Source organism: Marinobacter sp. (assembly GCF_039977835.1).
In the GTDB taxonomy this organism is placed as follows: Bacteria; Pseudomonadota; Gammaproteobacteria; order Pseudomonadales; family Oleiphilaceae; genus Marinobacter.
The window spans coordinates 115,344-346,029 of the sequence record NZ_JBDWCL010000004.1 but is presented as its reverse complement, the minus strand read 5'-3'; the positions used below and the strand labels follow the sequence as shown (position 1 = coordinate 346,029).

209 protein-coding genes, 1 tRNA gene and 1 pseudogene (2 of these 211 only partly in view) are annotated in these 230,686 nt (G+C 56.8%); 70 read left to right on the top strand and 141 right to left on the bottom strand.

Annotated elements, in window-relative coordinates; all coding sequences use genetic code 11:
- From ABJM11_RS02040 to ABJM11_RS02000, 9 genes are all read left to right on the top strand, one after another.
- On the top strand, positions 1-646 hold the 3' portion of the coding sequence (locus tag ABJM11_RS02040) for an ABC transporter ATP-binding protein (RefSeq protein ID WP_348296955.1). 200 nt of this gene lie to the left of the window's left edge; only the last 646 of its 846 coding nucleotides appear in the window; the start codon falls outside the window, past its left edge; the stop codon is at positions 644-646.
- Entirely contained in the window at positions 636-1,250 is a 615-nt protein-coding gene (locus ABJM11_RS02035) for a chromate transporter (protein ID WP_007153631.1), read from the top strand. Before ABJM11_RS02040 ends, ABJM11_RS02035 begins: the two co-directional genes overlap by 11 nt.
- Positions 1,247-1,777 (top strand): chromate transporter, encoded by a 531-nt coding sequence (locus ABJM11_RS02030; RefSeq protein ID WP_348296954.1) that lies wholly within the window; start codon positions 1,247-1,249, stop codon positions 1,775-1,777. Before ABJM11_RS02035 ends, ABJM11_RS02030 begins: the two co-directional genes overlap by 4 nt.
- 151 nt (positions 1,778-1,928) lie before the next feature.
- Positions 1,929-3,119 carry a cupin domain-containing protein gene (locus ABJM11_RS02025; protein ID WP_007153633.1) on the top strand — a complete coding sequence of 397 codons (1,191 nt, stop codon included), beginning with the start codon at positions 1,929-1,931 and terminating at the stop codon, positions 3,117-3,119.
- A 74-nt stretch (positions 3,120-3,193) separates the two neighbouring features.
- Complete coding sequence (locus ABJM11_RS02020) at positions 3,194-4,705, top strand: ethanolamine ammonia-lyase reactivating factor EutA (RefSeq protein ID WP_348296953.1); 1,512 nt, start codon at positions 3,194-3,196, stop codon at positions 4,703-4,705.
- 1 nt (position 4,706) lies between these two features.
- Positions 4,707-5,978 (top strand): MFS transporter, encoded by a 1,272-nt coding sequence (locus tag ABJM11_RS02015; RefSeq protein ID WP_348296952.1) that lies wholly within the window; start codon positions 4,707-4,709, stop codon positions 5,976-5,978.
- 221 nt (positions 5,979-6,199) lie between these two features.
- Entirely contained in the window at positions 6,200-6,487 is a 288-nt protein-coding gene (locus ABJM11_RS02010) for a hypothetical protein (protein ID WP_348296979.1), read from the top strand.
- 309 nt (positions 6,488-6,796) lie between these two features.
- Positions 6,797-7,933 carry a cupin domain-containing protein gene (locus ABJM11_RS02005; protein ID WP_348296951.1) on the top strand — a complete coding sequence of 379 codons (1,137 nt, stop codon included), beginning with the start codon at positions 6,797-6,799 and terminating at the stop codon, positions 7,931-7,933.
- Between the two features lie 34 nt (positions 7,934-7,967).
- A complete protein-coding gene (locus tag ABJM11_RS02000) occupies positions 7,968-9,467 on the top strand; it encodes an ethanolamine ammonia-lyase reactivating factor EutA (RefSeq protein WP_348296950.1) in 1,500 nt (499 codons plus the stop codon).
- On the opposite strand, the gene ABJM11_RS01995 is transcribed toward ABJM11_RS02000, so the two are convergent.
- From ABJM11_RS01995 to ABJM11_RS01940, 12 genes are all read right to left on the bottom strand, one after another.
- Positions 9,412-10,614: an alpha-hydroxy acid oxidase gene (locus ABJM11_RS01995; RefSeq protein WP_348296949.1), complete on the bottom strand. Its 1,203-nt coding sequence runs from the start codon at positions 10,612-10,614 to the stop codon at positions 9,412-9,414. The genes ABJM11_RS02000 and ABJM11_RS01995 overlap by 56 nt on opposite strands.
- Positions 10,615-10,650: 36 nt before the next feature.
- The gene (locus ABJM11_RS01990) at positions 10,651-11,190 is read right to left on the bottom strand and encodes a cupin domain-containing protein (RefSeq protein WP_007153642.1); all 540 of its coding nucleotides are present in this window, start codon (positions 11,188-11,190) and stop codon (positions 10,651-10,653) included.
- A gap of 25 nt (positions 11,191-11,215) precedes the next feature.
- The gene (locus tag ABJM11_RS01985; protein WP_007153643.1) at positions 11,216-12,247 is read right to left on the bottom strand and encodes a tripartite tricarboxylate transporter substrate binding protein; all 1,032 of its coding nucleotides are present in this window, start codon (positions 12,245-12,247) and stop codon (positions 11,216-11,218) included.
- Positions 12,248-12,308: 61 nt separating this feature from the next.
- The gene (locus tag ABJM11_RS01980; protein ID WP_348296948.1) at positions 12,309-13,367 is read right to left on the bottom strand and encodes a TauD/TfdA family dioxygenase; all 1,059 of its coding nucleotides are present in this window, start codon (positions 13,365-13,367) and stop codon (positions 12,309-12,311) included.
- A gap of 29 nt (positions 13,368-13,396) precedes the next feature.
- Positions 13,397-14,611 carry a cupin gene (locus ABJM11_RS01975; RefSeq protein ID WP_348296947.1) on the bottom strand — a complete coding sequence of 405 codons (1,215 nt, stop codon included), beginning with the start codon at positions 14,609-14,611 and terminating at the stop codon, positions 13,397-13,399.
- Positions 14,612-14,699: 88 nt separating this feature from the next.
- Positions 14,700-15,740, bottom strand: coding sequence for a tripartite tricarboxylate transporter substrate-binding protein (locus ABJM11_RS01970; RefSeq protein WP_348296946.1), 1,041 nt, complete (start codon positions 15,738-15,740; stop codon positions 14,700-14,702).
- A gap of 140 nt (positions 15,741-15,880) precedes the next feature.
- Entirely contained in the window at positions 15,881-16,387 is a 507-nt protein-coding gene (locus ABJM11_RS01965; protein WP_348296945.1) for a tripartite tricarboxylate transporter TctB family protein, read from the bottom strand.
- Entirely contained in the window at positions 16,384-17,901 is a 1,518-nt protein-coding gene (locus ABJM11_RS01960) for a tripartite tricarboxylate transporter permease (RefSeq protein ID WP_007153648.1), read from the bottom strand. The genes ABJM11_RS01965 and ABJM11_RS01960 overlap by 4 nt, the downstream gene beginning before the upstream one ends.
- Before the next feature lie 96 nt (positions 17,902-17,997).
- Entirely contained in the window at positions 17,998-18,540 is a 543-nt protein-coding gene (locus tag ABJM11_RS01955) for a cupin domain-containing protein (protein ID WP_348296944.1), read from the bottom strand.
- Between the two features lie 203 nt (positions 18,541-18,743).
- Positions 18,744-19,790: a Bug family tripartite tricarboxylate transporter substrate binding protein gene (locus ABJM11_RS01950; protein ID WP_407069945.1), complete on the bottom strand. Its 1,047-nt coding sequence runs from the start codon at positions 19,788-19,790 to the stop codon at positions 18,744-18,746.
- Between the two features lie 373 nt (positions 19,791-20,163).
- A complete protein-coding gene (locus tag ABJM11_RS01945; protein WP_348294655.1) occupies positions 20,164-21,207 on the bottom strand; it encodes a tripartite tricarboxylate transporter substrate-binding protein in 1,044 nt (347 codons plus the stop codon).
- A 444-nt stretch (positions 21,208-21,651) separates the two neighbouring features.
- On the bottom strand, positions 21,652-22,767 hold the full coding sequence (locus ABJM11_RS01940) for an ethanolamine ammonia lyase-activating protein (RefSeq protein ID WP_348294654.1): 1,116 nt from the start codon (positions 22,765-22,767) through the stop codon (positions 21,652-21,654).
- Between the two features lie 354 nt (positions 22,768-23,121).
- On the opposite strand from ABJM11_RS01940, the gene ABJM11_RS01935 reads away from it, so the two are divergent.
- On the top strand, positions 23,122-24,738 hold the full coding sequence (locus ABJM11_RS01935) for an ethanolamine ammonia-lyase reactivating factor EutA (RefSeq protein ID WP_348294652.1): 1,617 nt from the start codon (positions 23,122-23,124) through the stop codon (positions 24,736-24,738).
- Positions 24,739-24,806: 68 nt separating this feature from the next.
- Here the strand turns inward: ABJM11_RS01935 and ABJM11_RS01930 are convergent, their stop codons facing one another.
- From ABJM11_RS01930 to ABJM11_RS01810, 25 genes are all read right to left on the bottom strand, one after another.
- Positions 24,807-25,277 carry a tripartite tricarboxylate transporter TctB family protein gene (locus ABJM11_RS01930; protein ID WP_007155375.1) on the bottom strand — a complete coding sequence of 157 codons (471 nt, stop codon included), beginning with the start codon at positions 25,275-25,277 and terminating at the stop codon, positions 24,807-24,809.
- Positions 25,274-26,773, bottom strand: a complete 1,500-nt coding sequence (locus ABJM11_RS01925; RefSeq protein ID WP_348294650.1) for a tripartite tricarboxylate transporter permease — start codon at positions 26,771-26,773, stop codon at positions 25,274-25,276. Before ABJM11_RS01925 ends, ABJM11_RS01930 begins: the two co-directional genes overlap by 4 nt.
- Positions 26,774-26,788: 15 nt before the next feature.
- The gene (locus ABJM11_RS01920) at positions 26,789-27,754 is read right to left on the bottom strand and encodes a tripartite tricarboxylate transporter substrate binding protein (protein ID WP_348294649.1); all 966 of its coding nucleotides are present in this window, start codon (positions 27,752-27,754) and stop codon (positions 26,789-26,791) included.
- A 42-nt stretch (positions 27,755-27,796) separates the two neighbouring features.
- Positions 27,797-28,153 carry a RidA family protein gene (locus ABJM11_RS01915; RefSeq protein ID WP_007155378.1) on the bottom strand — a complete coding sequence of 119 codons (357 nt, stop codon included), beginning with the start codon at positions 28,151-28,153 and terminating at the stop codon, positions 27,797-27,799.
- A 45-nt stretch (positions 28,154-28,198) separates the two neighbouring features.
- Entirely contained in the window at positions 28,199-29,191 is a 993-nt protein-coding gene (locus tag ABJM11_RS01910) for a 4,5-dihydroxyphthalate decarboxylase (protein WP_040474785.1), read from the bottom strand.
- 163 nt (positions 29,192-29,354) lie between these two features.
- Complete coding sequence (locus ABJM11_RS01905; protein WP_348294646.1) at positions 29,355-30,275, bottom strand: DMT family transporter; 921 nt, start codon at positions 30,273-30,275, stop codon at positions 29,355-29,357.
- 48 nt (positions 30,276-30,323) lie between these two features.
- A complete protein-coding gene (locus tag ABJM11_RS01900) occupies positions 30,324-31,343 on the bottom strand; it encodes an EamA family transporter (RefSeq protein WP_348294645.1) in 1,020 nt (339 codons plus the stop codon).
- Between the two features lie 116 nt (positions 31,344-31,459).
- On the bottom strand, positions 31,460-32,953 hold the full coding sequence (locus ABJM11_RS01895; protein WP_348294644.1) for an aldehyde dehydrogenase family protein: 1,494 nt from the start codon (positions 32,951-32,953) through the stop codon (positions 31,460-31,462).
- 15 nt (positions 32,954-32,968) lie between these two features.
- Entirely contained in the window at positions 32,969-34,741 is a 1,773-nt protein-coding gene (locus ABJM11_RS01890; RefSeq protein ID WP_348294643.1) for a thiamine pyrophosphate-dependent enzyme, read from the bottom strand.
- 34 nt (positions 34,742-34,775) lie between these two features.
- Positions 34,776-35,252 (bottom strand): tripartite tricarboxylate transporter TctB family protein, encoded by a 477-nt coding sequence (locus ABJM11_RS01885; RefSeq protein ID WP_348294642.1) that lies wholly within the window; start codon positions 35,250-35,252, stop codon positions 34,776-34,778.
- A complete protein-coding gene (locus tag ABJM11_RS01880; protein WP_348294641.1) occupies positions 35,239-36,741 on the bottom strand; it encodes a tripartite tricarboxylate transporter permease in 1,503 nt (500 codons plus the stop codon). The genes ABJM11_RS01885 and ABJM11_RS01880 overlap by 14 nt, the downstream gene beginning before the upstream one ends.
- Before the next feature lie 27 nt (positions 36,742-36,768).
- Positions 36,769-37,056, bottom strand: coding sequence for a hypothetical protein (locus ABJM11_RS01875; protein ID WP_348294640.1), 288 nt, complete (start codon positions 37,054-37,056; stop codon positions 36,769-36,771).
- Positions 37,053-37,397 carry a tripartite tricarboxylate transporter substrate-binding protein gene (locus tag ABJM11_RS01870; RefSeq protein ID WP_348294639.1) on the bottom strand — a complete coding sequence of 115 codons (345 nt, stop codon included), beginning with the start codon at positions 37,395-37,397 and terminating at the stop codon, positions 37,053-37,055. Before ABJM11_RS01870 ends, ABJM11_RS01875 begins: the two co-directional genes overlap by 4 nt.
- Positions 37,398-37,469: 72 nt before the next feature.
- The gene (locus ABJM11_RS01865; protein ID WP_348294637.1) at positions 37,470-38,063 is read right to left on the bottom strand and encodes a cupin domain-containing protein; all 594 of its coding nucleotides are present in this window, start codon (positions 38,061-38,063) and stop codon (positions 37,470-37,472) included.
- 31 nt (positions 38,064-38,094) lie between these two features.
- Positions 38,095-38,634: a cupin domain-containing protein gene (locus ABJM11_RS01860; protein ID WP_348294636.1), complete on the bottom strand. Its 540-nt coding sequence runs from the start codon at positions 38,632-38,634 to the stop codon at positions 38,095-38,097.
- An 80-nt stretch (positions 38,635-38,714) separates the two neighbouring features.
- Positions 38,715-40,742 (bottom strand): tripartite tricarboxylate transporter permease, encoded by a 2,028-nt coding sequence (locus tag ABJM11_RS01855; protein WP_348294634.1) that lies wholly within the window; start codon positions 40,740-40,742, stop codon positions 38,715-38,717.
- Positions 40,743-40,909: 167 nt separating this feature from the next.
- Complete coding sequence (locus ABJM11_RS01850; protein WP_348294633.1) at positions 40,910-42,223, bottom strand: hypothetical protein; 1,314 nt, start codon at positions 42,221-42,223, stop codon at positions 40,910-40,912.
- 369 nt (positions 42,224-42,592) lie between these two features.
- Positions 42,593-43,183, bottom strand: a complete 591-nt coding sequence (locus tag ABJM11_RS01845) for a cupin (protein ID WP_007153206.1) — start codon at positions 43,181-43,183, stop codon at positions 42,593-42,595.
- A 36-nt stretch (positions 43,184-43,219) separates the two neighbouring features.
- Positions 43,220-43,672 (bottom strand): cupin domain-containing protein, encoded by a 453-nt coding sequence (locus tag ABJM11_RS01840; protein ID WP_007153207.1) that lies wholly within the window; start codon positions 43,670-43,672, stop codon positions 43,220-43,222.
- Between the two features lie 539 nt (positions 43,673-44,211).
- Positions 44,212-45,066, bottom strand: coding sequence for an alpha/beta hydrolase (locus ABJM11_RS01835; protein WP_348294632.1), 855 nt, complete (start codon positions 45,064-45,066; stop codon positions 44,212-44,214).
- Positions 45,067-45,075: 9 nt separating this feature from the next.
- Positions 45,076-45,903, bottom strand: a complete 828-nt coding sequence (locus ABJM11_RS01830) for a 3-methyl-2-oxobutanoate hydroxymethyltransferase (protein WP_348294631.1) — start codon at positions 45,901-45,903, stop codon at positions 45,076-45,078.
- Positions 45,904-45,934: 31 nt separating this feature from the next.
- Entirely contained in the window at positions 45,935-46,957 is a 1,023-nt protein-coding gene (locus ABJM11_RS01825) for an amidohydrolase family protein (RefSeq protein ID WP_348294630.1), read from the bottom strand.
- Positions 46,958-46,991: 34 nt separating this feature from the next.
- On the bottom strand, positions 46,992-47,678 hold the full coding sequence (locus tag ABJM11_RS01820; RefSeq protein WP_007153211.1) for a 4-carboxy-4-hydroxy-2-oxoadipate aldolase/oxaloacetate decarboxylase: 687 nt from the start codon (positions 47,676-47,678) through the stop codon (positions 46,992-46,994).
- Between the two features lie 35 nt (positions 47,679-47,713).
- Positions 47,714-48,751 carry a GTP-binding protein gene (locus ABJM11_RS01815; RefSeq protein WP_348294628.1) on the bottom strand — a complete coding sequence of 346 codons (1,038 nt, stop codon included), beginning with the start codon at positions 48,749-48,751 and terminating at the stop codon, positions 47,714-47,716.
- A 14-nt stretch (positions 48,752-48,765) separates the two neighbouring features.
- Positions 48,766-49,875: a zinc-binding dehydrogenase gene (locus ABJM11_RS01810; RefSeq protein WP_348294627.1), complete on the bottom strand. Its 1,110-nt coding sequence runs from the start codon at positions 49,873-49,875 to the stop codon at positions 48,766-48,768.
- A gap of 131 nt (positions 49,876-50,006) precedes the next feature.
- Here ABJM11_RS01810 and ABJM11_RS01805 point away from each other — a divergent pair, with 131 nt between their 5' ends.
- Both ABJM11_RS01805 and ABJM11_RS01800 read left to right on the top strand, forming a co-directional pair.
- Positions 50,007-50,306 carry a hypothetical protein gene (locus tag ABJM11_RS01805; RefSeq protein WP_348294626.1) on the top strand — a complete coding sequence of 100 codons (300 nt, stop codon included), beginning with the start codon at positions 50,007-50,009 and terminating at the stop codon, positions 50,304-50,306.
- 120 nt (positions 50,307-50,426) lie between these two features.
- Entirely contained in the window at positions 50,427-51,377 is a 951-nt protein-coding gene (locus ABJM11_RS01800) for an ABC transporter substrate-binding protein (protein WP_348294625.1), read from the top strand.
- Here the strand turns inward: ABJM11_RS01800 and pcaQ are convergent.
- Genes pcaQ through ABJM11_RS01785 form a run of 3 tightly spaced genes read right to left on the bottom strand, consistent with a single transcriptional unit; the run spans position 51,374 to position 54,209 of the window.
- Positions 51,374-52,306, bottom strand: coding sequence for a pca operon transcription factor PcaQ (gene pcaQ, locus ABJM11_RS01795; RefSeq protein ID WP_348294623.1), 933 nt, complete (start codon positions 52,304-52,306; stop codon positions 51,374-51,376). The two genes, ABJM11_RS01800 and pcaQ, sit on opposite strands and share 4 nt — an antisense overlap.
- 18 nt (positions 52,307-52,324) lie before the next feature.
- On the bottom strand, positions 52,325-53,545 hold the full coding sequence (locus tag ABJM11_RS01790) for an MFS transporter (protein ID WP_348294622.1): 1,221 nt from the start codon (positions 53,543-53,545) through the stop codon (positions 52,325-52,327).
- Positions 53,546-53,570: 25 nt separating this feature from the next.
- Positions 53,571-54,209, bottom strand: coding sequence for a cysteine hydrolase (locus ABJM11_RS01785; protein ID WP_348294620.1), 639 nt, complete (start codon positions 54,207-54,209; stop codon positions 53,571-53,573).
- A 345-nt stretch (positions 54,210-54,554) separates the two neighbouring features.
- On the opposite strand from ABJM11_RS01785, the gene ABJM11_RS01780 reads away from it, so the two are divergent.
- Both ABJM11_RS01780 and ABJM11_RS01775 read left to right on the top strand, forming a co-directional pair.
- Positions 54,555-55,574: a tripartite tricarboxylate transporter substrate-binding protein gene (locus tag ABJM11_RS01780; protein ID WP_348294618.1), complete on the top strand. Its 1,020-nt coding sequence runs from the start codon at positions 54,555-54,557 to the stop codon at positions 55,572-55,574.
- 65 nt (positions 55,575-55,639) lie between these two features.
- Positions 55,640-56,512: a TauD/TfdA family dioxygenase gene (locus ABJM11_RS01775; protein WP_348294617.1), complete on the top strand. Its 873-nt coding sequence runs from the start codon at positions 55,640-55,642 to the stop codon at positions 56,510-56,512.
- An 81-nt stretch (positions 56,513-56,593) separates the two neighbouring features.
- Here ABJM11_RS01775 and ppk1 read toward each other — a convergent pair whose 3' ends face one another.
- Together ppk1 and ABJM11_RS01765 are read right to left on the bottom strand one after the other, a co-directional pair.
- Positions 56,594-58,711, bottom strand: coding sequence for a polyphosphate kinase 1 (ppk1, locus tag ABJM11_RS01770; protein ID WP_348294615.1), 2,118 nt, complete (start codon positions 58,709-58,711; stop codon positions 56,594-56,596).
- Between the two features lie 110 nt (positions 58,712-58,821).
- Positions 58,822-59,388, bottom strand: a complete 567-nt coding sequence (locus tag ABJM11_RS01765; RefSeq protein ID WP_348294614.1) for a hypothetical protein — start codon at positions 59,386-59,388, stop codon at positions 58,822-58,824.
- Positions 59,389-59,420: 32 nt separating this feature from the next.
- Between ABJM11_RS01765 and ABJM11_RS01760 the strand changes: the two genes are divergently transcribed.
- The gene (locus ABJM11_RS01760; RefSeq protein ID WP_348294663.1) at positions 59,421-59,612 is read left to right on the top strand and encodes a DUF1524 domain-containing protein; all 192 of its coding nucleotides are present in this window, start codon (positions 59,421-59,423) and stop codon (positions 59,610-59,612) included.
- The gene (locus ABJM11_RS01755) at positions 59,609-60,124 is read left to right on the top strand and encodes a hypothetical protein (protein ID WP_348294662.1); all 516 of its coding nucleotides are present in this window, start codon (positions 59,609-59,611) and stop codon (positions 60,122-60,124) included. Before ABJM11_RS01760 ends, ABJM11_RS01755 begins: the two co-directional genes overlap by 4 nt.
- 270 nt (positions 60,125-60,394) lie before the next feature.
- Here the strand turns inward: ABJM11_RS01755 and ABJM11_RS01750 are convergent, their stop codons facing one another.
- The 23 genes from ABJM11_RS01750 to ABJM11_RS01640 all read right to left on the bottom strand — a co-directional run bounded on the left by ABJM11_RS01750 (position 60,395) and on the right by ABJM11_RS01640 (position 88,447).
- Positions 60,395-62,005 carry a Tn7-like element transposition protein TnsE gene (locus tag ABJM11_RS01750; RefSeq protein ID WP_348294613.1) on the bottom strand — a complete coding sequence of 537 codons (1,611 nt, stop codon included), beginning with the start codon at positions 62,003-62,005 and terminating at the stop codon, positions 60,395-60,397.
- A complete protein-coding gene (locus ABJM11_RS01745; RefSeq protein WP_348294611.1) occupies positions 61,959-63,497 on the bottom strand; it encodes a TnsD family Tn7-like transposition protein in 1,539 nt (512 codons plus the stop codon). Before ABJM11_RS01745 ends, ABJM11_RS01750 begins: the two co-directional genes overlap by 47 nt.
- A 12-nt stretch (positions 63,498-63,509) precedes the next feature.
- Positions 63,510-65,117, bottom strand: coding sequence for an AAA family ATPase (locus ABJM11_RS01740; protein WP_348294610.1), 1,608 nt, complete (start codon positions 65,115-65,117; stop codon positions 63,510-63,512).
- Between the two features lie 44 nt (positions 65,118-65,161).
- Positions 65,162-67,234, bottom strand: a complete 2,073-nt coding sequence (locus ABJM11_RS01735; RefSeq protein ID WP_348294609.1) for a transposase family protein — start codon at positions 67,232-67,234, stop codon at positions 65,162-65,164.
- Positions 67,218-68,039: a TnsA endonuclease N-terminal domain-containing protein gene (locus tag ABJM11_RS01730; RefSeq protein ID WP_348294607.1), complete on the bottom strand. Its 822-nt coding sequence runs from the start codon at positions 68,037-68,039 to the stop codon at positions 67,218-67,220. The genes ABJM11_RS01735 and ABJM11_RS01730 overlap by 17 nt, the downstream gene beginning before the upstream one ends.
- A gap of 142 nt (positions 68,040-68,181) precedes the next feature.
- Complete coding sequence (gene glmS / locus ABJM11_RS01725) at positions 68,182-70,014, bottom strand: glutamine--fructose-6-phosphate transaminase (isomerizing) (protein ID WP_348294605.1); 1,833 nt, start codon at positions 70,012-70,014, stop codon at positions 68,182-68,184.
- Positions 70,015-70,064: 50 nt separating this feature from the next.
- Entirely contained in the window at positions 70,065-71,432 is a 1,368-nt protein-coding gene (gene glmU, locus ABJM11_RS01720) for a bifunctional UDP-N-acetylglucosamine diphosphorylase/glucosamine-1-phosphate N-acetyltransferase GlmU (RefSeq protein ID WP_348294603.1), read from the bottom strand.
- A 166-nt stretch (positions 71,433-71,598) separates the two neighbouring features.
- Entirely contained in the window at positions 71,599-72,021 is a 423-nt protein-coding gene (locus ABJM11_RS01715) for a F0F1 ATP synthase subunit epsilon (RefSeq protein ID WP_137436477.1), read from the bottom strand.
- Positions 72,022-72,057: 36 nt separating this feature from the next.
- Positions 72,058-73,455 (bottom strand): F0F1 ATP synthase subunit beta, encoded by a 1,398-nt coding sequence (atpD, locus tag ABJM11_RS01710; RefSeq protein WP_348294601.1) that lies wholly within the window; start codon positions 73,453-73,455, stop codon positions 72,058-72,060.
- Between the two features lie 53 nt (positions 73,456-73,508).
- Positions 73,509-74,369 (bottom strand): F0F1 ATP synthase subunit gamma, encoded by an 861-nt coding sequence (gene atpG / locus ABJM11_RS01705; protein ID WP_348294599.1) that lies wholly within the window; start codon positions 74,367-74,369, stop codon positions 73,509-73,511.
- 66 nt (positions 74,370-74,435) lie between these two features.
- The gene (atpA, locus tag ABJM11_RS01700) at positions 74,436-75,980 is read right to left on the bottom strand and encodes a F0F1 ATP synthase subunit alpha (protein ID WP_348294598.1); all 1,545 of its coding nucleotides are present in this window, start codon (positions 75,978-75,980) and stop codon (positions 74,436-74,438) included.
- A gap of 28 nt (positions 75,981-76,008) precedes the next feature.
- A complete protein-coding gene (locus ABJM11_RS01695) occupies positions 76,009-76,545 on the bottom strand; it encodes a F0F1 ATP synthase subunit delta (protein WP_348294597.1) in 537 nt (178 codons plus the stop codon).
- Between the two features lie 12 nt (positions 76,546-76,557).
- Positions 76,558-77,028 (bottom strand): F0F1 ATP synthase subunit B, encoded by a 471-nt coding sequence (locus tag ABJM11_RS01690; RefSeq protein ID WP_150991184.1) that lies wholly within the window; start codon positions 77,026-77,028, stop codon positions 76,558-76,560.
- 97 nt (positions 77,029-77,125) lie between these two features.
- Positions 77,126-77,353 carry a F0F1 ATP synthase subunit C gene (atpE, locus tag ABJM11_RS01685; protein WP_027830230.1) on the bottom strand — a complete coding sequence of 76 codons (228 nt, stop codon included), beginning with the start codon at positions 77,351-77,353 and terminating at the stop codon, positions 77,126-77,128.
- A 48-nt stretch (positions 77,354-77,401) separates the two neighbouring features.
- Positions 77,402-78,256: a F0F1 ATP synthase subunit A gene (gene atpB, locus ABJM11_RS01680; RefSeq protein WP_348294595.1), complete on the bottom strand. Its 855-nt coding sequence runs from the start codon at positions 78,254-78,256 to the stop codon at positions 77,402-77,404.
- A gap of 15 nt (positions 78,257-78,271) precedes the next feature.
- Positions 78,272-78,688, bottom strand: a complete 417-nt coding sequence (locus ABJM11_RS01675) for an ATP synthase subunit I (protein WP_348294594.1) — start codon at positions 78,686-78,688, stop codon at positions 78,272-78,274.
- 237 nt (positions 78,689-78,925) lie between these two features.
- Positions 78,926-79,798 carry a ParB/RepB/Spo0J family partition protein gene (locus tag ABJM11_RS01670; RefSeq protein WP_348294592.1) on the bottom strand — a complete coding sequence of 291 codons (873 nt, stop codon included), beginning with the start codon at positions 79,796-79,798 and terminating at the stop codon, positions 78,926-78,928.
- 51 nt (positions 79,799-79,849) lie between these two features.
- A complete protein-coding gene (locus tag ABJM11_RS01665) occupies positions 79,850-80,644 on the bottom strand; it encodes a ParA family protein (RefSeq protein ID WP_150991192.1) in 795 nt (264 codons plus the stop codon).
- A 2-nt stretch (positions 80,645-80,646) separates the two neighbouring features.
- A complete protein-coding gene (gene rsmG, locus ABJM11_RS01660) occupies positions 80,647-81,309 on the bottom strand; it encodes a 16S rRNA (guanine(527)-N(7))-methyltransferase RsmG (RefSeq protein WP_348294591.1) in 663 nt (220 codons plus the stop codon).
- An 8-nt stretch (positions 81,310-81,317) separates the two neighbouring features.
- Complete coding sequence (gene mnmG, locus ABJM11_RS01655; RefSeq protein ID WP_348294589.1) at positions 81,318-83,204, bottom strand: tRNA uridine-5-carboxymethylaminomethyl(34) synthesis enzyme MnmG; 1,887 nt, start codon at positions 83,202-83,204, stop codon at positions 81,318-81,320.
- A gap of 412 nt (positions 83,205-83,616) precedes the next feature.
- A complete protein-coding gene (locus ABJM11_RS01650; RefSeq protein ID WP_348294587.1) occupies positions 83,617-86,766 on the bottom strand; it encodes an efflux RND transporter permease subunit in 3,150 nt (1,049 codons plus the stop codon).
- 3 nt (positions 86,767-86,769) lie between these two features.
- Positions 86,770-87,864, bottom strand: a complete 1,095-nt coding sequence (locus ABJM11_RS01645; RefSeq protein WP_348294585.1) for an efflux RND transporter periplasmic adaptor subunit — start codon at positions 87,862-87,864, stop codon at positions 86,770-86,772.
- Positions 87,865-87,886: 22 nt separating this feature from the next.
- Positions 87,887-88,447 carry a DUF3833 domain-containing protein gene (locus ABJM11_RS01640; protein ID WP_348294659.1) on the bottom strand — a complete coding sequence of 187 codons (561 nt, stop codon included), beginning with the start codon at positions 88,445-88,447 and terminating at the stop codon, positions 87,887-87,889.
- A gap of 243 nt (positions 88,448-88,690) precedes the next feature.
- On the opposite strand from ABJM11_RS01640, the gene ABJM11_RS01635 reads away from it, so the two are divergent.
- A complete protein-coding gene (locus tag ABJM11_RS01635; protein WP_348294584.1) occupies positions 88,691-90,511 on the top strand; it encodes an acyl-CoA dehydrogenase C-terminal domain-containing protein in 1,821 nt (606 codons plus the stop codon).
- 172 nt (positions 90,512-90,683) lie between these two features.
- A complete protein-coding gene (gene thpD, locus ABJM11_RS01630) occupies positions 90,684-91,619 on the top strand; it encodes an ectoine hydroxylase (RefSeq protein WP_348294583.1) in 936 nt (311 codons plus the stop codon).
- Between the two features lie 54 nt (positions 91,620-91,673).
- Here thpD and ABJM11_RS01625 read toward each other — a convergent pair whose 3' ends face one another.
- The 8 genes from ABJM11_RS01625 to rpmH all read right to left on the bottom strand — a co-directional run bounded on the left by ABJM11_RS01625 (position 91,674) and on the right by rpmH (position 99,878).
- Complete coding sequence (locus tag ABJM11_RS01625; protein WP_348294581.1) at positions 91,674-92,384, bottom strand: ABC transporter substrate-binding protein; 711 nt, start codon at positions 92,382-92,384, stop codon at positions 91,674-91,676.
- 172 nt (positions 92,385-92,556) lie between these two features.
- Positions 92,557-94,917 (bottom strand): EAL domain-containing protein, encoded by a 2,361-nt coding sequence (locus ABJM11_RS01620; protein WP_348294580.1) that lies wholly within the window; start codon positions 94,915-94,917, stop codon positions 92,557-92,559.
- Positions 94,918-94,941: 24 nt separating this feature from the next.
- Positions 94,942-95,787, bottom strand: coding sequence for a tetratricopeptide repeat protein (locus tag ABJM11_RS01615; RefSeq protein ID WP_348294578.1), 846 nt, complete (start codon positions 95,785-95,787; stop codon positions 94,942-94,944).
- Positions 95,788-95,865: 78 nt separating this feature from the next.
- On the bottom strand, positions 95,866-97,236 hold the full coding sequence (mnmE, locus tag ABJM11_RS01610; RefSeq protein WP_348294577.1) for a tRNA uridine-5-carboxymethylaminomethyl(34) synthesis GTPase MnmE: 1,371 nt from the start codon (positions 97,234-97,236) through the stop codon (positions 95,866-95,868).
- Between the two features lie 74 nt (positions 97,237-97,310).
- Positions 97,311-99,023: a membrane protein insertase YidC gene (yidC, locus tag ABJM11_RS01605; protein ID WP_348294575.1), complete on the bottom strand. Its 1,713-nt coding sequence runs from the start codon at positions 99,021-99,023 to the stop codon at positions 97,311-97,313.
- 4 nt (positions 99,024-99,027) lie between these two features.
- A complete protein-coding gene (gene yidD, locus ABJM11_RS01600; protein ID WP_348294573.1) occupies positions 99,028-99,321 on the bottom strand; it encodes a membrane protein insertion efficiency factor YidD in 294 nt (97 codons plus the stop codon).
- Positions 99,321-99,728, bottom strand: a complete 408-nt coding sequence (gene rnpA / locus ABJM11_RS01595) for a ribonuclease P protein component (protein WP_348294571.1) — start codon at positions 99,726-99,728, stop codon at positions 99,321-99,323. The genes yidD and rnpA overlap by 1 nt, the downstream gene beginning before the upstream one ends.
- A gap of 15 nt (positions 99,729-99,743) precedes the next feature.
- Positions 99,744-99,878, bottom strand: coding sequence for a 50S ribosomal protein L34 (gene rpmH / locus ABJM11_RS01590; RefSeq protein ID WP_008172542.1), 135 nt, complete (start codon positions 99,876-99,878; stop codon positions 99,744-99,746).
- A gap of 642 nt (positions 99,879-100,520) precedes the next feature.
- Here rpmH and dnaA point away from each other — a divergent pair.
- The 5 genes from dnaA to gyrB all read left to right on the top strand — a co-directional run bounded on the left by dnaA (position 100,521) and on the right by gyrB (position 108,157).
- The gene (gene dnaA / locus ABJM11_RS01585; protein ID WP_348294570.1) at positions 100,521-101,969 is read left to right on the top strand and encodes a chromosomal replication initiator protein DnaA; all 1,449 of its coding nucleotides are present in this window, start codon (positions 100,521-100,523) and stop codon (positions 101,967-101,969) included.
- Between the two features lie 57 nt (positions 101,970-102,026).
- A complete protein-coding gene (gene dnaN / locus ABJM11_RS01580) occupies positions 102,027-103,130 on the top strand; it encodes a DNA polymerase III subunit beta (RefSeq protein ID WP_348294568.1) in 1,104 nt (367 codons plus the stop codon).
- Positions 103,131-103,162: 32 nt separating this feature from the next.
- Positions 103,163-104,434: an AarF/ABC1/UbiB kinase family protein gene (locus tag ABJM11_RS01575; protein WP_348294567.1), complete on the top strand. Its 1,272-nt coding sequence runs from the start codon at positions 103,163-103,165 to the stop codon at positions 104,432-104,434.
- A gap of 98 nt (positions 104,435-104,532) precedes the next feature.
- The gene (recF, locus tag ABJM11_RS01570; RefSeq protein WP_348294565.1) at positions 104,533-105,657 is read left to right on the top strand and encodes a DNA replication/repair protein RecF; all 1,125 of its coding nucleotides are present in this window, start codon (positions 104,533-104,535) and stop codon (positions 105,655-105,657) included.
- Positions 105,658-105,742: 85 nt separating this feature from the next.
- Positions 105,743-108,157, top strand: coding sequence for a DNA topoisomerase (ATP-hydrolyzing) subunit B (gene gyrB, locus ABJM11_RS01565; RefSeq protein WP_348294563.1), 2,415 nt, complete (start codon positions 105,743-105,745; stop codon positions 108,155-108,157).
- Positions 108,158-108,271: 114 nt separating this feature from the next.
- On the opposite strand, the gene ABJM11_RS01560 is transcribed toward gyrB, so the two are convergent.
- Positions 108,272-109,039 (bottom strand): VC0807 family protein, encoded by a 768-nt coding sequence (locus tag ABJM11_RS01560; protein ID WP_348294561.1) that lies wholly within the window; start codon positions 109,037-109,039, stop codon positions 108,272-108,274.
- 156 nt (positions 109,040-109,195) lie between these two features.
- The gene (locus ABJM11_RS01555; RefSeq protein WP_348294559.1) at positions 109,196-110,908 is read right to left on the bottom strand and encodes a carbohydrate-binding module family 20 domain-containing protein; all 1,713 of its coding nucleotides are present in this window, start codon (positions 110,906-110,908) and stop codon (positions 109,196-109,198) included.
- A gap of 263 nt (positions 110,909-111,171) precedes the next feature.
- Between ABJM11_RS01555 and ABJM11_RS01550 the strand changes: the two genes are divergently transcribed.
- Positions 111,172-111,912, top strand: a complete 741-nt coding sequence (locus ABJM11_RS01550) for a ParA family protein (RefSeq protein WP_348294557.1) — start codon at positions 111,172-111,174, stop codon at positions 111,910-111,912.
- Here ABJM11_RS01550 and gabT read toward each other — a convergent pair.
- Both gabT and ABJM11_RS01540 read right to left on the bottom strand, forming a co-directional pair.
- The gene (gene gabT, locus ABJM11_RS01545; protein ID WP_348294555.1) at positions 111,909-113,183 is read right to left on the bottom strand and encodes a 4-aminobutyrate--2-oxoglutarate transaminase; all 1,275 of its coding nucleotides are present in this window, start codon (positions 113,181-113,183) and stop codon (positions 111,909-111,911) included. The two genes, ABJM11_RS01550 and gabT, sit on opposite strands and share 4 nt — an antisense overlap.
- An 81-nt stretch (positions 113,184-113,264) precedes the next feature.
- Entirely contained in the window at positions 113,265-115,004 is a 1,740-nt protein-coding gene (locus ABJM11_RS01540) for an ABC transporter transmembrane domain-containing protein (RefSeq protein WP_407069947.1), read from the bottom strand.
- Between the two features lie 157 nt (positions 115,005-115,161).
- Here ABJM11_RS01540 and ABJM11_RS01535 point away from each other — a divergent pair, with 157 nt between their 5' ends.
- The 4 genes from ABJM11_RS01535 to ABJM11_RS01520 all read left to right on the top strand — a co-directional run bounded on the left by ABJM11_RS01535 (position 115,162) and on the right by ABJM11_RS01520 (position 118,666).
- Positions 115,162-116,970 (top strand): ABC transporter ATP-binding protein/permease, encoded by a 1,809-nt coding sequence (locus tag ABJM11_RS01535; RefSeq protein ID WP_348294553.1) that lies wholly within the window; start codon positions 115,162-115,164, stop codon positions 116,968-116,970.
- 117 nt (positions 116,971-117,087) lie between these two features.
- Positions 117,088-117,528: a DUF4864 domain-containing protein gene (locus tag ABJM11_RS01530; RefSeq protein ID WP_348294551.1), complete on the top strand. Its 441-nt coding sequence runs from the start codon at positions 117,088-117,090 to the stop codon at positions 117,526-117,528.
- A gap of 246 nt (positions 117,529-117,774) precedes the next feature.
- Positions 117,775-118,152, top strand: a complete 378-nt coding sequence (locus ABJM11_RS01525) for a hypothetical protein (protein ID WP_348294549.1) — start codon at positions 117,775-117,777, stop codon at positions 118,150-118,152.
- Positions 118,145-118,666: an FAD-linked oxidase C-terminal domain-containing protein gene (locus ABJM11_RS01520; protein WP_348294548.1), complete on the top strand. Its 522-nt coding sequence runs from the start codon at positions 118,145-118,147 to the stop codon at positions 118,664-118,666. The genes ABJM11_RS01525 and ABJM11_RS01520 overlap by 8 nt, the downstream gene beginning before the upstream one ends.
- Positions 118,667-119,153: 487 nt before the next feature.
- Here ABJM11_RS01520 and ABJM11_RS01515 read toward each other — a convergent pair whose 3' ends face one another.
- From ABJM11_RS01515 to def, 8 genes are all read right to left on the bottom strand, one after another.
- Positions 119,154-120,224, bottom strand: coding sequence for a Fic family protein (locus ABJM11_RS01515; RefSeq protein ID WP_348294546.1), 1,071 nt, complete (start codon positions 120,222-120,224; stop codon positions 119,154-119,156).
- Between the two features lie 309 nt (positions 120,225-120,533).
- Positions 120,534-120,610, bottom strand: a tRNA-Pro gene (locus ABJM11_RS01510).
- 141 nt (positions 120,611-120,751) lie between these two features.
- Positions 120,752-122,833, bottom strand: a complete 2,082-nt coding sequence (gene glyS / locus ABJM11_RS01505; protein ID WP_348294545.1) for a glycine--tRNA ligase subunit beta — start codon at positions 122,831-122,833, stop codon at positions 120,752-120,754.
- Between the two features lie 2 nt (positions 122,834-122,835).
- The gene (gene glyQ, locus ABJM11_RS01500) at positions 122,836-123,855 is read right to left on the bottom strand and encodes a glycine--tRNA ligase subunit alpha (protein ID WP_407069944.1); all 1,020 of its coding nucleotides are present in this window, start codon (positions 123,853-123,855) and stop codon (positions 122,836-122,838) included.
- A gap of 126 nt (positions 123,856-123,981) precedes the next feature.
- A complete protein-coding gene (gene trkA / locus ABJM11_RS01495) occupies positions 123,982-125,385 on the bottom strand; it encodes a Trk system potassium transporter TrkA (protein WP_348294543.1) in 1,404 nt (467 codons plus the stop codon).
- Entirely contained in the window at positions 125,382-126,683 is a 1,302-nt protein-coding gene (gene rsmB / locus ABJM11_RS01490) for a 16S rRNA (cytosine(967)-C(5))-methyltransferase RsmB (RefSeq protein ID WP_348294542.1), read from the bottom strand. The genes trkA and rsmB overlap by 4 nt, the downstream gene beginning before the upstream one ends.
- Positions 126,684-127,619: a methionyl-tRNA formyltransferase gene (gene fmt, locus ABJM11_RS01485; protein ID WP_348294540.1), complete on the bottom strand. Its 936-nt coding sequence runs from the start codon at positions 127,617-127,619 to the stop codon at positions 126,684-126,686. It lies immediately after the preceding gene.
- Between the two features lie 78 nt (positions 127,620-127,697).
- Positions 127,698-128,201 (bottom strand): peptide deformylase, encoded by a 504-nt coding sequence (gene def, locus ABJM11_RS01480; protein ID WP_348294538.1) that lies wholly within the window; start codon positions 128,199-128,201, stop codon positions 127,698-127,700.
- A gap of 374 nt (positions 128,202-128,575) precedes the next feature.
- Between def and ABJM11_RS01475 the strand changes: the two genes are divergently transcribed.
- The 8 genes from ABJM11_RS01475 (at position 128,576) to ABJM11_RS01440 (ending at position 135,390) form a co-directional block, all read left to right on the top strand.
- Entirely contained in the window at positions 128,576-129,592 is a 1,017-nt protein-coding gene (locus tag ABJM11_RS01475; protein ID WP_348294537.1) for a LysM peptidoglycan-binding domain-containing protein, read from the top strand.
- A gap of 142 nt (positions 129,593-129,734) precedes the next feature.
- Positions 129,735-130,895, top strand: coding sequence for a DNA-processing protein DprA (gene dprA / locus ABJM11_RS01470; RefSeq protein ID WP_348294536.1), 1,161 nt, complete (start codon positions 129,735-129,737; stop codon positions 130,893-130,895).
- Between the two features lie 26 nt (positions 130,896-130,921).
- Positions 130,922-131,497 (top strand): L-threonylcarbamoyladenylate synthase, encoded by a 576-nt coding sequence (locus ABJM11_RS01465; protein WP_348294535.1) that lies wholly within the window; start codon positions 130,922-130,924, stop codon positions 131,495-131,497.
- An 8-nt stretch (positions 131,498-131,505) separates the two neighbouring features.
- Positions 131,506-132,435 carry an oxygen-dependent coproporphyrinogen oxidase gene (hemF, locus tag ABJM11_RS01460; RefSeq protein ID WP_348294534.1) on the top strand — a complete coding sequence of 310 codons (930 nt, stop codon included), beginning with the start codon at positions 131,506-131,508 and terminating at the stop codon, positions 132,433-132,435.
- Positions 132,425-133,252: a shikimate dehydrogenase gene (aroE, locus tag ABJM11_RS01455; protein ID WP_348294533.1), complete on the top strand. Its 828-nt coding sequence runs from the start codon at positions 132,425-132,427 to the stop codon at positions 133,250-133,252. Before hemF ends, aroE begins: the two co-directional genes overlap by 11 nt.
- A 73-nt stretch (positions 133,253-133,325) precedes the next feature.
- A complete protein-coding gene (locus ABJM11_RS01450) occupies positions 133,326-134,099 on the top strand; it encodes a MotA/TolQ/ExbB proton channel family protein (protein ID WP_348294531.1) in 774 nt (257 codons plus the stop codon).
- Positions 134,100-134,120: 21 nt separating this feature from the next.
- Positions 134,121-134,936 carry a flagellar motor protein MotB gene (locus ABJM11_RS01445; RefSeq protein WP_407069943.1) on the top strand — a complete coding sequence of 272 codons (816 nt, stop codon included), beginning with the start codon at positions 134,121-134,123 and terminating at the stop codon, positions 134,934-134,936.
- 136 nt (positions 134,937-135,072) lie between these two features.
- A complete protein-coding gene (locus ABJM11_RS01440; protein WP_348294527.1) occupies positions 135,073-135,390 on the top strand; it encodes a PA4642 family protein in 318 nt (105 codons plus the stop codon).
- A 28-nt stretch (positions 135,391-135,418) separates the two neighbouring features.
- Here the strand turns inward: ABJM11_RS01440 and ABJM11_RS01435 are convergent, their stop codons facing one another.
- The 3 genes from ABJM11_RS01435 to ABJM11_RS01425 all read right to left on the bottom strand — a co-directional run bounded on the left by ABJM11_RS01435 (position 135,419) and on the right by ABJM11_RS01425 (position 138,225).
- Positions 135,419-135,874: an Hsp20/alpha crystallin family protein gene (locus ABJM11_RS01435; RefSeq protein WP_348294526.1), complete on the bottom strand. Its 456-nt coding sequence runs from the start codon at positions 135,872-135,874 to the stop codon at positions 135,419-135,421.
- A gap of 131 nt (positions 135,875-136,005) precedes the next feature.
- Positions 136,006-137,613: a hypothetical protein gene (locus ABJM11_RS01430; protein WP_348294525.1), complete on the bottom strand. Its 1,608-nt coding sequence runs from the start codon at positions 137,611-137,613 to the stop codon at positions 136,006-136,008.
- Between the two features lie 75 nt (positions 137,614-137,688).
- On the bottom strand, positions 137,689-138,225 hold the full coding sequence (locus ABJM11_RS01425) for a gamma carbonic anhydrase family protein (RefSeq protein ID WP_348294523.1): 537 nt from the start codon (positions 138,223-138,225) through the stop codon (positions 137,689-137,691).
- A gap of 207 nt (positions 138,226-138,432) precedes the next feature.
- Here ABJM11_RS01425 and prlC point away from each other — a divergent pair, with 207 nt between their 5' ends.
- Both prlC and ABJM11_RS01415 read left to right on the top strand, forming a co-directional pair.
- Positions 138,433-140,478, top strand: a complete 2,046-nt coding sequence (gene prlC / locus ABJM11_RS01420; protein ID WP_348294522.1) for an oligopeptidase A — start codon at positions 138,433-138,435, stop codon at positions 140,476-140,478.
- 76 nt (positions 140,479-140,554) lie between these two features.
- Positions 140,555-140,809, top strand: a complete 255-nt coding sequence (locus ABJM11_RS01415; protein WP_348294521.1) for a YheV family putative zinc ribbon protein — start codon at positions 140,555-140,557, stop codon at positions 140,807-140,809.
- A 136-nt stretch (positions 140,810-140,945) separates the two neighbouring features.
- Here ABJM11_RS01415 and ABJM11_RS01410 read toward each other — a convergent pair whose 3' ends face one another.
- The 3 genes from ABJM11_RS01410 to ABJM11_RS01400 all read right to left on the bottom strand — a co-directional run bounded on the left by ABJM11_RS01410 (position 140,946) and on the right by ABJM11_RS01400 (position 142,824).
- Complete coding sequence (locus ABJM11_RS01410) at positions 140,946-141,101, bottom strand: hypothetical protein (protein WP_348294519.1); 156 nt, start codon at positions 141,099-141,101, stop codon at positions 140,946-140,948.
- A 57-nt stretch (positions 141,102-141,158) separates the two neighbouring features.
- Complete coding sequence (locus ABJM11_RS01405) at positions 141,159-142,481, bottom strand: Na+/H+ antiporter family protein (protein ID WP_348294517.1); 1,323 nt, start codon at positions 142,479-142,481, stop codon at positions 141,159-141,161.
- A gap of 112 nt (positions 142,482-142,593) precedes the next feature.
- The gene (locus tag ABJM11_RS01400; RefSeq protein ID WP_348294516.1) at positions 142,594-142,824 is read right to left on the bottom strand and encodes a DUF1653 domain-containing protein; all 231 of its coding nucleotides are present in this window, start codon (positions 142,822-142,824) and stop codon (positions 142,594-142,596) included.
- 216 nt (positions 142,825-143,040) lie between these two features.
- Between ABJM11_RS01400 and ABJM11_RS01395 the strand changes: the two genes are divergently transcribed.
- On the top strand, positions 143,041-144,786 hold the full coding sequence (locus ABJM11_RS01395) for a diguanylate cyclase (protein WP_348294514.1): 1,746 nt from the start codon (positions 143,041-143,043) through the stop codon (positions 144,784-144,786).
- A 2-nt stretch (positions 144,787-144,788) separates the two neighbouring features.
- Here the strand turns inward: ABJM11_RS01395 and ABJM11_RS01390 are convergent, their stop codons facing one another.
- The 3 genes from ABJM11_RS01390 to ABJM11_RS01380 form a co-directional block, all read right to left on the bottom strand.
- Complete coding sequence (locus tag ABJM11_RS01390; protein ID WP_348294513.1) at positions 144,789-145,175, bottom strand: DoxX family protein; 387 nt, start codon at positions 145,173-145,175, stop codon at positions 144,789-144,791.
- Between the two features lie 71 nt (positions 145,176-145,246).
- A complete protein-coding gene (locus tag ABJM11_RS01385; protein ID WP_348294512.1) occupies positions 145,247-145,894 on the bottom strand; it encodes a hypothetical protein in 648 nt (215 codons plus the stop codon).
- Between the two features lie 204 nt (positions 145,895-146,098).
- Positions 146,099-147,370 (bottom strand): MATE family efflux transporter, encoded by a 1,272-nt coding sequence (locus tag ABJM11_RS01380; RefSeq protein WP_348294511.1) that lies wholly within the window; start codon positions 147,368-147,370, stop codon positions 146,099-146,101.
- A gap of 263 nt (positions 147,371-147,633) precedes the next feature.
- On the opposite strand from ABJM11_RS01380, the gene coxB reads away from it, so the two are divergent.
- The 3 genes from coxB to ABJM11_RS01365 all read left to right on the top strand — a co-directional run bounded on the left by coxB (position 147,634) and on the right by ABJM11_RS01365 (position 151,398).
- Positions 147,634-148,758 (top strand): cytochrome c oxidase subunit II, encoded by a 1,125-nt coding sequence (gene coxB / locus ABJM11_RS01375; protein WP_348294509.1) that lies wholly within the window; start codon positions 147,634-147,636, stop codon positions 148,756-148,758.
- A 104-nt stretch (positions 148,759-148,862) separates the two neighbouring features.
- Entirely contained in the window at positions 148,863-150,449 is a 1,587-nt protein-coding gene (gene ctaD / locus ABJM11_RS01370) for a cytochrome c oxidase subunit I (RefSeq protein WP_348294507.1), read from the top strand.
- Positions 150,450-150,510: 61 nt separating this feature from the next.
- The gene (locus ABJM11_RS01365; protein WP_348294505.1) at positions 150,511-151,398 is read left to right on the top strand and encodes a cytochrome c oxidase subunit 3; all 888 of its coding nucleotides are present in this window, start codon (positions 150,511-150,513) and stop codon (positions 151,396-151,398) included.
- 28 nt (positions 151,399-151,426) lie between these two features.
- Here ABJM11_RS01365 and ABJM11_RS01360 read toward each other — a convergent pair whose 3' ends face one another.
- Positions 151,427-151,630 carry a twin transmembrane helix small protein gene (locus tag ABJM11_RS01360; protein WP_150991319.1) on the bottom strand — a complete coding sequence of 68 codons (204 nt, stop codon included), beginning with the start codon at positions 151,628-151,630 and terminating at the stop codon, positions 151,427-151,429.
- A 50-nt stretch (positions 151,631-151,680) separates the two neighbouring features.
- Here ABJM11_RS01360 and ABJM11_RS01355 point away from each other — a divergent pair, with 50 nt between their 5' ends.
- The 6 genes and pseudogenes from ABJM11_RS01355 to ABJM11_RS01330 all read left to right on the top strand — a co-directional run.
- Entirely contained in the window at positions 151,681-152,424 is a 744-nt protein-coding gene (locus ABJM11_RS01355; RefSeq protein ID WP_348294504.1) for an SURF1 family protein, read from the top strand.
- The gene (locus tag ABJM11_RS01350) at positions 152,411-153,055 is read left to right on the top strand and encodes a hypothetical protein (RefSeq protein ID WP_348294503.1); all 645 of its coding nucleotides are present in this window, start codon (positions 152,411-152,413) and stop codon (positions 153,053-153,055) included. The genes ABJM11_RS01355 and ABJM11_RS01350 overlap by 14 nt, the downstream gene beginning before the upstream one ends.
- A gap of 24 nt (positions 153,056-153,079) precedes the next feature.
- Positions 153,080-154,186 (top strand): COX15/CtaA family protein, encoded by a 1,107-nt coding sequence (locus ABJM11_RS01345; RefSeq protein ID WP_348294502.1) that lies wholly within the window; start codon positions 153,080-153,082, stop codon positions 154,184-154,186.
- A complete protein-coding gene (gene cyoE / locus ABJM11_RS01340; protein WP_348294501.1) occupies positions 154,183-155,109 on the top strand; it encodes a heme o synthase in 927 nt (308 codons plus the stop codon). Before ABJM11_RS01345 ends, cyoE begins: the two co-directional genes overlap by 4 nt.
- A gap of 22 nt (positions 155,110-155,131) precedes the next feature.
- Positions 155,132-155,800, top strand: coding sequence for an SCO family protein (locus ABJM11_RS01335; protein ID WP_348294500.1), 669 nt, complete (start codon positions 155,132-155,134; stop codon positions 155,798-155,800).
- 157 nt (positions 155,801-155,957) lie between these two features.
- A pseudogene (locus ABJM11_RS01330) lies at positions 155,958-156,335 on the top strand (DEAD/DEAH box helicase); the annotation flags it as partial.
- 356 nt (positions 156,336-156,691) lie between these two features.
- On the opposite strand, the gene ABJM11_RS01325 reads toward ABJM11_RS01330, so the two are convergent.
- The 6 genes from ABJM11_RS01325 to ABJM11_RS01300 all read right to left on the bottom strand — a co-directional run bounded on the left by ABJM11_RS01325 (position 156,692) and on the right by ABJM11_RS01300 (position 160,213).
- Positions 156,692-157,147, bottom strand: a complete 456-nt coding sequence (locus tag ABJM11_RS01325; protein ID WP_227507855.1) for an SCO family protein — start codon at positions 157,145-157,147, stop codon at positions 156,692-156,694.
- Positions 157,148-157,164: 17 nt separating this feature from the next.
- Entirely contained in the window at positions 157,165-157,521 is a 357-nt protein-coding gene (locus tag ABJM11_RS01320) for a DUF3703 domain-containing protein (protein ID WP_053113384.1), read from the bottom strand.
- 57 nt (positions 157,522-157,578) lie between these two features.
- Positions 157,579-158,301 carry a cytochrome c biogenesis CcdA family protein gene (locus ABJM11_RS01315; protein ID WP_008173647.1) on the bottom strand — a complete coding sequence of 241 codons (723 nt, stop codon included), beginning with the start codon at positions 158,299-158,301 and terminating at the stop codon, positions 157,579-157,581.
- 81 nt (positions 158,302-158,382) lie between these two features.
- A complete protein-coding gene (locus ABJM11_RS01310) occupies positions 158,383-159,060 on the bottom strand; it encodes a thioredoxin domain-containing protein (protein ID WP_008173644.1) in 678 nt (225 codons plus the stop codon).
- On the bottom strand, positions 159,057-159,491 hold the full coding sequence (locus ABJM11_RS01305) for a disulfide bond formation protein B (protein WP_008173641.1): 435 nt from the start codon (positions 159,489-159,491) through the stop codon (positions 159,057-159,059). Before ABJM11_RS01305 ends, ABJM11_RS01310 begins: the two co-directional genes overlap by 4 nt.
- Positions 159,488-160,213: a cation diffusion facilitator family transporter gene (locus ABJM11_RS01300; RefSeq protein WP_008173639.1), complete on the bottom strand. Its 726-nt coding sequence runs from the start codon at positions 160,211-160,213 to the stop codon at positions 159,488-159,490. Before ABJM11_RS01300 ends, ABJM11_RS01305 begins: the two co-directional genes overlap by 4 nt.
- A gap of 69 nt (positions 160,214-160,282) precedes the next feature.
- Here ABJM11_RS01300 and ABJM11_RS01295 point away from each other — a divergent pair, with 69 nt between their 5' ends.
- Positions 160,283-160,690, top strand: a complete 408-nt coding sequence (locus ABJM11_RS01295; RefSeq protein ID WP_008173636.1) for a helix-turn-helix domain-containing protein — start codon at positions 160,283-160,285, stop codon at positions 160,688-160,690.
- 61 nt (positions 160,691-160,751) lie between these two features.
- Here the strand turns inward: ABJM11_RS01295 and ABJM11_RS01290 are convergent, their stop codons facing one another.
- From ABJM11_RS01290 to ABJM11_RS01260, 7 genes are all read right to left on the bottom strand, one after another.
- Positions 160,752-161,375, bottom strand: coding sequence for an SCO family protein (locus ABJM11_RS01290; RefSeq protein WP_058341922.1), 624 nt, complete (start codon positions 161,373-161,375; stop codon positions 160,752-160,754).
- Positions 161,372-162,214, bottom strand: a complete 843-nt coding sequence (locus tag ABJM11_RS01285; protein WP_023010648.1) for a cytochrome c oxidase assembly protein — start codon at positions 162,212-162,214, stop codon at positions 161,372-161,374. The genes ABJM11_RS01290 and ABJM11_RS01285 overlap by 4 nt, the downstream gene beginning before the upstream one ends.
- Before the next feature lie 22 nt (positions 162,215-162,236).
- Positions 162,237-162,875 (bottom strand): thioredoxin domain-containing protein, encoded by a 639-nt coding sequence (locus ABJM11_RS01280; protein ID WP_053113381.1) that lies wholly within the window; start codon positions 162,873-162,875, stop codon positions 162,237-162,239.
- Between the two features lie 44 nt (positions 162,876-162,919).
- Complete coding sequence (locus tag ABJM11_RS01275; RefSeq protein ID WP_197492701.1) at positions 162,920-163,912, bottom strand: arsenic resistance protein; 993 nt, start codon at positions 163,910-163,912, stop codon at positions 162,920-162,922.
- A gap of 42 nt (positions 163,913-163,954) precedes the next feature.
- Positions 163,955-164,863, bottom strand: a complete 909-nt coding sequence (locus ABJM11_RS01270; protein WP_008169406.1) for a cation diffusion facilitator family transporter — start codon at positions 164,861-164,863, stop codon at positions 163,955-163,957.
- A 97-nt stretch (positions 164,864-164,960) separates the two neighbouring features.
- Positions 164,961-165,476 (bottom strand): signal peptidase II, encoded by a 516-nt coding sequence (lspA, locus tag ABJM11_RS01265; RefSeq protein WP_023011862.1) that lies wholly within the window; start codon positions 165,474-165,476, stop codon positions 164,961-164,963.
- 4 nt (positions 165,477-165,480) lie between these two features.
- Complete coding sequence (locus ABJM11_RS01260) at positions 165,481-166,377, bottom strand: cation transporter (RefSeq protein ID WP_039881754.1); 897 nt, start codon at positions 166,375-166,377, stop codon at positions 165,481-165,483.
- A gap of 171 nt (positions 166,378-166,548) precedes the next feature.
- Here ABJM11_RS01260 and ABJM11_RS01255 point away from each other — a divergent pair, with 171 nt between their 5' ends.
- The gene (locus ABJM11_RS01255; RefSeq protein WP_008169412.1) at positions 166,549-167,013 is read left to right on the top strand and encodes a hypothetical protein; all 465 of its coding nucleotides are present in this window, start codon (positions 166,549-166,551) and stop codon (positions 167,011-167,013) included.
- 233 nt (positions 167,014-167,246) lie between these two features.
- On the opposite strand, the gene uvrD is transcribed toward ABJM11_RS01255, so the two are convergent.
- Complete coding sequence (uvrD, locus tag ABJM11_RS01250) at positions 167,247-169,412, bottom strand: DNA helicase II (protein WP_348294400.1); 2,166 nt, start codon at positions 169,410-169,412, stop codon at positions 167,247-167,249.
- Between the two features lie 247 nt (positions 169,413-169,659).
- On the opposite strand from uvrD, the gene ABJM11_RS01245 reads away from it, so the two are divergent.
- The 5 genes from ABJM11_RS01245 (at position 169,660) to ABJM11_RS01225 (ending at position 174,867) form a co-directional block, all read left to right on the top strand.
- On the top strand, positions 169,660-171,273 hold the full coding sequence (locus ABJM11_RS01245; protein WP_348294399.1) for a methyl-accepting chemotaxis protein: 1,614 nt from the start codon (positions 169,660-169,662) through the stop codon (positions 171,271-171,273).
- 32 nt (positions 171,274-171,305) lie between these two features.
- The gene (locus ABJM11_RS01240; RefSeq protein ID WP_348294397.1) at positions 171,306-172,535 is read left to right on the top strand and encodes a hypothetical protein; all 1,230 of its coding nucleotides are present in this window, start codon (positions 171,306-171,308) and stop codon (positions 172,533-172,535) included.
- Between the two features lie 10 nt (positions 172,536-172,545).
- On the top strand, positions 172,546-172,959 hold the full coding sequence (locus ABJM11_RS01235; RefSeq protein ID WP_348294395.1) for a phosphate ABC transporter substrate-binding protein: 414 nt from the start codon (positions 172,546-172,548) through the stop codon (positions 172,957-172,959).
- A 276-nt stretch (positions 172,960-173,235) separates the two neighbouring features.
- On the top strand, positions 173,236-174,420 hold the full coding sequence (locus ABJM11_RS01230) for a hypothetical protein (RefSeq protein ID WP_348294393.1): 1,185 nt from the start codon (positions 173,236-173,238) through the stop codon (positions 174,418-174,420).
- A gap of 15 nt (positions 174,421-174,435) precedes the next feature.
- A complete protein-coding gene (locus tag ABJM11_RS01225) occupies positions 174,436-174,867 on the top strand; it encodes a phosphate ABC transporter substrate-binding protein (RefSeq protein WP_348294392.1) in 432 nt (143 codons plus the stop codon).
- Here ABJM11_RS01225 and ABJM11_RS01220 read toward each other — a convergent pair.
- Positions 174,864-176,318, bottom strand: coding sequence for an NAD-dependent succinate-semialdehyde dehydrogenase (locus ABJM11_RS01220; protein ID WP_348294390.1), 1,455 nt, complete (start codon positions 176,316-176,318; stop codon positions 174,864-174,866). The two genes, ABJM11_RS01225 and ABJM11_RS01220, sit on opposite strands and share 4 nt — an antisense overlap.
- 160 nt (positions 176,319-176,478) lie before the next feature.
- Here ABJM11_RS01220 and ABJM11_RS01215 point away from each other — a divergent pair, with 160 nt between their 5' ends.
- The gene (locus ABJM11_RS01215; protein WP_348294388.1) at positions 176,479-177,492 is read left to right on the top strand and encodes a histone deacetylase family protein; all 1,014 of its coding nucleotides are present in this window, start codon (positions 176,479-176,481) and stop codon (positions 177,490-177,492) included.
- 14 nt (positions 177,493-177,506) lie between these two features.
- On the opposite strand, the gene thiI is transcribed toward ABJM11_RS01215, so the two are convergent.
- The gene (gene thiI, locus ABJM11_RS01210; protein ID WP_348294386.1) at positions 177,507-178,961 is read right to left on the bottom strand and encodes a tRNA uracil 4-sulfurtransferase ThiI; all 1,455 of its coding nucleotides are present in this window, start codon (positions 178,959-178,961) and stop codon (positions 177,507-177,509) included.
- Between the two features lie 163 nt (positions 178,962-179,124).
- Here thiI and ppnN point away from each other — a divergent pair, with 163 nt between their 5' ends.
- Positions 179,125-180,519 (top strand): nucleotide 5'-monophosphate nucleosidase PpnN, encoded by a 1,395-nt coding sequence (gene ppnN, locus ABJM11_RS01205; protein WP_348294384.1) that lies wholly within the window; start codon positions 179,125-179,127, stop codon positions 180,517-180,519.
- Between the two features lie 27 nt (positions 180,520-180,546).
- Here the strand turns inward: ppnN and ABJM11_RS01200 are convergent, their stop codons facing one another.
- Positions 180,547-180,882, bottom strand: a complete 336-nt coding sequence (locus ABJM11_RS01200; protein WP_348294382.1) for a cytochrome c — start codon at positions 180,880-180,882, stop codon at positions 180,547-180,549.
- 184 nt (positions 180,883-181,066) lie between these two features.
- Between ABJM11_RS01200 and ABJM11_RS01195 the strand changes: the two genes are divergently transcribed.
- A complete protein-coding gene (locus ABJM11_RS01195) occupies positions 181,067-182,170 on the top strand; it encodes an enoyl-CoA hydratase/isomerase family protein (protein WP_348294381.1) in 1,104 nt (367 codons plus the stop codon).
- Positions 182,171-182,180: 10 nt separating this feature from the next.
- Here the strand turns inward: ABJM11_RS01195 and ABJM11_RS01190 are convergent, their stop codons facing one another.
- The 3 genes from ABJM11_RS01190 to ABJM11_RS01180 form a co-directional block, all read right to left on the bottom strand.
- Positions 182,181-182,876 carry an ankyrin repeat domain-containing protein gene (locus ABJM11_RS01190; protein ID WP_348294380.1) on the bottom strand — a complete coding sequence of 232 codons (696 nt, stop codon included), beginning with the start codon at positions 182,874-182,876 and terminating at the stop codon, positions 182,181-182,183.
- A gap of 80 nt (positions 182,877-182,956) precedes the next feature.
- Positions 182,957-185,086, bottom strand: a complete 2,130-nt coding sequence (locus ABJM11_RS01185) for a GNAT family N-acetyltransferase (protein ID WP_348294379.1) — start codon at positions 185,084-185,086, stop codon at positions 182,957-182,959.
- Positions 185,087-185,108: 22 nt separating this feature from the next.
- Complete coding sequence (locus ABJM11_RS01180) at positions 185,109-185,489, bottom strand: DUF2237 domain-containing protein (protein WP_348294378.1); 381 nt, start codon at positions 185,487-185,489, stop codon at positions 185,109-185,111.
- Between the two features lie 32 nt (positions 185,490-185,521).
- On the opposite strand from ABJM11_RS01180, the gene ABJM11_RS01175 reads away from it, so the two are divergent.
- From ABJM11_RS01175 to ABJM11_RS01165, 3 genes are all read left to right on the top strand, one after another.
- Positions 185,522-187,852 (top strand): ATP-dependent helicase, encoded by a 2,331-nt coding sequence (locus tag ABJM11_RS01175; protein WP_348294376.1) that lies wholly within the window; start codon positions 185,522-185,524, stop codon positions 187,850-187,852.
- Between the two features lie 146 nt (positions 187,853-187,998).
- A complete protein-coding gene (locus tag ABJM11_RS01170; protein WP_348294373.1) occupies positions 187,999-189,198 on the top strand; it encodes an OmpA family protein in 1,200 nt (399 codons plus the stop codon).
- Positions 189,199-189,303: 105 nt separating this feature from the next.
- On the top strand, positions 189,304-189,786 hold the full coding sequence (locus ABJM11_RS01165) for a hypothetical protein (protein WP_348294372.1): 483 nt from the start codon (positions 189,304-189,306) through the stop codon (positions 189,784-189,786).
- Here the strand turns inward: ABJM11_RS01165 and ABJM11_RS01160 are convergent.
- On the bottom strand, positions 189,771-191,036 hold the full coding sequence (locus ABJM11_RS01160) for a methyltransferase (protein WP_348294371.1): 1,266 nt from the start codon (positions 191,034-191,036) through the stop codon (positions 189,771-189,773). The genes ABJM11_RS01165 and ABJM11_RS01160 overlap by 16 nt on opposite strands.
- Here ABJM11_RS01160 and ABJM11_RS01155 point away from each other — a divergent pair.
- Entirely contained in the window at positions 191,035-191,757 is a 723-nt protein-coding gene (locus tag ABJM11_RS01155; RefSeq protein WP_348294369.1) for a tRNA/rRNA methyltransferase, read from the top strand. The two genes, ABJM11_RS01160 and ABJM11_RS01155, sit on opposite strands and share 2 nt — an antisense overlap.
- 158 nt (positions 191,758-191,915) lie before the next feature.
- Here ABJM11_RS01155 and ABJM11_RS01150 read toward each other — a convergent pair whose 3' ends face one another.
- Positions 191,916-193,187 carry a D-amino acid dehydrogenase gene (locus ABJM11_RS01150; RefSeq protein WP_348294367.1) on the bottom strand — a complete coding sequence of 424 codons (1,272 nt, stop codon included), beginning with the start codon at positions 193,185-193,187 and terminating at the stop codon, positions 191,916-191,918.
- A gap of 17 nt (positions 193,188-193,204) precedes the next feature.
- Positions 193,205-194,035 (bottom strand): polyphosphate kinase, encoded by an 831-nt coding sequence (locus ABJM11_RS01145; RefSeq protein ID WP_348294366.1) that lies wholly within the window; start codon positions 194,033-194,035, stop codon positions 193,205-193,207.
- Positions 194,036-194,164: 129 nt separating this feature from the next.
- Between ABJM11_RS01145 and ABJM11_RS01140 the strand changes: the two genes are divergently transcribed.
- On the top strand, positions 194,165-194,974 hold the full coding sequence (locus ABJM11_RS01140; protein WP_348294364.1) for a TatD family hydrolase: 810 nt from the start codon (positions 194,165-194,167) through the stop codon (positions 194,972-194,974).
- A 78-nt stretch (positions 194,975-195,052) separates the two neighbouring features.
- Here the strand turns inward: ABJM11_RS01140 and ABJM11_RS01135 are convergent, their stop codons facing one another.
- The 6 genes from ABJM11_RS01135 to ABJM11_RS01110 all read right to left on the bottom strand — a co-directional run bounded on the left by ABJM11_RS01135 (position 195,053) and on the right by ABJM11_RS01110 (position 203,327).
- Complete coding sequence (locus ABJM11_RS01135; protein ID WP_348294363.1) at positions 195,053-195,961, bottom strand: lysine exporter LysO family protein; 909 nt, start codon at positions 195,959-195,961, stop codon at positions 195,053-195,055.
- A 33-nt stretch (positions 195,962-195,994) separates the two neighbouring features.
- The gene (locus ABJM11_RS01130; protein ID WP_348294362.1) at positions 195,995-196,366 is read right to left on the bottom strand and encodes a hypothetical protein; all 372 of its coding nucleotides are present in this window, start codon (positions 196,364-196,366) and stop codon (positions 195,995-195,997) included.
- Between the two features lie 18 nt (positions 196,367-196,384).
- Positions 196,385-196,708 carry a DUF2288 domain-containing protein gene (locus ABJM11_RS01125; protein WP_348294360.1) on the bottom strand — a complete coding sequence of 108 codons (324 nt, stop codon included), beginning with the start codon at positions 196,706-196,708 and terminating at the stop codon, positions 196,385-196,387.
- A 148-nt stretch (positions 196,709-196,856) separates the two neighbouring features.
- Positions 196,857-199,616: an aconitate hydratase AcnA gene (acnA, locus tag ABJM11_RS01120; RefSeq protein WP_348294358.1), complete on the bottom strand. Its 2,760-nt coding sequence runs from the start codon at positions 199,614-199,616 to the stop codon at positions 196,857-196,859.
- Between the two features lie 205 nt (positions 199,617-199,821).
- Positions 199,822-201,336, bottom strand: coding sequence for a methyl-accepting chemotaxis protein (locus tag ABJM11_RS01115; RefSeq protein ID WP_348294357.1), 1,515 nt, complete (start codon positions 201,334-201,336; stop codon positions 199,822-199,824).
- A gap of 161 nt (positions 201,337-201,497) precedes the next feature.
- Positions 201,498-203,327, bottom strand: a complete 1,830-nt coding sequence (locus ABJM11_RS01110; protein WP_407069942.1) for an ABC transporter ATP-binding protein — start codon at positions 203,325-203,327, stop codon at positions 201,498-201,500.
- A gap of 202 nt (positions 203,328-203,529) precedes the next feature.
- On the opposite strand from ABJM11_RS01110, the gene ABJM11_RS01105 reads away from it, so the two are divergent.
- Positions 203,530-204,984, top strand: coding sequence for a hypothetical protein (locus ABJM11_RS01105; RefSeq protein ID WP_348294356.1), 1,455 nt, complete (start codon positions 203,530-203,532; stop codon positions 204,982-204,984).
- Between the two features lie 29 nt (positions 204,985-205,013).
- On the opposite strand, the gene ABJM11_RS01100 is transcribed toward ABJM11_RS01105, so the two are convergent.
- A complete protein-coding gene (locus ABJM11_RS01100; RefSeq protein ID WP_348294355.1) occupies positions 205,014-206,462 on the bottom strand; it encodes a rhomboid family intramembrane serine protease in 1,449 nt (482 codons plus the stop codon).
- Positions 206,463-206,797: 335 nt separating this feature from the next.
- On the opposite strand from ABJM11_RS01100, the gene ABJM11_RS01095 reads away from it, so the two are divergent.
- Entirely contained in the window at positions 206,798-207,244 is a 447-nt protein-coding gene (locus ABJM11_RS01095) for an OmpA family protein (protein WP_348294353.1), read from the top strand.
- Positions 207,245-207,249: 5 nt separating this feature from the next.
- Here the strand turns inward: ABJM11_RS01095 and ABJM11_RS01090 are convergent, their stop codons facing one another.
- The 4 genes from ABJM11_RS01090 to ABJM11_RS01075 all read right to left on the bottom strand — a co-directional run bounded on the left by ABJM11_RS01090 (position 207,250) and on the right by ABJM11_RS01075 (position 211,297).
- Entirely contained in the window at positions 207,250-207,651 is a 402-nt protein-coding gene (locus tag ABJM11_RS01090; protein ID WP_348294351.1) for an MAPEG family protein, read from the bottom strand.
- A 123-nt stretch (positions 207,652-207,774) separates the two neighbouring features.
- On the bottom strand, positions 207,775-208,485 hold the full coding sequence (locus ABJM11_RS01085) for a 1-acylglycerol-3-phosphate O-acyltransferase (protein ID WP_348294350.1): 711 nt from the start codon (positions 208,483-208,485) through the stop codon (positions 207,775-207,777).
- Positions 208,486-208,535: 50 nt separating this feature from the next.
- On the bottom strand, positions 208,536-209,147 hold the full coding sequence (locus ABJM11_RS01080) for a class GN sortase (RefSeq protein ID WP_348294348.1): 612 nt from the start codon (positions 209,145-209,147) through the stop codon (positions 208,536-208,538).
- Entirely contained in the window at positions 209,144-211,297 is a 2,154-nt protein-coding gene (locus ABJM11_RS01075) for a marine proteobacterial sortase target protein (RefSeq protein ID WP_348294346.1), read from the bottom strand. The genes ABJM11_RS01080 and ABJM11_RS01075 overlap by 4 nt, the downstream gene beginning before the upstream one ends.
- Positions 211,298-211,504: 207 nt before the next feature.
- Between ABJM11_RS01075 and pdsR the strand changes: the two genes are divergently transcribed.
- Positions 211,505-212,206: a proteobacterial dedicated sortase system response regulator gene (gene pdsR, locus ABJM11_RS01070; protein ID WP_348294345.1), complete on the top strand. Its 702-nt coding sequence runs from the start codon at positions 211,505-211,507 to the stop codon at positions 212,204-212,206.
- A gap of 3 nt (positions 212,207-212,209) precedes the next feature.
- Positions 212,210-214,237, top strand: a complete 2,028-nt coding sequence (locus tag ABJM11_RS01065) for an ATP-binding protein (RefSeq protein ID WP_348294343.1) — start codon at positions 212,210-212,212, stop codon at positions 214,235-214,237.
- A 67-nt stretch (positions 214,238-214,304) separates the two neighbouring features.
- Here the strand turns inward: ABJM11_RS01065 and ABJM11_RS01060 are convergent, their stop codons facing one another.
- Complete coding sequence (locus ABJM11_RS01060) at positions 214,305-215,093, bottom strand: ATP-binding protein (RefSeq protein WP_348294341.1); 789 nt, start codon at positions 215,091-215,093, stop codon at positions 214,305-214,307.
- A gap of 90 nt (positions 215,094-215,183) precedes the next feature.
- On the opposite strand from ABJM11_RS01060, the gene ABJM11_RS01055 reads away from it, so the two are divergent.
- Entirely contained in the window at positions 215,184-215,624 is a 441-nt protein-coding gene (locus ABJM11_RS01055) for a methylglyoxal synthase (protein WP_348294340.1), read from the top strand.
- Here ABJM11_RS01055 and ABJM11_RS01050 read toward each other — a convergent pair.
- Positions 215,617-216,342, bottom strand: a complete 726-nt coding sequence (locus ABJM11_RS01050) for a spermidine synthase (RefSeq protein ID WP_348294338.1) — start codon at positions 216,340-216,342, stop codon at positions 215,617-215,619. The two genes, ABJM11_RS01055 and ABJM11_RS01050, sit on opposite strands and share 8 nt — an antisense overlap.
- 144 nt (positions 216,343-216,486) lie before the next feature.
- On the opposite strand from ABJM11_RS01050, the gene ABJM11_RS01045 reads away from it, so the two are divergent.
- Both ABJM11_RS01045 and cysK read left to right on the top strand, forming a co-directional pair.
- The gene (locus ABJM11_RS01045) at positions 216,487-219,405 is read left to right on the top strand and encodes a transporter substrate-binding domain-containing protein (protein ID WP_348294336.1); all 2,919 of its coding nucleotides are present in this window, start codon (positions 216,487-216,489) and stop codon (positions 219,403-219,405) included.
- Between the two features lie 67 nt (positions 219,406-219,472).
- Positions 219,473-220,444, top strand: coding sequence for a cysteine synthase A (cysK, locus tag ABJM11_RS01040; protein ID WP_348294335.1), 972 nt, complete (start codon positions 219,473-219,475; stop codon positions 220,442-220,444).
- A 65-nt stretch (positions 220,445-220,509) separates the two neighbouring features.
- Here cysK and ABJM11_RS01035 read toward each other — a convergent pair whose 3' ends face one another.
- The 10 genes from ABJM11_RS01035 to vasI all read right to left on the bottom strand — a co-directional run.
- The gene (locus tag ABJM11_RS01035) at positions 220,510-221,088 is read right to left on the bottom strand and encodes a porin family protein (protein ID WP_348294334.1); all 579 of its coding nucleotides are present in this window, start codon (positions 221,086-221,088) and stop codon (positions 220,510-220,512) included.
- A gap of 148 nt (positions 221,089-221,236) precedes the next feature.
- Positions 221,237-221,491 (bottom strand): hypothetical protein, encoded by a 255-nt coding sequence (locus ABJM11_RS01030; protein WP_348294332.1) that lies wholly within the window; start codon positions 221,489-221,491, stop codon positions 221,237-221,239.
- 29 nt (positions 221,492-221,520) lie between these two features.
- Complete coding sequence (locus ABJM11_RS01025; protein ID WP_348294331.1) at positions 221,521-222,429, bottom strand: hypothetical protein; 909 nt, start codon at positions 222,427-222,429, stop codon at positions 221,521-221,523.
- A 104-nt stretch (positions 222,430-222,533) separates the two neighbouring features.
- Positions 222,534-223,847: a glycerophosphodiester phosphodiesterase family protein gene (locus ABJM11_RS01020; protein ID WP_348294329.1), complete on the bottom strand. Its 1,314-nt coding sequence runs from the start codon at positions 223,845-223,847 to the stop codon at positions 222,534-222,536.
- A 71-nt stretch (positions 223,848-223,918) separates the two neighbouring features.
- A complete protein-coding gene (locus tag ABJM11_RS01015; RefSeq protein ID WP_348294327.1) occupies positions 223,919-224,422 on the bottom strand; it encodes a hypothetical protein in 504 nt (167 codons plus the stop codon).
- A 2-nt stretch (positions 224,423-224,424) separates the two neighbouring features.
- Positions 224,425-224,748, bottom strand: coding sequence for a hypothetical protein (locus ABJM11_RS01010; protein WP_348294325.1), 324 nt, complete (start codon positions 224,746-224,748; stop codon positions 224,425-224,427).
- Between the two features lie 257 nt (positions 224,749-225,005).
- Complete coding sequence (locus ABJM11_RS01005) at positions 225,006-225,449, bottom strand: DUF4124 domain-containing protein (RefSeq protein WP_348294323.1); 444 nt, start codon at positions 225,447-225,449, stop codon at positions 225,006-225,008.
- A gap of 83 nt (positions 225,450-225,532) precedes the next feature.
- On the bottom strand, positions 225,533-229,117 hold the full coding sequence (gene tssM, locus ABJM11_RS01000; protein ID WP_348294322.1) for a type VI secretion system membrane subunit TssM: 3,585 nt from the start codon (positions 229,115-229,117) through the stop codon (positions 225,533-225,535).
- Between the two features lie 33 nt (positions 229,118-229,150).
- Positions 229,151-230,587: a type VI secretion system protein TssA gene (gene tssA, locus ABJM11_RS00995; RefSeq protein WP_348294320.1), complete on the bottom strand. Its 1,437-nt coding sequence runs from the start codon at positions 230,585-230,587 to the stop codon at positions 229,151-229,153.
- Positions 230,588-230,631: 44 nt separating this feature from the next.
- Positions 230,632-230,686, bottom strand: partial view of a type VI secretion system-associated protein VasI gene (vasI, locus tag ABJM11_RS00990; protein ID WP_348294319.1) — the end only. Its footprint extends 599 nt past the window's final position; the window shows 55 of its 654 coding nt (coding positions 600-654); the start codon falls outside the window, past its right edge; its stop codon occupies positions 230,632-230,634.

Here is a 230,686-nt window from a genome sequence, read left to right as displayed (position 1 = left end):
GCCCCGGCGCAGCGAAGCTGATTTCCGCGAAGTTCGTGCTCGCGCCGGACTGCTTTTCCAGGACTCGGACAACCAGTTGTTCTGCCCGACCGTGCTTGAAGACGTGGCATTTGGGCCGCTGAACCTCGGACGGTCCGGCCCCGAGGCCCTGGCCATTGCACGCCGCACACTGGATGAACTGGGCATTGGCAGTTTTTCCGACCGGATCACCCACAAATTGTCCGGGGGCGAAAAGCGGTTGGTCGCTCTGGCCACCGTGCTGGCCATGGAACCGGACGTCCTGCTATTGGACGAGCCAACCACCGGGCTCGACGAAGCCACGCAGGAGCTGCTGACTGAGCACCTGCTTCGGCTTCCGCTGGCGATGGTGTTCATCTCCCACGATGCCGCCTTCGTTGAGCGCCTGGCAAACCGTGCCGTGATCCTGAAAAATGGCACACTTATTAAGTCCGTTCTTCATCGACATCCCCATGTTCATGCCCACAGCCATATTCACGTCCACCCGGAGGGCGAAGAGCCACGTCACCCGCACCCAGACGATCTGGCCGAGGCCTCCCACGATGCTTCGCCAATGCTTAAAGAACAGTCCGAGCCAAGCGTGACGTTCAAGCAAGCGGGAATTCTGGTCGAAGACCATGACCAATGACCCTGCCGGTCAATCCGTCGCATCTCGAATCGAGCCGATCCAGAACTCACGGGTTTCGCTCGCAACGCTGAGTTTGATCCTGTTCAAGATCGGGGCCACTTCGTTTGGGGGACTCTGGGCCGGCACTCAAAAGCTCGAGCGGGAACTCGTCATCAAAAGAGCCTGGTTGACGGTCGAGGATCAGAAAGCACTCATGGTGGCAGCGACTCTTATCCCTGCCCCGAAATTCCTGGCGTTCGGTGGCATGGTGGGTTTCCGTTTGCGCGGCTGGACGGGAAGCATCGTCGCACTTTTTTCGATCATGGCACCACCTGCACTGTGCGTTCTTGGCGGTGCCATTGTTCTGAACCCCGACGTTCTGGGCGGCCCAATGCCTACCCTCACGCGAACGGTTGGTATCGGTGTCATAGGGCTGCTTTTTGGCAATGCGATTCACCAGATTCGAAGTTCCCGGGTTACCCCACGACAGCGAACCATTGGCATAGGTATCGGCGCATCGGTGGCAGCCTCAGCTATTCTCGGCGCACCGTTGATTTTGTCCGCACTGGCAGGACTGGCGCTCGGCATCTGGCTGATCAGGCCCGGAGAGGAAAACGAGTCATGACCTCAGACACGGTTGGTTTTCTGGATATCCTTCTGCTGATCAGTTTCAGCAGTCTGTTCTCGCTGGGTGGCGGCAATGGTCCGCTTGCGATCATTCAGGATCGCTGGGTTAATTCGGGCTTGCTTGAGCCCTCTCTGTTTTCCTGGGCGTTGGCCCTGGGCTATCTCAGCCCCGGCCCAAAGGCCGGATTTCTATCGGGCATCGGCTATTACATGTACGGACTGCCAGGTGCCCTCGCGGCCATTATCGGAATTATCCTGCCGACTCTCGTTGGCGCCGGCGCAGTCACCTACTGGTTTGATCGATTACAGCCGGTGATCAAGAGAATCAGCCTTCCTGCCGGATTTGTCATCGCGGGCATGATCTCGGCAGCGGCCTGGAATCTAACCAAGCCGATAGCACTGACGCCAATCGAGATAGGAGCGATCCTTGCAATTGCGATATGGGTCGGGTGGCGCAGCCCGGAACCGGCGTTCATCGTTCTGGGCGCCGCAGGCGTGGGTTTGGCGGGCTGGATGCTGGCCTGACAGCCGCCGTGATCAACCCAGAAATGACATACCATTTTTGTTATGGAAATCGTAAGAAAGGTCATTTGTCTTTAGCCACGGGGCATGAATAAATGAACCAATACATGAACCGTGAACGCACAATAAAATATCGCACTTTTAGGAGTCGCTAATGTCGAGTAAACAGTGGAACGAGCCTTCAGGGGGCAAAAAAGCCGGTTTCGGAAAGTTCACGAAACTCGCCACAGCCTACGACAAGTTTATGGAAGAAGAGGGCATTCCGGTATTTCGCGACCTGGGAATCAAGAATGTCCGCAATCTGCCTCTCGCTCCCTGGAAGCGAACCGGCGGCAAGGGCAGCTACATCCAGCTCTACGGCACGGAAGGTAAATGGGGCTGCTATGTGGTCGAGGTTCCACCAGCCGGCGCACTGCACCCCGAAAAGCACATGTTTGAAAAAATCTACCTGGTGGTCGAGGGTCGGGGTTCCACCGAAGTCTGGCTTGAAGGCGAGAACAAGAAGCATGTGTTCGAATGGCAGAAAGGCTCGATATTCTCCATCCCGATGAACGCCTGGCATCGGATTGTGAACGCCACCAACGACAGCGCTCTCCTGCAGGCTGGCACAACGGCCCCTGTCGTCATTAACGCGCTGCAAAACATCGACGCCGTGTTTAACAACCCCTACGTGTTCCACGACAGGTTCAGCAGCGCCGATGATTTCTATAAAGAGCACGACGAAATTGAACCGGACCCGGTCCGCGGTCTGGCCATGCGCCGCACCAATTTCCTGCCCGATGCAATCAACTGCGAGCTGCCTCTGGATAACCGGCGTTCCCCGGGCTACCGCCGCGTCGAGCCGTTCATGACTCAGAACACCTTCTATTACTGGATTGGTCAGCATGAAAACGGTCGCTACTCGAAGGCGCACGCTCATACGTCCGCGGCAATCCTGATCTGCCTGAAAGGCAAGGGATACACCTATACCTGGCCGGAGCACCTGGGGCCAACGCCCTGGAAAGACGGTTATGGTGATCAGGTTCGCAGACTGGACTACGAGCCCGGCGGCATGGTGACAGCGGCACCTGGCGGAGCGCGTTGGTATCACCAGCACTTCAGTGTGTCCAAAGAACCCTTCCGCCTGACGGCCTGGTTCGGACCGCACAACCCGGGCCGTGATCCGGGGCCTCCAGGGGAAAAGCATACTGACTACACCGCCATCGATCTGCACGAAGGCGGCACAGCCATTCCTTACTGGATGGAAGATCCTTACCTGCGCAAGGAATACAAGGAAACGCTGGAGCGCGAAGGCGTCGAGAATCAGATGCCGGACGAGCTATACCAGCCGCCCTCCGATCAATAAGCCATCGAGAAAAGCACTGCGTTTGACGCAGTGCTTTTTCAGTTATATGACACGTGAATAGCAGGGGTTAAGGCATGTCGGAAGCAGTCGCGCAGAGGATCTTTTCAAGCGTTGGGCGAAGCCTGGAACAGGAGGACGAAATTCGTCTTACCAGTGTGGGTGTCGACATCGGCTCGTCGACCTCGCACCTTGTGTTTTCCCGGATTGTTATGGAGCAGGTCGGGAACCGCTACATTGTGACCGAGAGATCGGTGTTTCATGAGTCCGAGGTGCTACTGACACCCTACACCGACGACATGGCCATTGACGCCGACCGGCTCGGGCAGTTTATCGACCGGCAGTATGAACTGGCGGGCCTTACGCCCGCTGACATCGATACTGGCGCTCTCATCCTCACCGGCGTCGCCGTGCGCCGCAGCAATGCCCGCGCCATCGGCGAACTGTTCGCCAGTCAGGCAGGGAAATTCGTGTCTGTCAGTGCCGGCGACGGCCTGGAGACAACCCTGGTGGCCTTCGGCTCCGGTGCCGCGGCATTGTCCAAACGCGAACATCTGTGTGCGATGAACGTGGACATTGGCGGCGGAACCTCAAAGATCGCCGTCTGCAAAGACGGTGAAATTACCGACCTCACCGCCATCGACGTAGGCGCCCGCATCATCTGCTTCGATGATGACCGCCGTGTGACCTTTTACGAAGTAGCCGGCCAGCGCTTTGCCGAGGAAGCCGGCGTGACTCTGGTTCGCGGAGAACAGCTTTCCGATGAACAGATATCGCACATTGTTGAGCGGATGACCGATCGGCTTTTCCAGGCCATGGGTGGAACAGCCATGGACGAGGCCACCGCGGAACTGTTGCGACTGGATGCCCTCAAAAACCCGACAGTACCAGACACCCTGTCGTTCTCTGGCGGGGTGTCGGAATACATCTACGCAAAAGCAGAAACCGGCTACGGCGACCTGGGGCCAATGCTTGCCGAGGCCGTTGCGCGCAAAGTGGCAAACTGGGGCCCCAAGCTGGTGTCACCCGCGGAGGGTTTAAGAGCAACGGTCGTAGGTGCCTCCCAATACACAATTCAGGTCAGCGGCAGCACGATATTTGTAGAGCCCCATGAAACGCTGCCCGTGCGCAACGTACCGGTGATCACCCCAGACCTGCCACTGGCCAGCGACGACCTGGATGTCGACGCGCTCGCCGAGTCCATCGGCGTCGCCCTTCGTCGGCTGGATTTGCACGACGGGGAGAAGCCCGTTGCTCTGTGCTTCCGGTGGCAGGGCTCGGCGACCTTTGGCCGACTCGACGCTTTCTGTCGCGGTGTCATCAAGGGTCTGGCACCGATACTGGACAAGAATCTGCCACTTATTCTGGTCAGCGACGGTGATATTGGCGGCCTGATCGGGCTCCACTGTTCCGAGACCGTCCAGTTGGACAAAGCCATCGTCTCGATTGACGGAATCAAACTGAAAGAATTTGATTTTATCGATATCGGCGCCCTGATGGAGTCTTCAGGCGCGGTGCCAGTGGTGATCAAGTCCCTGGTGTTCCCGCCCTCTGCAGCACTGGGAAAGCCAGTCGAGTCAAAGCCATAGGATGCAGGATCAGCCAGAGGGCCTGAACGAAACCTATCAGCGCCTGGTCAACCGGCACTTCAAACGCAACGCCACTGTCCAGATCCTGAACGGGATGTTTGGGCAGACCGGTGTTCGGCTGGTGCAGGCCCCCACGTTTATTCCGGCCTATCTGTTCGCCATTTCCGGCTCGGACTTTGTGGTGGGTCTTGCACGGTCTCTCGAAGCCAGCGGGCGCATATTTTCGCCATTTTTTGGCGCCGCCCTGATCGGACATCGAGAACGCATTCTCAGCACCACGCTGATTCTGGGCGTGCTGATGCGGCTGCAGATCCTGGGCATGGCCATGGCAGGATTCCTGCTCAGCAACGTTCATGCACTGTACGCGGTGACCGCTTTTCTGGCCCTGATGGGCTTTTTTCAGGGCATGTCACAGGTCACGCTCAACTCCCTGAGAGCCAAGGTTATTCCGGTCAAGCGCCGCGGCGTCATTGCCGGCGCGAGAAGTTTCCTCGCGGGCCTGACATCAGCCCTGGTCTCGTATTTCGCAGGCGCCTACCTGATTGAGAACAACGTATTGGGAAACGGCTACGCATCGGTTTTCCTGATGGCATTCGCCATTGGCGTAGCCGGTATGGCGATCGTAGCCTTCACCTGCGAGCCAGCGTCGGTGAAAGTTCGCGAACGGGCTTCCACGCGCGAGGTCGTACGTTCCATCCCCAGCCTTCTTCGCAACGACCCTGCCTTCGCCAAATTCTTCGTGGCGCGGGCGCTCGCCGCCTTTGGTCGCATGGCAATGCCTTTCTACATCCTGTTCGCCGCTACCCGCATGAATATCAGTGGCAGTGAACTTGGCCTGCTGACGCTGGTCTGGATGATCATACCCAGCATCACCAATATGGTCTGGGGCATTCTTGCGGACTACAAAGGACACCGAATAGTGATGGTTTCGACCCTGTCACTGTGGATTCTGTCTCACCTTTTACTGCTTTTTGTTACCGATTTACTCGGAATGATCCTGTTTTTTGCCCTGGTGGGACTCAGTCGCGGAGGTTTCGTGCAATCCGGGCAGAATCTGATCCTGGAGTTTGGCCGCGTCGAAAATGTGCCCCGGCGGCTCGCTGCATCAAGCGCGGCGGTCAGCCTTATTGCCGCCATTGGCCCCGTATTGGGCGGTGCTATACTGGCTTTTTTCAGTTATCAGTCACTCTTCATCACCTGTATTCTACTGCAGGGAATGGCTCTATCCATTTTGGTCCTTACCGTTCCGGAGCCTCGCAAAAAACCGTTCTGAATGGGAAACCAGGTAACACCCAGGCCGCACCTACCTCACCTTGTTGTTCTCACAGTCTGTCAATCCATCCTTGACCTACCAACGTAAATAGCGGTCCATGCTGTTTTTTTATTCTTTGGCACGTTTCGGTTACTACTACCCGACCAATCCAGCACCAACTTCCCATTTGCGGAACGTTGTGCTACTATAGGTAACACTTAAACGTAACAAAGTTCTTTTCACTGCAAGATTCAACCGGAGATTACATTATGGGGAACGAAAAACTCGTCACCATCAGCTACAAATCAGCAGACGAAGCCGCTGCCATGGCCGCAAAAATCAATGCCGCTGATCAAGACGGTGAAGTTCGTGTCGTCAGCAACGGTAACGCTCTGGAAATTGCAACTGCCAACCCTTTGGCAACTGACCTGCTCGCTCTGTTCTCGTGGATCAGCCGCAGCATTGGGCAGTTGTTCAAGTCTTCAGAAGACACGAACAGCGCCTGCAGCAAGGACGCAGTTAGCGCTTAACGCGCTTGGTTGCACATTGCCTTAATTATTCGGCGAGCTCTCGAGATGCGGCACACAGTCCCGCATTTTGATGCTCGCCGAGCTGTTTCTAACCTCCCCCCCCATAGCAAGCCTGCTGAAACGCTCCGATTGCTCATCCTGAACTCGGATATGGTCCGCATCCGCTAGCGGCAAAGTCCCTGATTCGAATCAAAATTCGTATATATTTCTCACAAAAAGTCATTTGCCATGCGCCTGTCGCTGTCGACAGTATGATCATTCCGCCTTGGCGGAACTCTTACTCAAATAACAAGCAGCGGAGTGATTTCGGTGACAAAACCCAAGCGGCGCGAACAGCAGATGTGGTCAAAAGTCTTTTCCTACGATCTGTGGATGGAAGAGCAGGGTATTCCTATCCATAAGGGCTATTACATTGAAGACTTGAGAACCATTGAGCTGGGGCATTGGACGCAACAGAACTGTCAGGCAGCCTTCGTTCAATTAACCGGTCAGGAAGGTGTCAGCTCTACCCGTGTTGTAGAGATTCCGCCCGGCGGAAGCCTCGATTCGATTCGCCTTGCCTTTGACGAAATCTGCTATCCGCTCGATGGTAGAGGCCTCACCACCCTTTGGCCCGAAGACGGGCAAGCCAAGCAGACATTTGAGTGGCAGGCCCACAGCATGTTCCTGCTGCCTCGGCACCACAACTATCAGCTGAGCAATGCCCACGGCGACCGCCCGGTGCGCGTGCTGATTTACAACTACCTTCCGATGGCGATGTCCGCCGTACCCGACGCCGAATTTTTCTTCAATAATCCGATGGCCATAAATCCACCGGACCTGGGCCAGGACTTTTACTCAGAAGCCAAAATGGTGAAGCCTAAAGAACGCCCCGATGGAACGGTCGATAGCAAACGGGCGTACTGGTACGGCAACTTTTTCCCAGACATGCGGGCGTGGGACAAACTGGAAGCGAATATCCGGCGCGGCGCCGGCGGCAAAAGCGTTTTTATGCAATTTCCCCACACCGAGTTGTCGGCCCACATGTCCCAGTTCGGCGCAGGCATGTATAAGAAAGCCCACCGCCATGGGCCAGGCCGGGCCATTGTTATTCCCAAGGGCGAGGGTTACTCGATCCTGTGGGAAGAGGGCAAGGAAAAGGTGGTGGTTCCCTGGCATGAATGCAGTATGTTTGTTCCGCCGGATCGCTGGTTTCACCAGCATTTCAACACCGGCAGTGAGCCCGCTCGCTACCTGGCGATGCATCCACCCGTTCAGTTCCATGGCCATGCCGACAAAATGAAGGATCGGGCGAAAGATCAGATCGAATACGTCGATGAAGATCCGTGGATCCGGGAGAAATTTGAAGAGGAACTGGCCAAGAACAACACCGCCACCGTCATGCCGGCGGAAGCCTACACCGACCCGGACTTTGACTGGGCCGAGTTCGCCAAGACCAACGGCTGATAGAAGCGGTTGATCGATACCGCAGGAGTGTCCAATGCACGATGCCGACTTTGATCACGAACATCCCTCCGAATTCGAGTTTGGCGACGAGATCGAAGGACTGGAAATGTTCACGCTCACCAGCGTAGGCATAGATATTGGCTCGTCCACGACACACCTGGTGTTTTCCCGGCTTACATTAAGACGCGAGAGTGGCAATTACTCCGGGCGATTCAAGGTGACTGAACGAGAACTCCTGTATCGCTCGAGTATTCTGTTGACCCCCTATGTCTCGGCCACCCGGATTGACATCGAACAGGTCAAAACCTTCATACGAGAGGCCTATCAGGAAGCAGGGCTGGAGCGTGACGACATTGATACCGGTGTTGTGGTCATCACCGGTGAGGCATTGAAGAAGGAGAACGCGCAACCCATTGCCAATTTCTTCGCCAGTGACTCCGGTAAGTTCATCTGTGCCTCTGCAGGGCCACATCACGAAGCGCTGCTAGCAGCCTATGGCTGCGGTGCGGTCGATCTTTCGAACCACCACCAGGCCACAGTGCTTAACGTCGATATGGGAGGCGGCACAACCAAACTGTCCCTGATCGACCGGGGGACGGTCACCGGTACCGCGTCCCTCAGCATTGGCGCCCGGCTGGTCGCGTTTGACCAGCAACATCGTCTTACCCGCATCGAAGAGGCCGGCCGGCGTCTACTGGCAGAATGCGGCCATGAGCTGGAACTCGGCCAGGCGATCACCGAAGAGCAACAAGGTGAACTGGGACGATTAATGGCGCAAACCCTGATCAGCGTTCTGAAAGGCGAGGAGATCTCCGAGTTGGCGGCCAGTCTGATGGTCACAGAACCAGTTCGTGGCTTTCCCGGGCTGGACCGGATCGATCACATTGTGTTTTCCGGCGGCGTTTCGGAGCATATTCACGGTAAAGCTCAGGCGTCTTTTGGCGACCTGGGCACCATTCTTGGCGCCGAGCTGTCGGCATTTCTGGATACCCTGCCCGACGGCAAACTAAAGCTACCGGTTCAGGGTATTCGGGCGACCGTCATCGGAGCCGGCGAATACACCATTCAGGCCAGCGGCAATACCAGCTACATCAGCGAGCACCACCAACTGCCCGCCTACGCACTCAAAGTGGTTCCCATCGCCCTGAGGGAGGGCTGCCCGTTTGCTGAGGCACTGCAAAACGCTTTGATCAAGTTCGATCTCCACGGGCTCACCGCTGGCCTGGCGCTTGCCTTTTCGATTGACGGCACCCTCAATTACGGAGTCTTGCGGGAATTGGCGAATGCCATTGCCAGGGTCGCGAAAATGGCCCCGCACGTGCCCCTGTACCTTCTTCTGGAGCAGGACGTCGCCAAATCTCTGGGGGGTGTGCTCGAAGAAGAACTGAAGATACCGAACACGCTGGTTGCCATCGATGGAATATCGGTGGGCGACCTGGATTATATCGACATAGGTGCGCCCATGGGCTTCACGGAAATTATTCCTGTGACGGTAAAGTCTCTATTGTTTCCCGCCTCACAGGAGCAGTCTTAGCAAAGATGTCCGGCGTCAGCTCGGAAACATCGGTGCACCCCAGGTAAGCCATCGTTTTACGAAGCTCTGACCGCAGGATTTTAAGCGCGTGTTCGGCGCCTCGCTGGCCGCCTGCGGCAACGCCATAAAGCGTGGCCCGGCCTACCAGTACACTGTCCGCGCCCAGGGCCAGCGCTTTGGCAATGTCGCTTCCACGCCGTATTCCACTGTCGAAAAGGACCGTCGCACGCCCCGCAACCGCAGCAACAATATCGGGCAACGCATCGATCGACGCCACACTGCTGTCCAGATTACGCCCACCGTGATTGGATACCACGATGCCATCGGCGCCATGCTCAATGGCGAGTAGCGCGTCCTCTGGCCTGAGGATTCCCTTCACGATGAACTTACCGGGCCAGAATTCACGCAACCGGCCAATGTCGGCCCAAGTCATGCCGCTTTGTCGCACGGGTTTGGCCTGCCCGGAACCAAAGGCGATTCGGTGTTGATACCTGGCCGGGTAATTCTCGTGGCGCGGCATACCGGACGTTGCCAGATACCGACCCAGCACGGACACCATCCACCGGGGGTGGCACAGCATATCGATGATGGATCGTGCGGAGACCTTGAAGGGAATACTGAACCCGTTGCGTTGGTTGTATTCGCGGTTATTGCCCAATGCGGCGTCCACGGTGACAACCAGCGCCTCAAACCCGGCGTCTTTGGCTCGCTGCACCAATTGGTACGACAACGCCTCCTCCTGCCACATATACAGCTGGAACCAGAGGCGGCCGCGAGCCTGCTCCGCAATTTTTTCCATCGACGTTATCGAACCGGTCGCCAGGGTAAACGGCACACCGGCGTTGGCCGCAGCTTTGGCCAGGGCAAGCTCACCTTCGTAGGAACACAGACCGGCAATGCCCGTGGGCGCGATGGCCAGGGGAATGGCTGACGCGTCCCCCAGCAGCTCAACGTCAGTATTCAGGTCCCTGAGATCTTCCAGGACCCTGGTTTTCAGTTTGAGCCGATCAAAGGCTGCCCGGTTATGAGCCAGGGCGACTTCATCCTCCGACCCCCGGTCAATGTACTCGAAGATCCCTTTGGGAAGTCGCCTTTTGGCAGCACGCCGTAAATCCGCAATGTTGTAACAATGGTCTATCCCTACCATGACTGCCTATCACCCAATGCCGACCGTCGGCGACCGTTATTCGAAATAGTTATCGGTAAACACCGTCGTTTCCGCTTTATTCCCTTTACTGACAGCGGGCAGTGGTTCACCGTCCCGGTTGACCCGGCCCCAGGGTGGCTTGCTGGCATCAAACACACAGCCGACTCGCAATAGTACGAGGGGCTCGCTCTCATCTGCGTGAAAATAATAAGAACAGCCCCGCGGCAACATGATGCCTTCATTTCGGGCAAAGGTGACGCTCTCACCGTCCGGCCCGAAGAACACCGCCTTGCCCTGCAGCACGATAAACACATGATCCTCATTGGGGTGCGCGTGAAGCGTGTTTTCGCCCCCCTGGGCATAGGTCTTCAGGTTCACCCACATGCGGTCGGTCGCGGCTACCAATGCAGAACCCCTGCCCTGACTGGGCAATCTTGCACGCAGCTTGAACATCTGTGGGTGCCGCAGATCGTGCTCCTTGAGGTGCTCATCAAGAGCACGCTCAAGGACACTTCCGGAGGTGGGATTGGCCTCTTCCTGCCCCCTGGTTTCGGACGTTTTTATAGGACCTGTCACCGTTTCACCCTCCGTAAATGTTCTGTTAGTTGACTGCATCTTCGACAAATTGGATGACTTCAGGCGGTGCTTTATAGACTTCACGGTAGAAATCCAGCATCTCCTGGTCATCAGCGTATTCAACGGCGAGGCTCTGTTTTGCCGCGTCTGCCAAAAATTCCGGGTCGTTGGCCGTATCTTTCATGGCTTTGCGTAATGCCGCCAGACGATCCGCCGGTACACCGGGAGGTGCAACGTAAGGACGCCCCATCACCAGTCGAGCGCCTAAAAGGTTCGCGGCCTGACGCTGGGTTTCAGTTTCCGCCATCTCACTGACCAGAGGTACATCGGGAAGGTCCGGGTGCTTTTTACGGGCGATCTGATACAGGATCTTGACCTTGCTGTCAGGCTCTAGCCACTCGGGTGTACTGGATTTCAGTGAACTCATGAACCGGCTTCCCAGACCATCGACTTCGCCTCGCTCCATCGCCAGAACGATGTCGTTGGCACCGGGATAGCCGGCAATAACGTCAATTTGCAGGTCAAAAATCTTCGCCATGATACGGGGAACGATGTTGGTATTTGAGCCAGCACCGGTCGCACCCATGGTCACGCGTTTGGTTTTCAGGTCCTGCCAGCTATCGACCCCGGCTCGCTCGTGGATGACACCAACGGTTGTCGCAACCAGCACGTTGCCAAGCCAGTTCATGGTCTCAATATCAAACTGCGCTTTGTCATTGCCAAACAGGGGCTCGAAGGGCATGCCCGAGTTGATCGAACCGAGTACTGAACCGTCCCTCGGTAAGGTATTGGCCAGTTGATTCATCAGTACCAGAGATCCCGCCCCGGGCACGTTTTTTACAATCACATCCGGGTTGCCGGGAATATGCTTGCCCAGGTGTCGGGCGACCGTTCGCGCATAGGTGTCATAGCCACCGCCGGCTGAATAGCCGACCATCAATTGAACCGTCTTTCCACTGTAAAACTGTTCGGGAGTCTCATCTTGAGCAACGGCCGAGGACGAGCCCAGCACCATTGCAGCCGACAAAACCAGGCTGGGTAATAAGGTCAGTTTCATAATCACTCTCCAAAGAGTCTTGTTGTTTTTGGGCTTCGCAGAGCCTCGGTCTTACACCCCGTCAAACCGCGTCAAGCGGCGTCGGGTCTTCCTCCCCCTCAATCGGTACGCCACGCAGCATGCGGGCAATGTCCGAATGAACGGGTCGCATTCTGGTGGAAAGCCATAACCGTAGAAGGTGTCGTTTACGCTCGGGTTCGTCGTAGTCTTCAAAATCCGTCCGTGAGTGCAGCATGGTGTGGTTGCACACGTAGGAAATGTCGCCCTGCTCAAAGTCAATATCGATCGCAATTTTTGGCGCCGTTTCCTTGTACATCCGGATCGCCTCTTCCTGCAGCTCGGTATACTTCGGAACTCCCGGAATTTTCTGCGCCTTTGCCATGTGGGCGCTGATGCCGCGACCGGCAAAGTATCCGTCCGTCACGCTGAAAATCGGCAATCGCTCCCACGGTTCGGTTTCACCTGGAGGAATGTCCCCTTTGCGGGCCAGATAGAAGCGGGCGGTCAATTCCTCCACAAGGTCCGGACGCGCTTTCAGCATCTCGTTGTAAAGGGTCACTGAGCTGCAGATCCGATGCTCGCCGCCGGATTTGGCCGGGCTGAGACAGCACAGAGACAAGATATCGGCGCTGTCGCAGTGAAAGTCCATGGCCGCCTGGGTCATGTAGCCACGCACTTTGGCGTAGTCTCCTCCAAGATTCTTAACGTGGCCCAGCAAATGCCCGTGCTTGTTCTGGGACCTCGCCTGACCGATGTGCGCACCAATACCCCAAAACGCCACGGCGTTCTGGAACCGGCTTCGTCCGGCCACTGGCAAACCCCGCACCAGAGCAAAACCGCGGCCTTCCATCACCTCGTTGCGCACCTCTGCCAAACGCGGGCCCAGAGTGGGCAACGGAAACTCAGCCGCACCAATGTCCTTGAGTGCCAAACCGGCGGACTCGACAGACTGGACGGCAGCCAGAATTTCGGCGATCTCGCTGTCCGACAGACGGTATATCCACTCATCTGCATTCAACTCCGCCGGATACCAGCCGGCAGGATCCACAATGGGCTCCATGAGCCTGGCCAGTTCTCTGTGTCGGTTTCCCGGCTTCCAAAGGTTCTTCACATCGGGCATGACGAATGCTTCCTCTCGTTCATGTTTACTCAGGCGTCGTCGGGCTTCTCGTAGAGACTTGGTTCCATGCGGCTTTTCCCGCCATCTTCCGCAAGCCGACATTCAAACTCGTCACGCAGGAATGGGTCTTCCATCCAGTAGGGGATGGATGTGCCGCCCTCGGTAATGTCCATGCCGGTGTGATCAATCTGTTTCGCGCCGGGCGGCAGGCCGGTCACCAGGCTTGGGTGATTGGGACCATTCCACATGATCAAGCGAAACGGTTCTTTCGAGGCATTGAAATGCTGGTGATACCAGCGAGCGCCGCCAGGTGCCGCGCTGACGATCCCGAAAGGACCATAATCAACCCGTTCGACCAGGTGACCGTTCCCATCTGCCCAGGGATTCACTCCCAGCCGCTCAGGCCAGGTATAGGTATACCCATGGCCGCCGATACACATCAGCACGGTTGCTGAGGTATGGGCGTGAGCTTTTGCGTACCGGCCGGTTTCATGTTGGCCAATCTTGATGTAGAACTTGTTGCCCGTCATCTGCGGTTCGACCCGGCGATACCCCGGGGACCGACGGTTGTCGTAAGGCAGGTCCGCGTTGATGAGATCCGGAATGTAGTTGGTGCGCTGCATTGCCAGGCCCCGAATCGGATCCGGCTCTATGTCCTCGTTGTGCACATAGAAGTCATCCGATTCGGAGAAACGATCGGTGAACTTGTAGGGACAATTAAAGATGAAATCGACGTCGCCAATCAGATTAATCAGGTTCGGTGCGGTCGTGCCAACAGTAATCAGCGCGGGTTTCGAGGTAGCGTTTACGATACGGTGATAGGCGTTGACCGGAATGGAGAACAACGAGCCTTTCTGCCATTCAAAGGTGTGCTTCTTGCCGCCTTCTTCCAGCCAAACTTCGGTGGATCCGCGCCCCTCCACCACAAACACCACCTTCTCATACAGGTGTTTTTCAACATTGAGCGCTCCGGCCGCCGGAATTTCGGCAATGTAGAACCCCCACTTTCCTTCCGAGCCATTCAACTGGATATAACTGCCACGGCCTCCCAGTCGCGGCCAGTCGGCCAGTGGCAAATCCTTGACCGACCCAATGCCAATACCCCGAAAAACCGGTACACCTTCGGAATCCATGAACTTGTCATAATCCGATTTGGGTTGACCAAAAGAGCCAAAACCGGCCCGCTTTCCCTTCCCCGGCTCTTCCCATTTTTCTGCCGTTTCACCGCTTGCCTGCTGAGACATTGCATTTCCTCACGTTAAGATCGTCGTAGAATCGCTTCCAGGGCCATGGGCTGACCACGCCAACAAGCAGCGTGGTCAGCCCCGGTCATCACTCGGTGCCCAGCAGTTCAACGACTTCGTCTGGCGCTGCAAACAGTTTCTCGTAGGCATCCGTCATCTCCGCAGGGCTGGCGTAATCGCCCCAAGGACGGCCTGCGCGCTTGGCTTCCTCGGCTGCCTCTGGATCCTGGACCACCTTGTAGAAGGCATCCTGCAAAGCTTTCAGGCGATCCTCAGGCACACCAGGCGCTGTAAAGAACGGGCGGCCCACCAACATCTGACCTTCCAGAACCTCCGCCACCTGCAGCCACTTACCGGTAAGCGCAGTCTTCACGTTTTCAACATTGTCGATGTCTGGGTGACTGCCCAGTTTGCTAATCACCTTGAAGCCCTCATCGTTGATCTGGTCAAGGGCACTGCCATAGGTATTGATGGTGCCTTGTGCCTCATCGCGGAGAACCGCAAGGGTCTGATCGGAAGTGCCTTCATACCCGGTAATGATTTTTACCGGGTATCCGGATTCCTCCAGCATCAAAGCCAGCTGGTAAGAGCCTGCAGACCGCCCACTAACGGCAAAGCTGAAATCGCGCCCGTGGTTTTCACGGTAGTTTTTAAGATCTTCCAGGTTATTCACAGGCACATCTGGCCCCGCCAACCAAACCCTGGTGGATTTGGAGACGCTGCCCAGAGGACCAAACTCCAGGGTCTTGTAGCGAATTTCGGACCCACCGAGTCTTTCAGAGACCGCCAGTTCACGGGCTGGAATAAGGATTTCAGTACCGTCTTTCGGCGCACGGTTGAACATGTAGTTGGTCGCCACCAAACCGCCCGCACCGGGCCGATTAACGGCAATCACATCCGGGTTACCCGGAATGTATTTTCCGATGTGACGGGCGACCAGCCTGCCGTAAAAGTCGTAGCCACCTCCCGGCGTTGACCGAATGACAACCGAAACGGTCTTACCTTTGTAGAAATCGGCAACCGCACTGTCGTCCTGGGCCAGCGCTGATGATGAGAAAGCCCCGCCGGCTGCGACCAGCGCCATCACTGTGAAAAGAAAACCAATGCATTTTTTTGTCGTTTTAACCATGGTTGAATCCTCTCTATCGGTTTTGTTGTTTTTACTCGTTAGCACTTTCATTTCTACCCCTGTGATTGCGTTTGAATCGCGATCCAAACGCTGATGCGCCATGCATCACCCGTCGAAAGTCGCCGGATGGACTGTGCCTCTCATGAGAGCCACTCCAGAATCAGCCCCTGGGGAAAAGGCAAATTCAGCAGTTGGTTGAAAATCCCCCATACCACGGCGGCAACACCTGCAGTCATGGCAATAACAAACATGGGGCGTTCCTGGTGCCGCCACAGGTAGAGTCCCACCATGAGCGGTACTGAAATATAAAACCCAATCAGGAACAGCCCGAGCAGCAAACCCGCCAGCCAGCAGAACTGTTCAGCGGCTCTTAGCCGCCCGATGCGTGATTTCTCGACATCGGTTATCGCAAAATCGGCTGCGCCATCCTGCTGGTTGGTTTTTCGATTCGTTTGTGTTTCGTCTGTTCTCCACGCCGTCCAAAGCTCGCGCCCAAGCTGGATCGAGATCAGTAGGAGCCCAAGAATGCCAACCGTCATGGGAAAGAGCTTTGCCTGCATTGGTTTGCCGGCCGCCTCGTAGATGACGTAGGCAAAAATCAGGAGCATGCCCAGGGTTACAAGTGAAGATCTCGGCAGATAGCTCATTGCTTGGCCTCCTTCGGGTCACGGCGATCGTTTGTTGAGCCATACCACCGGCGCATCAGGGAGGGGTATGCCACGATAACCACCAAAACCACCATGAGAGTTAACGCACCCGGCCTCGCCAGAAAACCAAACCCGTATACCTGGAAAGATGTCCAAAGGAAGTTTTCGGCCAGCGGCCCGAGCACGACTCCCAATAGCAGTGGCGGGCGCGGCCAGCCACCGGCTCGAAGGACATACCCCACGATGCCGAAGCCCATCATGACGACAACATCATCGATGCGGTTCGAGTTGGCAAAACTGCCCAACACAGCCATCGCCAGAATCACGGGGACAAGAACACTCGGCCGCAACATGGTCGCCATCGCAAGTTGCCGGGTGAACAACAGGCACAACAAAGTGGTGATGATCGAAGCAATAATCAGAAGCCAGATGATGGAAAACGTGACATCCAGTTGGGTCGTCAGGATCTCCCGGCCCGGCTTGATACCAACGATCAGCAGCCCACCGAAGATCAATGCCAGAGTACTGCTGCCGGGAATGCCGAACGCGAGCGTCGGAATCAGAGCACCCCCCTCTTTTGCATTGGTAGCGGCATCGACTGCGATAACCCCTCGAACATCGCCCTTGCCGAAGGTTTCGCTGGCACCCTTGCAGGTCTGCCTGGCATGCCCATAGGCAAACCAGTCGGCTACGGACGATCCCAGCCCCGGGATAATGCCAACCCAGACCCCGACGAACGCACTGCGTACGACCAGCCACCAGTGTGTGAATGCATCCTTGATTCCCTGCCGACGGCCCTCGCTCAGGTTTCCAAGTTCCACGTTGGAAACCCCCTGACCACGGGATGCCATGAAGATCAGTTCCGGTATGGCAAACAAGCCGATGGTCAGGGGCACAAGCCCGATCCCGTCGAACAGATAGACCGAGTCAAAGGTATAGCGCGGCACACCGCTCAGCGAATGAATGCCCATCATCGAAATAGCCAGGCCAAGCGCACCCACCGCGATACCTTTGAGCGGCGCATTACCGCTCAGAGAGCCCACCATGACAACGCCCATCATGGTCAGCATGAAAAACTCTGGCGCACCCATCAAAAGGACAAGGGGTCGCACCACGGGAATAGCGGCCAGCAACACAATAGCTCCGATGACACCGCCCAGCGCAGAAGCGGTAAACGCCGCAGCCAGTGCGCGGGCAGCCTCGCCCCGTTGCGCCATGGGATAGCCATCCATAATGGTCGCCTGCGAACCGCCGCCTCCTGGCACCGAGAACATGATCGCGGTTATGGAGTTGGCGGTATTGCTGACTGCCCAAATGCTAACGATAAGCGCGACCGCCTCGAATTTCTCCAAGACGAAGGCGAACGGAAGCAAAAGCGCGATGGCGGTCTTGCTGCCGACGCCTGGCATTGCCACCAGCGTCGAGCTGATGACAATACCCACCAACATCAACAGGAATGCTTTCCAGTGCATGATGCCCAGAAAGCCTGCCCAAGCTGCGTCTAACATCGACATGAACGTGTCCACTCCCGAACGGTGCGGGCTGACTCAACGACCGACGATGTAGTTTCACCGGATTTGGAGACGTTGAGAGGCCTCACAGTTTTGTTGTTATTGAAAGTATTCATCACTGAATTCAGTGGTAACCGATTTATTTTCTTTACTGGAACCGGGAAGGGGCTCACCGTCTGAACCCGTCCGCGTCCAGGGAGAGGCTTCGACATCTACCACGCAACCGACACGCAGCAACACCAGCGCTTCACCCGGCTCGGCGTGGAAGTAGTAACGGCAGCCTCGGGGCAAAAGAATGCCCTCATTCCGCGAAAACGTGACTGCCTCTCCCTCCGGCCCGTAAAACGTGGCCCGACCCTGGAGAACAATGAACGTATGGTCCTCGTTGGTGTGGGCGTGCAGGGTATTTTCGCCGCCCTCAGCGTAAGTCTTGAGGTTTACCCACATCCGGTCCGTGGCCGCCAGCAACGCCGACCCACGACCGTTTTTCGGCAGCCGAACCCGCATCCGGAAGGTCTGCGGCTTTCGCAAATCGTGCTCGGCGAGGTGTGCTGCCAGAGCCCGCTCCAAACCACCTTTTCCGGTGTTCAGATTCGAAGGCTCGTGGCCTCTGGTCTGGGGGTTATGAATGGCTGGTGACATAGCGTTTTTATCTCTGTTTAAGATTATTTTTCTGCTGTGCAAAAACCGTCCAACTTCCCTATCAATTCAACACCTAAAATGGGTAAGGACAAATGGTGTTTTCGGTATTTTGTATAACCGGATCGATATAAGCTGAACTTCGCAATTCTCCGGGGAAAAGTTGCAGAGCCCGGCGCTAGAACCTGCCGGGCCCTGCTCCGGTTTCAGTTCGCGTTCTTGATAATCGCAATCACATCATCGGGCGATTTGTACGCTTCAAGAACGATGTCCTGAACCTCTTCACCGCCGACAAAATTAATACCCAACGCCTGGTTCGCTGCGTCCTCCAGGAAGGCAGGATCTTCCGCTGTTTTTGCCAGCGCCTCCCGCAGGACGGCGACTCGGTCCTCGGGAACTCCCGGAGGCGCAACGTAAGGACGTCCCATCACCTGCCGTGCAAACAAAAGATTGAGTACCTGGCGCTGTTTTTGAGTTTCAGCAAATTCAGTCACCAGAGGCACATCAGGAAGCTCGCTGTGCTTTTTCAGTGACATCTGGAACAGCAGGTTGACCTTGCTTTGTTCAGAGCCATCGTTCAGTTGTGCAAACCAGTCCGAACGTCGAGATTTGGCGCTACTCCAGGACCAGCCACACCGCCCCATGACCTCGCCACGTTCCATTGCCAGCAAAATATCGTTGCCACCCGGGTAACCGGAAATAACGTTCAGTTTGAAACCAAAAATTTCGCTCAGTACCCGCGGGAAAAGATCGGTATCTGCGCCAGAGCCTGTTCCACCAACAGTCATGGACGTTTCTTTCAGGTCCTGCCATCGATCAATTCCGGATTCATGCCAGGAAACGCAGATGCTGGTCTCGTTATTCAAACTGCCAAGCCAGTTCATCTCGCCAGGCTCGAATTGGGCCTGCGCATTGCCAAACAGCGGCTCGAACGCCATACCGCGTCCAATAGTGGCAATGACAGTCCCATCATTTTCCGCGACATTGGTAATCTGATTGGTCAGTACCAGGCTTCCGGCCCCGGGCACGTTCCGCACCACCACGTTGGGATTGCCCGGAATATGCTTGCCCAAATGCCGCGAAAGCGTGCGGGCATAGGTGTCGTAGCCGCCACCCGCCGAATAACCGATCATCAGCGTCAGTGTCTTGCCTTCGTAAAAGTTCTCAGCGCTGTCCTGAGCCTGCGCCGTTGAAAATCCGACCAAAGCTGCCAAGCCGAATGCGGTTAGTGTTCTAGATAAAAATCTGTTCACCAGTACTCTCCTCGAATAGCCGTTTTGTTGTTATTCTCACTTATCATGCAAGCACCTGCCGCCGTACACGACCAATGACAGTTCCACTTTTTGATATAGCTGAATCGTTATAGAAAGCCCCGAAGATCGAAACCACGTCGGCTGGATGCCGGAATATTTCATGGGAACGGAGCGGGAGGAGAGGATGAAAAGGGGGTACCCTCGAAAACGTGTGCTATCGGGTCAAATACGCTAGCGACCAGGTACCCTGCGCCAATTCAGATAAGCGCCAATCGCTCTGGAGACGCCGATTGGCACCTGGTGTTCGCAGGAGCCAATCGGCGTCCACAGATCGGCCCCCACGATCACCGGAGGGCCGTTAAACGGCAGTGCGTTACATGGCGTCTTTGATGACCGCAATCACGTCATCAGGGTACTCGTAGGCCTCTTGCACGATGGCCTGGATTTCCTCACCGCCGACAAAGTTGATACCCAGACTCTGGTTTTGCGCATCCTTAAGGAACTCAGGGTCCTCGACGGCCATGGCGATGGCCTTGCGCAACATCGCGACTCGGGCTTCGGGCACACCGGGAGGCGCCACCACCGGCCGACCCATGACCTGGCGGGCAAACAACAGGTTCAGCACCTGCCGTTGCTTTTCAGTTTCTGCAAATTCAGTGACCAGCGGAACATCCGGAAGGTCGGAGTGCTTCTTAAGCGACATCTGGAACAGAATATTGACTTTGCCCTGCTCCATACCCTCGTTCAGTTGGGCAATCCATTCTCCGCGAGTCGATTTTGCACTACTCCAGGACCAGCCGCAGCGACCTTCAACTTCGCCCCTCTCCATCGCCAGCATGACATCGTTGCCGCCCGGGTAACCGGCGATGATGTTGAACTTGAAGCCAAACAGGTCGCTCAGCACTTTCGGGAATAGGTTGGTATCCGCCCCGGCGCCGGTTGAACCAACGGACAACGCCTCGGTTTTAAGGTCCTGCCAGTTTTTAACCTTGGCTTCATGCCAGGCCACACACAGGCTGGTTTCATTGTTAAGACTACCCAGCCAGTTCATTTCTCCCGGCTTGTAAAGCGCCTGCTCATTACCGAAAAGCGGTTCGAAAGCCATACCGCGGGCTACACTCGCAATGACCGTGCCGTCGGATTCCAGGGTATTGGCAACCTGATTGGTGAGCACCAGACTTCCAGCACCCGGTACATTCCGCACCACAACCTGTGGGTTGCCGGGAATGTGTTTGCCGAGGTGGCGCGCAAGTGTTCTGACGTAAGTGTCATAGCCACCCCCGGCGGAGTGACCACTGAGAAATGAAATGATTTTGCCGTCGTAAAATGCCTCATCACTTTGGGCATAAACCGGGCTTGCAAGTGTGACCGTCGCCAGAGTAAAGGCGGCTGTCATTCGAACGATCGAACGGAACATAATTTTCCCCTTTATATATTCATTGTTTTTGTTGTGCCGATATAAAGTCTTTTACCTGCTGTCTTATCAATTCAACACCGAATACCCGCAAGAACAAATAGCGTTTCAGGTTTTTCATATAGCTTTATTAATATAAATTTCTGCCTGCACGACACCAGCAACCAAATCAACGTGAGAGGATTCGGGGCACGATCTGAGCATAGGGAGGAAGGGCGATTTTAAATCACCAAATGGTCGGAAAGGGTCGGGCGCGCTGGATCAAACGGTTGACCACAAAGCGCCCTTGCGCCAAGGCAAGCGCCAAGTTCACAGGGAGACACCGATTGGACCTGAGTCAAAACCAAGACCCAATCGGCGCCTTCCTCAGAACACGTTTTCGTTATATTAGCCGGTTTTCAACGAGCGCGCTCCGGACTCGACCGAAGCGCGCTTATTACCGCTGGCTTAGAGCGGTGGCAGATGCTCCTTCTCGGCCTCATAGGCCGATTCCATCTGCGACGTGAGCCCTTTCTCAGCCAGCGCGTCTGCAAACAGAGTTCGCACGGTGTTGCTCTCATCCGCGTAGTCGATCTGGTGGCCGCCAATACGACGGCTGATCCAGGCCTTGGGAACACCCTGAGCGTTGCGGAAAGCCACACCCTCGTATTTGAACGCAAGATAGCGCGCCGGGGTTTCACCGGTATTGAAGTGTTGGTGGAACCACATATTCGGGGGCGTGATCAGCGTGCCGGGTTTCCAGTCGTAGCGCTTGGGCTCCTCACCCTCAGGCCACATCAGTGAGTACCCCTCACCCGCCAGAATGATCACGTGAGCACCCGGGCCGTGGGCGTGGGCTTTCTTGTAAGTACCAACCGGGAACTGGGAGATGTGCGCGTTCATGGAACTCTTCGCCAGGTTGAAGCGGATGTGTCCGCCGCCTGCGCCACGCTCTTTAGCCTCAACCAGAGGCAGATTCACAGCGTCAGCAACAAAGTTGGTCTCCAGCCTGAACCCGTTCAGCTCGTCCTTTGGCGAAAAATAATCCGACTCACCAGAGAAACGGCTCTTGAAGTCGTATTCCGTATTGAAGATGAAATCGTTCTCTTCATACAGGTTCATGATCGGTGGCATATTGGTCACCGACACAAAGCGCGCGGGCTTCTGACCTGATCCGTTGAAATGCTGGAACCAGGTGTTCAGCGGCACGGCAAACAGCGCGCCGGTTTCCCACTCGAACGTTACTTTCTGTCCTGCATCGTTCCAGACGGTGGTAGAACCACGACCGTCCAGAATCATGATCATTTCCTCGAACAGCTGGCGCTGGGGCGCAAGCTTTCCACCGGAGGGAATCTCGCACACATAGCAGTCGTTCGTGGTTCTGGAGGCGTCATGGTTAATAAAGACGCCTTTACCACCGCGACTGTCCCAAGGCTTCAATTCCACCGTGTTCAGATCCGGTACATAGATACCGTCGATGATTTCCAATCCCTGATCCGCGACCCAGCGCGTATAGGGTGTTTCTTTTTCCGTCGCGAATTTTTTGGCAATTTCGTCGGAGACGATTGCGTCTTTTCTCGCCATTGTGTCGACCTCGTTACATTCTGATGGTGATGACCACGCACCCGATCGATGAAACCGATGCGCCAGCCCATGAAATCATGCGTGTCCGATGACCGGCTCAATAAAAATAAACTGGAACGCCGGTCCTCCATACGGAATATCCCACAGAGAATCCCAAAACGTCAAGTAAACTGGAACGCCATTCCTTTAACTACGAATGCCATTTAACAGGCTCAAGCCTGTGATACCGGGGGTTGGCGCCAAAACAGCCACCCTGTATATTTTCCACATAAAGGAACATCGTTCCATATATTTTGACCCAGTGCTAGAATTGACGTTTAAAACAAGCATTGACCGGCAGACGGGAGCGCATCCATGAAGGACGATCACGGCCATCAACACGGCCACAGCCACGGCCACGCCCATGGCCATCATCACGATCATGACCACCACATCCCGCAGGATGATGGGCCCATTGAAGAAAACCCTTTGTGGCAGCGGGACAACGTCACTCTCTGGAGCGTCGGAATTGACATCGGATCAGCTGGCACCCAGGTGTTATTTTCAAGAGTCCAGTTACAGCGACAGTCGGTCGACCTGTCCAGCCGCTATATCATCATTGACCGCGAAACCTTCTATGAATCGCCGGTGAGCCTGACGCCCTACCGGAGCGAGACCCTGATCGATGACCGGGCGCTGGGTGAAATCGTCGACAATGCCTACAACTTCGCCCGGGTTCGCCCCGAAGACATTGATACCGGTGTGGTGATTCTCACCGGCGAGGCCCTGCGACGGGAAAATGCCTCGCGAATTGCAAGCATCCTTTCGGAGAAATGCGGTGATCTGGTGTGCGCGACCGCAGGCCATCACATGGAGGCCCGGCTCGCTGCGTTCGGTTCCGGGGCGGCCAGAGCCTCGTTTGACCGCGACGAATGTATTCTGAACATCGACATTGGTGGGGGCACCACAAAACTCAGCGTACTGGAAAACGGCAAAGTGCTGGCTACCGGTGCCGTTCACATTGGCGGTCGACTGCTGGCGACTGACCCCGATGGGACGCTTGCCCGCATTGATCCGGCCGGTCGAACGCACGCCGCCCGGGCCGGTTTTAACTGGCACGTCGGCGATCGGGTTGACCCCGAGCAGTTGGACCAGGTGGCCCAAACCATGGCCAGTACGTTAATTCAGGTTCTGACCTGCACGCCGGTGCCGCCGGACGCCGCCGAGCTTTACTTGACAGACCCCATTCCCGACGAGCTCTTGCGCCGGGCGAAAAGCATGGTGTTTTCGGGCGGGGTTGCGGAGTTTGTCTATCGACGCGAAGAGCGGGACTTCGGCGATCTCGGACAACGCCTGGGCCACGCATTGCGTGACCGGATTGATTCGGGCGAACTGTCCTGGAACTTGCTACCGGACAGCCAGGGTATTCGCTCTACCGCCCTCGGCGCCTCTGAATATACCACCCAGTTAAGTGGCAACACCTGTTTTGCAACCGATTACGATGCCCTGCTGCCCCAGCGAAACCTACCGGTACTCCGTCCCGAGTTCGACTTCACCGACCAATTCAACCCTCAGGAATTGGGCGCCAAGCTGCGTCAGCATATCGAAGCCTTCGAGATCGATGCCGCAAGTGATGATCTGGTGTTGGCCTTTCACTGGGACGGCACACCGGAATATCAGCGCATGCGGGCGTTGGCCGAAGGTATCCGCGAAGGTGCAGCCGACCGAATTGCAAGCGGCAAGCCGCTCTTCATCGTGCTGGATGCAGACATCGCGCTGAACCTGGGCGCCATTCTGCAGCAGGACCTGAGCATTGATAATGACATACTGGTGATTGACGGGGTCGCACTGTCAGACTTTGACTATATAGATATAGGGCGCATCCGCAGGCCGTCCAACACCATGCCTGTCACCATTAAATCACTAATTTTCAACGACACGATGGACGGCGCCAAAGCGCCGGAACGGATTCATCACAAACCCAGGGACTAGGCCGGGAAACAAGACCTTCCGAACCAACCCCAGGTGAAGCGTCAACAACACCTGGGGTTGCGAGCCGCTCACCCCATCAATAGCACACCGGGGAACAGCTTGTATTCCAGCAACTGAACAAAGACAACGAAAACAAATGCCGTTGCCCCGGCAGCCACAGCGGCGCACATAGGCAGTGATAACCGACCGGAGAACCTGAGGAAAGCAAAGACGTAAAGCGGTGTACTGATCAGAAACCCGACCAGATAGAGGGCCAGCAAAAGCCCCCCTAACCAGCCCACGGCCTTGAGTTCTTTCACCACACTCACGCCGGCCATCTCGTCCTCAACCGCCGCCTGGCGTTCCTTCGGCGGTCGCATCACCGCAACCACTTGCACAGTCAGTTCCAGCAGCGCCAACCCGAGAAAAATCCAGCCCACAAGTTGCGGGAAAGTACCGCTGATGCCCTGATACGAATAGGCGGCAATCAGGACCGATATCGCGCAAAGCACCATCACCGCCGCCACGATCAGCCCCGAGTTCAACAATCGAACCATCATGCTTTCTGTCCTGTTTTGCGCTTCAGTGCTTTGGAGATCATCGGCATCAACAACGCCACTACCACCAGCCCGAGGAGAATAACAAACGGAGTATCGCCAAAGGCCTTGGACCAGTCACCGCGATACATCAGTGACGTCTGGAAGTAATTTCTTTCCATGAGCCCCCCCAGCACCAGCGCGATCACCAGCGTGATCCTGGGATAGTCAAAGCGATGCATCAGATAGCCCAGCACGCCAAAGAACGCAGCGGCAAACACATCACCGATGGAGTTGTGCAGCGCGTAGGCGCCAACCAGGGAGATGACAATCACTGACGGAATCAGAATGGAGGTATCGATGTAGGTGACCTTGATCAGGTAACGAGCCGTCAACAACACAATGATTCCGCTGGCCACCGTCGCCGCCAAAAGCGCCAGAATCAGCACAAAGATGGTGAATTCGCGTTCCAGCAGCAACATCGGCCCCGGGTCCATGCCGTGCAGCACCAGCACCCCCAGGAAAAGGGCCATCTCGGCGCTGCCGGGAATGCCAAAAGCCAGCGTGGGTATCAGCGCGCCACCGTCTTTGGCATTATTGGACGCTTCAGGGGCGATCACACCGCGAACATCGCCTTTGCCAAACTCTTCCTTGTTTTTGCTGGTCTGCAACGTAAAGGAGTAGGACAGAAAGGAGGCCACGGTGCCGCCAACCCCCGGCACAGTTCCAATCACCGAGCCTATGGCAGATCCACTCAGGATTACTTTGAAATGTCGAAAAGCTGATTTGATGCCCTCTAGTGTTCCGGATACTCCCACGCTGTCCATGTCGCCAGATTTTGCGATAGTGCCACCGTCAACATACAGCTTCAGCATCTCCGCAATCGCAAACAGACCGATCAGTACCGGCACGATCGACAGGCCATCCCACAGGTAATCGATACCGCCGGTGTAGCGGGTAACACCGCCCAGGTCGTCGTAGCCAACGAACCCGATGAACAGGCCCAGACAGGCGCCAATGAGCCCTCGAAGAAGATTGCTGCTGGCCGCCGTCAGCGCCGTCAGTCCCAGCAACGCGAGCATGAAATAGGCGGGCGGGCCAAAAAACAGAATGATGCTCTTGGCAACCGGCAACAGCATGATCAGAATCAGAGCGCCAATCACACCACCCACCGACGATGCCGTGACTGCAGCACCAATGGCCACGCCAGCCTTGCCCTTGCGGGTCAGCGGATAACCATCGAAGCAGGTGGCCGCGTTGGGCGCTGTACCTGGTGTGTTCAGCAGGATCGCGGTAATGGAGCCGCCAATGGTGACAGCGCCCATGACCCCACCCATCAGGGTAATGGCCTGCTCTGCCTGCATACCAAAGGTCAGCGGAAGCAACAGTGCAATGGCTGTCGCCCCGCCAAGCCCCGGGATGATCCCGAACACGACACCGACCACCACACCGAGCAGCAGGAAAAGAAGGTTCATACCGTCCGCGAGGTAACTCGCGGCGGTAAAGACTGAATCAAACATGGAGGTTACGCCAGGTTATAGAGCGTTGGGGTTTCGCAGGTCCGCCTTGAATTTTTCGTAAAACTCAAAGGACTCTTTAAGAGACTTTGCAGTCGCGTCGCCATCGAGTGGCACCACATCCATGCGGGCTTTCTGGGCGGCATCCAGAAACTTGGGATCTTTCACGGTTTTATCGAACGCCTCACGAAGCACCTTGACGACCTCCGGATCCATGTCAGGCGGTCCCGCCAGCGCGCGCTGAAGATCCAGCGGCGTCAACTCCGGGTAACCGGCTTCGGCGAACGTGGGTACGCCTTCAAGCGGGCTGGAATCACCCGTCACTGCAAGCGCTCTGAGATCGCCGGATTCAACGTACTTGGCCGCTGACGAAATCGGTGCCATCGCCGCATTACCGTCGCCACGGACCAGGGCAACCAGCGAGTCCGATGTACCTGAATACCCCGCCAGGTAAATCGGATTCTTTTTCTGGAGACCAAGGGCACTGGCAACAATTTGGGTGGCGGCCAGTACGGTAGATCCGTAACCAGTGGATGTGAAGGTTATCTCGTCAAGCTGACGCAGGTCCTCGACGGAAGTGATGTCAGAGCTTCCCGACACCAGCAGGACGTATGCCTGGGCTTCAATCCGTCCAATCCAGGTCATTTCCCGCAGGTCGTACTCCGCCGGCTCACCCAGGATTCGCGGCAACGCAAAACCCGGCAGGTTGATTATTCCGATGGTGTAACCGTCCGGGTCTGCGCGATACACCATGGTGGTTCCACGACGTCCGCCAGCGCCGGGAACATTGCGCGGCAATACGTTGACCTCACCGCCAAGATGTTCACCAAATTGCGGGGCAAAGGCCCGAACCGCGCGATCAAAACCGCCCCCCGGGCTGTAGGGAATAACGATGGAAACGTCTTCATCGGGGAAGGCGTGGGCGTTGAGGGACAGGCCAAATGCAAGGAGCAAAAGACTCAGAATTTTTGTTGTAAGTTTCATGGTGATACCTTTTTGTATTCGTAATGGCAATTGTGTTTGCGTTTACTGGGTGATCGCCGCCGTCACCGCAATTTTCACCTTGTGTTCGGCCGATGCGGGCTTACCCTCGACTGTGGCACGGGCCGGCGAGCAGCCGTCTGGCACCCATTCGTCCCAGACCTGGTTCATTTCCTCAGCGGTCCTGATATCCGCCAGCCAAACCGTTGCCGTCAGCAGGTTTCGCTTGTCCGTACCTGCCTCACCAAGCAGCCGATCAATCATTGCGAGCACATCCTGGGTCTGTTCAGCGACACTTCCACCCCGGTTTTTAAGAGCCTGCAAACCCGCCAGATAAGCAATGCCATTGTGAACGACAACACGACTTATTCGCTTACCGCTGTGTATCCGCTTTATGGTCATAGTTTGCTCCTTGTCTAATTTGGCAGCTATTGGAGTAGCCCGTGATCAGATCACAAACGATTCCAGAGCTTCCGGTGCAAAAAGATCTTCGGGCGTCAGTAACTGCTTCGAGAGCCCCTGCTCGTAGTGGTACCGTAGAAAAGTGGAAATCGTTTCCCGGTTCTCGTTGAAGCCGTACGACCAGAAATCCTCACCCAATTCTCGCCGGGCTTCCTCAACGTGGGCTGAAAGCCATGGCAACATGGTTTTGTGTGCCGCGGTTTCGTGCATGTCCTGATAGGTTTTTTTCTGGGCTTCTTTGAACGCCTTGAACAGCGACTGCGCGACCCATCGGTTCTGCTCGTAAACTTCACGCCGAATCACGACGCAATGCATGATTGGAAAGATGCCCGTACGTTTGTAATATTCCAGCTCGACAGCTGGGTAATCTTCAAACAGCCGCACTACCCGGCCGCTGCCGTCATAAAAGGTGGACGGTGCTCGCGCGGTGTGCAGCGCATCAATTTCACCATCCAACAGCATTCGTGCCAGAGTTTTGTCGGGCCCGATTCGCTCTACCTTGATGGTATCCGGCAGGTTGAGCTTGAGCTTCTCAGGGCGATTTGGCTCTTCTTCGCCACCGGTCATGTACAACACGCTCTCGACCGGCACCTTGTACTCGTCAGAAAGAATGCCGCGAATCCATACAGGGGCTGTCATCTGATATTCAGGAGTGCCAATACGTTTACCAACCAGATCACCGGGCTTACGGATACCGGCGTCTGCGTTGACGTAAATCGACGAGTGCCGGAAAAACCGTGAAGGAAACACCGGGATGGCAATGAACGGACGCTCTTCCGAAAACAGCGACACCACGTAGGACGACAGCGACATTTCCGCCGCGTCGAATTCCCGGTGACGCAACATTCTGAAAAAGGTTTCCTCAACGGGCATGTTCAGATAGTTCAGATCAATACCGTCTGGCTGAACACTGCCGTCCATCAGCGCACGCGTTCGATCATAGTCCCAGCATCCGAGTGATAGCCTAAGCTTTGACATACTTACCCTCGTGAATTCATTGGGCGTCGACCCATTTCGGGAACGCCGTTCCTATTCTAACAGTTTTAGTATCACACAGGTTTTATCGCAATACTGATCGCTTTATCGTTCAGAATCATATCGGAATCGATATGTCCGCAAGGTGATTTCCGGGCCGAAAGGCTCAGTTCCAGGCAATGGCAATGACGCCTGCAGTGGCAATGGTCGCAGCAATATAAGTTTCCAGATCCGGTCGAGCCTCGGTTCGAAAAACCACCACGGACAGAAAGGAGGCAATGAATATTTCCAGCGATGCAATCATCACAACGGTCGAGACTTTTTCGTAAAAGAGCGCAGCAAACAGAAGAATCTGGCCCAAAGAAACCGTGAAGGCGGCCAGCACGAGCCAGACATTCAGATTGCGGAACATATTGCGGAAGTTCACCCGATACTGGGAGACGAAGATGGCGGCAATCACGAAAAACGTGAAACCGGATACGGCGCTGACCATGGTTCCAAACGCCGGTGCAGCCACCAGAAGCAGGCCATATTTGCGGGTTATGTACGCGAGCGCGTAGGACAGGGCCGACCCCACGCCCCAGCCGTAGCTTGCCAGCGAGGGTGGCGCCGCTTGCGCCTCGATATCGGCCGCACTGCGCTGAAATGACCGGCGGATCAGCAGCCCGAATGCCAACGCAATACCGACAATACCAAGTCCGTCCAGGCCGGTAATGGGCTCGCCCAAAAGGGCAAACGCGAACAGCACGGAGAAGAAGGGGTTCAGCCGTTTAACGGCACTTGCGCGGGTGACTCCCAGTTTACGAATCGAGGCAAACAGAAACGTACGCCCGAATACCATGGCCAGTATGCCGGCCAACACAAACCAGCCAATACCGGCCCACCATTCGTCCGGATTACCGGTACCCAGGCTGCCACCCTCGAGGGTCAGCCAGAGCAGACCGGAAAACACCATGGTGACCAGAACAGAAAACATCACACCCCGGTCACCACCGCCGCTCGCGCCCTTGGAAATAAACACGTTGCTGCACGCAAAGGCCACTGCCGACAGCAGCGCCAATAGCTGTCCTGTTAGCGCGTCAGACATCGGAATATCGATCCATTTGCCCGCGAGTGTTGGTCATAGGAGCCCGGATCATGGCCACTGCCAACCGGCAATATCCACCAGCACCTGCGGCAGATCAAGGTTGGCGAGGATGATCTCAGTGCTCAGCGTGAGCGCGACAACACCGCCCATGGAGAGCAGGACACCGAGGTACACCCATAGGCCGAATACTTCGTGTTCACGGTTGATCAACCAACCGAACAACACACGGAAAACGGCGGACGTGGATTGGATCGGAGTGACCACCGTGACCGGCGCAATCGCCAGCGCGGTATACCTGAGCCCCTGCGACAGGCCAACCAGAGCCCCAGCCAGGGAGAACCATTTGGCCGCTACCGGCTGCATTGACCGGATGTGTCCCCACTGTTTTGTGACCAGAATGATAACGCCTACCACAATTGCCGCAGCCGTATAGGAAATCAGGCCGCCGGCAATGCTGAAGCCCGGCCCCTGATTCTCCAGGCCCATGCGCACCAGTACCGGGCTGATGCCGTATCCGGTGGCAGACAGCAGTGCGAAGGTGTAGCCCTCGGCATAATTGGGCTCAAAATCCGGCAGTTTTGACTTCTTCGGTTTATCTGACGACTCGCCTTCGTCCGCGTCCTTGGCTTTGGGCTTTTTCTTGTGCTTGGCGCGACTGGTGGCGACGACGCCACTTACGATCAGCACGATGCCCAGAATCTTGAGCGGTGTCAGGGTTTCGCCCAGTAGCAGTATCGCCAGAATCAGGGCGATAATCAGCTGCGCCTGTTTCCAGGGACCGGACAAGTTGCCGCCAATAGCTTTGGTAGACCGGTAATTACAGTAACGCCCCCAGACAAAGTGCATCACCCCCGCTGCGGCCAGCCAAAAGTAGCCTTCGGCAGGGAACGACCACAGCTTGTCAATATGACCGGTGGCTATACCAGCCAGCAAAAACAGCGGCACACCCATCGGAACGGTGATGGCCAGGGCCTGAAACACCGAGCCACTTAAAACGCCTCGTCGCAAGGCTGCGTTATTAAATCCAAAACTGGCGGCGGCCAGGATCGCAAATACACCACCTAGCATAGCTGTCTCCCAATAATCCGTGATGACCAGCAAGGCGGGTCGCCCGGCTGGGATAACTGCGTGTTACCGCGCTTCCATATACTCTTCAATTCACTCGTCAATTGCCCAGAGGCCGGTCAATAACGGACGTTTATGTTCTTTTCCTGGGTAAAGCTGCGGATCTCGCTGGTGTCATGCTCCCGGCCGATACCGCTGTTTTTCACGCCGCCGAAGGGCGCGCCTTTGAAGCGCTTGCCTCCATGGCCATTGATCCAGACGTATCCCGCCTCAATCTCGTCGCCAATGCGCAGGGCCGTTGAGATGTCATTGGTCCAGATGTTGGCGCACAGGCCGTATTCCACACCGTTAACCTGTTCCATCATTCTGGCTTCGTCGTCCCAGACCAGAATGCTCATAACCGGGCCAAAAATTTCTTCGCGGGCGATGGTCATGTCGTGGGTGACCTCATCAAACACTGTGGGCTCAATAAAATACCCATCCGCCAGGTCTTCACCCTTAGCATGGCCGCCGCCGGTCACAAGTTTGGCGCCCTCGGATTTCGCCGAGTCGATGTAATGCATAACGCGATCATAGTGCTGGCGCGTGACGACCGGGCCCATCTCGGTATCGTCTGCGTCCGCGTGACCGACCTTGATTTTTTCCACTCGTTTGACTACCTCGCTGACGAATTCGTCGTGCAGATCACGATGGACAAACACTCGGGAATTGGAACCACAGGACTGCCCCTGTGAGCGGGTGAAGTTCATGCCCGCGACTGCCGCATCGGCGACCTTCTGCACATCAACATCGGGATAGATAATCAGCGGGTTCTTACCACCCAGTTCCAGGCTGAGCACCGCAATACCCGCCTGCTGGCTGATCAGATTTCCAGTGGCGACCGAGCCGGTGAATGCGATTCGGTGAATGTTGGGGTGAGACACCAGAGAAGCCCCCGTAGTAGCCCCGTCACCGGTGATCACGTTGACCACGCCGGGCGGCAAGTGCTCCTGAATCAGTTTGCCGAACAGCAAGGCGCTGAGGGGCGTCTGGTCGGCAATTTTCATCACCACGGTATTGCCTGCGATCAGGGCAGACGCAATCTTTCCCACTGCGAAGGAAATCGGATGGTTGAATGGAAGAATGCGGGCCACCACGCCAAAAGGTTCCAGGCGGGTATAGTTGAGGCCACCGCCCGGGGTCGGAACGGTCTGGCCCTTCAATTCCATCCCCATATTGGAGAAATGCTCCAGCAGACCGGCGCCTTTATTGGCATCGTCCACCATCGCCTGGTAGGGGTTACCGCAATCCAGCGCGTCGAGCATGCCAAACATTTCCGCCCGCTCGCGGACGGCGCGGGAAAGCGCCTTGAGCATCTTGCCACGTTCATCCACGTGGAGTTTTTTCCAGCCGGGAAACGCCGCCTTGGCCGAAGCCACAGCGGATTCCACATCCTCCGCTGTGGCAAAAGGCACGTCGGCCAGGGGCTGATTCGTTGATGGGTTGATGGTGGTATAGGTCTTTCCCGACTGGCTCTTTACGAACTTCCCGTTGATGGTCATCTGCCATCCTTCGGTCTCTCGTTCTGCCTCTTCCAATACGGTCTTTCCGTATGCTTTCAGATTAATGGCCATCCGCTCGTTCTCCCTTCATTTAGCCTGAGTTACAACATCCACCAATACGGAACGGCGCTCGTTTTTCACGATTGCGAGTGCCTTTTTCAACGCTGGCGCGATGTCTTCAACGTTTTCAATCGGGCCGATACCGGCAACGCCCATCGATTCCGCCATGGCCGCAAAGTCCACCGGTGGGTCAACAATCGTGGTACCGATCGAGGTGCGCTCAACATTGCGGCCGCGATGACGGGCAATGTTGATCTGGTGTTCCTCAGAGTTGTAATAGGAACGGTTATTGAACATCACGATCAGTGCGGGCAGTTCGTGGTGGGCCAGGGTCCAGAGTCCCCCCGGTGTAAACAGAAGGTCACCGTCGGACTGAATATCCACCACAATTTTTTCCGACCCGCGGTGGGCCAGGCAGGCACCGATGGTGGCACCGATGCCATAGCCGAGGCCGCCGCCACCGGAGGCACCCAGATACTGGCGCGGGGAGCTCATGGTGAAAATCTTCTGCACCCAGCCCCTCAGGTTGCCATTGGCAAGCACGAAGTCTTCGTCCTTCAGCAAGGTCCAGAGTTCGTCCGCCATGACCGCCGTGGCGATCGGCGTCTCCGTGCGTTTCTTGACCGCCTTCTGTTTCCACTGCTCGCGCAGGCTGGCGTGCCAGTCGGTAACCGTCTTGCGGCGAGACTCAACCACGGCAGGCAGCGGGCGGGCGGACAGAGCCTCTCGCAACACCGGCAGCAGAACCTGAGTGTCCGCAAGAATGTTCATCTCCGTTGGGAAGAGGCGCTGGAAATCCGCGGACCAGGCACGGGTGGTATAGTCCATCAGGCTGACCGCAAAGACCCGGGCGGATGGCTGCAGTACCGGTTCCGTGGTACGAATCGTGCGCTCGATTCGCGACAGGGCCCCGTACAGATCCTTCATGTCCAGAGCGATCACAACGTCGGCCCGTTCCAGAACCTCGAAATTGGCGCCACTGAGATTCATCGGATGGTCGGTCGCCATATTGAATCGGCTACCCTGATCAATCACCGGAATCGCCCAGTCCTCAGCGAGCTGAGCCAGGGCGTGAAACGCTTCATCGGACCGGGCCGTGTAATCGGCGATAATGACCGGCCACTTGGCGCCCTCCAGCGCTTCAACCAAACGCGCGGTGACCGCCGGCGAAGGTCCTGGGGGCGTCCCTGGCGAATAGGCCTCAGGGCCGGGCGGGTTAGTCAGAGCAGGAACGCTATCAAGCTCTTCCTGTTCAATCGGCGCTTCCTGAAGCATCGCATCGAAACAGACATAGACGGGCCCCGCCGGTTCGGTGACCGCCAGACGGTGCGCCCGATAGATGGAATCGCTAAGGCTTTGAACCGATGCTGGCTGATCATCCCATTTGACGAAATCCCGAATCAGATTGCCCTGAACCAGCGCCGTATGAAGCCAGTCCGAGCCAGGCCGCCGCTTCTCTACCGGCATGGGTCCGGTGCCACCAAACAGCAGGACCGGGACCCGGTCACACCAGGCATCGTAAATTGCCATGGTCGCATGCTGCAGGCCCACCACATTGTGGATAGCCGCCGCCATGACTTTACCGGTTGCCTTGGCGTAGCCGTGGGTTATGTCCACCGATATTTCTTCGTGGGTGCAAGTGATCAGTTCGGGCATTTCCCGGTGCGGATGGTTAATCAACGAATCGTGCAGCCCCCGGAATGAAGCCCCCGGGTTGAGGGCAATGAAGGGCACATCCAGGTTAGCGATCAGCTCCGCCATCAGGTCCGAGCCGTAGCGCACCGTTTTATTGTCTGTCATTTTGAATACCTTTTACTTAATAGGCAGCCAACTCTCATCCCACCGGGCTGGTGAAGTAATAGACTCCCATGCCCTGAACGAATATCAGGTAAACGCTCAGCGCAAAGAACAGCGAGTACAAAACGGACAGCAGCCAGCTCTGCTTGATCATGAACTTGAGATAGAGCAGGAACGAGATCACGGTGGCGGCAATCACGCCGGTGAAATAGATCGCCAGCACAAACAGCACCATCCAGGCAATGAACAGGTAGTTGCCCTTGAGGCCGAAGCCCTCGTTGTCTGCGGCGTTGTCCATGCCTCCCTTTTCTGTATCCGCGAACGAGAAGCGCGTGCCGAGGGCGGGGAACAGATCACACGCAAACTGGAACCCCGCCAGAATCAGCAGAGGCACACCGATCACCCTGGGAACTAGGGCGGCATCGGACCGGAGATCGAATGTATGGAACAGCACAACCGACGTAAGCGCGCAGATCAGAAAGGAAAACGCGGTTCTTGCGTTAAGCTGCATCATGAGAGCCTCCGAGCACACGCTTGACGGCGTTTAATGTCCGCAGCCACGGCCATAACAGCGAAAGCACTGTCAGGCCGAGCAACGTAAGGGAGATGGAGCGGTTAAAGAACGCTTCCCAGCCAAACGCAGCCATGGTCTGGTGATAGGAGGCTTCCACCAACCCGCCCAGCACCAGAGCAATGATCAGCGCGATGCGGGAATAACCGAACTGTTTCATCAGAATACCGATCAGCCCAAACAGCAGCGCAATCACCACATCCCAGTATGAGCCTCCGACCGCGTAGGCACCCACAAAAGAGATCGCAACGATGCCAGGTGCCATCAGGGTTCCGGGAATTTTGGTCACAATCGCCATGCGTGGGCCGATCAGCAGCGATACTGGCAAGGCAACCACCTTGCTGACAATCGCGACGGCGATCAGAAAATAGGTCATGTTGAGGTTGGTGGTCAGCATTTCCGGCCCCGGCGTCAGGCCATGCATGATGAGCCCGCCGATCAGTACCGCCATGGCGGCGCTACCGGGAATACCAAAGGCAAGAGTTGGCAGCATGGCGCCACCCTCTTTGGCGTCATTCGCCGCCTCTGGCGCAAGCACGCCCTCAATAGCCCCTTTGCCAAAGCGCTCAGGAGTCTTGGAGGTCTGTACCGCTGAGCCGTAGGCCATGAAGCTGGCCACCGCACCGCCGACACCGGGAATCATGCCCAGAAAGATACCAGTCAGCGAGGACCGGACAAACAACCAGCGGTGATGGATAAAGTCTTTCAGGCCCTCCATAAAATCAGTTTTGATCTCACGATCGTACTCGCCGGCAATGGACGACTTCTGATAATAAAGCTGGAAGGCTTCGGTGATCGCAAACAGGCCGATGATCACCGGCACCAGTCCCAGCCCGTCCCATAGGTGGAAGGAGCCGAAGGTAAATCGCGACGAACCCATCAGAGGGTCGGTGCCGATAAAGGCCAGCATAAAACCGACCAGTGCCGAAATAATCCCTCTAAAAGCGCTGCCCTGCGTAACCACGGCAATGACGGTCAGACCGAAGATCGCCAGCATGAAGAAATCCGGGTAAGTAAACGCAAGTACGAGGTTGCGCGCCAGCGGAAGTACAAAATAAAGCACCAGGAATCCGAAAATGCCGCCAATGGCCGATGCCAATACTGCCACGGTGATGGCCTTGCCGGCCTTACCCTGTTTGGCCAGCGGGTAACCGTCAAAGGTGGTGGCTGCGGCGGTGGCCTCCCCCGGCGTGTTCAACAGAATAGAGGTAATGGCACCGCCATAGGTCACGGTGCCGTACGCCGATATCAGCAGTACGATGGCGGCATCGGCATCCAGACTGAAGGTCAGCGGAATCAGCAGAGCCAGCGCAACACTGCCACCAAGCCCCGGCAGAATGCCGATCAATAGGCCCAGTACGACAGCGCCGAGCATCAGCAACATCAGGTACGGTTGCGACAGTAGCGTGACGAACTCGTTGAGAAATTCCAAAGGACAACTCCTAAAAAAGTCAGAACATTAAAACACGAACGGTAGGATCAAGGGCCCGCCTGACTGCACGGTACCCACGCCGGTCTTTTTATTACTGCTAGTTTTTGTTGCTAGCCCACAGGCGGCGTTCAGTTTGTCTCCGATTAGTTCAGAAATCGTGTCTTTGTAGTCAATAAAGCCTTTGACCGCGCTGTTAACCACTTTGGAGGTGGCCGCACCGTCGAGGTACTGCACCGACACTTCCATTTTTTCAACACGCTCGACAAAGTCTGGATTTTTGACCGACTGAGCAATGGCCATTTCCAGAGCCTTCACGACGCTGTCCGGGGCGCCGCCAGGCCACCCAGAGTGAAAATGCCAATGGTGTAGCCGTCCGGCCTGGCACGGTAAACATGGTTGGCTGCGACAACGCCACCGGCCCCCGGCATATGCCGGACTAGCACGTTAACGTCGCCACCCAGCTGCTTTTCCAGTACCGGGGCCAACGCCTGCGCCCAGCTGCTGTATCCACCACCCGCGTTATAGCCCACCACCAGTTCGATATCAGGCTGGGGAAAGCTGTCCTGCGCTGCTGTAGCGCCGGTCATAACCGAGGCCGCCAAGGCAACGGCGCAGGACAGCGCACGCAGTGGGCTCTTCATCGTTATTGTTTTCACGGGCCTGCCTTTTTGTTGTCGGTTGTTGGCTGAGCATTCTGTCTAACGTGAACACGTCGATGGCACGCCGCGTTAGCCCATGTATTTCTTTACCGTTTCGGAATTCAGCACCACAGATGGATCGTATTCCGGTGCATCTTCAATCTGCTCAAGGTCGTTCAGGCCGCAGTATTTGTAGATGCGATTGATCGCCGAAATCAAACGTACCGGCCTGTCCGGATTGGCGTTAAAGTGCTGGTGAATGGTATTTGGCGGAATGTAGATCACGTCGCCCGCTTCCCAGTCAAAGCGCTTTTCTTCGGCCTGTGGCCGCCAGTGGTAGGTGTCAGTAATTTCTACATCGCAATCGGTGTGCAGATCATAGCCCTCGCCTTCCAGCACATAGAGGCACTCTTCCGCTAAATGACGGTGCTTGCCCGAGCGGCTTCCCGGCGGGATGATCTGCATGTAAACGTCCACCGTTTCCATGCGGGTGTTCATTTCTTCGTTGATCAGGTGCTTCAGCAGGCCCTGACGAGACATTTCCCAAGGCATTTCAGACGGTTTGACAATCTTCTTGCGGTGGCTGTCCCGTTCCGGTTTTTCCGTCGCGTCGTCCAGCAGGTGCTGATAAAGGGGTTCTGAAAGATCACCCTGAGTCCATTTCGTTGCTTCATCCCACGCCATAACACTCACTCCAATTTAAATAGGTTAACGATTACTTATCGCCTTCTTCGCGCGCCTCGAATCCCACACCTTCCGGTGTCGGTTCAGTCGGGCGAGGGATGACCTGCTTCTGGAACAGCATGTTCATGAACATGTACATCGGCTTGGTTTTGATCACCAATGCTCGCGCAGGCAGGTTCTTATCGGCGTTGAAGTGCTGGTGCACACAGTTGTTGTGGACGATGGCAACGTCCCCGGCTTCCCAGTCGTAACGAATGTTGTCGTGCACCTCGTAACCCTTGCCATCGAGAATATAAAACGCCGCCTCGTTCACGTGCCCGTGCTTCTGGGACATGGCGCCGGGGCCGTACTCTTCAAGGTGCAGGTGGAAGGTCTGGGTAATTTCATCTTTGGGCTCGACATAGTGCTTGCTGAAGCACTGAGGCCCGTCAACAAATGAAATTTCACGGCCTTTTCTGACTCTCGGCTGGGCTCTCAGTTTCGCCAATTCTTCGCTAAGGCTGTACTGACCCTGAATGCCGCGAACGAAGATACGGTCTTTCTTGCTGTGGTACTGGTCTTCTATGCTCATTCGTAAATCCTCATGCTTGTTGTGTCAGCCAGTCCCCATTCGATTCTGAGGCACTGGTGAAATCAATTAATCAGTCGGGATCATAAGAACCGGGTAAGATCCCTTAGCGCCGGGAAGACGTCGCCGATCACCGACGACGGCCAATTCACGTTGATGCCCATATGGAAAACGCCGTAGGAAAACAGCACGGTTCCGAGGGCGGTCAAGAACGCCAGGCGCACGCTCTCCTTACCTTCAAGTGCTGTAAACGCGAAGATGAACACGAAAATGGCCGGTAGAAACCCAATCAACCAGATCAGGACAGTGAAACCAAACAGCCAGCCAACAACCTTGGCCAAGCGACCGGGCCACTTATCCCCAAGCGCGCCAGCGACGGTAGCCTCACCACCTACCTGCCTGGTGAAGGTCGATGCCATGAACGACAAAGCCGTGCAGCCAATGGCGACGCTTAATGCCGACAGAGGAACAACGCGGTCGTTAAAGGAGAAATCGCCGGCTTGCACCCAAAGCACACCGAAAACAATCAGCAGGAGCCCGGAAAACAGCGAATTCGGGGTCACGCGCGGCGCACACCAGATGATGCCGCCCTTGGTCTCGCCTCGCTCCATGAAGGTCTTCTTCAACCACGGACGGGCGCCCTGAAATAAGCCCCAAACAGTCAGGGCAATCAGCAATATCACCAGCGGGCGAGTAATCCATTCGAAACCCGAGCCGGTTTCCGAAGTGCTGAGGGACGTATTGACCGATATCCACAGGTAGCGCTCGAAAATTTCGCCCAGGACAAAGCCCAGCAGCAAAGGCGGGCGTGGCCAGTCCAGTTGTTTCATTACCCAGCCAATGGCACCCACGCCCAACAGGATAATAATGTCACCCCAGCTCGCCGAGCCCTGATAGGCACCGAGGAAAACCACAACACTGATGACGGGGACAAGGATTCCGAACCGCACCAACGCAACCTTGGCAAACTGATCCGCAAAAATCAGGCACAGACCGGCACCCAGGATATTAGCAAGCGCAAGGCTCCAGATGATGCCGTAGGTGATATCGAGGTTAGTGGTCAGCATGTCAGGGCCGGGGACCAGACCGTGCATAAGGAACGCACCCAGAAGCAGCGCCATCGAGGCACTACCCGGTACACCGAACGCAAGCGTTGGCACCAGCGAGCCGCCAGTCTTGGCGTTATTGGCCGACTCGGGACCGATCACCCCACGAACATCACCAAAACCAAAGCGCTCCGTGTTTTTCTCGCTGCGCTTGGCGTGGCCATACGCCAGCCAGTCTACGACCGCCGAACCCAGGCCCGGTACCGCACCCAGACCGGCACCGAGAGCGCCACACCGGATGGTTAACCACCAGTTCTTGAAAACATCACGAATGCCTTGCACCTGGCCACTGCGACTCGACTTGGCGGTTTCTTCATTGCGCGCAATTTTGGTTCGCGAAATCGCCATATCGATCAATTCGGGCAGTGCAAACAAACCCAATGTCAGGGGTACCAAAGGCAGGCCGTCCCAGAGATAAAGCTGGTCGAAGGTCCAGCGCAGAGACCCGCCCTGGCTACCCAGACCGATCATGGCAATAACCAGTCCTATCGCGCCAGCCGCAATACCTCGCATTGGCGCCTTGCCGCTGAGTGCCGCTACCATGGTCAGGCCGAGGATGGTCAGCATGAACAGCTCTGGCGAACCGAAGTACAACATCATTGGCCGAATAACGGGAATCGTCATTGCCAACAAGACGGCACCGATCACGCCGCCCAGTAACGAGGCCATGTAGGCGGCACCAAAGGCCCGGCCGGCTTCGCCGTTTTTGGCCATGGGAAAGCCATCAACGACCGTTGCCGCAGACCCGCTGGTACCGGGCACGCCGAACAGGACCGCCGGAATCGTGTCAGACGTTGTCGTTACGGCACCCATGCCTACCAGAAATGCAAACGCAGCCAGGGGATCCATGGTGTAAGTAAACGGAATTAGGATGGCGAGCCCAACAATGCCTCCGAGCCCCGGAATAACACCGATGCCCAGGCCCAAGAGAACCGCTACCGCAAGAATCATCAAGCGGGTCGGATCCATCACCATTTCTAGCGCGCCAAATGCTGCTTCAATCATCATCCAACCTTATTGTTATTTTGGGGGTCTTTCCGTTACCCGTTAAATGGTCGCCCTTATTTCTCAAAGCGCGTTAAGTCAATCTGCAATTCAGTGCCGCCGTCAGGCCGGGCTAACCGAAAACCGCCTCGATTATCGAGACGGTTTTTTCAGCCAGAGTCGTCTGATCAGAACTCGACGCGAACACCTGGCTCAACCATCCAGAGATCATCCAGACCAAATGCATTGCCTGCGCTCAGGTAAGCAAGGTCCAGATACAGCCGGATACGCGCCGCTTTGATGGGCGACACTTCCCAGCGGTTGATGATGTTGAACTCCGTACCCAGATAGTTATCACCATTGTCGTTATCTTCTGACAAAGCCAGATAGGACGCAGTAGCCAGGACTTCCCAGACAGGATTGACGTTAAAGGTATTGCCGGCCTGAATCAGAGTGACGTTACCGATCCCACGACGACCCTCACCGAGCCCACCAACACCGGAGGTCGAGATGTTTTCAATAAAGCCCTCATCCAGCAGCATTTTGGTTCCGCGGAAGTCAGAGGCGAACTCCTGAAACTCGTTTACGTCGTTGTCCGTGGCATCATCATCACCGGAACCCCAGGCAAAAAGTAAATGCGGTTCGTGGCCAGCCAACTTGGTTGACACTTCTGCATACACAGCCTGGCCTTTGTATTTTTCGCCAGTGGTAGCCTCACCAAACTGCTGATTAAACTCAAATTGCGCTTTAAAACTACCTAACTTTCCTTTCCATCCCGCCGCCAGGTTATACAGATCACCAAAGTCGTCACCATCTGCCGCGTCGAGCGTCGGTGTGCCTTCGCCGGTCTGTTGACCAAGGGCCTGAGTCATATAGAAATCGTTAAGCGCTGCGGTCACCCAGGTTAACTGGCGGTCTTCGCTAAACGAATCGCCGTACTCGGTAAAAATGGCGGTACCGGCTTCAGCCCTCACGCCGCTACCAAAACTGTAGTTGTAGCGAGCCATGGTGGAGTCTTCGCGGAAAAAGAGCCGAGTCTTGCCTTCGAGGTCCGGGCGATAGACACCCACACGGGCCCGCGCTTTGTCGCCTTTCCAATCAACATAAGCAGAGCGAACTTCCAGATCACCGGTCTTGCCATCGCGAACTCGGCGAGAGCTTTCGTCGGCAAGTTTGTCCAACTCCATCTCGAAGTACCCGCTCCATTGCTCACCTATTTCCGCACCGATGCCGAACTCTACTTCGTTGTCGAATGTGTCGTAGCTATCACCATTGCTTGCGGGATCTTCCCGTAGTATCTCCTGTTCAATTTCAATGGCCGTGTGAGTATAAACCTTAAACTTTTCTGCTCCCGAAATTGCAATGGATTCATGCATTTTTTTTACTTCTTCAAGTGACTGAGGACTATCCATATCATAAAGATTGATGTCCACTGCATAGACGCTGGAGGTTGATGCAGCCATCACGGCCAGCGCGATTGGAGTCATTTTTATCATTTTCATGTTAAAGCCCCTTCTTTTGTTTTAATTAGCTTCATTACTTGAGCATTGAATTGCTCATTCTCATTGCGACCAACACAGCACTCTTCAATCGCAAAATTCGGACAAACCCCAACTATTCACGCGCCATCTGGCAGCGAGTAAACAGCGTTAGGCGTTTTGGTTACGCTTACAGAAAATCTGACACTGGCTGCCTGAAAAGACGTTGGCAGCAAGACTACTGTTGTGGCAGACAGAACCATTTCTGAAGACTTCAACATGATGACTGCCTTATTTTTATAGTTATAAAAGCTTGCTGTTGTGGCCGGGGCGGTCGGCGTAGCCGAACCAACCCCTGTTTACACTGCGCTACTCTTTCAGCTTTCCAGTGGTTCAGTCCTCCGGTGGCACCCAAAGATCTTCGAAACCTTCAGCCGGCTCGAGCTGATCGAACCAGTCGAAGCCGATCGCCTTCATCATTCGGCTGTTGATGACCACCACCCGAGCTTCGTTTTCAGGGTCAGAATTGAAACGTTTGTGGGCGCAGTAAGGTGGGATATAAATGAAATCACCAGGGCCCCATTCAAACTTCTTGGGCTCGGTTTCCCATTCCCAGACGAACGCTTCTTCACAGCGAAACTTGACGTCGTAGTGCAGGTCATAACCCTTGCCTTCAATCACAAACGCAACCTCCTCCGACAGGTGACGACTGGTACCGGTTGCTTTATTAGCGGCGATAAACTGCATGTAAATGTCGATGGCACATTCTTTGGTGTTCATGCCCTCATTGATGATGTGCTTGATGAGGCCGTCGGCGGAACGCTCCATCGGCATTTCACTGTGCTTTACAACGTTTTTGCGTTCCTGATACTCCCGCCGGAATTCTTTGGATGCCTCAAGGGCCTTGGCGTAGAAGTCTGCGCTGATGTCTGAACGGGCGCGCTGGCGCTCGATATCAGAAACGAAAGGGGTATCTGTACTCATTACACTTCCTCACAATATTGACGAGTGGATCCAGGCTTAAAGTGACGCTGGCGGGGTGTAGTCTTCCTGCCCTGGCACCGGCTCTTTCGGCGGAAACTCAACCACTTCCTGGAAAATCAGATGCATGAACAGGAACAGCGGCTTGGCTTTCATGATCAGGCAGATGGACTCGTTTTCGGTGTCATCAGAGAAGTGCTGGTGTACGCAGCCGTTTTCCACAATCAACGCATCGCCCGCTTCCCAGTCGATCCGGCGACCGTCGTGAACGTCGTGACCCTTACCCTTCAGAACGAAAAACACCGCGCTGTTCATGTGTCCGTGACGCTGGCCATGGCCACCGGGCGCGAAGGCGTCCACGTGGGTTTCAATCGACTGAGCAATTTTGGCGGCCTGCGGATTAATGACTTTTTTGCCAAAGTTCTGGGGCCCACCTTTCCACTTCAGATCCTGAGTTGGATAGATGCGCGGCTGATTGAACAGCTCTGACATCAGCTCTCCGTATGTACCTTCAAGTGCGCGGACAAAAGTTCTCTTCTTTGTCCATCTCTCCCAGGAGACCTCTTGTTTTTGTTCTGTGCTTGTATCGCTCATCACTTACTCCTTCGTCTCTACTCGGTTTGGGCGCGCCGTCAGCAACAGAAAATAAAGCACGCTACATCCAACGGTACAACGTTCCACATAACAGAACAAGGTCTAGCGACCCATTAGTTTGGTTAAAAAGCAACCTACTCAACAACCATTTCAGAACAACTTCGGCCGCTGAATCATTTGATCCTTCTGCCATCGGCCAAAAGTCGTTATGAAGTCTTAATCTCAATATCGGATACGAGCTTCGGCATGTAAATTGACGATTTGTTGTTTTCCTATTCCGAAAACGGAATGCAATAACGAGCAGACAGGAACGCTTGCTGATCGCGTCAAAATCAGCAAAAAGGGTCTTGTGGAAGGGCACAGAGAAGGTGGGCGCAGCTAAGAACGCTGCACCCTGTTATTTTTGCGCTGGCAAGGCTTGGTCGTGCCCTGACCGTCTATGCAGGCACCTTACCCAGGAACTCAAGAATACGGGCGGGAGCGGTTTCCTCCGTTTGCTGATCCGGTAAAACATCCCAATATTCAGCACCGCTACAGCACTCTTCCAGGTATCGGGCAGCAGACATTGAATGCGCCGCATCCCGGCCGGGAATGATCAGTGTTGGGATATTCAGTTGCATCAGATCTTCGGGCTCAGCCCCTGGAGCCGTATCGCGATCAACCAGAGTGCGAGCCAGGCCGGCAATGACCAGCTTGTAGTTGGCAAGGTCATGCTTGGCGTAGTGGTCTGCAAAGTCGTCGTCACGGCGGATCACCGGCCCCCAGGGCCCTATCCTGGGGTCCTTGCCAAAGCCGTCAGTGGTCGTGCGGGCCAGCTTGACCACACCGTCCAGGCCGTGCTCTTCCACATAGGCCAGATGAATCGAGAACCGTCGACTGGCGTTCATCCGGAAACCAGCGCCGCCTACAGGCCAGTACTGCACCATGCTCAAAACCATCTCCGGGTGCATCGTTGCGAAAGCCGCCACAGGGCAGCAGCCCATGCAACCACCCATCAGGTGCGCCGCTTTATAGCCAAGATGGTCCAGCAGCCCTTTGCCCTGGGCCACATAATCGGCCCAGGTAATTCGCTGAACGCGCCCACCGGATTTTCCGGTTTCACGTCGGTCAAAAATGATACAGCTATAGCTGGCTGGCAAATGATCGAGCAGTTTGATTTTGGCGTAAACGCCCAAATTTGACCATTTGTCCATCGAGGCATCGAAGCCGCCGGGAGCAAACATCAACAACGGCGAACCGCTACCAATCACATCGTACTCTGTCTTTATTCCATCAATCACAACAGAAGGCATATCGAACTCCTATTTGTTAACCGGTGGTGCACCTTTAATTTGTCGAGCGGCCTTAACGTCCTCGCTGAAAGCGGAAATGGCGTCATAGGTTATCTGCGCTACGTTTGCGTAGGTCTCAATGTCATCATCCAGGTGTTTGGCGGAGTATCCAATCGCGGCATGGCCCATGCGCACACGCCCATCAAGCCAGGGCCCTCCGCCAAATCCACCAATCACCGGAATATCCACGGCAGCGGTTGCGGCCGGTCCCACAACCGGGCCAGAGTTGGTAAAATCAAGCAATACAGCGCCCGCCTTCTCAAGCATTCTGGCTTCTTCGACCAGGCGCTCTTTCATGGCTTCGGGCACCTGGGCACCGGCCTTCGACATTGCGGAATACTCCATTCCGTACTGCAATGCGGTCTGAGGGGTAATGCCGAACTGCGCCCAAACCGGAATACCGGCGCGGGTCAGGGCGGTTACCGCTTCTGGAAAATCGGCGGCGCCATCCAGCTTGATCATGTCCACGCCCGCCTCTTTAACCAGGCGAATCGCAGCCCGCACTGCGGCATCAACTCCCTCCTGCAGAGGTCCATAGGGGAAATCGACACTGACCAGCGCCCGTTTGGTGCCACGGCGAACCGCCTGAGCCACGGTCACCATCTGATCCATCGTCACCTCCAGTGGATTGGGCTGGCCCCAGAGGTTAATGCCCACGGTGTCACCGACAGACAGAATATCCACGCCCACCCGGTCCACGATTTTGGCCATCTGGTAATCCCAGGCCACGATACCCACTATCTTTTCTCCCGCTTTCTTCTTTTGCTGAAGCATCGGGATGGTCACTTTATCGCTCATATCAGTTCCTCTGAAATCGTGTCTGGTGGGGTTACAGGCCCTTCGCTTTCAGGGCAGCGTCCAATCGCGGATACACCCGGCGAACGTTGCCTTCAAAGACCTTTTTCCGGTCTGCATCGGACAAATCCAGCGCATCGATATAGCGCTTGGTGTCGTCAAAATAGTGCCCTGTTTCCGGGTCAATGCCTTTCACCGCACCGAACATCTCAGAGGCAAACAGAATGTTGTCGACGTCAATGACCTTGAACAGCAGTTCAATACCCGGCTTGTGATACACACAGGTGTCAAAAAACACATTGCGCATGATGTGCTCGGTCAGCGGCGGACGATTCAACATATCCGCCAGCCCCCGGTATCGGCCCCAATGGTAAGGCACCGCGCCGCCGCCATGGGGAATAATCAGGCGCAAATCCGGGAAGTCCTTGAACAGGTCGCCCTGGAGAAATTGCATGAATGCGGTGGTGTCGGCATTCAGGTAATGGGCACCCGTGGCGTGAAAGTTGGGGTTGCAGGACCCAGACACGTGAATCATGGCCGGAACGTCCAGCTCCACCAGCTTTTCAAAGAACGGGTACCAGGCCTTATCGGTCAAAGGCGGGCCACTCCAATGGCCGCCTGACGGGTCCGGGTTCAGGTTACAGCCCACCATCCCCAGTTCCAGCACGCAGCGTTCAAGTTCTTCGATGGAGTTCTTGATTGGCACATTGACCGACTGCGGTAACTGGCATACCCCAATAAAATTGTCTGGGAACAGCGAGGTAACACGATGAATAAGATCGTTATTGATTCGTGTCCATACCTTGGACACGTCTTCATCGCCCACGTGATGGGCCATGGCCGACGCTTTGGGGGAAAAAATGGTCATGTCGGCGCCACGCTCACGCAGCGCTTTCAACTGGTTGTTCTCGATGGACTCGCGGATTTCATCATCCGAAATATGCGCCAGATCGGGCTTTGGATTCGACGGATCCTTGAAATAGGCAATTTGAGCGTCGCGATAATCCTGAAGCTGCTGGGGCGCTGTTGTGTAATGGCCGTGGCAATCGATGATCATTCAGTGTGTCCTCTTCTCGGTCGGGGAATCCCCGTCAATCTTTCGGTGCGCGATCAAGGTAAACCAAGCCTTCTTCTTTTAACCTCGGGCGCATGTTGTTCATGTCCAGACCCAATTCGCCCGCGGCGTATCGACGGCGTATCTCGGCCTCTTTTTCTTCCCGCGCTTTGGATCTGGCAAGCACCTCCGATGCTTCCGCCCGGGCGACGACCACCACTCCGTCATCGTCGGCAACAATGACATCACCCGGGTTGATCAGCTGTCCGCCACAGACCACCGGAATATTCACGCTGCCCAGGGTTTCTTTGACGGTGCCCTGCGCCGAAATACATTTTGACCAGACCGGGAAACCCATTTTCTTCAGGTCGGCGATATCGCGGCAGCCACCGTCCAGAATCAGGCCTTTCACCCCCCGCACTTGCAGAAGTGTGGCAAGCAGGTCACCAAAATAACCCGCATCGGAGTAGGACGTTGGCGCAACGACCATGATGTCTCCCGGCTGGCATTGCTCGGCGGCAACGTGGATCATCCAGTTGTCGCAGGGAGCAACCGAAACCGTGACCGCGGGGCCGGAGATGTGCGCGCCGGAATAGATCGGATTCATGTAAGGTGCGAGAAGCCCTTTGCGACCCTGGGCTTCATGCACCGTTGCGACGCCGTATTCGGCAAAGGCAGGCGCTTCTTCGGCCCGGTCGATGTTCTGAATCACTACGTTCTTCACAGTATTTTCTCCAATGGCTCGTCGATCTGACTCAACTAATCCTCGGCGCAGCCCAACAGGCCAGCGCGCAATTCGGCGTGATTGAGGTTTCGCCCAATGAACACCATCTGACTTCTTCGCTCCTCGTCCGGAGCCCAGGGACGCTGAAAATCACCCTCGACCATCATGTGCACCGCCTGGAAAACCAGTCGGCGATCATCTCCGGCGGCGTTCACAATACCCTTTGCTCGCAGGATGTCCTGGCCGTTCTCCGCCAGGTAATCATTCAGCCAGTCGGACAATCGCTGGGCGTCCATGGGGCGATCGCTTTCGATCACCAGGCTGGTCACCGACGAATCGTGGGTATGGTCGTGACCGTCGTGACTCTCGCCGTGCGCACCGTGCGCGCAGTGCTCGTCGTGCACATGACCCGGCTCACCATGACCGGGGTTCAGAAACCCCGATTCAAGCCGGGTGATCCGCTCCAGGTCGAAGCTACCTTTGCCAAGCAGATTCTCGAGCGGCACATCGGCCCGGTCGGCGCGATAGATCGGGGCAAACGGATTGATGGCTCGCAACGCTTGCTCAATGCTTACCAGTTCCTGGGCGGACACCAGACTGACCTTGTTAAGAACGATCTGGTCAGCAAAGGCGAGTTGCTCTTCCGCTTCAAAACTCTGCTTCAAGGTAGGCTGTATATGCTTGGCGTCGACAACCGTGGTAATGCTGTCCAGGGCCAGACGATCCTGCAGATTGGCATCGACAAAGAAGGTCTGAGCGACTGGGCCCGGGTCTGCCAGGCCAGTCGTTTCAATAATAATCGCGTCAAACTGCTCCGAGCGTTCGAGCAGGGAATACAGAGTTCGGATGAGGTCTCCCCTGACGGTGCAGCAGACGCAGCCGTTGTTCATTTCGAACAGCTCTTCGTCTGAGGAGAGCACAAGGTCGATATCGATACCGACCTCGCCAAACTCATTGACGATCACGGCGTAACGCTTGCCGTGATCACCGGTCAGGATGCGGTTCAGCAAGGTGGTCTTGCCTGCCCCCAGAAAACCGGTGAGCAAAGTCACCGGGATACGCTCACTGTACATCGGCCCTTCCGCGCTCACTTCCAGGGCATCAGTGAAACGTGAACGACGCCTTCCTCGCCCTTGCCCGCAACGGCGTTGATCGCTTTGTCCGTATCTTCCAGCCCGAAACGGTGGGTTGTGAGCAAGTGCAGCGGAAAGCGGTCAGACGCCAGTTGTTCCAGTGCCAACTCGCAAGAGCGATAGTTATGGCCCCGGGCCGACTTGATGGTGATGTACTTGGTAGCCACCTTGCCCAATGGGAAGTTCGGGAAGTCAGCCATCTCACCCTGAATCAGCAAGGTGCCACCCTTCCGCTTCAGCGCTTCGATACCCAGCATGACCGGGATGGTGCCAGCACCCGCGGTGCAGTCCAGCGCCACATCAACGCCTTTATCGTTGGTGATTTCCTTGATGCGCGCGAGCGGGTCTTCCTCATCGACTACGATGGTGTAATCGGCACCGAGTTTCAGCGCGGTTTCCAGACGCGCTTTGTCCCGTGATGTTCCGGTGATGATAATCAGTGAAGCACCGGCCTGCTTACAGGCAACCACCTGCGACAGCCCCTGCTGCCCCGGCCCCTGGATCAGAACGCTGGAGTTGTACCCCACCTCACAGTCAAACAGTGCCCACTGAATGCCGTTGGCCATGGGCGTGACAATGCCGGCAAGTTCCGGTGATACACCGTCCGGCACCTTGTGAATGACCGCATTCCAGGGCAAGTACATGTATTCGGCAAAACCACCCCACAAGTGCGGCGCACGCTCGGCTGAGGTATAGCCGTAGCGGATGGCATCGGGGTTGCCGCGCCAGTCAGTAGCCGGGCACAGACGGTATTCGCCCGCATGACACCATTCACACTGGAAGCAGGGCACGTAATGCTCAACAAACACCAGGTCACCCTCTTTCACGCCCTTGCGCGCCATAAACTGGCTTCCAGCATTGGTGATATACCCAATGTTTTCATGGCCCATAATGACGGCATCGTCGGACGGCGGCTTGCCATAAAGTTTAACGTCGGTGCCGCAGATGCCCGCGACCTCCACCTTCATAAGAGCCGCGTCTTCCGGCACGTCCGGCATCGGGTATTCACGAATTTCGGTCTTGTTCGCAGCAGTGCGGACAGCGGCCCGTACTTTATTTGTCATTATGGTTCTCCGTTTATTTCAGCAAAGGCGATTGGGGTAGCATACCAAGCGATCTTTATTCTTGCAAAACAATGTTCCGTATACAGGAACATTATGGTAGAACTGTATTAACGCACCAAGGAGCCATTCGCATGTTTCAGTCGTTCAGAAAATCAGCACGTGAGCGCAGCGCCATTGCGCAGGTCGGCGACTGGACGAAAGCAAGGTTCAACCTCTCCGACCAAGCCACCGTGATGGTCGCTGAAGTCAACTGCCAGGTCCCCGGATGCCCGCCAGTAGAGACCGTTATCGCATTCTGGACGGATCCGGAAACCCGCTATCGATTCAAGGTTTTCAAGCCCGTTGCTGAAGTCGTCGAGGACGATTTGCCGGTCCGTTGGCTTTTGCCATCGCTGCTTGATGAAGACGACCTGGGTTGCGACTGCTGCTAGCGCGCATCCTGAAATACGGAACAGCGTTCCGTTTTGCCTTATGATTGGTGTAAACTCAGCCAAGATCAACCGTCGTTTCCATTTTTCAAAGCAGTCAAAACAAGAACCAGGAAGATCATCATGAACAACAAGTCGCATCCACTGAAAACGGTCACACGCACACAGGGTAACAATGCCGCGCTGAAAGATGGCCGCGTCAAGCCAGATGGTTTTACGTTTGAATTCGAGGAAGTTCCCGTGTTGCCACAGGCGTTTCGACGCATGGTGCGCACACTGGAATTCGATGTCAGCGAAATGGCGCTGACGACTTATCTGACCGCTCGCGAACACGGCGTTGAGCTCACCGCGCTACCCATTTTTCTGGTGCGGGGCTTTCACCATGGCGCGATCCTGCACAACGTGAAGGCTGGCATAAAATCGCCCAAAGACCTGGAAGGTAAAAAGGTGGGAGTCAATCGCGGATACACAGTGACCACTGGCGTCTGGGCTCGCGCTATCCTTCAGGACCAGTACGGCGTTGACCTGGATAAAATCACCTGGGTCCTATCTGGCGACGAACACGTTCAAAGCTGGCAGGCGCCGGGAAACGTCGTTCCACTGGGGGATGACAAAAACATGGAAGGAATGCTGGCCAGCGGTGAGATCCCCGCAGCTATCGGTGTAAGCTCCGACCATCCTGACGTACAGCCACTGATCGCAAATGCCACAGAAGTCGGCCTGGAAGCCCTGCGCGCGTCAGGGCACTACCCGATCAATCACCTGGTGGTGGTCAGAAACGAAGTACTTCAACAGCATCCAGATGTTGCCGAGTCCGTATTCAATGCATTTGCTGAATCCAAACGACTCTATCTTGAGCAACTCAGGGCCGGCAGCATCGCAAAACCCACCGCAATCGACCGGCTACACGCCCAGGTGATGGAGGTCATTGACGACCCCCTGCCATATGGCATCGAACCAAACCGAAAAATACTTGAGGAACTGATTGACCACGCCACTCGCCAAAAGATTCTCCGCAAACCCGTTCACTTGAACGATGTATTCGCCAAAGCAACCTGGAATCTGACGGGCTAGCGGTCATACCCTGGTTTTTGCGCCTTTGCCTCATCCCTTACCGCATGCATGAACAATTGCATTGCCGGTGACGGGATGGTGTCCGCGCGAATGGTCAGCCCCACTGGACCAAGCGTCTCTTTGGTATCCAGAGGCAAGGCCTCCATTACACCCAGACCAATCTGTGGCGCAGCAACCCCGTGGGAAATGATCCAGATGGCGTCAGTCTGACGGACGTATTCCTTGCCGAAAGCGCCTGAAATCACCTCAATGACGTCTGGCAGTTCGCCCACGCCCTCCGCCAGCAGTATCGCTTCAGCGGCTTTGGCAATGATCGAGCCTTCCACCGGAAACAGCACCGTGTAATCGCGTATGTCCATAAAGCTCAACCGCTCTTTACTGAGCAGCGGATGGCCTTTGCGAACGGCAAACACAATACTTTCCGAATACAGATGTTGAAACGACAACCCCGACATTTGGGCAGGTTCAGCCAGGCGGCCCACCACCAGATCCAGATCTCCGACCCGCAACTGTCCCAACAGAAAATTATTTGGCGCAGACACCAGTTTCAGGGTGACGTCCATGCCCAGAGTCCGGAAGCGGTCGACCGCCTTGGGCAGTATACTGGCCGCTACCGTAGGCAGAATCCCAATCGACAGCCTGGTTTTGCCCTTCATCTGGGCCTGGCTGATACTTTCCGCCCCTTCACGCAGAGCGTTGACGCTAGCACCGGCATACTTGAGAAACACCTCGCCAAAGCCGGTCAGCGTGACACCGTTCTTACTTCTTTCCATTAACCTTACGCCCAGCATTTCCTCTAGCTCTTTGAGCTTCTTGGACACCGCCGGTTGGGACAAGGACAGGGCATCGGCAGCGCGACCAACGCTGCGCTGGCGCGCCACTTCAAGAAAGCATTGCAGATGCCTGAACTTAATTCGGTTATACAGCATAAGTTTTTTATCCGGTCGTTATGTCAATGGTGTGTGGTCGCGACAGAGCATTCGTTGTTCAACGTCTCGCAACCCAATGGCGGCTCCGAAACCCACGGCCGCCAGCAGCGGTATTAACCACCGGCCGCCATCCCAGCCACCCATATGAGTCACTGCAAGAGCAATGGCCGGCGGCCCGACAAAGGTGCCCAGGCTACCAAGCTGCATCACAATACCGTTGCCGACGGCAACCTGCTCCGGGCGCCTCGCATGGAAAGGAATAGCTGAAAATACCGTGGCCGGCAAGGCTCCTGCGAGCCCACAGGCCAATATGGCGGCCGCAGAGCGTTCCAGGTCGGTAAAGCCGGACGAGAAAACAACCCATCCGAAACTGCCAATCAGCAATTGCACACCGGCCAACACGGACCAGCGGGGTGCACCGACACGGGAAAAAAGCTGCGCACTCAGGTTGCCAACAATATTGAGCCCAACCGCCGCCCCGGTCAGCCAAATCGCAGCGGACAGCGAATAGCCCATGTGACTCACGGCAAAACTCGGCAACCAGGTAACAAGCATAAACCAGATCGATGTATAGCAGCCGAAAGACAGCCCCATCAGCCAAGGGCCAGTCATTCGCAAGCCATCGGCAAGCACTCTTATGTTGAGAGTTCCGCTGTTGAGAGCTCCGCGCGGGTTTACACTGGCCAGCAACGCCCGCCACCGGAACGCGATCAGCATCAGTACACAACACATAAGCGCATTCAAAATCCAGAGCCCCCGCCAACCCACCACTTCCATAAGAAAGGGTGCCACCACCATCATGGCGGCGATGCCCACTGGCATGTAGGTCCCCCAGACAACCAATGCACGCTGACGCCAGACCGGGGTGTTGGCCAGTACTACTGCCAGGAGGGACGGTGCAGCAACCACCACGGTGACAAAACCCAGAGCTTCCATAAACCGAGTGACCAATAGCCACCCGACATTGGGCACTGCCGTTGCTAACAGTGAACCAAGAGCAATCAGAGCAAGCCCCAGCATCAGGCTCCTTCCATAGCCCAATAACGACGACACCAATCCACAGAAAATCCCCATTGCAGCCGCGACGCCGGCAATCATGGACGCAACCCAGCCGGCCTCAACCATTGACAGGTTAAAGTCCTGGCTTAGCAGTGATAAGGCAGGGGCCACCTTACCCACCTGTGCCGCCGCCAACCAACCGGTGGCAAGTGCAAACAGAACAAGGCGTCGGTGGCTCATTGCCGCCACCGCAAGAGTTGGCGGATCAGGAATTGGCACCGGCATCCAGCATGGCAACAATTTCCGCCACACTTCTCACCCGGCCCATACGCGGGAAGATCCGGTCCATAAACTGATCGTGGTTATCCTTCTCCGGTGAGCTACAGGCGTCTCTGGCAAACACCAGGTTGTAGTCCATGTCCCTTCCGGAAAAGGCTGTACTGGCTACCCCAACATCGGTCGAGCCGCCGGCAACGATCAGCGTGTCAATTTTTCGTGACCGCAATGCCAAGTCCAGATAGGTCTGATAAAAGGCACTCCAGCGATATTTCGGGATCAGGTAATCCTCCTCTCGCGGCCCAAGCTCGTTAATGACCTGCGATTCCCAGGTGCCGCCAGACACGATCGGCTTGAACTCCGGGGGCTGATCAACCGGTATCGGTTTCAGGCGATTATTGGTATCGCGGATCAGGTGCGCGCTGGTGGCGTTATCCGCACGATGGTTGGCATGGGCGTAGGCAACCATAACGTTGTGAGCCCGGGCGCCCTGCATCAATTCTGCTGCGGCAGCGACCACGGGACGGTATCGCTCTATCGTTTTGGGATCTTCTTTTTTCACATGCCCATTAAGCATATCAAAAAACAGAATTGCAGTCTTTTCAGGGTCCAGGATATCTGCAGTCATATCGAAAAATACCTTTAGAAAAATACCTGTCGGCGGACAGAGAGAAATAAAAAAGCAGCAGCCGTCCGCGCTGAGAAATGGGTTTTGTTTTTGTCGTTTTCTGCGAAATCATCACAAACTATTTCGTTGACGCCTGATCATGTCAAATAATTAAAATTTACACTAAATATACCGATTTAGATATATATAACCGGGAACCCACTGTTTCCGCGCCCAAGCAATCAGCACCATTTCGTTATTCAAAATATCCAAACTTTCATTTGAATAAGATGCCACTTTACGTCTGACTTAGGGGTGGGCAAACAACTAAAACAACCCTTATATTTCTCAGGAGTCTGAACCAACATGCTCGCAAAAAAACTCGCCACGGTCGCGGCTTGCCTAACCTTCGGCGCGATGTCGCTGGCGCATGCCGACGACCACAACTTTTACGAAGGTAAAACCGTCCAACTGCTGATCGGATATTCCGCTGGCGGTGGCTACGACACTTACGCCAGAACCCTGGCACGCCATATCGGAAAACATATCCCTGGTAATCCGGAAGTGATCACCAGAAACGTTCCGGGCGCCGGCAGCCTGGTTCTGATGAACCAGTTGGCCAACACCTTACCGAAAGACGGCACCGTATTCGGCACCGTTTCACGGGGCCTGGCCTTCGAGCCGCTGTTTGGTAACGACAAAGCCTTCTTCGATCCCACCAAAACCAGTTGGCTTGGCAGTCTGAACAATGAGACCAGTCTCTGTGTCGCTTCCACCGATGCCAAGGTGCAAAAGTGGCAGGACCTTCGAGACACCGAGCTGTTGGTAGGTGCGACTGGCTCCGGCGGTGACTCCAATGTTTTCCCACGGGTACTCAACGAAGTTCTCGGCTTCAAATTTGAGGTAGTTGCCGGTTATCCAGGCAGCAACGACATTCGCTTGGCGCTGGAACGTGGCGAGGTAAAGGGTATCTGCAGTTGGTCTTACAGCAGCGGCAAAGAACAACGACAGTCTGCAATCGGCGAAGGCAACATCAGGAACCTTTTCCAGATGTCTCTGCGCAAACACCCTGACCTGCCTGACCTGCCGCTGGTCATAGATTTTGCCGAAAACCAGAAGCAGCGTGAGGTTCTTCGCCTGATGTTCGCCCGTCAGACCATGGGGCGGCCATTTGTCGCACCGGCCGATGTTCCTGAAGAGCGTATCGCGATCCTGCGCAAAGCCATGGCAGATACCACCAAAGACGCTGACTTCCTGGCCGACGCCGAGAAGCAGGGATTGGACATCGACTTCGTCGGCGGTGAAGAAATCCAGGAAATCGTGATAGAAGCCTACCAATACCCGGCCGATGTGATCGACGTTATCAAGCGCGCCACATCAAGCTGAGTAGTCTTTGATCGAAGGCCTGCGCCCCAGGCGCAGGCAGTTTTCGGCTATCAGGAACAAACAGTATGAAGATCAATCCATTCGCCAACGACTTTGGTGCGGAAATCACCGGCGTTGACCTTAAAGACCCCTCCAGCGAAATCACTGAACGCATTTATCAAGCCTTTCTGGACCACCAGATGCTGGTTATTCGCGATCAGGATTTAAACCCACTGGAGCAGGTCGCCTTCACCGAGCGTTATGGCACGCTGGAATGGCAGGAAAACGTCAAACACGCTCACCCTGACCACGAAAAAGTCCTGGTTCTTTCTAACGAAATCCGCCCAGACGGCACCGCCGTGGGTGTGGTCGATGCGGGCGACTTCTGGCACTCGGACTCCTCGCACCATGAAGAGCCGGTGAAAGTCACGGTATTGATGTCAATCCGTACGCCTTCCCAGGGTGGCGCTACAGACTTCTGCGATATGTATTCGGTTTACAATGCACTTCCGGAAACCACTCGCCAGAAGATCAATGGACGCTTCGGTATCCATCATGCATCCAAAGCGCTCAACCCGCGTGTAAAGATTTCGGAAAACCGACCAGGGGCCAAAGAGTTTTACGCCATGCAGGCCAAAGAACGGCCGATGGTGATGCAGCCATTGGTGCGCACCCACGATGAAACCGGTCGCCAGGCGCTCTATGTGTCTCCGCGATTTACACTGGGCATACAGGATATGGATGACACAGAAGCCCAGCCATTGTTAGACGAACTGTTTAGTTACATAACGAGCGAGGACCGCAAGTTCCACCACCGGCATTATTACCGCAAGGGCGACCTGGTTCTCTGGGATAACCGTTGCATCGTGCACCGTGCTGTGGGCGGTTATGCCCGCGACGATATCCGCAGGCTACACAGAACGACGGTTGTGGGGCAAAGAGCTTTTTACACGGCTTAGCATCTTTGTCACTACCTTCTGTTGAACGTCAAATGCAGAGCCTGCGCAGGTCGGTAGATGAGACAATAAGAGGCCGGCTCACTAGTCAGGTCTTTTGGTCAGACGTTCAAGCAATACCAACTGGCAGGCCACTCGCTCTTCACCGTCGCCGGGCTGATTCTGGATATAGCTGCCATCAGGCTGGAGCACCCAGGACTGGCTGTTATCGGCGAGACAGATATCCAGGTCTTCCCTGACCCTTCCAGCCAGCGCAGGATCATCCAGCGGAAACGCCGTTTCCACTCGACTGAGCAGATTCCGCTCCATCCCGTCGGCGCTCAAACAATACACCTCCGGGCGGCCATCATTGCCGAAGTAGCACACCCGGGTGTGCTCGAGAAAGCGACCAATGATGGATCGCACTCGAATATTCTCCGAAAGGTCCGGCACCTCCGGGCGCAGGCAGCAGATACCACGGATAATCAGATCGATTTTCGCGCCAGCCCGGGAGGCCCGATAAAGCGCCTTGATGAGCTGGATCTCGGTAAGCGCATTGAACTTGAGGATAATCCGGCCTTTTTTGCCGTAGCCGGCTTCGCGCTCAATCAGGCTCAGTAGGCGTGAGTGCAATGTAAACGGGGAGTGGAGGAGCTTCTTGATCTGCAGCGCCTTGCCCATACCGGTCAGTTGCTTGAACAATTTGTTGACATCATCGCCGATGGACTCATCGCAAGTCATCAGGCTGTAATCGGTATACAGGCGCGCACTACCGGCGTGGTAGTTACCGGTGCCCATGTGCACGTAACGGCGCAACCGTCCCTCTTCACGACGGACAATCAGGATCATCTTGGCGTGAGTCTTGTGGCCAACCACACCATAGACCACGATCACACCGGCTTCCTGAAGCCGGCTGGCCAGCTCCAGGTTCTCGGCCTCATTAAACCTCGCCCGTAATTCTATAACGGCGGTCACTTCCTTGCCGCGACTGGCCGCTTCTGCCAACGCGTCGACAATCTCGGACTCGGCCCCGGTGCGATAGAAGGTCTGGCGAATCGCCAGCACCTGGGGATCCCTCGCCGCCTGACGCAGCAGATCCACCACCGGGCTGAAGCTCTCAAAGGGATGACAAAGCAGGATCGGGCGCTTGCGGATAGCGTCAAAAATCGATTCCGCGCTGCGAATCTGCCTGGGAATCGAAGGCGCGAAGCCTGGATAGGTCAGATCCGGTCGGTCCACCAGTTCAACGATAGCCATCAGCCGTGTCAGATTTACCGGTCCCTGCACTTGGTAAAGATCGCGCTCGCCCAGACCGAAAACCTCGAGCAGGAACTGCGACAGCTTTTCCGGGCAGTTGTCGGCAACCTCCAGGCGTACGCCATCACCAAACCGAAGGCTAAGCAGCTCACCTCGCAAGGCCGAAGCCAGGTCCTCGAGGTCGTCCTCAAGCTCCAGGTCGGCGTTGCGGGTCAGCCGGAACTGATAGCAGCCCTTTACCTGCATGCCGGGGAAAAACCGATCGGCATGGGCGTGGATCATCGACGAAAGGAAAACCAGATTATCGCCACCATTGCAGATATTATCAGGCAGCCGGACCAGACGCGGAAGGGAGCGGGGCGCCGGCAAAATGGCCATCCCGGTTTCTCGGCCGAACGCGTCTTTACCGTCCAGCTCGACAATGAAGTTCAAGCTCTTGTTGGCCAGGTGCGGGAACGGATGGGACGGGTCGAGACCTATCGGGCTGACTACCGGCAGTATCTCTTCCTTAAAATAGGTGCTCACCCACTCCTTTTGCTCTGTCGTCCATTCCCGGCGTCGGACAAAGTGGATGTTCTCCTTTTCCATTTCCGGAATCAGGACTTTGTTAAGTATTTCGTACTGCTCGCCAATGTATTCGTGGGCCATCCGACTTATTTCGGCCAACACCTGATCAGGAGCCATACCATCGGAGTCCGGAATTTCCCGGCCATATTTGATCTGCTGTTTCAGGCCCGCAACACGGATCTCGAAAAACTCGTCCATGTTACTGCTGAAGTAGCAACAGAAGATAAGCCGATTAATCAACGGATGAGCGTTGTCGGTGGTCTGCTTGAGCACCCGGTAATTGAACTGGAGTTGACTCAGTTCCCGGTTAAAGTAATTTTCATTAGCATCCAGGTTAATCTCCTCATCACCCGGAGGCACGTCAACCGGCGCGGGCACACTCCGCTCATCCTTTGCCATCTAACTCTTCACCATGTCCGTCCTCATGATTTTTCCATCCCCGTGTGCCTCCGGTCGTTGGCGAAAGGCTTGACGCCCGTTGAGCATCTTCGCAGCGAGGCTAGAGCCCGTTAACTCGAGCGGACTGCGACCAAGAAGTGCCACACAGAAAGATGACCGCAATATACGCTAGCACATACCTTCGTTATTTTGGAATTGATCTGATCACGCTTGCGATCGTATCGTTCGTTTTCTTTGCGAAGCTTCTCTTCAAATTTTCGATACGCTTTGTCCACTTTTCGGTCAAGCTTTTCGCGCTTTTTCTCAATCTTTCCTGGTTTATCTTCTTTTCCAGCCTCGCGCCTGAATTCCTGTTCCGCTTTGTTTAAGTTCCTTTCCAGTTCTTCTTCCAGCTTCGTTACCTTACGATCATACTCGCTATCCAAGCGGCGAAGCTCATCGACCGATCCTTCGTTGAGGTCTGAAGGCGCCGGACGATAATCGTCACGGTCGCCGTAACCGCGGTCCAGAGGATCAATGCCGGTTTTGCAACGAACCTCTGCTCTGGCAGAGTCGGCAGTTTGGTCAATTACGTCCGTTATGATGTCGTCGACAAATTGTTCACCGGTCGATTGGGCATAGCCGGCTATTGATAGAGAGAGGCCTGCCGCTAACGCAATCGCAATTGACTTGTTCATATCGGAGGGAATCCTTGTGTATCGAGTTGATCGTGAATCGAGCCTTCACCGAGAAGCGAGATATGCAAGGTGGTTTCAAACAGAGCCCCCTCCGACTCAATGATGGCCTGGGAGCTGTGGAAGAATGGAATGAGGACGCCATTCAGAATCGTGCTACCAAGCTGGCACACGAGGCAGTAAGGGTTTGGTCAGACACCCAAGTCGATGATCACCGGCGGCACTGAACATCAGGCGCTTTAAATCGGCTCCGGTCATGCGAGTCTGCGATGGCAACCCTGTGCACCTGGGGCATCACGCCATCGCCGATGGACGCTGGCGTATCTATGCTTTCGCCGACAACGCCCTCCCCGGTGAAAGTTCCCGTCTCGCCAGCTGGGCTGAATGGATGCTGAAGTCATCGGACTCTCCGGTGGTGAAATATACTCCGGCGGGAACCGACCTCGATAGCCTCTTCGATATCAAGGTGATCTACCAGCAGCCCAATGGGGAGATTGATTTCGGCCCAGATATCCCTGGCATTTTCAAACCGAGAGTCGGTCCGTTCCAACTAACTGACTACGAAAAGGTCTATGCCATCAACCCTGAGGCGGACATCTTCGAAGCTCGGGGCATCGACCAGAAAGTTGCCGTTGTTGTGGTGCGACCAGACCAATATGTATCGCATGTGCTTCCACTGGAAGCGGTCGAGGAACTGGCATCGTTCTTTTACGGTGCCCTGAATAGCCGTGCGCGCTAGTGTGATACGCGTACCTGATAGCGCCTCTAACACATCAACGCCCTGGCCCTCCTTGGCCAGGGCTTACCATCCTTAACTGTTACGGCAATGCCTTGCTCGCGTCATTCCGGCCTCGCACGTAAGAACCCGGAAGATCAGGTTAGCATTCCAATACATCCAAAACCTAACAGTTGCCAACCCGACGAAGTCTGTGCCAAATTTCGGTATCGATCAACATGCTGATGAATGGGGCTTTTAAAGGTCAATCGATTTTGGGGTAATACTGAATTCCTATTCCATCGCCAAATCTATCCGATCTGCCCAATGTTGCAATGAACTAGCCTCTATAAATGCCCTATTGGCTGAAGGTGTTCTGGGATGTGGGATGCGCTTGTGGTGGCCCGGAAATACGAGGTTGATATAAGGGGTTGGCCAGTTCAATGAATTTTGCAATAAACGCTGCTCCAAAGTGTCAAGCGCAGCCTGCCAATCAAAGTCACGGTTGGGTTGCTTCAAGAGCAGCGTTGACAACCGATTTTTATGGTCAGATGTATCGACTTCCAGAAGAACATATCGTTTTCCATTTTTATTCAATAGGTTAAAGGATATACACCGCGGATTACCGTCCTTCAGTAAATGTTTGGAGTAACCTGAAAGCGCCGGTAACTTTCTGACGCCCCCAAATACTTGTCGACAGCCCTTTATTTTGAGTAGTTCAACAACGGCAGCAAACGCCTCAAACTTATGAGCATATAGGTGCAAGTCATCACTTTGATCATCAATAGCATTGAACCCTGCAGCTGGTAGCTGCCCCTGGATTGTCGGTTCGTCGGTACTGACTTCTGTTTGGCCGTCCTCTGTTTCACTACCTTCTTCCAGCCGTTCTACGGCCCCGAATCGCCGACGGCCACTCGAAGCTTTACGAGTTGTCATAACAGGTTGGGAAAACGACAGCATTACTAGCGGAACATCCAGAATGTGTTCCTCGGAATCCACCGTTGGCAACTCGTCATCGTTAATCAGTGCCTGGTTCGCAGGCACTGTAGATTTTTGAGCGCCCCCACCTTTACCTGCCTGTTGCTCAGCAAATCTGGGATCAATAAATTCAACCACTTTCGAGCTCCGCGTGCTTAAGTTCTCCGCTCCGTAAACCTCATATACAAAGAAAACCTGGGATTCCTTGTGGAACTGACCCCGCACCGTGAGTTCCACGTTCGGCAATGCCGGCGGGTCAAATCGAAACTTCCAGACCCTGTGGCCATTCCTCTCTTCCCCCTCTCTCAGCTGGTGTTGAGCAATGCTGCTGAAAGACCGGCGAGCTTCCTCGTCTAACAGCACCCAGGCCAGCAATCGCCGCTGTTCGTTGTTCCCACGCGCTTTCAAAGGGAGTGTGCTGGTCGGAAGGATATGAATTTCTGTTTTGTCTGGATCATCCCCCGGCTGGATATCGAACTCCTCGTTCAATCCGTTGGGAATCATCGCCAGTCGGGACATGTAGGCATAGTGAAAAAAGAGCACACGGGCCAGCTCTATCTGGGGCAAGAAGAACTCGATGCCGTCGGATTCAAAACTGAAACACCATTGGTCTCGGTCTTCTTGTTCACTGACGTTTCTGATCGGGCACTCTCGTATTCTTCGATGCGACCAGGCTGTGGCATCTTCTATGTGTATCGTCCAGGGGTATCCGGCTGGTTTGAAGTGCTCCGTTGCATTCAGAACTCGTCGTCTGGGCATCAATGCCAGCTGTGAAATACTGAAGTTCTTTTTGCCCTGGCCAGGATCCAGTTTGATATTGATGCGCCAATCAGAGCCACCCAGGCGCCGATAAACGGAACCGATTTCTTTAACCCGGCTGTTAGCCTTGATTCCCTTGATGGGCGGTGTGGCTGTCTTCGAGGCCATTCAGATAGTCCCATGCTTCATTGGTAAGCCGTATTTCACTGAGACCAGCACAGCGCAATAAGCGCCAGCGAGGCGGGTACACAAAGTTTTGCCGGAGTTCCTTCCGCGCATTCCGCAACCGCCGCACCTGGTATTGAGCAACGCTTTCGGAATATCGCAACAGAAGCCGCCTGGTTCGGGGCAAGCGGTGAAGTTTCTTTTCCAGCGTGGAGCTCTTACCTAATTGTTTGAGCATGAAGGTTTGCGACCGCCGGGGCCCAGACGTACTCGCTCGTAAGAACCGGAGAACCTCTCGTAATTTTTTCAGGTGCTGCCTATCTCGCTGCTGCCAGTCAATTCTTGGTTTTCTTTTTACATTTTTTGCCCGTTGCCGAGTGCTATTTACCTGTTTTAGCCAAAGCCGGTTGTACCGGTACAGCCTTGCATAGAGCGCCGGTTTGACAGCCCTGGCTACTTTCGGTGGCCGCTCCTCCAGCATTTTCATCCAATCCTGCTGATCTTGTGTTAAATCTAGCGAGCCTTCAACTTTTGCTCTTTTAGGCATTGCTATCATTGATCGCACTAGCAAATCCCGAACACGATCAATAACTTCACCAATATGCCAGAACTCCGGCAACAACGCTTCGTGAACAATAATGTGCTGGAGATAGCTGAAGGATTTCCGATGTTTTCGGAATATGGCCTTCAGCCATAAGTTATCTGCCTGGCCCCCTATCCCCAATCCGTACCGACGCAAAAACTTTGAGGGCCATCTGGCTAACACGGCTTCGAATATAGCGGTGTGGTCAATCTGGGACTGCCCGCGGATAAAGCCATGCTGTTGAGCCAGCCAATGGTAATGAACTGACCACTGCTCAAAGCCCGGAGATACAGCCGGCCTTTGCTGCAGTAGCTGTCGGATCTGATCCTGAATCTTCACTGATCGAGCACAAACCGACTTTTGCGGGAACAAGGGGCATGCCTCAGGCGAAGCTGCATGATAGCGGTGTCGCTCTACCAGCGGGCGGGGGATAGCGGTATTCAGCAACTCACCATGCCTTTCGCAGCATTCAACACCCGCCACTTGCCACTCACGCTGCCAAAAATACTCTCCAACAGCACGTCCTTGCTCTTTAAGGCATCCCGGGCAATATCGAACGTGGCCCGGCACTTTCACAATAGATGCTGCTACGCCCATCGCGAGGTGTATCGCACCTTGGGATTCACCAGCCATCCATGCCAGACAACGTTTACGGCGCTCTTCGGGGATAAACGGGGCATACAATGGGAACAGGGTGTGGCGGTATGCTAGGGTTTCAACATTGTAGGCGGGCGGCAACCAGCGAGTAACCTTCTCTAACTGGTTGGGCAAGTCCAGCGTTGCTATGACCTTTCGATTGCCATAGATTTCATCCAGCAACTGCTTGGGGCTTACAATGCCTTGCCGAATCCCCGCTCTCGCTACTGTGCTGTAAAGCAGCTCTTTATCGTAAGGTATTGGGAAATTCAGCATATCGCTTATCGACTAATCAACGGAATCTAGCCACTGATCGGTGTTAAAAACTAATCCCGATTGCTGAACCGCGCCCAGCATCTGCTCTTCGTTGGCTGCCTGAGAATGCATGAAGCGAAGGTCGTCTGAGTTCAGCGTATGCCAGTCTTTTGCCTTGATCGATTTGGGCTTTTGCTTTCTTTTTACAGGTGGTGATTGCTCAGAGGACTGGTACCATTTCAGGATGATAGGCATCAGGTCTTTGATCTGTAATTCGGTATATTCTTCGAATGCTCTTTGAACAAGCGGTTCCAGCAACTCCGAATCGTAACCCATATCAACCAGCATGTTGTGCAACCGGATTGCCTGATCGTTACCGCCATACTGCACCGATTTTCGGATCTGATCCTTACTGGATTCCAACAGGTTACTGAGTTCCAGAATTTTCTTGTCAATGTCCGGAATCGTGAGGTCTGAATAGCGGGCAATTTTGCTTGGATCACCCGAACGCAAAGCTTCCATCATGGGATGAATCGGTTTCAGCTCATCCTGGTAGACCGCTTTCATGATGTTGGGCGTGATTCGTTCCGTACCTGTCACTACCGCTCGAATCTGAGAAAGCACAAACAACTTGATGACAACATCCATGATGCCCTGAGAAAGATCGAACCATAGATCCCTCAGTTCATCCGGAATGATTTCACTGGCTTTGGTCAACCACTGGTATTTCCACAGCTTTTGCGTAAACGCCCCCCATTCGGTTCGCAGCACGTTTTCTTCAGCTGAGGGTTTGCTCAAGGGTTCCCATAATATCGAGCCAAACCCGGCTCCACGGCGTGCAGACCGCAAGTCTGTTTCAAAGACCGGCCTTGCCTTCGGCGTACCCACCATGACGACGGGTACAGAGATCTCATTCACCAGGGTTACGAAAAAATTCAGCATCTTCTCCGCTCCCCCGGATGCGCGAACGCTCAGGTGCTGAATCTCATCAATCACCAGCAGACCGATGGCATAGGTATTTGCCAGCTGCGACATGATAGCAATCATCGTCTCCACGCTGTGGCGTTTCTCGCCGTAGCGCCTGACATAATTTGTGGCGAGGATAGAATCGATTTCCCGGAAAAAATTGTGGCAAAGACTTTTAAGGGAGCCGTCGTGGGGACAGTCGATTTTCAGGAATACGATTTGAGTGAAGTTATGCTCTGGGTGGTGTATCAACTGTGGATAGGTTGCCAGAATACGGTTAAGCGAACTGGTTTTTCCGGAACCGGAACATCCAATGAACGCCAGGCTTTTTGCGGTCGACTCCACATGGTCAAACCGAAAAGCTGACAGGTCTCCACGCATGATGCGCTCGTAGCCGTTCTGTATATGCGCCGTGAGGTCTCCAGTGGCCAGATTTCTACCAACGTATCCCCCGCGCAGCATGATTGAGATCTTGGATTCCAGCTGAATATGGCGAGCTAACGGCTGAAAGAAGCCGTCGAGCAGCTGTGAGATGATATGAATTCGGGTCTCGCCATCAAGGTATATATCCGCCGGTCGGAGCTTTATGCTTCCGCCGAGCGCCGCCTTGAGCTGTTTGCGCTCAAGGATCGGTGGCAACGCCTCGATCAAGGGATTTCCCTGGTAGCTCAGCACGCCCGTCTCCCGGTAAACCGCGCTCACCATCCCTGAGGGTAGAGTCATTCATCATCTCCAAACAGCTCGTCGATAAAGTCCGGGAAACCGCCGTCATCCGGTTCCCCATGCAGGTAGGTCACCTCAGACTTCGGTTTTCTGCGGTCGGGCTGCCGTGCTTTTGTTTGTTCGGCCCGCTGGGCATCTCTCTCAAGCTTTCGATTGTCGCGTATACCCCTGACGGTCTCTGCTTTGGATTGTCTGAATACCGTGGGGCGTGAACGTTCAGCGTCCTTGATGGTTTGGCTGACCAGATTTTCGAGATTTCGCTTGCTTGTGGTTTCAGCAACCTTTGCTGAGCTGGCAGCTTGCCGCTGCTGGTCCTGACTGGCCCACAACTCCCACATCGACTTGCCTCGATACTGGCGTGAGCGATCTGTCAGAGAGCACACCCAATATTCCGGGCTGCCTTCTTCGGGGAAAAGATAGATACAGTCAGCAACGGCGGGATCATAGGCCGCATAGAGGTTGGTTACCCTGCGATCTCCGTTGCGATGCAACCAACCAGATGCCATTAGCTCCTTGGATGTGTAATAAGCACCAAAACAGCTCACACCCAGATCGGACAAATAGGCCTTTTGCCTCGGCAACATAGCGATCCGTAGAGCTTCTTCAGATGCATTCCGCAATCGACCGGTCCGGTATTGTACGCCCCAGTTCCAGATGTTGAGCGGGGTTAGTGCCATGTCATTGGGCATATCCGCATCACGATCATATTTTGGCAACACCGCGTACTGATTCCGGTGCAGAATGGAGGCGAGCATAATGCGGGTAAAATCATCCAGAGTCAGCGTTGCATCCAGCCGGTAATCTTTGCCTCCCTGCTTTCTGATTCTTGAACCTGTCACCACACCGGGCGCAAACGGTTTGAATTCGGCCTGTAGGGTGCGGAAGTAACGCTCGACAATGCCTTTCGCATCGCCCCGGTAAGGTGGCGTGTTTTCAATCCGCACGCCGAAAGCCTTTTCGAGGGACTCTATCTGGTGACCCAGCAACTCTCCACGGTCTGCCAGGATAGCATCGGGGATTCCAACAGTGGGCCACTGGTCAGCGGTAATCTCAAAGCCGTACCGGCCACACAGTTCAGTCTTCTCAGACACAGTTGCGGTCAAAGCCCTCATGGCCGTCACATAGGACGGATTTTCCAATCCCACATAAAAGCCTGTCACCATGCGGCTGAAAACATCAACCACTACGTATAAGGTGGGGCGGCCAATCACGTTTTGCCGGTCAGCGGATAGCAGGTAGATATCGGCAATCGTCGCATCGATTTCATACCTTGAACCGGGCCCCGGGACTCCCGCCGTAGCGGTACCAATCAATGGACGAATGTCTTTCTGGTAGGAGATTCTGTTGGCTCGCAAGCGAATTCGGTCCGCTTTTTTGTACTCACGTTCGTAGAAATATCTCAGTTGAATGATCGTTGGGAAGTCCTCGTGCGACATATTGGGATTTCCTACCTCGAACATATCGATAAATCTTCTGTGGACATATGGCATCGAGTGACCCTTATCGTTAACGTAATGACGATCGAGCACGATTCGGAACATTCGTTCGATGGACTGGTCAACCGTAATGCCAGTGCCTGGGGTGGTTTTTCGCGGCCTACCCAGTTTCTTTTTGGAAGTTTTCTTTTGGCCTTTTCCGCCGGACCTGCTGTAATCCGGCAACAACGCATTTGGTATCGCTCCCCGCTGCCAGTACTGTCGCAAGTGTTTGTATAGGGTTTTTCTCGGTGTGCCAGTAAGGTCGCTGCGGGCTTGTACCAACTGGCCCCTGCCACTGCGATAATAAATTTCCTCGTCAGCAAGCAACGGTGCGATTAGTTGGTGTCGTTCGTCGCGTATTTTCTGGGCTTTTGTCCCTTGCTGAACAGAAATCGATGCCAGATAGGAGAAAGGATCGTCTGCCCGCCTGAGGGCTTCATCAAGCGTCCACTGGTCAATATTGGACGTTGTAACGACTTCGGGAAAAGCTTTAGCTGAATCAATGTTTATCCAGATAACAAATTTTCCTGAGATCATCAGGACTCGATATCGCTCTTCCTCCATCTGAACGAGATCATTGATTCGCAGCATAACTCGCCCTCAACAATGTTATGTCCTCGACAACCTGTAGATCGCCAGCCACCAATTGATTCCATGGAATTGAGATATCAAATGTCAGTGCCCGTAAAGCCATCAAGGCACGCAATCGTGCCAGAGCAGTGCCAGGCTCCAGAGAATAGGACTGGTCAATTGACATCCCGACTTCGGGGAGCCTAATGTTCGGATTAGCGTTCAGGGAGTCAAAGTACGTAGGAAGGCTATTGAGTAGTACTGCAGGGCTCTCGCCTTGGACTCTGGCGGAGTAGAGCAACTTCAGATTGTTTACCACGGTTTTCGGGATCTGTTTTTCAGTGACTAAATACCAGGAAACTTCTTTCTTTTGCCAGTAGCGGCGCTCAAGTTCCAGCTTTTCGATCGTGCGTGGGTCTTTGAGATCGGACGAGGCTTTAACCTGAATAGCCATTCGCTCTGGCCCGGAAGGTGCCGAGACATCAACCACGAAATCCGTGGACATGACTTGTGTACATCCGCCGATTTCGGGATGCCGAATGTTGGCTTCCTCAGCGAGCACCAGAGTATCTTCTAAACGGAGAGGGAATTGCTCGCGGATATCAGTGACGGCCGGATTCCACTCAAGCAAGAGAAAGGCCGCCAGTTCCATGTCGGAGAGTAGGTGATGGGACCGTTGCGTCAGATGGCCCATTACCCGATGTGAACGGCCTTGGGAAGGCAGATCCCTTACAGTGAGCCAAGGGTGATAGTCCCTACCGCTTCCTTTGCCTCGATCTTCTTTGATCCACTTGCGGGTACGATTGTCGAGCTTGTAGTCGGTCATTCCCTATTATTCCTGAGAAGAATGACCTGACTTTGCCACAACGCCCCAAAAGTTACCAACTTTATTACAAAGTTACCGACTTTTTTATGTTGTTACCAACTTTATTATGATCCCACAGCGCCCTGAAACGGGCGCGCAGGATCTACTCAACCGTAACGCTTTTCGCCAGATTCCGGGGCTGATCCACGTCGGTCCCCTTGAGGACGGCCACGTGATAGGACAGCAACTGCAGGGGGACTGTGTAGACAATCGGAGAGGTAATCGGATGCACCGATGGCAGCGACATCACGTGAATACCTTCCTGGGATTTTACATCCGCCGCCTTGTCGGCAAATACAAACAACTCACCGCCCCTCGCCCGAACCTCTTCCAGGTTCGACTTCAGTTTTTCGAGAAGCTCGTTGTTCGGAGCCACGGTGACCACTGGCATGTCGCCGTCCACCAGGGCCAGCGGCCCATGTTTGAGCTCGCCTGCAGGGTAGGCCTCGGCGTGAATATAGGAAATTTCCTTGAGCTTCAGAGCGCCTTCCAGGGCAACCGGGAACATGGCACCCCGACCCAGGAACAGACTGTGGAACTTGTCCATGAACGACCTTGAGAGTTCGGCAATTTCTGCATCCAGCGCCAACACCTGATCGACCTGACCAGGGATGAGGCGGATGGCTTCAACGATTTCCGCTTCCCGCGTCTCGTCCAGGCCGTTATGACGGGCCAGTGCCAGGGTGAAGATCAATAGCGCCGTTAGCTGGGTGGTGAAGGCCTTGGTGGAAGCAACGCCGATTTCGGGGCCAGCCTGGGTCATGATGACGAGATCCGACTCCCGTACCAGGGAACTGCCAGGAACGTTACAGATGGCCATGGCAGCGCGGAAGCCGGCTTTCTTTGCCTGGCGCAATGCAGCCAGGGTGTCAGCAGTCTCGCCGGACTGCGAAATACACAGGAACAGGGTATCCGGCTGGATAACGTGTTTGCGGTAACGGAACTCGGAAGCCACCTCCACGGAGCAGGGAATGCCTGCAAGATCTTCGATCCAGTAACGCGCGACCATACCGGCGTGATAACTGGTACCGCAGGCGATGATCTGCACGTGGCGCACATTTTCCAGCAGGTTTCCTGCCTGGGTTCCCAACGCCTGTTCAAGCACGCGGGTGTTGGTTATCCGGCCTTCGGTGGTGGCCTGGATCACCCTGGGTTGCTCATGAATTTCCTTGAGCATGAAGTGCCGGTATTCGCCCTTTTCAGCCGCATCGGTACTGTGTTCGAAACGGGTGATGGCGCGCTCGACCGGTTGCTTGTCACGGTCATGGATGTCGATGCGGTCCCGGCGGATATCCGCTATATCGCCTTCCTCCAGGAACATGAAGCGGTCGGTTACCGGTAGCAGTGCGAGCTGATCAGAGGCAATAAAGTTCTCTCCGATACCCACGCCAACCACCAGCGGGCTGCCTTCACGGCAAACGACCATGTGGTCCGGCTCATCGGCATGGATTACCGCGAGGGCAAAAGCACCACGCAGCCGTTCAATAGCTTTGCTGACGGCATCGTAGAGATTATTGCTCAGGCGATACTGCTTTTCGATCAGATGCGCGACTACTTCGGTGTCAGTCTGGGATGTGAACTCAAAGCCTTCGGCTTTCAGTTCTTCCCGCAGTTCCTGGTAGTTTTCAATAATACCGTTGTGAACGATGGCCAGTCGTTCGCCGGACATGTGCGGATGTGCGTTTATCTGGGAAGGCTCACCGTGTGTCGCCCAACGCGTGTGGGCAATACCGGAAACACCTTCTAGACCATCGCCGGTGATAACATCTGCCAGCGCGGCAACCTTGCCGACTTCCCGGGCACGGTTTATGGCATGATTGCTGTCGATAACCGCCATGCCCGCTGAGTCATAACCCCGGTACTCCAGGCGGCGCAGACCCTCGAGCAATATACCCTGAACGTCCCTTTCCGATACTGCACCTACAATTCCACACATAAACCTGTCACCTGTTCTGAATGTACCGAAGCCTGTCGGGGGCTTTTGAATCAGTCTGTTTTAACCGGGCGTTCCCAGTTATCGATATTACGTTGGCGTCCACGTGCCACGGCGAGCTCGCCTGCCTCTACATTACGGGTAATGGTAGAGCCGGCACCCACAGTGACATTGTCCGCCAATGACACGGGGGCGACCAGTGATGTGTTCGATCCCACGAAAACACCGTCACCCATAACTGTCTGGTACTTGTTTACCCCATCATAATTGCAGGTAATGGTTCCTGCACCCACATTCACATTACGCCCAAGTATGGCATCACCCACATAGCTGAGATGATTGATTTTGCTACCTTCACCCACCTCGGCTTTCTTGGTTTCCACAAAATTCCCCACCTTCGTGCTGTCCGCCAGTCTGGTGCCTGGTCGCAGGCGTGCGAAGGGGCCGACCTGGGCACCGCTGCCGATATCCGCGCCATCAATAACCGAGTTGGCCTCAATACGGGTGCCATCACCAATCCTGGCATTCCGGATTACACAATTGGGGCCGATGCTCACATTGTCGGCAAGGGAGACATTACCCTCGAAAACCACATTAATGTCGATCAGTACATCCTGGCCCACCGAAAGACTGCCACGCACATCGACACGGGAGGGGTCGGCGAGGGTGGCGCCCTCAGTCATCAGCCGGTCAGCCTCCTGACGCTGATACCAACGCTCCAGTTCCGCCAGTTGCAGCCGGTTATTCACACCCTGCACTTCGTATTCATTGCCCGGCTGCGCCACGGAGATAGTCAGGCCTTTGTCGGCCGCCATGGCGATAATATCGGTAAGGTAATATTCGCCCTGTGCATTGCTGTTGGACAGTTGCGGCAACCAGTTTTTGAGGTGACGCGCGGATACCGCAAGAATACCGGTATTCACTTCGCTGATGGCTTTCTGGGCATCAGAGGCATCTTTCTGCTCCACAATGGCCGTCACCTGACCGGCGTCATTGCGAATAATACGGCCATATCCGTCCGGATTGTCCAGAGTTACTGTCAGTAGACCAAGTGAGCCCTCACTGACCTGGGAAACCAGTGATTCAAGGGTTTCTGGTCGTGTCAGCGGCACATCCCCGTAGAGAACCAGCACCCGTGCATCATCGGGTAACGCCGGCAGTGCCTGGGCGACTGCGTGGCCGGTACCCAGCTGTTGCTCCTGCAATGCCCATTGCACGTCTTCAGCCGGGGTAATGGCTTTTACCTGGTCTGCCCCGTGGCCGATGACCCCATGGATACCATCGGCGCCCAGCTTCCGAGCTGTATCTATCACATGGTGAAGCATGGGTTTACCGGCGATGCGGTGAAGAACCTTCGGCAAGGCGGATTTCATGCGGGAGCCCTGGCCGGCGGCCAGAATTACAACGTGCAGGGATGTCATAGGTGTACCACACTCCGTGCTGGTGGCGAGTTTGGGTGTATTGAACAAAAAAAGCCGCCTCCCTGGCAAATGACACTCCGGAAAGGTTCCGGTAGGTCATCCGTTTCAGGATGCGGCTTCTGTCAGGCGAACGGCTGCAGTACGCAGGTTCCGGAAGATTCCGGCCTCAGCGAACGTTCTTGCGCAGCTTCTGAATCGTGCGCAACTGGGCGGCAGCTTCTGCCAGCTCGGCTGCGGCACGGGAGTATTCAAACTCGCCTGTCTTGTTTGCCAGTGCCTTTTCAGCTTCTTTCTGGGCTTCCAGTGCCGCTGCTTCGTCCACATCCTTGGCGCGGATAGCCGTATCAGCCATCAGGGTAACCAGGTTGGGCTGTACTTCCAGGTAGCCACCTGAAACGTACAGAATTTCCTCTTTCCCGTCCTGCTTGATGATCCGTACTGAACCGGGCTTAAGCTCGGTCAGCAGCGGAGCGTGGCCCAGCTGTATACCCATTTCACCCTCGGTACCGGTAGCGATCAACATCTCTACCAGCCCGGAGTAAATTTTTTCCTCGGCACTTACGACGTCACAATGTACGGTCATAGCCATTTCTCATGCCTCTTGGGTCTGAAAGTGAAGAAAGTCTTACTTCTTGCTTTCCTTCTCTTTCATTGCCTTCGCCTTCTCGATCACTTCTTCAATGCCGCCGCACATGTAGAAAGCCTGCTCGGGCATTTCATCGTACTCACCGTTCAGGATACCTTCGAAACTGGCAATAGTCTCTTTTAGAGACACGTACTTACCTGGTGAACCGGTAAATACTTCAGCAACGTGGAACGGCTGGGACAGGAAGCGCTCGATTTTACGGGCACGGGATACGGTCAGCTTGTCTTCTTCCGAAAGCTCGTCCATACCCAGGATGGCGATGATGTCTTTCAGCTCTTTGTAGCGCTGAAGTACGTTCTGTACGCCACGGGCTACGTTATAGTGCTGCTCACCAATAACCAGCGGATCCAGCTGACGGGAGGTGGAGTCGAGCGGGTCGATCGCCGGGTAGATACCCTTGGAAGCGATGTCACGGCTCAGTACCACGGTGGCGTCCAGGTGCGAGAAGGTGGTGGCCGGAGACGGGTCGGTCAAGTCATCCGCCGGTACGTATACCGCCTGGATGGACGTGATGGAACCGGTCTTGGTGGAGGTAATACGCTCCTGCAGCTCACCCATCTCCTGGGCCAGTGTTGGCTGGTAACCTACCGCGGAAGGCATACGGCCCAGCAGTGCGGATACCTCGGTACCGGCCAGGGTGTAACGGTAGATGTTGTCAACGAACAACAGTACGTCACGGCCTTCGTCACGGAACTTCTCGGCCATGGTGAGGCCGGTCAGGGCAACACGCAGACGGTTTCCGGGGGGCTCGTTCATCTGCCCGTAAACCATGGCTACCTTGTCCAGTACGTTGGAGTCCTTCATCTCGTAGTAGAAGTCGTTACCCTCCCGGGTACGCTCACCTACACCGGCGAATACGGACAGACCGGAGTGTTCCTTGGCGATGTTGTTGATAAGTTCCATCATGTTAACGGTCTTACCAACACCTGCGCCGCCGAACAGGCCAACCTTACCACCCTTGGCGAACGGGCAGATCAGGTCGATAACCTTGATGCCGGTTTCCAGCAGATCGGCAGAGGCTGCCTGATCCGCGTAGCTGGGCGCCTTACGGTGAATCGCCCATTGCTCTTCTTCACCGATTTCGCCCTGTTCGTCGATGGGACGACCCAGAACATCCATGATGCGACCCAGAGTCTGCGTGCCAACCGGTACCGAAATCGGCTTGCCGGTATTGTCTGCTTTCAGGCCACGCTTGAGGCCTTCGGTGCTGCCCATTGCGATGGTACGTACAATGCCGTCGCCCAGCTGCTGCTGAACTTCCAGAGTTGTCTCACCACCTTCAAGCAGCAGTGCGTCGTAAACGCCCGGAACGGAGTCACGTGGAAATTCCACGTCGATAACCGCGCCTATGATCTGAACGATATGTCCGCTACTCATGCTCGGTTCCTCGTTATCTTGATAGTCAATAAAACCAGTAGGATTGCGCCGGATCAGACCGAAGCCGCGCCGCTCACAATCTCCGAAATTTCTTGCGTAATGGCTGCCTGACGGGCCTTGTTGTACGCCAGCTGCAGCTCGTTGATGATTTCGCCAGCGTTATCTGTCGCGCTCTTCATGGCGATCATCCGCGCAGCCTGTTCGCAGGCCAGATTCTCTACCACTCCCTGATACACCTGGGATTCGATATAACGTGGTAGCAACCCGTCCAGAATGGGGCGTGAATCCGGCTCGTAGATGTAATCCCACTGGTGACCGATGTCCTCATCAGTGCCTTCAGGCAAGGGCAGAAGCTGCTCTGCGACAGGCTTCTGGGTCATGGTGTTGACGAACTCGTTATAGATCACATAAAGGCGATCAATCTTGCCTTCCTCGAACGAATCCAGCATAACCTTGACGTTACCGATCAGCTTCTCTGCACTCGGGCTGTCACCGATATGAGTCAGTGCTGCCACCACGTTTCCGCCATAACTGCGGAAAAACGAGGCGCCTTTCTGCCCGATGGCACAGATATCAGTCTCTACACCTTTTTCTTTCCATGCACGCATTTCACGAACGAGCAGCTTGAACGCATTGGTATTCAGACCACCACAGAGGCCCCGATCAGAGGATACCACGATGTAACCGACACGCTTGACGTCACGCTCCTTCATGAAGGGGTGCACGTAATCCTTGTTGGATTTGGCAATATGTCCGATTGCCTGGCGCATCTTTTCCGCATAGGGCCGCGTGGCCTTCATGCGTTCCTGAGCCTTACGCATTTTACTCGCAGCCACCATTTCCATGGCGCTGGTGATCTTCTGCGTGCTCTTGATGCTTCCGATCTGATTACGTATTTCTTTTCCGACGGCCATAAGTCACTGCCTTTTCAAGTTAGACACTCATGTGGACCAACGGACCCGCCGTAGCGGGCCTCGGGCTTACCAGCTTTGAGTGGTCTTGAATTTCTCCAGAGCAGCTTTCAGGCTGGCGGCAACATCGTCATCGTACTTGCCTTCTTCACCGATCTTGTCGAGCACGTCTTTCTGTTCGGCACGCATCCAGTCAAGCAGTTGCGCTTCGAATTTAACGACGTTGTTCACTTCGACATCATCCAGGAAGCCTTCGTTAGCTGCGAACAGCACGGTACCCATTTCCGCAACGGTCATGGGGCTGTACTGGTTCTGTTTCATCAGCTCGGTAACGCGCTGACCGTGCTCCAGCTGGTTCCGGGTGGCTTCGTCCAGGTCCGATGCGAACTGGGCGAATGCCGCCAGCTCACGGTACTGGGCGAGAGCCAGACGGATGTTACCGCCGAGCTTCTTCATGATCTTGGTCTGGGCGGAACCACCAACCCGGGATACGGAGATACCGGCGTTCATCGCCGGACGGATACCGGAGTTGAACAGGTTGGTTTCCAGGAAGATCTGACCGTCGGTAATGGAGATCACGTTGGTCGGTACGAACGCAGATACGTCACCGGCCTGGGTTTCAATGATCGGCAGTGCCGTCAGGGAACCAGTCTTGCCTTTTACTTCGCCATTGGTGAGCTCTTCCACATAGTCAGCGTTGACGCGGGAAGCACGCTCCAGCAGGCGGGAGTGCAGGTAGAATACGTCACCCGGGTAGGCTTCACGGCCAGGCGGACGGCGCAGCAGCAGGGAAATCTGGCGATAGGCCACAGCCTGCTTGGACAGATCATCATAGATGATCAGCGCGTCTTCACCACGGTCACGGAAGTACTCACCCATGGACGTGCCGGAATACGGAGCCAGGAACTGCATCGCAGCAGGATCGGCAGCGCCGGCAGCGACCACAATGGTGTGGTCCATGGCGCCATGCTCTTCCAGCTTGCGGACCACGCCGGCGATGGAAGACTGCTTCTGGCCGACAGCCACGTAGATACACTTGATGCCGGTGTTCTTCTGATTGATGATCGCGTCAATCGCAACGGCGGTCTTACCAATCTGGCGGTCACCGATGATTAGCTCACGCTGGCCACGGCCGATCGGCACCATGGTGTCAATCGCTTTAAGACCAGTCTGAACCGGCTCATCAACGGATTGACGGGCAATAACGCCGGGAGCCACTTTCTCGACCGGTGAGGTCAGGGTATTACCGAGCTCACCCTTGCCGTCGATCGGATTACCCAGACCGTCAACAACGCGGCCCAGCAGTTCCGGACCGACCGGAACTTCCAGGATACGGCCGGTACAACGAACCTTCTGACCTTCGGCCAGGTCTTCATAGTCGCCCAGTACTACGGCACCAACAGAGTCACGCTCCAGGTTCAGTGCCATACCGTAAATGCCGTTGGCGAATTCAATCATCTCGCCGTACATAACATCGGCCAGACCGTGAATCCGAACGATGCCGTCGGAAACGGAGAGGATGGTGCCTTCGTTTTTTGCTTCTGAAGAAATATCGAGCTTTTCGATTCTCTTCTTGATGATGTCACTGATCTCGGATGGATTCAGTTGCTGCATGCCTTTGTCCTCAAACCTTGTGCTGAAATCAGGAGCCCACGGCGTTGGCCATTCTTGCCAACTTGCCACGAACCGAAGCGTCAATAACCAGGTCGCCCGTGCGTATAACCACCCCGCCGATCAGCGACTGATCGACCGAGGATTCAAGTTCGACCTTGCGCTCCAGTTTCCTGGACAGGGCGTCGATCAATTTCTGCTGCTGCTCGGCTGTCATTTCGAACGCTGTGCTCACCTGCATCTTCACCGTGCGCTCAAGATCAGCTCGGTAGAGGCTGAACAGCTCAGATATGGCTGGCAGCAGGGCAAGTCGATTGTTTTCAGCAAGAATTGACAGGAAGTTGCTGAGCGCCTCGGGAAGCTGCTCTTCAAAACAGTCAGCGAGAAGCTGCGCCTTTCGTTGCTCAGCCAGGCCCGGTTTGGCCAGGATAACCTTCACCTGTTCGTTGGCCGCAACCTGAGCGGCAAAAGCCAGAGCCTGATCCCAAAGATCAACGGCGTTCTGGTCCTGCGCAGCATCAAAAACGGCTTTCGCGTAGGGTCGGGCTAACGTAGTCAGTTCTGCCATGGTGACCCTCGCTTAGAGTTCTGCGGCCAGCTTGTCCAGCATCTCGCTGTGAGCTTTGGCGTCTACAGAGGTTTCCAGGATCTTCTCGGCACCGGCAATGGCAATGGCTGCCACTTCTGCCCTGAGTGCGTCACGAGCCTGAACACGCTCCTGTTGAATTTCCGCCCGGGCCTGTTCGATGATCTTCTCGCCTTCTTTGCGAGCGTCATCCTTGGAGGCCTCAACGATCTGGGCGGCACGCTTGTTAGCCTGGTCGATCAGGGCTGCAGACTCTTCTTTCGCTTTCTGCAGTTCCTTGGAGGCTTTTTCCTGCGCAAGCTCCAGATCGAGGGAAGCCCGATCTGCGGCAGAGAGGCCGTCGGCAATTTTCTTCTGGCGCGCACTCATGGCCTCGGTAATCGGGGGCCATACATATTTGACGCAGAACCAGACGAAAATAGCGAAGGCAATTGTTTGCCCTATTAACGTAAGGTTTATATTCACGGCGGTGTACCTCTTGCTATTCGTTGCGTCCCGGTGTCCGTAGAGCGGGGCGCGGCCTTAAAGTATAAGCCCGGCGCCCGACAACTCTTTCGGCTGATTAACCAGCTACAACGAAGATCAGGTACATCGCGATACCAACACCGATCATGGGAACGGCGTCAAGCAGACCGGCCATGATGAAGGCCTTGGTTTGAAGCTGGTTACCAAGCTCTGGCTGACGAGCAGTAGACTCGAGCAGTTTGCCACCGAGCAGACCGAAACCGATGCCAGCGCCCAGGGCGCCCAGTCCGATGATCAGTGCTGCTGCAATAAATACCATTTCCATTGAAGACTCCTCAGTTTTCTCAGATAGTTAAGGGTTTATTTTCGGGTATCAGTGATCTTCGTGCGCGGCGCTGAGGTAAACCACAGCCAGCGTTGTAAAGATAAAGGCCTGCAGTGTTATTACCAGAATGTGGAAGATGGCCCAGGGAACGTTCAGGGTCCACTGGATCCACAAGGGTAACAGCGCAATCAGGATGAATACGACCTCGCCCGCGTACATATTGCCGAACAGACGCAGTGCCAGGCTGACAGGCTTGATAATCAGGGCCAAAATTTCAAGCACCAGATTGAATGGCACCAGCGACCAGTGATTGAACGGTGTGAATGACAGTTCTTTGGCGAACCCACCCGGGCCTTTCACCTTGAAGCTGTAGAAAAGAATCAGCAGGAAGACGCCGATAGCAATCCCGAAGGTACCGTTGGGATCGGTCGTGGGCACGATCTTGAAGTATTCCAGCCCCAATGCATGAGCAATAGAGGGTATATAGTCCACCGGAATCAGCTTCAGGGTGTTCATCAGGAAGATCCAGACGAACATGGTCAGGGCCAGTGGCGCAATGATCGGGTTCTTGCCATGAAAAACATCGCGAACGATGTTCTGTATGAACTCGACCGTCATTTCCACGAAGTTCTGCAGGCCGGACGGTGTTTCCGTCGTGGCATTCTTCGCCACCAGCCGGAAAAGGCCGAGGAAAAGCAGACCCATGGCGATGGACCAGCCCATGGTATCAACATGAATTGCCATGAAGCCCATATCCGCGGCTTCCTGACCGGTACGGGCCATGGTCCATGTCGCTTCCTCAACGACAGTGCCGTCGGCACGCTCATAACCTCCGGGCAACTTGCCATAGGTCAGGTTCGTAAGGTGGTGCTTTATATACTCTACTGGGGTATCAGCTGCCATACTGCTCTCGTCCAGTCATCGCTGTGGTTGTGGCCGGATGAACCAACGCAGAAGCGGGCCCAACGCAACCATCACAGCAAAAGTGAATAACAGAGCCGGCACATGTACTGGCTCCATTAAGATGAAAACGGCCGCGAAAAAGACGGCGGTCAGGGCCAGTTTGATGGTCTCGGCCCTGAACATGTTGCCCACCACCAGGTGCGCATTTCGCGCTCCCTCAAACCGGTACATCCGGTGGGCAAAATACGCGTTTGGTATGACATAAATAAGACCGCCAACAACAGCGGAATAACCAGCCAAACGACTTTCTGTAAACCAGACCAGACTCAATACGATGATGAGCCCGCCCTCGATTGCCAGCCACTGTAGAAACGGCAATCGGTTAATACGCTTTCTGGTCGGGGACATGGAACCAGCCTGAAAAATGGTCATGCGTGCGTGAAACCTGCTTCCTGTCACACCCTGTCCAGAGTTAATGCAAGCGCGCGAAATTATATGTGTTAACCGGTAGGTGTTCAACAGAACTGACGGGAAAATTTGATGGAAAAATAGCCAGTTTTCACGGCAGATCCCACCAATATCACACAAGTTGTGCTTTTAAACAATTCAGATCACGACATGTGGTGTTTTAGGGTCGGATCAGTACTTTCGCACTATCAACGAACGGCACTACTTGATGTGGCCCAGGATACCATCCAGCTCGTCCAGTGAGGTGTATTCGATCACCAGCTTGCCTTTTCCACGCTGACCATGGTCGATCGATACCCGAGCTCCCAGACGTTCAGCGAGATCATCCTGCAGGGCGCGGATATTGGGGTCCACCTCGCCTCTGACTTTCTTGCGGCCCGGCGTTTCCTGCTGCACACGGCGAACCAGGGCTTCGGTCTGGCGCACAGACAGGGACTTGGCCACCACCTGCTTCGCCACCTGCATCTGCTGTTCCGGCTGGAGGGTGAGCATGGCGCGGCCATGACCCATTTCCAGGTCGCCGTGCTCCAGCATCACCCGCACATCCTCGGTCAGGCTGATCAGTCGCAGCAGGTTGGTGATTGTGGTCCTGGACTTGCCTACCGCTTCGGCGACCTGTGCCTGGGTGAGGCCGAATTCGTCCTGCAGGCGCTGCAGCGCAAAGGCTTCCTCAATGGGATTGAGATTCTCGCGCTGGATGTTCTCGATCAGCGCCATGGCGATGGCGGCATCATCCGGCACATCGCGAATAATGGCGGGAATGCGGTCGAGCTCGGCCATCTGGGTGGCTCGCCAGCGGCGTTCACCGGCAATCAGCTCGAAGCGGCCTTCGGCAATCGGGCGCACTACCACCGGCTGCATCACACCCTGCTGACGAATGGAGTCCGCCAGTTCCTGCAGAGCTGCTGGGTCCATATCCCGTCGGGGCTGGAACCGGCCACGCTGGATCAGGTCAATCGGAACTTCCCGGAGCTCACCGTCGTGGTCCTTCAGTTCCTGATCCAGATTAACCCTGGAGCCCTGTAACAGAGCGCCCAGTCCGCGCTCACCCAGTCCTCGTTTCTTCGCCGCCATGGTGTTTGTCATTCTTCCCGATGAAAAATCTGTGTGCAAAGGAGAGGTAGTTTACACGGCAACGGCCGCGGATGTCTTTTGTGAACCGTGCCGGCGAACCATTTCACCCGCCAGGGCCAGGTATGCAATCGCACCCTTGGAGGTACGATCATATTTCAGCGCCGGCACGCCATAACTGGGCGCCTCCGCCAGCCGTACGTTGCGGGGAATCACTGCCTTGTAAACCTTGTCGCCGAAAAACTCGCTGAGCTGGCCGGAGACATCCAGGGTCAGGCTGTTACGGGGGTCGTACATGGTGCGCAGGATGCCTTCTACCTGCAGATCCGGGTTAACGGTTTCCTGAATCTGTTCCACCGTGTTCATCAGTGCAGCCAGGCCTTCCAGGGCATAGTATTCGCACTGCATGGGGATCAGCACGGTATCCGCCGCTGAAAGTGCGTTAACCGTAAGCAGGCTGAGGGAGGGTGGGCAATCGATCAGGATATAGTCGTAGTTTTCCCGAACCTTGTTCAGAGCCAGGCGCAGGCGATGCTCGCGGCCGATCTCGTTCATCAGTTCCACTTCAGCGGCGGTGAGATCGCCGTTGGCCGGCAGGATGTCGAAGCCGGATGCCTCGGCGCGGAAGATCACCTCGGCTGCGGTGGCCCGCTTGGTAAGCATGTCGTAGCCGGAACGCTCGAGGGCGTTTTTATCCACACCGCTGCCCATGGTGGCATTCCCCTGCGGATCCATATCCACCAGCAGCACACGGCGTTTGGTCGCAGCCAGGGAAGCAGCCAGGTTGACGCAGGTGGTGGTTTTCCCAACACCGCCCTTCTGATTGGTCACTGCAATCACACGCGCCATGACTAGCCTCCTGTCGTGAAATTCTGATGGCCGCAATCCCGTCTGATCACCAGCAGATGCCGGTCGCCATCCGAGCCGGGGACCGATAACGAATGCCGGGACTTCACCTGCCAACCGGATGGCAGCGCAGCCACCTCATCATCCGGAAACTGGCCTTTCATGGCAAGGAACTCGCCCTCATCCGCAAGCAGATGCCCGCACCAGCTGACAATATTGTCCAGCGCCGTGAACGCCCGGCTGCTGATCTGGCGGTATTGGATGGCAGGATCGCAGCTTTCCGCCCGGCCGTGAATAATATCCACGTTCTTCAGGCCCAGTTCCAGCACACACTGGGTGAGGAACCGGGTTTTCTTGCTGTTGCTGTCCAGCAGGGTAAACCGCTTCTTCGGCAAGGCAATCGCCAGGGGAATGCCCGGCAATCCGCCACCGGCGCCCACATCCAGAAGGTGATCCGCGGTGACAAAAGGCCGGATGCTCAGGCTGTCCAGCAACTGGCGCGACACCATGTCCCGCGGTTCCCGCACGGCTGTCAGGTTGTAGGCGCGGTTCCACTTGTTCAGCAAAGCCAGAAACGCCAGCAGCTGGTGCTGGCTGGCGTCATTGAGTTCCAGATTCAGGTCAGCCAGGCCCTGGGAAAGCTGGCGTTGCCAGAGTGCGTCGCTCATGGGAGCACTCAGGCGGACTGTTTGCGCAGAAGGTCGCGCTTCTTGAGATGCACCAGCACCTGGGAAATGGCCGCCGGGGTCACGCCCTGGATACGCGAGGCCTGGGCCACGGTTTCGGGCCGCACTTCCTTGAGCTTCTGCCTGATCTCATTGGACAGGCCGCCGATAGCATCAAAATCGATATCGTCCGGCAGACGGGTGTTCTCGTTCCGGCGCAGGCGCTCAATTTCATCCGCCTGGCGGGAGATGTAACCCTCGTACTTGATCTCGATTTCTACCTGGTCCGCAACAATAGGATCGTCCGCGATGCCGTCTGCCATGCGGGCAATATGACTGTAGTTGATTTCCGGGCGCCGCAGCAGTTCTGCCAGGGTCTGGTCACGGTTCATGGGCTGGCGCAGAAAACTGTTGGCCGCCTCGCCACCGGGAGTACCCGGATGAATGCGGGTGGTTTCCAGACGGTTGCGTTCGGCGGCAATGGCGTCGCGCTTGGTATTGAACGCCTGCCAGCGTTGCTCATCCACAACCCCCAGCTTCTGGCCGACTTCAGTCAGGCGCAGGTCAGCGTTGTCTTCCCGCAGAATCAGCCGGTATTCGGCACGGCTGGTAAACATGCGGTAGGGCTCCGAGGTGCCCATGGTAATCAGGTCATCCACCAACACGCCCAGATAGGCCTCGTCCCGACGGGGATACCACTCGTCTTTACCCTGGGCTCGCAGTGCCGCATTGATACCCGCCAGCAGGCCCTGGGCACCAGCCTCTTCGTATCCGGTGGTGCCGTTGATCTGGCCGGCAAAGTACAGGCCCTGGATGAACTTGGTTTCCAGTGTGTGGCGCAGGTCCTGCGGATTCAGGAAATCATACTCAATCGCGTAGCCGGGCCGCGTGATGTGGGCATTCTCGAAGCCGGGAATGGTGCGCACAGCCGCGAGCTGGATATCGAACGGCAGGCTGGTGGAAATGCCGTTGGGGTAGAGCTCGTTGGTGGTCAGCCCTTCCGGCTCCACGAAAATCTGGTGCGAGTCCTTGTCGGCAAAGCGGTTCACTTTGTCTTCGATGGACGGGCAGTAGCGGGGCCCGATGCCTTCGATGTTGCCGGCAAACATGGGCGACCGATCAAAACCGCTGCGGATGATGTCGTGGGTCTGCTCGGTGGTGCGGGTCACGTAGCAGCACACCTGCTCAGGGTGCTGATCACGGGAACCCAGGAATGACATCACCGGTGCCGGGTCATCACCCCATTGCTCCTGCATCATGGAAAAATCCACGCTGCGGGCATCGATACGGGGCGGGGTGCCGGTTTTCAGGCGCCCGACATTGAACGGCAATTCCCGCAGGCGTTGGGCCAATGCGTTGGCGGGGGCGTCGCCGGCACGGCCACCGGAGTGTTGCTGCATGCCGATGTGGATAACCCCACCCAGGAAGGTCCCGGTGGTCAGCACCACCGTGGGGGCACGGAAACGGATGCCGGACTGGGTCACCACGCCAGTAATGCGCTCACCTTCAACGATCAGGTCATCCGCGGCCTGCTGGAACAGGGTCAGGTTGGGCTGGTTCTCCAGAATCTCGCGGATGGCGGCCTTGTACAGCACCCGGTCTGCCTGTGCGCGGGTGGCGCGAACGGCCGGGCCTTTACGGGAGTTGAGCACGCGGAACTGGATGCCGGCCCTGTCAGTGGCCATGGCCATGGCACCACCGAGGGCGTCAATTTCCTTCACCAGGTGGCTCTTGCCAATACCGCCAATGGCCGGGTTACACGACATCTGGCCCAGGGTTTCAATATTGTGGGTCAGCAGCAGGGTCCGTGAACCCATGCGCGCAGCCGCCAGAGCGGCTTCGGTACCGGCATGGCCACCACCAATGACAATCACATCGAAACGGGTCGGATAATCCACTACATCACCTCGGCAAACGGGGTATCAAAAAAATTCCGGATATTACGAACAGCCTGAAAAACAGGGCGGGGAGTATAACGCCTCACCCGGGAAATTGCAGTCAGAATGTGCAAATTTTAACCAGAGGAAGTCATCAGGGGAAACCCCGACCCGCCGCTCATACAGTTACCGGGGCTTTATCAAAGGTCACACAGATAGTGGAAAACCGAAATCTGAAAAATTTCAGCGGGTTGTGAGTACCTTCTGAGAAAACTTTTCAAGAAAGTTATCCACATTCCCGGAGTGCCGTCACAGGGCCTCAAAAACCTTTCAAGACCATGTTTTAAAATGTTTTTTATAGTTCTAATCAGAGCTTATCCGAAGGTTATCCAATTATTTATCCACAGATCGCACCACTTTGGGTCGGACTCTGTCAGAACCTGTCCATCTCCTTTGATTGGGGTGCCGCAGCCATCCCGCGGCCGCCAGCAGAATGACTGGCCTGCTTCTCGAGTTCGAGCTCAATCGCATTGGAGGACTTGGCAAACCTCGCCAACAGGTTATAGAGCACGGGAATGATGAACAGGGTCAGGGTAGTGGCAAAGATCAACCCCCCAAGTATCACTATACCGATGGAAGCCCGGCTTTCCGCACCGGCACCGGTAGCCAGCACCAGAGGCACGGCACCGAAGACTGTGGAAATCGTGGTCATCAGTACCGGACGGAAGCGCAGGATGGCACCTTCCAGAATGGCCTCACGGACCTCATAACCCTTGTCCCGAAGCTGGTTGGCGAACTCCACGATCAATATCCCGTTTTTGGCCATCAGCCCCAGCAGCATGATGATGCCGATCTGGCTGTAGATATTCAGCGTGATGCCCGAGAAAAACAGCGCGTAGAGGGCGCCGGTGACAGCCAGTGGCACCGAGAGCATGATGATCATCGGATGGATCCAGCTTTCAAACTGCGCCGCCAGTACCAGGAAAACAATCAGGAATGCCAGCCCGAAGGTCACGTAAATGGCCGCCGACGAATCCTGGAACTCCCGGCTCAGGCCTTTATAGCTGACCCGCGCCTCTGGCGGCAGATTATCCACCGCCAGGTTGTTGAGGTAGGTCAGTGCCGACCCAAGATCGTAACCGTCCGCCAGGGAGCCGCTGATAACCACGGCTGGCAAACGGTCAATCCGCCGCAGATCCGGGTTCGCCCCCACCTCTTCAATGGTCACCAGTGCTTCCAGGGGAATCAGATCGCCCCCCTGTCGGGGACGCAGGAACACGCGCCCGAGATCGCCAGGGGTGGCACGGTCGATATCCGCTGCCTGAACGATCACATCGTACTCCCGGCCCCGATCCAGATAGGTTGTTACCTGGCGTGAAGCCAGCATGGTTTGCAGGGTCAGCCCTACATCCTCCACGGTTACGTCGAGGTCTGCGGCGCGTTCCCGATCAATGGTGACGTTCAGTTCCGGGCGGGTCAGCTCGAAATCGGTTTCCAGGCTGAGGAGATTGGGATTCTCTTTTGCCCGTTCCACGATTTCCTCACTCCAGGCCTGCACGGAGGCGTAGTCCGGGCCGCCAATAACAAATTCCACCGGCTGGTTGAATCCACGCTGGCCCAGGCCCGGCGGATTGACTGCCACAGACCGGACACCGGGGATGCCATCCAGTTTTCCGCGCAGTTCACTGGTTATTTCCTGCTGTTTGATCTCGCGCTCGTCCCAGGGCGCCAGGCCCATAATCATGAAGGCATTGTCGGCCTCGTTGCGGAACCCCACGATGGATAGCAGCCGGTTGGCACTGCCGTCTTCCAGGTAGGGCAGCAACAGTTCCTCGGCCTTGCGGACATGGTGGTCGGTGTATTCCACCGTGGAACCCCGGGGTGCACTGGTGGGCATGATGATGACACCCCGGTCCTCGGTGGGCGCCAGCTCCTGGGGTAATTTCGGGAACACCACTACCGCCATGATCAGCCCCACAACACCGAGGCCAAGCAGCAGGCCGGGCTGGCGAAGGGAGAACCGAAGCATGCGCGCATAACCGTTGGTCAATCCGTTGAGTGCCCGTTCGCTGGCCGCCCACAGACGATGGCCTTCTTCCGTTTCCGGGCTGTGCCGCAACCACTTGGAACACAGCATGGGCGTCAGGGTAAGCGCCACGATGCTGGACACCACCACGGCCGCTGCCAGGGTAAAACCGAACTCTGCAAACAGGCGGCCGACGTTGCCGCCCATGAAAGAAATAGGCACAAACACCGCAATCAGTGTCAGGGTGGTGGCAATAACCGCAAATGCCACCTGCCGTGCACCGCGATAGGCGGCCAGCAGCGGTGGTTCACCTTCGTCGATCCGCCGCTGGATGTTCTCCAGCATGACAATGGCATCGTCCACCACCAGGCCGATGGCCAGAATCACCGCCAGCAGGGTCAGCACGTTGATGGAAAATCCGAGCGCGCCCAGGCCAATGAAGGCACCAATAACAGCGACCGGTATGGTGACCGCCGGGATCAGCGTCGCCCGCCAGGAGCGCAGGAACATGAAGATAACCAGAATGACCAGTGATACAGCAATGGCGAGGGTGAAAATAACCTCTTTGATCGAGGCGCGGATAAAGATCGATTCGTCGTAACTTTCGGCGATGCTCACTTCCGGAGGAAGCGTTTCCCGGATCCTGTCCAGCTCTGCCCTGACCAGGTCAGACACCGCTACGGTGTTGGACTTGGACTGGCGAATGATACCCATACCGATGGCGGTCTGGCCATTGGCTCGCAGGCGACTGGTGTCTGACTCCACCCCCATCTGCACATCAGCAACCTCGCCGAGGCGCAGCAGATCGTTACCATCACGGCGGACCACCAGATTGCGGAACTCCTCCACCTCCGACAATCGCCCCTTGGCGCGCACGGTAAAATCCCGGGTAGCGGATTCCACCGAACCGGCGGGCAGCTCCACATTGTTTGATCGCAGTGCCTGTTCCACCTCGGAAACCGTAATATCACGGGCGGCGAGCCGTTCACGGTCCAGCCACACCCGGATGGCGTAACGGCGTTCGCCTCCAATACGCACATCGGCCACACCATCAAGTACTGACAGGCGATCCGCCAGCACCCGGTCGGCGAAATCACTGAGTTCCGCGCTGTCCCAGACATCACTGCGCAAGGTAATCCACATCATCGGGCGCGCATCGGAATCGGCCTTGCTCACCACTGGCGGATCGGCTTCTTCCGGCAGCTCACTGGCAACCCGGGCGACCGCATCGCGAACATCGTTAGCGGCGATGTCCACATTGCGGGAGGTGTTGAATTCGATGGAGGTGCGGGATTCGCCTTGTTCGGTACTGGACTCGATGGAGCGAATGCCCTCGATGCCGCTGATCGCTCCCTCAATCACCTGGGTAATCTGGGTGTCCACCACTTCCGCTGCTGCGCCGATGTAGTCCGTGGAAATGGACACCACGGGGGGGTCGATGTCCGGGTATTCTCTTACCGGCAGACCGCGAAGAGCCGCAAGCCCGAACACCAGGATCAACAGGCTGATAACGGTGGCGAAAACCGGCCGTTTGATGGAGACGTCGGAAAGAATCACGGGTCAGGACTCCCGGGAAGTGGCAAAGCGGTTATCGGGAATCGCCTTGTCGTCATCCACCACATCAACACGGTCGCCACTGCTGAGGCGGTCCTGGCCGGTTATGATCACCTTATCCTCTCGGGAGAGTCCGTCAGACACCTCCACCCAGCCGGGAGATCTGGAGCCCAGGGATACCGACATACGGCGGGCCACCCCGTCCTCGGCAATGAAGACATACTTGTCTGAACCTCGAATCATCACCGCCTGTTCGGGAATAACCAGGGCTTCCCGCTCCCGCAGCGTAAGGTTGGCCGACATGAACTGCCCGGGCCGCAATTTACCATCCGGATTATCGATGACAGCCCTCACCGGCAAGGTGCGGCTAAGTTCATTGACCCGCGTGCCGAGTTCCACAAGCTGGCCCTGAAAACCGTCATCGGGATAGGCCGGCGAACTCCCACGGACCATCTGCCCGACCTGGATCTGGCCCAGAAAACGCTCGGGAATGGAGAAACCCAGCTCCATGCGGTCCGTTGAATCGAGGGTGGTCACCGACGTGCCTGAGCCAAGATAGGTCCCGAGGCTGATATCGCTGAGGCCGATCACCCCCTCGAAAGGTGCTTCAATCCGGTGGTTGTCCAGGCGTGTCCGGGCGGATTCGCGCTGGGCGTCGGCTACATCCATGGCGGTGCGGAGCTCGTCCACCTGGGCCTGGGAAATGCTGTTGTTGTTCTGCAGCCGCTGTGCCCGCTCAAGCTGACGGCGGGCATCCGCCAAAGTCGCTTCCGCCACCTGTAGATCGGCCCTGGCCTGGCGATCGTCCAGACGCAGCAGCAACTGCCCGCGGCTGACCCGTTTGCCGCTGTCCAGATTCATTTCCACCACGCGGCCACTGACTTCAGTGGTCAGCTCTACCTGGTCAAGGGCCCGCAGGTTACCCACGGCATTGACGGAATCCCGAACCATCTCCATGCTCGGGCTGATCGCATTAACCTTGCTTGCCGGGCGCTCCGTTCGCGCGCTCTCCGCCTCTTCCGGCGCAAAGTGCTGCCAGGAAAAAGCACCTCCAGCGGCCAGTGCTACCAGTACCAGGGCGATCAGCCATTGCTTTACCATAGTCGTCTCATTCAGTGTGTTGTTACTTCCTGCTGATCACCAGCACTATTTCCCCCACTTCGATTCCCCACTTGCTCATTGTGGTCTGGTTAATCAGTGTGTCGGGCGTAATCAGGTACATCCAGTCATCCATGCGAACATCAATGGTGCCGTCACCGTAGGCCACCCGCAGGACATAGTTCATGTTGATCGCGTTGCCCTGCCATCGCATGGTGCCCGGATCCACCACATCACCTGCATCAGCCTTCAGGGCACCATCTTCCGGTGTCAGTGTCCAGACACGGGTCTGCACCTCACCATCGTCGAAACGGAAGACCTCGTCCAGGGTGCCAACACCGTTGCTGTCCCAACTAGCGGAAATATCGGCGTCAAACGTGCGAATGACTTCCCCGGAAAAATCCTTGACCACGCCCCGGGCGGTCAGTTCGCCGCTGAAGAATTCCTGCGGCGTCAATACCGGCTTGCGATCCTGGTAGTCTTCCAACGCCGGTCCGGCGCAGCCAACGAGCAGCACTGTGGATAACAATAACCACAGATAGAGGGGCAAACCAGCGACAATCTTCACTCCGGATGAACTTTGCATGACTTTTACACTCTTGGACGGTTCGAAATCGATATCAGGCCTTTCAAATACGCCGGCAGCACCGTTACCGATCATTAGCGCACCTGCCACGCCCTGTTTCGTCATTTCAGCCAATTGTCCATTCTGACACCGGCAATGGCGATTTCCGTCAATGGCACGCCGGTGGCAATGCCGTAAAACATCAGCCCATGGAAGGCAGCCTGCCTTCGCCCACGCTGCAAACTGAATCACAGAGGTATTGCCATGCCGGTTTACAAGGCGCCGCTGCGCGACATGAAGTTCCTGCTCAATGAGGTGTTTGATTATCCCGGACACTACACCCGCCTCCAGAGCGGCGAGAACGCCACCCCGGATATCGTTGATGCCATACTCAACGAGTGCGGCCGATTCTGCGAGGAGGTGCTGAGCCCGCTTTACCAGAGTGGTGACGAGGAAGGCTGTAAGCTGGAAAACGGCGAAGTAACCACCCCGAAAGGCTATCCCGAGGCCTACCAGCAATACGCCATGGGCGGATGGCAGGGCCTGTCCGCACCGGAGGAGTACGGCGGTCAGGGCCTTCCGGCCTCCATGGGCCTGCTAAAGCAGGAGATGATGGGAACCGCCAACTGGCCTTTCTCCATGTACCCCGGCCTGTCCATGGGCGCCATGAACACGATCTTCCTGCACGGCAGCGAAGACCAGAAAAAAATCTACCTCACACCACTGACCGAAGGCCGCTGGGGCGGCACCATGTGCCTCACCGAACCCCAGTGCGGTACTGACCTGGGACAGGTCAAGGCCAAGGCAGAGCCTCAGGCAGACGGAAGTTACAGGGTCTCCGGTACCAAGATTTTCATTTCGTCCGGTGACCATGACCTGACCGAGAACATCGTGCATATTGTGCTGGCGCGTTTGCCGGATGCTCCCAAGGGTACCCGGGGTATCAGTCTGTTTATTGTGCCCAAGTTCCTGCCGGGCGCTGACGGTGGCGTTGGTGAGCGAAACGGCGTCACCTGCGGCAGCCTGGAAAAGAAAATGGGCATCAAGGCCTCGGCCACCTGTGTACTGAACTTCGATGATGCCACCGGTTTTCTGATCGGCCCGGAAAACGAAGGCCTGAACTGCATGTTCACCTTTATGAACACCGCCCGTATCGGTACTGCCATCCAGGGCGTGGGGCCCGCGGAGCTGTCTTACCAGTGGGCACTGGACTACGCCAAAGAACGTCGCTCCATGCGGGCGCTGTCGGGCAAGAAAGAACCGGACCAGGCAGCAGACGCACTGATTCACCACGCCGATGTTCGCCGTATGTTGCTGACCCAGAAAGCCATTGCCGAGGGAGGCCGGGCAATGCTGTATTACGCCGCCCGCCTGGCAGACCATATGGTGGAAGGCCACACCACCGGCGATGCCAGAAAGGCCGACGCCTACGACGACAAGCTGGGCTTCCTGACCCCGATACTGAAAGGTTTCCTGACCGAACTGGGTAACGAGGCCGCCAATCTGGGTGTCCAGGTATTCGGTGGCCACGGCTACATCCGTGAACACGGCATGGAGCAGATTGTCCGGGATACCCGCATTGCCACACTTTATGAAGGCACCACCGGTATCCAGGCACTGGACCTGTTGGGCCGCAAGGTATTGCTGATGACACAGGGCGGGGCTGTCAGAGAGTTCACCCTCCGCGTGGCCAACTTTGCCCGCAAGAACCTCACCGACAAACGGGTGCGCCCTTTCGCCGTGGAGTTGCTCAAACTTACCGCTCAGTGGAATCTGCTCACGGTTCGCCTGATGCTGGCAGCACGCAAGGATCGCGACATGGTCAGCTCGGCTGCCAATGACTTCCTCATGTACAGCGGTTACGTCACCATGGCGCACATGTGGTTGCGCATGGCGGCCGTTGCCTCCGACAAACTCGAGAAGGGAGGGGCCGACTCCGAAGACTTCTACCGGGCCAAGCTCGCGACGGCTGAATTCTACTACGAGCGCCTTCTTCCCAGAGCTCAGGCCCATGCCACCAGCATGCTCAGCCCCAGCAAGAACCTGATGCAGCTAAACGCAGACAACATGAGTTTTGTCGATTAAATCTGCTTCAGATAGTTCTGGCTCCCGGCGGTTGAAATTCTGAGGACCGCCCCAAAATTCTGTGTGCCGCCACTCGCGCGGCATTCCATACCGGATCAACTTGTTATTTTTTTGCTGTTGGGAACCCGATGCAGGGTTCCCCTGTGCGATAGAAAAATAGGGAGATTTGACCATGGAGACTCGTACTGACGATCTTTATCCCACTCGGCTCGAACGTCCTACCAACAGCTTTGAGCGCCTCGACCCGGTGGTTCACAGTAACGGCACAGATCGGACTGGTGGCCCCCTGAGTGAAACGGAACTGGCTCAATACGAGCGGGACGGCTTTCTGGTATTCAATAATTTTCTCGATACCACAACAGTACAGCGGTTCCGGGAAGACTTGCGTGCGTATGAGAACGACAAAGCCATACTGCAATCCGAAGGCACCATCACCGAACCAGGCAAACAGGAAATACGTTCCATTTTTGGCATTCATGAGCTGTCGGACCGCTTCGACCGCCTGACGCGGGACCCCCACATTCTGGGCATGGTGCATCAGCTGCTGGGCGGTGATGCCTATATTCACCAGTCCCGCATCAACTTCAAGCCGGGATTCCACGGCAAAGGTTTTGACTGGCACTCGGATTTTGAAACCTGGCATGCCGAGGATGGTATGCCGCGCATGCGGTCGGTCAGTTTTTCCATCGCATTGACGGACAACACGCCATTCAACGGTCCGTTGATGCTGGTGCCAGGCTCGCACAAGACCTTTATCCCCTGTGTCGGCCGCACCCCCGAAGACAATTATCAGTCGTCATTGAAAAAGCAGGAGCTGGGGGTACCGTCGGACCAGGATCTCGACCGGACGATCGATGAACATGGTATTCAGGCGCCCACGGGCCCGGCCGGTTCACTGATCATCTTCGAGTGCAACACCCTGCACGCTTCCAATGCCAATATGTCTCCCTGTCCACGCAGTGACCTGTTCTTCGTCTACAACAGTGTGGAGAACCGGCTGGTGCAGCCGTTCTGCGGCAACAAACCCAGGCCTGGGTTCCTGGGTAGCCGCACCCAAACAGATGCCCTTCAGGCGGTGGGTGCCCGGCCTCACCGCCGGACCGGGTAACTCCAGCCTCCGGAACCAAAAATGGGAGCCATATCCGGCTCCCATTTTTCAACTCTACAGGCCGTATTTGGTTTCAATGGCTTCGAACATGCCTGACTCATGGACCTTCTCAAGCCCGGCGTTTAGCTTTTCAACGGTGTCATCCGGTGTATCGGGATTTATCGCGAGGAAAAGCTCCATATCGTTAAAAGAGTAGACCGGTTCCAAACCTTCTACATTTTGTTGCGAAGCGAAGTAAGGGCCAGCAAGGCGATCTGCGATCCACAAGTCAATCTGGCCAAGTTCCAGGCGTTTTGGGTTCAGGTCATCGCTATCCAGAGCCGACACCTCGTAGCCGCGTTCAAGCAGGTACTCGGTCATAACATCATTGCGGTAGCCACCAAACCTTAGCCCCCTTGTATCTTCAAGGCGGTCAACCTGGAGATCCGTACCCGCGGGGGCAAAAATGGTCCAGAGGTTCCGTGTCAGCGGGCCTACCCACTTGAAGCGTGGGGCCCGGGACTCGGTGTAGGTGGTGCAGAAGATTCCATGATTGCGTTTGTTGAGGGCCCGGTTATAACCATAATCCCAATTTCGCAGCTTGATGACATAGTCAAGATCGGTGTTGTTTAGAATCGCTTTGACCATCTCGGTACATAAGCCGTCAATGTTCGAGCCGTTATGCTCGAACGCCCGTCCTGTGGCACTCATGTTGTAAGGGGGAAAGTTCTCCGTGTACAGATAGAGTTTGTCAGAAGCCTGGGCAGTGGAAAGGCTGGCCGTCATTATCACAACAGCAAGTAATAGAGGGGCAGGTGCCGCACGATTTTGTCTCCTTGGTATGCATAGTCGCCATGACGATGGCGTCCCTTTCGTCGATGGCGAAGTCTACCTCAGGCGGCTATGGTAATTGACTCAAAAAATGTGTGTTTTCGTAAGGAAATGAACGCTATACCGTTTAACCACCTGCCCCTGGTCCGGGCCCCGGCATACCAAAACAGTCACCTTGGGAAAAGTCGATACCCAACTCCCGGACCCGGCCCTGAACCGCCTCGTTATGGACAAATTCTGCGACCGTACGGATGTTGAGGCTGCGAGCAAACTGGACAATACCGCTGGTTACAAGAAACGCGGTTTGATCCTCATGGAGGTTGCGGATCAGGCTGCCATCGATTTTTATATAGTCGACATTCAGGCTCAGAAGGTGGGCAAAGTTGGAGTAACCGGTGCCAAAATCATCAATGGCAATGTGACAGCCGAAAGGCTTTACCTGTTCAATAAAGTGGCGAATCTCGTCGTAATTGGTAATACCGTCCGATTCCAGAATCTCGAATATCACCCTCTTGCCAATACCGTAACGATCCAGTGCCTCCAGAATCCTGCTGACAGTTTCTGCGTCGGCGATATCACCGTACGAGAGGTTAATCGAAAATTCTTCTTCCCGATTGGAAAAACGGTCAAAGCACTTCTCGACCATCAATACCGTAATTCTGCGGTTCAGGCGCAACCGGTCCGCTATCTTCACGAACTGCCCGGCACCGATCACCCGGCCGTCCGGTTCCACCATCCGTACCAGGCATTCGTATTTGGTGACGTGTTGGAGCTGGTTGTCGTGAATTGGCTGGAACCAGGGCACCAGACGATCATCATCAATGGCCGCTTTCAGTCGGTTGGCCCAATAGAGGTTGGCCTCGTAATTCTCTTCGATACCTACTGACGGATCGTATAGCAGATGATGACGATTCTGCTCCCGGGCCTGCAACACCGCCACCTTGGCCTGACTGACCAGTTGGTCAGGGGAATCACCGTGCTTGCGGTCTTTCCGCATCGCCATTCCGACACTGACGTCCATCGTCAGGGGCTGCTGCTGCCAGTATATCCGTTCACCATTAACCAGGTGACGCAGTTGCGCAGCCAGCTCCTGGATAGCCTCCTCTTCAAGCACCGGGGCCAGAACCGCAAACTCGTCGCCAGGCAACCGGTAAACTGTCAACAACCCCCGGGCCTGATCACGGTTGAAGGCTGTCAGCCGCGTGGCAATCACCAGCAATACATGGTCACCACAGACATTGCCAAACAGGCTGTTGATTTCGTTAAAACGGTCCAGGTTGATGATCAGCAGTGAGGCATCATCACGGCTTTGCAAGTCGCGTAACAGTCGGACCCGATTGGCCAATCCGGTGAGTTCATCGGTGTAGGATGCCTGCAATTCCCGGATGAGCTGGATAATCCGGTACAGGAGATACAGGCTCAGTATCAGCATCGCTGAAACTGTCCCCATGAGAATACGCCGGTTGGTCTGTTCCATGGGTCGCAGCACCGCATCGATTTCATCGACCGGCACGCCCGCACCGTAGACCATACCCCCGGCAGTGGCCGCGTAATAGAGTTCGTAGTCGTCATCACCAACAGTAAGCCTGCGGACCGTAAGACTATTGGCTTCGGACTCTGCTTCGGCCTCACGGGCCAGTTCGAGTGCCAGAACGGCGTCAATCAGTGACTGCTCCTCCCGGGTGTCCTCGCCTTTGCTGAAGCTCGACAGATTGCGGTTATTGCGGTCGTTGAGGAACGTAAAGCTGTGCTCGGTGACGGTGATGCGACTGACAAAATCAATGATCTGGTCAGCGGTCCAGGCTGTCGTTGCCATGCCCAGCAGATTGTTCTGCTGATCATACATCGGGCTTGCCAGTGTCAACACCGCCCGTTCGGTGTTGAGGTCGTAATAGATCGGGGACCAGTAAACGTCGCCTGCGTTATCGGAGCTGGGCGTCCATCCCGGCCCCAGTGTGTGGCCGAACCAGGGTACGTCACGATAGTTCCGCAGCCGGGTTTCGATTTCCAGGCGCTTCAGCTCCGGGTCATCGGCGTTGCGGATAAAATACGGCATATAGCCCTTATCGCGCCCGGCCAGGACCCCGGGTTCAAACCATAACCCTCCGCCCGCTGCACCTTCAAAATCCTGCAAATGATCCTTGAGGGCGTTTTCCAGATTCGCCCGGAGTTTCGAGCGATCGAGATCTGAAGACCCGCTGTCCGACAGCGAATGAAAACTCTCTCCAACGTTTGCCAGGGCCGTGGTATACCCGGCCAACGTTGACTGACGCGCGTTAATACGCATCAAACCGGCACTGACAACTTCATGGATCTGCTGGCGCCGGAGTTCGGAGAGCGCCTCCTGGGAGTAATTGAGATTCAGACGGGACAACAGCAACATGCCGGCCACGAATACCAGTATCAACAGGACAAGCAACCACATAACGGACTGGCGGGACGATGGGTTCTTCCAGTAAGACGGGCGGCTGGGAAATTTTCCCGGCATGGATGAGGGTCCTTCGGCGAAGAATCAGGTACCGTCGGCGGGCGTTTGGTCCCGATAACGTTCAAGGGCCATGCGGGCTTCTTTGTGCCCCTGGCTAGCGGCCTTGCCATACCAGTATACGGCCTGCTCAGTATTTTGCTCGACTCCGCGACCAGCATGATACATCTGCCCCAGAAGATAGGATGCCTTGCCTGAAACAGGAGCTGCCTTCTGCGCCCATTCAAAGGCCCTGACATAGTCTTCAAAGGCGTGGGCGATAATTGCCATATTCGCCTGGGACCGGGAATCTCCGCTTTCGGCAGATTCGCGGCAGGCTTCCCGTGCAGCGCTGTAGTTGCGAATGGTGGTTAACAGGTAGCAATCACTGAGGGACTGTCCGTGCTGACTTTGTGGTGCGGGGTCTTCCTGTTTGGTATCGGGGGCCGCTATGGTAGCCGGCGGTTCCGTTTTCCGGTTCCGGCTTACCCGCTCAGCAAATGCCTCCACGTCCTCCGGGCAGGAATAGTTATAGCCAGCGCGATAGCGGGCAAGCTTCTGTTCGGTTGCCGGTTCACCGGCATAGTCCCGAGCAATGACCTTACAGCGGCGGTCCCGTTCATGCTCTATTATTCGGAGCACGGCTGCACGATCGGTATCGTTACCATACTCCTTCAGGTAATCCGTAAGCGGATCAATATAGGGCTGTTTGAACAGAGCCTGACGCTGAAGCTCGTAAGGCTCTGTTTCAGGTTGGGAAACAGCGGGTGGCGCTGCCGTATTCCGGGGCAGGGGCTGCGTATCTGACGGCACTTCGAACAAACGCCGCCCGTCGAAGCCCGCGCACCCCGTCAGGAAAACAATAATCAGAGCAGTAAAATACCAACGATACATCGAAACCTTTTGACCGCAATCGGCACTGACGTGTCCAGATTCACATGGAGGAGCACTGACTCAAAGGTTTCCCTGTGCTTACTTACCAATACAGAAACTGCTGAAGATCTTACCAAGCAACTCATCCGGTGTCATCGCGCCGGTAATCTCTCCCAGGGAATCCTGGGCAGCGCGCAGATCCTCGGCAAGTAGCTCACCGGCGCCGAAACCCTGTAACTGTTCTTCGCCCTGGCGCATGAACGCCTGTGCCCTCTGAAGGGCATCCAGGTGCCGGCGCCGGGCGATAAAGCCACCCTCTGTCGTGCTGGCAAATCCCATGCACTGTTTCAGATGATCCCTCAACACTTCAAGGCCATCCGCGGATCGGGCAGCAATACGGATGACGGGTGCGGCTGCGAGGTCCGGATGTTCGATACCAACGGGCTCACCGGTCAGGTCCACTTTGTTCCGGATAACAGTGATGGGGGCTCCCTGGGGCAGTTGATCAATAAAATCCGGCCATAGTCGCTGGGGTTCGGTTTCCGGTGTCGTAGTCGCATCCACCATCAGCAGGATACGATCGGCCTGGCGGATTTCCTCCCAGGCACGGGCGATGCCAATCTGTTCAACCTCGTCCGGGCTATCCCTCAGTCCGGCCGTATCGATGATATGCAGGGGCATGCCATCGATATGAATATGTTCCCGCAGAACATCCCGGGTAGTGCCCTCCACGGCTGTTACAATGGCAGCCTCCCGCCCCGCAAGCGCATTGAGCAGGCTGGATTTGCCGGCATTGGGGCGGCCGGCGATCACCACTTTCATACCATCCCTGAGAATCGTTCCCTGCTGGGCCTCCGCAAGAATGACTTCCAGATCGCCCATGATGGTCTGCAAGTCATTGGCGACCTTACCATCCGCCAGAAAGTCGATTTCCTCTTCCGGGAAATCAATGGCCGCTTCCACATAGATGCGCAGGTGAGTCACCGCCTCCACCAGGGCATCAATTCTACGGGAAAACACCCCCTGCAATGACCTTACGGCACAGCGCGCAGCCTGTTCGGAGCTGCTCTCGATCAGATCCGCAATGGCTTCCGCCTGGGTCAGATCGAGTTTGTCATTCAGAAAGGCCCGTTCCGAAAACTCACCGGGGCGTGCCAGGCGTGCCCCCAGCTCACACACTGTTCTCAGCAACATGTCCAGGATAACGGTACCGCCATGCCCCTGAAGCTCCAGTACATCTTCACCCGTAAAAGAATGGGGATTGGGGAAAAACAACCCTATGCCCTCATCGATCAACTCGCCACCGGTATCCAGGAAGGGGCCATAGTGCGCATAACGGGGCCGGGGATTGAAACCGAGCATCTGGCGGGCAATGGTCGCCGCCTCGGGGCCGGACACACGCACAATTCCTACACCGGACTGGCCCGGCGCGGTGGCAATGGCAGCGATGGTATCGGTGGCATTGAACATTCTGTTATCCCCTGAAACAGCAGAGGCTCCCGGAAGGAGCCTCTGTGATTACTGGTTCCGGTCAGTGTGTCCGGTCAGTTCTTTCTGGCAGCGGTTTCCGCTTCAATCTTGCGGGTAATGTACCACTGCTGGCTGATGGACAGGATGTTGTTAACCAGCCAGTACAGTACAAGACCTGCCGGGAACCAGAGGAAGAACACGGTGAAAACCAGAGGCATCATTTTCATGATCTTCGCCTGCATCGGGTCCGGTGGTGTCGGGTTCAGGCTCATCTGCAACATCATGCTGGCCCCCATCAGGATCGGCAGGATGAAATAGGGGTCCATTACCGACAGATCGTGAATCCACAGCATAAAGGGCGCGTGACGCAGCTGGACACTTTCGAACAGAACCCAGTACAGGGAAATGAACACCGGCATCTGTACCAGTATCGGCAGGCAGCCGCCAAGGGGGTTTATCTTCTCCCGTTTGTACAGCGCCATCATTTCCTGGGACATTCGTTGGCGATCATCACCGTAGAGTTCTTTCAACCTGGTCAGCTGCGGGGCAACGGCTCGCATCCGGGCCATGGAGCGGTAACTGGTAGCGGAAAGCTTGAAGAACACCGCCTTCACCAGAACCGTCAGCAGAATGATCGCAACACCCCAGTTACCAACCAGACCGTAGAACCAGTCGAGAATGATGAACAGCGGCAGTGCGATAAAGAACAGGAAACCGAAATCTACGGTGCGGTCCAGGTTCGGTGCGACATTTTCCAGCCGTTCAATAATCTTGGGACCGACATAGGCACGGGCAGATACCTCAGCGGTTTCTCCAGGCGCAACCTGCGTGGCGGGATAGACAAACCCCATAACATGAAGCTGGCCACGCTTTGTGGACTGGAATTGCGCTGGCTGGTCCCGTTCAGGTACCCAGGCGGCCAGAAAGTAGTGCTGAAGGAATGCCAGCCAGCCATTGGTAACGGACCGATTAACCGGTTCTTCAGTCAGATCATCAAAGTCGTATTTTTCGTAGGGGTCTTCCGGTGTGCTGACGACCATGCCCAGAAACGCCCTGATACCCAGACTGTTCTGAGCGGTCGGATCCGGAGCCTGATCCCTGACAATCTTGCCGGTCATGTTAGCTTGCCATGCGGACTCTGACTGGTTGTTGATCAGGTAACGGACATCGATCTCATAGCTGTCACGGGCGAAACGGTACTGTTTGGTGACTTCCACGCCGTTGTCGGTGGTATGGGTCAGATTGACCGTCAGCGAGTCTTCGCCATCCTGCAACTGGTATTCACTTGCAGACACATCGTATACCGGCGCACCACCATTACCTTTACTGTCGATACCATCGCGACCGATAAGACCGCTTTCCATGATGTAGGTGCGTTTGTTGGTATTCGTCAGTAGCCTCAGCGACTCTTCGCTGTCCAGGGAACGGTCATACTGGAGCAGGGCACTTTCAATGAGGTTACCGCCCACCCGATCTATTTTCAGTTCATAAACGTCGGTACGAACGGTAATCAGTTGGTCGCTGACATCTGCCGAGTCGTTTCCGGTAGCGCCAATAGCCTGGCTGTCTCCTTCCGGGGTGACGAATTCTTCACCAGAGGAATCAGATCTGCCTGACGATCCCTCCGGTAGTGTCATGTTGTCACTATCACCGGAAGGGGCACGGGAACTACTCTGTTCGGCAATCTGTTGCGTTTGTGGCAGGTTATAATCTTCATTCCAGGCAAGCACCATCATGTAACTGACAATGGCCAGGCCGGCAAATAATACAATGCGTTGAATATCCATAAACTTACTGTTTGGTCTGGTTAGTGTTATGGGTTTGGCTGGCCGGCCCGCAGCAGGTGGTAGACATTACCTCACTGCAGACTTCAGTGCCCGGAACGGGATCATACCCGCCTTTTGCCCACGGATGACACCTCAGAAGACGTTTCATCGCAAGAAAAAGGCCTTTCACGGCGCCATGGGTGGTTATGGCTTCGATGGCATATTGGGAACAGGTCGGATAGTGACGGCAGTGACTGGCCATCATGGGGCTTATTGCGTACTGATAGACACGGATGGGCAGGAGCAACAGTTTGCGCATTAACCCGTTCCTTTGCCGGTACCGGAATGTTCCGATGTTGAGGGTTTCTGGAGCTGCCGGTTTTTCTTTCTGAGACGCGACCAAAGCTCCGTCAGGGCAGCATTGAGCGTTGCATTATCAAGCTCTGCCAAGCCCCGTCGCCCGAGTACCACAATGTCCAGGGCAGGGTAGTCCGTCTGGTGTCTGAATGTCTCCCGGACCCTACGTTTGACGCGATTGCGTTGTACGGCGAGTTTGAGATTTTTCTTTGAAAACACCAAACCGATCCTGGCGTGTCCCAGACTATTGGGTGTCGCCAGGATCAGAAAATTCCGGTGCGGAACCCTGATTTGAACGTCATTGAAGACTTTGCCGTAATCACCTGGTTTGAGCAGCCGGGACGATTTTGGAAAGGTCAAAGCCTTCATCAGGCGGTCAATGTCTTACGCAGACAGACGGGCACGGCCCTTGGCACGACGGCGAGAGATAACCTTGCGGCCGTTGGCAGTTGCCATGCGGGCACGGAAACCGTGAACGCGCTTACGCTTCAGTACGCTTGGTTGAAACGTTCTTTTCATGGTGTCGATCTCACATTACAGATATTGGAAATTCAATGGTTGGCTGGAAAATGATCAACCAAAATAGGAGCGGCATTCTATGCAATGTGGCAAAGGAATTCAATGCTTATCGGTTGCGGCATGCGCTTATCCGGGTCGGTTGGAATCAACCCTGCCGAGTAATAGATTCAGTAGGTCTTTTTTAATCTCTTTAAGGATTATTATTACTGTTATTAGGCAAGCCTTTTTCTGTGGGTAAACCTGAAAATACTTTTTAAAATAGACAATTGGGATATTTACAAGGCAGTTGACAAGTGCCACTGAGGTCTGTGAATAAATCGGGCACGGAATGTGGGTAACGTGGCCGGTCGTTTGAGGGTCGATTTATCCACCGTTGGTTTGGGGTTTATACACAGCGTTGGGGCCGGGTTGCGAACAAGGGTCTGTGGGTAACTTTATGTGCCATTGTTTTCTGTACACAAGCCTGTAGGTAAGTCTGTAAAAATATGATAATAAACAGTTTATATTTCCACAGGCTGTTTATTAAATGCTATTGACCCTTTCACTTGAGGGGTGCGCAGGTTAGAATCCTTGGTCATCTCTTTCGTCGGGTCACGGAGATCCGGTACGAATAATTTCTGAGGCATCGGAGGCAAGGCTGTCGTGCCGAATAATATCTGGCATCAGTGTCTGGAAGTACTCCGGGACGAGTTTCCCGCTCAGCAATTCAACACCTGGCTCAGGCCTTTGCAGTCTGATCACCGCGAGGGCCAGTTGATGCTGTTTGCGCCGAACCGCTTCGTGATGGACTGGGTTAACGAAAAATACCTCAGACGAATTGAAGAAGTATTGAAAGATCTTCACGGTGGCCAGGCGCCGCTGGTGAATATGAAAGTGGGTTCGGCCCCGAAAACGTCGGAGCTGGTTGTTCGTTCCGAAACGGCAGCTAACGGTGCAGCGTCGGAGCAGGAAGGCGTCAGCACGGTAACGGAAGAAGAGAGGGGTGTTGCGGCCACGGTGACCCCCCGCTCGTCAAAGCCCAAGAATGACGACAGTCGCCGCTCCGTTCAGGTGGAAGGGGATATCAAGCACCAGAGCTTTCTCAATGAAGGCTTTACATTTGACACTTTCGTTGAGGGTAAATCCAACCAGCTTGCCAGGGCTGCGTCCATGCAGGTGGCTGAGAATCCAGGTGGGGCCTATAACCCCCTGTTTCTCTATGGTGGGGTTGGCCTCGGCAAGACTCACCTGATGCATGCGATCGGTAACGATATTGTACGGCGCAATCCGAGGGCCAAGGTGGCCTATCTGCGCTCCGAGCGTTTTGTCGCGGATATGGTCAAGGCGCTCCAGCTGAACGCAATCAACGAGTTCAAGCGGTATTACCGGTCTGTGGATGCGCTGCTGATAGATGACATCCAGTTTTTTGCTCGCAAGGAGCGTTCCCAGGAAGAATTTTTCCACACCTTCAACGCCCTGCTTGAGGGAGGCCAGCAAGTAATCGTTACCTGTGACCGCTTCCCGAAAGAAATTGTGGATATGGAGGAGCGGCTAAAATCGCGATTTGGCTGGGGCCTCACGGTAATGGTAGAACCACCGGAGCTGGAAACGCGGGTGGCAATACTGATGAAAAAAGCGGAGCAGGTGAACGTCAAACTCAGTAGTGAAGCGGCTTTTTTTATTGCCCAGAAAATCCGTTCAAACGTGCGGGAGCTAGAAGGGGCACTGCGTCTGGTGATAGCGAATGCTCACTTCACCGGGTCGGAAATTACCCCGCCGTTTATTCGGGAAAGCCTGAAGGACTTGCTGGCTTTGCATGAAAAGCAGGTCAGTATTGATAATATTCAGCGCACGGTTGCCGAGTATTACAAGATCAAGGTTTCTGATCTGTTGTCGAAACGACGCACCCGTACGATAACCCGACCACGGCAGGTCGCCATGTCTTTGTCCAAAGAGCTGACCAACCACAGCTTGCCGGAAATCGGGGATGCGTTTGGTGGCCGTGATCACACCACGGTACTGCACGCTTGCAAGAAGATTGTGGAGCTCCAGGAGACAGACCCGGGTATCCGCGAAGATTATCAGAACTTTATGCGGTTGCTTACAACCTGACCGGTTCACTGAACAACCAATAAACATTCACCTTCCAATAAAAGAATGCTGGGTGCCATGAAACTGACGATCAGCCGAGAATCCTTGCTTACCCCGCTGCAGTCCATTGCCGGTGTAGTGGAACGAAAACAGACGATGCCAGTGTTGTCCAACGTATTGCTGGTAGCGGAAGACAACTCCCTGACTCTCACCGGAACCAATATGGAGGTGGAGCTGGTGGGCCGGGTGTCACCTGTGCACGTGGACCAGCCGGGCCGCATTACTGTTCCGGCGCGGAAGCTGTCCGATATCTGCCGGGCACTGGGAGAGGAGTCTCCTATCGAGTTGGCGCTGGAAGGCGACCGACTGCACCTGCGGTGTGGGGCCAGCCATTTCACCCTGTCGACGTTGCCGGCTGAGCATTTTCCGAATGTGGAGGACGAGGCGGAAAGTTTCCGTCTTGAGCTGCCCCAGAAGGAGCTCAGCCGGATGTTTGATGCGACTGCGTTTGCCATGGCACAGCAGGATGTTCGCTACTATCTCAATGGTCTGCTGCTGGAAGTGGACAAGGATCACGTCCGTACTGTGGCGACAGATGGCCATCGCCTTGCCATGGCCCATTTCGATCTGCCCACCGGTTGCCCGGAACCCCGGCAGGTGATCGTGCCCCGTAAGGGTGTGCTGGAACTGGCACGACTACTTGATGATGTGGAAACGCCGGTGACCCTGGTAATCGGGGACAATCACCTTCGTGCCACTGTAGGCGCCTATACGTTTACCTCCAAGCTGATCGAGGGCAAGTTTCCGGACTATAACCGGGTTATTCCCCGTGGTGGCGACAAGGTCGTGTTGGCGGATCGGGCGACGCTCAAGAATACCCTGCAGCGCGCCGGTATTCTTTCCCATGAAAATATCCGGGGAGTGCGACTGAATCTTGCCCCCAACGAGCTGCAGGTGTTCGCCAATAACCCGGATCAGGAACAAGCCGAAGACGCCTTGCCAGTTGAGTACCAGGGCGAATCACTGCAGATCGGATTTAATGTAGGCTATCTGGTGGATGTGATGAACGCGCTGGAGGAAGACCAGGTGAAAATCACCCTGGCGAACCCGAACAGTAGTGCATTGATTGAAGCTCAGAATGACAACCGCTGCCTATACGTTGTGATGCCCATGCGGCTTTAAATGCCACAATTTACGGGATAAGGAAGAGATACATGGGAACGATGACGAATAGTCTTAAGGGTGCCTTTCGCATCGGTCAGACGGTATCGGTACTCGGGCGAGCCGGAGTGAATTGGGTTCGTGGTGACCGTCCACCTGCACCACGTTTGCTCAGGCAGACGTTTGAATCACTGGGAGCCACCTATATAAAACTGGGTCAGTTTATTGCCAGTTCACCCACGTTTTTCCCCAAGGAATATGTTGAGGAGTTCCAGTACTGCCTTGACCGCACCCCCAATCTGCCTTTCAGCGTGATCAGAAAGATCATCAGGGATGAACTCGGGCGGCCGATCGAAGAGGTGTATTCCGATATTGATCCGGTGGCATTGGCGTCCGCATCTATTGCGCAGGTTCACGCCGCGAAGTTGGTGACCGGAGAAGACGTGGTGATCAAGGTTCAGAAACCAGGAGTGGAAAATATCCTGCTCACCGATCTGAACTTTCTTTATCTGTCCGCGCGAATTCTGGAAACCCTGGCTCCCAAGCTTTCCTGGACATCGCTGTCGGGCATTGTTGAGGAAATTCAGCGGACCATGATGGAAGAGTGCGACTTCATCAAGGAAGCCAACAATCTCAAAGTGTTCCGGGAGTTTCTGCTGAACAGCCACAATGAAGATGCCACTGTGCCGATTGTGTATGAGAGCTGCAGCACCCGGCGCGTTCTTACCATGGAACGATTCCACGGCGTCCCGCTGACCGATCTCGAAAGTATCCGGGGTTATGCACGGGATCCTGAGCGAACGTTGATTACCGCCATGAATACCTGGTTCTCGAGCTTGACCCAATGTGAGTTTTTCCATGCGGACGTCCATGCCGGGAACCTGATGGTTCTGAAGGATGGGCGAGTTGGTTTTATCGATTTTGGCATCGTCGGCCGGATACGCCCCGACACCTGGCAGGCGGTCAGTGATTTCATTTCCTCCGTTATGGTCGGAAATTTTGATGGTATGGCAGATGCCATGATCCGCATCGGCATCACCCACCAGAAAGTTCAGGCCAGCGAACTGGCGAACGATCTTCGCCGTTTGTACCAGCAGATGGACAGGATGGTGCCGGACGAGGTCCCGTATCAACCGGACCAGGCCGAAGACGACGTGAACAATATCCTGATGGATATGGTGCGTATTGGGGAGGGCCATGGGCTTCATTTCCCACGGGAGTTTGCCCTGTTGTTGAAACAGTTTCTGTACTTTGACCGCTACGTGCACATTCTGGCACCGGAGATGGATGTGTTTATGGACGAACGTCTTACCATGCTGCATTAATCGCGTTCATTCATAAGGTTTTGTACACTGGGGCAGCGTCGCTGATTGGCACGCTGCCTTTTTCGTTCCGTATCCAGGCTGACAACTTATCGTGACTTATGGCGCTCGTTAAACTGCAAACGGAACACTTCCGCAACCTCTCTCCGGCGCCTATCAGCTTTTCTCCTTCGATCAATCTTGTATACGGTGAAAATGGCAGCGGTAAAACCAGTGTGCTGGAGGCCATTGGTTACCTGGGCCTTGGGCGCTCGTTCCGTGTTAGCCGACACCAGGCAGTTGTCAGTCATGGCAATCCAAAACTGACGGTTTTCGGCGGCCTTGATTCCGGGATGGCTGAGGACAGCAGTGCTCTGGCTGGCGAGATTATTCATCGTGTCGGGATCTCACGGGATGTGTCAGCGAAGGAGACGACACTGCGCGTCGATGGTGAAGCGGTTCGTAACCTGTCGGCCCTGGCTCAGCATCTTCCGGTGTCGGTTATCGATCCTGGTGTGTTTGATATTGTTGCCGGCGGGCCCGGTAAACGGCGTCAGTTTCTGGATTGGGCAGTGTTCCACGTGGAACCTTCTTTTGCGTCCGTCTGGCAACAGTGCCAAAGAGTGACATCACAGCGGAATCAAATCCTCAGAACTGGTAGAATAGACGATGCTCTGATGAAGGTCTGGGACTCACAGTACACGGAGTTGGCAGAGCGTTTGACAAAAGCACGGAAAGAAACCTTCCGTTTGTTCACCAAGGCTTTTTATAGTTTGCTCGGCGAAATTGACGCGCCTTGGGTAGATGGGCTCAGGCTCGATTTTTACCCGGGCTGGGATTCGTCGCAGTCACTGTTTGATGTATTGAAAGCACATCGTGAGCAGGAACGGAAAATGGGCCATACCTTGTATGGTCCCAATCGCGGAGATATACGCCTGCGTTTTCAGGGTCGCCCGGTGTCGGAGACGTTTTCCCGGGGCCAACAGAAGACGTTGGTAATATTGATGAAGATTGCTCAAGGCATGGTCCTGAGTGATCTGGGAAAACAGGTCACTTTTCTGCTGGACGACATTAATGCAGAACTGGATGTGGGGCACCGGGCCATGTTGGCCCAGAAGCTTTACGAATTACGCTGTCAGGTGTTTCTGACATCGATAGAGCCGCCCCGACCTGAAGAACTATGGCAGAACACCATGCCGGAATACAGATTGTTCCACGTGGAACATGGAAATTTGACGGAAGAATAGAATAAGGCCCGGATGATCCATTTTCATTCCTCTGTAGCAGGGGCAATGGCTTCGGGCCGGGAAATCACCCTTCAGGAGTGCCCTAATGAGCGAATCGATTTACAATTCCTCCAGTATCAAGGTATTGAAAGGACTGGACGCGGTGCGGAAACGTCCAGGCATGTACATTGGTGACACCGATGACGGTACCGGTCTGCACCACATGGTCTTCGAGCTGGTGGACAACTCCATTGACGAAGCGCTGGCTGGGCACTGCTCTGAAATCGGGGTGATCATTCATCCGGACGAATCAGTTACGGTCAAGGATAACGGGCGTGGAATTCCGGTAGATCTTCACGAGGAAGAAGGCGTGTCGGCCGCGGAAGTTATCATGACCGTTCTCCACGCCGGGGGTAAGTTCGACGATAACAGCTACAAGGTTTCCGGTGGTCTGCACGGTGTTGGGGTTTCGGTTGTAAACGCCCTGTCCTCTTCACTTACCCTGACGATTCGCCGGGATGGCAAAGTGTATGAGCAGGTTTACAACGGTGGCGTACCGAAAGCACCCCTGGCTGTGGTCGGCGATACCGATGCCAGCGGCACCAAGGTCCACTTTATTCCCTCACCCGAAACCTTCACCAGCATCGAATTCCATTGGGATATCCTGGCGAAGCGGTTGCGGGAACTGGCGTTTCTGAACAGCGGCGTACGTATCCGCCTTCAGGACGAGCGCTCCGGCAAAGAGGAAGTGTTCGAGTACGAGGGCGGCCTGCGTGCCTTCGTGGAGCACCTTAATTCCAATAAAACGCCGATCAACCGGGTATTCCACTTTATAAAAGAGCGCGAAGACGGGATCGCGGTGGAAGTCGCCATGCAGTGGAATGACGCCTTCCAGGAGAACATTTACACGTTCACCAACAATATACCCCAGCGTGACGGCGGTACCCACCTGGCGGGCTTCCGTGCTGCCCTGACCCGCTCACTGAACAACTACATCGAGCATGAAGGCCTTGGTAAAAAGGCGAAAGTGAGCACGTCCGGTGATGACGCCCGTGAAGGCCTGACTGCGATTATCAGCGTGAAGGTCCCGGACCCCAAGTTCTCTTCGCAGACCAAGGATAAACTTGTCTCCTCTGAAGTGAAGACGGCGGTTGAGCAGGAACTTTACCAGTCGTTCGCTGACTTCCTTCAGGAGCAGCCTAACGAAGCCAAACTGATCGTTAACAAGATGATCGAAGCTGCCCGTGCTCGCGAAGCTGCCCGCAAGGCAAGAGACATGACCCGTCGCAAAGGAGCCCTCGACATCGCCGGCCTGCCCGGCAAACTGGCAGACTGCCAGGAAAAGGATCCAGCCCTCTCAGAACTGTTCATAGTGGAGGGTGATTCTGCCGGCGGCAGTGCCAAGCAGGGTCGTGACCGTAAAACCCAGGCTATTCTGCCGCTCAAGGGTAAGATCCTGAACGTTGAGAAAGCACGTTTTGACAAGATGCTGTCTTCAGCGGAAGTTGGCACACTGATCACCGCTCTGGGCTGCGGTATCGGACGGGAGGAATTCAATCCTGAAAAACTCCGTTATCACTCGCTGATTATCATGACCGATGCGGATGTGGATGGTTCACACATCCGTACTCTGTTGCTTACGTTCCTGTTCCGCCAGATGCGCGAGATCATTGAACGTGGCCATGTTTTCATCGCCATGCCACCTCTCTACAAGGTCAAGCGTGGCAAGCAGGAACAATACCTGAAAGACGAAAAAGCCAAGGAAGCGTACCTGACCCAGACCGCTCTGGAAGGTGCCCAGCTGTATGTAAATCCGGAAGCGCCAGCGATTAAGGACTCGGCTCTGGAGACCATGGTCAAGGATTACCAGGCCGTGATGGCAATGATTGATCGCCTCTCCCGGGCCTATCCTGCCAAAGTGCTTCAGCAGATGCTGGACAACGTAACCCTGAAGCCGGAAGACCTGAAGAATGAAGAAGCGGTGGCTCGCTGGGTAGCCCGTCTGGGGGATGGTTTGCAGCTGGATACCCGTACGGGCACCAAGTATACCTTCTCTGTGGAGAAGGATACCGAACGTAATCTGTACCTGCCAAAGGTGGTGATTTACGTCCATGGTATTCCCCATAACCACGTATTCAGCCATGAGTTTTTCGATTCCTCATCCTACGCCGCCATCGCGCGAATGGGTGAAACCCTGGATGGCCTGATTGAAGAAGGGGCCTATATCCAGCGCGGCGAGCGCAAACAGGCAGTACTGTCCTTCGCAGGTGCTCTGGAGTGGCTGATGAAGGAAGCGCAGCGCGGCCTGAATATTCAGCGCTACAAGGGACTGGGCGAGATGAACCCGGAGCAACTGTGGGAAACCACCATGGATCCGGAAACCCGTCGCATGATGAAGGTGACGATCGAGGACGCTTTCGCTGCAGACCAGATCTTCACCACGCTGATGGGTGACGATGTGGAGCCGCGCCGGCTGTTCATTCAGAACAACGCACTGGAAGTGACCAATCTGGATATCTGATTTTACAGTGAGATGGTATTGAGGACTGCCCGGTTTTTCGGCCGGGGCACAAAAAAGGCGGCCATCTGGCCGCCTTTTTGTTATTTAAAATCAATACGTTGTGTGGTTTCTCGTTTACGGATCCTGCTGGCCGGATGTTGAGTCTGATGATTTCTTTTCATGCTGAGCCGCCAGGTGCGGTGCCATGACTTCGTCAAGGGTATAGCCGGTGAGCCGGCGAATGGAGCGCCACAGATAATAGAAGATCGCGATCATCATGAGCATCGACGGGATGGCAATCATTGGGTAACTGATCAGAGTCATTCGCCCGAGTTCTTCGTTAAAAGCCTGGGTGCCGGAAGGGCTGGTGACAATCCACTTGGCCAGTACGAAGTTCATGATGGATGAAAACAGAAAGGTCAGGCTGAAGAAGTAGCTGGCCTTCAGCAACCGCGCTTCGAACTCTGCCTCGCTGCCCCTCTCCTTGAGTACCTTCTGGATTTTTTCCACATCCAGTACGGTGGGGTTGTACAGCAGCGTTTTCACCAACGGGTACCTGGTACGGGTGGAAATCAGCACGGCGATACCTATCACCGCGGGAACGGCGGCCTCCTTGATGGCCAACCAGCCGGCGTCGAGTTCCATTAGCCCGATACCACCGGTGAGGCCCACGCTGATAATACCCAGCACCGCGATAAAGTTGTACTTGCGGTAGCGCACGAGCTCGAACAATCCCCACCCCAGCGGGAAAGCAAGCCCGATGATCAGTGCCATCACGCTTCCCAGATATTCATCACCGCTGAGTTTCATCAGAATTACGGAAGGAATGACGATGCTGACAAGCAGGTCTATCCAGGGCCTGGGTTTGTGTGTCGGTCTTGAAGGGGTTTCCGGGGAAGTCATAAATCAGCCTGATGGTTCGGGAAGTGATGCCGGTAGGATGCCAACATACGGAAAATATCTTCAGGCAGTATACGATGAAATCCCCACTAACCGAAGGATAGTCGAACCAGCCTGCCCTGGCGGACAGGCTGACGGCAAGCCGGCGAAAGTCAGGCTTCAGAACGAGCCGGACGTAGCGCTGGCAGAGCCTGAGCTTCCGGTCTGAAGTTGATTATTTGAGCCGGACTGCCACTCCAGCTGGGCACCGGGGTCCGTTTCGCTGCGTTTGATGCATTTCCACTCAATGCTGGTGTTAGCCGGAATATCGAAGGTACCGCTCCAGCTGGGGTAGGCGGACGGGGCCAGTTTTAGCGCGTCGGCTGGTGACCAACTGCCAAGGGCGCCATTGTCGCCGGTGATATAGACGCTCTGGCCCCATTTCGTCGTGCCATTTTGGCACTGGAAGGTCACGGAAGCAGAATTTCCTGCTGGTGGCTCGGGGTCGGGATCACATGGCTGACCCGTATGCAGAGCCGCGGCCTGCATCGCTGGCACGGTCAGCGCCACCTGGCCATTCTGGACGGTGACACAGGCGCCGTCGCCGGCAACATTCCGGTAGTTGCCGTCGGCCAGGCCGGTACCGAAGGTGCGGGAAAGGCTGGTGCTTTCACGGTTAATCGCGACGAAACCGGCATTACCGCGGCTGAAGGCGATCTGATTATTGCCATTGTCCCACCAGCTATTCACACCCAGCCCATCGGTTTCGGCCCTGAAGCCCACCATATTGGCGATGGAGTCCCAGCGGTGTTCGCACACCCAGGCAGAACCGCACTGCGCCGAGCCATTCTGGTAGACGGTCTGGGCCGGTGGCCCCTGTTCACTGTCAGAGAATGCGTAACTGGACATCACCTTGGGGTAACCATAGGGCCATGCCAGCATGAACACATTTGCCAGGTTGTAGAGATCTCCGTTCTTGTACGTAAGGACATTGCTGCCACCGGCACCGTGGCCTCGCTGGTTGTCGTGGTTATCGGTAAACACGACGGCATCCCCGCCGGCAAGAAAACCCCAACTCTCGCCAAACGCATTCAGGTCAGCCAGCCTCTGATTCTTGAAGACATTGCCAATAGAAGCGCTGTAGCGGAATTCGGTAACATCTGAAGTACTGGTATATTCATTGGCGCTGACGGCCTCTCCACCCAGGTCAATCACTTCCTGGAACACATACAGAGGCTCGTTTACCTGGCTGACGATAGCACCAATATCACCGGGCGACATATGCTTGGCGGCATCCACACGAATACCTTTTACCCCCAGTGACGTAAGCTGGTTCAGATACCCGGCCAGGGAGTCACGCACGTAAGTGCTTCCGGTATCCAGATCCGGCAGACCCACCAGGCGACAGTTGCGGACGCGCCAGGCATCTGAGCTGTAGTCGGAACCGTCGATACTGCATTCGTTGTGGAAGTCATTGCTGCTGTATACCGGATACGTCAGCGTATTGCTGTTGTAGCCAGAGCCAGCTGTACCAGTGCCGGTACCATTGGCAGTGTGATTGATGACCGCATCGACGTAAACGTCCACACCTGCGGCATTGCAACGGGACACCATGTCGGCAAACTGGCTGGCGTTGCCGCTACGGCTCTGAAGTTGGTAGCTGACCGGCTGGTAGCGGGTCCACCAGGCATCGCCCTGAATGTGTTCCTGGGGTGGTGATACCTGCACGGCACTGTAGCCCTTAGGGCCGAGGAACTGCTCACATTCGGTAGCGACATCGTTCCATTTCCATTCAAACAGATGGACAAATGTGCCGGCCTGAGCGGTGTTAAAGGGCAACGCAAGCGTCAGGCCGAGGCTGACACCGGTCACCAGACGTGGAATAGAAACCATTGTGTGCTCCTGTCTTGTATTTGTTGTGGAGACCATCCGACTGCCAACGTCGTCCGGAGACGACATATGCAGATGCCCATAATCAACATGAAGTGTTCATTCGTTAGCCAAAACATCCTCGTTACCAGTTAACGGGGAGTAGCCAGGGGGAGGAGATCAGAACTTTATGTCGTTACTGGCGATGTGTCATCGAACTGAAACACGCAAACAGGTGAGATGGGGTAAGCTGGCAGCCGTTATTCCGTCAGGCTTCAGGAGGAAGCATGAAGATCATTGCGTTCTACAGCCTCAAAGGCGGCGTTGGTAAAACCGCGGCGGCTGTTAATATCGCCTATCTGGCCAGCCAGGCCGGTATCAGCACCCTTTTGTGGGACCTGGACCCCCAGGGGGCGGCAAGCTGGTATCTGGCGGGTGCCGATGGGATCAAGGGCCGCAAGCTGGCCGCGCTGATGGACGGCAAGACACCGATTGGCAAGTTTATTCGCGCCAGTGCCTACCCCAACCTCGACTTTATTCCTGCCCACAATAGCTTCCGCAACCTTGATATCCGTCTGGACAGGAACGACAGCAATAATACCCTCAAGAACTGGCTGGCACCGTTGTCTGAGGAAACCAGCCTGGTGGTTCTGGACTGTCCACCGTCAATGTCGCGGTTATCCGAGGAGGTATTGAAAACCGCAGATGGTGTGTTTGTGCCGGTAATGCCTACCTGGCTCGCGCTTAACAGCTGGCATCAGATGCAGGCGTTTGCTAAAGACAAGAAACTCAAACCTGGCCGCTTGCATCCGTTCTTCTCAATGGTGGACCGTCGCAAGAACCTGCACCGGGAGATGGTGATCAACCGTAAACGGCATCTTGAAGGAGGGTTGAATGCCGTCGTTCCCAATGCCAGTGTGGTGGAGAAAATGGGCGAAAGCGGCCAGCCGGTTGAACTGATGGACCGTTCTTCGGCTGCCGCAGACGCCTATCGTCGGCTATGGAAGGAAATCAGTAAACTGCTTTAACCGATTTCCTTCAACGCCTGTTCTACGATAGCCAGACCTTCCTCAAGGATATTGTCCTCGATGGTTACCGGCATCAGGAAGCGGATGGTATTGCCATACATACCGCAACTGAGCAGAATCAGGCCATTTTCCTTGGCTTTTTTGGTAACAGCGGCCGCGAAGTCCGCTCTTGGCTCCTTGCTGGTCTTGTCTGTTACCAGCTCAATGGCAGCCATGGGGCCGAGGTTCCGCACGTTGTCCACGTGGGGGAACTGCTCCTGCCACTGGTCAAAGCGCTTGCGCAACTTATCGCCCAGGCGCTGGCTCTTGCCCAGAATGTCCTCTTCCTTGAACACATCAAACACTGCCAGGGCAGCCGCACAGGCAGTCGGGCTGCCGGTATAGGTGCCCCCAAGTGAGTTCGGACCGGAAGAATCCATAACCGTGTCAGTGCCGACAATGGCGGAAATCGGCATACCATCGGCCATGCTCTTGGCCATGGTCATGATGTCTGGCTCAACACCGCTGTGTTCAACAGCAAACATTTTGCCAGTACGGCCAAAGCCGCTCTGGACTTCATCCGCAATCATCAGGATGCCGTTCTCGTCGCAGATCTTGCGAATCTCTTTCAGGAAGCTGGCAGGCGCGGCGTAGAAACCGCCCTCACCCAATACCGGCTCGATCACAATGGCTGCGGTGTCCTTGGCCGGTGAATCGGCCTTCATGGCCATTTTCAGGCCCCGAAGCGCTTCTTCTTCACTGACACCATGATAAGGGACCGGGTAAGGCGCGCGAAAAACGGTACCCGGCATTGGCCCGAAATCGGTCTGGTAGGGCGCGGCCTTACCGTTCATGGCCATGGTGTAGAAAGTACGGCCGTGATAACCACCGTCAAAGCAGATAACGTTGGTTTTGCCGGTTGCCGCCCGGGCGATCTTCATGGCGTTCTCAAGGGCCTCTGCCCCGGAGTTGGCCAGCAGCACCTTGGCATGCCCTTTCACCGGTACGACTTCGCTGAGCTTCTGTGCCAGCTTCACATAGCCCTCATAGGGCATGACCGTCTGGCAGGTATGCATCAGCTTGTCCAACTGGGCTTTCACAGCCTCAACCACTTTTGGGTGACGATGGCCGATATTCAGTACACCGATGCCGCCGGCGAAGTCGATCATTCGCTTGCCGTCGGCATCCCAGAGCTCGGCATTGGTCGCATGGTCGGCAAACTGCTCGTTGGGGCTGGCAGCACCGGCCGCGACATAACGTTCTTTGAGTGCCTGCAATTCTTTGTTCGTCACTTTGCCTCTCCTCGAATTCGGTTTGGTTCCACCAGCATACACGAAATGAAGGCCCGGTTTGAAAACCCGGCCCTTATGTTTCTACGTACAACGGCTTCCCATGTCTTCCCGGAACTGAAGTTCCGCCAGGCGCCGATACAGCGCATTTCGTGCCACCAGGTCGTCATGATTGCCAATATCCTGAAGAATGCCGGCGTCCAATACAATGATACGATCGGCGTGCCTCACGGTCGCCAGTCGGTGCGCAATCACCAGTGTCGTGCGGTCCGACATCAAGCCCGGCATTGCCTGCTGTATCAGGTGCTCGCTTTCAGCGTCCAGGGCACTGGTGGCCTCATCCAGTAACAGTATAGGCGCATCGGCGAGCAATGCCCGGGCAATTGCCAGCCGCTGTTTCTGACCACCGGAGAGCCCCAGCCCGGTGTCGCCCAGGGGGGTTTCATAACCCTGGGGCAGTCTGCGGATAAACTCATCGGCATGGGCAATGCGGGCCGCCTCCACCATGGCTTCGTCGCTGGCCTCCGGACGGCCATAACGAATGTTGTCGGCAATGGTGCCGTGAAACAGGGCAGGATTCTGGGGCACCAACGCAAAACAGCGTCGCAGCTCATCGATTGCCACCTGGCGGCTGTCGGTATTGTCGATCAGAATATGCCCCGCATCGGGGTCGTAGAAGCGCAGCAACAGGTCAAACAGCGTGGATTTACCCGCTCCGGAGGGGCCGACCAGGGCAACAGTTTCACCGGCGCGAATGCTCAGTGAAAGCCCCTTGATGACCTCGACATCCGGTCGGGCCGGGTAGGAAAAGCTCAGATTGCTGATTTCGATATTGCCTTGAAGGGTGGCAGGGAGCGTTTGGGTAGCGGTTGCAGTTGACGAGATTTCGCTGGGTGTCTGCAGCAATTCAAAGATTCGCGCCGCTGCCCCGGCGGCCCGCTGCAACTCGCCGATTACTTCACTGATTGCGCCCGCCGCAAGGCCTACCAGCAGACTGTAAAACACAAACGCCGCCAGTTCGCCGGGGCTGGTTTGCCCTGAAATCACATCCAGGCCGCCGATCCAGATCACCACACCGATGGCGCCCATCACCAGGGTGATTGCAATGGTGGTCAGCCATGCCCGCTGACGAATTCTCACCCGCGCTATGTCAAAAGCGTTCTCAGCCACCCGGGCAAAGAACCTGCGGTCGTGGGGCTGGTGATTGAACGCCTGCACCGTCTTGATCTGCGTAAGGTTTTCCCCCACGTAACTGCCCACTTCCGCCACCCGGTCCTGGCTTAGCCTGGAAAGCTGCCTGACACGGCGCCCGTACACCAGGATGGGAATGATCACCAGCGGAAAGCCGAGGATAATGATGCTGGCCAGTTTGGCATTGGTAACAAACAATAGAATCAGTCCACCCACCAGCATCAGCGCGTTACGCAGAGCGATCGATACTGTGGAGCCAATCACCGACTGCAGCACGGTGGTATCGGCCGTAAAGCGGGACTGAATCTCCAGGCTTCGGTTTTTTTCGTAGAAGCCGGGGTGAAGGTCGATCAGATGGTTGAACACCTGCTTACGAATATCCGCCACTACCCGTTCGCCAATCCAGGAGACCAGGTAGAAACGGGCAAAGGAGCCGATCGCCAGCCCGATCACCAGAACAAAAAATAACCCAACAGCTTTGGACAGCATGACGGGAGACTGCGTGGCGAGACCCTGGTCCACCAGAATCCTCAACCCTTGACCAAGTCCAAGTGTGATACCGGCCGTAATAACCAGAGCAACCAGGGCACCAGCAACGGCCCTCTTGTAAGGGCTGATAAAATCGATGACCAGCTTTAATGCTTTGCGATGACGGGTGTTGATGGTGTGCCTCCTGATTGACGGTACTGTAAACTCTGGCAACGATACGCTTTGAACTCCGTAGAAGACCTATCATACATCCGGGCAGAGCACCCACGCGCGCTCCCCAACCTTGGAGTTATTCTCGACAGTGAGAGCCTACGCCGATAACGACTACCCCGCAGACCACAAACCGGACTGGAAAGTCATTTCCGGTCTCTGGCCCTATCTGGCCGAATTCCGGGGCCGTGTTGTTCTGGCGTTGGCGTTTCTCATAATCTCCAAGTTAGCGACCGTTGCGACACCGGTGGCCCTGAAATACATCGTTGATTACCTGGACCAGAACAAGGGTGCAGAGGTACTCCTGTGGATTCCAGTGCTCCTGGTCCTCGCCTACGGCCTGCTTCGGTTCGGCAGCACGCTGTTCAGTGAACTGAGGGATGCGGTGTTCGCGCGGGTGGCGGAACGGGCCATGCGGCGGGTATCGCTGAGGGTTTTCGAACATCTGCATAATCGGGAACTGGCGTTTCATCTAGACCGGAAGACCGGTGGTCTGGCCCGGGATATCGAGCGGGGTACCAACGGTATCAGCTTCCTGCTGCGCTTCACCCTGTTCAACATCGTGCCCACACTCCTGGAAATTCTGCTGGTCGCCGGCATCCTGTTTGTGGTGTTCAACGTCGGTTATGTACTGGCGATCCTGGTGGCCGTGGTGGTGTATGTGGTGTTTTCCATCAAGGTTACCGAGTGGCGTACCCGATTTGTCCGTGAGGCCAACGCCCGGGATAACCAGTCCAATTCCAGGGCCGTGGACAGCCTGCTCAACTACGAGACAGTGAAGTACTTCAATAACGAGCGCTTTGAGGCAGAGCTCTACGACCGGGATCTGGACGACTGGGAGCGGGCCCGGCTTAAAAACCGCCTTTCCCTGGCAGCCCTGAATTCGGGGCAGGCTTTCATCATTGGCCTGGCGATGATCGTGATTATGGCCATGGCGGTGCGGGAAGTGGCAACGGGCGAGATTACCCTGGGTGATTTCACCATGATCAACGCCTACCTTCTGCAGCTGTTTATCCCGCTGAATGCGTTGGGATTTGTTTACCGGGAAATCCGTCAGGCGTTGGTGAACGTGGAACGGTTGTTCGGTCTGCTTGGCGATGAACCGGTGATCGAGGATGCGCCAGATGCCAAAGCATTGGTCGTGGACAAGGGCGAAGTCTGCTTCGACCATGTCCACTTTGCCTATCGACAGGACCGCCAGATTCTCCGGGATGTGAGTTTTTCCATCCCACCGGGTCACACCGTAGCCGTGGTGGGTGCCAGCGGTGCCGGCAAGTCCACCCTCGCCCGCCTGCTGTTCCGCTTTTACGATGTGGACCAGGGCCACATTACCATTGATGGGCAGGATATTCGTACGGTCACCCAGGACAGCCTGCGCGCGGCCATTGGCGTGGTACCCCAGGATACCGTGCTGTTCAATGACACTCTCTACCGTAACCTGGCATACGGCCGCCCCGAGGCCACCGAGGAAGAGGTCTACCGTGCAGCCCGCATGGCGCATCTCGACGCCTTTATCCAGAGCCTGCCCGATGGCTACGCAACCCAGGTCGGCGAGCGCGGATTGAAGCTCTCCGGGGGTGAGAAACAACGGGTAGCGATTGCCCGTGTGATTCTCAAGAATCCACCGGTGCTGATTCTGGACGAGGCCACGTCGTCCCTGGATTCCCTGTCTGAACAGGCAATACTGGGGGCGTTAAAGGAAGTCAGTCGTCAGCGCACGTCGCTGGTGATTGCCCACCGCCTTTCAACCACGCGGGACGCCGATACCATCCTGGTGATGGATGGCGGCCGCATTGTCGAAAGTGGCAACCACTCCGCCTTGCTGGCTCTTGGTGGCCACTATGCCCATCTGTGGGCGCAGCAGCATCGAAGCGGCGATGACGATAGCGATGAAGCCTGAACACCGGATTCAGTCCCGCCGACAGGACAGGTTATAAACGGATTCTTCGAAGCCCGGGAGGAATCTGCTATGTTCGGGTGATCGTATTGTTTAAAATATGATCAACCAGGGGGTGTTATGGTCCATATCAGCCTGGGCATCAGCAAGAGAATACTCGCAATACTGCTTGTCGGCATTGCCCTGACGCTACTCTGGTCCTCCCGGCCCATGGCTGGCGACACGGACGAGGAGATCCAGGACACCATCCTCCGCCAGATTGAAGCGTTCGCCAACAACGACCAGGAGCAGGCCTGGGCTTATGCATCCGAAGGCATCAAGCGTCGTTTCGGCTCCTCGCAGGTGTTTACCGATATGGTGAGGGAGGCCTACCCCGCCGTTCACAGCGCCAAGTCAATAGAGTTCGCCAGACGCATACCTCACGGCAGCTTTGAAATACAGGTAGTGAAATTACGGGGCCCGGAGGGTAAACGCTGGGAGGCGTACTATCGCATGGTGATGATGGAGGGCACCTGGAAAATTGCGGGGGTTCGCCTTGAACCTGCCGATATCGGAATCTGAGCCAGTAAGGACGACCCATGACAACACGCAGTTTCTGGGGCTGGGGTAACGAAGAAAGCGCATTCGACGACCGGCAGATTGATCAGTTGCGCCAACTGGTAGGCATGCAGTTTGGAAACGCGGAGCTGACGTGCCAGGCACAGCCGACCCTGGGCGATCTGAAGTTGCCGGAACCCCGGTTGCAGCCGCCGGAATCGTTGGTGTCCATCGTTTCCACGGATCGCCGGGACCGAGCCAGTCATACCTATGGCAAATCCTTCCGGGACATTGTGCGGGGCCTGGACGGTGATTCTCTACGGTGGCGGCTCCAGTGTGGTCGGTGGCACCGAACCCCGCTACGAAGGCGACTGGATCGCCACCCGTTCCGGCGGTCATTTTGCCACGCTCTACACCCACATCGATGACCTGGTGGCGTCCACCCGAGTGGTAACGCCCCGAGGATCGCTGGAAAGCCGTCGGTTGCCAGGCTCAGGGGCAGGGCCATCACCGGACCGGCTGTTCCTGGGTTCTGAAGGCACACTGGGTTTTGTCACCTCCGCCTGGATGCAGCTTCAGGCCAGGCCGGAGTTCCGGGCTATACCCCACCAACTGTCGACTGATCGATGCTCGAGAGGCTATGATTAACGGTATCGGTAACGGTAGTAAGCACTTACTTATTGTTGGGTTCGAGTCGGCTGACCATCCGTTAGATGCGTGGATGGAGCGGGCGCTGGACATCGTCGCTGACGCTGGCGGATCGGTTCAGGCCTACCGGGCACAAGCACCTGGTAAAGGCCAGGCCGGCGATTGGCGCCAGCAGTTTATCCGCGCCCCCTACATGCGCGATGCGCTGATTCGGCTGGGACTGGTGGCTGAGACTTTCGAAACCGCCATTACCTGGGACAGATTCGAAGAGTTCCACCGGGGTGTCCTGGAAACCGTGAACAGGGTCACCCGGGAGATCTGCGGCAGGGCCTTTGTCACCTGCCGTTTCACCCATGTCTACCCCGACGGCCCGGCGCCCTACTACACCGTGATTGCCCCGGGCCGTCGTGGCGACCAGCTAAAACAGTGGGATCAGATCAAACTGGCTGTCATGTTTACCTCAAAGCTCCTAACTGGGCAGTCTGGTAGAGATCGAAAGGGGCTGCACGTTTAACCATGTTTGGGTCTCCTATGCCGAGGATGGATCTCCTGATAGTCCCAACTTTTACATCTCCGCTACTGTGTTAGATGGGGGGTCTCCGTTCGTGCGCGACTTTACTTTGGATGGAACCGCTGAGATCTCTGGCCCTACGGTTCCCAAAGTGGCTATTACATCGACTGGAGATAGTGCGATCGAAAGTCTTAAGAGCTGCCAAAAGCAGGGTGTTGAGCTTGGTAGCGCCAGGCAGATGCGGGACTTTCATGTTGTGACTGAGGTTGCTGGCCAACCGGTTTGTATTCTTACTATCACCTTCAATGGAAGGCTCACAGGTAGTCTGAGCCTCTTGTCAAGGCCCGACATCATGATGGATATCCGCTACTCTCGCGAATCGGATGGGCAACCCTATGATGCCGATGACATATCGGAATTAATGCTACCGCTTGTTTCCGAGCTGAATATCCCCACCCAGGATTGGCCGAGCCCGGCTAATAGTAAATAGTTAAGCCCGCTCAATGAAGAGTGCCATCAGTGGCGAGTTGATATAGAAATTGCTGCGGCCTACTTTGGCTTTGTCCAGAAGGCCGATGCCGACCAGCTCATCCAGGTACTTGGTGGCGGTGATTCGACTGACGGCCAGGTCCTCCATCACGAAGTCGATTTTGGTGTATGGATGGTTAAACAGGTTGTTCAGCAACTCCTGGCGGTAGATCTTCGGGCACTCGTCACGCATTCTATGTTTGGTGTTTTGCATCAATTCACGAATCTGGCCAATCAGCGCGATCGTCTGTTGAGCCGTCTGGCTGACACCTTCCAGCATGTAGAGTAACCAGGGCTCCCAGTTGCCGGTATCACGCACGGCCTGAAGCTCGTGGTAATAACCGGCTTTGGTCTGGATCAGGTAACGACTGAGGTAAAGAACTGGAAGGTCCAACAGGTCCTTCGCCACCAAATAGAGCATGTTGATAATGCGCCCGGTGCGGCCATTGCCGTCGTAGAAGGGATGAATGCTTTCAAACTGGTGGTGAATAATGGCCATTTTCACTAGTGGATCGGCATCGCACAGCTCGTCATCGTTAATGTAAGCCACAAGGTTGCCCATCAGGTCTTCGATTTCACGGGCCGATTGGGGCGGTTCATACACCACTTCGCCAGTGGCCTGGTTTTTCAGGGCGGTACCCGGAAGTTTGCGCAGCCCAGCCTGGTTTCGTTCGAGGGTTTCCTGGATAACCAGAATGTCGTTTAGTCGAACTAACCTGGATTTCCGAACACTCCGGAAACCTGCTCGCAGTGCCGCCGCATAGTCCTGAACCTCTTTGGTTTCCGGAGTAATGCTTGCGTCATCTGCCACAACAGCACGATAAAGGTCGTCCTGAGTAGTGATGATGTTTTCGATCTCGGAACTGTGTCGGGCTTCCTGCAGGGTAAGCGTGTTGATCAGAATTTCTTCATTAGGAATAGTGGCTGCCACACCTTTAAGCTCCGCCAGATAGCGGTGGGCTTCCGCTGCTTTTTTCAGAACGGCACGGGATTCCCACTGTTCGACTTGTTCGAGAGATAAAGTTGGCAGCACAGAATGTCCCTTTCTGAATTTATGTATAGAAAAGCCATAAATTTATACATGTCTTGGCGGATATGCAAAGAAAACGGCGTTTTACTATATATGTGACCTGTCAGGACCATAGAAATCAAAAAAATCTATGCACTTCGCTGGCCACATCGCCTCCTCCCACGCCATACCTAACTACTAGCCCAGCACGGCAGGCATGTTCGGCGGACTTGGCGAGTTCAACGAGTAGCGAATCGTGTTCTGGCAGAAACGCGATGTCGGAACGGAGATGCTTGAGAATCAGGGAATATATGAAAGAAGAGAGCGGGAAAATGGTCGGCGTGGCAGGATTCGAACCTGCGACCCCTTCGTCCCGAACGAAGTGCGCTACCAAGCTGCGCCACACGCCGATCAACGGCCGGTATTATACGGATTGAGTGGTTATTTACCAGCCCCCGGCGGATAAAACGGCATCCGTAGAGGTGCGGAGCTTGCCATCCCGGATAGGGTTGTGGAGGGCCGGCTCAATACCGGCCCTCCGGGTATCCCGGTTAACCTGCAGTAGGCAGGACGGAAATATCCGCCACCCGCAGAAACAGGTTCCGCAGCTGGTTGAGCATGGCCAGTCGGTTGTTGCGTACGGCTTCATCGTCGGCCATGACCATCACTTCGTCGAAGAAGTTATCCACCGGTTCCCGCAAACTGGCGAGGGAACTCAGAGCGGTGGCGTAGTCGCCTTTCTCAAACAGCGGCAGCACCTTCTCAGCCTGCTGCGGAATCTGCTCTGCCAGGGCCTTTTCCGCGTTGTCTTGCAGCAGGTCGCTATCGATGGTTTCACCGATGCTGTCCCCGCCCTGCTTGGTGAGAATGTTGGACACCCGCTTGTTGGCTCCGGCCAGGGCCAGGGCTTCCGGCAGCTGGCGGAACGCTTCCACGGCTTTCACCCGGCGGTCGAAATCCAGCGGGCGGGTGGGGCGGCGCGCGTGCACGGCCAGATAGACTTCGGCGCTGATGCCCTGCTCTTCATAGTGGGCACGGAAGCGCTCCAGCATGTAGTCCACCACCGTATTGGCAACGTTCGGTTCGGTGATGCTGCTGTGTTCTGCTTCCGCCCATTCGCACAGGGCCTGCAGATCCAGCGGCAGTTCCCGTTCGATAATGATGCGCAGCACGCCGAGAGACGCACGGCGCAGGCCGAAGGGGTCGCGGGTGCCGGAAGGCGGCTGGTTGATACCGAACAGCCCCACCAGGGAATCAATACGGTCAGCGATGGCCACCGCACAGCCGGTCAGGGTGCCAGGCAGGTCGTCGCCGGCATAGCGCGGCATGTACTGCTCGTTCAGGGCGCTGGCCACTTCTTCGTTTTCACCGTCATTGGCGGCGTAGTACTGGCCCATGATGCCCTGAAGGTCGGTGAATTCCAGTACCATCTCGGTGACCAGGTCGGTCTTGGCCAGCATGGCGGCGCGCTCGGCCAGTACAGGATCGCTGCCGATAGCGTCGGCTATTTTCCTTGCCAGTGCGGCCACCCGGGCAGACTTGTCGTAGATGCTGCCCAGTTTGTCCTGGAACACGATCGGCTTGAGCTGCTCGATCCGGTCTTCCAGCCGGGTTTTGCGGTCGGTGTCGTAGAAGAAGGCGGCGTCGGACAGGCGTGGACGGATAACCTTCTCGTTGCCCGATATCACCTGGCTCGGGTCCTTGCTTTCCAGGTTGGCGACGGTGATGAACAATGGGAGCATCTTGCCGTCGGCCGAGACCACGTGGAAATACTTCTGATGCTCCTTCATTGAGGAGATCAGCGCCTCGGCGGGCACAGCCAGGAAGCGGTCCTCGAAGTGGCCCATCAGGGGCACCGGCCATTCGTTCAGCGCAGTGACTTCGTCCAGCAGGTCTTCGTCAATCACTGCCTGACCACCAGCTTCGTTCTTTGCGATGGCCATAACACCCTCGCGAATCTGCTCCCGGCGTTCGGCAAAGTCCGCAATGACGTAACCTTCCTGCCGAAGCACTACTTCGTAGTCACAGGGTTTGGGAACAATCAGTGATTTGGGGCAATGGAAACGGTGGCCGCGGGTTTTGTTGCCCGGTGTAAGCCCCATGATCGGCGTTTCGATCACCTTGCTACCGAACAGCATGATCGCCCAGTGGACCGGCCGCACGAATTCGGTTCGGTGAGCGCCCCAGCGCATGCGTTTGGGTATGGGCAGTGCTGCCAGGGACTGGTCCACCAGTTCCGGCATCAGTTCCACGGTGGGGCGGCCTTTTTCAATGGTGCGATAGACCACCCAGGCACCTTTGTCGGTTTCCAGGGTGTCGAGTTGGTCCGGGGTTACGCCCAGGGAGGTGGCAAACCCGGTCAGCGCCCGGGTCGGGTTGCCGGAATCGTCAAAGGCGGCTTTTACGGCCGGGCCGCGTTTTTCCACCGGTTTGTCCGGCTGGGCATCTTCCAGGCCACGAACTCGCACGGCAAGCCGGCGTGGCGCGGCAAAAGCCTCTACTCTGCCAAACTCGATACCGGCCTCTTCAAGGCCCCTGGTGATGCCACGGGTGAATGCATCTGACAGTGGCTTGAGGGCCTTGGGGGGCAGCTCTTCGGTGCCCAGTTCAACCAGAAAGTCCTGTGTTGTCATGATTATGCGTTCCCCTGTTCCTGCTGAGCTTTCTTCGCTTTCTTGCCCTTCTTGCCTTTTTCATCGGCGGCGTCGGCTGCGGCCAGTACTTCCTTGCGCAACGCCTCTGGCGCCAGCGGGAAGCCAAGCTTGCGGCGGCTGTCGAAGTAAGCCTGGGCTACGGAACGGGCGAGGGTACGAACCCGCAGGATGAACCGTTGACGCTCCGTCACGGAGATAGCGTGCCGTGCATCAAGGAGGTTAAAAGTATGGGAGGCCTTGAGCACCTGCTCGTAGGCAGGCAGTGCCAGGCCGGCCTCAATCAGGCGGGCGCTTTCACGCTCGTGGACATCAAAGCTGTGAAACAGAAATTCAGTGTCGGCGTGTTCGAAGTTGTAGGTGGACATTTCCACTTCCTGCTGGTGGAAGACGTCGCCATAGGTGACCACGCCGTCCGGGCCTTCCGTCCATACCAGGTCATAAACACTGTCGACGCCCTGCAGGTACATGGCGATGCGCTCAAGACCATAGGTCAGCTCGCCGGTTACCGGGTAGCATTCCAGTCCGCCCACCTGCTGGAAATAGGTGAACTGGGTGACTTCCATGCCATTGAGCCAGATTTCCCAGCCCAGGCCCCAGGCACCGAGAGTAGGCGATTCCCAGTTGTCTTCCACAAAGCGGATATCGTGAACCAGTGGGTCCAGGCCCAGGGCCTTCAGTGAGTCCAGGTACAGTTCCTGAATATTGTCCGGAGACGGTTTCAGCACCACCTGGAACTGGTAGTAGTGCTGCAGGCGGTTGGGGTTCTCCCCGTAGCGGCCGTCGGTCGGGCGGCGGCTGGGCTGAACGTAGGCGGCGTTCCAGGTTTCCGGGCCGATGGAGCGCAGGAAGGTGGCGGGATGGAAAGTGCCGGCCCCTACTTCCATGTCCAGTGGCTGGAGTACCACGCAGCCATGCTGCGCCCAGAAATTCTGCAGGGCGAGAATCAGGCCCTGGAAGGTTTTGATATCCGGGGTGTTTTTGGAAGTTACCTTGTCTGTCACGACGTTTGCCTGTTGGTCAGTCAGTGTGTGGCGCCCTGGCATCTTGCCGGGCACTCATTAAAAAAAGGGCATTATACGCCTGCCAATCGCGTATTTCTAAGTCAGCTTTACCGGCCTGATTTTGCGCTAGAAGAAGGTCAGCCCTACCTGGAAGAGCTTCTCCACGTCCCGTATCCGGGTTTTGTCCACCAGGAACAGGATGACATGGTCGTCTGGCTGGATGCGCAGATGATCATGGGCAATAAGTACTTCATTGTGGCGAACGATGGCACCGATGGTGGTGCCCTCCGGCAGGTTGATTTCATCAAGCCGCTTGCCTACCACTTTGGAGGATCGATGGTCGCCATGGGCGATAGCCTCGATGGCTTCGGCGGCGCCTCTGCGCAGTGAGTGAACGTTTACTACGTCGCCGCGGCGCACATGAGTGAGCAGGCTGCCAATGGTGGTTTGCTGGGGCGAAATGGCCACATCGATATCGCCGCCCTGGATCAGATCCACATAGTCGGGGTTGTTGATCAGGGTCAGTACCTTGCGGGCACCCAGGCGTTTGGCCAGCAGTGAGGCCATGATGTTGGCTTCGTCGTCGTTGGTCACGGCACAGAACACATCGGTATTCTCGATGTTTTCTTCCAGCAGAATGTCCTTGTTGGCGGCATCGCCCTCCAGTACAACGGTTTTGCGAAGGCTTTCCGACAGCATCACACAGCGTTCGTGGTCCCGCTCCAGAAGCTTGACCTGAAAGCGTGATTCCAGGGTGTGGGCCAGTCGCTGGCCGATATTGCCACCACCGCAGATGAAGATGCGCTTGTACGCTTTTTCCAGTGGCTGAAGCTCGCTCATTACGGAGCGGATATGATCGGAGGCAGCAATAAAGAAGACCTCGTCACCGTCCTCGATAACGCTGTCACCCTGGGGCATGATCGCCCGGCCTTTCCTGAATATGGCGGCGACCCGGGTCTCGATCTTGGGCATATGGCTGCGCAGGTACGACAACTCGCGACCCACAAGCGGGCCGCCCTCGGTGGCACGGATGGCGACCAGCTGTACCAGCCCTTTCGAAAATTCCAGTACCTGCAGAGCGCCCGGATACTCGATCAGCCGGGTAATGTGTTTGGTGACCAGATGTTCCGGGCTGATCAGTACATCGATGGGAAAGCCCCGCAGGCTGTCCAGGTCCTTCTTCTGTTCACGCTGGTAAAACAGTTCCGGTTTTGCCAGGTAGGCATTGGCCCTGACCCGGCAGATGGTCGTTGGCGTCTTGTACATCAGTTTCGCCACCTGGCAGGCCACCATGTTGACCTCATCGCTGTTGGTGACGGCAATCAGCATGTCGCCGTCCTCAGCGCCGGCCTGTCTCAGCACCGTGGGAAAGGAAGCCTTGCCCTGGACCGTTCGGATATCCAGACGATCCTGGAGTTCCCTCAGACGCGTACTGTCACTGTCAATCACGGTGATGTCGTTGGCTTCGTTGGCGAGGTTCTCTGCCAGGGTTCCGCCCACCTGGCCAGCGCCGAGAATCAGGATTTTCATGGTTCGGGTTTCTCCAGCACGGCGTAAAAGAATCCGTCGTGGCTTTCGGGATCAGGCAGAAGCTGGCGGCCGGTTTCCATATCGCGTCCCCATGGCACATCCGGTTCTCTCAGGACCGCGTGCTCCTGCTGAGTCAGGAATCGACGGATTATACGGTGATTTTCCTGTGGGAACACGGAACAGGTGGCGTACACCAGCCGCCCCCCTGGTGCGAGCACTTGCCACATGGCTTTCAGCAGGCCCAATTGGATACTGGCCAGCGGCACAACGTCGGATTCCCGGCGCAGCAGTTTAATGTCCGGGTGCCTGCGGATCACGCCGGTCGCGCTGCATGGGACGTCCAGCAGGATGCGGTCAAATGGCTGCCGATCCCACCATTGGTCTATGTCTGCTGCATCCGCCTGCACCAGGGTTGCCACAAGCTCCAGCCGGTCGAGGTTTTCCTGCACCCGGGGCAACCGATCGGCAGACTCGTCGATGGCGACCACTTCCTCCAGCCCACTGCAGCTTTCAAGAATGGCGCAGGTTTTTCCGCCGGGCGCGGCGCAAGCGTCCAGCACGCGTTGTCCGGGGGCCAGGTCCATCAGAGTGGTACAAAGCTGGGCGGCTTCATCCTGCACACTGACGGCGCCGTCGGCGAACCAGGGTAGGCGGTCTACCGCCACGGGCGAGGCAAGTTGAATGCCAAGGGGGGCGAACCGTGTGGCGGTTGCCTCGATACCGGCGTCTGTCAGTTGCTGAAGGTACTCGTTGCGGCTGAACCGGCGGGCGTTTACCCGCAGGGTCATGGGGGCCTGGGCATTATTGGCGTCAAGTAAGGCCTGCCAGTCTTGCGGCCAGTTGTGGCGCAGCTTTTCCACCATCCAGTGGGGGTGGCTGAAGCGTGCGCTGTCGTCTGGACAGGCCGGCTCCCCTTCCCGTTCCGCCGCTCTTAAAACTCCGTTCACCAGGCCAGTAAGATGTGGCTTATCGAGGGCGCGGCAGGCTTCCACCGTTTCGTTCAGGACCGCGTAATTCGCCTGTTGGCTCAGCCGAAGCTGGAACAGCGCTACCAGCATCAGGTGGTGTACAACCCGGTCAGGCTTGCGCAGAGGTTTTTTCAGGCGGGCCTGCAGTTCGGCGTCCAGGCGGTGAAACCAGCGGCAGGTGCCATAACATAAGGCCTGGAGTTGCGGGCGCTCGTTGTCCGCCACCTCATTGAGGGCCGGAGGCAGGCATTGTGTCAGCGACTGGCCATTTTCCACGGATTGCAGAACCCGGGCGGCCACGGCCCTTACTGACTGGCCCCGGTCACTCATTCAATGCAGCTCCTGGCCGGGCATCAGTATGTCCTTGCCGCCATTGATCAGGTCGTTGGCTGTTTGCGACCGCGAGCCAGACAGTTGCAATCGGGTGATTCTCAGCGACTCAAGCCCGCAGGCAACGTCAATGCCATCACGGCTGCGGCGAATCACCGTGCCCGGGTGTTTGTCACTGGTGTCTTCCAGAACAGTGGCCTGGTGAATGCGGATCCGCAGGTCGTCCAGATCTGTGTAGGTGCCAGGCCAGGGATTGAAGGCGCGAATCAGACGGCTGATGGCAGGGGCGTCCAGGGTCCAGTCGATATGGCCCTCCTCCTTGCTGAGCTTATTGGCGTAACAGGCCCGATTATCATCCTGGACTTCACCCCGCAGCTCGCCTTTTTCCAGGTGTTCAAGCGCCTTGACGATGGCGTGGCCACCCAGGTCTGCCAGACGGTCATGGAGGCTGCCGCCGGTATCGTCTTCATTGATCGCAGTAATGGCCTTGAGCAGCATCTCTCCGGTATCCAGTCCTGCGTCCATCTGCATGATGGTGATGCCGGTTTCGCGGTCACCGGCGGCAATGGCCCGCTGGATCGGGGCGGCGCCACGCCAGCGGGGCAACAGGGAGGCATGGATGTTCAGGCAGCCATGGCGAGGGGTATCAAGAACTGCCTGGGGGAGGATCAGCCCATAGGCAGCGACGATCATCACATCCGCCTCCAGTGCCCGCAATTCCTGCTGAGCCTCCGCGGTTTTCAGGGATTCGGGCTGGAAGACCGGAATACCCGCTTCCGCAGCCACCTTTTTTACCGGGCTGGGCGTCAGTTTGCGGCCGCGGCCGGCGGGCCGGTCGGGCTGGGAATAAACACCAACCACCTGATGGCGGGTGGCCAGTAATGCCTTGAGCGCAGTGGCTGCGAAATCGGGGGTGCCGGCAAAAACAAGTCGCACGGGCTGTCATTCCCTGGTCCGTTGAATACGAAAAGACCGGGTTTACACCCGGTCCCGGTTTACTCTGTTTTGGCAGCCTCAGGCACTTTTCTTGTGGAGCTTCTCCAGTTTCTTGCGAATCCGGGTACGCTTCAGTGAGCTCAAGTAATCCACAAACAGCTTGCCGTTGAGATGATCCATCTCATGCTGAATACAGACCGCAAGCAGGCCGCGGGCTTCCAGTTCAAACGGGATACCGTCCCGGTCAATGGCCCGGATCATGCAGTGCTCAATCCGTGAAACGTCTTCATAGAAGCCCGGAACGGAGAGGCAGCCTTCCTGCATTTCCTCAAGCTCGCCGTCAAGCACTTCCACTTCGGGATTAATGAATACCCGTGGCTCGCTTTTGTCTTCTGACAGGTCCATCACAATGATCTGCCTGTGCACATTGACCTGAGTGGCAGCAAGGCCAATGCCGGGCGCATCGTACATGGTCTCGAACATGTCGTCGATCAGCTTGCGGGTCTCGTCGGTCACCTCGTCCACCGGCTTGGCGACGGTGCGCAAGCGGGGGTCAGGGTATTCGAGAATATCTAGTATCATAGCGCTCGTACTTTTGGTGTCTGTATCTGGTCCCAACCGTTATCTTTTGTAACGGTGTGAATACTGTCTCCGAAATGCGACAGCGTACTGCGCATTTTCCCATCCCATGTCTATTATGATCGGGACGAAAGAGCCAGTTTCAACGGGTTGTCGCCGTTTATGACGCTATTATCCCTCAACTCGCTCATTGAGTACAAACTGATCAGGTGATAGTTAAAAGCTTTCGTCGGTAACGTAGAATTTACTGGAAGAACAAAAGATAACATCACAATTTGCGAGACATCTTCTATAGTAGTGGTATAAAAGGCAGAGTACCGGCTGCATACCAAGAACAGAATCTAGCGATTCAAGGCACGCGATCAAGGACTTAAACAATGAGGAAACTGCTGTACGCTCTGGCAGCAAGCATGTTGCTGCTAACCTCCTGGGCTCAGGCTGCCCCGGATCTGAGGTCCGATCATCCCGAGCGTTACACTGTCGTGAAGGGTGACACCCTGTGGGATATTTCTGCGCGGTTTCTGAATAACCCATGGTACTGGCCGGAAATCTGGCATGTGAACCCGCAGGTACAGAACCCTCACCTGATCTATCCGGGCGACGAACTGGCCCTGGTCTATATTGATGGTGAGCCCCGTGTCACCAAGGTGTCCAGTGATCGCGTGGTGAAGCTCTCGCCAAAAGTGCGCTCCGAAGCTATCGACACACCCATTCCTGCCATTCCTCTGGATGCCATCAGCAGTTTTCTGTCGGATACCCGCATTGTCAGTGCGGAAGAGCTGAACGGTGCGCCTTACGTGCTGGAGGGTGAAGATGGCCGCATTGTTACCGGTGCCGGTGACCGCATCTATGCCCGTGGTGAGAAGCCTGCCGACAATCTGGGCGTTTTCCGCCGCAGCAAGGAGTTCCGCGATCCCGAAACCGGCGAATTCCTCGGCCTTGAAGCCCGCAGTATTGCCCGCGGTGAAGTCATCGCGGAAAACGGCGACGTTCTCACCCTGATGCTGAAGCAGTCCAGTGAGGAAGTCCGCATTGCTGACCGCCTGCTGGTCAGTGAGGAGCGCCGCATCACCACCAGTTTCGTGCCCAGTTCACCGGACAGTGACATTGAAGCGCAGATGATTTCGGTCGAAGGTGGTGTCAGCCAGATCGGGCAGTTCGATGTGGTTGCCATTAACCGCGGCGAGCGTGAGGGCCTGAAGCCGGGTAACGTCATGGCTGTGCTCAAGAGTGGCAACCTGGTCCGGGATCCGGTCACCAATGAAACCATTGAGCTGCCTTCCGAGCGTGCCGGGCTGATGATGGTGTTCCAGACCTACGAAAAAATGAGCTATGGCCTTATCCTGCAGGCTACACGCCCATTGTCGGTTGGAGACAAGGTGACCAACCCCTGAGCGGCTGAAAGCCGTTGAGAGATCGTGAGTGACGTTGAGAAAGGGAGCCGCATCGCCGGCTCCTTTTTTTATGGCATAATTCCGGGCTGTCCCGCCAGGAAGGCGGGGACCGTTACCAATATCTGATCCACGGAAGGATGCCATGGCCCTGTCTACTTTTGCCCCAAAGGACCTCGATCTGTTCCGGTCCACAACCGGATTCTGGTTACTGCTGTCCTGCCTGCCCAAATTCGGCGCCCGCCGTCAGCAGGCCATACTCGAACGTTTTCCGGATTTCCACAGCCTTTTGACCAGCAATGCCGCCACGTTAAAAGCGGTCGGGCTGGCCTCCGAGACCATTGAAGCCCTGGAGGCATGGCACCGTCAGGACGCCGACCATCCGGTTGTTGCAAGCGCCGTTCGCATCCACAGGGATTGCATGAGTACCGGCACCGATATCCTGACTCTGGCGGACGCGAACTATCCTGAACCCTTGAAGCATATCCAGGACCCGCCGCTGGTTCTTTTTGTTCGTGGTGACCGCTCATTGTTGGGACGGGAACAGATCGGCATTGTTGGCAGCCGCAACGCTACCCGCGCCGGGCTGGAGCACGCCCGCTCGTTTGCCGCAGCGTTGGGCAGAAAAGGCCTGCTGGTGACAAGCGGGTTGGCCCTGGGTGTGGATGGTGCCGCCCATTCGGGTGCTCTGGATGCCGGCTTTCCGACAGTGGCAGTCATTGGCAATGGCGTGGACCAGCCCTACCCTTATCGCCATCGCATGCTCAGCGAACGCATCGCCGGCGATGGTGTCATTGTGTCCGAATACCCGCCAGGGACTTCGGCCAAAGCCGGTCACTTCCCCCGGCGAAACCGAATTATCAGTGGCCTCAGTCGGGGCATTCTGGTGGTGGAAGCAGGGTTGAAAAGCGGTTCCCTGATCACCGCACGCCTGGCGCTGGAGCAGGGGCGCGAGGTGTTCGCCATCCCCGGCTCCGTGCACAACCCTCTGGCCCGTGGATGCCATGACCTGATACGGCAGGGGGCGAAGCTGGTGGAAACCGTGGATGACATCTGTGAGGAACTGGGCGCCTGGTGGAGCAGTCACGATCATGAGGCCCCCCAAGCGCCGGAAAGCCTGGCGACGGACCGGCTGGACTCCCGGGAAATCGCGGTTCTGGAGGCTTTAGGGTATGATCCGCAATCAACCGACGATTTATGTTCAGTGACAGGCCTTCCCGCCGACCAGTTGATGCAGTCGCTACTGCTTCTGGAACTCCAGGGGCTTGTGGATGCTGCACCCGGAGGGTTTCAGCGGATTGCCTGAACAGTATTCAGTGACCTGACGACCCCATGAAAAAACCACAGCAACCTTTGTCTGACTGGCACCTTCATTGTGCCCGCCGCACCGTTCTTGGTGGCGGTGTTATTGCTTATCCTACCGAAGCTGTCTGGGGCCTCGGCTGTGACCCCTGGAACCCGGAAGCAGTCGATCGAATTCTCGAACTGAAGCAGCGCCCGGTCGAGAAAGGCGTCATCCTTGTAGCCGCCTCTGTTGATCAGATACGGTTCCTGCTGGACCCGTTGCCACCGGAGCTGCAGGAAAAAGCCCTGGCTAACTGGCCGGGTCCGGTAACCTGCCTGTTACCGGACCTTCTCAGGCGGATTCCGGATCAGGTGCGGGGGCGACACAGTTCCATTGCGGTGCGCGTCAGTGATCATCCCGTCGTTCAGGCGTTGTGCCAAACAGTGGGTTTTCCGCTGGTATCCACTTCCTGCAACCCGGCTGGTCGCCAGCCAGCTCGCACCTCCTGGCAGGTACGCCGATACTTTGAGGGCCAACTGGACTGGCTGGTACCGGGAGAATTGGGGGGTAATCGCCAACCCAGCCGTATTATCGACATTGTCAGCGGACAACAACTGCGTTAGGAGTTCCCATGCCACAGCAACCCGACAGCAATGCCGTCAAACAGTACCTGCTGGGACTGCAGGAGCAGATCTGCCGAAGACTGTCAGCGGTTGATAGCAAGGGGAGTTTTGACACCGACGCCTGGGATCGGCCCGAGGGTGGTGGCGGCATCAGCCGGGTTATTACCGAGGGTGCGGTATTCGAAAAAGGTGGAGTCAACTTCTCCCATGTCATGGGCGACACCATGCCCGCCTCCGCCACTGCGCACAGGCCTCATCTGGCAGGTGCGCCCTGGCAGGCCATGGGCGTGTCCCTGGTAATGCACCCCTTCAACCCCTATGTGCCCACGTCCCACGCCAATGTGCGGTTCTTCGTGGCGACACCAGAAAATGCCGAGCCAGTCTACTGGTTTGGCGGTGGCTATGACCTCACCCCCTATTACGGTTTTGACGAAGACTGCGTGCACTGGCACCGGACGGCGAAGGCGGCCTGTGCCCCCTTTGGCGAGCAGATGTATCGCCAATACAAGCACTGGTGCGATGACTACTTTTATCTGAAACACCGTGATGAGCCCAGGGGTATCGGCGGGCTGTTTTTTGATGATCACAATACCGGCGATTTCGAGCGTGACTTTGCATTGATGCAGTCCGTGGGCGATAGTTTCATTGAGGCCTATGAACCGATCGTTCAGCGCCGCAAAGACACGCCCTGGAGCGATCGTGAGCGGGAGTTCCAGCTCTACCGCCGTGGCCGCTATGTGGAGTTCAACCTGGTGTATGACCGTGGCACCCTGTTTGGGCTGCAGTCCGGTGGCCGTACCGAGTCCATTCTGATGTCGTTACCTCCTCTGGTGCGTTGGGAGTATAGTTATAAGCCGGAGCCGGGGTCTCAAGAGGCACGGCTGACTGAGCATTTTCTCACCGGGCGGGACTGGTTGGAGACTGCCGATGAAAAATGACCTGTACGCGGTGGTGGGTAATCCCATCAGCCACAGCAAATCTCCCCGCATTCACAGCCTGTTTGCCAGCCAGACGGGTGAAAAGCTCGAATACACTGCCATCCAGGCTCCGCACGACGGCTTTGCCGACACCGTAACCGGCTTTTTCCGGCGCGGTGGTCAGGGGTTGAATGTGACCGTACCTTTCAAGGAACAGGCCTGGAATCTGGCTGACCGGCGTACTGAACGGGCGGAGCTGGCCGGCGCCGCCAACACCCTGTATCAGGATAGTAATGGCTTACTGACTGCGGATAACACAGATGGTAAGGGTCTGGTGATGGACCTTACTGAAAACCACTGCATTACTCTGGCAGGCCTACGTATTCTGGTGTTGGGTGCAGGCGGAGCTGTACGTGGCGTGCTGGGGCCTTTGTTGACAGAGAAACCGTCGGCCCTGGTCATCGCCAACCGCACCGTTGCCAAGGCGGAGGGACTGGTAACTATGTTTGAACCCCTTGGTGAGCAGACTTTGTTGGAGGCATGTGGATTCGAGCAGCCCAGTGAGCCGTTTGACCTCATCATCAATGGCACCAGTGCCAGCCTGCAAGGTGATCTGCCACCGATTTCGGCAAATGTGATCGGTGCCGGCACGGTGGTCTACGACATGATGTATTCTCTGCAGACAACCACATTCAACCAGTGGGCGCTGGACCACGGTGCCACGCTGGTATTCGACGGCCTGGGCATGCTGGTGGAGCAGGCGGCCGAATCGTTCCGGATATGGCGGGGCGTCCGCCCGGAAACACGGCCGGTGATTGACGAATTGCGAACCGACTGAACTACCGCCGGACGCATGGGCTATGCTCCGCAGGCGCACAGGCTTCCCAAAGGTTTCTGATGTAAGGTCTCTGATGGATATTCTCACCCTTGTGGGGCTGGTGGCAGGTGTTCTGATTGTTTTGCTCGCCATGCTGGCCAATGCCTCGATCCTTACCTTTTTCAATCTTCCCGGTCTGGCGATCGTATTGGGCGGCACCTTTGCCGTTACCCTGATCAAGTTTCGACTGCCTTCGGTGATGGGAGCATTCCGGCTGGCATTTGCGGCGGCCTTTACCGAGCGGGTGGAGCGGCCGGCGGATCTGATCCGGGAAGTAGGCATGCTGGCACTGGTGGTACGCAAGGAAGGCATCCTGGGCCTGGAAAACCACGACACCAGTAACGAATTTCTTCGCAAGGCCATCAATCTGTGTGTCGACGGCCATCCACCCGAACTCGTCGAGGAGGCCCTGGCCCAGGAAACCCAGCAGACGGCAGAACGCTACGAGGTAGCCGAGCGGGTGTTTCGAGGGATTGGTGAGTCTGCCCCGGCGATTGGTATGCTGGGCACCCTGGTGGGGCTGGTACAGATGCTCAACACTCTTGATGACCCTTCCTCCATTGGGCCGGCCATGGCTATTGCCCTTCTGACCACGCTTTACGGAGCCTTTATCGCGCAGTTGATCGCCCTGCCCCTGGCGGACAAACTCCAGCTTAAGGCGGAGGATGAGGCCCGGAATCAGCTGCTGATTACCACGTCCATACGCAACATCATGCGCGGTGAAAACCCCAGGGTAATGACCGAGCTACTGTCGTCGTTCGTAACTCCGGATCAGCGTACCAACCTTGCCCCGGAGCGGGAGGCGTAGGTTTTGATATTGCGTCAGCCAGTGAAAAAGAAAAAACATGGCCGGGGTTCTCCGGCCTGGATTGTGACCTTTGCCGATCTGGCTACGTTGCTGCTGACGTTCTTTATCCTGCTGCTGTCCTTTGCGGAAATGGATATCGAAAAGTATCGGGCCATGGCCAACTCCATGGCCGTGGCCTTCGGCAGTAACCAGGTGCTGTCTGATGATGTAGGCGGAGCGCCCCTGACCCTGATCGAGTCGGACACGGTCTCCTTGCCGCAGCCCACCGATACCGCCGCCAGTGAACCGGAATTTATCGATGAGCGCGCCGAAGGGGAGGCCCCCACCAGAATACCGGGCGGTGTCATCGACCTGGCGAGCCGTCTGATCGATGAGCTGGAAGCCGAGGTGGCCTCGGACGCCTTGAATGTGACCTACGACGAAAACCAGGTGGTCATCCGTTTTTCTGAAGAAGCCACGTTTCGCTCCGGAGAGGCGTCCATCAAGCCAGAGATGATCCCCATTATTGAGCGGGTGGTGGCTGTGCTGTCCGGTTGTTCCGGCGACGTACTGGTGGCCGGTTACACCGACGACCGCCCCATATCCAGCGGGCGTTATCGATCAAACTGGGATCTGTCCGCGGCACGGGCGGTTTCCGTGGTGCATGAGTTGGTGCTGAATCGTCAGGTGCCGGCGGAACGGGTAGTGGCTGCAGGCCGGGCGGAAACCAATCCCCTGGTCCCCAACGACAGCGACGAAAACCGTGCAAAAAACCGGCGGGTGGAGATCGCCATCCGGGATCCGGCGTGTGACGGCAGCGTAAATACCGGGCAGCTACCGGTGGAAATCATGCCGTAAACAGCGGCTTATGCTTGCGGGGCAGCCTCTCATAGTCAATTCATATAACTCCCACGCGTTGAGATCTTTATACTGGCAGCCCCAGGCGAACACAATTGCTGATTCAATTTGTTGATACAGAAGGGCCAGAGAGATTATGAGCGGACCAGACAAGCCGAAAGTCATTGGCGAGGAATGGAGTGATGAACGGGTAAAGAGTTTTCTGGCGATTGCTCCCTATGACAGCAATGTCAATGCTGACTTCAATGCTCTGGTCAAGGCCTACCAGGCCATGATTGCCGAAGATTTCGAGCGTTTTGTCGGATTCTTTGTGGAAGCAGGGCGGGATATCAACGCTGTGGATGAAAACGGCGAAACCTTCCTTGACCTGGTGTCACACCACCGCCGTAGTACCGCCTACGCAGAGATCGTCAAAAAGGCTGGAGCCAAAACAGCAGCAGAGGCCGGGAGCTGAGCCCGGCCTTGCCGCGTTGCCCTGCCGGTTACTGAACGTCCACTTCAATGGCTTTGGGTTCAGCCGGCTCTGCCTTGGTCAGTGTTAACGACAGGATGCCGTCCTTGAAGCTGGCCCTGATACTGTTCTCATCCACGTTTTCCGGCAGGGTAAACCGGCGCAGGAAGCTGCCGTACACTCGCTCTATGCGGTGGTGCTTTTTGTCGTTGGTTTCTTCCTCGTGCTTGCGTTCACCCTGGATGCTCAACACACCATCCTGCACCGTGACTTTCACATCGTCTTTTGACATGCCCGGCAGCTCCGCTTCGATATTGAAGGCCTCCGGGGTTTCCTTGATATCCACGGCGGGGGCCCAGTCACTGCGACTGAACAGGTCTTTGCCTTCCCGTTCATCGTTGCCCCGTGTCAGGCCGAACAACCGGTTATAACGGTTCATCAGGTCATCGAATTCAGAAACCGGATTCCAGCGGGTTATGTTAGCCATACGAAACTCCTCCTACGAAATTGAAATAACACGTTGATGTCAGCTTCAATCGCGGAACAGCTCCATACCGGTGGCGCCAGCCGGATGGTTTTCCGTGAACCTCTGCTATTTCTGAATGTAAGAGCAGTTGATCAGTTTTCAATAGGCCCCGTGGCAGAAATTTCTACTGCCCCGGAGGACGTCCTAAACTGTTGATGAAGGAAGGGCCGGAAGTGTGCCATCGCCGGGCCATTCGGGTCGTTTCCGGGCAGCGCACCCCAACTGAAGCCGGGCAGTTGCTCATTTGCAACAAAGGGCGCCAACAATTGCGGGTCTGCACTGATAATATGCACCACCACATCCCGGCTGGCATTCCCGCCGGTGACAAGTGGCGCTGCCTGGTGGTCTCCGAGCAGTACCAGCAGCGTCTGGTTGTCGACGTGCCGAAGGGCGTATTCCGTGGCCACGTTCAGGGCGTAGTCCACCGCCTGGGCATAGTGTTCCCGCACTCGATCCGGATCACGCCACAGGCTGGCGGGGGCTTCGCCACTGTCTTTCCATTGGCTGAAGGTTTCGCCATTGCCGATGCTGCTCCAGTCTTTCAGGACCGGCAGCACCGGTACCCAGGGCGCGTGACTGCTTATCAATGCTATCTCTGCAAACAGCGGTGTCTCTGCCCGGTCACGAATGCTGCGCTGGAACCACGACCAGGTGTACTGGTCCGGCATGGTCACCCAATTAAAAGCGGGGCCGCGGTAGTCCATGGTGGTGGACGCGTAGATACGGTTGTAGCCAAACGCCTGGCCTTCAGGCCAGGCTCTGGTTATGGCGGGCATGACAGCCACCGTGTCGTGACCAGTAGTGTCCAGGTCGTCAATCAGTGTCGGGAAGCCGCTGGCCAGGAAGATTTCATAATCCAGCTGAGTTTCAATCCATTGACCGCTGAGCAACGTGGTATGCGCCAGCCAGGACTGGCCGCCCTGGACCGGTGAGCGCAGGCGTCCGGTTACAATGTGCAGGCCGGCTTCATCCAGCTTGTGCGCCATCTGCTCCAGACGGGGCCCGATCACTGGCCGGTAGCGGGGGTCAGTAATCGCTGAAATACCATAGGATTCGATAAAGCCCAGAATGACGTCGGTATCCACCAGTCCTTTCAGGGGGATGGTCTCCGCCGCTCGCGGGTTATCTTCCAGATGTTGTCGGAATGCCAGCGTGGACTGGTGGGTAGCCACTGCCAGCTGGATTTGCGTTGCTGCGAGCCCGGACGCGCTCAACCCCACAACGGGCTGAGGCAGCCACGACGCGGCTACCGTGATAGCGCCCGCTACCGTCAACCACTGGCCGGTTTTGGCATTACTGTCGGCTCCAAGCCGCGACAACAGCCTGGCAACATAGCCGCCGAGACCGGCAAAGGCGGCTGCGAGTGCCAGAATGGACAGTAGCGACAGGCCGAGCCCCAGATTGCTCTCCAGCAGCTCAAACACCGAACCCGCAACGCCCACTTCCAGATACAGGTTAAATGGCCGCCCGATGCTCTGCCGGACCAGCACATCGCTCAGAGAAAAGAACGCCAGCAAGGCATACAACACGCCAACGGCGCCGGCCAGGTACTGCTTGCCTCTTCCGCTGGGCAAAAGTGCAAAAACGCCCGTCAGTAACAGAGCGTCAGCCGCAAGCCAGGGTATCCATGGATAACGCGGCAGTAGCAGCGCCAGGAAAAGGACGTTGAGCAGTAACGCGGTGACGATCAGCCGTCTCATCTCGACGCCTCTGGTCAAAGACAGAATTACAAGTTCTTTACGCTGGCACTGGTACTCCCAGAGCAGACTGCCGGATTAAATCTTGTTCAGGTATTCGTCCTTGAGCTTTACATAATTACTGGCGGTATAGCGGAAAAAGGTTCTCTCCTCGTCCGTTAACGCCCGCGCCTGGCGGCAGGGTGATCCGACGTACAGGTAGCCGGACTCCAGCGTCTTGCCCGGTGGCACCAGACACCCGGCGGCGACAATCACCTCGTCTTCCACCACGGCACCGTCCATGATGATACACCCCATACCCACCAGTACCCGGCTGCCCACGGTGCAGCCGTGCAGCAGCGCCTTGTGGCCAACCGTGACATCATCACCGATCGTCAGTGGGTAACCGCCCGGGTTAAAGTCACTGGCATGGGTGATGTGCAGCACAGAGCCGTCCTGGATACTGCAGCGGTTACCAATGCGGATTTTGTGCATGTCACCACGCACTACTGTCATTGGCCAGATGGAGACGTCATCCCCTGTCTGAACATCTCCGATGACCACCGCACTGGGGTCAATCCAGGCGCGTTCTCCAAATTGTGGCGTGTTACCCTTGTGTGTTCGTACATTCGACATTACATATACTCATTGAATGGATTGTTGCTTGTGGGGAAGGAGTCTCTGGGGGAGGCCTTTCCAAAACACGCTCAAGCACATCCCTGTGGCGCTTGAGCTCCGCCATCCATGGCTCCGCACAGTTTTGGAAAGCCCCCCCCCAGAGACTCCCCAAGCATTGGAGTTATCTCAAATTACCTTAGACACCCGGAGCTGAGAAGGGGACTTATGAATAACCCGTTATTGACCAACGACCTGTTGCCCAAGTTTGACCATGTTCGCACTGAGCACATGGAAACGGCAATCGACCAGATTCTCAGCGAGAACCGCGTGAAAATCGCCCAACTGGCCCAGCAGGATGAGCCCACCTGGGAGACTTTGGCCCAACCCATGCAGGCCACCGAAGACCGGCTGGAAAGAGCCTGGTCGGTTATTTCGCACCTCAATGGCGTGATGAACAATGATGATCTGCGCAAGGTGTACAAAAACTGCCTGGAAAAACTCACCGAATACAGCACCGAACTAAGCCAGAACGCCGAACTTTGCGAAGCCTACAAAAAACTGGCAGCAAGCGATGAATACAAAGGGCTGAGTGAAGCCCAGCGCAAATCGGTGGACAACACTCTGCGGGATTTCCACCTCGGGGGTGTCGACCTGCCGCCGGAGAAGAAAAAGCAGTACGCGGATCTTTCCATGGAGCTGTCGGAGCTGTCCAACCGCTTCAGTGACAACGTGCTGGATGCCACCCAGCACTGGTACAAGCACATCACCAACGTGGAGGAACTGGCGGGTGTGCCTGAGACCGCGCTTGATGGCGCGAAACAGGCAGCGCAGCAAAAGGATCTGGACGGCTATGTGATCACGCTCGATTTCCCCAGTTTTTACCCGGTGATGACCTACTGTGACAACCGGGACCTGCGGCGGGAAGTCTACGAAGCCTTCGTCACCCGCGCATCCGACATGGGGCCGGACGCCGGCACCTGGGACAATACGCCGGTGATGGCGGAAATTCTCAAGCGCCGTCATGCCATGGCAAAGTTACTGGGCTTCAACAATTACGCCGAGCGATCCCTGGCCACCAAGATGGCCCGCAGCGTGGATGAGGTTCTCGATTTCCTGAATCAGTTGGCTGGCAAGTCCAAACCCATGGCCGAGCGCGAGTTTGCCGAGCTGAAGGCGTTCGCCAAAGACACCCACGGTGTTGATGATCTGCAGGCCTGGGACATCGGCTATTACAGCGAAAAGCTGCGTCAGGAACGCTACGATATCTCCCCGGAAACCCTGCGTCCGTGGTTCCCGGTAGACAAAGTGGTCCCCGGCCTGTTCGCCGTTGCGGAAAAACTGTTCGACGTACAGATTGAAGCGAAACCTGAGGTGGAAACCTGGCACCCGGATGCCACTGCCTATTGCATCAGCCGCAACGGTGAACCGCTTGCCTGGTTCTACCTCGACCTGTTCGCCCGCCAGGGCAAACGCGGCGGCGCCTGGATGGCCGACTGCCGGGTACGCTGGCGCAACCTGCGTGGGCAGTTGCAGCTGCCGGTCGCCTTCCTGACCTGTAACTTCACGCCGCCGGTCAACGGCAAGCCGTCGTTGCTGACCCATGACGAAGTCACCACCATGTTCCACGAATTCGGCCATGGCTTGCACCATATGCTGACGCAGGTGGACGTGCTGGACGTTTCCGGCATTAATGGCGTGGCCTGGGACGCGGTGGAGCTGCCGAGCCAGTTCCTGGAAAACTGGTGCTGGAACCCGGACTCCCTGGCCCTGATCGCATCGCACCACGAAACCGGCGAGCCCTTACCAGAGGACCTGCTGCAGAAACTGCTGGCCGCCAAAAACTTCCAGTCCGGCATGGCCATGGTGCGGCAGCTGGAATTCTCGTTGTTCGACTTCCGCCTGCATGCGGAATTCACCGAGGAAGCCCCCACCAATCCGCTGGACATGCATCGCAAGGTACGCAGCGAAATAGCCGTGGTGGAAGCCCCGGCGTTCAACCGTTTCCCCAACGGCTTTTCCCATATCTTTGCGGGTGGTTACGCAGCAGGCTATTACAGCTACAAATGGGCCGAAGTGCTGGCTGCGGATGCGTTCTCATTGTTCGAGGAGCGTGGCATCTTTAATCCGGAAACCGGCAAGGCGTTTCTGCAGAACATCCTTGAAAAAGGCGGTTCCCAGGAACCGATGGAACTGTTCAAGGCATTCCGTGGGCGCGAGCCGCAGGTGGATGCGTTGTTGAAGCAAAGCGGTATTACGGACGACGCTGCGTGATTTGACTGGAAGCTGGTGTGTCGGGTTATGCCCTGGGGCCTGATCCGACACCGGAAAGATATTGCGGAGTATGATCATGCCAACCCCAAAACGCTTCATTGCCGGCGCTGTCTGCCCCCGCTGTGCCGAGATGGACAAGATCATGATGTACACCACCGACGATGAAGACCAGGTCCGCGAATGCGTGGCCTGCGGTTTCACCGATGCGGTGTCTGATACCCCCACGCCGCCGGTCAATCCCGAACTGGAAACCCGCGTTAACAAACGCGGCAACGAGGACGACCATACGGTCAAACAGGTGGTGTTTTTCAAGTCCAGCGAGGAAGACTGAAGCTTTTGGTGGTTGCCCTCGTTTTTAGCCTGCTTGAATTGGGGCTGCGAGGGGGCAGGGGGAGTTTTTTACTCTTGAAATGGAACTCGCTGTGCTCAGACACCCATTTCTGGCGAGTAAAAATCCCCCTACCCCCTCACGAACGAACCCCGTCAATATCGCTTGGGTAAACCGAGAGCTTGTTTTGCAAGGCGATATCCTCGTGGTTCAAACCGGAGGGTGTTGGGGTGCTTTCTGCCGGGAAAAAGGTGTCTGAGCGCAGCGAGTTCTTTTTCCCGGCAGAAAGCATCACGACGCCCTCCAGGCCCCCAAAAACAAGCAGGCTACAAAAAGTAGGCAACTCCCAGCCTCAAAGAACCATGGCCGCCAACCACCCAAAGCCCAGCAAAGGCAGGTTGTAGTGCAGGAACGTAGGCACCACCGTGCCCCAGATGTGGTTGTGCTGGCCGTCGACGTTGAGGCCGGCAGTGGGGCCGAGGGTGGAATCGGAGGCCGGGGAACCGGCGTCGCCCAGGGCGCCGGCGGTGCCAACCAGGGCCACGATGGCCAGGGGGCTGAAACCCAGTTCCAGTGCAAGAGGCACGTAGAGGGCGGCGATGATGGGGATGGTGGAGAACGAGGAACCAATGCCCATGGTGATCAGCAGGCCTACCACCAGCATCAGCAAGGCTGCCAGGGCCCTGTTGTCGCCAATAGCTCCGACCGAGCTTTCCACCAGGGTGGCAATGTCGCCGGTTTCGCGCATCACTTCCGCAAAACCGGAAGCGGCGATCATGATGAAACCGATCATCGCCAGCATTTTCATGCCTTCGGTGAACAGGTCATCCGCCTCTTTCCACTTCACCACACCGGAAAGATTGAATAGCACGAAGCCCGCCAGCGCCCCGAGAATCATTGAACCCAGCCAAAGCTGCACCACGAACGCCGTCACAATGGCGATCAGGGCCATGAACAGAGTGCCCCTGCTGTATTTCACATCCACCCGTTCGGTGCGGGCGATGGCGTCCAGGTTGTAGTGCCGGCCGCCGCGGTAGCTGAAGAAAACCGCCACCACCAGGCCACAGAGCATGCCCAGGGCTGGCAGGGCCATGGCGGACATGACGTTCAGGTCGGTGGCGTCGACGCCATTCTCGCCTACGTTCGCCAGCAGGATTTCGTTCAGGTAGATGCCGCCAAAACCCACAGGCAAGAACATGTACGGGGTAATCAGGCCGAAGGTCAGTACACAAGCCACCAGGCGACGGTCCATATTCAGCTTTGCCATCACGTACAGCAGGGGCGGAACCACCAGCGGGATGAAGGCAATGTGGATCGGCAGGATGTTCTGGGACGACATGGCGATGGCCAGTAGCAGACCAATAATCAGCAGGCGTATACCACCGGCGGCCTTACCGTCATCCTGCCGGCCTACCAGGGCCAGGGCCTTGTCGGCCAGGGCGTGGGCGAGGCCGGATTTACCAATGGCCACGGCAAACGCGCCTAGAGTGGCATAGGACAGCGCGACAGTTGCGCCGCCCCCGAGGCCTTCGTTAAAGGCGGCGATGGTGGCGTCCAGGGACAGGCCGCTGATCAGGCCGCCGGAAACGGCGCCGATGATAAGGGCAACAACAACGTGAATGCGGCACAAACTCAGGACGAGCATGATAGCTACCGCAGCAACAACGGCATTCATGGCAAACTCCGGGATTTCGGGGGTGGCTTTCAGTGCCCTGAAGCAGCGGGCGGTTCTGGAAAGCGCGCTAATGTGCCGGAAATGGGTGCTGCAGTCAAAACCGTGATAACCGTTACTTGTCGCCTACGAAGGCAAAACGTGGAACCTGCTCGCCGGCCATCTCCACGGTTTCGCGGAACATCGTCAGCGGCCTTACCCATAGGCTGTAATCCCCGTAGAGGCAGCGGTAGACAACCATCTGTTCGTCAGTTTCGCTGTGGCGGGCAACACCGATGACTTCGTAATCCATGCCCTTGTAGTGGCGGTATCGGCCAAGACGGAGTTCCGGTTTCTTGTCGGTCATTGTATTCTTCTCCACGCGTAGCGTAAGGCTACGCGTTTTGCGGTGCGGACATACTCCCCGTATCCGTATAGACTGACACTGATAAAGCGCAGGGAGGCAGCGTGACTGGTTGTTGGCTTCGTCAGTCTAGTTGAGTTTTCCGGTTCCGGGTAAGACGGTATTATGGGGTTTCCTGTTGCTTGCCAATTCTGGCGATTAGTACTTCTGGCGCTATTGATGGCGCCTGCCCCGGCGCTTGCGACAAGTGCTGCCGTCGCCTGGGTGGAAGCTCCGGAACCGGAGACGGGTATCGAGGATATCCGGGCATTGCCCGAATCGCAATGGCGGCCAGCAGCCGAGGATGAAACCCTGAATTTCGGCTTCAGCAACAGCAGTTTCTGGCTGCGGGTGGAGGTGCCGGCGGAGCCCTTCAACCGCTTGCTGGAAATTGGTTATCCGCTGCTGGATGATGTCCGGGTTTACTGGTTCGTTGATGGTAAGCAGGTGGAACGCCACCTTACCGGCGATAGCCGGGCGTTTGGTTCCCGTCCCATCTATCACCGTAATTTCGTCTTTCTGGTGCCGTCGAATACTCAGCCTGCCACAGCGTATGTGCGTGTTCGCAGCGAAGGTTCGGTGCAGATACCGGTGCGTGTCATATCCTCGGCCGACTTCCTGGCAGCTGAGCAACTGGATTATGGCTGGCAGGCGCTGTTTCTGGGCATCATGGTTGCCATGGCACTGTACAACCTGTTCATCTTCGTGATTGTCAGGCACCTGGCGTACTTGTGGTATGTGCTCACGGTTATTGCCTCGGCACTGGTGCTGCTTAACTTTAACGGCCTGGTTTTCCAGTGGTTATGGCCCGACCTTCCGGTTATCAACCGGTATTTTACGGCCCCGGCTATCTCGGCCAACATCTTTTTCGCGGCCATGTTCACACTGAGCTTTCTGGCAGTGAGGCGATACAGTCCTGTGGCTTACCGACTACTTCAGCTGATTGCGCTGATAAGTGTCGGCTGTTTTATTTATGGTCTGTCTGGCAGTTATCAGAGCGCCACCGCCCTCATCAGTTTGATCGCAGCGGCGGTTACGCCACTGACGTGGTTAATGGGCCTGGCCGTCTGGTACCGGGGGCAGGTACTGGCTGGTTTCTATGTTGTGGCCTGGACACCGCTGCTTCTGGGTCACCTGGTAATGGCCATCAGCAAGATCGGCCTGATTCCGACCAATGCCCTGACTGAGATAGCGCCGCAGATTGGCGTAGCTGTGGAGGTGATTCTTTTGTCATTTGCACTGGCCTATCGCATTAATCTGGAAAGACAGCGCCGGATTCAGGCTCAGGAACATACCCTGGAGGTCCAGCGAAAGGCCAACCAGACGCTGGAGGCCCGTGTTCAGGCCCGCACGGAAGAGCTGGAACAGGCCAACGAGCAGCTCAGGGCGGTTTCCATTACCGATGGCCTGACGCGGGTGGCCAACCGCCGTCGCTTTGACGAGAAACTGTCAGCTGAGTGGAAGCGGGCCCTGAGACAGGGGCACCCGCTCAGCATGGTGTTGCTGGATATTGATTATTTCAAGCGCGTAAATGATGACCACGGCCACCTGGCCGGGGACGATTGCCTGGTGACTATTGCCCGGGTGTGTGGGAAGGAAATCCAGCGCTCAGGTGACCTGCTGGCTCGGTATGGTGGTGAAGAATTCAGTGTATTGCTACCTGCCACACCGGAAGCAGGAGCCGTCAGTGTGGCAGAGCGATTGCGAGTGGCCGTCGCAGAGACGCCTGTCCACATAGATGACCAGGCCAAGCAGTTGAACCTTTCAGTCAGTCTCGGTGTGGCGACAATCCTACCTGCCCCGGGGAGACGTCCTTCGGACCTTATAGCCCGGGCCGATGAAGCCCTCTATGCGGCCAAGAATGCCGGCCGCAACCGGGTAATGGTGTTCCGGGACAGCGGCGCCGGGACGGTTCCCGGCCTGTAATGTCAGTTCTTCAGCTTGTAGCGGCCAGGGCCGAGGAATATCACCGCAATGGCGGTGAACAGGAAGAACCCCTGCAGTTCCAGTGCCCAGCCTCCGTTGTTGCCCAGAGCCATCAGCTCGTGGCTGTGCACCAGGGCAATCGCCACCAGCATATTGAAGACGATCAGCAACGCGCCGATGCGGGTCTGGTAACCAAGCATGACCATCAGTGGTGCCAGTAACTCGCCGATCAGGACTCCCCAGGCGAAAAATGCCGGAATACCGTGGCTGGCCAGTTGGCCTTCGATAAAACCCACACCGTGGAACAGCTTTGCGATGCCATGAAACAGCAACAGGCCCCCCAGGGTGAGGCGAACAATCAGTTTTCCGAGGTCTGCATTTTCCAGCAACGTCTATCTCCCGTCAGCGAAGGATTACGGATAAGCCGGCAAGCTTAAACGGTTTGTGGCCAGGCTCAAAGTTACAGGCCTGTCCCCAGGGAGAGACGAATGTGATTGCGGATCAGCAGGTTTTCCCAGTAGTGCTTCATCCAGTCCCATGCCGCGTTCCTTGTCTGTTCTACGAAGGGGTCCAGATTCAGCTCGTAATAGTCCGGCGTACCGGCAATCTGCAACACAGTCACAGTGATGGACTGATCCAGTTCATTGGCAAAAGGTTCGCCGATCAGCTGATGGGCAAGCAGGTTGGCGCGGGTTGCTTCCACGTCTACCAGCTCGCTGGCCCGTGTGGAACGGTTGTTTTCGTACATTTCCTCCATCAGGCGATGGCAGAGGTAGGCTCGTATGAGAAGTCCGTCGAGGCCATCATACCGGACAAGAAGGACCGAGGGCTGGGTAAAGTATCCGATTGCCGCGTTCACGAAGGGTTCAAACAGCTCTGCCTTGCCGGCTTCCCGGGCGCAGGCTTCCACGCATTCGATCAGTCGCGGCGCCATTTCAATGTATTCGATGGCGAACTGGAACAGGCAGGTGGCCGGCTGGTAGCCATCGATAGTGATTGTGGCAGGCAACGACGCGGCCCTTTCCCGCATCTGCTCTAGGAAGGTGCCGGAGCGGGCTTCCTGCCTGCGTGCCTGATCAATAATGTCGAGAACAACCTTTGGTGTCATTTCAGGAGATGCCGGTCTCTGAACGGAATGGGGTCGCAAGGCGCCTCCCGTTATACGAATAGGGTCGTCTGGGGGCACGGGGATGCGGCTGGCCACCGCAACATGCCTGCCTTTTCTCACAAGTGTAGACGAGTTTTTGCAGGCTGCTCTGACATCCACATTAAAACCTGAACAGGATGTTCATTTAGTATACCTGGCACAGGGTTATTGTTGCGAAAACCACCGATCGTGCCGCGAATGGCTAAGAAAAAGCAACCCCATGCTGACTGCGCGTGCCAGCATCAGGCAGATCAGCGAGAACCAGAGCCCATGGTTTCCCCAGCCAGTGGTCAGCCACCACACCGGCAGAAACACCGCCAGTGCTGAAAACAGCATGGTGTTCTGCATGTCCCGGGTGCGGGTGGCGCCGATAAAAACGCCATCCAGCAGAAACCCCCATACAGAAGCCAGTGGCAGCATCCAAAGCCAGGGCAAGTAGAGCCAGGCAGTCGTTCTTACTTCCTCAATACCGGTCAGCAGGCTGATCAGGAAGCGCCCGCCGAGTACGAACGCCACCGTGAACAGTATCGAGCCCCACAGGGACCAACGGAAAGCCACCCGGAACACCTGGTGGAACTGCCGGCGGTTGTTCTTGCCGACGGCCTCTCCAATCAGGGCTTCGGCGGCGTTGGCAAAGCCGTCCAGGCCGTTGGAGATCACCAGCAGGAAGGTGATCAGTACCGCATTGGCGGCCAGTATGGTGTCGCCCTGCCGTGCTCCCTGGGCGGTAAAAAACGCAAGCACCAGCAGCAGCGCGATGGTGCGCACCATGATGTACCGGTTCACCCGCAGTATTTTCAGGTAGTCAGTCAGCTGGCCGAACAGGGCACGGCTGAAGCCCTGACCTGCCGGCATACGCAACAGCACCATGCGAAAACCAATGGCCGCTGCGGAGTATTCAGCCATCACCGTGGCCATGGCGACGCCCCGACTATTCCAGCCAAAGCCGGTGACGAAGAGTATATCCAGAACAATATTGAGGCCATTGGCCACAATCAGCATCACCATCGGCCCCCTGGGTAATTGGGTGCCGATCAGCCAGCCCACCAGCGTGTACTGGCACAGTACCGCTGGTGCGCTCCAGATACGGATGCTGGCGTACTCCGCAGCAAGTGCCGCTACTCCTTCGCTGGGATTCATCAGCTCAAGCCCCAGGCGAATCAGGGGTTGGTGGACCAGAATGAGTAGCAGGCCGATTGCAGTGGCCAGCAGCACTGACCGCAGAAGCAGAGCAATCTGGGCGAATTCGTCGCGTTTACCCCAGGCCTGGGCTGCAAGCCCGGTTGTGCCCATCCGCATGAAACCGAAGGTCCAGTACAGAATGCTGAAGAGATTTGCGCCCACCGCGACAGCCCCCAGGTATTCAGGGCTCTCGAGATGACCAAGCACGGCCGTGTCCACCAGGCCCAGAAGCGGTACAGTGAGGTTCGTGAGCATCAAGGGCCAGGCCAGTGCCCAGAGCCTGCGATCTGGGGTGGCGAGTTTCAGCGGCGATTCTATGGAAATGAAAAAAGTTCCTTCTTTAGTCGATTAATGGCTACTCGGACTTTCGCATTTTTTTGATCTGTGTCTATACTTATGCGTGAATTATCCATAGCAGACTTCCACTCTGGCTCCAATAGTGTGTGCGAGCACTGTCAGGAACAGAGGGATTGGACGCAAAATCCGACAAGAATAACACTCTGTGGAGACACAGTATTATGCGCGTGCACGCTAAGCGGGCAGGTGTCCTCTTGGGCGGACTTATGACGCCAGCGTTGTCCATGGCGGACTGGACGCTGAACATGAGTCCCGGGGTCACCGGTACCAGTAACGAAATCTTCAGCCTTCACATGACCATCCTGTGGATCTGCGTCGTCATCGGCGTTGTGGTCTTTGGGATCATGTTCTGGTCCATATTTGCCCACCGCAAATCCTCGGGGCGTAAACCGGCCAACTTCCACGAGAATACTCTGGTAGAGATTCTGTGGACGATCATCCCTCTGGTGATTCTCGTAGTGATGGCCATTCCCGCCACTGCGACACTGGTCGACATGTACGACACCACCGAAGCCGATGTCGATATCAAGGTCACCGGTTACCAATGGCGCTGGAAGTACGACTATATCGATGATGAGTTCGGCTACTTCTCCAACATCAGTACCAGCGACGACGAGATTTACAACCGCACCAGAAAGTCCGAGAACTATCTGCTGGATGTCGATAATCCAATGGTGGTGCCGGTCGGTGCAAAGATTCGTCTGCTGCTGACCGCGAACGACGTCATTCACTCCTGGTGGGTTCCCGAGTTTGGCGTCAAGAAAGACGCGATTCCGGGCTTTATCAACGAAGCCTGGACCAGAGTTGATGAGCCGGGCATTTACCGTGGCCAGTGCACCGAGCTATGTGGCGTGAAACACGGTTTCATGCCGGTCGTTGTAAAAGCTGTCCCGCAGGACGAATACGATGCCTGGGTGGCTGAGCAGAAAGAAGCCGCCCAGCGTGAGCGCGAACTGACCGAGAAGGACTGGACCCTGGACGAGTTGATGGAGCGTGGCGAGAAGGCTTACGCCAGTGCCTGTGCCTCCTGTCACCAGGCTGACGGTAGCGGTGCCCCACCAGCATTCCCGGCGCTCAAGGGCAGCAAGGTCGCGACCGAAGACATGGATGCCCATATGGATATAGTGGTGAACGGCGTTTCCGGAACTGCGATGCAGGCCTTTGGCGACCAGCTCAGCGAGGTGGATCTGGCGGCTGTCATTACCTATGAGCGGAACGCCTGGGGTAATGACACCGGTGAAATGGTGACGCCGAAGGAAGTATTCGAGTACAAGAATCAGGAATGATTAACCGGGCGGAATGGGCAGTTTGCTGTCATTCCGCCCCGTCCAATTTCGCCAGACTAATGACATCACCAGCCAGAACAATACGGCGGTAACGGGGGTTTTTCATGAGTGCGGTTGCAGATACCCACGCCCAGGACGATCATCACCACGGCCCTGCCAAGGGCATTACACGGTGGTTGTTGACGACCAATCACAAGGATATCGGGTCCATGTACCTGATATTCAGTTTCACCATGTTCCTGCTTGGCGGGGCCATGGCCATGGTAATCCGGGCCGAGCTTTTCCAGCCTGGCCTGCAGATTGTGGAGCCGGAATTCTTTAATCAGATGACCACCATGCACGGTCTGATTATGGTGTTCGGCGCGGTTATGCCGGCCTTTGTTGGCCTGGCCAACTGGATGATACCGCTGATGGTGGGCGCACCTGACATGGCCTTGCCGCGGATGAACAACTGGAGCTTCTGGTTGCTGCCCTGCGCCTTCCTGATTCTGGTGTCCACTCTGTTCATGCAGGGCGGTGCGCCAAACTTCGGCTGGACCTTCTATGCACCGCTGTCCACTACCTATGGCCCACCCAGCACTACCTTTTTCATCTTCGCGATCCACATCATGGGTGTGTCGTCGATCATGGGCGCCATCAACGTCATTGCCACGATACTGAACATGCGGGCACCGGGCATGACCCTGATGAAGATGCCCCTGTTCGTATGGACCTGGCTGATCACCGCTTTCCTGCTGATCGCTGTCATGCCGGTGCTGGCGGGTGTGGTTACCATGATGCTCATGGATATCAACTTCGGCACCAGTTTCTTTGATGCCTCCGGTGGTGGCGACCCGGTACTGTTCCAGCATGTGTTCTGGTTCTTCGGGCACCCTGAGGTGTATATCATGATCCTGCCGGCCTTCGGTGCGGTGTCGCATATTATCCCCGCGTTCTCCCGCAAGCCCCTCTTTGGCTACGCCTCGATGGTTTACGCCGTCGGGGCCATTGCCCTGCTGTCGTTCGTTGTCTGGGCGCACCACATGTTCACAGTGGGTATCCCCATTGCCGGCCAGCTGTTCTTCATGTATGCCACGATGCTGATTGCCGTACCCACTGGGGTAAAGGTGTTCAACTGGGTGGCGACCATGTTCCGTGGCTCGTTGACGTTCGAGGCGCCGATGCTGTTCGCGGTGGCCTTTGTCATCCTGTTCACCATCGGCGGATTCTCCGGCCTGATGCTGGCGATCGCACCGGCCGACTTCCAGTACCACGACACCTACTTTGTGGTTGCCCACTTCCACTATGTACTGGTACCGGGTGCGATCTTCGGTATTTTTGCCTCGGCTTACTTCTGGCTGCCCAAATGGACAGGTCACATGTACGACGAAACCCTGGCAAAAACCCACTTCTGGCTGTCTTTCATTGGCATGAACCTGGCGTTCTTCCCGATGCACTTCCTCGGGCTGGCGGGTATGCCGCGCCGAATCCCGGATTACGCGCTGCAGTTCGCCGATTTCAACATGGTGTCCAGCATTGGTGCCTTCATGTTTGGCGCCACCCAGATCCTGTTCCTGGTCATTGTGGTCAAGTGCGTGAAAGGCGGCGAAAAGGCGTCTGCCAAGCCATGGGATGGTGCCGAGGGTCTTGAGTGGACGGTGCCTTCTCCGGCGCCCTATCACACTTTCGCCACGCCACCGGAGGTGAAGTGAAACCGGGGCTGAATGGCAACCACAACAACAAACGATAACGGATAAGCCATCGGAGATTGTCATGGCGGAAAACCAGACGTATTACGTTCCAGAACAGAGCAAGTGGCCGATTGTGGCTACGGTCGGCCTGGGGGTCACCCTCTACGGTGTGGCTTCTATTATGGTGAACAGCAATCAGGGTGAAAGCACCACCGCTTCCTGGGTGATGTTCATCATTGGCGCCATCATAATGACCTATATGCTGTTCGGATGGTTCGGCGCTGTTATCAAGGAGAGCCGGTCCGGGTTGTACAGCCCGCAGATGGATCGCTCTTTCCGCTGGGGGATGAGCTGGTTCATCTTCTCGGAAGTGATGTTTTTCGCCGCTTTCTTCGGCGCCCTGTTCTATACCCGGGTCTTTGCGCTGCCGTGGCTTGGCGGTGAGGGGGATCGGGGCAGTTCCAACATGCTATGGGAAGGTTTTCAGGCCACCTGGCCACTGATCAATACGCCCAACCCTGAGGCCTATCCGCCACCGGAAGGTACCATCGGCCCCTGGGGCCTGCCGTTGATCAACACCATTCTGCTGGTCACATCCTCTTTCACGGTTACGGTTGCGCACCATGCCCTGAAGGAAGACAACCGCAAAAAGGTCAAGACCTGGCTCACTGCCACCATTGCGCTGGCGCTGATTTTCGTCTGTGTCCAGGGCTACGAATACGTTCACGCCTATCAGGACCTGAATCTGACTCTCGGGTCAGGCATTTATGGCAGTACCTTCTTCATGCTGACCGGCTTCCACGGCGCCCACGTAATACTGGGTACCCTGATGCTCACGATCATGCTGATACGCATACACAAGGGGCACTTCACCGGCGACAACCACTTCGGGTTCGAAGCGTCGGCCTGGTACTGGCACTTTGTGGACGTGGTCTGGCTCGGACTCTTCGTCTTTGTCTACGTGATCTGAACGTTCTGAACAAGGGGACGAGAAGGGATCAGGGGGTCGGATTCAGCGTCAGGCCCCCTTGCCATAACGAAATCAGAATGACGGCCAGCAGCAAAACGCTCAGTACGACCCGCAATGCCAGGGAATTCAGGACACGGTTCGTTTTCCCGCCATCCTTGATCAGGAAAAACAGCCCGCTGAACAGACTCACCAGAACCGCCAACATAAGTACGACAATGAAAAACTTCAGCATGGACAATCCTGTTTACGGGAATATTGGTCGAGAAACCACTATAGCAGAGCATGTCTGATCCGGCTGATCAATCCCGTCGCCGGCAGTGGCATTTTGACTGGCGGCTTTTGCTGTTCGCCGGGCTGTTCCTGCCACTGCTACTCAGCCTGGGTGTCTGGCAGCTCGAGCGGGCACAGGAGAAGAAGCGGCAATTGGCGCAATGGGAGCAGGAAGCTGTCAGCCTGAGTTGGGCAGAGCTTGAGCGTGCTGGCCTGGAGGCCGGTCAACCGGCCAGCGTGTCCGGGCGTTACGGGCAGACGTCCTGGCTTCTGGATAACCGTACTCGGGATGGTGTGCCCGGCTACGAGGTACTGACATTATTTTTTCCTCACCAGGGCCGCCCGGTAGTTGTGAACCGGGGTTGGGTACAGGCGCCCCGGAGGCGCGACGAACTGCCGGAACTCGGCCGGCCCGAAGGCGATGTCCGCCTGCAGGGACGACTGAGCGAGTTTCCCGAGCCGCCGGTGCTCAAGGACGTTGGCGGCGAAAATGAGGAGTGGCCACGGCGAACCCAGTCCCTCTCTCATCAGCAGGCGCAGGCCGTTCAGGCGGACGTGGCTGGACTTGTACTGCGGCTTTCCGGCCCCGGACAGCCCGGAGCCTACCGTGCAGACTGGGCTCCGGACATGATGGGGCCACAGACGCATTACGGATACGCATTGCAATGGTTTTCACTGGCCGCAGCACTGGTTATATTGACGGTGGTAGCGAGTTATCGCAAAACAGGAGCCAACGACGACAATGACAACGGCTGAGAAGATTGACCAGCACGACCAGGAAGAGGCGGTTTCCCCAGAAAAGGTGCGCCGCGGCAGACGAACGGCACTGTTGCTTTTTGCCATCGGCTTTGGCCCGATGATTTTTGCAACGATCATGTACTATACCGGCTGGCTGAACCCGACTGGCCACAGCAACAATGGCGAACTGATACAGCCGCCGGTTCCTTTGGGCCAGATGCAGTTTGAAGGGGCCAGTGGCAAGCCACTCGCTGATCGTTTCGGTCCGGCGGCTACCGATCCGGAGTGGATGATGGTGGTCGTGTCCGGAACTTGCGCGGCGGATTGCGAAGAGCTCCTGTACCGTGCCCGCCAGGTCAATATTGCCCTGGGCAAGAATGCCAACCGTGTCAATCGCTCGGCCTGGCTAGGCTCTGTGTCCGATGACCTGACGGCGCGTTGGGGTGAGGAATACAGCTCAATGGAACGCCTGAGCATAGCCAGCGGCGGTTCTCCCCAATGGCCCGCCGGCGTCAGCCCGGACCAAGCACCTCGTATCCTGCTTGTGGACCCTTTTGGCAATGTCATCATGCACTATGGCAACGAGCACACCGGTAAAGACATGCTGGAAGACCTCAAACATTTGTTGAAACTGTCGCAGATTGGCTAATCATTACCGCCGGGAGATTCACCGTTGAACGACATCCGGAATACCACATCCCGCCACGCCCGAATCCTGGCACGCTGGTCCCTGGTGGCAAGTTTACTGGCGGTCGTGGTCATCATGCTGGGCGCCTGGACCCGGCTGGTTGATGCCGGTCTGGGCTGCCCTGACTGGCCGGGGTGTTATGGATTCCTGACCGTTCCTCAGGATGAGGCACGGATGGCCATTGCCAACGCAAGGTTCCCCGACACTCCGGTAGATGTGGAAAAAGGCTGGCCGGAGATGATTCATCGCTACGCGGCCGGTTTCCTGGGGCTGGTGGTGTTCGGTCTGGCAGCCTTTGCTTTCCGTCACCGCCGGGAAGGCTTACCGTTCCGCTTGCCGATGTTCATCGCCTTGTTCATCGTACTCCAGGGGGCGTTCGGCATGTGGACAGTTACCCTGAAACTCTGGCCGCAGGTGGTTGCCCTGCACCTGCTTGGTGGGTTCACCACGCTGAGCATGCTGACACTTCTTACCCTGCGACTGCGGGGCAAACAGCAGCGGGACGCCATCGGGCCTGTGAAGCGGGTGACCCGTGAACCAAACCGTTTCCGGCCCTGGCTATACGGCGGCCTGGCTCTGGTTGTTATGCAGATAGCCCTCGGGGCGTGGACTGCCGCCAATTACGCGGCGGTAGCCTGTACGGACCTGCCCACCTGCCAGGGTGAATGGTGGCCTGCAGACATGGACTTCGCTCATGGATTTGATGTTACCCAGCACGTGGGCCCGAATTATCTGGGGGGCCAGCTGACAGCGGACGGGCGGGTGGCGATTCACGTTACCCATCGCGTGGGTGCAATGATATTACTTGCGTACTTCACGGTATTTCTGGCATTACTGTGGCGCAGGACGAAGCAGACACCCATGGTGCGACATGTGCAACTGGTGGCCGTGGTGCTGGCGGCCCAGATAGCGCTGGGCCTGGCGAACATCGTATTTCATATTCCCCTGTCGGTGGCAGTGGCGCACAATGCAATGGGTGCGGGATTGCTTCTGGCAGTGATCAACCTGCTCTGGCGTTTTCACCAGCAGGGTCTGCCGCAGCCAGCGGACGCAACACATACTACAACAATTGAACGAGAGGTGACGGCATGAGCGAGCGTGTTGAGGCACTGCCGGCGCAGGGCAATACTGATAGCAGAGCCGATTCTGCGAGCATTTCATGGCGTGATTTCCTGGAGCTGACCAAGCCCAGAGTCGTGGCGATGATGATTCTCACCTCGGTTATCGGCATGTTACTGGCCACCCCGGGTGTTCCTGGCTGGGAGGTTCTGGTGTATGGCAACCTGGGCATCGCTTTGCTGGCGGGCGCCGCTGCTGTGGTTAACCACGTAGTGGACCAGAAGATTGACACCGTCATGGCCCGCACCCGCAAGCGACCCGTTGCCACCGGGAAGATCTCCCCACTCGACGCTCTGACGTTTGCTACAGTGCTGGCGGTCTCGGGCATGGTGGTTCTGGTGTGGCAGGTGAATGCCCTCACAGCCTGGCTCACGCTGGCATCACTGGTAGGCTATGCCGGCGTCTACACCCTGTTTCTCAAGCGCATGACGCCCCAGAACATCGTCATCGGCGGACTCGCCGGCGCCATGCCACCCCTGCTGGGCTGGACTGCAGTGACAGGACAGATTGAAGGTCATGGCCTGCTGCTGGTGCTGATCATTTTTGCATGGACCCCACCGCATTTCTGGGCCCTGGCCATTCACCGCAAGGAAGAGTACGCCAAGGCTGGCATACCGATGCTGCCGGTGACCCATGGCAACAAGTACACCGAGCTGCACATTCTGCTCTATACCCTGATGCTGCTTGCCGTCAGCCTGCTGCCATTTGTCACCGGCATGTCCGGGCTGATCTACCTGGTGGGTGCTCTGGTTCTGGGCCTGCGGTTCCTGCAATATGCCGTGCGCCTGCTCAGAGGCGATGATCGCCGGGTGGCACTGAATACCTTCAAATACTCCATCACCTATCTGATGGCACTGTTTGTGGTGTTGCTTGTCGATCACTTTGTGTTTTTCTGATTACTGATCTGCCGGAGATTTCATGGACCGCTCGATTCGCCTGACGCTGACCATCCTGCTGCTGGTTGTGGTGTTGATTTTCGGGCTGGTGGTCGGACGTCAGGTGCTGCTGGTAGGAAATGACGAACCCTCTCCGGCGCCGGAACTCAGTGAGATCAACACCTATGTCTATGATCAGGGCCGTGAGATTGCCAAGTTCGAACTGGTCAACGAACAGGGCGAGACGGTTACCCGGGAAAGCCTGAAGGGGAAGTGGACTTTTGCCTTTGTGGGTTACACCAACTGCCCGGATATCTGCCCTGCCGCCATGGCGAACCTGCGTCGGAGTGATAACCTGTTGCCGGACGACCTGCCTCAGCCCGAGTTCCTGCTGGTCACCGCTGACCCCGAGCACGACACGCCCGAGCGGCTGCGGGATTATGTGGACTTTTTTGGCGAAAACTTCCATGGCTACACCGGTGACCTCGAAACCCTGAGGAAGCTTGCAAAAAGTCTCAACGCTGCCTTCAGCCACCGGGAGGTGGACGGTGAACTGATGGTGGACCACAGTGGCCACTTTGCCCTGATTAACCCGGAAGGCGAAATGACCGCCGTGTTTCAACCCCCTCATAACCCGGAAGACCTGGTGGAGGCCTATCGCGAGATCTATGAGTGGACTCGTGCCAACCATTCTCGGGCATCGCGGTCCTGATCCAGGGCTGATGGTTTCGGTGCAGGAGCGGGGTGGTGGGGTATTTTTCCTTGGGAATGGAACTCGCTTCGCTCAGACACCCATTCCTGGCGGAAAAATACCCCACCACCCCCACGCCCCTCCCCGACCCCGACCAGTCTTACACAAAGCAGAACCCATGCTCCCAATCACCCAAATCATCCCGGACCTCCTGCAAACCCTGGAATCGGAAACAACCGTCCTCCTCCAGGCCCCACCAGGCGCCGGTAAAACCACGCGCGTGCCTTTGGCGCTACTGGAGGCAACATGGCGGCAAGGTCGCAGGATTCTGATGCTGGAGCCGAGACGGCTGGCGGCCAGGTCGGCGGCACGGTATATGGCCGGGCAGATGGGGGAGAAACCGGGCCAGACGGTGGGCTACCGGACGCGGCTGGATACGAGGGTGAGCTCCGCGACCGTGATTGAGGTGGTGACGGAAGGGATTCTAACCCGGCTGATTCAGAACGATCCCGCGCTGGAAGACTACGCAGTTGTTATTTTCGATGAATTTCACGAATTGTTGATTGCCCCGAATTAAACGAATTCTTGTCAACTGGCAGATGTTCTTGACTCAATACATGGGCCGCATCGGGCACGTTATGGTGGCCTAGGCCACCAGTTTTTCCCGTATCTCTCCGTTTGCACGCCTATAAACAAAAGCGAACATTCGAGTCAGAGCTTTCCTCCAGAGCCTCCAGTCATTCAGTAATCCTCTTCAAGCAGGCCAACAAGGTCCTGCCGAATGGATTGAGCGCTTAAATCTTCCGGCCGGATAAGCAGGCGAGGATTACCATCACGATCAAACACATAGACTGCACCGCTGTGAGTAACGGCATAGTCACCTTCTGCGTCCGGTTCTTCATGCCCGAACGTCTACCGGTATCGCTGGGTAAGCGTGCGGAGGTCAGAGGCGTTGCCGGTCAGCCCGATGATTTTGTCACCAAAAAAATTGACGTACTCCGCCAGGCGTTCGGGTGTGTCGCGCTGAGGATCGACACTGACGAACAACGTAAGTACTTCCTCCTGATTTTCCGTGCTCAGCCCGCTGACGGCCTGGCTGAGTTTTTGCAGAGCAGTGGGGCAAACATCAGGGCAAGAGGTAAATCCGAAAAACAGCATTCGTACCTGACCACTGTAATCATCGCCTGAAACCCGTGTTCCCTGACTGTCGATCAAATCGAATTCAAGCTTGGGCATCACGCCGCTGATTTCTGTCCCGTGCCAATCCGGCGGATCATCGCCCATGCAGCCAACAAGGAGGATTGCCAGCATCATCATTGCAATGGATGCAAAGCGCTTTGCGTGGTGTTGGAAGCAGGGTTTGATCATCAAGTGGTGTCCTTCAATTACGTGTTGGAAGGATTCTGGTGTCCCAGAACAATCGCCAAGTCTTCCGGCACCGCCATCGGTTCAAATGCGCTGACGTTGGCAAGTCCCGTATTGCCGACAGGAACCCGGATTCGTGAAACCAGCAACGCAGCGAAGGCCCGAGCCAGCTGACCGAGAACCTCGCGAGCATCGCGCGCGTGCCAGCCAAGCCGGAGCATGCGCAAATGTGTTGTCGTGTGCGCTAACGCGAACTTCTGGCTCAGAATATGAGCCCGTTCAAGATGTCTGAACGCTGTAGCGACATCGCCCTGATTGTCAGCATCAGCGGCTGCTGCCGGTTCTGTCAGATAGAACGTCTTGAGTTCACTGTTCACTGCTCAGTTCTCCTGCCTTATCGGCCAGCTAAGTTGTGGGCAAAGATTTGCCCGGGATCAACCGAGTCTTCCGAGTACCGGAAATGCGGATAACATCCATGATGCAAACCGGGTCATCTGTCCCGTCAGCACCATTACCCCCATAACAACCAGAACCAGCCCTGCCAGGATTCTCAGTGACTGACTCCAGCGGCTCATCCAGCGCACTCGCGCCCGAAAGTGCTTAATAAATAAAGCCGTTGCCAAAAATGGAATTGCCAACCCCAGCGAATAAACGGCCAGGTACAGCATGCCGGTTTCAGCATTCGCATGGGTGGAACTGAGAGCCAGGATAGCGCCCAATATCGGGCCAATACACGGTGTCCACCCGACGGCAAAGGCCAAGCCGAGAAGGAACGCTGCCGTGGGCCGTCCACCCTCAAGGGTTTGCCCAAAGCGCCAGTCGCGCTGTAACGCGGGCATGCTCCACCAGCCCAGCATAAATAGCCCCATCAGCACAATCAGAATGCCCGCCACCAGATTGGCTTCCTGCCGGTAGGCCATCAGCCACTGACCGAGCAGACTAGCGCTGGCACCAAAAGCGATGAACACTACACTGAACCCAAGGACAAAACAGATACTGAGCCACAGAGATTGCAGTCGACTCGAACGGTCTGTGACAGTGCCGCCCGTAACGACCGATAGATACCCCGGAACCAGCGGCAGAGTGCAGGGTGAGAAAAATGACACCAGGCCGCCAAAAAAAGCAGCCAGCATTCCCCATGTCGCAAGATCTGGCATTTCCGTGAGTCCTCAATTTTCTGAGTTCAGTTGACGGTGGAGGGCATCAAGCCCATCCGTGTTTTGTTCGACACCGGTCGACTATTTCTGTGCGTCTGGGAGCGACTCCTGAACAAGACGAAGTAGCGGTTTGGGACCAAACTCCGTGAGTTGGCGGCCATTCACGAAAAAAGTCGGGGTGCCCCGAACACCGATGGTTTTGACGTCCTGCATGTCCTGATCAAGGATGGCGCTTATCCGTTCGGATTGCATATCCTCACGGGCTTGGGACAGGTCCAGACCGGCTGCCTCGGCCGCTCCCCATGCCTTGGCAACCTTCGGGTCGTCGTGCCAGGCCGGCTGCACCTCCAACACAGCTTCCAGCACCGGTTCATAGACATCTTGCAGGCGAGCTGCTTCCAGAATTCTGGAGACTTCCTCGGAACCCTGATGGAACATTGTGTACCGCAAAACAAGCCGCACCTGGCCTGGATACTCAGCAAGTATCTGTTTCACGATCGGGTAGAACGCCCGGCAGGCTTCGCAGGAGGGGTCGAAAAACTCAACGATGATCACCGGTGCGTCGGCAGGCCCGAATGTGGGCGAATGGAAGCGTACCAATGCTTGTTGGTTCGCGATCGGTTCGGCAGCGGCAACAGACTTTTCGCCGGTGGTGGCCGTTTTTTGAGGCTGCTGGGGCTGTGGCTTGAATAGGACGGCGGCTGAAAAGGCTGCGATCAGCACGAGACACACGACAACAAAGATGGCACGACGATTCATGTATGAACTCTCCGACGGATAAGCAAGAGCAGAATGATGATGGCAACAAAAATGGCCAGCGATAGAAACGGAAGCGGCAGCCCACCAAATATCGTCATTCCGTCACCCGAGCAGGACGGGCCAGTGGCCGTGCAGGGCTGAATGGGTTGTGGAATGAGCCCCACATAAAGCAGTGAGTGGGCTAGAGCGAACAGGGAGCCAATGACAGACAGCGGCATAGCGTAGCGCCAAACGTTAAAATCCGAGTAGTAGCAGGCGACTGCGAGAATCACCGCCAACGGAAACATGAAGGCGCGCTGAAACCAGCACAGAACGCACGGAGCCTGCCCGAGAACTTCCCCGATGTAGATGGCTGAAAGCGAGGACCCCGCCGCCAGTAGCCAGGCTGACAGCAGCAGCCCCCATGGAATCACCCGGTTATTGGTGGTCACCGGGATGGCTCTCTGGATTCATTGGCACAAGTGCTTTGCGAAGAAGAGCAGCAGCTGTTTCCAGCGGTATCGCCTTCATCTTTGCTCGATTTATCGGCGGTTTCAGCCCCACCGGCACGCCATTCCTCCATACCCTCACGGATGACCTGCCAAGCGGAGTGCAGGAATAGCGCAGCAATGGCGAGGCCCACAATGATGTCCGGCCAGAGGGTATTGGTGAGGGCGACCAATCCTGCCGCAATGATTACACTGCTATTGGCGAACAGATCGTTCCTGGAACACATCCAGGTGGAACGCATATTGAGATCGTCCGCACGATGACGGTAGAGCAACACAAAACAAACGCCGTTTGCAAACAGGGCAAGAGCGCCGACAGCGCCCATCCACTCGGCGGCGGGCACTTCCTGTATCACCAGCTTGCGGATGGCATCGGCGACAACAACAAGCCCGAACAACAGCATAAAGCCGCCTTTGAACAAAGCCGCTCCGGCACGCGCGCGACGGCTTCGGTCCAGCACGAACAGTGTCAGTGCATAGACAGACGCGTCGCCAAACATATCCAGCGAATCGCCCAGCAACGCGGTAGAGCTTGCAATCCAGCCGGCGCTGAATTCCACCACAAACATCACTGCGTTGATGGCAAGCGCAATGTAAAGCACCCGGCTTTGGCTCGCTCGCAATTGTGCCAGTTCACCGGCCTTGTTTTCACAGCAGCTGTCCACGACGAACCCTCCTAAAACGTGCAATACATCGATACACTGGTGGTTATAGTAACTATAAGGTCAATAGCGATGAGCGAAAAAAGGAACACGGTCGGTCGGCTAGCTGATGATACGGGCGTTAAGCCCGTGACCATCCGTTATTACGAAAAAATTGGACTGTTGCCGAAAGCGACCCGCTCGGAGTCGGGCTATCGTCTCTACTCCGAAGAGGATCATTCGCGGCTGCTGTTTATTCGACGAAGCCGCGGGCTCGGATTTAGCCTTGACGATATTCGTGAACTGCTTTCACTGGCGGATCGTCAGCAGGAGTCCTGTGCGGGTGTGGACGCCAAAGTTGAACAACAACTGGTTCAAGTGCGCTCTCGACTGAAAGATCTACATGCAATGGAACACGAGTTGGAAAGACTGAGTGCGTGTTGTGACGGCGGAGTTATTATGGACTGCCGAATTATCGAGACACTCTCCGGCTCTGCTTAACCACTTTGTATGTGCCCGCCAACCAGGACTGTCTCAATTCGAGTTGGGACAGTCTATTCAGTCAGGCATCCTCCTGAATAAGAGCAACGAGGTCATGCCGAATTTCTTCTCTACTCAGATCGGGCCGCATTAAGAGGCGGGGGTTACCTTCGCGATCAAATACATAAATCGCGCTGCTGTGTGACACCGCATAATTTCCATCAGCGGCAGGTTCGTCATAACCGAAGGTTGTTCTATATCGTTTTGCCAGTTCACGAAGCTGGGGTTCTTTTCCAGTGAGTCCTACAATATTGTCGCCGAAGAAATCCACGTATTTTGCGAGACGCTCAGGCGTGTCACGTTTCGGATCGACACTCACGAACAAAGTGAGTACTTCATCCTGAAGCGCGGGGTCCAGGCCACTGGTTGCCTGATTGAGTTTTTGCAGGGCGGTCGGGCAAACATCGGGGCACGAGGTGAACCCGAAAAACAGCATTCTCACGCGGCCACTGTAATCATCGCCAGATACAGACTTGCCCTGGCTATTGATCAGGTCGAATTCCAGCTCAGGCATCAAGCCACTGATGTTTTTACCGTTCCAGTCTTCCTCGTCATTGCCAAAGCAACCAGTCAGCAATAGGGCTGCTATCAGCGTTAAGGTCGCCGATATGATGTTGGTGCGCTGTCGCCAGAAGCGAGTTCTCATGACGCTGTTTCCTCAAGTTGTTTGGATTGGTTGGTATATTTTCCGTCCTGATGCATGGCTCGCCGGAGCATCAGAAGAATGCCAAGAATGCTCATCATGGCCGGAGGAATATAGGTCAGCATGCCTCCCAGTAGCTGGTCGACTTCCGGGTCCAGCGGCCAGGCCCTGCCACAGACTTCGTAAACGTCATAGACCATGTCACGTGAAAACACGATCCACGCCCCAAGAAACATCTGAAGCACACCTGCGGCGGCCAGAACCAACATGCGTCTGCCATACCCCAGCGATGAGGTGATCGCCGGCGGTCTTGGATCAAAGATCAACCACCAGAACAGCAGGCCATCCAGCAACATGCTCCAGTTCATGACCCAATACAGATCCCGGCTGAGCATGGCGTCAAAATGGATTGATGGCCACAGCCAGAAATAGATAAGCCCGACAAACAGGAAAAGGGCGATAAAAGGCTGTTGCAGAACGTTATAGACCCAGCCCAGAGGCCTCAATGTATGCCTCCAGCCCGGGCTGATTTTTGCGAACCAGAACCGCATGACCGGTAAAGGGTTGGACAGGGCGATCAGGATCGGACCGATATGATGAAGAATCAGGTGCTGACCCCGATGGACGAAGAACATGTATTGTGCGTAGTAATCGAAGCGGGTCTGCATCACCGCATAACAGATCAGTACCCCCAGGGTGAACGCAAAGATCCGCAGTGAGCCTGGCCGGTCCTGTTCCGGCATCCGAATTAGCCCGACGCCATAGAATCCCATCACGAGCATGTAGCTGAGTATGGTCAGCGGCGAGAAATCGTAGGGTAAAAGGTAGTCAAGCAGTGACATAGCGTTGCCGGTTGTTTTGTTGTTATTTCAGTGACCCTACCTTGGATGTCACCAGGTCGTACAGTTCCTGAGGCCCCAGGCGGCTCAAGGTGTCTCCGTTAACGTAGAATGTTGGGGTTCCGGAAATTCCAACCGCCTTAACGTCCGCAGCATCCTGTTGAATAATGCCGTCAATCTCGGGTGAGTTCATACCGGCCCGAGCGGCTTCGACATCAAGTCCGGCTGACTCCGCCGCATCCCATGCTGCGGCGACCTTTGGATCATCGTGCCATTTCGGTTGTGCTTCCATAACAGCGTCCAGTACCGGCTCATAGACCCCCTGTTCACGGGCGGTTTCCAGGATTCTGACGGCCTCTTCCGAGCCTTTGTGAAACAATACGTAGCGCAGTACCAGACGCACGTTGTCCGGGTAGGCAGCCTGAATCTGTTTCACATAGGGATTCATGGCGCGACAACCTTCGCAGGATGGGTCGAAGAACTCGACAATGGTTACCGGCGCGTCCTCAGGGCCAATAACGGGAGAGTAATCCCTCACCAGTGGCGTTTTTTCAACAACGGCGGGTTCATTAGTGCCCTGGGAGCGATCGTAAATAACAAAAGCACCAGCAAAGACAACCAGACAAAAAAGAAGGAGACTGATGACCAGGGTTCGGGTTTGCACGGGAGATTTTCCTATTTTAAATGAGTTTACGGGTTTCAGATTATTCAGGTGTCCGGTAGCAGCCGACTAGGCACCCACCGCAGATAAAGCATCATTCCAAACAGTTCCAACAAAGACTGGACGACAATCACCACGACGGCCACAGCCCAGGCCTCTGGCATTGACAGTGCCAAAGGTAAAACCACGAAGGAGTTGCGTGTTCCTAGGCTGAAGATGACGGTGCGACCGGTTTCTACCGGTAATCGAAAGACCCGGCGCAGAGCCTTTCCAACCAGAGCCGCAGCTAGAAGATAGGCCGGAAACAGAATCATCAAGGGCCAGATAAGTGAGCCGGTACTGTCGATCTGGCTGACCTGTGTCATTGAGATGATGAACAGTACGACTGTCAGCAGAGGGACCGGCATCAGACCCATGAAGCGAATGAACCCGATGGCTTTTCTGGAGTTTTCGGCCCATTTTTCAGTCAGAAATGCCAGGATAAGCGGGACAATAATCAGCCCGCCAAAGGCCGGCAGGAGGTGCCGCCCAAGCTCAAGATTCACGTCGAACTGATTACCCATGAAAAGCCAGAGGTAAAGTGGAAGAAGACCCAGTTGAGCAATCAGCAGAACCGGTGTTGCCGCAATGGCTCGGGTGCTGTCCCCCTTGCCTAGGTGAGTGAAGGTGACAAACCAGTCGGTACAGGGCATCAGCAATACCAGAAGCACTCCCAACTTCAGCGCGTCATTGTCCGGCAGCGCCAATATCAGCAAGGCAGTGATCGCCGGCATGACCAGAAAATTTCCGGTGAGCAAGGCACCCATGAACCGACGGTCCCGGAACATATCAGACAGGTGGGTCAACGGTGTTTGAGTAAATGTGGCGTAGAGCAGAACTCCGAGCAACCCCCAGATTAAGTAATCCGGCACACTGTCACCGAGGGACGATGTCCAATCCACAGACAGTCCGAAAACAACAGCGATGAGGTAGGCCCAGACCTGGTGGCGTTCAATTACGTCTCGCATGGCGTGCTCGTAACCGAGTGGAATGTCGGCCATTCGCAGCATATCTGCCACACGGTACCCTTTTCAGCAGCCCTGCTAGCCATGGCCATAAGTATGGGCATCTTTGTGACTGTGATCAGGATGTTCAAACTCCAATGTTGAATGAGTGATGCCGAACTCGTTTTCCAAAGTTCGTTTTATCCCACCCTTGACTTTTTCAAGTTCATTCCAGGCACTTATTTCGACCACCACATGGGCGTCGAGGGAGGCATCATGCTCACCCATCTGCCAGAAATGTACGTGGTGAAGGTCTAAAACGCCTTCTACGTTTGATAAAGCCTCGATGACAGAATCTGTGTCGATATCCAATGGACTACCCAGCATGAGTGTCCGGATGGTTCCGCCGATTTCCGTTAGACCCAGGTAGAGAATATAGCTTGCGATACCAATTGTGATCGCGGGATCAACCCAACGCATGTCGTACAGGAGAATCAGGGCGCCGCCTACAACGACTGCAATTGACGCAAACGCATCAGACAAGTTGTGTAGAAACAGCGCACGGATGTTGACGCTGTCCTTTTGCATGGAGTAAGTAAGCAGCGCGGTCAAACCATCCACTACCAATGCGATAATGCCAAGCCAAACTACCCACCACCCCTTGATTTCCGGGGGATCTATGAATCGCATGCCACCTTCGTAGATCAAATATGCCCCGATCATTATCAAAGTGGTGTAATTTATGAGTGCCGCAACAACCTCAATTCTCCCGTAGCCAAAGGTCATCTTCGAGTCGGCCGGGCGGCGTGCAATCTTCCGCGCCGCAAATGCGATAAATAGTGACGCCATATCCGAAAAGTTGTGTATAGCGTCGGCTATCAGCGCCAAGCTGCCAGCGAAGATCCCTCCAGCGATCTGAGCCAAGGTTAGGATACCGTTCGCCCAGATAGCTACTGCAACTCTCTTATCCTTAGTATCCGGTGACATGTGAGCATGCTCGTGGCCCATTGTTTTCTCCTTGGTCGTTGCTGTTCAATTAAACGTAGTCGCAACACTCGCTAAGCCTGGCTCAGAGGGCTTAGCGAGTGTTGCGACCGCGCGAAAACTAGCCATTCTGGCGATTTTCCATGTTATTCCCGGCACCTTTCTCGGCTGTGAAGCTCGTGACCAAAATCATGGCCACGCCCAGGACGATGAACACGTCGGCAAGGTTGAACGCCGGCCAGTGCCGGGATTGCCAATGAAAATCCAGGTAATCGACAACATAGCCTCGAAAAACTCGGTCGATGACATTTCCAAATGCACCGCCAAGTACCATCGAATAGGCTAGTGCTTCGGTTCGCTTATGGCTGTCCCGAATCAATTTGACCAGAACAGCCGAGACGACAATGGCTATCGCAATAAAAAAATATCGCTGCCAGCCACCGCCATCGGCAAAGAGACTGAAGGCAGCGCCTTTATTCCATACGTGCACCCAATTAAAGAAAGGGGTGATCTCAACCGATTGTCCGTAAGCCATGGATTGCTGGACGAGCCATTTAATAAGTTGGTCGGCCAGAGCTATAAGTGCCGAAAAGCCGAGAAAAGTGAGCGTAAAAAAGCGAGAACGGTCTTCAGACATCGAATTATCCTTTTAGCGCAAGGATGCGCTTGGCACCAATGAGTACAATGCCTCCCACAATACCGCCAATAACCAGATCCGGGTAGTTGGAGCCGGTCCAGGCAACAAGAAGGGCTGCAAGGATAACTCCCAGATTGATAACCACATCATTGGCCGAAAATATCCAGCTGGCTTTCATGTGAGCACCGCCGTCACGGTGTTTGGCGATCAGGAGCAGGCAACTGATGTTGGCAATAAGGGCCACAGATGCGACGGCCATCATCATTGACGACTGGGGATCACTGCCAAACAGAAAGCGCCTGCCAACTTCAACCAGTACCCCAGCGGCAAGGATAAGCTGGAGTATGCCAGCCACATGCGCCGCTCTGACCTGCATTTTGATGCCGTGCCCAACGGCGTAAAGCGCGAGACCGTAGACGGCGGCATCGGCAAGCATGTCTAGCGAGTCTGCAATCAGGCCAGCGGACTGGGCGATCAGGCCCATCGTCATCTCGACCAGAAACATCAGTGCGTTGATTGCCAGCAGTATCCATAAAGTGCCGGACTCTTCGCTTTCGTTGGCCTTAGAAGATTCAGCCGCTCTGACGGATTCAGCGCTGGCGTCTTCTGTCCTCTGCAAGGAAGCGCCCAGGCCCAGGTTTTCCAGTTTGCTGGTAATAGGACCGGTTTCTCCATGGTGGATAATTTCCAACGTACGACCCGATAAATCGAATGACAGCGACTGAATGTTTTCAACGCCAGTCAGTGCCATTCGAATCATTCGCTCTTCCGAGGGACAATCCATTTTTGGTATTCTGTAGGTGCTTAGCTGGCTACCTGTTTCGGCGGTGGCGCGTCCCTGAAACTTGTCATCTACGACAGAGTCTTCACTGCCACACTGCCCATTGCAGGGTTTGCTCATTTTCTCGGCTCCGGTTCTCGTGCAAATGATGTCATTTAAAACCCTGTAGCTACTACAGGGTCAATGACTAATCTACTCTAGTAGTCGTCAAAATCGGCGTTTGTCTGGATAAAGATCTACAATGATAAGTGCGATGGTGTGGGCATCTAATTTTTTTCGGGGGTAAACTTTATGATTTCATTTAAAAGACTTACAGCAACCGCTGCGTTGTTGGTTTTTCCTGCATTCGTGCTAGCGCATGGTGATCAAGGCTCATGGCAAGGGCATGGTCCTGGCATGATGATGGATCAGGAGCAAATGCAGCAGATGCACCAGAACTGGTCCCACATGAACCAGCTGATGCAACGCATTCCTGATGAAGCTTCACCGCAAGAACGGCAACAATTGATGCGAGAACACAGAGAGGCGATGCAAGAGCAAATGGGTTTTATGCATCACGGTATGATGGGCCCCGGCATGATGCGGGGCCAACGGGGCATGATGGGGGGCCAGCATATGATGAATGGCAGCCAACCAAAAAATGGTGATGGTCCGACTACCGAACAACAAATTCAGATGATGCAGGAGCGCATGGATCAAATGCAGCTGATGATGGAGCAAATGCTGCAATACCAGCAAAATCTGAAGGTAGAGTGATCGAGAAGCCTTCAAATACTTCTGTTTAACAGACGCTTAGTGTCTGGCGAGTTTGATAGGCTGACGTTTGTGAAAACGGCCCAGTAGCTGGCTTTTAGTCTCTACGATCCGTGACCTTTTACGGCTGAAAGTTGGTGCTCTGGGCGCTACTTCGAATGTTCGCTTTGCGACCATAGCTACTCTATGGTTTCATCACCACCAACAGCGCGGGTACGGGACAGCCTTTACCGATCTCAGCATGCCTCCAACGGCGCGTAGGCCAAAACCAGCCACTTGGCACCCTCATCAAAGTTCACCTGCACCCGGGTATGGTGGCCAGAACCCTCGGAGTTCATCACGATACCCTCGCCAAACTTGGGGTGACGAACCCGCTGGCCCAGGCTGAAACCCGTGCCAACGTCCGGGTCCTGGCTGAACAGACTTTCGTTCGGGCGGGCCATCATGGCTGGCCGGCTCACCGTGTTGCGCAGCCGTACCTCCTGGATGCAGTCACCGGGAATCTCACGAACAAACCGCGACAAGGCGTGGAATTTTTCCTGGCCGTACAGGCGGCGGGATTCGGCGTAAGTGAGCACCAGCTTTTTCATGGCGCGGGTGATGCCCACGTAGGCCAGGCGACGCTCTTCTTCCATCCGCCCCGGTTCTTCCAGTGACATGCTATGAGGAAACAGGCCTTCTTCCACTCCGGCCAGGAACACCAGCGGAAATTCCAGGCCTTTTGCGGAGTGCAGGGTCATCAGTTGCACACAGTCTTCGTTGACCTCTGCCTGCGCCTCACCGGCATCCAGAGCCGCCTGGGCAATGAATTCCGACAGTGGGTCCACTCCCTCTTCCGCCTCAAAGTCCGACAGGGCGTTAACCAGTTCGTCCAGGTTCTCTGCCCGCGCCTGCCCTTTCTCGCCTTTCTCATTGGCGTGGTAATCCCTGAGACCACTCAGCTCCAGGGTTTTCTTCATCAGCCCGTGCAGGGAGGCATCGTCCACCATTTCCGTCAGGGTTTCGATAATGCCCATGAACGATTGCAGGCCGGTCTTGGCGCGGCCCTTTACCTGGCCCGCTTCCAGCAGCCGTTCGGCAGCCTCCCACAACGAGATGCTGCGTTCGGTGGCAAATGCCCGCACGTCGGCCAGGCTCTTGGCGCCGATACCCCGGGCGGGAATGTTCACCACCCGTTCAAAGGCAGCATCGTCCCGGCGGTAGTGCACCAGGCGAAGATAGGCGATGGCGTTGCGGATTTCCTGGCGGTCGTAGAACCGCAGCCCACCATACACCCGGTAGGGAATGCCCTGGCGGATAAGGGATTCTTCCAGCACCCGGGACTGGGCGTTGGAGCGATACAGGATGGCGGACTCGCTACGCAGGTTACCTTCGCTGACCCAACTGCTGATGGTATCGGCGATGTAATTGGCCTCGTCCTGTTCGTTGAAGGCAGCGTATAGGCTTATCGGTTCGCCGTCGGGACCGTCGGTCCAGAGTTCCTTGCCCAGCCGGCCCTGATTGTTGGCAATGACGGCGTTTGCGGCCTTCAGAATCAGTTGTGTGGAGCGGTAGTTCTGCTCCAGCCGCACCAACCGGGCATTGGGGAAGTCCCGCTGGTATTGCTGGATATTTTCAACCCTGGCGCCCCGCCAGCCATAGATTGACTGGTCGTCATCCCCCACCACCGTCATTGGAACGCGGTTACCCGCCAGAATCTGTAACCAGGCGTACTGGATGGCGTTGGTGTCCTGGAACTCGTCCACCAGAATCTGCTGGAACCGGCTCTGGTAATGGCTCAGCAGCTCCGGGCGATGCAACCACAGCTCGTGGGAGCGCAACAAAAGCTCGCCGAAGTCCACCAGCCCACCGAGGTTGCAGAGCTTCTCGTACTGGCGATAGACCGTCAGCATCGTGGAGGTGAAATGGTCGCCAGGGTTCTCCTGGATGTGTTCCGCCCGCAGCCCTTCGTCTTTCTGGCCATTGATAAACCACTGGGCCTGTTTCGGCGGCCAGCGGCTTTCATCAATCTGCAGTTCACGCATCACCCGCTTGATCAGACGCAGCTGATCATCGCTATCCAGCACCTGAAAATTCTCCGGCAGCCCGGCATCCTGGTAATGAGCCCGCAACAAACGATGGGCAATACCGTGAAAGGTGCCGAACCAGAGGCCCCGGGCCGGAATGTGCATCATCTGTTCGATGCGATAACGCATCTCTTTTGCCGCCTTGTTGGTAAAGGTGACCGCAAGGATGCCCGTAGGCGGCACTTTGTCTACCTGCATCAGCCAGGCAATCCGGTGAACCAGCACCCGTGTCTTGCCACTGCCCGCGCCAGCAAGAACCAGCAAGTGGTCATTCTGGGCCGTGACGGCCTCGCGCTGGGCGTCGTTCAGGGGATCGATAATCGGGGAAACATCCATTGATAATTATCACTGTGCTTGGGTGGCTTTGGCTTGCGAATTATAACAGGGTCGGCATCCCCGGGGGCGCCTGGGGCCATATATCGGAATTCACCTACATTGCGCGGGAAACAGTCGCCAAGCGGCCGCTTACTCCGCCGAAAACACAATCTTACACTGTGATACAAATCACAATTTTATCTAGTTAGCAGACTACCTAGACTGCCGAAGCCTCAAGTCCTGAGGTGGGTTGTCCAGGAACTACGCCATGCTGTCATCGCTCAAGATCTCTCAAAAGCTCAGCCTACTGGTTGGCGTTGCTATCATTGCATTCGTTATCAGTCAGGGCTTCTCCATCCTTACCGAACGATCAAACTCTGAACGCCTGAATCAGGTCAAGGACAGATTGTACCCGACCCTGGAGCTTACTACGGTTAATCTGGGCCAGCTCCAACTGATGGAGCAACAGATCAATGGCTCAGTTGCTACGGGTGATGACCAGCAACTGGATGCTACGCAGGGGTTCCGGGACACCATTGTCGCTAACCTGCGGGAAATCTCCAGCCTGAACCCTGAACTGGCCAATAAGTCCAAAGCCCTGAGCCAGTCCCTTGAGCGTTACTATGCTGAAGCGACACGTATTGCCACCGCCATCATCGAAGGCACCGCAGACTTCAGCCGCATAGGTGATGAAGCCTCAGCCAATGCAGGAAGGCTTGAACAGTTACGTTCAGGCCTTAATGATATGCGCCTGCAGACCCGGAGCCGATTCCAGGAAGCGATTACCGAAACTGTGGAAGCGTCCAGCAACTCCACGTCCCTCGCTATAACCATACTCATTGTCGCATTGGCTGTACTCACCGTACTCAGCGTGGTGATCGGAAAGTCCATTGGCAACAGCCTGCGGCAGATCATCAAATCGCTTGAGGATATGGCCTCTGGCGAAGGTGATCTCACCTCCCGCATCCATTATCAGGGTAAGGACGAACTTCGGGAACTCGTAGACCAGTTCAACCTGTTCGTTGAAAAGCTTCACAAATCCTTTGCCACCATTCGTGATGACGTTGGCAGGCTGAACTCCGTTACAGATCATCTGACCAGCACCAGCCAGACCAACCTCGAGCGTATCAGCAATCAGGCTCAGGCCATTTCGTCTACCCGCAACTCCGTGGATGAGCTGGTTCGCAGCGTGGAAGAAGTGGCTGGTTTTGCCTCCAGCGCCTCCGACCAGACCCAGGATGCCGCCAGGTTTGCCCAGTCAGGCCAGGAGAAGGTCGACATCAATGTGGCCACCATTCGTGAGCTGGTTGCGGAAATCGAGAAAACCTCCAGCCTGGTCAACCAGTTTGATGAATTCTCTTCCCGGGTAGGTGGGCTTCTGGACACGATCCAGACGGTGGCAGAGCAGACCAACCTGCTGGCGCTCAACGCGGCCATTGAGGCGGCCCGCGCCGGTGATCACGGGCGTGGATTCGCGGTAGTCGCAGACGAAGTACGCGGCCTGGCAGTAAGAACCCACAAGTCTACCGAAGAAATTCAGGGTGTGATTTCCGAGCTGTCGAAGCTTTCGTCAGCTGCCGTTACCTCCATGGAGCACAGTGTCAGCAAGGCCCATCAAGGCGTGGAAGCCACCACCGAGTCCGGTGAGATCCTCAACCGCATTCTTCGGAACGTGCAGCAAATCAGTGAGCTGAACGAACAGATTGCCGCCGCCACCTATGAGCAGAGCACAACCTTCAACGAAGTGACCGGCCACATGACAGATATGCACAGAAATGCAGAAGCTGTGATGGAAAGCACCGACGAGCTGGACAGCGTCAGCCACGACATCCAGAAAGTCAGCACCGGTCTGCATTCGGTCGCCAGCCAGTTTCGAGTTTAATCAGCCCACCCTCCTGACCAGGAAAAGCAACTATGAAAACCTGTTTCCGCCTTGCGCCTCTGGCGCTCGCCATCACCGTCGGCAGCGCCATGGCACAGTCCAATGACGAGGCCGTTGCCCAGATGCAACAGCAACTTAACGCCATGCAGCAACAGCTGAACTCGGTGAAAACTGACCGGGTACGCTTTAATGGTTTTTTCAGTACCGGTTATAGTCGCGCCAGCAACGACGCAGGTTTTAGCGGCGTCACGGACGAAACCAGCATTGCAGATCAGAGCCTCCTTGCCCTTCAGGGTACATTTGATGTCACCGAAAAGAGCCAGGCGGTGATGCAACTGGTGGGCCGCGGCTCCGAAGACTGGGACCCAGTCATCGAGTGGGCTTACCTGAGCCATCGCCCCACCAATGACCTTCAATTACGGGCGGGCAAGATGCGCCTGCCACTCTTTATGTACTCGGACTCCCTGGAAGTTGGTTACTCCCAAACCTGGGCACGGACTCCAGCAGCCGTTTATGACCCTGTGGCCATTCAAAGCTATGTGGGCGCTGATGCCACCCATACTCTGAACTTCGATGGCTCATCGTTGACCACCCAGGTGTTCACCGGTTTTACCGAAGAAGAAGGCAACATTTCCGAAGTTGAGTTGCGCAATACCGCGGGCTTGACCCTGAGCTGGACCGACTATCTCTGGACGGTCAGGGGTGTTGCGGCTACTGCCGAAACCTCTATCAACGCCACCCGTCTCGCGGCTATTGCGGAGGCCAATGGACTCCAGTTGGTCGATGGCCAAGCTGTGCTCGCCGATGAAGAAAGGGGCAATTTCTTTGGCATTGGCCTTGGCTATGACGACGGCACCTGGCAGGTCATCTCCGAAGTAACGCGAGTCGAAGTCGATGGGGCCTTTGCGGACACAGACTCAGCCTATCTCTCTGTCGCCCGTCGTTTCGGCGCGTTTACACCCTATGCGGTTATTGGCTGGGTTGAGAGCCAGGACAATGACGAGCGGAACGGTGCCTTCCTTGCGCAGTCTTCCTCTGGCGCGGTCGTACCGGCGGCACCAGAATCTGTTCTAAATACTCGTAGGGATGAATACAGTGCCGGGGTGCGTTGGGATATTACTCCCGGTGTGGCCATCAAAGCGGACATTACCCATGTACGTGGATTTGAAGGTTCAGCCGGAGGACTAAACCCTGCTTTTGTTCTCACCAATGACCACAACAGCACCAATATCTACACCCTCAAACTCGATTCAGCCTTCTAAGGAGCCTGCCATGAAGAAGCACAGTCTTATTCTGCTGGCGAGCCTGCTGGCAAGCCCGATGGCGTTGGCGGAAGTTGTGGTCATTGGTCACACGTCCGGCCCCGACAGCATCACCCAGAACCAGGTACGCGACATATACCTGAACCGCAGCCAGCAACTGCCGGATGGGCAGAAAGCCAGGCCCTTCGAACTGCCAGAAGGCAACAGCGCCCGTTCGGAGTTTCACGACAAGGTGACCGGCCGTAACGACGCCCAGTTAAAGGCCTTCTGGTCACAACAGGTGTTCACTGGTCGTGGTCAGCCTCCTGTCGAGCAAGGCAATGCCGCAGCCATGAAGGCTACAGTAGCGTCCACTCCTGGCAGCATTGGCTACCTTGATGCCGCCGACGTGGATGGCACTGTCAAAGTCATACTGACACCCTGAGTGCCGCACGCGCGGGGCGCCAGTCGATGACTGAGCTCCGCGCACCTGCCCCGCAATCGTTCCATGTGCAGAAGTGTTCATAAATTAGCGACATAAATTATGAATAGTTTTTCATCTTCGATATACTCCGCGCCGCGGGTCGTCAGGATGGGCATCTAACCCACCGGCTGGCCGTTTCCCCGCGACTTACAATTTGTGGAATCCCAGTGGATTCCGGATTGCAGCCAGGAAGGCGCCCGCATCATTGCGACCAGACATCAAAGGAGATGATGTACGATGTACTCCGTATACGGAACCACCACCCGTTTTGCCCTCACTTCCCTCACTCTGACCCTAGCCCTCTCGTTACCGGCCATGGCCGATGACAGCCAGCGCATTAACCAGCTGGAACAGCGGCTGGACTCCCTGCAGAAGCAGATGACCGAATCCAGCCTGGAAAAGGTTCGCCTGAACGGCTTCTTCAGTACCGGCTATACCCGCGCCAACAACGATGCAGGCTATGACGAAGCTACGGAGAAATCTGACCTGGAAACCCTGAGCCTGTTCGGGCTGCAAAGCACCTTTGCCCTTGGCCGCAATACCGAGGCGGTACTCCAGCTCGTTTCCCGTGGCGATGAAGACTGGGACACGGAGCTGGAGTGGGGCTATCTGCGCCACCAGTTCCTAAACGGCATCGAAACGCGCGCCGGCAAAATGCGCCTTCCCCTGTTCATGGAATCCGAAACCCTGGAAATCGGATATGGCCAGCCCTGGGCACGCCCACCCGAGGCCGTGTACGACCCGGTACCCGTCCGTAGCTATCTGGGCGCGGATGCCGCCTATACCTTCAACCTGTCCGGATCGTCGGTTCAGGCCCGGGCATTTGCCGGCCACCTTGATGACGATGCAGACTCACTCGGCCGAACTGTAAGCGTTGAGCTACGTAACATCACTGGCCTGACCGCAAACTGGACCAACTACCTTTGGACCTTTCGCGGTGTCTATGCACGGGCGGAAGCCACCATCGGCGGAACACCCCCGCTTGGCGACGATGAAAAATCGGAGTTCATGGGCCTGGGGATTTCCTATGACGATGGCAGCTGGCTGCTGATGTCTGAACTGACCCGGATAGAGGTGGACGGCTTCTATCAGGACACTGACTCTGCCTATATCACCCTCGGTTACCGTGTCAGGGAAGTCACGCCCTATGTGACGGCCTCATGGGTGGAAAGTCAGGACAACTACGAGCGCGAAGCGACCCCGCTTGAAGTGCTGGATGTGCGCCGCCAGGCCTACAGTCTGGGCTTCCGCTGGGACATGACCACCTCGGTTGCCCTGAAGGCGGACTGGACCCATGCCCGGGGTTTCGGCAGAACCACGGGTGGCCTTATTGGCAATCAGTTGGATGCTTTGGCCGGCAACCCCGGTGGCCGCTTCGATAGCACCGATGTCTACACGGTTCGCCTCGATGCAGCGTTCTGATAAGGGAGGTAACCCATGAAGACTCGACAGACCTCCCTGAAGGTGGCGCTGGCCGCGCTGTGCCTGTTCGTTGGTGGCGCCCGGGCGGAACTGGTCATTATTGGCCATCACGGTGGCCCGGACACCATCACGCCACAACAGGTCAAGGATATTTACCTGAACCGCAGCTCACGCCTGCCTGACGGCCAACGTGTAGTGGCGTTCCAGTTACCGGCCGGCAACAGCATGCGGGATGAATTCAATGAACGGATCACCGAACGCAACGATGCCTGGCTGAAGTCATTCTGGTCACGGCAGGTATTGACCGGGAAGGGGCATCCGCCGAGGGAGGTATCCTCGGCGAACAGCATGAAGAGCGTGGTGTCATCCACACTGGGCAGTATCGGTTATCTCGATTCTACCCTGGTGGATGATTCGGTGAAGGTATTGCTGACCCCGCAGCCTTAAAAGCCGCGGGGTACAGTCTGGGCTTCGACGAATTCGAACAGGCCTTCCAGGCCGCCTTCGCGGCCGATGCCGGAGGCTTTCATGCCACCGAAAGGCGCCTCCGGCGTCGGGCCAGTCCCGGTATTCCAGCCACAATGGCCAAAACGCAACCCGGCAGCCACTCGCTGGGCACGTTCTGCATCTGCAGTGAACACATAGGAGGCCAGACCGAACTCGGTGTCGTTACCGGCTTCGATCACCTCCTCTTCACTGCGGAAGGTGGCCATGGGGACCAGTGGGCCAAAGGTTTCCTCGCGTGAGCAGCACATATCCGGCGTAATACCGGAAATGACCGTTGGCGGGAAGAACAGGTGGCCGTCGCCCAGGTCCGCCGGTTTCTTGCCGGCGACCAGTTCGCCGCCCTTCTCGAGGGCATCCTCAACGTGACGCTTCACCTTGTCGAAGCCGGCCTTGTTGATCAGCGGGCCAAGGTCCACGTCTTCCGTCAGGCCGTCACCTACTGTCATGCGGTTTACCCGCTCCGCCAGCTTCTGTCCGAACTCATCCACCACCTTTTCGTGGACGAAGATCCGGTTGGCACAAACACAGGTCTGACCGCCACCGCGGAACTTGTTGGCAATCAGGTTATCGGCGGCCGCGTCCAGGTCGGCATCGTCGAAGACGATATATGGCGCGTTACCACCCAGCTCCAGAGCCAGCTTCTTGACCTGGTCCGCCGTGTCCAGGATCAGCTTGCGTCCCACTTCTGTGGAGCCGGTGAAGCTGAGCATGGGCACATCCGGACTTTCGCACAGCACCTTGCCGATCACACTGGCCTTGCCCATCACCAGATTCACTATGCCATCAGGCAGATCCACGTGCTTATCCATCAGGCTGAACAGGGCGATCATTGTCAGTGGTGTTTCACTGGCTGGCTTGATCACCGAGGGGCAACCCGCCGCCAGAGCTGCAGACAGTTTCTTCGCAATCATGCCGATAGGGAAGTTCCAGGGTGTGATCAGCCCGGCAACGCCTATGGGGCGATAGTGCACGGTCCAGGTACAATCCTTGGGTTTTTCCGTCAGCGTGTGGGCATCCAGCGCCTGAATATGTTTGGAGCAGTAATCAAAGAAGCCGGCGGCGTAATCCACCTCGCCCTGCGCTTCCTTCAGGGGTTTGCCATGCTCCATACACAGGATGCGGCCCACTTCCTCTTTGTTGGCCTTGAGGGCATCGCGGATATCTTCCAGCCATTTGCGCCGGGTTTCGATGCTGTACGGGTGAGTCAGGCGAAGTGCGGATTTGCCCGCACTAACGGCATCTTTAACCTCACTTTCCGACATCGACGCCACACTGGCAATCACCTTCCCCGTGGCCGGGTTATAGACATCGAAGGTATTGCCGTCGGGGGATTCAGTCCAGCGACCGCCGACATAGCCAGTCAGCTTGGGAAGCAGTGGTGACTCGATCATCTCGGCTCCTTTCAATAATGTATAAATTCGGGTTTGCGTCAGTGTGATATGTCTCTCATAGTGGATGCAGAAACCGCTACTGTAAAGTCAGACCAGGGTGTTTTGACCCACACCCGCGGACGCCTATACTCGAACAATATCATTAGCAGGAGGTCGGACCATGAAGGCGTTTTTTCATCCCTCACAGGATCAGCATCTACCGAAGACCTACTTTACTCGTGGCCAGATGCGCCAACCCCAGGAAGTCCCCGATCGTACCGGGCAAATGCTGGAGGGGCTGAAAGCCATGGGCGTTCCCGTTCTGCAGCCGGCTGATCAGGGCGCGGGGCCGATATCCAGGGTGCATGACCTGGGCTATCTGCGGTTCCTTGAGTCCGCCCACCGCCGCTGGTCACAAATGGGCGACTGGGGCGACGAGGTGATTTCCAACATCTTTGTACGCTCGCCAAACGCCCTCAAAGGCATTCTCGCTGAAGCCGCACGCTATCAGGCCGACGGCAGCTGCCCGATCGGCACGAATACCTGGGATGCTGCCTACTGGTCCGCCCAGACCGCCCTGGGTGCCGCCGATGCTCTGATCGCCGGCGAACGCACTTCCTATGCGGTCTGTCGCCCCCCCGGGCACCATGCCCGCAAGGATGCCGCCGGCGGCTTCTGCTACCTCAACAATGCGGCCATTGCCGCAGAACACATGAAGTCCCGCTTCCCCCGGATCGCCATACTGGATACCGACATGCACCATGGCCAGGGCATCCAGGAAATTTTTTACGACCGCAGCGATGTCCTCTATGTATCGATTCACGGCGACCCCACCAATTTCTACCCGGTCGTGAGTGGTTACGAGGATGAACGTGGTGAGGGCGAGGGGCTTGGGTACAACATCAACCTGCCAATGCCCCACGGTTCGTCCGAGGACGACTTCTTCGCGAAACTTGAGGAGGCGCTGGCCGCCATTCGCCTGTTCCAGCCGGACGCGCTGATACTCCCGCTCGGGTTCGACATTTACCACAATGACCCGCAGGCCAAAGTGTCGGTGTCATCAGAAGGGTTCTGCCGCCTGGCCACCCATATCCGCCACACCGGCCTGCCCACACTGATTGTGCAGGAAGGCGGCTATGACCTGGAAACCCTGAGCGAGAACGTTCAGCAGTTCTTCAAGGGACTGGAAGGGTAGTGTCCAGCAGGCAATCAGCTCCCGGGGGCGTACACCTTGATGTTGGAGTGGCCCTCGGCTTTCAGATTGCAGGCATGCATCCGGCTCATGGTGCCACGGTCGCAGTACAACAGGTACTGCCTGTCGGCCGGAAGCGAGCGGATGCGCTCGCTCAGTTCGTAAAAGGGAATCTCCACCACCCGGTTACTGGTCAGATGCAGCGGTGACTGCTCGCCTTCCGATGGATGGCGCACATCAATAATCACATCGCTCACCTCCGGCGTATGCACCAGTTCCACCTCTTCCGGGGTGGTCGTGGTTTCCATCAGGCGGTTGACCGGTGTGTCCTGGCGGCTTGCGATGGCATGTGCCAGCACCTGTGCATCCATATTCGCTTCATCTTCTTCAACACGATGAAGCTTCGCCCGGGTTGCCGGCTTGCGGGAAATAACGCCACAGTATTCCGGCATGGTGCGGGCGAAGGGCTCGGTGCCGATCTCCCGCGCAATATTGATGATGGCTTCCTTGTCCATGGAAATCAGCGGGCGCAGCACCACCTCGCTGCTGGCCCGATCCACCACATTGAGATTTGACAGGGTCTGGCTCGATACCTGCGCCACGGCATCACCAGTCACCAGGCCGGACGCGTTATTGATGGCGGCAATCTCCGAGGCTGCCTTCAGCATCTGGCGCTTGAGCACCACACCCCAGTGACGCTGGTTGACCGACCGCATGATTTCTTCCACCACGCCCTCGAATGGTACCGAAATGAACTTGGCACCGTGAGAGGCACCGTAGCGGTCCCAAATGTAATGGACCACCTGGCGGACACCCACCTCATGGGCCGGGCCACCCAGTCTGAAAAACAGGAAATGGGATCTCAGCCCCCGGCGCATCATCAGGTAGGCCGCTACGGAGGAATCATAGCCGCCGGAGATCAGTGTCATCACGGTTTCTACGGCTCCAAGCGGATAGCCACCGGCCCCGCGATGTTTCCGGTGCGCAATGTGATACTCCTGATCCTGGATTTCAATGCGCACCTCGACTTCAGGCTTGCCCAGGTCAACACCCTTTGGAGCCGATGCTTCAAATAGCGCGGAGCCTACCAGGCGTTCCAGGTCGATGGAGCGAAACGGATGGTCTCCGTGGCGGCGCACCCGCACCGCAAAGGTCTTGCCCCGGATACGGTCGGCAAAGGCAGCCACCGCCTTTTCCGCCACATCTTCCATGCTCACCCACGGAAAGACGCCGATTTCCTGGATGGTGGAAATACCCGGGATACGCCGGAGTTCATCGATAACCGGGCCCGCCAGGCCGCGACCATCGGGAATCGCCACGTCCACCCGGTCCCAGGAACCCTCAACATGGATGTCACTATCGTGGCGTGTGAGCAACTTGCGGATATTCTGGCGCAGATGCCGCATCTGTTGTCTGCGAACGGGTTTGCTCTTGATCGCAACTTCAGCGGCAGGACGGATAAGAAGTTTCATAAATCGGACGTCTGTCGGGTAGCGTATTCACGTGAAAGTGCTTAGTGTAACGGTTTCATTGCATGCCTCAAAATCAGGCATTCCCGAAGCCGGTTATAATCAGATAAAAAGGCATCAACATGATTTCAGGGTGCCAGCGAAATATTCAGGAGTTTCACCGTTCATGAACGAGTCCACCATCAATGCCCTGGTGTCCCCCGAGGGCAGCCTGGAAATCCTGTCCACTTTTGAAGTCAACCGCCTCAAAGACAAGAGTGAGGGCGGTCTCTACCGTCTTTTCCGGCAGTGCGCGCTGGCCGTGCTCAACACCGGCGTAGAAACCGATGACTGTAAAACACTGATGGAAGCCCACGCGGATTTCGACGTTCGGCTGGTTCCTCAACCGCGGGGGCTGAAGCTGGAACTGGTCAATGCGCCCGCCCACGCATTTGTGGATGGACAGATGCTGCGCGCTATCCGTGAGCATCTGTTCTCGGTATTACGGGATATCATTTATTCCTATTCCATCCCTCAGTCAGCCTCAGGACTGCGCCGGGACGATCCGGAAGGCATTACCAACCTGATTTTTCACATCTTGCGCAATGCCAGGGTACTGCAGGCCGGCCGGCACCCCGACCTGGTGGTGTGCTGGGGCGGGCACTCGATTAATGAACGGGAATACCAGTACAGCAAGGAGGTAGGCCATCAACTGGGCCTTCGGGGGCTGAGCATCTGTACCGGTTGCGGCCCTGGCGCCATGAAAGGCCCAATGAAAGGCGCCACCATTGGCCACGCCAAGCAGCGGGTCAAGAACGGCCGTTACATCGGGCTTACGGAACCGGGCATCATCGGCGCCGAGGCACCGAACCCCATCGTTAACGAACTGGTCATCATGCCGGACATCGAGAAGCGCCTTGAGGCCTTTGTTCGCACCGGCCATGGCGTAATAGTGTTCCCTGGTGGCGTGGGCACCGCCGAAGAAATCCTCTACCTGCTGGGCATCCTGCTTCATCCGGACAACGCCGACCTGCCCTTCCCGGTGGTCTTCACCGGTCAGCCGGAAAACGCCGAATACTTCGAGATGATTGACCAGTTCATCCGCAACTCTCTGGGCGACGAGGCCGCCAGCAAGTACGAGATCATTATTGATGATCCGGACAAAGTGGCCCGAACCATGAAACAGGGCATGAAGGATGTGGAAACCTTCCGCCGGGCAATGCAGGACGCCTACTACTTCAACTGGATGCTGAAGATCGACCCGGTGTTCCAGCTGCCATTCGAGCCCACCCATGAGAGCATGCGGGCGCTGGAGCTGCATCGTGACCAGCCGGCTCACCTCATTGCCGCCAATCTTCGCAAGGCATTCAGCGGCATCGTCGCCGGTAACGTCAAGGAAAGCGGTATACGCCAGGTCCAGGAACACGGCCCTTTCGAAATTGCCGGCGACCCGGCACTATTGACGCCTTTGGGAGCCATGCTCAAGGAGTTTGTGGCTCAGAACCGGATGAAACTGCCGGGTTCGAGTGCCTACGAACCCAGCTACCGGATTGTCAGTGGAGCGGCGCAGGCAACTCCCTGACAATAGCGGGTAAGACGGCGAGGAGAATTAATTCCCGCCGTCTGCCGGCAGGCTTGAATAGTAGGCTGCCAGGTTGGCGATATCCTCATCACTGAGGCCCATTGCCTGGCCCTGCATTACTGCAGCCTGACCACCACTGCGCTGCTTGTTCTTGTAGGCCTTGAGCGCGGCCACGAGGTACTGCTCGTTCTGGCCCGCCAGGTTGGGGTAACCGGGAATGGATGCGATGCCATTCTTGCCATGACAGGCGGCACAGACAGCCGCTTTGGCTTTGCCTGCCTCAGCATCGGCAGCGGTGGCTGCAGCAGGCAACGCTGCACCCATAGTAAACAGAACGGCAATGGTGTGGTATTTCAGTTTCATTGGTTTTACCCTCTCATCGTTTCGGGATCCGACAGATATCTGAAGGATGAAATCTGGACAAACTTATAGCACACACAAAATAAACCTCAAATGCGATAAATCAATGCGCCAGCTATAGGCAAGTAACATCAGATACGTAACATCGAGCCAATCACGCCAACGTATTTTCAGCGGAGAAGTGGACATGCCCATTCAGGTTCAGGAAATTGAATGCCGGGAAGGCTCCATTGGCCAGATCATTCTGGACGCTCCCGGCAGCCTGAATGCACTCTCGGGCTCAATGATTCAGGACATTCAGACTACGCTGGACCAGTGGGCCAGCGCCAGCCATATCTGCATGGTTATCTTCCGGGGAGCCGGAGACCGTGCATTTTGCGCCGGCGGCGACATACGCGAACTCTACGGCGAGCTCTCCGACCCTGAAAACAGTGAGGTTGCGGCAGGCTACTTTGCCCGTGAATACCGTATGGATTACACCATCCACCGCTTCCCCAAACCGGTCATCACCATTGCCCACGGCGCCGTGATGGGCGGCGGCATGGGCATTCTTTCCGGCTCCCGCTATCGGGTCATTACCCCGAATGTCAAAATGGCCATGCCGGAAATCTCCATCGGCCTGTTTCCCGACGTAGCTGCCAGCTGGTTCCTCAATCGCTTGCCCGGCCGGCTGGGCCTGTTTATGGGCCTGACCGGTGCCAGGCTGAATACCACGGATGCTCTGCGTGTGGGGCTCGCTGATATGGCCATTCTCCCCGAGCAGGTCGATTCGCTGATGACCCGCCTGACGAATGAACGCTGGACCGGGGACTCCGCCGCTGATGACAACCGCCTTTTCCGTCTCATCAAGCAGTTGGAGCACCCGGACTACCGGGCCTTGCCAGCCAGCGAGCTGGCCCTTCATGAGCAGAGCATCGCAAGGCTCAGTGCCGGAGAAGAGCTACCGGCTATCGTTGACAACCTGCTGTCCGCAGATATCGACAGTGACTGGTGGAGGACCTGTATGGCCAGCCTGCGTGGCGGCTGCCCGGTTACAGCCTGGCTGGTGTGGACCCAGCTCAAAAAGGCACAGCAGATGTCCCTGAAGGACATCTTCAGGATGGAGCTCACCATGGCAACCGGTTGCACCCGGCGGCCGGATTTACGGGAAGGCATCAGGGCCAGGCTGATTGAAAAGGACAATACGCCCCAATGGTCATTCAGGACGGTGGCGGAGGTGCCTGAGAGTGTTATCGAGGAACACTTCCTGCCAGAACTGGATGACAGCAATGACCCCATGAACCTCGACTGAAAAACGCCCCTCAGATTTCAGCACCGGCCTGGATCAGCAGCATTTCCAGGTCCCGGTTGTTGCTGACGCGTGCCAGATCCAGGGCCGTCTGTCCGTTCGAACCCCGGTAATTCACATCCGCGCCCGCGGCAAGCAGCATCTCCGCCGTCAGCAGATCCCCGCCTTCCACAATATGCATCAGTAAGGAACGGCCGCCCTGGCTGACGTTCACGTTGGCTCCGGCCGCCAGCAGCACCTTGACCACTGACAGATGGCCGTTACGCGCTGCCAGGATCACTGGTGTTGTACCTACGCTGTCTTTGGCATTCACCCTGGCGCCGGCCGATAACAACAGCCGTACCAGGCGACGATGCCCCTGTTCAGACGCAATCATAAGCGGTGTCACGCCAGCTGCCGATGCGCGGTCCGGGTCAGCTCCTTCACTGAGCAGAAACAGGGCGATGCGATCCTCGCCCGCTTTCACCGCAGCCGCCAGAGGCGTGCCTTGCTCTGTCAGCGTGTTCAGTGATGCGCCGGATGATGCCAGGGACTTTACTTTATCAAGATCACCGCTGCTGACAGCGGCCATTAGCGGTGTATTGGCCACCGATGACTGGCGTTGCTCGAGATTGGAAGGTTCGTCCCTGGTGGCACAGGCCGCAACAAGCAGACTGGTGAGCAGCAAAAGCAGGAGTTTCGGAAGGATTAAGCCGGTTCCCTGGGCCATGATGATTCGGTCTCTGTTGATTCATTTTTGCCGCTATTCTGGTCAGTAAACGGAACGAATTAAATCGAGCTGTTCACAAGTCAGGCCGTTTTATCAAACCCATGACTGATCAGGTCACCTGCGAGCATTCTCAGGCTTGCTTTGCCATCCTTCCTACCCTTGCAAAAACCCGCTTCCCTGAGCACTTCCCAGGAGTAATTCTGCAGTACGGCTTTCACCCACAACGGGGCACCGGCATTACCCAGAAGCCGGTTCGCTACATCAGCCTGCAGCGTCAGTCGTTTCAATGCCGGCTGGGTCAGCTGAAATCCCCGGTGCCCATACGCGAAGGCCTCCAGCTCGATGAGTTCCTGATCCGTCAGTGGCGGTGCTGCCGGCAAGTCTGCGGAGATCGCCAATACCAGGTGCGGGGAAAGGTTGACCCAGACCGGCGGCAGCATAACCGGCCATTGTTCGGAAAATCTGGCGGACAGTCGCTGCTGTGTATCAATGCCCTTGTCCGTCAGCCCCTTCAGCATCTGAACCGCGTATTCGCCAGAGCTGGCCTCTCGACTGATACCCAGCCTCACGGTGACAAAGCCAGACGAGTGCCAGAAAGGCAACAGATCCTCCGCAGCGCCATAACTGGTGCCAATGGCGTCAAGCGTCAGGGCTCCGGCCCTCTCGGTGGCGCTATTCAGCAACTGCCTGCCGATTCCCTGCCTGCGATACAGGTCATGCACGGCCACTCGCACCACCCTCAGCATACGCAGGGCGGCCGCTTCCACATCACCGCCATGATTGGCCAGAGACTGGGGCAACAGGTGGCCTTTCAGTCGCCGTTCGCCCCGCAACACCTTCTGGGCAAGGGCTGGCTCCAGATCCCCTTCGATCGTTGCCCAGAGTACGCCGATAATATCTGTCCCGTGTCTTGCCACGATGGTCACGGCACCAGCATCATCCATCCATTGGCGCAGATCGCCGGGGCTGGTTCGATAATGGGCATCTACCAACAAGCCAAAGGCCTGGGAAAGTTCTGCCTCACTGGCATCCTCCGGGTGCCATTCGCTAAACGAAATCTCACCAGTCTGCTCTTCCCCCTGCGCCTCTGCATCGAGGAGGAACAGACGGTTAACCAGTGGTTCCAGGGGATCCTGCGGTGACCAGCGCACCGGCTGCTCCAGAGTCAGCGATTGCCAGTGGGGAGTTTCTTTGTCCAGGACCATCCGGAACCGCAGCTTGAATCCCCTCCCTGACCCTTCATAGCCGTGCACGGTAGAGGCAAATACAACTCGCGGCCAGCCAAGCAGAATCTGCTTCAGCAGGGGGGCCGGTATGGCGGCTGCTTCGTCCACCACCACCAGCTCCGCCTCCGGACGGGTAGCCAAGAGATCGTCCACCGGAAACCACTCAAGACTGCCACCGGGCTCAGGATGAATAGCCGTCTGCCCATGATATTCAACACCAGCCTCTTCCGCCGCATGGCGAAACAGGCTGGTGACATTGTCTTTACGAGGTGATACCACGGCTATACGGTTGCGACCGCCGTGCAGCATACGGACCGCGCCAAAACCCAGTGCAGCTGACTTGCCACGACCACGGTCTGCAATGATAACCAGTGGGCGCCTGCGCCGGCCCTCTCCGGTACGGACAATGGCGTCAATGGCCCGCGCCTGATCCGGGGTACCGGCCACCCTGAATGGCGTTGGAGCTGCCTGGACAGTGGGCAATACTGGCCACGGCCCGGCGTCATCCCATGACAACCGTATAACTGCGCTATCGTTCGCCACGATACGGGCCATCCTTGCCATAAATGGATGGCGACCGGCCTCTGGAAGTCCCATCCGGGCGTAGTCAGGATCCGCAAACGCACCCCAATGTTCCAGCTTCGGCATCAGCCAGAAAAACAGCCCACCGGCAGAAAGCGTGCCCGCCAACGCCGCAAAACTGTCCGGCGGATTGCCCCGCCAGCCATCCCAGACCACACAGGCCAGGTCCTGCCCCAGCCAGTGCCGGCCATCGACCGGTTTAATCGAGGTAAGTGAGGATTCCGGCTGATCATCAACCGGTCCTGTCCAGACACCCGGCGATATCGACAATGCTGGAAGGAGTGAGCCCAGCCACCTCAGGGAGGCATAACGATCACCCTCCAGAACCACCAGCCGCCGCTGGCCGGCCGCACGAAGGTCGGCTTGCAGCTTTTGCCAGTGGAGCAGTTCAGGCGTGTTCATGCAGTCTCTCTGCGCTAACCATTCAGCTCAGGTCCACGGAATGGCGCTTGAGGTCTTCCAATGTCGAATACTTCAGCGCGGACCGATGGGTGGCCCTCAGCTTCACACGTGGCGCACAGTCAGCCTCAAATGCCTCCTGCCACCTTGACGCACACAGACACCAGGAGTCCCCTGCTTTCAAACCGGGAAAACCAAATTCAGGCCGTGGCGTGCTGAGGTCATTACCCCTGGCGCTGGAATACTCAAGAAAGTCATCCGTAACAACCGCACACACCACGTGTGCACCCAGGTCGTCCGGCCCGGTGTTGCAACACCCATCCCGATAGAAGCCGGTCTCGGGGTCCATGCCACACACTTCAAGGCTCTCGCCCAATACATTCACCGGTTCAGCGGTCGACGCCATGATATCAATCTCCTTAGTCAAAGTGAGGGATTATGCGGCACCCATATCAGCACTACCAGCCGCCGGGTACAATACCGCCCATGCCGACCCCACACCAAACACAGACCATGACCGAGCTTCCGGACCACCTCACCGATGAGCAACGGGCAATCATCACCGCCGGGTTCGAACATGTGGTGATAACGGCCGTGGCGGGCAGTGGCAAGACCACGACACTGGCCTGGCGCATTCGCTACCTGCTAGAACAGGGGCACGATCCAAACCGCATGCTGGTGCTGATGTTCAACCGCAGCGCGAGGGTCGATTTCGAGCGCAAACTACAGGATGTCAACCGCGACACCGGCCTGACACTCCCCGAAATTCGCACCTACCACGCCATGGGCCTGCGGCTTTACAAACGCTTTGTACGGGAAGGATTCCTGCCCGGGTTTTCCGACAGGATACTTACCGACCAGGAAATCAGCTACCAGGCATGGCAGCTTACCCGCCGTCTGGCGCCTGAAGACCTGGCGGATGAGATCCGCCGCAACAAGAAAGACTTCGTGGAAACCGCCGTCAACTTTATCGACCTGGTGAAGACCACCCTGACCCCGGCGGACATCGTATTTGAAGAGCTCGGCTATTCAGACAAGCACCGCTACCTGATCGACCTGTTCCACAGCTTCGAACAGTGGCGCAAATCCCAGAGCCGGATCAGCTACGCCGACATGCTCTATGAGCCGGTGATGGCCATCCACCAGAACCCGCCGCTGCAGCGGTTGGTGGGCAACAAGATGGATCTGGTCCTGGTGGACGAGTACCAGGACACCAACGAAATCCAGCACCTGCTGCTGAGATACGTGGCGGGGGACAGGGCGCGGGTCACCGTGGTGGGTGATCCCGACCAGACCATCTACGAGTTCCGTGGTGCCAAGCCGGACTTTATTCTCAGGCGTTTCAGCGAGGAGTTCGAGAGCCCGCTGGAACAGACTCTGAGCTACACCTTCCGCTACGGCCACCATGTAGCCCTACTGGCCAACCACCTGATCTGCCACAACACCGGCCGCAAGGATGTTCTTTGCCACTCCCACCCCTCGACGCCGGCAACCGGGGTAACGCTGCACCAGCAGGAAAACGACAGCGACGTTGTTCTGAAGCTCCTTCAACCCCTGGACCACACGGCCCTCGGCAACACCGCCATCCTGTTCCGGGTCTGGAGCCAGAGCGTGCCTATTGAACTCAAACTGCTGGCGCGGCAGGTGCCCTATCGCATTGACGCCGGCAAGGGCGCGCTGTTCAGCCGTGAGGTTCAGGCGATAACCGGCCTGTTGATGGTCGTCTCCGGCCGTATACGCAATTTGCCGGATGACGACCGGCTTGATATTGCACGGCAACTGCTGCGGTTCCCCCATGTGGGCCTTAAAGAACCAGAACTGGAGCAACTGGCGCGGTTCCTGGCAGGATTTGGTGAAGGTTGGCACGAGCGGCTACTGGCCATGGATTTCGACGCCCTCGCGCCAATGGCCGCCAGAAAACTTCGCAAACTGGGCGAGACGCTGGGCCAGCTGGGCAGATTCAGGGGCCCCGTGGCGGACCTGATCACCCTCTATGCGGAAGAAACCGAGCTCTACGAGGGTATCCGCAGTCTTGCCCTCACCCATGAAACCGCCGACGAGCGCATCGAAACCGTTCGCGGCTTCCGGCTCTACCTGGCAGGGCTGGATGTCAGCACTGAGGAGGCGATCGAGCATCTTAAGGTGCTGAAACAGCAAGCGGGGGAAGCCCGTCGCGGCGGCGCTCTGCTATCGACCATCCACCGTACCAAGGGGCTGGAATGGTCTACCGTGATCCTCCCCGGGCTGCAGGAAAAATACCTGCCCTACAGCCCCCGTGCCCAGGACGATCCCAAAGCCTTTCTGGAGAGCGAACGCCGGCTGCTCTACGTGGCCATGACACGCACCCGGGAACAGCTTCACCTGATCACCCGCCCCTTTGGCGAAAACCGACACCTGGACGGCGACCAGGGCCCCAGCCGGTTTATAGACGAGCTCTGCTTCCCTCTATCAAAGGAATTCGGGCAGTGGCTGGATGAACGCAGCGATGATGAAGAGACGGCCGTGACAACAGCCGCACCGGTAACCGCGACCGGCACCCGCTACGCATCGAGAATAGGCATTACGCTGAATGGTAGCGGTGAAAGCGGTGAAGGCCAGACAGCGCCACTGTGGTCAAAAATACGTCTCAGCCACGCCATTTTCGGCGCCGGTTCCGTGGTTGGTGAGGACGACAGTTCCTTCGAAGTCAGGTTCGATAACGGCGACACCCTGAATTTCAGCAAGAAAAGCGCTCACCTGTATTTCACCACCCTGTCCAAAGAGGCCTGAGTACAATTGCCGATATGTCATTTGCATTCATTCGTTGTTTTTTGAATCCTCTCGCGTAGATTCCACGTAAGTACGCTGTAACATTGCTCTACGCACCCGATAAACGCCAGTTTTATCAATAACGATAATCGAACAGGAGGTTCTGCATGAACATCATGCGTCCATTGACCCTTGCGGCCCTTACCGCATCCCTTGCCACTCCCGCCCTCGCAGACCGCGAAGAAACGATCTACCTGAACCCCTTCGTCGGATTTCAACTGTTTGACGACAAACGCGATCTCAGTGAAACCGCTACTTTCGGCATAGGTGCGGAATACCGCTTCCACCCGAACTGGGCCGTTGAGGCGGTTTACTCCAACGCTGACGCTGATCGCAAGTACGTGGACGGCAACAGCGACTTTAACGAGTACCGGCTGGACGGTATCTATTACTTCGCCGGACAGGAAGAGGCATGGAATCCCTATGTGTCAGCCGGCGCCGGTCACGCAGACTTCGGCGATGACGTGCTGGTTGACCAGACCGCCGGGTCCGACCACCAGGAAACCCGGGTCAATGTAGGTGCCGGCTTCCGCTACAACGTCAGCGATAATGTGTCGATCCGCGCCGAACTGCGTGAATTTCACGGCATCGACGAGAGCACTTTTGACACCCAGGCAACCCTCGGCCTGAGCTTTGCCTTTAACCGCACCGTGTCTGAATCCAGCCCCGAGCCTGCTGACGGGGACAACGACGGTGTGCCTGACAACCGCGACCAGTGCCCGGGCACTCCGGCTGGCGCCAGTGTCGACAGCAACGGTTGCGAGCGCGATGACGACGGCGACGGTGTCGCCAACAGCAAGGACCAATGCCCCAACACCCCGGCAGGAGCCAGCGTCAACAATCGTGGCTGCGAGCTCGACAGCGATAACGATGGCGTTGTCGACAGCCAGGACCAGTGCCCTGATACCGCAGCAGGCGCTGAGGTAGATGATACGGGTTGCGAAGGCGTTACCGAGACGGTTGAAACCATTGAGCTGAACGTGCAGTTCCCCACCAACAGCTCTGTCATCGGCGATGCCTATGACAACGAAATTCGCCGTGTTGCAGAGTTCATGCGTGAATACCCGGAAACGACCGTGGAAATCGCCGGTCACAGCGACAGCAGGGGCGAGGCTGAGTACAACCGCTTCCTGTCCCAGCGCCGCGCTGAGGCCGTTGCCACCCGCCTGACCGATGCCCTGGGCATCAGCGACGAGCGTGTGGACGCGGTTGGTTACGGTGAAGCCGAGCCGGTTGCCAGCAACGACACCGCAGCAGGCCGCGCCGAGAACCGTCGGGTTGAAGCCCGCATCCAGGTTCGCCGTTAAGCGTCGAGGTTGAGTTTTCAGAATCAACCAGATAAGAAGGCGCCTTCGGGCGCCTTTTTTGTGTCCGGCCTGTAACCAATGGGCTCAAACCTGTGGGAGAGTGCTGTGAAAGGGGCGCTGTTTTTCGTTCTTCTCATGCTGGGCCTGCCTGCCAGCGCCTGGGCCCAGGTCTATCGTTGCGACACCGGGGATCATACTCGCTTTTCCGACCAGCCCTGCGGAGAGGATTCCGAGCGTATCATCATTCGGGACAACCAGATCGGCGGCAGTTTTGGCCAGAACCTGCCACCGGAATCAAAGCCGGAGAACACCGAAAAGGAGGAGAGCAAGCGCGAACAGCAACAGGCCATAGACACCTGTCGCTTCATTAACTCTACCGATCTGAGGCGGTATCTCGTGCGGGAACAGGTGGTAAAAGGCATGACCAAAGAGCATGTTCGCAAAGCCTTTGGCCGGCCCCCGGAAACTTACCCTACCCCCCAGGAAACCTGGGTGTACCAGACCAGATACTATGGCAAGCTCTACGAGCTCACCTACGTATATTTCCGCGATGGCTGTGTGGAAGACGTGGTCTACCGCAAACCCTGAGCGTTCTGCGTGCTCCCGGCTTTAACTGCGTCGATGAGCAGGTTACGAGGCGTCAGTTGACGCTCACAGAAAGTACCCAGCCGCACGTCATAACCCTGCTCCTCCAGAAACAACGCGTAGTCCAGTACCAGCCAGAGCTCCAGCGGCCGCCGGAACAGGTGACGAACCAGCTCATGGCGACGCACTTCCTGAAATCGCCGTTCACCATGACGCTCCCAATGGTCAAAATCCGTCTCATCCGGCAATTCCAGACCTTTTTTCTTCGCCGCCCAGCGACAGAAGCCGGCGAAGTCACCGTTTGCCAGCCCCGGCGGGTGTGACGGCACCGGCAAGTAGGCATCCGTACCACGCAGACACCGTTGCAGACCGTCAAAACCCAGTCGCCAGCGGCTGACCTGGCGGGTTTTCTGTCGCACCCTTTGCGGCGCGGTAACGGTTTCCTGAACGGCCAGCCGCAGGTTCTCCCGCGTCAGTTTCAGCGTATGCGGGCAGCCTCCGGCCCGCCGGGAAACCGGCTGATAGTACCGCAACTCTGTGAGGTGGTAGCAACAGGGTGAAAAGCTCAACCGTGGCAAACCACCATGCGCCGCCCGCCGCATCAACCGGCGGTGGAGGTCACCACAGGCATGCAGAGCAACACCATGGACGGCTTCAGGCATCTCCAGCTCCTCCGCCATCACATCCTGACAGTGCAACGTGACAGCATCGCCGAATTTTCCTGCCAGACGGTTACCGTCCTCTACCAGGGCCTGGCTCCATTCGAACCCTGACACCTTGCCATCACACCATGGCGACAGGGTCCTGGCCAGATGGCCCTTGCCGCAGCACCAGTCCAGTACATCGTGCTGCAACGGCCTGATCGCAGCGGCGAAAGCGCCGGATTGCAGTCGCTTGCGGCCAGGCATATCGGTGGCCCGGACCTCCGGCAGCGTGCTCGGCCCTGCAGATCCGGAATACAGCAGAGGCACGCGGGTCAACCCTTCGAATAACTGCAATGACGGCAACTCCCGCCCCAGCAAGGCTGCAAGTGCGCCGGGGTCATCGTCCAGGCGCTGGCAGTCACGGTCAGAAAGGTTTGCCACCTGTTCCGCCAGCACCGGCCACCTCTGGACCCAGGCCGGGCAAGGGTCGGTAAACGGCGCCGGTTGCCACAGCTCATGATGCTGCACCAGCCAGTCGTTCAGGCGCTGCCACTGCTGGTAAAAAGATTCCGCGCCGTGGTGTAAACTCGCCGCCGGAGGTAACGTCATGCAACTGGCCTTTGTACTTGTCGAACCGAAGGTTCCCGAAAACGTAGGGGCAGCCGCCCGCGCCCTTTGCACCATGGGCTTTGGCGAGCTGTGGCTGGTCAATTCAGACCTTCACACCCGCCCGGAAGCCCACTGGCTGGCCCATGGCAGCGATCATATCCTGGGAAATGCGCGCATTTTCCCTGATCTCACCGCGGTAAGAAACTCCGTAGACCTGCTGATGGGCACCTCCGCCAAACCCCGCCACCACAGGCAGGACTGGCACCAGCCCGCGCAATTGCGAGAGATCATTGCCGGCAAGGGTGCCTCGGTCGCGACCGCAGCCCTGGTGTTCGGCCGCGAGGACCGCGGCCTGTCCAATGACGAGCTGGCCCTGTGCGACCTGCTCACAGGCTTTCCCATGGCCGTATCCTACCCGTCGCTCAACCTGTCCCAGGCGGTCATGCTCTATGCCTGGGAGCTGTCCGGCCTGGCCTTGGCGCCTACGGAACAATCCCGGCCGGAAGCTACTGATGCCCGCCTGGGCGCCCTGCGTCAGCGTTTGGAAACGCTTCTCCCTGAGCTGGATGCGCCTTCAGATGGCAAGCTGTCTCAGTGGGTATTTGAACGGTTGCCCTTGCTCACCGAAAGAGACATCGGCTTTGCCCACACCCTCTGTGGAAATATCGAACGCAAACTCCGAGAATCGTCCAGCTCCGACCAGCAGGCGCCTTTCAGGTAGCTCTTTAGGCAGCTGTACGCCATGGGAGCCGGTCCGGTGGCCCTTCCCAAGATCGTCGAAAACATGGATGTTTTCGTCGAGCGTACATGGACGTATTCACAGCGTATCTTGGGAAGGGCCACCGGACCGGCTCTACCCCCAGAGCTACAATCCAGGCCTTATTCAGAAAACCTCCCAGGCCGAAACGCATCCAGACTCACAGAAGGCTCATCACCGTCGATCAGCTGGGCAATCACATCTGCACTGCCCGCCGAAAGCGTCCAGCCAAAAGTACCGTGGCCGGTGTTGAGAAACAGGTTTTCCCGGGGCCCGCGTCCAATAATGGCGGGCCCATCCGGCGTCATGGGGCGAAAACCCGTCCAGGTTTCCGCGGATTTGAGGTCGGCGCAGCCCGGAAAACGGGATTCCACGGATTTGCGGATGGTGGCCAGCCGGGCTTCCGGGATGTCGCGGTTGAAGTCCGCCAGTTCCACGAAACCGGAGGCTCGCAGGCGGTCACCCAGGCGCGTGGAAACCACCTTGTAGTTGTCATCGTGCACAGTGGAAACCGGAGCCCGGTCAGGGTCCGCCAGAGGCACGGTGAAGCTGTAGCCCTTGACCGGATAAATCGGCAGTTTCAGGCCCAGCGGGCGGGTCAGTTGATCCGACCAGCAGCCGGCGCAGACCACCACCGCGTCGGTCTCCAGGGTTTCCGCCTTGCCATTCTTGTTGCGAACGGCAACGCCGGTTATCCGCTGACTGTCCGCGATAAGGTGCAGGGTTTCGGTGTTGTAGCGGATGCTCACACCCCTGGACTCACAGGCGCTTGCCAGTTCGCGGGAAAACAGGTGGCAGTCGCCAGTGCCGTCGGTATCGTAGCTCAGGGCGCCATAGAGTGGACCATTGCCGGTCATTCCCGGCTCGGCTTCACGAACCTGCTCAGGGGTCAGCAAGCGGGAAGCGATGCCCAGCTCCGTGAGCAATTGGTGAGTCTGACGATAGCCTTCGAGGGCGTCCGGCGTGCTGGCCAGATGGAGCAGGCCCTGGTGGCCGCCATCGAAGCTCAGGCCCAACTCCTGTTCAAGGGCCAGAAAGCGTTTGCGACTGTGGATACCCAGGCGGAGCATGGCGCGCTTGTTCAGGCCGAAAAGGCCTGGAGACAGAGCGTAACGCAGTGTGGCAAACATGAATCTCAAAGTTTCGATGGAAGGCGGCACCCTCATTTTCAGCGGGCCGTCTTTCATGAATAACCAGGGTACGGCCTTCAACACCATGGAAGGATCCGCCCAGGGGTACACCACACCGTAGGAACGCTGCGCGGCATTACCCTTACTGGTCTCGTTTCCCGCGATTCCATGGCGCTCCAGCACTGTTACCTGGTGGCCCCTGCGATTCAACTCGTAGGCCGTGGTCATACCCACGACGCCACCGCCCACAACAATAATCTGCATTTGCCTCTCCGTCTGGTTCACGTTACGCCGTTTGCGGCTAACAGGCGCCGATACTCCTCCAGCACGCCTTCGTCTTCTTCCGGGTAGTCCGGAGCCAGCCGTTGCAGCTGTTCCGCCAACAACGCTGCAACGATTGCCCTGGCCTGCGGTTTCCTGTCGCCTGGCACAATAAACCAGGGCGCCTCTTCCGTGTGTGTCGCCACCAGAGCTTCTTCAGCGAAGGTTTCATACTGATCACGCTTTCGCCAGCCTTCGATGTCAGACTCGTCGAACTTCCAGCGCTTGCGGGGTTTGTCCAGGCGTTTGAGCAGGCGCTCACGGTGCTCGTCCTCGGACAGGTTAAGCCAGATCTTGATCACCGTAGTGCCTTCGTCCACCAGGTGGCTCTCGAAGTTGCGGATAGACCGGTAACGGTTCTGCCAGTTGTAGCTCTCGGGTTCGTGGACCGGCCATACCCGCTCGGCAATGGCCGCTTCGTGATGACTGCGGTTGAACGCCACCATTTCGCCAAAGCCCGGCAGGAACGGCGTTACCCGCCAGAGGAAATCATGGCGGGTTTCGGCCCCTTGGGGTCGGCTGAAGGACCAGGCATGGAATCCGGCAGGGTCGACGTAGGTTGCCAGTGTCCGGATCAGGCTGTCCTTGCCACTGGTGTCCGGCCCGTGGGCGACCAGCAATAGGGCCCTGGCCTGGTTGGCCCATAGGCGTCGCTGGTACTCGCCAATCTGTTCAAGACTGGCTTCCAGCCCCGGCAGTTTGTCATCATCTTCCAGGAGCGTCGGGTAATCCCGGAACGCTGGCTTCTTCGGTGAGAAAAGAAAGGAACTGGAAAATGCCGATAATGTCATCAGAGTGCTCCGTGCAACTTGCTATCGCGGTAATACAGGCCAACAATCGGACAAGCTGATAGAATTGGCAGACCAAATGTTCAGAATAGCAGCCATTACCGTGGTTGCATCGGAGTGTAGTACCAGGCAATGAGTAAAAAACGTCGCGAGATTCCCGTATTCGACCATCCGATTATCGAAACCCACTGCCATCTGGATTACCTCAAGGACCGCCCCCTGGAGGAAACCCTGGCCGAGGCACAGCGGGTCAATATAGAGCGGGTGATCACGATCGCCGTGTCACCGGAAAACCTGGCGACCGTGCGTGAGCTCACCCAGGCTGCGCCCTGGGTCTACGGTACTCAGGGCGTGCACCCCCATGATGCCGAGAAATATTCCGACGCCGCGGAAGCCGAAATCCGCGCCCACGCTGGCGACGAGAGAATCGTGGCCGTGGGAGAGATCGGCCTGGATTATTTTTACGACAATGCAGACCGGAACGTGCAGCGCGAGGTTTTCCGCCGCCAGCTGCAGATTGCCTGCGACACGGATCGCCCGGTCGTGATTCATAGCCGTGAAGCCGATGACGATACCATCGAGATACTGAGAGAGTTCGAGGCCACCCTCAAGCGCCGGGGCGTGATCCACAGTTTCACCTCCGGTCCCGGCCTGGCGCGGTATGCCCTCGATGAAGGCTGGTGCCTCGGCTTCAACGGCATCACCACCTTCAACAAAGCAGAAAATGTGCGAGACATCGTGCGAATGGCACCGATCGAGCAGATCCTGCTGGAAACCGACTCGCCATTCCTGACCCCGGTGCCCTATCGCGGTAAAGAAAATGCGCCCTTCTATATTCCCTTTGTTGCTGAAAAAATTGCCGAAGTAAAACAGTTGCCGCTGGAAAGCGTACTGGCTAGCACCTACGAAAATAGCCTGAGGACATTCTTCCCGCAGCAATAATCAACCGCGCCCCCGCTCCGGCTCGCGGGCGGGGCTTACTCGGGTGGTGGCGGGCTCCCCCACCGTAGCGGTTGCTGCTTATCCCAAGGACAGAAACACCGCCATCAGCACCGGCGACAGGAAAGACAGCAAAAAGCCGGAGGCGATGGCGACCGGCACACAGGCCAGGCCACCGCTGCTACGGATGACGGGAAGGGTGAAATCCATGGCAGTGGCACCGCCATAGCCAATGGCCATGGCGGGCCGACTGGCGATCAGCAGCGGAATGATGGCCAGCGCTATAATTTCCCGCAGGACATCGTTCAGAAAGGCGACGCCGCCCCAGGCGGGGCCCAGGGCATCACCGATCACGATACCGGAGAGGGAATACCAGCCAAAGCCGGAGGCCATGGCGAGCACGTCATGCCAGGGCAAGGCCAACAACGGAATCATCATAATACCGGCCATCAGCGAGCTGAGCGCAAGAGACAGCGCGATGCCCAGGCCCTGGCGATTCATTAGCAGCTTGCGCAGCGACAGGCCCGCATTACGCAACTGTATTCCGATCAGAAAAAGCAGCAGCATCAGTGCCCAGGTTGCCACCTGCTCTGCCATCGGCATATCCGGCAGCAAATAATACCCGGCAAGCAGGCCGGCCATCACCGCCAGCAACGGCTTGAGGCCGGCGAGAAACAGCCGCCGATAGCCGGGGCTGATATTGCCGTGCGGGCGTTCAACCGTCATCGGCTGCCAGCGGTGAAACAGCCACAAACCGGCCATGTTCGCCACCAGCAGGGCAACCACGAGAATCAGCACCTGAAAGGCCATGCCTCCGAGCTCGGCACCCAGACCTTCCATCTGCCCCAGGCCGAGGCCTAACAGAGCCAGGATGAAATACACCAGCCCTTCCACACTATAATGAATAACCGTCATCAGGTGACGATTATCCAGTGCCAGGGCGAATCCCAGAAAAAGCGGTGCCAGTATCAGCAATGCGCCGGTGAGCATGAAATCCTCGGATAGTGATATAGGTGGGGCAGCTCAGCCGATGGGCTCGTACTGATCCGGATCAAAATGAAAACGGCCGGCACTGGCGTCCCGGTCAGTCCGTATGGTGCGGGCAAGCCGTTGGGCCATCACAGACCAGACCACATAATCCCGGGGCTGGGGCTGGTAGTCCTGCCCCATCAGGGCGCCAGCCACACTACGCAGTACTGCCTCGGCCTGGGCGATTGAACGGTAGGGGCCCTGGCAACGATGCTTCTCTGGCTGGCCGTCCAGCGAGCCACTGAGTGCCACCAACGCCCATATATCATCCCCGACCGGTTTGATAAACAGTTCAACCCGACGCCGGTCCCGAACCATAACCAGGGCCCGCAACGGGCCACGGCCGTGAAAATAGTGCAGCTTCACAACGTTTCCCCGACCGGTTCAGTGAAGCACATGGTCGGACCTGTCCTGTACCAGCACCCAGGGCGCAATAACCACTGCCCAGAGCTCGGCATTACTGTCATACCACTGCTGAGCGAGTTCCGGTGCAACGTCCCCCACCTGCCCAGCGCTCATCCATTGCTGGAAACGGGCGGTGTTGTCCGCCGCCAGTTCGGCGGCGACGTCGAGCAGATCCAGCTCCGGGGACACCTTCACGACATGCCCACGGGCGTAGTAAACCTGCAGGTCATGCCAGTTGATCCGGGAGGTTTCCAGGTTGAGTTTTGCCTTGATGTCATCGGGGGACTGGTGGGAAGAAGACATGGTCAGCTCTCGGCAACTCCTGTTTTCATTCGGCTTTGAAACGCGCTTCTGCAATGCCTCAGCTTACCTCAAAACCGAAGATGGAGCACCTGTTGCGGGGGTTCCGGCCCGCTGGACCCGGAACCCCCGCCCTGTTCAGGCTGCTTTCTCAAGCTGACTTCAGCATTTCCCGCACCACATAGTGCAGGATGCCTCCATGGCGGTAATACACTGCTTCATTGGCGGTGTCGATCCGCGACAGCAGTTCACAGGTTTCCGTGTGGCCGTCCGGGTAGGTTACCGTCATCTCCAGCTTCTGGCCCGGCTTGATATCACCGGAAAGCCCCTTGATGCTGATCGTCTCCTCACCGGTCAACTTCAGGCTCTTGCGATCCACCCCTTCCTGGAACTGCAGCGGCATGACGCCCATGCCGATCAGGTTGGAACGGTGGATGCGCTCGTAGGACTCGGCCACGACTGCCTTCACACCCAGCAGGCGGGTGCCCTTGGCTGCCCAGTCGCGGCTGGAACCGGTGCCGTATTCCTTGCCAGCGATGACAACCAGCGGGGTGCCCTCTTCCTGATACTTCATGGCCGCATCATAGATGGGCATCTGATCACCAGAGGGGATATGCCGGGTAAAGCCACCCTCGACACCGTCCAGCATCTCGTTTCTGATACGAACGTTGGCAAAGGTGCCTCGCATCATCACCTCGTGGTTACCCCGGCGGGAACCATAGGAGTTGAAGTCTTTCGGCTCCACCCCGTGCTCCTGCAGGTACTTACCCGCGGGGCTGTCAGGCTTGAACGAGCCAGCCGGAGAAATATGGTCCGTGGTAACGGAATCCCCGAGCATGGCGAGTATGTGCGCATCCTGGATGTCATCAATGGCGTCCGGCTCTTCCTTCAGGCCCTGGAAAAAGGGCGGATGCTGAATATAGGTGGATTTGTCTGACCACTCGTACACCTTGCTTTCCGGCACCTTGATGGACTTCCACGTGTCGTCACCGTCGAAAACCTCGGCGTACTCTTTGTGGAACATGTCGGTCTTGACCTTCTCGACCGCCTCGGCAATTTCCTGCTGGCTTGGCCACAGGTCTTTCAGATAGACCGGGTTGCCATCGCTGTCTTCACCCAGCGGATCCTTGAAAAGGTCCAGGCGCACGTTCCCGGCCAGTGCATAGGCGACCACCAGCGGCGGCGACGCCAGCCAGTTGGTTTTCACCAGCGGATGCACCCGGCCCTCGAAGTTGCGGTTACCGGACAACACCGAGGCAACGGTGAGGTCACCATCGGCAATGGCCTTTTCAACTGCGTCCGGCAGCGGGCCCGAGTTACCGATACAGGTGGTGCAACCATAGCCCACCAGGTTGAATCCCAGCTTGTCGAGATCGTCCTGGAAACCACCCACTTTCAGGTAATCCGTCACTACCTTCGACCCGGGAGCCAGGGAGGTTTTCACCCAGGGTTTTGTCTGCAACCCTTTCGCCACGGCTTTCTGGGCAATGAGGCCGGCAGCCATCATCACACTCGGGTTGGAGGTGTTGGTACAGGAGGTAATGGCTGCAATAACCACGGCGCCCGGGTCGAGACGGCTCTTCAGCCCGTTCATTTCCAGGGGCTGGCTGGCCGCGTGATGGTAGCTGTCCTGCACTCCGACAGCGGTCTGCCCACCTTCGGACTCCAGCTTGTCTTCGCGGGTGTCTGCCGGACCCTCCGCCGTTTCCATCAGCAGCTCGAACGACGCCTTCATGTTTTTCAGGGCCACGCGGTCCTGTGGGCGCTTGGGGCCAGCCAGGCTGGCCTCCACTTCGCCCATGTCCAGTTCCAGGTTGTCGGTGTACACCGGCTCCTGGCCCGGTTGCCGCCATAGACCCTGGGCCTTGGCATAGGCCTCCACCAGTTCAAGCTGGCCCTCTTCGCGGCCGGTCAGCTGCATGTATTTGATGGTCTGTTCGTCTACTGGGAAGAAGCCGCAGGTGGCACCGTATTCCGGCGCCATGTTGGCAATGGTGGCCCGGTCAGCGACGGGCATATCTTTCAGGCCATCACCGTAGAATTCCACGAACTTGCCCACGACACCTTTTTTGCGCAGCATTTCTGTGACGGTGAGTACCAGGTCGGTGGCGGTGATACCTTCCCGCAGCTTGCCGGTAATCTTGAACCCGACCACTTCCGGAATCAGCATGGACACCGGCTGGCCGAGCATGGCCGCTTCGGCTTCTATACCGCCCACACCCCAGCCAAGGATGCCCAGGCCGTTAATCATCGTGGTGTGTGAATCCGTACCAACCAGGGTGTCCGGATAGGCGATGGTTTTGCCGTCCTGATCCTTGCTCCAGACCGTTTTTCCCAGATACTCCAGGTTCACCTGGTGACAGATACCGGTACCCGGCGGCACCACGCGGAAATTATCGAAGGCCTGCTGGCCCCAGCGCAGGAACTCGTAGCGCTCCTGGTTGCGTTCCATCTCGATGGTAACGTTGTCCCTGAACGCCGACGGGTCACCAAACCTGTCCACCATCACCGAGTGGTCAATTACCAGGTCTACTGGTGACAACGGGTTGATCATGGCCGGGTCTTTGCCTGCCGCCTTGACGGCCTCACGCATGGCCGCCAGATCCACCACACCGGGCACGCCGGTAAAGTCCTGCATCAACACACGGGCCGGACGGAACTGGATTTCGGTGTCGGATCGGCGGTCTTTCATCCACTGAACCATAGCGTCGATATGACCCCGGTCCACAGTGGTGTCGTCCTCATTGCGCAGCAGGTTCTCCAGCAGCACCTTGAGGGAAAACGGCAGCTTGTCTATGTTGCCCAGGGCATCGGCGGCCTTGGGCAGGCTGTAGTAGTGGTAGGTTTTACCGCCAGCTTCAAGGCTGGAAAGGGTGTTGAGACTGTCTTTACTCAGGCTTTGTTTCGACATGAGGTGCCTCCTTTTTCAATATCCGAAAATTCCGGAAGGCTTTGCAGGAGCCTTTGCATCAATGCACTCTTCAATAAACGAATACACTGACCCAAAGACCCCGGCGATGGAAGTCACCTATAACTATTGCACTGATTGACCAGACTTCAACTGCGGTTCCGTGAATGTTCGGTATTGCGACGGTGAATACCGCCGGCAAAACACCTCAGGATGTTCGGTACTCGCTGACCAGCGCATTGACCTCATCAACCACTGACTCCAGTTCTCCCGCCATGATTCCCGCCTTGCCCACTTCTGAAACCACGTCGTTACTCTGGCCAGCCACCCGCTGGATGTTCTCATTGATTTCAGAGGATACCGTCGCCTGCTGCTCGGAAGCCGCAGCAATCTGCTGGTTCATCTCGCTGACTTCTGCGATCGCCCTTTCTATCAGTGCCAGCGCCTCTCCGGCCTTGCGAATGGCATGGGTGGTCTCCCGGGAACGGGTCTGGCCGATCTCGATGGCCGCAAGACTGCCCTCTGAAACGCCGGTCAGTTCGCCAATCGTGGTGCGGATATCATCGGTAAACGACTGGGTGCGCCGGGAAAGGTTCCTCACCTCATCGGCCACTACTGCAAACCCCCGCCCGTGCTCACCAGCCCGGGCAGCTTCAATGGCCGCGTTCAGTGCCAGAAGATTGGTCTGATCGGATATGTCACTGATCGAACCGATCACTGTGGCGATGGACTGGATCTTGTCCACCAGTTCCTGAACCATGCGGGCAGAATCTTCCAGCGCGGTGTTGGTAGCCTCTGTCAGTTTTACGGCGTCGCTCACATTGCCGCTGCCCGCTACCGACGCCACTGAGGCCTGTACAGCAGCCTCGGAGGCGGCCTGGGCATTGCGGGCCACTTCCTGGATAGTGGCCGCCATCTCGTTCATTGCCGTCGCGGCCTGGTCGGTTTGCTGTTGCTGCTCGCTGACAATGTTTCCGGACTGAACGCTGACTTCCTGCAGACTACGCGCGTTGTCACTCAGCCGGCCAGAGAGATCCCTCACCATGGCAATCAATGCTTCGAACCGCGCCATCATGCTGTTGAACGACGCTGCCGTGATATCATTCCCGCGGTCCTCAATACGCCCGGTCAGATCCTTCTCTGTATCGAAGTTCCGCACCACCTCTATGATCTGCATTGACTGCTCGCGCTCCTGCCCCATGCGGATGGCGAAGAAGACCAGAATACCCGCTTCGAACACCACGAAGGCCGCATGGACCATTGCTACCGACCAGCTCGCCTCATGATTGAAGATCGTTACGGGTGTATTGCCGAAACTGACGGAAGACATCTGCAGGCCAGTGAAGGCCAGATGGTGGACCGCAATCACAACAGCGGCTACCACTACCGGCAGCCAGTCGCGGTAGATGATCAGCAGTGCCATTGCTGCAAAAATGTGGAAGTGCATCTCGATACGCCCCATCTGGGCCTGAATCATGGTGGCGGAGAACATCATCATGGCGAAGGCGAACACTACTGATAGCGCGCGGGTGCCCCGAAGCAGGCCGTAGCTGGCTCCAACCAGAAGACCCATCAACAGAGACCCGGCAACAGCAAACGAATGCGTGTCAAAACCGATCGGCACCAACAGGGCCACAACCGGTATGTGGGCAAGCAGAATCAACAGCACCTGCCAGTCAGTGCGCAGACGTTCTGCCGTGGCAACATCGGTGGAATCATTCATTGGGGGAATACCTCGGGCGTGCGGGCTGCCGGTGCGGCTGTCATGCTCAAGCACAATTAACGGCACTATGGGTTTCTTCTGTAATAAGTAGTTAACGCATATTTACGCCGCGCAACTCTCCGGGATCAGCGCAGAATGTAAACATTCGTTACGCCCTTGCCTCAGGCCTGCCGGTCACCGTAGAGCTGGGCGTACAGTCCCTGACGGGCAATCAGCTCGTCGTGATGCCCTTCCTCGGTGATGTAGCCGTCCTCGAAGACATACACCCGGTTAGCCTGTTTCACCGCACTGAGCCGGTGGGCAATGATCAGGGTGGTACGTTGGCGCAGAAAATCCTCAAGGTCCTGATGTAGCTGGAACTCGGTTTCCGCGTCCAGCGCAGAGGTCGCTTCGTCCAGAATCACCACGGAAGGATCTGACAAGACCATCCGCGCAATGGCAAGACGCTGGCGCTGGCCACCGGACAGACGCACGCCCTGGCGACCGATCATGGTGTCCAGCTGGCGCGGCATTTCGGCCACGGTTTTGTCCAGCTGGGCGATGGCGAGCGCCTGCCACATCTCGGCGTCGGTCCTGTCCCTGCCGAGGGTAAGATTCTGTCGCACGGTATCGTTGAACAGGGCCGGATGCTGCAGCACGGTGGCCACATGTTCGCGAAGACAGGGAAGCCCGATGCGCTGGACAGGAACATCGCCCAGGAGCACCTCCCCCTGCTGCGGCGTATACATGCCCAGAATCACCTGTACCAGGGTGGACTTGCCACCACCACTGGCCCCCACAACAGCTACTTTTTCTCCCGGGTCCAGGTGCAGGTTGATTCCCTTGAGAACGGCTTCCTCGCCATAACTGAAGTGAATGTTCTTCAGGGCAAGGCCTACTGTGTGCCTGTTTTTGAAGGGGTTCTCCAGGGCGGGGTAACGCGGTTCCTCTTCCAGCTCCAGCAAACGGTTGATACGTGCAATCGCGGCGTTGGCCGCAAACCAGGCGTACTGCATGTTCAGCATTTCCTGTACCGGGGTCAGCATGAACCAGAGGTAGCCGAAGATGGCGAACATCATGCCGATACTCAGATCGCTGAACAGTACCGTTACCATCGCCGCCGCACGGAAGGTGTCCACGCCGAACTGGAACAGGGCAAAACTGGCCCGGGTGGCGGCATCACTGCGCCACTCGAACTGGATGGCGTGATCGCGGACCGTTCGGGCACGACCGATCAACTGGTGGAGGTAATGTTGTTCCCGGTTGGCGGCGCGGAGCTGGTGAATGGCGTCCAGGGTTTCGGTCAGATCACCCTGGAAATCCTCATAGGCACTGTTTTCCTGGCGTTTGAGGTCCTTCACCCGCTTGCCGATAAGCATGGTGGCGAAGATGACCAGTGGGTTGAACAGCAGTATCAGCAGCCCCAGCTGCCAGTGCACCCACATCAGCACGACCGCAGTGCCGGTGACGGTCAGGCTTGCCACGAGGAACCGGCTGATGGTGGTCCCCAGAAACTGGTCAATGGTGTCCAGGTCAGTGATAAAGTGGCTGGTTATGCCGCCGGAGCCACGGGTTTCGTATTCCGACATTGCGATCCGTTGCAGACGACCCAGTAAACGCGAACGGATACGGAAAACCACGTCCTTGGAGATCTTGGAGAATTCGCGTGACTGGAGCACATTGAAGGTCAGCGATAGCATTCTCAGCAGGAACGCTGTCACGACCATCAGGCCGATATACACCACCGGAAGATGCCACGATTCGGGCAGGACACTCTGCATGACAGGCAACACAGGGCCGGCCTCGTCCAGCAGGACCTCATCCACCAATACTGGCAACAACAGCGGAATCGGCACGCTGACCACCGTCGCCAGGATGGCCAGCAGATTGGCCCGCACCAGTCTTGGCTTGTGCTTGAGAGCGAGAGACAGAATACGCCGCCAGCTGTACCGATGATCAGCCCGGCCTGCTGCCCTGTCAGCTGCTCCATTCAGATCCGCTGCCTGTTCCAAAATGACTCCGTTAAATCTGTGTATGCCGATACTGATACGCAGTATCTCCGGTGACAGTCTACCGAAGCGCACTTACGGGGTGGAGATAACCGTCCGATAGGCTGACAAATGCCGGCATTTGCGACACAGCCGTCTGGTGACATGCCCTGCCTTCTGCCATCATTGGCCCTTAATCTTCTGAGCCACCAGAACCAGGCCGACTGTGAAACACGACTGCCATTACCACCCCGGCGAACCCGCAAAATGGCACTGTGGGGAGTGCCAGATCCATTATTGCACCCGCTGCATGCCGGATGCCGACACCCGCAAGCAACAGGCCCTGTGCCCACATTGCAGCCGCGCCATGCGCTATCTGGGCGCCGCCACCGAGGTGGTGCCTTTCTGGAACCGGATTGGCGCTTTTTTCCGTTACCCGTTCCATACCGACCCGCTGATGGTCATTGCCATCTGCACACTGGTGCCCTTGCTGGTCAGTGGCAATCTCGTCGGCCTGATTATCACCCTGGTGCTTGCCCTGGCCCTTCTGAAATACACCTACGCGGTCATCAGCCACACGGCTGAAGGCCACATGAAACCGCCACCTGTCGCCGTGGCTTTCAGTGGCAGCGGTTTCGATATCGTTATACTGCAGATACTGGTATTTGCGCTGATGGGCGGGATGGTGACAGCTGCCGCCATGGTGGGCGGGCCATTGCTGATGTTCCTGACGCTGGCGTTCGTGATACTGGCACTGCCCGCCAGCATTATGGTGCTGGCTATGGAGCACTCGGTGATGGCGGCGGTCAATCCGATGAATCTTGCGGTGCTGATCTCGCGGATTGGTGCGCCCTATTTCCTGCTCTACGGATATCTGATTCTGCTCACACTGGCTTCCGGCGCCGCACAGGATTTCGCGCTTACCCACTTTCCTCCCGGGGTTGCGCGCACCCTGGCAGGGTTTCTCAACAGTACCTTTACGCTGATACTGTTTCACATGCTGGGTTACCTGTTGTTCCAGTATCAGGAGGAGCTCGGGTTTGCCAGCGACCTGCAGGAGGAAGACCAGGCCGGGGACATGCAGAACCGGGACCGGACCCGGCGGTTTGATGCCGACATCGACATGAACCTGAAAGACGGCAATTACGATCGCGTGCAGTCGATGCTCAAAGAGGCCCTGAAGCGGGACCCACAGAACACTCTCAGGCTGGGGCAACTGCACCAGCTGCTGACCGCCCGCAACGATATTCCGGAACTGTACCGGTATCATCCCCGCTTGCTGAACATGCTGGCGGAGAAGAACGACGGGGATGGTATTGCGGCGTTGCTGGCGGTCATCGAAAAAGCAGAACCGGGGTTCCGGCTCGACGAGCCAGGGCTTTCAGTGCGCTGTGCCCGCAGTCTTTATCAGCGTGGTCATTACAAGCCGACCCTGAAGCTTCTGCAGGACTTTCACAAGCGTTTCCCCGACAGTGACGAACTCGCTCCGGCTTACCTTCTCGTCGCACAGGCCCTGGCTAACGGTATGGGACAGTGGGAAAAGGCCTCTGCGTTCCTGAATTTCATCAGGAAGCGGTGCCTTAATCACCCGCTGCATGCACAGATCGACGTTTATCTGCAGCAGGTTGAAAGCCGGGAGCCGGTGAAGGGCCCCAGGGCTTCTTTTTCTGCTCAGGAGTAGGCCGGTTACCGGGGGCACCAACCAATGAGTCAGCCTTCCTGCAACAACTGCCTGTAATGGCGAGCCTTTGGTGCCATCTGGTGTTTTTCAAACTCCTCGACCAGCAACCGACAGGCCTCCCCTGTGAGGAGCTCATCGCCGGTGCTTCTGAGCCTCTCGAAGGCCTTCTCGGCAGCTTTGAGGTCGTGTTGTTTCAGGCTGGTAAACAGAACCCGGTTATGGTCTTCCGCGCTCAATGGCTGATGGCTTTCTCCCTTACCCAGGTATTCCTGCCAGATTTCAATCATCTGTCCGGGCTGGCGGCGGTTGAGGGACTCGCTCATCAACTCCCGTGCCCGCTCCCTGTATTCCGGAAGGTCGGGGCGGAGTTTTGCCAGCTGGTAAAGATGCTCCAACAGAACGAGGCGATCAGGGTAATGGTTCCTCAACGCATCGAACTGGCGCCTGGCCAGGTCAAATTCCATTCGCCCCAGGCTGGCCAACGCCTGGCTGTAGCCGGCGGTGAAGCGCTCGTCCTGCTCGTTGTCTTCCGGCTCGAAAAACTCGTCCTTCACCTGAAGCCAGCTCTTGCCCAGCAACCAGACCATCCCCGCACCCGCCGCCAACCCTCCGGCGTGAGCCATATAGGCAATGCCGGTGGCGCCGGCGAACCAGTAATCATAGATTTCCTTGCCCAGCCAAACCGGCAGAATCGCCAGCGCCGGTGCGCGGAAATAGTTGAAGTACACGCCGACAAAATAGAAAAAGCGGATTTTCTGCAGCCCGTAAATGGCCACGTACATACCCATCAGACCGGATATGGAGCCAGACGCGCCCACCAGCGGTATGTGGCTGCCCATGGAGAAAGCGGTAAAAACCACGCCGGAAATCACACCACAAAGCAAGTAAGCCAGCAGGTAACGCCCCGGGCCGAGGGCTTTCTCAACGGTAAAGCCCAGCAGGAACAGGAACACAAGGTTACCAATGATGTGTCCCCAGCCACCGTGCAGAAACTGATAGGTAACAAGCGTGTAGAGAGAGAACTCTGCAGGCACAAGGCCCAACTGGTTGGCGCTCAGGCGGTCCATCAGTCGGGCCTGGATGTCGCCCCGCTGGTCCATCCAGCGGCGACGTTCCGCGGGCGCCAGTAACAGGTCCCGGTTTTCCACCATGTACTGGTAGAACTCACGGTCTGAGAGCAGGCTGTACGCAATCCACAGATCGCTCCCCTCCTGGCGCAACTGCTGGAAACTCTGCAACTCGTAAACCCGCTCTTCGTCTCCCTCAAACCGGATCTGGCGTTGCAGGTAGTCTTCGTATACCGGGGCCTCAAGCGGTTGCAGGTCCGACTCCTGGTATTCCTCAATGGCCTGCTCAAGCAAACGGCTGTCATTGCCCTGGTAGAAGGTGAATACCAGCAAACAGGCCAGCATCAAACCGAGGGTCACCCAGGGTGGGCGTTTCCAGTTAACCGAGTTTTCTGCAGGGATGATCAGCATGGATGGTCACAATTCGTCATAATTTGTCCCGGGAGATGTGCTTTTTACCACAGCATGGCCAGTTTTTCGCGCTGTAATGGGACCTGAAGCGATTTACCGAACCACAGGCAAAACAAACTGTGCGTGGTGCCTCAATACAGGCTACTCTGCGGTTGTCACACGACGGTCATACAAATGACATTCAATCAGGGCAGCCGCAAATGGGGCGAATCGCACAGTGCTCGGAAAGAGCATTGCACAGGGGTTTCGACCAATCGCCAATTGCCGTTGTCCCGGCCACGGCCAATAGTTGCCGGGACAATAAAAAAAATGGACGTGTAAACAAGGAAACTGCCATGACTGTATTGATACTGGACAACCCGGAGCTACTCGCCAGAGCGGCCATCGAATCCGGCCTTGCGATGCCGGCCCTGGCATCCGACGACGCTCCCAGCAAGCCACACCGCCTGCGCTTTCACTACGGCTTCAACAAGCACCGGCTGGATGATCAGGATCAGGCCATCCTGCGCCAGCATGCCGATTACCTAAGGCACAACCCGGGTGTACAGGTACGCATCCACGGACACGCCGATAATTTTGGTGTCAGCGAGTACAACCATTTCCTCTCACGCCTTCGGGCAAGCAGCGCCGCCAAGATGCTGATTCGTGAAGGTGTCAGGGAAAGCCAGGTTCTGGTATGTGGGTGGGGCAGCGATCGCCCCCTGGCGCGCCCCGAAGACCATGCCGCCAACCGCCGGCTGGAGCTGGAATACCTCACCATGGAAATGGCTCAGGCGTTGTAAGGAACTCAGCCGTATACCTGGAACACGTTCCAGAGCAGCAGCACGGCAATGGCAAGGATGCCTGCCCACGTCAACAGGATGCCGGTCATTCGGGCGATGTGGGGGCCTCCCCGACCGTTGATCATGCCAAAAGCATGGAGCACACGCCCGACCACGAACGCCATCCCGGTCCAGTAAACCAGGCCACTGGACACCCCGTTCAGCTCTGCGATAGCGAGCATCAGCAGGCCCAGGGGGGCGTACTCCACCAGGTTGGCCTGGGCACGCACCGCTGCCTCGAAATCCCGGTCGTCGGTCACCCCGAGGCTTTTCTGATACTTCAGACGGAAGCGGGAAACCATCCCGGACAACACCAGCAACAGCAGTCCGAGAACGGCGGCGAAAACAGCAGAAACAGGTACAATCATCGTCAAGCCTTCTTGATGGCGCCAGCTACCGCCGGCCGCAAAACAGTCCCCGAAAGACTGCCCTGTTTTGCCTGCCGCTTCAAGCACTTCCGCCAATGGCGCAGCCAGAGTTACCAGGCCGGATCAGGAACTCGGGGCAAGGGAGGCGATGGCGGTTTCCATTTGCTGGTGGCAACGTGCCATCAGCTGCGGGATATCCTCGGCGGTGAGACCCGCCGTTTCCACCGGGGGCAGAATCCGGATTGCTACCGGCTCCCTGCGCCCGGCCCATCCCAGGGTGCGATCATAATACTGGCTGGCACAGACCATGGTGATCGGTGCACCGGCTGCAACAGCAGCATGGAAGGCCCCTTTTTTGAAACCCTGCAGGCCACGGCCGCGACTACGGGTACCTTCTGGAAACACCCAGAGGCTCTTGCGGTCACGGCTGATGGCTTCACTGGTGGCCTGCATAACGGCAATAGCCTTGTGGGAACGGCCCCGGTCAAGAATGACATTGCCGCCAAGCCAGAACACCTGCCCAAAGAACGGAACCCAGATCAGCGACGATTTACCCACCGTAACCGTTCGGGGCGGCAGCAGATCACCCATCACGAACAGGTCATCATTGTGCTGGTGGTTAGCAATAACCACTGTTGGCCGATCCTGCGGCAGGTTGTCAGTGCCCTCCAGTGGCCGCTTCATACCCAGAAAGAAGCGGCCAACCCGGGCAACCGTCCACCCCAGCAACCGGTTGTTGTCCGGATTAAAGGGCCTGGCCACATACAGAACCAGCGCAAACAAACAAATGACCGGCACCGTCAGCCAGGCCAGAAACTTCCTGATCAATCCCATCGAACACAAAACCCTGATGCAGTTTTTTGGCGCACAAGTGTACGCCAAAATCAGGTTCCGGCAACAGCCTCAACTGACAAGGTGTTGTTGGCCTCATCTGCGGTCATCAGGGACTCGGCTGTGGCCTCCACCACATAGCGTAGCGGGCCATTGTTCTCCAGGCCATTGAAGGGGTAACAGGTTACCAGCAACAACGAATCCTGTGGCAGCTGTGCGGTATTGATCTGCTCGTGACGGCTGTCGACGACGCGGATACGATCAACCCGAAAAATGCGCCAGTCGCCGTCCCGGCTCTGCAAACGAACCTGGCTGCCGGTTTCCAGGTGCTGCAAGCCCCGGAAATGGGTGTCGCGATGGCCAGCTATCACCACCGGCCCCGCCTGGCCACCGTTACCCAATACCTGCCCCGGACCGAAGGCCAGGCTTTCGCCATGGGCGCCGTCCAGCACGATCAGTGACTGGCCGGTTTCCGGCATCGTCAGGCGGGCCACCGGCCAGGTATCTGCCCAGGGCCAGGGCCGGGTTTCCTGTTGTCGCGCCTGACTCTCAGCCCAGGCCAGCTCAAGGAGCTCCTGAGCCGCAATGGCCTTGAGCGGAATCCACAACCCTGCCGCAAGCACGGTTGCAAACGTCGTTGCCAGAAGGAGAATCAGACGGTTCATCCGAATACCCTCCGTTGCAGCAGGGTAATGGCCGCCACGAACATCAGCCCTACCAGGCCAATAGCCATCAACAATGGCGACAGAGTGGCCGTCTGCGGGTAACGCAACATCGTGCCCTGGCTTCCGGCGGGTAACAGGGTGGGCACGCTGTCAGTGGCGAGAGATTCAGCTGCCGGTCTGGAGGGTGTTCTTTCCTGAGCCAGAAAACTGGTGTATCTCGTCATCAACTGATGCTTCAGTCCGAGATCAGTTACTTTCTTCCGCGCATCCTCATCAATCTGGCCAGTAAGCCCGCTATCCATAAGCCCGTTGACTTTCTGTTGCGCCCAGTGGCGATGCAGGCCCTTGCCCGGGGCCGCCTGATCCAGGCTCAGTGCCTGCTGCCAATGGCTACCATCCGGCAGCCGCCCGGAGACCTCCAGCTCCCCCTTCGCCGGAAGCCCACGCACCACCTGCATCATCGGTTCGCCCCGGAACAGGTCGCCAACGCGGTCAGGGAAGGCTTCGGTTACGGCCGGCTGGCCGGGCCAACTGACCGCGATGTCCGTCAATACCGGCGCCTCCATCTTGGCGAACAACTCATCCAGGGGCCGCTCCACGTCCGAAAGGTCGCTGACGGCGGTATAGGTGCCTCGGCCAAACCGCGCGGCTTCCCGCATGAAGTGCATATTGGGTGCCGAGCCGATACCGACCGTAAACAGCCGGCTGCGCCCCAGCTGGTTGCTGATCTTCCCGAACAGGGCCGCTTCGTTACCTACGGAACCATCGGTAATGAACACCACCTGGCGGACTCTTGCAGAAGCTTCCCCATCGCTGTGGCTGCCTTTCAGCGCCGCATCCAGCGCAGGAGCTATCTCAGTTCCTCCATTGGCGTTCAGTCCCTGCACGTAGCGGCGGGCCCGGGCAATATTGTTGGCAGACGCCGGCACCGACTCCATAAACAGCGCGTGAGTCTGGCTGTTGAACTGGATCACGTTGAACCGGTCGTCCGGCGCAAGTGTCTCCAGCCCACGCAACAGCGCCCGACGGGCCTGGCGGACAGACTCCCCCGCCATGGAACCAGAGGTATCGATCACAAACACCAGTTCCCGAGGCAGTCGCTGGTCACCGTCCAGTCCCGGCACCATCAGCGCCAGCAGGTAGTCCTCGCCCTGCCACTGCTCATGGAAGACGGCCGCTGAGGGTTCCATGCCCCGGGCCGGAGCCCAGCGCACAACAAGGTCGCGGTCCATCAGCACGGCGTCGGATTCCGGAGCTACCTCAACGGCATTGCCAGTCCAGGTGCTGTTGATGCGGTGGCTGGGGCTGGACACCCGGCTGACCGGCAGGCCGGCATTGATGTTCAGGGCTATCGTCGCCCGATGGCTTCCTGGCCCGACATCCTCCGCAAGCACCGTGAACGGGCTTATCTGGTCGGCATCCGGCACTTCGTTGGTAGGGGTGGCCCAGCCGCCGGCCCATTGGGCCGGTTGGTTGTCCAGAGCCTGGCCGGGCATATAACGCGGTGTCAGCGTGGTGGGCAGGCGCAGTTCGAACTCACCGGACTGGTAGCGCACGGCCTGCTGATAACGAAGCTCCACGGTAATGGTTTCACCGGGCGGGATGTTCGCCATGCGGGTGGTAAACAGGTTAGGCCTTTGCTGATCCACCCTTGCGACCTTGCGGCCTTCCTCTTTGGCCCTGGTGTACTGGCGTTTCGCTTCCTGCTTTTCAAGGATTTCGCCCATGATCACCCGCTCACCCGCGGTCATGGTCATGCCGTACACACTGGCATTTTCCGGCAACGGGAACACAAACACGCCTTCGCGCCATTGCTGGCCGGTATTGCGGAAACTCTGGCGCAATCGGGTATCCGCAATCAGGCCGCTGACGGTCACCTGGTAATCGGTACTGAGCAGCGTCGCAGACCCTTCGCGCTGGCCGCCATCATCCACAAAATGAAACTCACCGGTGCCTTCCTGGCCGGTTTCCGAAGCCTCGGCAAAGACGGGATGTACAAACAGAAACAGCAGCACCGCCAGCCATAGTGAAACCCCTTCCAGGCAGCGCCGGGCACGTAGGGAGAGTCTCCTTCTGGCTGTTCTCGCCTGCCGGCACCCGGCATTCGTTGTGGTTGTTGAAGAGGGCACTACATGGGTGAGCAGCATCATTCCGCTTCCTTGTCTCAGTGAAGTAAACACACGCCTGTTGGCAACTGGTGTCTATTTCACCCCCTGGAAAGGTCGATCCAGTGTCATAATCTGGCGATCCGGCGTCGGAAAAATGATGAATTATGGCAAACCGGTCGCTTTACCTTGTTCTGGCCTCAGGCCATGGTTAAATAGGAGCCTGCAATAACAGGGAAATGGCTGCAGGTTATGAAGCGACACATCGTGTTGATCGAAGATGAACCCGCTATCCGGGAGAACTACCGTGACGCTTTCGAGCGCCGGGGATACCGGGTGTCCGCCTATGGGGATCGCTCCAGCGCCTTCCAGATATTGCGCACCGCCCTGCCGGACCTGGCGATTATTGATGTGGGCCTGGGTGACGAGCCCGAGGGCGGGTTCACCCTGTGTCAGGACTTGCGAAGCCTGTCAAAAACCCTGCCGATTATCTTCCTCACGGCACGGGACAGCGATATCGATTCCGTGCACGGCCTGCGGCTGGGGGCAGACGACTATGTCACCAAGGACATGAGCATGGATCACCTGCTGGCCCGCGTAACTGCCCTGCTGCGCCGGGCGGATGCCTGGGCAGAGGCCCTGAAACAGCCGGACGAAGTGGTGCACAGGGGCCGACTGGCCCTGAACGTGGACCGGATGACCGCACAATGGAACGGCGAGCCCATCGACCTGACGGTAACGGAATTCTGGATGCTGCATTCCCTGGTTCAGCATCCGGGCCACGTGCGCAGCCGTGACCAGTTGATGGAAGCCGCCAGCACAGTGCTGGACGACAACACGGTGACCTCCCATATCAAACGGATACGTCGCAAGTTTCTGCAGATTGATGACCACTTCGATGGCATTCACACGGCCTATGGCATGGGTTACCGCTGGAACGCCCATGAGGCCTGAGCTTTGACCCTGAAACGCCAACTCTTCATTGCCAGCCTCTTGATGCTGCTGATTCCCTGGGCAGGCCTGCAGTTCGTGCTGGAGCTGGACCAGGCCCTGCGGAACCAGGCCGCCCGCCAACTGCAGGGCCAGGCTGAGCGCGTTGCCGGCCTAGCGGCAGAGCAACTGGGGGACAGCACGGCCATTAATGCCGGCGCCCCCGTGATATACGCCAACCTGCTGTCCCGAACCCCAAACCTGGATGGATACGGCGATGACTGGCCGGGTTATGACGAGGAAGAAACCGGCCAGCAATGGCAGAGTACACAACAACTCACCGATAGCAATGCGGCGGAAGTTTCATGGCAGGCAGCCGTAAATCATAGCCATCTCTATCTACTTGTCCGCGTCAGTGGCCGGGCAGCGGAATTTTTCAACCCCGGCAATCCGGACCGGCCCCACGACCAGATCCAGCTCTATTTCATTGACGACAACCAGGCCACCCGACGTTTTATTCGCCCGCAAGCGCCTGGGGCTATCAATGCCATCGAACCCGGAGACGAAGGCTCAACGGACTACCGCATCAGCGGTTTCTGGCAGGCTGTCAGCAACGGCTACCAGGCTGAACTTCGAATTCCCCGGCCGGCGCCATCGGCGCGATTTGGCTTCCAGGTAACATGGCCTGGAGCCGAGGCCAAGGCCACCGGTGAGGAAGGACCCATTGCCGGCCATGCCCCAGCAAAGCTGGTTACCCGAATGCCGTCACTCGAGAACCGGCTTGCCACCATGATCGCTCCGGGCCAGGGTGCCTGGGTTCTGGAACCGGACGGCTGGGTAATCGCGCGTCAGCAGAAAAGCTCCGAGAGCGACGAACCGGAATTCGACAGCCTGAGCCCGCTACAGATTCTCGAACGCATCAGCCTGAATGGTCTGCGCGCCCTGGTGCGTTTTTACCAACCCGACCCCACATTGCTGGACGATGAAGCCACCCGTATAGAGGCCGGCGCTCTGCCATCCCCGGGCCTTGTCCGTCATCGGGACGGTGATCCCCATATGCTGGTGAAGCAGCCACTCGACGACGGCCGGGTGCTGGTCCTCGAAGAATCCCTGGATCAGCTTCTGGCCCTGTCGGGCAGCACCCTTGGCTCGGTGATTGCCCGAAGCGTGTTGCTGATTATCGGTTTGATGCTGGTGCTGCTCGGCTACGCCAGCTGGTTGTCGTGGCGCATCACCCGCCTGCAGAGGGCGGTCAGTGCCACCATTGATGACGACGGCCGGGTTCTTGGCTCCCTGCCACCGGCAAGGGCAAAAGATGAACTGGGCGACCTGTCACGACAGTTCAGCCACATGGTAGACCGCCTGCAGGGTTATACCGACTATCTGGAAAGCTTCTCCCGGCGGCTTTCCCACGAACTGAAAACGCCGGTAGCTGTGGTGCGCTCCTCCCTTGATAACCTGAGCCACACCTCCGACCCCGCAGGCCGGGCCAGCTATATAGAACGGGCGCGCTCGGCCACCGACCGTCTGAGCCAGATACTGCAGGGCATGAGCGAAGCGGCCCGGCTGGAGCAAAGCCTGGATCACGCCGAGAAAGAAACCTTCGATCTGGCCGACGTGGTCGCCCAGACTACCCTAGCCTATCAACAACTGGATCCGGACCATCGAATTGTCTATTCCGGCCCCACCAACAGCTGTTCATGCCTTGGCTCGCCGGAATTGCTGGTGCAGCTGCTGGACAAGCTGGTGGACAATGCCCGCGATTTCACGCCTGACCAGGGCCGGATTGAAGTACGCCTTCGTCGCAACCAGGGGCAACTGGAGCTGAGCGTGTTCAACGAGGGCTCGTCATTGCCGGACAACCTCACCAGCGATATTTTCAGCCCCTTCGTTTCTGTGAGAACCGGCAAACAGGAAGGTCACCTCGGTCAGGGGTTGCTGATTGTGCGACTGATTGCCGAACATCATGGTGGCGAGGTGATGGCCACCAATGAGTCCGGCGGCGTCCGGTTTACTGTTGTGGTTCCAGCCACCAGCCCCCGACAAGGGTCGTAAGCCGCAAGTCGTCTTTCGCAACGGCGGACAAACCTCTAGCCTGGCACGCCGCCAATAAGCCGTCGGTTCAACCGGAAAAAGCGCCGGTATCACCGGCGAACTGCCGGTAAAACTGCTGCGCGGTGCGGCCATTGCGAGCGCCCCGGCTGGTGGCGAATCGGATGGCTTCCCGGTGCAGTGCGTCGCGATCAACTGCCTCAGGGAACAGTGCATCAATTGCCTGCAGGTAAACGCCCTGGGGGAAACTGTAGAACGATAGTTGCAGCCCGAACCGGTCTGCCAGAGAGACCTGTTCTTCTATGGCCTCCGCCGGGTGCAGCTCGCCCCCTCGCATCTCGCTTTTTACGTTGTCATCCATGAATTCGGGCATCAGGTGCCTGCGGTTGGAGGTGGCATAGACCCGGACGTTCTCCGGCGGCAACTCCAGCGAGCCTTCCAGCACGCTTTTCAGCGCCTTGTAACCGGACTCACCCACTTCAAAGGACAGGTCGTCGCAGAAAATCACAAACCGCCAGGGCAGCTCGGCAATGTCGTCGACTATTTCCGGCAAATACACCAGATCATCCTTGTCCACCTCGATCATGCGAAGACCCTGCCCCGTGTATCGGTTAAGCAGGGCCTTGATCAACGAGGATTTCCCGGTGCCTCTGGCACCCCAGAGCAGGGTATTGTTGGAGGGGGCGCCCGCGAGGAAACGTTCAGTATTGCGGGCCAGTGCCGCCTGCTGGCGGCTGATGCCAGTGAGGTCGTTCCAGCCTATCGGGTCCAGTCGCCGGATGGCCCTCAGCCCCTGGCGATGGCGTCGCCAGACGGCGGCTGGTGTCTCGGCCCAGTCGATGGATTGGTCTGTTGCCATAACACTTATTTCCTGTTCCGCGTTCAGGGTGAATATGAAACACTGATGTCGGTTATCCGACACTACCGCAAAAAGGAGACTTTACCGCAAATGGCCGTTAAATCCGTCGCTCTCGTCGCCCATGACAACAAGAAGAGAGAACTGGTGGACTGGGTTGCCGAGAATCAGACCCGCTTTGCCTCCCTCCGCCTGTATGCCTCCGGCACCACCGGCCGTTTACTGAAGGAAAACCTGGGCAGAGACGACATCGTGTGCCTGCTCAGTGGCCCGCTGGGGGGCGACCAGCAGATTGGCGCCAAGATCGCGGAAGGTGAAATCGACCTGCTGGTATTTTTCTGGGACCCGCTGGAACCCCAACCCCACGACCCGGATATCAAGGCACTACTGCGCATCGCCGCACTATGGAACATCCCCGTCGCCTGTAACCGCGCGACGGCGGAGTTTATTCTCACCTCCGCCTACATGACCGACGACCAGCACCAGCCGAAAAAACCGGATTTCTCGGACTACACCGGGCGCTCTGTCAACTGAACGACTTTCTGGCCAGGAACACTGTATTGGAGGATTCCCGGTTCTGGAAGGGGTTATAGAACGACACGACGTTCGCGCCCACATCGGTAAACAGTGTTCGCAGGATATTCATGAATTCCTCATCCGGCGGCTCATTGGACCACATGGCAAAGACGCCACCAGGCCGCAGGTGAACCGACATCCGTCCCAGACTTTCCGCATTATAGAAGCTGGCATTGGAATCGTTCAGCAGCGCCCTGGGGGAATGATCGATATCCAGCAGAATGGCGTCGAACAGCTTGCCGGGTGACTCGGGGTCAAAACCGTCCTCGGACACCGCCAGATCAAAAAAGCTGCCCAGCACATAACGGCTGCGTGGGTCGTCATTCAACACCTTGCCCAACGGCACCTTCTCCTGCTGGTGCCAGCGGATCACCGTGTCCAGGGCATCCACCACCAGCATCTCGCCTACCCGCTCGTTTTTCAGCGCCGCTACCGCGGTGTATCCCAGCCCGAGCCCGCCAACCACCACTTTCAGCTGGTCACCATCCACGGCGCTCAGGCCCTGGTCGGCCAATGCCACTTCGGCATCCACGAACATGCTGGACATGAGGAACTCGTCGCCCAGTTTCACCTCATAGATATCGCGGTCGCCCAGCGCCGGAATCCGGCGACGCCGGAGGGTGATTTCCCCCAACGCTGATGGCTGGCTGTCGATCTGTTCGAACAAAAGGCCCATGGTATTTCCTGCACAGTACTGACGGAGCCATATCCTATCACCGCATGTCGAGAATCACAGACAGGAAGGCAACTTTTCGTTGGGAAAAACACCCACCGGCAACTACACTCCTGACTCAGCCAACACAGAAGTGCGAACCCCGTAATGAGAGCTGGAATTGCCCGGCAACGGCCGCCTCGGAACACTGTTCTCCATGCCTTTTACGCTGTACTGGTACTCACTCTTCTGTCTTTTCCCGTATGGTCAGCCGACAAGCCGAACGTATCCGTGGGCGTCGTTGCTGATAACAAGCCCTACTCCAATATCGAGGGCCGTGTTCCGGCCGGTTTCTCTATCGATGTGCTCAGGGAAGTTGCCCAACACGCCGGCCTGACTCTGGAATTTCGCGCCGGCACCTGGCCAGAAATCTTCGGCGCCTTCCTGCGCGGTGATATCGATGTCATCGACGGCATTTCCTATCGCGAAGAACGGGCCAGAAACATCCAGTTCACCGAGCCCTACCACATCCGCCAGACCTATGTAATGCACGACCCTGCCAACCCACTGGCTGATATCAGTACCCCGGAAGCGCTCGCCACTGCCCGCATCGGAGTTGTCGGAGACATCTATTACCGGGATGCACTCGTCAACGCAGGCGTTGAGCTCAACACCTATGATTCCATCCCCAGCCTGGTTCGCGCCCTCGCCTTCGGCTGGGTAGACGGAATTGTCGGGCCGGGACTGACCCTCGAATATTACGCAAACGAAGCCGGTTTCCGGTTTCTCGAAATCGCCGGCCCCGCGCCCCTGGGTGGGTTGGCCCGGGAAGACCTGCGCCTGGGCGTACTGAACGGAAACGATGAGCTGTTCAACGTGATCAGTGAAGGACTGAAAGCCGTTCCCGCAGACCGCATAACCGAATTGTTTGAGCGCTGGAAGGAATACGGCGGCGCCAGCATTGCCGAGCCCAAGGGATTCAGTCTCAGTGATGCCCACCAACGTTATATCAGTGAAATTGGCCCAGTCAGGGTCGGCTTCATGCGTGATTACGCTCCCTTCAGTTTTCAGGACTCGGGGACACTGCAGGGGCTCACCATTGACGTCATGAACCGGGTATCCGATCTCACCGGTGTGCATATTGTGCCCGTGGTCGGGCAATGGTCGGACCTCTACCCGATGTTCCTGGCAGGCGACATCGACGTCATGACCAACATGTCGAAAACTGCAGAGCGGCTGGCATACACCCGGTTTACCCGTCCGTATCACATCATACCCAATGTCGCCTTTACCCTGGATGAAGGCCTCAAATTCGGTGCTGCCGAAGATCTGGAGGGGCTCAAGGTGGCCCTCGGTTCGGGCATCTATTATGAAAGCACTTTCCGTGAAGAGCTGGGCGACAACGTCTTTTCTTTTACTTCCCAACGCGCCATGTTTCAGGCCTTAGCCGAGGGATCCGTGGATGTTGCTCTCGCGGCCCTTCCCAACGGCAACTACTGGGTCAGGGAACTGGGGATTGCCGGTGTCACCATTGCCGGAGAAATAGAGCTCGGAGAAGTATCGGGAGAGGACCTCCGTTTTGGCGTTCGTCCTGCCCTCGAACCGCTCGCGTCCCTTATGGATGCGGCACTGGCAGCCATCAGCCCAACCGAAATGAGAACCATCGAGAACCGCTGGCTAGGGGCCTCCGCACGCCGGATGCCGGAACCTGTGGAAGAAGTGGCCTTTACCGCTGCGGAAAAGGCCTGGCTGGAACAGAGGGGCCGACAACTCACCTTCTGTGCCAACCCTGACTGGCTGCCGCTCGAAGGACTGGACGAAAGCGGCAGGCATCAGGGCCTTGCCGCCGACACCTTCCGGTTGTTTGCCGACAGGTCCGGCATCGAGTTTGTACCTCTGCCGGTCAACAGCTGGCCCGAGTCCGTCAGGGCGGCTAAAAACCGCGCATGCGACATGTTTTCCATGGCGATGGAAACCCCTGAGCGGCGCGACTTCATGGACTTCACCTCACCCTATGCCGAGATCCCCGGTGTCCTGGTGGGTCGCATCGAAGCCCCCTTCATCGATACCCTGGATGATATGGGTGACCGCCCCGTGGGGGTCGGGGAAGGTTATGCCTTCGTGGAGCTATTACGAACCCGGAATCCCGATCTCAACCTTGTGGAGGTGGCCAATGAAAAAGAGGGGATGCGCAAAGTTCAGCAGCGGGAACTGGCGGCTCTGCTGAGCTCCCTGGCCACCGCCAGCTATCACATTCAGGAACAGGCGCTGGCCGATCTGAAAGTGATCGGCAAAGTGGCAGTAAACTGGGCGCCAGCCGTGGCTACCCGTAATGACGAACCGATATTGGCCGATATCATGCAAAAGCTGGTGGACAGCCTCACCAAACAGGAACGCCAAACCATAGAACGGCAATGGAACAGCCTTGGCCTGCAACCCGAAACAGACTATGCCCTGGCTGCCCAACTCACGGCAATTGCCCTGGTGATACTCGGCTTGCTGTTCTACTGGAACCGCAAGCTGGGCCGGCTGAACAGCGAGCTGGCATCAGCCAACGCAAGATTGGCCCACCTGAGCGTCACCGACGACCTGACCCAGATCGGCAACCGCACCTATTTCGACACCGAGTTCAACAAGAGTTTTCATTGGTGCCAGCGACACGAGGAAGGCTTTGCCGTTGCCATGGTGGATGCGGACCACTTCAAGAATATCAACGACAGCTATGGCCACGCAGCCGGTGATCAGTGCCTGCAAACCCTGGCGGACATCATGCGTGAACATTTCCGCCGGGACACGGACCGGCTGACCCGGTTCGGCGGGGAGGAGTTTGTTATTTTCACCTCGTTCAACGACCTTGAGGAACTGATCGCGCGGCTGGAGAGTTTCCGGGACGCCCTGGCGCGCGCGCGAATCCGCTACCAGGGTGAATCTCTGCGGTTCACGGTCAGCATTGGCCTTGCCACAGGCATTCCCGGCAAGGATTCGTCAGCGGCGGAGTTCCTGCGGACGGCGGACCATGCGCTTTATTCAGCCAAACAGAACGGCCGCAACCGCCTGGAAACCCTCTCCATCGAAGACAGTTATTAACGGGCAGCCAGGCCGGGCGGCGTAATGCTATCCTTTTGCGATAACCACAACGCAAAAGGAGATCACCATGGCCAACATTTACCAGGACAACTCACTGTCAATCGGCAAGACACCTCTGGTGAAGCTCAATCGGGTCAATGACGGCGCTACCATCTGGGCCAAAATTGAAGGTCGCAACCCGGCCTACTCCGTAAAGTGCCGGATTGGGGCGGCAATGATCTGGGATGCTGAAAAACGCGGCGCTCTCAAACCCGGTATGACCATTGTTGAACCTACCAGTGGCAACACCGGTATCGCATTGGCCTTCGTGGCGGCAGCGCGAGGATACAAGCTGAAACTGACCATGCCGTCATCCATGAGCCTCGAGCGCCGCAAGGTACTGAAGGCCATGGGCGCGGAGCTGGTACTTACGGAACCTGCCAAGGGCATGAAAGGCGCCATTGCCAAAGCCGAGGAAATCGTGGCCGAAGACCCGGACAACTGCTTCATGCCACAGCAGTTCGACAACCCGGCCAATCCCCGTATCCACGAGGACACCACCGGCCCGGAAATCTGGAACGACACCGACGGCGCCATCGATATCTTCGTATCCGGTGTTGGCACCGGTGGCACCCTGACCGGCGTTACCCGCTACATACGCAATACCAGGGGTAAGGCCATCACGACCGTTGCCGTGGAACCGGAGGACTCACCAATTATCACGCAGGCCCGGGCTGGCGAGGAACAGACACCCGCCCCCCACAAGATCCAGGGCATCGGTGCGGGCTTCATTCCGCGCAATCTGGATATGGAGCTTGTCGACCGGGTAGAGATAGTCAGTAATCAGGACGCGATGGAGATGGCACACCGGCTGATGCAGGAAGAGGGCATCCTTTGCGGGATTTCCTGCGGGGCAGCCGTGGTGGCGGCGGTCCGGATTGGCAAACTGCCGGAATTTCAGGGCAAGAATATCGTGGTGGTGCTGCCGGATTCCGCCGAACGCTACCTGTCCTCCGCGCTGTTCGCGGACCGGTTCGGCGAGCTGGAAAACGTGCAGTAGGTGTGGAAGAGATACTGAAAAAGCCCGGGGACGGACTTCACCCCGGGCTTTTCTGCATGCATGCGTCAGAACTGAAAGCGCATACCCACACGACCGGTATCGAAATCCGGGCCATCATTGGTGACCTGCCCGTTAAAATCGTCCTCGTCAATATCGACGTTATAGCGGTTGTACTCCGCGAACGCAGTCAGCCGCTCGCTCACCCGGAAATCGACGCCGGCACCGACAAACGGATTGACCTCGTCGTAGGTTTCACTCTCATCGAAGGCATCCACATCAAACGATGAGGCGAACGCCCCGGCCCTGGCGTAAACGCCAAAGGTATCGGTCACTGGCAGCCGACCAACCAGGCCAAGGGAAGTCCCTTTCAGCTTGCCATCGACGTCATCGTCGCCAAAGTTGCCGAAATCAATATACTCGGCTTCCAGCGCAAAGAACGGGTTGAACTTGTAACCCAGTCCCACACCGAACAGGTCGTTCTCATCATCGAACTCCCCTCCGTGGGACTTATAACCACCGTAGCTGCCGCTCAGGTAAACACCCGACGTGTCGCGGGCGGTATTATCCTGAGCCCAGACAACCGGGGCTGCCAACATGGCAGAGGTCAGAACCGTTACACACGCAAAACCGGATTTGTAATTCATATTAACCATCCTTCTGAGTTCAGAAATTAATGACTTCCTTCTCAATTAACCGGTAAACCTTTATACCGACTAGCTGAACTCAGGCTACCTGCAAATCAGCAGGATGTGGGTTAAATGCGCCATACGGTCTGTTCATCTCCATTTCATGCTATTTAATGTCAGCTTCACATCTTTCTGGTCCATTGATCTGTTTTGCCAGGCGCCCAAGGCGGGCGGCCACCAGTGAGACGCTGCGGTATGAGACGCGAGCTATGCCGTGATGGACCACGCGAATGGTCTCACTCCAGGGCCTGGTAACTGGCACCTGCCTGAGAACATTGAAGGTTTCATCAGCAATGGACAGATGGACCCTTTCCAGCTTGAGGGCACCATGATTGATGCCACTGGCTCCTATATCAGCCATACCGATCCACCAGTTACTATCATGTTTGTTCACAGCAACCATTCCTCGAGTTGGGCAGCTACACCGGGATGATGAGCCAGGCGAATATGGTCGACGCCAGGAAAGCTGGCGACGCCAGTGAGTGCCCAGCCTTCCCGTTCCCGACCGCGGGCGCTTGATTCGTGCACCAGAGCATCCCCGAACAACGTGTTAACCGGGTGCTGACGGTCGCGTGCCAGCAGGCCACAGACGGCATAATGTCGGGTATCCGGCAGCAAGGGTGGCTCCTCCTCAGGCCCGTTTCCAACCTCCCCACGGGACAGGTTACGGATACCCTCGCTGCGCAGGTCGATCACTTCGCCCAAGACCCGAAAATAGTCCCTGGAAGTCCGATTCATCAGGTCTGCCGCTGCCTTGGCACCTTTTGCCAACCACGAACCATCATGAGGCGCTCCGATGTAGACACAATCACTGAGCACTGCCAGCCAGCGATGGCCGTGGCGCTGGCCATGGTGGCAGGCGCTGCGGATCAACAGTCCGCCCATGCTGTGACCAATCAGAATGATCCGCTCGACAGGCACCGGCCATTGGCCGACCAGAGAATCCAGCAAATCCGCCAGGGTTTCGCCATTGCGGTAAATTGGACGGCCAGTGTTGTAACGGAGGGTCAGCGGGGTCATGCCGCTTGTCGCAGCCGCCAGTCGTGATCCGTAATGGGTCCTGGCGTCATCGGGGAACGTCCACACCGACTCCAGTTCCATCAGCCCGTGTACACAGAGACACAGGGTGGATCCGGGTTCGTCAACGAGCGGGGAAACGGGATCGACTGGCTCATGCCCATGAAACAAGGTCATCGGCACAGCCAGGGGGTTATCGCGCGCCTCAAGCCAATCCCCCAGAAACCCGCTGAGAATGGCTGAGGCATACCGTTGCCATACCGGACTGGTGTTTGTATTCATGCTCAACCGTTACTGTCTGATGATGTTATCACCAGTCTACTCTCATCAACGCTCTAACGATTGGCTGAATCTCTGGCAAACTCCGGCTGCGGGGCAACCGCAATCTAATGTCGGCCCGCAAGCCCCATGCAGTTGGCATAGAAGGTGGTCGTCGCCGGCCAGTCAGAGAAGATACCGATGACCCCGACATCCTGCGCCAGTACATCGATCACGTTGAACACGTCACCGTCATTGTTGATGGCGTCGGTAATCGTCTGGTGATACCAGCCGCCGCCACCGTCCAGCGGGCCGCTGCGTTCGACGGTCCAGGCAATCAGATCCAGCCCCGCCGCCCTGGCATTATCCGCGTACTCCGATGGCACGATCTGCTGGTGGCCATCCAGGGTCAGCATCTTCCAGAGTGCCGGTGCCAGAATATTCACACCCTGTGCTGACAGGTTTTCCATCCAGGCCAGAGACGAGTTTTCTGCCGTAATCGGTTCCTGGTCCAGGAACACAGCCTGCTTGCCAAACCGGGGCATGTCGTTGACCCAGAACAGCACATCGTCCAGCAGGAACGATTGCGGCCATACATCTCCGGGGTTCACGCCTGCATCAATGTAATCCTGAATCATCTGGCGGGCATAATCCTGCTGGCTGTAGTCACCCTCAAACGGCATCTCAACTACCGGCGTTTTCAGCTCCGGCGTGAACTTCACCCCCAACGTTTTGAACAGCTCAATGCTTTCACGATGGGTCAGCAAAGTGCCACGACTGCCATACAGTTCGGTACGCCAGTCTGCCGTACCCCTCAGGTACTCTTCAGGTGTCGTCGCCATGGGGTTGAACGAATCCATCTTGCCTTCCAGGGACTTGAACTCCTCCAGTGTAATATCACTAGTACGGCATTCTGCCTGTGCTTCCGTGCCGCTTTGCGGATCTGCCGGTACAAACGGCTGCGTACACTTGGCGTTCAGCTCCGGAATGGTCACGATATTGGTGGTGGTGTGAAGATCGTTCTGGGCATGGCGGCAGACCAGTTCCCGGTCCTTGGTAAAGGCAACGTCACATTCCAGGATGCCCGCGCCCATCTGCGCAGCGGCAACATAGGACTCCATGGTGTGCTCCGGGAACTGCAGAGGCGCACCGCGGTGGCCGATCGAGAAATCCGTGGGCCGGAGCTTTCTGGCGCGACAGGACTGCAGGGTTTCTTTCAGGGGCCCTTCGTCCATGTCTTCCACCAGCCAGAACGGTCTTGGCCCGAGGTGCACCTGGCGCTTGCTGCGGTGAAATCGGTGCTTGGGGTCCGGCCACTTGTCGTGCCATTTTTCGAGGCCCGGCGGCGCCCAGTTTTCGCCTTTTCCGTACTCTCCGGACGTGGCGGCGGCAGAAAATAATGACATCAGCAATGCGATAAGCAGTAACGTGCGTAACTTCATGACAAGCTCCCTATGAGATGAATGGTACTGCACGGCTATTATCAATGGGGCGGGTTACGGTGCGGTGACGATCAGGTGACCGGCGCCTCCTCCTTTTCGCTGGCCGGTGCGTCTGCTTTACCTGCTGTTTGACCATGTTCAGCTTCGGCTTCTTTCATCAGCACCATGCCGCCCTGCAACAGCAGCGACTTCAGGCGCGGGTCGCTCTGCTCCACCACACCAAGTGTGAATGCCGCAGCAACGGCTTCCAATGGATTATTGCGGACGAGATCCCTGATGACATCCACCGGAGAGCCCGAAGAATCCTCCTTGCCTTCACCTGCGGACTTTTTCGACGCGGCCGGACGGGTCATGCGATAGAAAAACAAAGCCAGTAACAACAGGCAGGCCAACCCCGTGACCGCCAAAGCACCGGCCTCACCCAGGAAGGGGGACAACGCCAGTGTGGCGGCATTAATGAGCAGGTAAAAACCGGTAATCAACAGGGCGACCAACAGCACCAGACCCAGCATGAGGCCGAGAATGGCTGCTACTGCCTTGCGCAGGACGCCCTGTAGCCAGGCTGAATCAGGCATTATCAGCGGTCCAGTAACCGACCAACAAGCAGCCCGGCGAGGAACATGATGATGATACTGAGGAATGGCCGCTCCTCAATCCTGTGCTCGACATCGTCGACAGCCTTGCTGCCTGCATCACGGGCACGGTGGATGGCCTCATCCCCCCGCTGTTTCACCTGATCAAAAGCCGCGCGGCTTTCCCGGCGGATTTCATCGCGGAGACTGCTTATATTGCTCTTCTGCCCTTCAGCAACGGATTTGGTGAGTTTGGAGAGATCCTCGCTGAGTTTCCTCAGATCTTCTCTGACCTGTTCATAATCGTTCTGGTTGGATTTCGCTTCCATCTGTTGCCTCCTTGTCAGTAAACGATACTGCTGTTTCGGCGTTTGGTAACGATAAGAACTTGCTAGAACTCTGGAACCTTTCAACTGAATACCGGCAAAAGACAGTCTGATGATCTCCCGCAGGATTCAGGCACCATGGAGTGGTTAAAAACGGCCACGGTGATAACTACTGTAGCACAAGCTATCGGCCTTTATATGAAGGTCCCCTCATCTGCAGGCAATGTCAGCTTTATGAAGCCGTTCCCTGGAATAAATTATCAGCTATCACACTCATTCTGAACCTTTGCCCGGAACTCACGACGAAGGCGCTCGTTTTCCTGATCGTCAACGAAAACCCGCTCACCTTCGTTGTTGAGCCGATAGATTCCAGACACACTCTTGAGGAATTTCAACCGTGCCCGAAGAGCCTGGCAGCGAGCTTCATACTGTGCCGCCTCTGCCTGCTGCTCTGCTTCCGCCCTGTTGCGCTCAGCACGCTCCCTCTCGCTCTGCTCCAGGAACTCGTTCACTCGCCGTTTGCGTTCACTGGCCGCCTTGTCCGCGGATGGGGCGGCGGCCTTGAGCGAAACTTCGTCCGCGACTGTGTTCACCGGCGGGCGGTCACTGAAGTGGGTCTGGCCGTTCTCGTCAACCCAGCGGTAAGTGCCGGCTTGAGCCACGAGGGTCACCAGCAACCACAGGAGTAGCAGGAGTCCTTTCATTGATTACCCTTCCCTATCAATAAACCGATACTTATACGAAATACCCGGGCGGCGTTCAAGCCAGAGCGCCCACACCTGGCGGCCTAATACAGGCTGCGCGGAATCTGGTACCCCGCCAGCAACTTCTGTGTAAACGGATTGGTATTGCTGCCTGCATGCAGGCGATAACGCATCTCGCCCTCGTCCAGGGCAAACCGCACGTCCACCGCACTGCTGCTCACACCAGTGATGTCTGCCTCGTCCAGAAGGCGGAACAACGCCCATGGGCCGTTTTCCGAGAGACTCCTGGGGGACCGGTTCACTTCCGTTGGCACCAGGGTGACCCGACTTTCGACCGAATCCCGCAAGGTATTGGGCCATACCAGGGGAATGCTCTGGCTCGGGCCATGACTGAACTCTACCAGCTGTCCGTCCACATTCATCACACTGCGACGCTTGTTGGAAGACAGGTGCAACGGTTCAAGTGCGAACTCAACATCCAGTGAGCCGCTTCTGGTAAAGAAGGCCCGGCGAATGTTTTCAGCCTTTTCCAGCGACGCCAATACGTCGCGACGAACCAGGCTGGCACGCTTGGAACCGGCAATATGCTCTGGATGATCTTCCAGGAACAGTTTCAGGTTCTCTTTGTAGAATGTATCCAGCACACCATCCGGTGCGAAGAAGCGCTCAAAATCCTGTAATGCGGCATCACGGCCAGCACCAGGACTGAACGGGTAATGCCTGGCCAGGCTCTGCTGGAACGGCTGATACACTTCCTGGTACCACTGACGCTCCAATTGCGCCACCGCCTGGTCCAGCACCACTCGCCAGCTTTCGGACGCCAGTTTTTCCAGCATGCGATCCAGGGGCGCAGGCTGGTTGGAAGCCACCCGCTGGAGTGTGAAAATCGGATCAGCCCCTTGGAGTCCCATACGGGCGCGGGCGGCGGATAGCGCGGCCTTGCCACGATCCGGCGCTTCCTGGATCCCCCGCAGGTAGGTATGCAGGCTTTGAACCACCTCCATGACCTGCTCCATATCGCTGGGGGCATCACCCTGCTTGTCCATCAGTTCGTTCAGGTCAGTAAACTGACGCTCGATTTCCTGCACCATCTGAAAATGGGAAGACTGCTGCATCACCTTCCGGGCTGCCTCGGCCTCTTCGCTGCCTGCGGGAATCAGGCGGGTATTTGTCGTTACATGGCCCAGCAACTGGTTCAATGGCTCGTGACCACTGGTCAGGCTTTCGAGAACACGCACACCATGATTCAGGTCACTGAAGTTACGGATGTCCAGCCGGCTCAAAGCCCGACGCCAGTTGGCCACATAGTTCTCTGCGTACAGAGACTGCAATTGCGCCTGCAACCGAGCTTCATCCGCTTCACTGAAGTCCACATCATCCCGGCGGCCGAGTACCCAGGCATCCACAAGGGCCAGCTCGGTAACGGAGCCGGACTTGCGCATGAACCAGGAATTCAGACCTTCACGGGTCAGCAGGGATGGAATCACAACGGGGTTTTCCTGTGAGGTATTCTCTTCATCCAGGGGCTCGCCGAATTCGTCCAGGCTGACGAACACCGTGCTGAAAGCCGGTCCGGACTCCCTTGCCAGGTCCAGAGGTGAGCGGAAACTCTGCGCGGCTTTCTTTTCCAGGTCGCGATAAACCCGTTCCGGAGTCGCGATACGTCCGAGTTCATGCTGGGCCCACTGGACACTGCTGCGAAAAGGCGCCAGGGCCATATCGGCAGTCTTGTCACCCTCCGCCACACGCTGATTCAGGTCCGTGTGCAGCAGGGCATAGTCCAGATGGCTGAGCAGCCGTCGCTGAAGGTTCCGCTGGGCCGGGTAGGCGCGTTGCCAGTAATCGCTCATGTAGCTGAGGACAATGTCCCTGCGGCGGCCGCTGGCATCGTAAAGCATGCGTAACACACGCAGGTGATCGAGTCGCTCCGAACTGGTGTCCGGAGCATCGCTCATCTCTCCCATTACGCCCAGCATCAATGCCGGCATAAACTGGTAGGCCAGCATATCCAGATAGGACTTTTCCACCTCCGGGCCAATCTTATGGCCCTTATACAGGCCCATATCCGCGACCAGTGCCGGTTCCGCACGATAATCTCCGAACGCCAGCGTGGCTTCCCGCAACTGGTCCAGAGGCCCCAGCAGATTGCGGCCGGTGGTATCCGGCTCGTAGCCAATCGGACGCCAGTTGTCGATAAAGCTACGCACCCGCTCCTCGACTGCCGTGGCAGCTTCGGCGTTCTGAATAAAGTAATGCTGCCAGCCGGCGGTCATCCCCAGGCCGGCGGCAACAGCGACCACCGCGGCAGCCGCAATCCGCCGACGTCGACCAGCCACCACCTTCTGGTTGTCGCCAGCGAGGCCCGCTTCGCGATAGATAACATTGGGGAACAGCTTTTCAGTAAACAGGCTTGAGGATTGCCCGCCACGTTGTGCGGGCTGTATCGGGCCGGCAAGGCCATAGTTTGCGGCGGCGGCAGATACAAAAGCATCCTCCGGTACGCCTTCCTGAACCACGGAGGTGAAGTAGGTGCCACGCACCAGGGCTGGCGTTGAAAATGCGTCCGCCGACAGCAGGTCCGCCAGGAACTGGTCCAGCACCAGCTTCAGGCCCGCCAACTGGCGTGTAAAGGAATAGGCTGCCGCCCGTTCTTCGGCATCTCTGGTGGCGGACAGAACCTCCGGAAGCCGCTCCCCGAGTTGCTCCGCCAGTTTGCTGAAGCTCTGGTCAAACTCACCGAGCCAGTCGTCCGCATCCAGATGGCCGTCCAGTTGGAAGGTAAAGCCCAGGGGTTGTTCACGCTCGGCTTTCGAGAGGGTGCGGGCAAACGGCGTAAACCCATACAGCAGATCCATCTTGGTGAAGCTTATGTATACCGGCAACCGGGAGCCCAATTGTTCCATCAGTTCCCGCAGACGGGTGCGGAGCAGGATAGCCTGGGCCTGGCGCTGCTGTTCATTGGCCGTGCTCAGGCGCGCAAGGTCCACAGCCAGCACCACGCCATTCAGCGGACGCTGGGGACGGTTCTTCTCCAGCCAGTTGATAAAATGGGTCCACAGTCTCTGCTGGATCTCGCTGCTGGCGCCCTGGCCATCGTTCTGGCTCAGCAGCTCGCCGTCCGGATCGATCAGTACACCGTTATCGCCCACCCACCATTCGAAACCGAACGGGTTGCGCTCCGTGCGGGGGTTACGGGTAACGTTGGTGAGCGTATAGGTCTGCCCGGAACGCTGGATGAGACTGGTTTTTCCGGCATCTTCCAGGCCCATGACCAGATACCAGGGCAAACGGTAGACACCCTTGCGGCCAGGCAGGTTGCTCTTGAGTTCCGCGAGCCTGCGATCAAGCAGACGTTGCTGACGACGCTCCAGCGGAAGTATGGGATCTTCCTCCTCCTTTTGCTCCTCTGCCTTGGCGACGTTGACCTTGCGCAACTTACGGGCCAGCATCGTGCCCCATACCATGGCCACCAGAAGCACAATCACCAGGGTTACCAGGGCTCGCATCTGCCAGGCTGCCAGAGGGTATTCGCCGTTGATTTCCAGGCGGGGGCCGAGCCACCAGGTTGCCCCCAGCAGTACCACCACACCCAGCGCCAGGGTTATCGGCGCCGCACTGCGCACATAGGGCAGTATCCGTCGTCCAATGAGTAGGGCTTGTCTCCACATGGTGTCCATTCCTGTTAATTAATCCGTCTGTGTTTATGCAAGTCTGTCCAGCCGGGCCACAAGGCCAGGCTCCCAGTCTTCAAGGCTCATCCCACGGGTCTGCTCACGCAGATCCTGTACCTGCTGTCTGGCGAGGCTTTTCATGCCGCTGTCTTTCATCAGTTGACTGCTCATCAGCCGCCAATAGAAACGATCCCTGGGCTCCCTGGCCGACTCCAGCCCTTCTTCCAGCAGTTGCATCGCCGGTGCAAGGCCTTTCTGTTCCATTACACCCCGGGCATCGTCATACGCCTGTTCCCAGGAACTCGCGCCCCCCGCGGAACCACTCTTCGCCGGGCCGCTGAGCATCCAGTCGGCCACCGTCTTGGGCAGAAAAGGGGTGCCATCGTTAAAGGTCATGTCGCCCAGCTCTGGCAGTCGTTCAACAAAGGCTTTAACGGCCGTACGAATGACCTCCGCACACGACTCGTGCCCTAGTGCCAAAGCCACCTGCGCACTCAGCCAGTGACCTTCCAGCCAGAATGGACTGACCGACAGGCTTTGTTCGATGCGCTGCCAGAGCGCCAGGTCCGGTGACTTCGACAGGCCCTCGCGGTAGTCCGCCACACGGTCGGCACTCACGGCGGCCAGGTCGCTCTTGATACCGTCCCGGGCGGGAGGAACCGAGGTTATGGTCTGCCAGATGGCGTAGCGACGAAGTTGGTAACCGAGCACATCGGCAGGCGAGGTTTCCGTCAGCAGGTCGGCCACTTTCAGCAGGCTCTGGCGGGTGGCCCGTTCGTTCGCCGGGTCCAGGGTCAGGTCACCGAGGGAAGCGGAAGACGAGCTGCTGCCATGGGGTGACGAGGCCCCGGAAGAAGCCGGTGCGGCCGTTTTGGTTTTTTGGGCGGCTTCGGCCGGGGCCGGCGCGTCCGACGGGGACGGCAGCTTCTCCACCGCCCGGCGCAGGTCGAGCAGCCCGTCATCCGGCAGTTGGCGGGCACCTGCCTGCTCCAGCAGTTTGCCCAGGATAGTGAGACAGAATTCGCGGCCATCGCCCACGCCGCCGTCAAAATTCAGTGCCGACACTTCCTTGAGAGCACGCTGCAGAATCTGGGTTATCAGCATCTTGCGGGCGCGCTTACCTTTGTCGCCTGGATAGGGCCAGGCCTCCTCCCACCAGGTGTCCAGTACCCGGTGCAGCAGGTACAGCGACAGGGCAAAGCGCTCGCCGTTGCCGCCACGCTGCAAACACAGCATCAGGAAGCCCAGCACCTTGAGATCCTTGCTGGTGTCCGACAGCAGCCGTAGCGACTCGCTCTCCACCTTGCCCCATTCCACGCCGGTGTGGGCCAGCGAGCCCACTTTCATGATTTCGTTCTCGAGGTATTCCATGGTGGGATCGTCCATCAGGTTGCTACCCGTGGCGTTCTCACCGGAAAAACGGCTCAGTACCTGTTCAACGTATGGATGCTGCTCTACTGCCTGCATGTCCAATCCCTGTCTTTGCAAACGTTTTTCATTGCTCTTGATCACTACCAGCCACAGGCGTCCTGCAGTGGCTTGAGAGTGTCGCGGAAACCGGTCAGG

Bases quoted from the DNA above. Each gene is read 5' to 3' on its own strand.
- ABJM11_RS02035 (WP_007153631.1), top strand. From the start codon at position 636: ATGACCAATGACCCTGCCGGTCAATCCGTCGCATCTCGAATCGAGCCG.
- ABJM11_RS02030 (WP_348296954.1), top strand. From the start codon at position 1,247: ATGACCTCAGACACGGTTGGTTTTCTGGATATCCTTCTGCTGATCAGT.
- ABJM11_RS02025 (WP_007153633.1), top strand. From the start codon at position 1,929: ATGTCGAGTAAACAGTGGAACGAGCCTTCAGGGGGCAAAAAAGCCGGT.
- ABJM11_RS02020 (WP_348296953.1), top strand. From the start codon at position 3,194: ATGTCGGAAGCAGTCGCGCAGAGGATCTTTTCAAGCGTTGGGCGAAGC.
- ABJM11_RS02015 (WP_348296952.1), top strand. From the start codon at position 4,707: ATGCAGGATCAGCCAGAGGGCCTGAACGAAACCTATCAGCGCCTGGTC.
- ABJM11_RS02000 (WP_348296950.1), top strand. From the start codon at position 7,968: ATGCACGATGCCGACTTTGATCACGAACATCCCTCCGAATTCGAGTTT.
- ABJM11_RS01995 (WP_348296949.1), bottom strand. From the start codon at position 10,614: ATGGTAGGGATAGACCATTGTTACAACATTGCGGATTTACGGCGTGCT.
- ABJM11_RS01985 (WP_007153643.1), bottom strand. From the start codon at position 12,247: ATGAAACTGACCTTATTACCCAGCCTGGTTTTGTCGGCTGCAATGGTG.
- ABJM11_RS01980 (WP_348296948.1), bottom strand. From the start codon at position 13,367: ATGCCCGATGTGAAGAACCTTTGGAAGCCGGGAAACCGACACAGAGAA.
- ABJM11_RS01975 (WP_348296947.1), bottom strand. From the start codon at position 14,611: ATGTCTCAGCAGGCAAGCGGTGAAACGGCAGAAAAATGGGAAGAGCCG.
- ABJM11_RS01970 (WP_348296946.1), bottom strand. From the start codon at position 15,740: ATGGTTAAAACGACAAAAAAATGCATTGGTTTTCTTTTCACAGTGATG.
- ABJM11_RS01965 (WP_348296945.1), bottom strand. From the start codon at position 16,387: ATGAGCTATCTGCCGAGATCTTCACTTGTAACCCTGGGCATGCTCCTG.
- ABJM11_RS01960 (WP_007153648.1), bottom strand. From the start codon at position 17,901: ATGTCGATGTTAGACGCAGCTTGGGCAGGCTTTCTGGGCATCATGCAC.
- ABJM11_RS01955 (WP_348296944.1), bottom strand. From the start codon at position 18,540: ATGTCACCAGCCATTCATAACCCCCAGACCAGAGGCCACGAGCCTTCG.
- ABJM11_RS01945 (WP_348294655.1), bottom strand. From the start codon at position 21,207: ATGTTCCGTTCGATCGTTCGAATGACAGCCGCCTTTACTCTGGCGACG.
- ABJM11_RS01940 (WP_348294654.1), bottom strand. From the start codon at position 22,767: ATGGCGAGAAAAGACGCAATCGTCTCCGACGAAATTGCCAAAAAATTC.
- ABJM11_RS01935 (WP_348294652.1), top strand. From the start codon at position 23,122: ATGAAGGACGATCACGGCCATCAACACGGCCACAGCCACGGCCACGCC.
- ABJM11_RS01930 (WP_007155375.1), bottom strand. From the start codon at position 25,277: ATGATGGTTCGATTGTTGAACTCGGGGCTGATCGTGGCGGCGGTGATG.
- ABJM11_RS01925 (WP_348294650.1), bottom strand. From the start codon at position 26,773: ATGTTTGATTCAGTCTTTACCGCCGCGAGTTACCTCGCGGACGGTATG.
- ABJM11_RS01920 (WP_348294649.1), bottom strand. From the start codon at position 27,754: ATGAAACTTACAACAAAAATTCTGAGTCTTTTGCTCCTTGCATTTGGC.
- ABJM11_RS01915 (WP_007155378.1), bottom strand. From the start codon at position 28,153: ATGACCATAAAGCGGATACACAGCGGTAAGCGAATAAGTCGTGTTGTC.
- ABJM11_RS01910 (WP_040474785.1), bottom strand. From the start codon at position 29,191: ATGTCAAAGCTTAGGCTATCACTCGGATGCTGGGACTATGATCGAACG.
- ABJM11_RS01905 (WP_348294646.1), bottom strand. From the start codon at position 30,275: ATGTCTGACGCGCTAACAGGACAGCTATTGGCGCTGCTGTCGGCAGTG.
- ABJM11_RS01900 (WP_348294645.1), bottom strand. From the start codon at position 31,343: ATGCTAGGTGGTGTATTTGCGATCCTGGCCGCCGCCAGTTTTGGATTT.
- ABJM11_RS01895 (WP_348294644.1), bottom strand. From the start codon at position 32,953: ATGGCCATTAATCTGAAAGCATACGGAAAGACCGTATTGGAAGAGGCA.
- ABJM11_RS01890 (WP_348294643.1), bottom strand. From the start codon at position 34,741: ATGACAGACAATAAAACGGTGCGCTACGGCTCGGACCTGATGGCGGAG.
- ABJM11_RS01885 (WP_348294642.1), bottom strand. From the start codon at position 35,252: ATGATGCAGCTTAACGCAAGAACCGCGTTTTCCTTTCTGATCTGCGCG.
- ABJM11_RS01865 (WP_348294637.1), bottom strand. From the start codon at position 38,063: ATGGCGTGGGATGAAGCAACGAAATGGACTCAGGGTGATCTTTCAGAA.
- ABJM11_RS01860 (WP_348294636.1), bottom strand. From the start codon at position 38,634: ATGAGCATAGAAGACCAGTACCACAGCAAGAAAGACCGTATCTTCGTT.
- ABJM11_RS01855 (WP_348294634.1), bottom strand. From the start codon at position 40,742: ATGATTGAAGCAGCATTTGGCGCGCTAGAAATGGTGATGGATCCGACC.
- ABJM11_RS01850 (WP_348294633.1), bottom strand. From the start codon at position 42,223: ATGAAAATGATAAAAATGACTCCAATCGCGCTGGCCGTGATGGCTGCA.
- ABJM11_RS01845 (WP_007153206.1), bottom strand. From the start codon at position 43,183: ATGAGTACAGATACCCCTTTCGTTTCTGATATCGAGCGCCAGCGCGCC.
- ABJM11_RS01840 (WP_007153207.1), bottom strand. From the start codon at position 43,672: ATGTCAGAGCTGTTCAATCAGCCGCGCATCTATCCAACTCAGGATCTG.
- ABJM11_RS01835 (WP_348294632.1), bottom strand. From the start codon at position 45,066: ATGCCTTCTGTTGTGATTGATGGAATAAAGACAGAGTACGATGTGATT.
- ABJM11_RS01830 (WP_348294631.1), bottom strand. From the start codon at position 45,903: ATGAGCGATAAAGTGACCATCCCGATGCTTCAGCAAAAGAAGAAAGCG.
- ABJM11_RS01825 (WP_348294630.1), bottom strand. From the start codon at position 46,957: ATGATCATCGATTGCCACGGCCATTACACAACAGCGCCCCAGCAGCTT.
- ABJM11_RS01815 (WP_348294628.1), bottom strand. From the start codon at position 48,751: ATGTACAGTGAGCGTATCCCGGTGACTTTGCTCACCGGTTTTCTGGGG.
- ABJM11_RS01810 (WP_348294627.1), bottom strand. From the start codon at position 49,875: ATGACAAATAAAGTACGGGCCGCTGTCCGCACTGCTGCGAACAAGACC.
- ABJM11_RS01805 (WP_348294626.1), top strand. From the start codon at position 50,007: ATGTTTCAGTCGTTCAGAAAATCAGCACGTGAGCGCAGCGCCATTGCG.
- ABJM11_RS01800 (WP_348294625.1), top strand. From the start codon at position 50,427: ATGAACAACAAGTCGCATCCACTGAAAACGGTCACACGCACACAGGGT.
- pcaQ (WP_348294623.1), bottom strand. From the start codon at position 52,306: ATGCTGTATAACCGAATTAAGTTCAGGCATCTGCAATGCTTTCTTGAA.
- ABJM11_RS01790 (WP_348294622.1), bottom strand. From the start codon at position 53,545: ATGAGCCACCGACGCCTTGTTCTGTTTGCACTTGCCACCGGTTGGTTG.
- ABJM11_RS01785 (WP_348294620.1), bottom strand. From the start codon at position 54,209: ATGACTGCAGATATCCTGGACCCTGAAAAGACTGCAATTCTGTTTTTT.
- ABJM11_RS01780 (WP_348294618.1), top strand. From the start codon at position 54,555: ATGCTCGCAAAAAAACTCGCCACGGTCGCGGCTTGCCTAACCTTCGGC.
- ABJM11_RS01775 (WP_348294617.1), top strand. From the start codon at position 55,640: ATGAAGATCAATCCATTCGCCAACGACTTTGGTGCGGAAATCACCGGC.
- ppk1 (WP_348294615.1), bottom strand. From the start codon at position 58,711: ATGGCAAAGGATGAGCGGAGTGTGCCCGCGCCGGTTGACGTGCCTCCG.
- ABJM11_RS01765 (WP_348294614.1), bottom strand. From the start codon at position 59,388: ATGAACAAGTCAATTGCGATTGCGTTAGCGGCAGGCCTCTCTCTATCA.
- ABJM11_RS01750 (WP_348294613.1), bottom strand. From the start codon at position 62,005: ATGGCCTCGAAGACAGCCACACCGCCCATCAAGGGAATCAAGGCTAAC.
- ABJM11_RS01745 (WP_348294611.1), bottom strand. From the start codon at position 63,497: ATGCTGAATTTCCCAATACCTTACGATAAAGAGCTGCTTTACAGCACA.
- ABJM11_RS01735 (WP_348294609.1), bottom strand. From the start codon at position 67,234: ATGCTGCGAATCAATGATCTCGTTCAGATGGAGGAAGAGCGATATCGA.
- ABJM11_RS01730 (WP_348294607.1), bottom strand. From the start codon at position 68,039: ATGACCGACTACAAGCTCGACAATCGTACCCGCAAGTGGATCAAAGAA.
- glmS (WP_348294605.1), bottom strand. From the start codon at position 70,014: ATGTGTGGAATTGTAGGTGCAGTATCGGAAAGGGACGTTCAGGGTATA.
- glmU (WP_348294603.1), bottom strand. From the start codon at position 71,432: ATGACATCCCTGCACGTTGTAATTCTGGCCGCCGGCCAGGGCTCCCGC.
- ABJM11_RS01715 (WP_137436477.1), bottom strand. From the start codon at position 72,021: ATGGCTATGACCGTACATTGTGACGTCGTAAGTGCCGAGGAAAAAATT.
- atpD (WP_348294601.1), bottom strand. From the start codon at position 73,455: ATGAGTAGCGGACATATCGTTCAGATCATAGGCGCGGTTATCGACGTG.
- atpG (WP_348294599.1), bottom strand. From the start codon at position 74,369: ATGGCCGTCGGAAAAGAAATACGTAATCAGATCGGAAGCATCAAGAGC.
- atpA (WP_348294598.1), bottom strand. From the start codon at position 75,980: ATGCAGCAACTGAATCCATCCGAGATCAGTGACATCATCAAGAAGAGA.
- ABJM11_RS01695 (WP_348294597.1), bottom strand. From the start codon at position 76,545: ATGGCAGAACTGACTACGTTAGCCCGACCCTACGCGAAAGCCGTTTTT.
- atpE (WP_027830230.1), bottom strand. From the start codon at position 77,353: ATGGAAATGGTATTTATTGCAGCAGCACTGATCATCGGACTGGGCGCC.
- atpB (WP_348294595.1), bottom strand. From the start codon at position 78,256: ATGGCAGCTGATACCCCAGTAGAGTATATAAAGCACCACCTTACGAAC.
- ABJM11_RS01675 (WP_348294594.1), bottom strand. From the start codon at position 78,688: ATGACCATTTTTCAGGCTGGTTCCATGTCCCCGACCAGAAAGCGTATT.
- ABJM11_RS01670 (WP_348294592.1), bottom strand. From the start codon at position 79,798: ATGGCGGCGAAGAAACGAGGACTGGGTGAGCGCGGACTGGGCGCTCTG.
- ABJM11_RS01665 (WP_150991192.1), bottom strand. From the start codon at position 80,644: ATGGCGCGTGTGATTGCAGTGACCAATCAGAAGGGCGGTGTTGGGAAA.
- rsmG (WP_348294591.1), bottom strand. From the start codon at position 81,309: ATGAGCGACGCACTCTGGCAACGCCAGCTTTCCCAGGGCCTGGCTGAC.
- ABJM11_RS01645 (WP_348294585.1), bottom strand. From the start codon at position 87,864: ATGGTAAAGCAATGGCTGATCGCCCTGGTACTGGTAGCACTGGCCGCT.
- ABJM11_RS01640 (WP_348294659.1), bottom strand. From the start codon at position 88,447: ATGCAAAGTTCATCCGGAGTGAAGATTGTCGCTGGTTTGCCCCTCTAT.
- ABJM11_RS01635 (WP_348294584.1), top strand. From the start codon at position 88,691: ATGCCGGTTTACAAGGCGCCGCTGCGCGACATGAAGTTCCTGCTCAAT.
- thpD (WP_348294583.1), top strand. From the start codon at position 90,684: ATGGAGACTCGTACTGACGATCTTTATCCCACTCGGCTCGAACGTCCT.
- ABJM11_RS01625 (WP_348294581.1), bottom strand. From the start codon at position 92,384: ATGACGGCCAGCCTTTCCACTGCCCAGGCTTCTGACAAACTCTATCTG.
- ABJM11_RS01620 (WP_348294580.1), bottom strand. From the start codon at position 94,917: ATGCCGGGAAAATTTCCCAGCCGCCCGTCTTACTGGAAGAACCCATCG.
- ABJM11_RS01615 (WP_348294578.1), bottom strand. From the start codon at position 95,787: ATGTATCGTTGGTATTTTACTGCTCTGATTATTGTTTTCCTGACGGGG.
- mnmE (WP_348294577.1), bottom strand. From the start codon at position 97,236: ATGTTCAATGCCACCGATACCATCGCTGCCATTGCCACCGCGCCGGGC.
- yidC (WP_348294575.1), bottom strand. From the start codon at position 99,023: ATGGATATTCAACGCATTGTATTATTTGCCGGCCTGGCCATTGTCAGT.
- yidD (WP_348294573.1), bottom strand. From the start codon at position 99,321: ATGCGCAAACTGTTGCTCCTGCCCATCCGTGTCTATCAGTACGCAATA.
- rnpA (WP_348294571.1), bottom strand. From the start codon at position 99,728: ATGAAGGCTTTGACCTTTCCAAAATCGTCCCGGCTGCTCAAACCAGGT.
- rpmH (WP_008172542.1), bottom strand. From the start codon at position 99,878: ATGAAAAGAACGTTTCAACCAAGCGTACTGAAGCGTAAGCGCGTTCAC.
- dnaN (WP_348294568.1), top strand. From the start codon at position 102,027: ATGAAACTGACGATCAGCCGAGAATCCTTGCTTACCCCGCTGCAGTCC.
- ABJM11_RS01575 (WP_348294567.1), top strand. From the start codon at position 103,163: ATGGGAACGATGACGAATAGTCTTAAGGGTGCCTTTCGCATCGGTCAG.
- recF (WP_348294565.1), top strand. From the start codon at position 104,533: ATGGCGCTCGTTAAACTGCAAACGGAACACTTCCGCAACCTCTCTCCG.
- gyrB (WP_348294563.1), top strand. From the start codon at position 105,743: ATGAGCGAATCGATTTACAATTCCTCCAGTATCAAGGTATTGAAAGGA.
- ABJM11_RS01560 (WP_348294561.1), bottom strand. From the start codon at position 109,039: ATGACTTCCCCGGAAACCCCTTCAAGACCGACACACAAACCCAGGCCC.
- ABJM11_RS01555 (WP_348294559.1), bottom strand. From the start codon at position 110,908: ATGGTTTCTATTCCACGTCTGGTGACCGGTGTCAGCCTCGGCCTGACG.
- ABJM11_RS01550 (WP_348294557.1), top strand. From the start codon at position 111,172: ATGAAGATCATTGCGTTCTACAGCCTCAAAGGCGGCGTTGGTAAAACC.
- ABJM11_RS01530 (WP_348294551.1), top strand. From the start codon at position 117,088: ATGGTCCATATCAGCCTGGGCATCAGCAAGAGAATACTCGCAATACTG.
- ABJM11_RS01525 (WP_348294549.1), top strand. From the start codon at position 117,775: ATGGCAAATCCTTCCGGGACATTGTGCGGGGCCTGGACGGTGATTCTC.
- ABJM11_RS01520 (WP_348294548.1), top strand. From the start codon at position 118,145: ATGATTAACGGTATCGGTAACGGTAGTAAGCACTTACTTATTGTTGGG.
- glyS (WP_348294545.1), bottom strand. From the start codon at position 122,833: ATGACAACACAGGACTTTCTGGTTGAACTGGGCACCGAAGAGCTGCCC.
- trkA (WP_348294543.1), bottom strand. From the start codon at position 125,385: ATGAAAATCCTGATTCTCGGCGCTGGCCAGGTGGGCGGAACCCTGGCA.
- rsmB (WP_348294542.1), bottom strand. From the start codon at position 126,683: ATGAGTGACCGGGGCCAGTCAGTAAGGGCCGTGGCCGCCCGGGTTCTG.
- def (WP_348294538.1), bottom strand. From the start codon at position 128,201: ATGATACTAGATATTCTCGAATACCCTGACCCCCGCTTGCGCACCGTC.
- ABJM11_RS01475 (WP_348294537.1), top strand. From the start codon at position 128,576: ATGAGGAAACTGCTGTACGCTCTGGCAGCAAGCATGTTGCTGCTAACC.
- dprA (WP_348294536.1), top strand. From the start codon at position 129,735: ATGGCCCTGTCTACTTTTGCCCCAAAGGACCTCGATCTGTTCCGGTCC.
- ABJM11_RS01465 (WP_348294535.1), top strand. From the start codon at position 130,922: ATGAAAAAACCACAGCAACCTTTGTCTGACTGGCACCTTCATTGTGCC.
- hemF (WP_348294534.1), top strand. From the start codon at position 131,506: ATGCCACAGCAACCCGACAGCAATGCCGTCAAACAGTACCTGCTGGGA.
- aroE (WP_348294533.1), top strand. From the start codon at position 132,425: ATGAAAAATGACCTGTACGCGGTGGTGGGTAATCCCATCAGCCACAGC.
- ABJM11_RS01450 (WP_348294531.1), top strand. From the start codon at position 133,326: ATGGATATTCTCACCCTTGTGGGGCTGGTGGCAGGTGTTCTGATTGTT.
- ABJM11_RS01440 (WP_348294527.1), top strand. From the start codon at position 135,073: ATGAGCGGACCAGACAAGCCGAAAGTCATTGGCGAGGAATGGAGTGAT.
- ABJM11_RS01435 (WP_348294526.1), bottom strand. From the start codon at position 135,874: ATGGCTAACATAACCCGCTGGAATCCGGTTTCTGAATTCGATGACCTG.
- ABJM11_RS01430 (WP_348294525.1), bottom strand. From the start codon at position 137,613: ATGAGACGGCTGATCGTCACCGCGTTACTGCTCAACGTCCTTTTCCTG.
- ABJM11_RS01425 (WP_348294523.1), bottom strand. From the start codon at position 138,225: ATGTCGAATGTACGAACACACAAGGGTAACACGCCACAATTTGGAGAA.
- prlC (WP_348294522.1), top strand. From the start codon at position 138,433: ATGAATAACCCGTTATTGACCAACGACCTGTTGCCCAAGTTTGACCAT.
- ABJM11_RS01415 (WP_348294521.1), top strand. From the start codon at position 140,555: ATGCCAACCCCAAAACGCTTCATTGCCGGCGCTGTCTGCCCCCGCTGT.
- ABJM11_RS01405 (WP_348294517.1), bottom strand. From the start codon at position 142,481: ATGAATGCCGTTGTTGCTGCGGTAGCTATCATGCTCGTCCTGAGTTTG.
- ABJM11_RS01400 (WP_348294516.1), bottom strand. From the start codon at position 142,824: ATGACCGACAAGAAACCGGAACTCCGTCTTGGCCGATACCGCCACTAC.
- ABJM11_RS01395 (WP_348294514.1), top strand. From the start codon at position 143,041: ATGGCGCCTGCCCCGGCGCTTGCGACAAGTGCTGCCGTCGCCTGGGTG.
- ABJM11_RS01385 (WP_348294512.1), bottom strand. From the start codon at position 145,894: ATGACACCAAAGGTTGTTCTCGACATTATTGATCAGGCACGCAGGCAG.
- ABJM11_RS01380 (WP_348294511.1), bottom strand. From the start codon at position 147,370: ATGCTCACGAACCTCACTGTACCGCTTCTGGGCCTGGTGGACACGGCC.
- coxB (WP_348294509.1), top strand. From the start codon at position 147,634: ATGCGCGTGCACGCTAAGCGGGCAGGTGTCCTCTTGGGCGGACTTATG.
- ctaD (WP_348294507.1), top strand. From the start codon at position 148,863: ATGAGTGCGGTTGCAGATACCCACGCCCAGGACGATCATCACCACGGC.
- ABJM11_RS01365 (WP_348294505.1), top strand. From the start codon at position 150,511: ATGGCGGAAAACCAGACGTATTACGTTCCAGAACAGAGCAAGTGGCCG.
- ABJM11_RS01360 (WP_150991319.1), bottom strand. From the start codon at position 151,630: ATGCTGAAGTTTTTCATTGTCGTACTTATGTTGGCGGTTCTGGTGAGT.
- ABJM11_RS01355 (WP_348294504.1), top strand. From the start codon at position 151,681: ATGTCTGATCCGGCTGATCAATCCCGTCGCCGGCAGTGGCATTTTGAC.
- ABJM11_RS01350 (WP_348294503.1), top strand. From the start codon at position 152,411: ATGACAACGGCTGAGAAGATTGACCAGCACGACCAGGAAGAGGCGGTT.
- cyoE (WP_348294501.1), top strand. From the start codon at position 154,183: ATGAGCGAGCGTGTTGAGGCACTGCCGGCGCAGGGCAATACTGATAGC.
- ABJM11_RS01335 (WP_348294500.1), top strand. From the start codon at position 155,132: ATGGACCGCTCGATTCGCCTGACGCTGACCATCCTGCTGCTGGTTGTG.
- ABJM11_RS01325 (WP_227507855.1), bottom strand. From the start codon at position 157,147: ATGATCAAACCCTGCTTCCAACACCACGCAAAGCGCTTTGCATCCATT.
- ABJM11_RS01315 (WP_008173647.1), bottom strand. From the start codon at position 158,301: ATGCCAGATCTTGCGACATGGGGAATGCTGGCTGCTTTTTTTGGCGGC.
- ABJM11_RS01310 (WP_008173644.1), bottom strand. From the start codon at position 159,060: ATGAATCGTCGTGCCATCTTTGTTGTCGTGTGTCTCGTGCTGATCGCA.
- ABJM11_RS01295 (WP_008173636.1), top strand. From the start codon at position 160,283: ATGAGCGAAAAAAGGAACACGGTCGGTCGGCTAGCTGATGATACGGGC.
- ABJM11_RS01290 (WP_058341922.1), bottom strand. From the start codon at position 161,375: ATGAGAACTCGCTTCTGGCGACAGCGCACCAACATCATATCGGCGACC.
- ABJM11_RS01285 (WP_023010648.1), bottom strand. From the start codon at position 162,214: ATGTCACTGCTTGACTACCTTTTACCCTACGATTTCTCGCCGCTGACC.
- ABJM11_RS01275 (WP_197492701.1), bottom strand. From the start codon at position 163,912: ATGGCCGACATTCCACTCGGTTACGAGCACGCCATGCGAGACGTAATT.
- ABJM11_RS01270 (WP_008169406.1), bottom strand. From the start codon at position 164,863: ATGGGCCACGAGCATGCTCACATGTCACCGGATACTAAGGATAAGAGA.
- lspA (WP_023011862.1), bottom strand. From the start codon at position 165,476: ATGTCTGAAGACCGTTCTCGCTTTTTTACGCTCACTTTTCTCGGCTTT.
- ABJM11_RS01260 (WP_039881754.1), bottom strand. From the start codon at position 166,377: ATGAGCAAACCCTGCAATGGGCAGTGTGGCAGTGAAGACTCTGTCGTA.
- ABJM11_RS01255 (WP_008169412.1), top strand. From the start codon at position 166,549: ATGATTTCATTTAAAAGACTTACAGCAACCGCTGCGTTGTTGGTTTTT.
- uvrD (WP_348294400.1), bottom strand. From the start codon at position 169,412: ATGGATGTTTCCCCGATTATCGATCCCCTGAACGACGCCCAGCGCGAG.
- ABJM11_RS01245 (WP_348294399.1), top strand. From the start codon at position 169,660: ATGCTGTCATCGCTCAAGATCTCTCAAAAGCTCAGCCTACTGGTTGGC.
- ABJM11_RS01240 (WP_348294397.1), top strand. From the start codon at position 171,306: ATGAAAACCTGTTTCCGCCTTGCGCCTCTGGCGCTCGCCATCACCGTC.
- ABJM11_RS01235 (WP_348294395.1), top strand. From the start codon at position 172,546: ATGAAGAAGCACAGTCTTATTCTGCTGGCGAGCCTGCTGGCAAGCCCG.
- ABJM11_RS01230 (WP_348294393.1), top strand. From the start codon at position 173,236: ATGTACTCCGTATACGGAACCACCACCCGTTTTGCCCTCACTTCCCTC.
- ABJM11_RS01225 (WP_348294392.1), top strand. From the start codon at position 174,436: ATGAAGACTCGACAGACCTCCCTGAAGGTGGCGCTGGCCGCGCTGTGC.
- ABJM11_RS01220 (WP_348294390.1), bottom strand. From the start codon at position 176,318: ATGATCGAGTCACCACTGCTTCCCAAGCTGACTGGCTATGTCGGCGGT.
- ABJM11_RS01215 (WP_348294388.1), top strand. From the start codon at position 176,479: ATGAAGGCGTTTTTTCATCCCTCACAGGATCAGCATCTACCGAAGACC.
- thiI (WP_348294386.1), bottom strand. From the start codon at position 178,961: ATGAAACTTCTTATCCGTCCTGCCGCTGAAGTTGCGATCAAGAGCAAA.
- ppnN (WP_348294384.1), top strand. From the start codon at position 179,125: ATGAACGAGTCCACCATCAATGCCCTGGTGTCCCCCGAGGGCAGCCTG.
- ABJM11_RS01200 (WP_348294382.1), bottom strand. From the start codon at position 180,882: ATGAAACTGAAATACCACACCATTGCCGTTCTGTTTACTATGGGTGCA.
- ABJM11_RS01195 (WP_348294381.1), top strand. From the start codon at position 181,067: ATGCCCATTCAGGTTCAGGAAATTGAATGCCGGGAAGGCTCCATTGGC.
- ABJM11_RS01190 (WP_348294380.1), bottom strand. From the start codon at position 182,876: ATGGCCCAGGGAACCGGCTTAATCCTTCCGAAACTCCTGCTTTTGCTG.
- ABJM11_RS01185 (WP_348294379.1), bottom strand. From the start codon at position 185,086: ATGAACACGCCTGAACTGCTCCACTGGCAAAAGCTGCAAGCCGACCTT.
- ABJM11_RS01180 (WP_348294378.1), bottom strand. From the start codon at position 185,489: ATGGCGTCGACCGCTGAACCGGTGAATGTATTGGGCGAGAGCCTTGAA.
- ABJM11_RS01175 (WP_348294376.1), top strand. From the start codon at position 185,522: ATGCGGCACCCATATCAGCACTACCAGCCGCCGGGTACAATACCGCCC.
- ABJM11_RS01170 (WP_348294373.1), top strand. From the start codon at position 187,999: ATGAACATCATGCGTCCATTGACCCTTGCGGCCCTTACCGCATCCCTT.
- ABJM11_RS01155 (WP_348294369.1), top strand. From the start codon at position 191,035: ATGCAACTGGCCTTTGTACTTGTCGAACCGAAGGTTCCCGAAAACGTA.
- ABJM11_RS01160 (WP_348294371.1), bottom strand. From the start codon at position 191,036: ATGACGTTACCTCCGGCGGCGAGTTTACACCACGGCGCGGAATCTTTT.
- ABJM11_RS01150 (WP_348294367.1), bottom strand. From the start codon at position 193,187: ATGCAGATTATTGTTGTGGGCGGTGGCGTCGTGGGTATGACCACGGCC.
- ABJM11_RS01145 (WP_348294366.1), bottom strand. From the start codon at position 194,035: ATGACATTATCGGCATTTTCCAGTTCCTTTCTTTTCTCACCGAAGAAG.
- ABJM11_RS01140 (WP_348294364.1), top strand. From the start codon at position 194,165: ATGAGTAAAAAACGTCGCGAGATTCCCGTATTCGACCATCCGATTATC.
- ABJM11_RS01135 (WP_348294363.1), bottom strand. From the start codon at position 195,961: ATGCTCACCGGCGCATTGCTGATACTGGCACCGCTTTTTCTGGGATTC.
- ABJM11_RS01125 (WP_348294360.1), bottom strand. From the start codon at position 196,708: ATGTCTTCTTCCCACCAGTCCCCCGATGACATCAAGGCAAAACTCAAC.
- acnA (WP_348294358.1), bottom strand. From the start codon at position 199,616: ATGTCGAAACAAAGCCTGAGTAAAGACAGTCTCAACACCCTTTCCAGC.
- ABJM11_RS01115 (WP_348294357.1), bottom strand. From the start codon at position 201,336: ATGAATGATTCCACCGATGTTGCCACGGCAGAACGTCTGCGCACTGAC.
- ABJM11_RS01100 (WP_348294355.1), bottom strand. From the start codon at position 206,462: ATGCTGATCATCCCTGCAGAAAACTCGGTTAACTGGAAACGCCCACCC.
- ABJM11_RS01095 (WP_348294353.1), top strand. From the start codon at position 206,798: ATGACTGTATTGATACTGGACAACCCGGAGCTACTCGCCAGAGCGGCC.
- ABJM11_RS01090 (WP_348294351.1), bottom strand. From the start codon at position 207,651: ATGATTGTACCTGTTTCTGCTGTTTTCGCCGCCGTTCTCGGACTGCTG.
- ABJM11_RS01085 (WP_348294350.1), bottom strand. From the start codon at position 208,485: ATGGGATTGATCAGGAAGTTTCTGGCCTGGCTGACGGTGCCGGTCATT.
- ABJM11_RS01080 (WP_348294348.1), bottom strand. From the start codon at position 209,147: ATGAACCGTCTGATTCTCCTTCTGGCAACGACGTTTGCAACCGTGCTT.
- ABJM11_RS01075 (WP_348294346.1), bottom strand. From the start codon at position 211,297: ATGATGCTGCTCACCCATGTAGTGCCCTCTTCAACAACCACAACGAAT.
- pdsR (WP_348294345.1), top strand. From the start codon at position 211,505: ATGAAGCGACACATCGTGTTGATCGAAGATGAACCCGCTATCCGGGAG.
- ABJM11_RS01060 (WP_348294341.1), bottom strand. From the start codon at position 215,093: ATGGCAACAGACCAATCCATCGACTGGGCCGAGACACCAGCCGCCGTC.
- ABJM11_RS01055 (WP_348294340.1), top strand. From the start codon at position 215,184: ATGGCCGTTAAATCCGTCGCTCTCGTCGCCCATGACAACAAGAAGAGA.
- ABJM11_RS01050 (WP_348294338.1), bottom strand. From the start codon at position 216,342: ATGGGCCTTTTGTTCGAACAGATCGACAGCCAGCCATCAGCGTTGGGG.
- ABJM11_RS01045 (WP_348294336.1), top strand. From the start codon at position 216,487: ATGAGAGCTGGAATTGCCCGGCAACGGCCGCCTCGGAACACTGTTCTC.
- cysK (WP_348294335.1), top strand. From the start codon at position 219,473: ATGGCCAACATTTACCAGGACAACTCACTGTCAATCGGCAAGACACCT.
- ABJM11_RS01035 (WP_348294334.1), bottom strand. From the start codon at position 221,088: ATGAATTACAAATCCGGTTTTGCGTGTGTAACGGTTCTGACCTCTGCC.
- ABJM11_RS01030 (WP_348294332.1), bottom strand. From the start codon at position 221,491: ATGGCTGATATAGGAGCCAGTGGCATCAATCATGGTGCCCTCAAGCTG.
- ABJM11_RS01025 (WP_348294331.1), bottom strand. From the start codon at position 222,429: ATGAATACAAACACCAGTCCGGTATGGCAACGGTATGCCTCAGCCATT.
- ABJM11_RS01020 (WP_348294329.1), bottom strand. From the start codon at position 223,847: ATGAAGTTACGCACGTTACTGCTTATCGCATTGCTGATGTCATTATTT.
- ABJM11_RS01015 (WP_348294327.1), bottom strand. From the start codon at position 224,422: ATGCCTGATTCAGCCTGGCTACAGGGCGTCCTGCGCAAGGCAGTAGCA.
- ABJM11_RS01010 (WP_348294325.1), bottom strand. From the start codon at position 224,748: ATGGAAGCGAAATCCAACCAGAACGATTATGAACAGGTCAGAGAAGAT.
- ABJM11_RS01005 (WP_348294323.1), bottom strand. From the start codon at position 225,449: ATGAAAGGACTCCTGCTACTCCTGTGGTTGCTGGTGACCCTCGTGGCT.
- tssM (WP_348294322.1), bottom strand. From the start codon at position 229,117: ATGTGGAGACAAGCCCTACTCATTGGACGACGGATACTGCCCTATGTG.
- tssA (WP_348294320.1), bottom strand. From the start codon at position 230,587: ATGCAGGCAGTAGAGCAGCATCCATACGTTGAACAGGTACTGAGCCGT.